Raw genomic sequence first — 180,831 nt, 5'->3', positions numbered from 1 at the left:
TTGATCGAATTTTTAAACAACTCAGTTGAGCGCTAGGCCCTAACTGCGGGACGCGTATTCTACACATCCGAGCTGCTGAAGCAAGTGCTTTTTTGCAGCTTTTTCGAGACTTTCCAGCGATCCGAAGATCTCTTCCCAGCCTCGCGAAACCGCTTCCGGTTCCGCCTGAAGGGGCGCGCATTATAGCGACCTCTTCAACCTTGGCAAGCTCTTTTTTGGAGCTTTTTTTGGGGGGAGGAAGGGGCGCTAAACAGCTTCTCTTTCCTCTCTCGAAGGGCTGCCTGGAGCCCCTCGCGGAGCCTTTCAGCTCCTCTCGAAGTGGCGCGCATTATAGCGACCTCCTCGACCTTGGCAAGCTCTTTTTAAGGAGCTTTTTCACCACCAAAAACCATCGCAAAAAATGAGTTTTTAGGGCGGCGATTCCGTCACCGGCTTCGCTCAAGGTGGCGCGCATTATAGCGGCCTCCCCTCTCCTCGCAAGCGCTTTCTCAACTATTTTTGAGAGCCACTTTCGAGGCAGTTTGCGGAGCGTTTTTTCAGCTCCGCAACCCGCGGCGACCGTGCCGCGAGTCAAAAAAAACACCCTCTCGAGAGAGGGTGTTTCTTAGATGGCGGTGAGAGAGGGATTAGCTTCGCTTCGCTCGCTGGTCTCCGGCGCTACGCGCCTCCGACTCGAACCCGTCAGGGTTCTCACCCTCTCAAACCGATCTAAATTAAAGGGCCCTGCACGCAGGGCCCTTTAATTTGTATGGCGGTGAGAGAGGGATTCGAACCCTCGATGAGTGTTAACCCATACGCCCTTAGCAGGGGCGCGCCTTCAGCCACTCGGCCATCTCACCTGTAATCTTTTGCTGCTTACCGGAGACCGGTTTCGCAGAATGGCCTCTTGCCGAGGCCTCTTTTCAGCAGCTTTGCCACTGTGTGGTGGCCGCTGAAAGTGGACGGCATCATACCAACGGCGAGGCAAAAATCAATGGGGAATCAATAACTTTTTGAAACTCGAGTGGAGACTGCACAGCAATTGAACAACCAGTGAATACCGCCCCGGACTGCCCGCCAGCCACGGCGAGCCGCACACGATATTCAACACAAACAAAAAAGGCCGGGAATACCGGCCTTATTGGGTTCGCTCAGCGCGCTTACTCGTTGCTGCCCTCGTCGGAGGACTGCTTTTCGCGCTGAATGCGCTGGTAAATCTCTTCGCGGTGTACGGCCACCTCTTTCGGTGCATTTACACCAATCCGCACCTGATTGCCCTTCACCCCCAGCACGGTAACCGTCACATTGTCACCAACCATCAGCGTTTCGCCAATCCGGCGGGTTAAAATCAACATTACCTACTTCTCCTTGATCATCCTGTGATAGAGCGCAGCGGGATGCTCCCTGGAGCTGCGCTTATGGTCATCATAACCGGATGGCGGCGCAAAAGGTCGAAAACAGCCCATCACACTATTCAGTATTGACCAGTCGATCAAAATCTCAACAGGTTGGACTCTACGCCAAATGACCAAATTGCTATGGATAGGTCGCGGCCGCCTTCACTCTGGTTATAGTTTCTCGCTCGCTTCCCTCGGTTCCGAAAGCTCGAACTCGCTGTGCAATGCTCGCACTGCCAGTTCCAGGTAGCGCTCATCGATGATCACCGAGATCTTGATTTCGGAAGTGGTGATCATCTGAATGTTGATATTGTCTTCACCCAGGGCACTGAACATACGACTTGCTACGTTGGCGTGAGAGCGCATGCCCACACCGACAATGGAGACCTTGGCGATCTTGTCGTCGGTGACCACCTCTCTGGCACCCAACTCCGCCGCTACCCGCTCAAGTACTTCGCGCGCCTTGCCGAGATCGTTCCGATGCACGGTGAAAGTGAAGTCCGTAGTGCCATCGACAGAACTGATGTTCTGGACGATCACGTCCACCTCGATATTCTCGGCTCCGATCGGCGCCAAAATACGACAGGCCACGCCGGGGGTATCCGGCACACCGCGAATGGTCAGTTTGGCTTCGTCGCGGTTAAAGGCGATGCCGGAAACTACTGGCTGTTCCATCTCGTTGTCTTCCTCATCCAGACTGATCAGTGTGCCCTCGCCCTCTTCAAAGGTGGAGAGTACGCGCAGCGGCACCTTGTATTTCCCGGCGAATTCCACCGCGCGGATCTGCAAAACTTTCGACCCGAGGCTGGCCATCTCCAGCATCTCTTCGAAGGTGATCCGGTCCAGTCGACGTGCACTGTCAACCACGCGGGGGTCGGTGGTATAGACACCATCGACATCGGTGTAAATCTGGCACTCGGTAGCATCCAGCGCCGCCGCCAGAGCCACACCGGTGGTATCTGAGCCACCGCGGCCGAGGGTGGTGATATTGCCCTCATCGTCCACGCCCTGAAAACCCGCCACCACGACAACTTTGCCGGTGTCCAGGTCGCGGCGCATGCGCTCGACGTCGATGCGCTGAATCCGCGCCTTGGTATGGGCGTTGTCGGTGAGAATCTTGACCTGGCCGCCGGTGTACGAACAGGCGTCATAGCCACGCTTCTTCAGCGCCATGCTGAGCAGCGCAATGGTCACCTGTTCCCCGGTGGAAACCAGCACGTCCAGCTCCCGCGGATCCGGCTTTTCCTGGATCTGGTAAGCGAGATCAATCAGGCGGTTAGTCTCACCACTCATCGCGGAGAGCACCACCACCATCTCATGACCCTTGGCGCGAAACGCGGCCACTTTGTCGGCGACCGCCTCGATGCGCTCAATCGAGCCCACTGAGGTGCCACCGTATTTCTGCACGAACAAACTCATAGGTCTTAGTGTTTCCTTACTACTGCCGGGTGTTGCGCTCGCAGTACCAATTCGCGCAAGCCGCGCACTAAATCACCAAACTTCAGCGAAATCAACTTGACACTTGTCGGATGGCGTCAAATTGGCCGAAATTAACTAGTTCAGGTGTTCGTCCACCCAGCCCGGTACTTCTTTCAACAGAGCTGGCAGTGCCGCCACATCGGTGCCGCCGCCCTGGGCCATGTCCGGGCGGCCGCCGCCCTTGCCGCCAAGCTTGTCCGCGGCGAATCGCATCAGATCTCCGGCGGAAATGCGACCGGTCAGGTCTTTGGTGACCGCCGCCACCAACGCCACTTTGTCCTCCGCGGGCGCGGCTAGCAGTACCACACCGCTGCCGAGCTTGTTCTTCATCTGGTCGGCCAGGTCGCGCAGGGACTTGGGATCGGCACCATCAATGGATACCGCCAGCAGTTTCAAGCCGGCTACTTCCACCGCCTGACTGGAGAGATCGCCGCCGGCGCCGCTGGCCAGTTTGGTTTTCAGCTGGGCGATTTCCTTCTCCAGCTTGCGGTTGCTGGTCAGCAGCTGCTCGACCTTGTCGGCCAGGGTATCGGGGCGCGCCTTAATCAGCGCAGCCACATGCTCCAGTCGCTGCTGCGCCTGGTCGAACAGCGCCAGCGCATGGGCGCCGGTCACTGCCTCGATACGGCGCTGGCCGGAAGCGATGCCGCTCTCACCGACAATGCGCAGCAGGCCGATATCGCCGGTGCGCTTGACGTGGGTACCGCCGCAGAGCTCAACGGAGAAGGCACTGCCGTCATCGATTTCACCCATGGACAGCACGCGTACCTTGTCGCCGTACTTCTCGCCAAACAGGGCCATGGCACCCTTCAGCTTGGCGCTTTCGATATCGGTTTCCTCGGTGTGCACCGCGGTATTGGAGCGGATCTGTGCATTCACCAGCGATTCAATGGCGTGCAGCTGTTTGGCTGTCACGGCTTCTGGGTGTGAGAAGTCGAAGCGCAAACGCTCGGAATCCACCAGAGACCCCTTTTGCGTGACGTGCTCACCGAGCACCTTGCGCAGTGCCGCGTGCAGCAAGTGCGTCGCCGAGTGATTGAGTGCAGTGGATTGGCGCACATCCGATGAGACATCCGCAGTCACCGTGTCGCCCACAGCGAGGCCACCCTGCAGCACCTTACCGACATGCAGGTGGTGGGCGCCCTGCTTGGTGCAATCGCGCACCTCGAAACGGTTGCCACCGGCACTCAGATAACCACTGTCGCCGACCTGCCCGCCGGACTCCGCATAGAAGGGCGTGCGGTCCAGAACCACGGTCCCCTCTTCGCCCTCTTCCAGGCGCTCAACCTGTTCGCCCTCTTTGACGATGGCGACGATCACGCCTTCGGCCGCGGTAGTTTCGTAGCCCAGGAACTCGGTCGCGCCCTCCAGATCCAGGGCTCCGGTGTAATCCTGCTTGAACTTGCCCGCGGCGCGTGCGCGCTGGCGCTGGGCCTCCATCGCCTGCTCGTATCCCGCCATATCCAGAGTCAGATCCCGCTCCCGGGCGATGTCCTGGGTGAGGTCAGTGGGGAAGCCGTAGGTATCGTGTAGGGTGAATACCAGCTCACCGGGAATCTCACTGCCCTCGAGGGAAGACAGCGCGTCTTCCAGCAGTGCCAGCCCCTTGTCCAGGGTTTTGGCGAACTGCTCTTCTTCCTTGCGCAGCGCATTTTCGATAATTTGCTGCTTCTCACGCAGCTCGGGATAGGCGTCGCCCATCTGCTCCGCCAGCGCATCGACCAACTTGTAGAAGAAGATCTCCTGGTGGCCCAGCTTGTGGCCGTGGCGCACAGCGCGGCGGATGATACGGCGCAGCACGAAGCCGCGCCCTTCGTTGGACGGCATAACGCCGTCGGCAATCAGGAAGGAGCAGGAACGGATGTGGTCGGCAATCACCCGCAGGGATTTTTCTTCCAGATCCTTACAACCGACGATCTCACCTGCCGCTGTCAGCAGCGCCTGAAACAGATCGATCTCATAGTTGGAGTGGACCCCCTGCATCACCGCGGCGATACGCTCCAGTCCCATACCGGTGTCTACAGAAGGTTTCGGCAGCGGGTAGAGTTCGCCATCGGCCGCCCGCTCGAACTGCATGAACACGAGATTCCAGATCTCGATATAGCGGTCGAGATCGTCGTTGTCGGATCCGGGCGGGCCGCCGGGCACATCCGCGCCGTGATCATAGAAGATCTCGGAACTGGGTCCGCAGGGGCCGGTGTCTCCCATCTGCCAGAAGTTGTCCTCATCGAGGCGCGAGAAGCGCTCGGCGCTGACGCCCACTTCTTTCAGCCAGATGTCCGCGGCTTCGTCGTCACTGATATGCACGGTCACCCACAGGCGCTCTTCCGGCAGGTTCAACACCTTGGTCAGGAACTCCCAGGCAAACTGGATGGCCTCGCGCTTGAAGTAGTCGCCGAAGCTGAAATTGCCCAACATCTCGAAAAAGGTGTGGTGACGGGCGGTATAGCCGACGTTTTCCAGGTCGTTGTGCTTGCCGCCGGCGCGCACGCAGCGCTGGGAACTCACTGCACGGGAATAGGGGCGCTGTTCCTGGCCGAGAAAGGTGTCCTTGAACTGCACCATGCCGGCGTTGGTGAACAACAGGGTCGGGTCATTGCCCGGCACCAGGGAACTGGAGGGCACAATGGTGTGGCCCTGCTCGGCAAAGTAATTCAGAAAGGCGTCGCGAATCTGTGCGCTTTTCATCCGGCGTAATTCCACTTCGTTAATTGAGATTGGTTCGGTCGGCACCGCCAGGGCGATACTTCGACAATTCGGTTATTCGGCCAGGCCCTGTTCCGGCATTCGCTTCTGCGCCAGCAGGTGAATATGCAGGTGGAAGACCGTCTGCCCCGCGCTGCGGCCGTTGTTGACCACCAGGCGATAGCCTTCGAGACCCAGCTTCCTACCCAGCTCAGCCGCCACCCACATCAAGTGCCCCAGCAGCGGTTTATCCTCGACTTCCGCATCGGCGAGATTGGTCAGCGGCTTGCGCGGGATTATCAGCAGATGGGTCGGGGCCTGCGGGGAGCGGTCCCTGATGACGATGCAATGCTCGTCCTCAAACACGCGCTCGACGGGGATATCGCCGGAAATGATCTGGCTGAAGACGCTGGGTTCGGACATCGGTCTACTTTTCCAGCTTTTCCTCAGCCGTCAGCTGGCGCGCCTCGGACTCCAGCATCACGGGAATGCCGTCGCGCACCGGATAGGCCAGGCCACTGGCCTTGCACACCAGCTCCTGCTTGTCCTCCCGGTACTCGAGCGGCGCCTTGCTCACCGGACACACCAACAGGCTCAGTAACTTCTTATCCATGTTCCACCCCACAAATCACCCGCAGCCCTGTGCCCGCGGCTCAAAAATGACCGCGTATAGTACAACGGTTGATGGGGTTTTTCACCGTATCCGCAGCAGCTTCTGCGGCTCCGGGTCACCGGGCTCAGGTGAGCGCGGCGGCCACCGGTAGCGGCAACAGGGATTGGAGGTGCCGCAACAGCAGTTCGCGGGCGCGCGCGCCCTCCTCGACTTCGTTGAATACCTCATGATAGGCGCCGGGGAAGACCTGCAATTGCTTGGCGTGACTTCCGAGGCGGTCGAACCAGATGCGACTGGTCGCCACATCCACCAGGCGGTCCCCCTCGGGCAACAACATCAGGCAGGGTTCGCTGATCTGCCCGAGGCGCGGGTAGAGGAATTCCCGCTCGCGCAGGAAAGTGCTGAACCACTGCAGCGACACGCGATCGTGCACCAGTTCGTCGGCCCGATAGGCCGCAACCACGGACTCATCGCGACATATGCCGCGGATATCCAGCCGGTTCGGCAGGGTCAGGCGCGGGAACAGCTTCACCAGCCGCTGCAGCAGCCACAGCTCCAGGCCACCGGGCTCCTTGGCGCCGCGGAAACCCGGGGCGGACAGTACCAGGCTGTCAATACCGCCATAGCGAACAGCGCAGCCGCAGGCGATCACGCCGCCCATACTGTGCCCGAGCAGGTGCAGGCCACAGCCGGGATTATCCTTTTTCACCAACCGGATGAACGCGTGCAGATCCGCACTGTAGTGCGCAAAATCATCGATGTCGCCGCGCTTGCCGTCCGACTGCCCGTGACCATAGTGATCCAACGCGTAGACACTGAAGCCCGATCGGTTCAGGTCCCGCGCCAGCTGCCGATAGCGCCCGCTGTGCTCACCGAGGCCGTGGGAAATCACCACGATTCCCAGCGCCTTCTCCACCCACCAGCGGCGGTAGTGCAGGCGGTTCCCGCGTGCAACAAATTCCATGGCTTTCTCCCATCGATTTATTGTTGTTTTGACCAGCAGAACTCAGGTCATTCGCGCTCCAGGCTCTCTTGATACTCGCCCAGCATGGCCAGGTGATTCAGCCGCGCCCGTTTGTTGAGCGCCTGCTGCAGGGCCGGGCCGTTCTCGGCCTTGCCTTGCCAGGCCTTCAGCGCCGGCTCCTGCAGCGCTCGCCCATAAGAGAAACTCAACTGCCACGGCGCCTGCCACAGCTGGTTGAGCGCATTCAGGTTGGCGGTGGCCTCTTCGGGCCCCTGTCCGCCGGACAGGAAGTTGATACTGGGCACCGCCGCGGGCACCGCGCGGCGCAGACTGCGCAGGGTGTACTCCGCCACCTGCTCTGGCGGGGCCTTGTCGCAGTCCTTACCCGGCGTCACCATACTCGGCTTCAGCAGCATCTGCTCCAGCACCACGCCGTGTCGATGCAACGCATGAAAGACCTCGTGCCATACCTGTTCGTTAACCTCGGCACTGCGTTCGATGCTGTGATCTCCGTCTATCAGCACTTCAGGCTCCACGATGGGCACCACCCCCACGGACTGGCAGACCGCCGCGTAACGCGCCAGCATTTCCGCGTTCGCCGTCAGGCCGAGTCGCGTCGGGTTATGGGAACTGATCGGATAGACCTCGCGCCACTTGGCGAAACGCGCCCCTTGCGCCTTGTAGCCTTCAAGGCGCTCGGCGAGTCCGTCCAAGCCGTAGGTGATCATGTCGCCGCTGGCACCGGGCAGCGGCCCCTTGCCCTTGTCCACCTTGATACCGGGGACTATCTTGTGCGCCGCCGCCAGCTGGGGCAGCGGCGTGCCGGCGCCATCGGCCTGCCCGAGTGTCTCCTCGAACAGGATGACGCCGCTGACATACTCGCCCAAGCCCTCGGTGGACAGCAGCGCGGCGCGGTAGAACCGTCGATTTTCCTCGGTCGACTCGACGCCGATGGAATCGAAACGCTTGGCAATGGTGCCATTGCTCTCGTCGGCGGCCAGTATGCCGCGGCGGCCGTCTACCATTTCGGCGATGGTTTGTTGCAGTTCTTCGCTTACCGACATGTGATGCATCTCCTTTTGCTTAGAGGTTAGGTCGCCCTGCGGATGGCCGCCCCGCGGATGGCCGTCCCGCGGATGGCCGCCCCACGGATGGCCGTCCCGTCAAAACGCCCGGCAGGCGGCCACGGCTCGGCGCCAGCCACTGAGCAGCTCTTCCCGTTGCGCCCCTGCCATTTTGGGCAAGAAATCCCGTTCTATCTCCAGCAGGCACTCCGGTAACTCCCCCGGGGTCCAGACACCCGCACCGATTCCGGCCAGCAGCGCCGCGCCGACCGCCGTGGATTCGATCTGCCGGGGGCGCTCCACGCGCAGAGCGGATATATCCGCCTGGAACTGCATCAGGAAATTGTTGGCGCTGGCGCCGCCATCGACGCGCATATGACTGATCGGCACTCCCAAGGCCTCAGCCATCAGCTGCGCCAGTTCATCGCTCTGGTAAGCGATGGACTCCAGCGTGGCGCGCACCAGCTCCGCACGGCCGGCGCCGCGACTCAGACCGCAAACGGTCCCGCGCGCCGACGGATCCCAGTGCGGCGCGCCGAGGCCACTGAACGCTGGCACCAGATAGACACCACGGGTATTCGGCACGCTCTGCGCAATCACTTCCGTTTCTGCGGCCTGCTGGATCAGTCCCATTTCGTCCCGCAGCCACTGCACCGCGGAGCCGCCGGTAAATACCGCCCCCTCGATGGCGTAGGCAGGGCCGCCGGCCACGTCGCAGGCAATGGTCGCCAGCAACCCCTGAGGCAGCGGTGGCCGCTCGGCTCCGGCGAAGGCCAGCATAAAACAGCCGGTGCCGTAGGTATTCTTGATATCGCCGGGTCGGGTGCAGCCCTGGCCGAAAAGCGCCGCCTGCTGATCGCCGGCCACGCCACAAATGGGTACTGTCGCGCCGAGGAAGGATTCCGGATCGGTATCGGCGAAATGGCCCGCGGACGGCATCACCTCCGGCAACAGGCCTGACTCCTGCAACTGGGGACAGCCGAATACCTCGAGTAATTCCGGATCCCAGCGCTTTTGCTCCAGGTTATAGAGGAGAGTGCGGCTGGCATTGGTATGGTCGGTGAGATGGGCGCGGCCGCCGCTCATCTTCCAGATCAGCCAGCTGTCTACTGTGCCAAAACAGAGATCACCGGCACGGGCGCGCGCCAGCAGTTCGGGGCTATCGCGAAACAGCCACTGCAGCTTGCTGGCAGAAAAATAGGCATCGAGAACCAGGCCGGTGCGCTCGCGCAGCCAGTCACCCTTTCCGGCCCGCGCCAACTCCTCACAGATATCCGCGGAGCGGCGACATTGCCAGACAATCGCCGGACACACCGGCGCGCCGGTCTGCCGATCCCACAGGATGGTAGTCTCGCGCTGGTTAGTGATGCCGATCGCGGTCAGGTCAGTCGCGCCGATACCGGCGCGCTCCAGCGCCGCCGCGCAGACCCGCAGGGTGACCTGCCAGATCTCGTCGGCCCGCTGCTCGACCCAGCCGGGACGGGGATAGTAGTTGGGAAGCTCGGAATAGCTGCGGCCGATCAGGTCGCCGTTGCTAGCGAAGACGAAAGCCGTGGTGCCAGTGGTGCCCTGGTCGATGGACAGGATCATAGGACTCTCGCACTTATTATTTTTTCTCTCATCATCTGCGGGAGCGGTCTATTGCCGCGTCGGATCCGCATTAGCGCATAGTTCCGATCGCCGGCAGCAGCCACTCCTAGAAGTCAGAGTATAAGTCGGATTCCTCTGCGTCCAGCGCCCAATTGATGGCATCGGCGGGAAAACCGCGATAGGCGAGATAGCGGCTGCGCCGCGCGCGTTCCTTGAGCTGCCGCTCACGTGGCAGGGCGGCGCTGATCGGCGTGCGGTACTTGCGCTGCAACTGCTCGGCGGCGAGCGCAAACCAGTCGGCGTCCGCCTGCTCCAGCGCGCCACCGATCAATTCGCTGCCGATACCTCGCTGCTGCAACTCGCGGCGAATACGCAGCGGCCCCTGGCCGCGCTGCACCCGCGAGCGGGCGAAGACTTCGGCAAAGCGCCGGTCGGACTGGTAGTTGAGTTCGTGCAGGCGCTCAAACAGCGCGTCGAAGTCGGCGCCGGGGAATTTGTCCGCGAGCTTCTGCTTCAGTTCGAAGCGCGAGTGCTCGCGGCGGGTAAGCAGCTCAAGCGCCGCGCCGAACAGCGCCTGAGCATTGGTGGTCTTGTCGGAAGAAGACACTTAACCTTCCGGCGTTTACTCTTCGGGGACTTCCAGGGCCTCTGCCGGCTTGGCCGGTACCAGATCGCCCAGCAGTTGCGCGCGCAGCTGGCCCTCGATCTCGTCGCGGATTTCCCGGTTCTCGGTCAGGAACTTGACCGCATTGGCCTTGCCCTGGCCGATCTTGTCACCCTTGTAGCTGTACCAGGCACCGGCCTTGTCGATCAGGCCCAGCTTGACGCCGTAGTCGATAATCTCACCGAGCAGGTTAATGCCCTGGCCGTACATGATCTGGAACTCGGTCTGCTTGAACGGCGGCGCCACCTTGTTCTTGACCACTTTCACGCGGGTCTCGTTGCCCACTACTTCGTCGCCCTCTTTCACCGAACCGATACGGCGAATATCCAGGCGCACTGAGGAGTAGAACTTGAGCGCGTTACCACCGGTGGTGGTCTCCGGGGAGCCGAACATCACACCGATCTTCATGCGGATCTGGTTGATGAATACACACAGGGTGTTGGTGTTCTTGATGTTACCGGTCAGCTTGCGCAGCGCCTGGGACATCAGGCGCGCCTGCAGGCCCACGTGGGAATCCCCCATCTCGCCCTCGATCTCGGCACGCGGCGTCAATGCCGCCACCGAGTCGACCACCAGTACGTCAACCGCACCGGAGCGCACCAGCATGTCGGCCACTTCCAGTGCCTGTTCGCCGGTATCCGGCTGGGACACGATCAGCTCGTCCACATTCACGCCCAGCTTTTCCGCATAGATCGGATCCAGCGCGTGCTCGGCGTCGACGAAGGCACAGGTGCCGCCCTTGCGCTGGGCTTCGGCGATCACCTGCAGGGTCAGGGTGGTTTTACCAGAGGATTCCGGGCCGTAGATCTCGACGATACGGCCGCGCGGCAGGCCGCCGATGCCCAACGCGACATCGAGGCCCAGGGAACCGGTGGAGATCGCGGGAATACGCTCGCGCTCCTTGTCCCCCATGCGCATAACGGTACCTTTACCGAACTGGCGCTCGATCTGTGACAGCGCCGCCTGCAGTGCCTTGTCTTTGTTGGAATCCATGACCCTTCCCGTGTGTTTGAACGTTGTTAGTTGCGGGCAAGCTTAACGAAGGATTACTGTATAAGCAACCAGTAATCGGCTACAGCGGGTGAGCCTGCACCAGCGTCAGCATGCCCCGCAACGCCTCGGCCACCGTCTGCGCCTGCACCCGGGCGCGATCGCCGGAAAAATGGAAACACCGGGCGTCGATATCCACCGGTTCCTGCCCTTCGGAGTGGGCCCAGGCGATCCAGACAGTACCCACCGGTTTCTCTTCACTGCCCCCATCGGGCCCGGCGATACCGCTGACCGCTACGGCCACATTGGCATCCATCAGCGCCAGCACGCCGCTGGCCATCTGTCGGACCACCTGTTCGCTCACGGCACCGAAGGTTTCCAGATCCTCTGCCGATACCGACAGCAGGTCGCGCTTGATGCGGTTCGCGTAGCTGACCACCGCGCCTTCGAACCAGTCGGAGGCGCCGGCCACCGCCGTGATCGCTGCCGCAATACCGCCACCGGTACAGGACTCCGCAGTGGTACAGAGCCACTTGCGCTTGTGCAGCTCCTCGCCGAGCGACTGTGCCCGCGCGGAGATATCCAGTTCACCAGCCATTTCCCTGCCTCCATTTATACGAGGCGCAAGGATAGCGCCTCCGCTGAAGAACAGGCAAAGCGGCCGACCGCCCCAGCCAGGACATTTGATAATCACTGAAAATAATGATGCATCACCCTAATAAATTACAGAAATACCAGGGCAGGCCTTATTCTCGGCTCAATGTGAGTGCTCGGCAGTCTGACCGGAAGACCGCTACTGGTGCCCTGACCCCGGTCCGGTGCCGCATCAAGAATTGACACTATGGAGCCAGACCATGAAAGAAGCCGTCATCGTATCCACCGCGCGTACCGGTATGGGCAAAGCGTTTCGCGGATCGCTCAACAACACCAAGTCCCCGACCATGCTCGGCCACTGCATCAAGCACGCCGTTGAACGCGCCGGTGTCGATGGTGCCGAGATCGACGACGCGGTGATGGGATCCGTGCTCTGTGCCGGCACCGCGGGCATGAACGTCGCCCGCAACGCAGTCATTGCCGCTGGCCTGCCGAACACCGTTTCCGCCCAGACCATCGACCGCCAGTGTTCGTCGGGCCTGATGGCGATCGGTATGGCGGCCAAGCAGATCATCGTCGACCAGCAGAATATCGTGCTGGCCGGTGGCCAGGAAAACATTACCGCGGTGCAACCGAACTACTTCAAGTGGGTGGGCGAAGCCACCGACGAGAATGTCATCCGCCAGGAAAAGCACGCCTATATGCCGATGCTGATGACGGCGGAACATGTCGCCAAAGTCTACAATATCAGCCGTGAAGCGCAGGACGAATACGCGCTGCTGTCACAGCAGCGCACCGCGGCGGCGCAGCAGGCCGGCAAGTTCGACGACGAAATCGTCCCCTTCACCACCACCATGGCGGTGCAGGACCGCGAGACCAAAGAGGTCTCCTATCGCGAGGTCACCCTCGACCGCGACGAAGGCAACCGTCCGTCCACCACGCTGGAGAGCCTGCAGAGCCTGGATCCGGTGATCGACGGTGGCGTGATCACCGCCGGCAACGCCAGCCAGCTGTCCGACGGCGCCTCCGCTTGTGTGGTCATGGAGCGCAAGCTGGCCGAGCAGCGCGGCCTCGAGCCACTGGGCATCTACCGCGGCATCGCCGTGGCCGGCAACGCCCCCGAGGAGATGGGCATTGCGCCGATCTACGCGATTCCGAAACTGCTCAAGCAGCACGGCCTGCGCATCAACGATATCGGCCTGTGGGAACTGAACGAGGCCTTTGCGGTGCAGGCGCTGTACTGTCGCGACCACTTGGGCATCGATCCGGAAATCTACAATGTCAACGGCGGCGGCATCTCGGTCGGCCACCCCTACGGCATGACGGGTTCCCGTCTCGTCGGCCACGCCCTGATCGAGGGCAAGCGCCGCGGCGCCAAATTTGTCGTGGTCAGTATGTGTATTGGCGGCGGCATGGGTGCGGCCGGCCTGTTCGAGGTCGCCTGACGGCGCCTCGCGCAGCGATCATCAGGCGGCGGGCCTTCCCATGGCGGAGCTTTACTTTGTCCGGCACGGGCAGGCCTCGTTCGGCAGCCCCAACTACGACCAGCTGTCCGAACTGGGCTTTCAGCAGTGCCAGTGGCTGGGAGAATACTTCCGGCAGCGAGATATCGCCTTCGACCGCGTTATCTGCGGCGAGATGGTGCGCCACCACCAGACCGCCGAGACGATCTGTGCGGCGCTCGCGCAGCCGCCGCGACTCGAAACCCACGCCGGTTTCAACGAGTTCGACTTCAAGGCGCTGCTGCAACGCTTTGCTGACGCCCACCCGGATCAGGCGGTCGATGACTGGGGGAATGTGCGGCAGGTCTATCGCTGCCTGCGCGCGGCGATGCTGGCCTGGGCCGAGGAGCGCCTGCCGCCCTGCGACTCGCAGGAGAGCTGGAGCGAGTTCCGCCAACGGGTCGCCGAAGCGCTCGGCTTCGCCCGCCGCGGCGGTCGCACGCTGATCTCGACTTCGGGCGGCGCCATCAGCATGGCGCTCAGCCAACTGATGGGGTTCGGTGCCGAAACGCTCGTCAATCTCAACATGCAGAGCCGCAATGCGGCGATCACTCACTGTTTTTATACCGCCAACGAAGCTTATGTGACCGGTTTCAATCAGGTTCCGCATCTGGACACACCGGAGCGCCTGTGGTCGATCACGCTCAGTTAAACCGACTCTTTAAGGAGCTCGCGATGGATTTTGATTTCTCCCCGAAAGTAAAAGAGCTGCGCCAACGTCTGCTGGATTTCATGGATGAATACATCTATCCGAATGAAGCGCTGTGGGATCAGCAGGTCGCCGAGGGCGATCGCTGGGAGCCGCCGGCGCTGCTGGCCGAACTGAAAGACAAAGCCAAGGCGGCCGGCCTGTGGAACCTGTTTCTGCCGCAAAGCTACGGCAAATTCAGCCCCGGCCTGACCAACCTAGAGTATGCGCCGCTGGCCGAGATTATGGGTCGGGTCTACTGGGCATCCGAAGTGTTCAACTGCAATGCGCCGGACACCGGCAATATGGAAGTGCTGGCCAAGTACGGCAATGAGGAGCAGCAGCAACAGTGGCTGACGCCGCTGTTGAACGGCGAAATCCGTTCCGCCTTTGCGATGACCGAGCCGGAACTGGCCTCCTCAGACGCCACCAATGTCGCCACCTCGATCGTGCGCGACGGCGATGACTATGTGATCAACGGTCGCAAGTGGTACATCTCCGGGGCCTGCAATAACCACACGAAGATCTACATCGTGATGGGCAAGACCGATCCGGACAACAGCAACAAGTACATCCAGCAGTCGATGATTCTGGTTCCCGCCGACACCCCCGGGGTGACCGTGGTGCGGCCGATGAAAGTGTTCGGCTACGACGACGCCCCCGAAGGCCACGCGGAGATGGTCTTCGACAATGTGCGCGTACCGGCCAGCAACCTGCTGCTGGGCGAGGGACGCGGCTTCGAGATTGCCCAGGGCCGGCTCGGCCCGGGCCGCATCCACCACTGCATGCGCACCATCGGCCTGGCACAACGCGCACTGGAACTGATGTGCAAGCGCGCCGAGAGCCGGGTCGCTTTCGGCCGCCCGCTGATCAAGCAGCAGTCCGTGCGCGAAGACATCGCCCAGTCCGCCTGCGACATCGAACAGGCCCGCCTGCTGACCCTCAAGGCAGCGGCAAAAATGGACCAGGGCGGCAACAAGGCCGCCAAGGACCTGATTGCGATGATCAAGATTGTCGCCCCGAACATGGGCTGCAGGGTGATCGACCGGGCGATCCAGATCCACGGTGCCGCCGGCGTCAGCCAGGACACCTTCCTCGCCCGCGCCTATACGCTGGCCCGCTCGATCCGCCTGGCCGACGGCCCGGACCAGGTGCACATGATGCAGCTGGGGCGCAACCTGTCCCGCGAGTTCTATGAACGCAGCGAATCCGGAGAGCAAGCATGACCCGCGCCGTCGAAAATCTCGACCTGGCCGCACTGCAGCCCTATCTGGAAGCGCATATCGAAGGCTTCAAGGGGCCGATCAGTGCGGAGAAATTCTCCGGTGGGCAATCCAACCCCACCTTCAAGATTACCGCCGCTTCCGGCGTCTACGTGTTGCGCCGCCAGCCCCCGGGCAAGCTATTGAAATCGGCCCACGCGGTGGACCGCGAGTACCGGGTGCTGAAGGCACTGGCGGATACCGATGTGCCGGTGGCCAAGGTCTACCACCTGTGCGAGGACCGCGACGTCATCGGCTCCATGTTCTACGTCATGGAATTCCTGGAGGGGCGTATTTTCTGGGATGCGGCGCTGCCGGAAGTGAGCAAGGAAGAGCGCACCGCCATCTACGACGAGCTGAACCGCGTACTCGCCGCGCTGCACCTGGTCGACGTCGACAAGGTGGGGCTCGCCGACTACGGCCGCCCCGGTAATTATTTCCAGCGCCAGTTCGATCGCTGGAGCAGCCAGTACCGGGCGTCGGAGCTTGAGCGCATCGAGCCGATGGAACAGCTGATGGCCTGGCTCGCCGACAATATTCCCGAAGACGACGGCCGCGTCTCGCTGGTGCACGGCGACTACCGCCTCGACAACCTGATGCTGCACCCGACCGAGCCGCGCGCCATCGCCCTGCTCGACTGGGAGCTGTCCACCCTGGGGCACCCTTTCGCCGACGTCGGCTACCTGTGCATGCAGATGCGCATGCCGGCGATCGGCAAGGTATCGGGCCTGCTCGGCAAGGATCTGCACGCGCTCGGCATACCGTCCGAACAGGAGTATGTCGCGACTTACTGCAAGCGGATGGGCATCGAGAAGATCGACAACTTCAGCTTCTATGTGGCGTTCAGCTTCTTCCGCCTGGCGGCAATCATCCAGGGCGTCGCCAAGCGCGCGGTCGACGGCAACGCGTCCAACAAGAACGCCGCCGAGATGGGCAAATATGTCGGCCCACTGGCCGAGCTCGCCCTCGAAGCCATCGCCGAGCAGCAGTAACGATCTGAGACGCGGACCAGCGCTGGATGCCCTGCCGGGCCTCAATGCAGGCTGGCCGCGAACAGCAACCGGCTACTCAGGACGAGATGGTCGATGTAGCGCCGCGGGGATTCGCGCCGGGTAACGCTGTTATCCCGGCGGAGCGCACGCGCGCAGTATCGGTGCGCCGGCAGCGGCTGGCACATCCGATCCGACAGTAACGAAAGCAGTACCATGAGTAACGCCTCTCTCTATCAGCTCCGCGGCAGCACCGCGGTAATCACCCTCAACCAGCCGCCGGTCAACGGCCTCGGCCAGGCACTGCGCCAGAGCCTACTGACTAGCTTGCAGCGCGCCGTCGACGACGATGCAGTCGATACCATTGTGCTGGCTTCCAGCGGCAAGGTTTTCTGCGGCGGGGCCGATATCACCGAGTTTTCCACCGGCGGTGCCTTGGCCAAGCCAGACCTGCCACAGGTGTGCAATGCCATCGAAACCGCACCCAAACTGGTCATCGCCGCCATCAACGGACTGGCACTGGGCGGCGGCTTCGAGCTGGCGCTGGCCAGTGACTATCGCATCGCGCTGCCACAGGCCAGGCTCGGCCTGCCGGAAGTAAATCTCGGCCTGCTGCCGGGCGCCGGCGGCACCCAGCGCCTGCCGCGCCTTGGCGGCGTGCCGCTGGCGCTGGACATGATCACCAGTGGTCGCCCCTACGGCGCCGCGCAGCTGTGCGATGCCGGCGTGGTCGATCGCCTTCACGACGCCGATACCGATTTCGTCGAGGCGGCCGTAACTTATGCCGCGCAACTGTCTGCCGAGTCGGCGCCCAAGCGTCGCTGCGAAGATATTGCGATCGATACCAGCGAGCTGCCGGACAACTATTTCACCGAGTTCCGCACAACCATCGCGCCGCGGACTCACGGCTACTACGCGCCGGAACGCTGCATTCAGGCGGTGGAAGCGGCCTGTGAATTGCCGCTGGCTGAAGGGCTGCAACGGGAAAACGCGCTGTTTATGGAGTGCCTCGACACCCCCCAGGCCCGCGCGCAGCAGCACCTGTTTTTCGCCGAGCGCGGCGTCGGCAAGATCCCCGGTATCGATACCAGCAGCACCCCGGTGCGCGATATCCGCAAGGTGGCGGTGATCGGTTCCGGCACCATGGGCGGCGGTATCGCGATGAATTTCCTCAATGCCGGCATCCCGACGATCATCCTCGATCTCAACGCAGAAGCACTGCAACGCGGTATCGGCGTTATCCGCAAAAATTATGAATACACGGTGAAGAAGGGACGCCTGTCGAGCGAACAGCTGGACCAACGCATGGCGCTGCTGCAGACCACCACCGATTACACCGACCTGGACGATGCCGATCTGGTGATCGAGGCGGTATTCGAGAATATGGATATCAAGAAAAAGGTATTCCGTGCGCTGGAGCAGAGCTGCAAGCCCGGCGCGATCCTCGCCACCAATACCTCGACGCTGGATGTTGACGAAATTGCCGCCGTTACCAGTCGCCCACAGGATGTCATCGGCCTGCACTTCTTCAGCCCAGCCAACGTCATGAAACTGCTGGAAATCGTCCGTGGTGAGCAGACCGCCGACGATGCGCTGCTGACTGCGGTGCAGCTGGCGCGGCGAATCAAAAAAGTGCCGGTAGTTTCCGGCGTGTGCTGGGGCTTTATCGGCAATCGCGCCACCGAGCCCTATGTGCGCGAATCCATGGCGCTGCTGCTCGAGGGCGCCACGCCCGCGCAGATCGACCGGGTGCACACCGACTTCGGCATGCCGATGGGCCTGCCGTCGGTGGTCGACCTGGCCGGTATCGATATCGTCGTGCAGGCCCGCGCCGACCGCCGGGCCCACACTGTCGACCTGGATCCGAGCTACTGCGCGGTGCCGCGCAAGCTGTTCGAGCTAGAGCGCTTCGGCCAGAAAAGCGGTCGCGGCCTGTTTATCTACGAGGGTCGCGCCCGGCGCGAGGACCCGGAGGTGCTGCAGATCGCGGCCACTGCCGCCGAAGAATTTGCGATCGAACAGCGCGAACTGGGTGACGAGGAAATTCTCGAGCGCACCATCTATCCAATCATCAACGAGGGCGCCCGCATTCTCGAGGAAGGCATCGCCGCCCGCTCCGGCGATATTGATGTGGTGCTCGCTTACGGTTTCGGCTTCCCGCGTTATCGCGGCGGCCCGATGCAGTACGCCGACGAGATCGGCCTGGACAGAGTACTGGCGGGCCTGAACAAGTATCGGAAACAGCTGCGCTATGGCGAGACCTGGTTCAAGCCGGCACCGCTGCTGGAAAAATTAGCCAAGGCAGGCAAAAAGTTTCGGGACTATCGGCCGTAGTTTCGGCCCATTGCCCGAAAAGGCGTGTCTGGGCACGCCTTTTTTAACAACCCAACCCTGATTCCCACTTTCGCAAAGCCATAAAAAAGAGGTATTCCATGGGAGTTTTCGGACTAGTCATCGCCCTGCTGGCGCTGATCCTGATGGCGCTGCGCGGCGTCAACATTATCGTCGCCGGCTTGATCAGCACGCTGATCGTTTTGATCACCAACGACATCGATATCGCCACGGGTCTGAATGAATACTTCGCCTTCGGCAAGCTGGGAGCCTTCACGTTCTTTGGGCGGTTTTTCCTGCTGTTTGTCGCCGGCGCAATCTTCGGGGCGCTGATGTCGCACAGCGGCGCCGCGTCCAGTATCGCGCACACGCTGGCGGAAAAACTGGGCGCGCACCGCTCGCTGTGGATCATCGCACTGGCCTGCGCGGTGCTGACCTACGGTGGCGTGTCCGCGTTCGTGGTGCTGTTTTCTGTCAACGCGCTGGGCCAGCAGCTGATCCAGCGCGCCGGAATTCCGAAGCACCTGATGGTGGGCGCAGTGGCGCTGGGGGCCGGCACCTTTACCCTGACCGCCATGCCCGGCACGCCATCGCTGAATAACGTGCTGGCGGCCGCAGCGCTGGAAACGGACCTCTACGCCGCGCCGGTCATCGGTTTTGTCGGCAGCCTGGTCATGCTTGGTCTCGGCATGTGGTATCTGGAAAGTCAGCGCAAGCGGCTGGCCCTGAGTGGCGGTGGTCACGGGGGGGAATTGGTGCAACAGGACGATGAGGTGCCGCACGACGATCGCCTGCCGCACTGGCTGCCGTCTTCGCTGCCGCTGATCGTGGTGCTCGGCTTGATCGCACTGCCGACGGTGCTCGGCAAGTTTGTCGATCCGCAGTCCGGCTCGCTGATCGCCAGCGCGGTCACCTATGCCAAGCAACAGCCGATTTTCTGGCCGGTCATCTGCCTGGTGGTGGGCTGGTTTGCCATCATTCTGCTGTTGCCGAAGGCGCGCCAGTCTGTGGTTGCCGTGATCGGCGAAGGTGCCAACAACGCGGTCATGCCGGTACTCAATACGGCGATCGTGATCGGCTTCGGCAGTGTCGTGTCGCAGACCGAGAGCTTCCAGTGGTTTGTCGACACCATGCTCAGCCTGGATATGTCGCCGCTGCTGTCACTGTTGAGTTCGGTCAGTGTGATTGCCGGTATCACCGGTTCCTCGTCCGGCGGCCTGCAGATTTTCCTACAGACCATGGGACAGTCCTACCTGGAGCTGGGTATCCCGGCCGACGTACTGCACCGACTGGCGGCAATGGCTTCCGGCGGCCTGGATTCACTGCCGCACTGTGGTGGGGTAATCGCCTTCCTGACCATTATGGGTTCCAACCATAAGGAATCTTACAAGGAGATCTTTATCGTCTCAGTGCTGATTCCGATCATCGCCGCACTGATCGGCATCGCCATGGCCGGCGCTTTCTATCTGTAAGCGACCGTGTAGCCGGTTACGCGACACAACAGCAGTGCTGCACCGTGTCGCGGGGCCGGCCGCATACCATCAGGCATCGGCAGGTGCCGCAACCACCAGGGGTTCGAAGCCCCGGCACAGCACCTCAACCACCTCATCGTAACTCTTCTTGAATCCCTCCGCCGTGGCCTGCTCGTCCGGCAGCGCCAGCCACCGCTGTACGACATCGACACGCAGCCAGTCGTACATGTCACAGATCAACTCGGCGGCAATATCGGGGCGGATAATCCCCAGTGACTGGGCTTTCTGCACCCGCTCCATTCTCGGCTTGCGATACGACGGCGGGAACAACAGGTTTTTGCCCGCCGGGGCTGTTCCGGAAAAATAGACCGAAGAGAACAGGTCCGTGTGATACATGATCATCTGCAATACGCGGCGGTGCCTGACGATCCAGTCCTGTATCTCGTCAATGTTCGGCGGCACTATGGCCGATTTCAGGTTCAGTTCCAGTTCGCTTTCGTGGCTCCAGACGTTGACTTCCCGCAACCAGTTCAACAGCAGCTCTTCGAGCAGGTAAGCCTTGCTCGGAAAATAATTGAAAAAGGTCTTCTGGCTGATATCGGCCCTGGCAACGATCTCGTCAATCATCACCTCTTCATACGGCAGCTCTGAAAACAGCTGTTCTGCTATTTCCAGCAATCGCGTCCGGGTCTGCTGTTTCTTGCGCTCGCGTAAATTCATCGCCCCAACCTAAAAAATAAATGACCTGAAGCCATTACGGATTCACTTTTATTACAATTCTGACCCCAGCCTCGCCTCCAGTCACCATTGTTGACGGAACCGTACACAATGCGCGAGAGCCTTAATCAAAAAAACAATAATAAGGCGCCGCGCACAAAGGTTAAAAGCCGCAGCAGCAACTTTTAGTCTAAAGCAGTCACGGTCCACTTACATCAGGACCAGAATTCCTGTTGACACATTTTTACAGCAACTGTACTTTTAGGCTCGTGTAATAGCCTTGCGCGCCGGATTTTACCTCTGGCCCCGCTCCTCTCAGGCGGGATCTCAGGCCCCTGGGGCGCAATGCTTTTAAACGACCGAACGACGGGACCACTAACGTCCTTCCACATTCAGGTACTTCCCCCCAGATCGGAAAGTACTGCGAGACGGCTAAATGGCAATGGAGGGCTAACAGTCCGTAAAGTGAGGTTAACTGCAATGAAGATCCAACTTCAGCGCACTAAATAAGAAGAGGCCGATGATGAACGAACAAGCCTACCTGAAACAGGTCCGCGAACTGCACCAGGCCAACTGGCCGCAGGGCGTTCCCCAGACTCCGCTGTATCCGCACGGCGAGAAGCCCGTTACCGAATACCTGGCGGAGTGGGCCAGGATCAACCCGAACAAGCCCGCCATCCATTTCTACGGCTACGATCTCAGCTACGCCGAACTGGATGAACTCAGCACCCGCTTTGCCAACCTGCTGCGCAGCTATGGCGTTCAGCCCGGTGACGGCGTGACCGTGTTCATGCCCAATTGCCCGCAATTCCATATCGCCTTCTTTGGCATCCTCAAGTGCGGCGCCGTGCATATCCCGGTCAGCCCGCTGTCGAAGGAAATGGAGCTGCTGCACCAACTGGGCGATAGCCAGCCGAAAGTCGCGCTCTGTCTCGATGCGCTGCTGCCAATCATGCAGCCGGTGTGCGAAAAACTGGGTATCGAACACCTGCTCGCCACCAGTTACGCCGAGTTGACCCCGGCAAACCCGACCGCCACCCTGCCCGACCTGTTTCTGGCGCCGAAAGTGGAGCTCGCCGCGCCGATCGTCGATTTCCTGCCGGCCGTAAAAACCGCGCCGGCCGAACCGCTCGATTACAGCCCGGGCCTGGATGACCTGGCCGCGCTGAATTACACCAGCGGCACCACCGGTCTGCCGAAAGGCGTCATGCACACTCAACGCAACATGCTTGGCTCCATGGCCGCCTACTACCCGGCGGTGTTCGGCGAGGTCGGCCCCGAGGGTACCGATCAGGTAATGATCAATTTCCTGCCGGAGTTCTGGATTGCCGGCGAGAATACAGGGCTGCTGATGCCGATCTATAGCGGCGCCACCCTGGTGCTGATGGCCCGCTGGGATGCAGTGGCATTTATGGAGCTGGTGCAGCACTACAAGGTCAACCTCTCCATCGTGCTGGTCGACAGTGTCGACGAGATTCTGAACCACCCGGATAAAGCGAAGTACGACCTGAGTTCCCTGAACATCACGCCTTGTATTTCGTTCATCAAGAAGCTGAACCACGACTACCGCCAGCGCTGGCGCGCACTGACCGGCACCACCCTGTTCGAAGTCGCCTACGGCATGACCGAAACCCATACCTGCGACACCTTTACTGCCGGCTTCCAGGACGACGACTTCGACCTGTCCATCGAGCCGGCCTTCCTCGGCCTGCCGGTCCCGGGCAACGAGATCAAGATCTGCGATTTCGAGACCGGCGAGCTGCTGCCGCTGGGTAGCGAGGGTGAGATCCTGGTGCGCACGCCGACGATGATGAAGGGTTACTGGAACAAGCCCGAAGTCAATGAAACCCTGTTCCTCGACGGTGGCTGGTACCGCACCGGCGACCTCGGCATGCTGACCGAGCAGGGCTACTTCCGCTACCTGGGCCGCCGCAAGGAAATGCTCAAGGTGAACGGCATGAGCGTGTTTCCGACCGAAGTCGAGGCTATGCTGGGTCAACACCCGGCGGTGGGCGCCTGCGGCGTTGTCGGCCGCCCGGACGAGAAAAAGGGCCAGGTGCCGGTTGCCTTCCTCACCCTCAAGCCCGGCTTCGAGGAGACCGAAGAGTCACTGCACGACTGGTGCAAGGGTGCCATGGCGGTGTTCAAGGTGCCGGAAATCCGCATCAAGGACCAGCTGCCGATGACCCCGACCGGCAAAATCCGCAAGGTGGAGCTAGAGCAAGAAGTATGAGTAAAGTTTTCGAAAGGATCCTGATCGCCAATCGCGGCGAAATCGCGATCCGCATCGCTCAGACCTGTGCCGATATGGGGATCGCCAGTCTGGCGGTCTTCGCCGAGGACGACAGCCAGTCGCTGCACACAAAGAAAGCCGACCAGGCGGTGCAGCTGAGCGGCCGTGGCGTCAAGGCCTACCTGGATATCGAGCAGCTGATTGCCGTCGCCAAACAGTACGGCTGTGATGCGGTCCATCCCGGTTACGGATTCCTGTCCGAAAACAGCGCCTTTGCGCGCCGCTGCGCCGAGGAGGGTATCACCTTTATCGGCGCCTCCGCCGAGCTGCTGGACCAGCTCGGCAACAAGGCGATCGCGCGCGAAATGGCGATTCGCTCCGACACGCCGCTGACCAGCGGCATCAACAAGGCCTGCACGCTCGCAGAGGTGCAGGCTTTCTTCAAATCGCTCGGCGATGGTGCCGCGGTGATGATCAAGGCGCTCGCCGGCGGCGGCGGCCGCGGCATGCGCCCGGTCACCGACTACGAGCAGCTGGAAAGCGCCTACAACCAGTGCCGCGACGAGGCGACCATCGCCTTCGGCAGCGGCGAGCTGTACGTCGAACAACTGGTACAACACGCCCGCCATATCGAGGTGCAGATCCTCGGCGACGGCACCGGCGAGGTGATCCACGCCTGGGAACGCGAGTGCACGCTGCAGCGGCGCAACCAGAAACTGCTGGAAATAGCCCCCAGCCCGAGCCTCGTCGACGACACACGCATGCCGATCATCGAGGCGGCGCTGCGCCTGGCCAGCGACGTCAAGTACCAGGGGCTCGGCACCTTCGAGTTCCTGCTCGACGCCGACGACCACAGCAACTTCTATTTCATGGAGGTCAATCCGCGGATCCAGGTGGAGCACACCATCACCGAGGAAATCAGCGGACTCAACCTGGTCAAATACCAGATACTGCTGGCCGCCGGCCGGACCCTGTCAGAGCTGGGGCTCACGCAGGCGCCGCCGAAGCTCGGCTGTGCCATCCAGGCGCGTATCAACCTGGAAAAGATGCTGCCCGACGGCAGCGCCAAACCCGCCTCCGGCGTGATCAAGTCCTACCAGGTGCCCAACGGCCACAATATCCGTGTCGACGACTATCTCTACGCCGGCTACAAGGTCAGCCCCAGCTACGACTCGCTCGGCGCCAAGGTAATTGCCAAAGGCGAAGATTACGGCGCGGCGCTGAACAAGGTCTATCGCAGCCTGCAGGCACTCAATATTGACGGCGTCAGCAGCAACAAGACGCTGCTGATGAACCTGTTGCTGCGCGACGAGGTGCAGAACAACCGGGTCAACACCAAATTCGTCGAAGCCCATATCGCCGAACTGCTGAGCGAAGGCGCCCACGACGAGCATTTCTTCGAAGCCGCCGGTGGCGCCGACGAAGAAGTACAGGCCGTGACGATTCCGGCCGGCTGTGAAGCGCTCAAATCGCCGACCGCCGGCACCCTGGTGTGCGTCAACGTCAGCGCCGGCGACGAGGTGCTGGCCGGCCAGGAAATCGCCGTCATCGAGGCGATGAAGATGGAGATCCCGGTCAAGTCCGAGCATGACGGCGTTATCACCGAAGTGCTGGTGCACGAGGCCGGCGATATCATCGACGAACACCAGCTGCTGGCGGTCATCCAGCCGGGCGATGTGTCTCTCGAGCGCGTCCACTCCGAGATGGAAATCGACCTCGACCATATTCGCGACGACCTGGCCGCGTTCTTCAAACGCCGTGACAAGACCCTCGATGCCAGCCGCCCCGAGGCGGTGGCCAAGCGCCACGCCGTCGGCAAGCGCACCGCCCGCGAGAACGTCAACGACCTGGTCGATGAAGGCAGCTTCAACGAATACGGCCAGCTGGCCGTGGCGGCGCAGCGCAAGAAGCACGGCGACGATCTCGACAAGCTGATCGAACTCAGTCCCGCCGACGGCAAGATTACCGGCGTCGGTACCGTCAATGCCGCACAGTTTGGCAGCGAAGCCGCCCGCTGTGCGGTGATGGCCTACGACTACAGCGTGATGGCCGGTTCCCAGGGCTTCGTCAACCACAAGAAAACCGACCGCCTGCTGGAAGTGGCGAAGAAGTGGCGCCTGCCGCTGGTGCTGTTCGCCGAAGGTGCCGGTGGCCGACCGTCCGACACCGACTACCCCGGTGTCGGCTACCTGAACATCCACACGTTTACCGCCCTCGGGGAACTCAGTGGGCTGGTGCCCACGGTCAGCATCGTCGCCGGCAACTGCTTTGCCGGTAACGCCGCACTGTTCGGCGTCTGCGACCTGACCATCGCCACCAAACAGGCCAGCATCGGCATGGCCGGCCCGGCGATGATCGAGGGCGGCGGCCTGGGCAAATGCACCCCGGAAGAGGTGGGCCCTGTATCGGTACAGAGCCCCAACGGCGTGATCGACGTACTGGTGGAAGACGAGGCCGAAGCCGTGGCAGTGGCCAAGCAGTACCTGTCCTATTTCCAGGGCGACCTGGACAGCTGGGAAAGCCACGACCAGCGCAAACTGCGCCACCTGGTGCCGGAAAACCGCATGGCGGTCTACGACATTCGCGAGGTGATCGAGACCCTGTGCGATGTGGACTCGGTGCTGGAACTGCGCAGGGAGTTCGCCAAGAACATGATCACCGCGCTGGTGCGCATTGAGGGCAAGCCCTACGGCCTGTTCTGTAACGATTCCCGCATCATCGGCGGCGCCATCGACGCCCCGGCCGGCGACAAGCTGGCGCGTTTCATCCAGCTGTGCGACGCCCACGATATCCCGATGATTTCCCTGGTGGACACGCCCGGATTCATGGTGGGTCCGGAGTCGGAGAAAAACGCCACCGTGCGCCACATTTCCCGTATCTTCGTCCACGCGGCCAATATGACCGTGCCACTGTTTACCGTGGTACTGCGCAAGTGTTACGGCCTCGGCGCCCAGGCAATGGCCGGTGGCGGTTACTCTGCACCGGTGTTCTCGGCCTCCTGGCCGAACGGCGAGTACGGCGCCATGGGGATCGAAGGCGCGGTGCGCATTAGTGCCAAAAAGATGCTGGACGCGATCGAGGATCCGGAAGAGCGCGAAGCGACCTTCCGCGCGATGGTCGACAAGATGTACCAGAACGGCAACGCGATGAATGCGGCCAGCTACCTGGAGATCGACGCGGTGATCGACCCGCTGGAGACCCGTGACTGGATCGCGCGCGGCCGCGCCTGCACGCCGACGCCGTCCCGCCGCGACGGCAAGAAGCGCCCCTGTATCGATACCTGGTAATCGGAAAATCCTGCCGGGTTTAGTGCAGATCCCGCACCGCATCGGTGACGGGATCTGGAACCTTCGATGCCACGGATGGCATCACAGGCGGCAATTTCATACCGATCTTGCGCTACCGCCTGTGTCATCTGCTGCGCGGCACCCCGTCTCCTGAGCCCCATCCCTGAGCCCCACCCCTGAAAATCTGGATCTCACGGCTTTCCCGTGGCCAGGACGCTGGAAAACCTTACCTCCCGGTATCAGTAGAATCCGACACTAGCGAAGCTGGGCCGGCGTCAGGATTAGCATCGCGACAAGCGTCGCAACTATAAAAAGCCAAGTGCCTAGTGCCCAGTTAGAGCGGCTGCGAGAACACAGGATGATCAACAAGATCACCGCCAGCACCATGTCCTCCAGGTTGCCGATATACCAGTAGTCGACGCCGTAAAGGCGGTGGTTGATGACGACGGCCAAAAGGAAAAAAAGCGCGAGAAACAGCAGCGCCCAGCGCCCGTCCCGCTGAAACAGTTCGAACAGCCCGAGATCGTGATCGTGCGCCCGGGGCACCACTGTACAGGCCGCCGCAAACAGGAACAGAACGCCCAATAGCTGAATGGCGAAGTCGACAATATCCCAGGCTGCCTCGAACTCCCTGAGCCCATAAATCGCCCAAATTGTCTGCACCAGCCACACCAGCACCAGTAAGGCCCAGGTCAGCGGAACCCAGTGCAGGCGCGAAATGTGTCGGCGCAGAAAAGCGCCGGCGACATCGCTAACGATACGGGTCACGCCCAGCACGAGAATCAAGATGAAAGTGATGGAGAGGTGTTCAAATGTATTCACGATTTCAATGGATCCTTGGCGGCCGGGCTGCGCGACAAAGCCACCTCCAGGTTAATCGAGCATAAGAAAAGCATAGCGCCTGCGGTCCGCGGCAGATTTGTGTCGCATAACAGCCGCAACCCGACATATTGGTTCAGTCAAGTTAAACAAATAATTAAGCCGTCATTTTTCCCGCACCCCTATAGCGCGGATAGCTGGGCAGTCAAATGGCCGGATCAGACCCAGTCTTCGTCGTGCGAAATCACCGATATTCCCTTCACGTTGGATCCTGCGCATGGATTGGATGGCCGCAGATCAAACCGGTTTGACAGCCCTCATGGGCAAAACTAGGTTGATTAATCACTGCTCAGAGCATTTCTCCCACGGATGGGTTTCCGATGAGTCACTTTCTCGACCGCCTTACCTTCTTTCGCCAACACACCGAAAAATTCTCCGACGGGCATGGCATCGCCACCGACGAATCGCGCGACTGGGAAGACGCTTATCGCAAACGCTGGGCCGCCGATAAAATCGTGCGTTCGACCCACGGCGTGAATTGCACCGGATCCTGCTCGTGGAAAATTTATGTGAAAGGCGGCATCGTCACCTGGGAAACGCAGCAGACCGATTATCCGCGCACGCGCCCGGACCTCCCCAATCATGAACCGCGCGGCTGCCCGCGCGGCGCCAGTTACAGCTGGTATCTCTATTCGGGCACCCGGGTGAAATACCCGCTGGTGCGGGCACGACTGGTCGAAGCCTGGCGCGCCGCGCGGGCGACAAAATCACCGGTTGCGGCCTGGCGCTCCATCGTTGAGGACGCGCCCACCCGCGACAGCTGGGTATCGCGCCGGGGCCGCGGTGGTTTCGTGCGCATTGACTGGGATGAAGTGACCGAGCTGATTGCGGCGGCCAATGCCTATACGATTGAGAAGTACGGGCCGGACCGGGTGGCCGGCTTCTCGCCGATTCCGGCGATGTCGATGGTTTCCTACGCCGCCGGCGGCCGTTACCTGTCATTGATCGGCGGCGCACTGCTGAGTTTCTACGACTGGTACTGCGACCTGCCGCCCTCCTCCCCCCAGACCTGGGGCGAACAGACCGACGTCCCCGAGAGCGCCGACTGGTATAACTCCGGTTACCTGCTTGTGTGGGGTTCCAACATTCCCCAGACCCGCTCCCCGGACGCGCACTTTTACAGCGAGGTGCGCTACAAGGGCACCAAGAGTGTGGTCGTGTCCCCGGACTACAGCGAAGCCTGCAAGTTTGCCGACCTGTGGCTGCATCCCAAGCAGGGCACCGATGCCGCACTGGCGCTCGCCCTCGGCCATGTGGTTCTCACCGAATTCTATGTGAAGCGGCAGGTCCCCTACTTTGTCGACTATGCGCGACGCTACTCCGACCTGCCCTTCCTGGTGAAGCTGGTCGAGCGCGACGGCCGCCTGGTGGCGGACCGCCTGTTGCGGGCCGCCGACTTTGCCGATGCGCTGGGCGAAAGCAACAATCCGGACTGGAAGCCGGTTGCCTTCGATGAAAACAGCGGCGGCGTCGTCTGCCCGGCAGGCAGCGCCGGTTTCCGCTGGGGGCAGCAGGGCAAATGGAACCTGGAAGAAAAGGATGGCCAGGGCCGGGATACCAAACTGCTGCTGAGCCTGGAAGGAATTACCGACAACCGGGAGGCCGTCGCCTTCCCCTACTTCGGCGCCGACGCGCCGGAAACTTTTGTGGCCACGGCGCACGATACGATTCTGAACCGCAACGTGCCGGTAGCTACTGTCGAGCTGAAAGATGGCCCCTGTCGTGTCGCCTCGACGTTCGATTTGTTCCTCGCCAACTATGGCGTGGATAGAGGATTCGGTGGCGACAATGTGGCGCAGAGTTTCGATGACGATGTGCCATTCACCCCCGCCTGGGCCGAATCGGTTTGCGGTGTCAAACGCGACGCAATTGTTCATGTCGCCCGCGAGTTCGCCGACAACGCGGAGAAAACCGAAGGCCGTTCCATGGTGATTGTGGGCGCCGGCCTCAATCACTGGTACCACATGGACATGAACTATCGCGGCATCATCGCCCTGCTGGTTATGTGCGGCTGCTGTGGTAAGTCCGGTGGCGGCTGGGCACATTATGTCGGCCAGGAAAAGCTGCGGCCGCAAACCGGCTGGCTGCCGCTGGCGTTCGGTCTCGACTGGACGCGCCCGCCCCGCCATATGAATGGCACGTCCTTTTTCTACGCCCACACCGATCAGTGGCGTTACGAATCGCTGAAGGTTTCCGACATCCTGTCACCGCTCGCGCCCGAGGGTGACTGGGACCACGCGATGATCGACTACAACGTGCGCGCCGAGCGCATGGGCTGGCTGCCCTCCGCACCGCAACTGCAGGCCAACCCGTTACAGGTAGCCAAGAAGCTCAAGGAAGCTGACCTATCTCCGAAGGACGCCGTCCCGCAGATGCTGAAGTCCGGCGAACTCACTTTTGCCTGCGAGGATCCGGACAACCCGCAGAACTGGCCGCGCAACATGTTCTTCTGGCGCTCCAATGTGCTGGGTGCCAGCGGCAAGGGACACGAGTACTTCCTCAAGCATTTTGTCGGTTCCCTGCACGGTGTCGTCGGCACCGAGGAGAGCAACGAGGTCGTGCGGCCCACGGAGGTGGCGTGGCACGATGAAGCGCCCACCGGCAAGCTGGACCTCATGGTCAATATCGATTTCAGGATGTCGACCACCAGCCTCTACTGCGACATAGTGCTGCCGACGGCAACCTGGTACGAAAAGCACGACCTGAACACCTCAGATATGCACCCGTTTATTCACCCCCTCACCGCGGCGGTCGACCCGGTGTGGGAGTGTCGCAGCGACTGGGATATTTTCAAAAGCATCGCGCAGAAATTCTCCGAGGTCTGCCCGGAGGTGCTGGGTGTCGAGCAGGACCTGGTGATGACGCCGATCCAGCACGACGCCCCCGCAGAAATAGCGCAGCCCTACGAACCCCAGGACTGGAAGCGCGGCGAATGCGAACCTGTACCGGGCCGCACCATGCCCGATGTCGCCGTGGTGGAGAGGAACTACCCCGCCACCTACCAGCGCTTTATTTCCCTGGGTCCGCTGCTGGAGGAGAAAGGCAACGGCGGCAAGGGACTCAGCTGGAATACCGACACCGAGGTCGCCAACCTGGCCAGCCTCAACGGCACCATCCACGATGGCGAGTGCGCCGGCCGCCCGAAAATCGAAAGCGACATCGAAGCCTGTGAAGCCATCCTGATGCTGGCACCGGAAACCAATGGCGAAGTGGCCGTCAAAGCCTGGCAGGCGCTGGGCAAGAGTACCGGGCGCGACCACCACCACCTGGCCGAAGGCAAGGAAGAAGAGAAAATTCGCTTCCGCGATGTCGTCTCGCAGCCGCGCAAAATTATCTCCTCCCCCACCTGGTCCGGCATCGAGAGCGAGCACGTCTCCTACACGTCCAATTGGACCAACGTGCACGAGTTGATCCCCTGGCGCACCCTGACCGGACGCCAGCACTTGTACCAGGATCACCAGTGGATGCGCGCTTTTGGCGAGGGCTTTGTCACCTGGCGCCCGCCGATCGACACCCGCTCCGTCAAACAGGTATTGGGGAAAATCCCCAACGGCAATCCGGAAATTCAGCTCAATATCCTCACACCACACCAGAAGTGGGGCATTCACTCCACTTACACGGAAAATCTGATCCTGCTGAGCCTCAACCGCGGCGGCCCGGTGGTATGGATCAGTGAGGTCGACGCCGAAAAGGCGGGCATCGAAGACAACGACTGGATTGAAGCGTTCAATATCAACGGCGCCTTGACGGCCCGCGCCGTTGTCTCGCAGCGCATCATGCCCGGCTCCGCCATCATGTACCACGCCCAGGAAAAAATTGTGAATACGGTTGGCTCGGAAATTACCAGCCAGCGCGGTGGTATCCACAACTCGGTAACACGCATCAACGTGAAGCCGACGCATATGATCGGCGGCTACTGCCAGCTGGCTTACGGCTTCAATTACTACGGCACCGTTGGCGCCAACCGGGACCAGTTTGTCGTCGTGCGCAAAATGAACGAAGTCAACTGGTTCGACAAGGAAGTACACACCTAGCAGACCCAGACTTCAGGTAGCGGATGCCCGATACCTGAAGTTTATTACTGCCGGGATACATACAGTATGGATATCGGTTTTGAACCGCGACAGCACAGGGACATGCGATGAAAGTCCGAGCGCAGATCGGCATGGTATTGAACCTCGACAAGTGCATTGGTTGCCACACCTGTTCGATTACCTGCAAAAACGTCTGGACCAACCGCGAGGGGGTCGAGTATGCGTGGTTCAATAACGTCGAGTCGAAGCCGGGTATCGGCTATCCAAAGGATTGGGAAAACCAGGAGCGCTGGAACGGCGGCTGGATCCGCAAGAAAAACGGCAAGCTGCAACCCCGCGCCGGCTCCAAATGGCGACTGCTGGCCAATATATTTGCCAACCCGGATCTCCCGGAAATCGACGATTTCTACGAGCCCTACACTTTCGAATACGACTGGCTGCAGAAAGCACCGGAACTGCAGGCGCAGCCATCGGCCAAGCCCCGCTCCCTGGTTACCGGTGAAGCCCTGACCAAGATCGAGTGGAGTGGCAACTGGGAAGATGACTTGAGCGGGGAATTCAGCAAGCGCTCCAGGGACTACAACTTTGCCGGCGTGGAAAAGGAAATCTACGGCCAGTTTGAGCAAACTTTCCTGATGTACCTTCCGCGGCTGTGCGAGCACTGCCTCAACCCCTCCTGTCTCGCCTCCTGCCCCTCGGGGGCCATTTACAAACGGGAAGAGGACGGCATTGTCCTGATCGACCAGGATAAATGTCGCGGCTGGCGCATGTGCGTGTCCGGCTGTCCGTACAAGAAAATCTACTACAACTGGTCCACCGGAAAATCGGAAAAGTGCATTTTCTGCTACCCGCGTATTGAAGTCGGTATGCCGACGGTCTGCTCGGAAACCTGCGTCGGCCGCATCCGCTATCTTGGCGTCTTGCTGTACGACGCAGACCGGATTGAAGAAGCCGCCTCGGTCGAGAACGAAAAAGACCTCTACCAGGCGCAGCGGGATATTTTCCTCGACCCCAACGACCCGGAAATGCAGCGACAGGCGCGCAGGGATGGCGTACCGCAAGCCTGGCTCGATGCGGCAAAGAAATCGCCCGTCTACAAGATGGCGATGGAATGGGAGGTGGCCTTTCCACTGCATCCGGAATACCGCACGCTGCCGATGGTCTGGTACATACCACCGCTGTCGCCGATCCAGGCCGCGGCCGAAGCCGGTAAGATCGCCGTCAATAACGGCATGCCGGATGTGCAGTCGCTACGCATACCCCTGCGCTATCTCGCCAATATGCTGACCGCCGGCGACGAGGCACCCATTGCCAAGGCCCTCGAGCGCATGCTGGCCATGCGCGCCTACATGCGCGGAAAAACCGTAGCCGGTATGAGCGATGAGAAAATCCCGCAGAGCGTCGGCCTCAGCAGCGCAACCATCGAGGCCATGTACCGTTACATGGCGCTGGCCGCCTACGAGGACCGCTACGTCATCCCCACCAATCACCGGGAATTTGACGAGAACAGCTACCACCTGCGCGGCACTGTGGGATTCGGATTCACCGAGCCGCGCCACGGCAGGACCAAGCACAAGGATGTGTTCGGAGGGCCGAAAAAAATGCCACCCAAACCTTACACGGACGCTCCCTGATGAGAAAGACTCTACGCGCGCTGGCGCATCTGCTGGATTACCCGAGCGAGACCCTGAAGGCGCACATTGCGGAAGTGCGCAAAGCAATCGAAGGCGAGGCATGCCTGTCCGCTGGCAATATTGCCCATCTGGAGCCATTGCTGCAAAAGTTCGAGCGTGCCCCGCTGCTCGACTTGCAGATGCGCTATTCAGCCCTTTTTGACAACTCCCGCGCTTTGTCGCTGCATTTTTTCGAGCATATTCATGGGGAGAACGCCGAACGCGGCCAGGCGATGATCAATCTCGGCGAGGAATACATCGAACGCGGCTATCTGATGACGCGCGATGAGCTTCCGGATTTCATTCCGATGTTCCTGGAATTTATTTCCTGCCTGCCAGTAGACGAAGCCCGTGACTGGCTGTCGCAACCGGCGCATGTATTTGCCGTGTTGAAGCAACGGCTGGATGAACGGGAATCAGAGTACGCAGGTCTGTTCCACCTACTGCTCTGCCTGGCGGATGAGAAACCCGATCCGCAAGCAATTCGCGAACTGCTCGCCCGGGGTCAGGAATCGGAGAATGCCTCCGTCGATGACAGCTGGGAGGAAGAGCCAGTGACTTTTATGGCCGCCCACCATAACAAGCCCGTAAGCAGTATCGTGGCGAAACTTAAAGCCGCGGGCAAACTGATCATGACCTCCCGCGATAACTGAGAGACGCACCCATGAACAGCTTTCTCAATTACCTACTGTTTGGCTGGTATCCCTATGTTGCCCTCACGGTGTTGATCGTGGGCAGTATCATACGTTTCGACAAGGGGCAGTACAGCTGGCGATCCCAGTCGTCCCAGTTCCTGCGCCGCAAACAGATGATGGTGGGATCTAACCTGTTCCACCTCGGGGTACTGGTTCTGCTGTTCGGCCATTTCGTCGGTCTGCTCACACCCATCGGCTTTTTTGACTACTTCGGCATCGGTCACGGTTTCAAGCAGGTCATGGCGCTGGTGGTGGGAGGTATCGCCGGCGTGCTGGCATTTATCGGCTGCAGTATGCTGCTGCACCGCAGGTTATTCGACCCGAGGATCCGGCGCAGCTCATCCAAGGGCGATATTCTGGTACTCGTTTTGCTGTGGCTGCAGCTGTTCCTCGGACTGGCGACTACCATCTGGACCATCGACCACCTGGATGGCAGTGCCATGGTGCTGTTTATGGGCTGGGCACAAGGGGTCATCACCTTCAACCCGCAGGCCGCCGACCTGATCATCGATGCACAGCTGGTCTACAAGCTGCATATTGTGCTGGGGTTGACGCTGTTCCTGGTCACGCCGTTTTCGCGCCTGGTGCATATCTGGAGTGCACCCATCGCGTACCTGTTTCGCCCCGGCTATCAGGTGGTTCGTTCCCGGCGCCTCGGCCGCAAATCAACCACACCGACGACCACAGAATGAGCGCCTGTCATGAGTAAAGACGGCGCCATACCCTACGTCGAGATACCGGTAAATGCGGCTGCGGGCGCGCGTTCAGCGCCCGCGCTGCCATCCGCCTGTGAGACCGGTGGCTGTGGTTGCGCCACACCAACCAGGCAAGCCCCACCGGTGCTCTCTTTCGGCAGGGTTCGCGTCAATGACGTGGAAATTACCGAGGATCAAATCGCGCGCGAGATGCAGAACCACCGCGCCGAAGATGCCGCTACGGCATGGCAGTCTGCCGCGCGAGCTCTGGTAATAAAGGAGCTTTTGCTGCAGGAGGCTACCCGACAGCAGGTCGACGCCAAACCGGAGCAAGGCACCGAAGACCGCATCGAGACCGAACACGATGCCAGGGTCCGAGCACTGCTGGAGCGACAGTTGCCGCCGGCGGCTATTTTCGAGGAGGAGTGCCGCCGCTACTACGATTGCCATATCCATCGGTTCCGTACGCCGGACCTGTTTGAGGCCGCGCACATCCTGATCGAACCCGCTGAAGACAATGAAATCGGCTGGCAGGAGGCGGAGCGGCACGCCCGTGCGCTCGCCGTGGAACTGGGCGACGATGAGCAGCGTTTTGCCGAGGCCGCGAAGGAATTTTCCAGGTGCCCGACGTCCACACAGGGAGGCTCCCTGGGCCAGGTGCGGCGCGGCGAACTGGACCGGGCCCTGCACGACGCCCTCGAAACCCTGTCGGAGGGAAGCACGGCCCGGCAGCCGGTGCGCAGCCGTTTCGGCTGGCATCTGCTGCGCCTGCAGCGGAAGATCTGCGGGCAGACGCTGCCGTTCGAGCTGGCCAGGGAAAAAATCTTCGACATGCTGGAAGCGCGGGCCTGGGTCAACTCAGCATCCCGCTACATTGTTGAATTGGGGCGCCGCGCCAGTATCGAAGGCGTGCAGATAGAGCCACTGTGCATGGAAAGTGAGAACCCTGACCATGAATGAGAAAAAACCGCCCAAGGATGCCCATTTGAACCCGGACCTGCACGCCGAGCGTGACGACACTTACGGTCCGGATCAGCAGGGACACGACCCGATGGACAACGTCTCGGTAGAGCCGGAAAAACATCGGGCCTGGCCGATGATCTGGGCAATAGTGACCGTGCTGTGCATATTGATCACCCTTTACCTGCTTATTCCTTGAGCCGCTGACTTTCGACAGGGACACGTCGCCATGGATTCCTTATCCGCAGTATCGAAATCCGATCAGAACCGCGCGCTGAGTCTCAGCACCATCGCGTTTACCGCCTGCTTCGCGGTCTGGACGATATTCTCGATCATCGGCATCGCCATCAAGGAAGAACTGGGCCTCAGCGAATCCCAGTTCGGCATACTGGTCGCCACGCCGATCCTGACCGGTTCCGTGACCCGCCTGGTACTCGGCATATGGACAGAGCGATACGGCGGCCGCATCGTTTTCTCACTGCAAATGCTGGTCACCGCCATCGCCACCTGGTTGCTGACATTGGTGAACACCTACCCGATGTATCTGCTGGCCGCCCTCTTTATCGGCCTCGCCGGCGGTTCATTTATTATCGGTGTCACCTATGTGTCGCGGTGGTATCAGCCGGAACTACAGGGCACCGCTCTGGGGATTTTCGGTGCCGGCAACGTGGGCGCAGCAGTAACGAAGTTTGTAGCGCCCTTCATCCTCGTCGCCTACGGCTGGCACGCCGTAGCGTATGTCTGGGCCGCAGGTCTCGCGCTGATGGCCGTGATTTTTTATGTGATGGCAAAGGACGAGCCGCAACTGATTGCCCAGCGCCAGTCCGGCGCACCACCGGCAACTTTCGCACAACAATTCGAGCCTCTCGAAGACATCAGGGTATGGCGTTTTTCCCTCTACTACTTTTTCGTGTTTGGCGGTTTCGTCGCTCTGGCACTGTGGATGCCCCACTATCTCGTCGACGTATACGAAGTCGATCTGAAAACCGCCGGCATGGCTGCCGCCTCCTTTTCACTATCGGCGTCGCTGTTCCGCGCTTACGGCGGTCACCTGTCTGATCGCTACGGCGCTCGCTCCGTTATGTACTGGACCTTCGGGTTTTCCCTGTTGTTGCTGCTGATGCTCTCCTACCCGCCGACGCAGTACATTATCCAAAGTAAGAACGGGCCGCTGACCTTCAGCACAGAAATGGGGCTCTGGCCATTCATCGTAACACTGTTCACGCTCGGCTTTTTTATGAGCCTGGGGAAGGCGGCGATCTACAAACACATCCCCATGTATTACCCGCACCATGTCGGCTCCGTCGGCGGACTCGTCGGTATGATCGGTGGCCTCGGTGGTTTTATCCTGCCGATCATTTTCGGTATGGCGCTCGATTTGACCGGTATTTACACCAGCTGCTTCGCCATTCTGTTTGCGATAGTGGTGTTTTCGTTCATATGGATGCATCTGGCTATTCAAGTGGAGGAGCGTCGCGCCGAGACAGGTATTGCCGGTACCGTAGGAGAACCCTCGGAGATAGAGGTAGAAGAGACCTTCGAGGAAGTGAAGAGCGCCGCCGGGGAAAAAGTGCTGGAGGACTGGCACCCGGAAGATCCTGCATTCTGGGAGAGCAAGGGTCGCGCCATCGCCCGTCGCAATCTGTGGATTTCCATTCCCGCGTTACTGCTGGCCTTCGCGGTGTGGATGGTCTGGTCGGTAGTGGTCGCTCGCCTGCCTGCGATCGGCTTCGACTTCTCCGCCTCGCAGCTGTTCTGGCTGGCGGCTCTGCCGGGGCTGTCCGGAGCCACCCTGCGGATCTTTTACAGTTTCATGGTGCCCATCTTCGGTGGCCGCATGTGGACAACGCTATCCACCGCGTCCCTGCTGGTTCCGGCCATCGGTATGGGTTACGCCGTACAGGACCCGAACACCCCGTTTCTGATTTTCCTGATCCTCGCCTTACTGTGCGGCTTCGGCGGCGGCAACTTCGCCTCGTCGATGGCGAACATCGCCTTCTTCTTCCCGAAAAAGGAAAAAGGACACGCGCTGGCGATGAATGCGGGCCTGGGCAACCTCGGCGTTTCCGTAATGCAATTCCTGGTACCGCTGGTAATTACCGTCGGCGTATTCGGCGCGGTCGGAGGCGCTCCCCAGACAACCAGCGAAGGCACCCAGTTGTGGATGCAGAATGCGGGCTTTATCTGGGTACCCCTGATCATTGCATCTACGGCGGCGGCCTGGTTCGGCATGAATGACATCGCCGACGCCCGCTCCAGCTTCAGCGACCAGGCGATTATCTTCAAGCGCAAGCACAATTGGCTGATGTGCATTCTGTATACCGGCACCTTCGGCAGTTTCATCGGCTATTCCGCCGGCTTCCCACTGCTGACGCGGTTGCAATTCCCCGAAGTGGATGCACTGAAGCTGGTGTTCCTGGGCCCATTGGTCGGCGCCCTGAGTCGCGCGGGTAGCGGTTGGGTATCCGATAAATATGGCGGCGCGCGGGTCACCTTCTGGACTTTTCTTGGGATGATTATCGCCGTGCTCGGGGTCATCTACTTCCTGTCGAACAACCAGATGGCCGGGGCCTTCTGGGGCTTTTTCATGTGTTTTATCGCCCTGTTTTTCCTCACCGGTGTCGGCAACGCTTCAACCTTCCAGATGATTCCGGTCATCATGGGCAAGGAGATTCCGCGGCTGATGCCAAGCTTGTCCGGGGACGACCGACAGCGGCAGGTCGATCGGGAGAGTGCGGCCATCATCGCCTTCACAAGCGCTATCGCCGCCTATGGTGCCTTTTTCATTCCCAAGGCCTACGGTACCTCGATCGAACTGACCGGGGGCCCAATGGCCGCGCTGTGGGGCTTTCTCATCTTCTACGCTGTCTGCGTAGTCATCACCTGGCACTTCTATTCCGCCCGCCACGGCATGCTCTACGATGTCGAGCTGGACTCCGGCAAGGGCTAGCACCCATAGAGCACTGGCAGGCTGTTGAACAAGCACTTTTCAGCAGCTTGCGTTTCTGCCAGTTAAGGGACAGCCGCGGAAAGCTGTGCATCAAGCTGTAACTCACCGAGACTCTCACTGCCCCCTCTTCCACAGAAAATTCGACCAGCTGGTCAGATAGTGATTTTCCAGGCGCTTTGGTATTCTGCCGCGCTGACGCCTAGCTCAGGCCAATAACAATCCAGCCCAGAAGTAGAATGAATTCCAAGACCAGCACGGCCGCCGCACAAAAATCCGAACACACCCCGATGATGCAGCAATACCTGCGTATCAAGGCCCAGCACCCCCAGGAGCTGGTCTTCTACCGCATGGGTGACTTCTACGAGCTGTTCTACGACGACGCCAAAAAGGCCTCCGAGCTGCTGGACGTGACATTGACCGCCCGCGGCAAATCCGGCGACCAGCCGATTCCGATGGCCGGCATCCCCTACCACGCGGCGGAGGGCTACCTGGCCCGCCTGATCAAGGCCGGCGTGTCCGTGGCCATCTGCGAGCAGATCGGCGACCCCGCCACCAGCAAGGGCCCGGTGGAGCGCCAGGTGGTCCGTATCGTCACCCCCGGCACCGTCACCGACGAGGCGCTGCTGAACGAGCGCCGCGACAACCTGCTGGCGGCGGCCGCGCTGCTGGGCGATACATTCGGACTGGCACTGCTGGACCTGGCGACCGGTCGTTTCGTGGTACAGGAAGTGGATTCGATCGAGGCGCTGGCGGAACAGGTCCAGCGCCACAGTCCGGCGGAGCTACTGGCGCCGGAGGACCTGACCCTGCCGGCCGAAATCGAGCGCCGCGCCGGCCTGCGCCGCCGCGCGCCGTGGGAGTTCGAGCTGGAAACCGCGCTGCGCCTGCTCAATAAGCAGTTCGGCACCCTCAATTTGGAGGCCTTCGGCTGCAGCCACATGCACGCGGCGATAGTGGCCGCCGGCTGCCTGCTGCAGTACGCCCGCGATACCCAGCGCACCGAACTGCCCCATATTCGCAGCCTGCAGACCGAGAGCAGCGATGACACAGTGGCGCTGGACGGCGCCAGCCGCCGCAACCTGGAAATCGACCTGAACCTGAACGGCGGCGACCAGAACACCCTGCTGTCGGTGTTCGACAGCTGCAAGACCGCCATGGGCAGCCGCCTGCTGCGCCGCTGGCTGAACAATCCACTGCGCCAGCTCACGACCCTGAACAACCGCCAGGACGCCATAGCCACCCTGATCGACGGCTACCTGTTCGAACCCCTGCGCGATGCGCTGAAGCCGGTAGGCGATATGGAACGCATCCTCGGCCGCCTGGCGCTGCGCTCCGCGCGCCCGCGGGATCTCGCGCGCCTCGGCCAGTCTCTGGGGCAGTTCCCGGAAATCCACCAGCAGCTGGCGAGCACCGATGCCGTACTGCTGCAGGAACTGACGCGGGAAATCGGCGAATGGCCGGAAACCGTGGAACTGCTGGAGCGCGCACTGGTGGACAACCCGCCGGTGGTGATTCGCGAGGGTGGTGTGATCGCCGACGGCTACGACAGCGAGCTGGACGAGCTGCGCGCGATCAGTGAAAACGCCGGCGACTATCTGGTACAGCTGGAACTGCGCGAAAAGGAGCGCACTGGCATCCCCACGCTGAAGGTGGGTTACAACCGCGTGCATGGCTACTTCATCGAGATCAGCCGTGGCCAGAGCGACAAGGCGCCGGCCGACTATATCCGCCGCCAGACGCTGAAGAACGCCGAGCGCTTCATTACACCTGAACTGAAGGAATTCGAGGACAAGGCGCTGTCGGCGAAGAGCCGCGCACTGGCGCGGGAGAAAGCCCTGTATGAGCAGCTGATTGACCAGCTGAACCAGTCCCTCGCGGAGCTGCAGGTGGCCGCCGCCGGCGTATCGCAGCTGGACGTGCTCGCCTGTCTGGCCGAGCGCGCCGACAACCTGCGTCTGTGCCGCCCGCAACTGGGCACCGAACCGGGCCTGCACATCGGTGCCGGCCGCCACCCGGTGGTGGAGCAGGTGCTGGACGAGCCCTTTGTCGCCAATGACATAGAGTTGCGCGACGACCGCCGCATGCTGGTGATCACCGGCCCGAACATGGGCGGTAAATCCACCTATATGCGCCAGACCGCGCTGATCGCCCTGCTCGCCCATTGCGGCAGCTACGTGCCGGCGGACTCGGCCCGCATCGGCCTGCTGGACCGCATCTTTACCCGCATTGGCAGCGCCGACGACCTGGCCGGCGGCCGCTCCACCTTTATGGTGGAGATGACCGAGACGGCAAACATATTACGCAACGCGACCGCCCACAGCCTGGTACTGATGGACGAAATCGGCCGCGGCACCAGCACCTACGACGGCCTGTCGCTGGCCTGGGCCTGTGCCCACTACCTGGCGGACCAGGTGCGCGCTTTCACCCTGTTCGCCACCCATTATTTCGAGCTCACCGACCTGCCGAACCAGTGCCCGGAAGCGGCCAATATCCACCTGGATGCCACCGAACACGGTGACGGTATCGTCTTCCTGCACCGCATTCAGGAGGGGCCGGCCTCGAAGAGTTACGGCCTGCAGGTGGCCAAGCTGGCCGGTATCCCGGGCGATGTGCTGGTGGAAGCCCGCACACGCCTGCAGGCACTGGAAGCTGGCGACAAACCGCTTATCGACAGTCCCGCAGTGGCTGAGCCGGCCGATCCCGCGCCACAGGCGGCTGTGCAGCCGCCGGCTGCCAGCGCCTCACCGCAGCAGGTGGACCTGTTTGGCAGCGCCCGCCATCCTGCCGTCGAGGCGCTCGAAGAGCTGGACCCGGACGATCTGACACCGCGGCAGGCGCTGGAGAAACTCTATGCATTGCGACAATTGCTAGAGTAAGCGCCGCGGTGGGCTACATGCAGAAATACTGTCCGGGCTATCGGTTATAAACAGCAAACCAATTCAACTGAAAAGCCACTACAATTCGCGCCAGTAATTGCTAAAATCCGCTGCTTCACCGACTAGTCGCATTACCGAGGGACAAGCATGACATTTGTAATTGGGGAAAACTGCATCAAGTGCAAATACACCGACTGTGTGGAAGTTTGCCCGGTAGACTGCTTCTATGAAGGCCCCAACTTCCTGGTGATTCACCCGGACGAGTGCATCGACTGCGCCCTGTGCGAACCCGAGTGCCCGGCCAATGCGATCTTCTCCGAGGACGAGGTCCCCGAAGACCAGCAGGAATACATTGAGCTGAATGCGGAACTGGCGGATATCTGGCCGAACATCACCGAGAAGAAAGACCCGCTCCCGGACGCGGAAGAGTGGGATGGCAAGAAAGGCAAGCTCGAACTCCTCGAGCGCTAGACCCAGTCACCTGACACCTAAAAAGCCGTCTCTGACGGCTTTTTTTTCACCTCCCCACTCCCCGCCCACTCCCCGCCCACGTGCGCGCCCCGACTCGGGGCAACCATCTTGTACCGATCGCGATCTGGCGCCGAGCCTGGATCGGCGAACTTCTCACGCTATCGTGGAGCACTATGGACTACCATTTCAGTAGATGAGGCAAATGGGGCCCGAGAATATGGGCTCATTTAAGCCTTTCTTCCAGAGCCACAACAGGAGTGACTACGATGTTGCGCTGGGCCGTTATTTTTCTCGTCATTGCGATAATCGCCGCAGTCCTTGGTTTTGGCGGTATCGCCGGGGCAGCGACCGAGATCGCCAAGATTCTGTTCTTTATATTTATTGTGCTGTTCGTGCTGGCACTTATATTCGGAAAAATACGAAAACCTTAGATCTGGCATCGGGTTTTCGACGATTCCCATGGAAGATCAGCGGCCGCGGCCGCTGATTTGCTAAGTCAAATTGATCATCGATATCCTGCCCAGCCAGTCACTGCCTGTCCCGGTGCGGTTCCAGTCCCAGAAAATCGGCAAAGTGATTGAACCCAGATACCAGTTCCATTACCGCCAGGGCCTCGACGATCTCATCGTCCCGAACCCCCAGCTTCAGAGCTTCCTCAACCAGGCGCTGGCCGTGATCGCTAGGCGCGTTATTGGCGCGGCGAGCCAGATCGAACAGTACGTGCTCCCCTGCTGAATAATGCACATGCTTGGGGTTGGTGCGAATGCGCATCACTTCCTGCTTATCCACGCCCAGATCCTGCAGGGTGACACTGTAGTGGTAGATTCCGTAATCGCAGTGATTATCGGCGGAGATCGCCAGGCCGATCCCCTCTTTCAGCTGTGGCGAAAGAACGCCATGGATCATCACCGTCTTGTACCCGTACCAAGTTGCTTCCAGCAGAGCCGGGTGGTGAGCAAAGACGAGAAACAGACTGGGCACAGCACCCAGTTCATCCTCGATCTCGGCGAAGACTGCCTCCACCCTATCCTCCGCGGGGCGTTCCACCAGTGGAATTCGGCTCATAGTTCACCTACCCAAGCTGTTCCCAGCATTTTCTTGTCCCTTAAAAACGGCTATCCGCACCACCTGGATACTGTATATAATCCCAGCATGCGAAAGATCATCCACTGCGATTGTGACTGCTTCTACGCTTCGGTCGAAATGCGCGACGACCCGAATCTGCGTGGTCGCCCCCTGGCAGTGGGGGGCGCCAGCGATCGGCGCGGGGTTATCTCCACCTGCAACTACGAAGCACGCAGCTATGGTGTGCGTTCCGCCATGCCGACGGCGCAAGCAAAAAAGCTCTGCCCTGATCTGATTGTAGTACCCGGTAACATGAAAAAATATCGAGAGGTCAGCACGCAAATTCGCGATATTTTCCTGGAATACAGCGAGACGATAGAACCCCTGTCTCTGGATGAGGCCTTCCTGGACGTCACCGACAGCAGCCGTTGTCACGGCAGTGCGACGCTCATCGCCGAAGAGATCCGCCGGCGCGTGCACGAGGAACTGGGCATTACCATTTCCGCCGGCGTGGCGCCGAACAAGTTTCTGGCCAAGATCGCCAGCGACTGGCGCAAGCCGGACGGCCTCACTGTCATCACCCCGGATGAAGTCGACCAATTCGTGCTGCGGCTGCCGGTGGCGAAGATTCACGGCGTAGGTCGCGTTACTGCGGAGAAGATGCACCGCCAGGGTATTCGCACCTGTGCGGATTTGCGCCGCTTTTCACAGATTGAACTGACCAAGGCCTTCGGCAAATTTGGCCGGCGCCTGTACGAACTCTGCCGCGGCATTGACGAGCGTCCCGTCAATAGCGATGGTTCACGCAAGAGCATCAGTGTCGAGCGGACCTTCAGCGAAGACCTTTGCACCCTCGAGGAATGGCTGGAACAGCTCACGAACCTGTACATGCGATTGCTCGAACGCCTCGAGAACCTGGACCCGCGATACCAGATCAGTGGTGCCACGGTAAAGGTGAAATACGGCGACTTCTCCATCAGCACGCAGGAGCGTGCCAGCCACGCCAGCCGTATTTCCGAGTTCCGCCAGCTGCTACAGCAGTGCTGGGACAAGCGACCCGCCCCCATCCGCCTGCTCGGGGTTGGCGTGAAACTCAGGGACTTACGCGCCGAACTGGGCCCGGAACAGTTGCCGCTGCCGCTACCCGAGCTGAGCCGGCTGTCCGCTTAACATCCGAGTCCTTCCACAAACCAGAGAGCACGTACCAGTCAGTAAATCTGGCGTCGTCGTATACCCCTCTGGCGGAGACCGGATGTACTGCCGACTATAATCCCGGAACCGACAGCTAAGAGCAGGCCGATGAAAAGAGTGCTTCCCAGCGCCCTGGTTGGCTGGTTCCTGAATTACGCCCGTAAGCTGGAGCATCCACAACTATTCAAGTGGATCTGCGCAATCTTCCTGGTAGATTTGTTCATCCCAGACCTGCTGCCATTTGTCGACGAATTTCTTCTAGGGCTGGCAACGCTGTATCTGGCCAGCAGAAAGAAACGTCGTTCCAGTACCCCTGGCCAGTCCACAAAAGAAAAGTTTGCTGGCAGGGGAACCGGTGAGCAGATAAAGGAAAATCCGCCTACCTTCGATCATGATGACGCGTCGCGGCCATGATCAGTTCACAGCGTTACTAAACTATGAATTGAGTTCGCTTCTCAGCCGTTCGAGCAGTTAACACCAGCGCATGGAGGCGCGATTACAGTGTCCTGGAAAGATTTTCAGCACTTGGATGACGAGTCGCTGTTGGAGTACTACCACGCCACCCGCAATCCAAACGCGTTTCGTCAACTCTATACGCGCCACAAGGACAGTCTCTACCGCTACTGCGCCCAGATGAACCTGGCCTGTGCCGGTGCCGTACTTGAGGCGCTGTGGAATCGCCTCCTCGAAAGCCCGCCTCAGCTGCATGGCCGGCGGCTGCGCAGCTGGATATTCATCCGCGCAAACCAGTTACTGCGTCAATACGCCGGCCAGGATCCCGACACCCCAGATGCCGCTCCAGTTTCCGACAACAAGTTACTCGCGGCCATCCAGCAGTTGCCGACCATTGAGCGCAATGTCCTGCTTCTGCACATGGAATGTGGTCTGCCACTCGCCACAGTCGCCGACATAGAGAAAACTTCACTGAAGAAATGCAGAGAATTCTACAACCGAGGTAAAGAAAGACTCGAAGAGATCCTTCACGGACCGCAAAGACAACCCTGGCGTATCGAAGAGGTAAGTGAGGTAACTGTATGAGTGTTTGGGAGCGCCAATACCGGGACGCAGCAGCAGGATTAACCTCCCCGGCAGCTCTGGACGACAAGATCCTGCAACAGGCCCAGCAATTAAAACCACCCTTATCGGAGAATCGCTGGCTTTCCAAGGCCGCGAGCAGTTGTGCGGCGGTAACGGTTCTGGTCCTGCTGATGCATCCCGCCCAATATCTGGGCGCCCTGACCCCGGGGCTGCAACCGGCACACGGTGCGCAGAATAACCCGCTGCGCAACTGGCAACACAAGCCTTCACAACCGACTCCGGGCAATGATCCCTGGTTTCACCTGCGCAGCCAGGTCAACGCCGGTAGCTATATAGAACTCTGCAATCAGTGGCGCAAGCAACAGCAGGGTTCCACTAGCGAAAAGCTACCCCGCGATCTCGAGAGTAAGGCGCGCACGCATTGCCGCCTGCTTCCGTAAAGGCGCCAAGCGGATAGCGAGGTTCGGCAACAACCACGTTTCCATTGACAGAATGGCACCAGAATAATACTGGTGCCATTCTACTGCAGCTACTGACCAACGGCTTTCAAGCAGTTATCCGAGCGTAAATATCACCTTACCGCGCGCACGCCGTTCGGTGATAGCGGCAAAGGCCTGGATATATTCCTCAAAGGGGTAAACTTCCGTGGTCAATGGGTCGAGCTTACCCTCCTCTACCATTTGTAATAGCTCGGCAAAATTCTGCAAGTTTGCCTGCGGATCGCGCTGCGCCCAACTGCCCCAGAAAATACCCATGATGTCCCCGGCCTTGAGCAGTGGCAGGTTCATTGGCAACTTAGGAATATCGCCGGATGCGAACCCAATCACCAGATAGCGTCCACTCCAGGCAATGGAGCGATATGCCTCCTCGGTAAAGTCACCGCCCACCGGATCATAAATAACATCGGCGCCGCGGCCTTCGGTCAGTTCCTTGATGCGCTCTTTCAGATTCTCTTTCGAATAATTAATCAGCTCATCCGCGCCTGCTCTCTTACAGAACTCGAGTTTTTCATCGGTTGAGGCACAGGCTATCACCCGGGCTCCCATTGCCTTGCCCAGCTGAATTGCGGTAACGCCCACGCCACCGGCCGCGCCCAACACCACCAGTGTCTCGCCGTCCTTGATGGCCGCACGCTGCTTGAGGGCATAGTAAGAAGTGGCGTAGGTGATGCAGAATCCCGCCGCCTGCTCGAAGCTGAGTTTGTCCGGCATGGGGACCAGCAGGTGCTCTTTCACATGCACCTGCTCGGCAAAGGCGGCCATGCCGGGCATGGCAATAACCCGATCACCGACCTTGAAATTTTTCACCTTATCGCCAACCGCGCTGATCACGCCAGCGCACTCGCCGCCGGGAACAAACGGCAGCGGCGGTCGCACCTGATATTTACCGGCAATGATCAATGCATCGGGAAAATTGATACCTGCCGCGCGAACATCGATACACACCTCATCGCTTTGCAGTTCCGGCAACTCCCGCTCAGCTATAATAAGTAGTTCCGCAGAGCCATATTCTTCGCAGATCAATGCACGCATAGTTCTCTCCAATCACCTCATGCAGAAGCTGTCGGTGGCTGCACGTGAAGCCAACGGTAGTTCCGACAGTGTCCTTTATAATGAATTACGCCGGCCGCCTCGACTAAGCCGGCTGCCGACTTATTTCAGCCCTGCCTATGTGGATGCATATCAATACAGGGCCACATTTCCAGTCCAGCAGCAGCGGCGCCCGCCAATAGGAGGTACACCGGATACAGTCCAACAGGTGTCTTTGCCCCACGACGTGCCAGCTCCAGCGCATGGGGAGTTCCTCGGCTGTTCCCGGCCCTAGTAACATGGCAACCAGCCCGCCCAATCTTTAACCGTCTCGTCTGTTCTCTTGTCGAGCCGCTAAACGAATTGCATTACCAACCATTCGGCGATCAGTGCCGGTTTCTGCTCGCCCTCGATTTCCAGAGTCACTTCCAGTTTCAGCTGGTATTGGCCCGGATTCTTTTCCAATACATCCATGACCCTGGCCCGCGCCCTGATATTGCTGTTTACCTTGACGGGGTTGATGAACCGCACTTTGTCGAGTCCGTAGTTCACCCCCATCTGCACACCTTCGATGCCAATCTGCAGTTGCTCGGCAAAATAGGACAACAGCGAGAGGGTCAGAAAGCCGTGTGCGATGGTGCTGCCGAAAGGCGTGAGCTTGGCAGCTTCCGGGTCCACATGAATAAACTGGCGATCGAGCGTGCACTCGGCAAACGCATCAATGCGATCCTGGTCAATATTAAGCCACTCGGTGGGCTCCGTTTCGAGCCCGATAAAATCCTGAACCTTCTCGCGAGGAATCAGTGTTGGCATTTCTTACTCCTGGTTTTTATCTTTTATCTAATTGGAGCCATATGCTGCGCTTAGCGGTGATCACATAGCGGACATGCCACCATCTACAGCGAGTGCCTGCCCGGTGACATAAGTCATCTTGGGCGACAGCAGCATCAGCATCGCCGCAATCACCTCCTCGGGCTTGCCGAGACGCCTCATCGGACAACCCGAAGCGAGGGACGCCTGGAAGTCCTGCTGGCTCACCCCCGGAGTTTCGATATCAGTCACCATTGGCGTCAAGGTAAAGAAAGGACAGATTGCGTTGATCCGCACACCGTACTTGGCGCTTTCCATGGCAGCGGATTTCGTCAATCCGATGACCGCATGCTTGGCCGCCGCATAGGAGGAGATCTTCGGCGCACCGCCGATCCCGGCCATTGAGGAGACATTGAGGACGGCACCGCCACCGCGTTGCTTCATCAACGGCAGCTGGTACTTGAGACCAAACAGTACGCCCTTGGTGTTGACGTTATACTGACGATCCATCTCCGCCTCGCTGGTGTCTTCCACGGACATCATCGGCGGCGCAATACCGGCATTGTTTACTGCAATATCCAGCCCGCCGAATTCCGCCTGCGCCAGCTCCACCAGCGCGGCACAGTCCGTCTCGGAGGAGACATCGCAGCGGCGCGCGCGCGCCTCGATACCGGCACCACCGAGTTCGTCGGCCACCGTCATCAGGTCCGCTTCATTGATATCGCCCAGCACCAGTTTGGCTCCGCGCTCACCGAGTTCGCGCGCGAGCAGCTTGCCGAAACCGCTGGATGCCCCGGTAATCAGGGCGACCTTACCGGTAAAATCGAGAATCGGATCCATTGTCAGATACCCCCGCAGGAGATCATGCCGCCATCGACCACGACACATTCGCCGGTCGTATAGCTGGAGGCGTCAGAAACCAGGTAGAGCACTGTACCGGCCATCTCTTCCGGTTCCGCATGGCGGTGCATGGGAATGTGGCCGATCGCGGTATCGTAAATCTCTTCGTGGGTGAACAAGGCACCGGCGAACTTGGTTTTGGTCAGACCCGGCAGCAGCGCGTTCACGCGAATATTGAACTGCGCACACTCCTTGGCAAAGGCTTTGGTCATATTCACTACGGCCGCCTTGGTAATGGAGTAAATCCCCTGACCGACGCCCGGCTGCAGCGCGTTGACCGAGGCGGTGTTTACGATGCGACCGCCACCCTGCTCCCGCATCAGCTTGCCGGCCTCAACGGACATAAAGAAATACCCGCGAATATTGACATCGACGGTCTTCTGGAAGGCGCTGAGGTCCGTATCCAGGATATGGCCGAAATAGGGGTTGGTAGCGGCATTGTTGACCAGGATATCCAGGCGGCCGTGCTTCTGGCGAATCTCACCAAAAACCCGCTCGATGTCCTCCATATTGCCGATATGACACGGCACTGCCTCCGCCGAACCACCGGCGTCGACAATCGTATCTGCCACAGCCTGACATCCGTCAATTTTGCGACTGGAAACCAGCACGTGGGCGCCCTGCTCTGCCAGTAGTTTGGCGATGGCTTCACCGATACCGCGACTGGCGCCAGTCACCAGCGCGATCTTGCCGGTCAGGTCAAAAAGATTCGTTGCCATGATGTTTTCCTCAGTATCTTTCGATGTTCAATGTTCTTTATCAATCACGTCCAGGGCCATCAGCGCCAGGGGTTCGACAAAGGCACCCACCTGCGCCGCGTTCTTGCTCGATGCATTGCCGTCGTGAGCACGCTTGGCGACACCCTGGACGATGGCCGCCAGGCGGAAAAAACTGAACGCGAGATAGAAAGCCCAGTTGTCGATACGCGCGATGCCCATCCGTTCACAGTAACGGGCGACGTAATCCTGCTCGGAAGGAATACCGAGTGCGCCGCGATCCACCCCCATCAGCCCGGAAATATTGCCGGCATTGGCTGGCATGCGTAGCTGCATGCATTGGTAGGCGAGGTCGGCAAAGGGATGGCCCAGCGTCGACAGTTCCCAGTCGAGCACGGCAATGGCGCGGCTCTCCGTCGGGTGAAACATGATGTTGTCGAGCCGGTAGTCGCCGTGTACCAGCGCCACCCGGCCATCGTCTTCCGGCAAAGCGCTGGCCAGCCAGTCGATCAATTTGTCCATCGCCTCGATGGGCTTCAGTTCGGATGCCCGGTACTGCCCCTGCCAGCGGTCGAACTGCCGCTCGAAATAGTTTCCCGGCTTGCCGTAATCGGTCAGCCCGGTTGCTGCCAGGTCCACACTGTGCAGTGCCGCCAGCACGCGGTTCATCTCTTCGTAGCAGGCACCGCGCTGAGTGTTATCGAGTTCCGGCAGGGCAGCATCCCAGAATATGCGGCCGTCGCAGTATTCCATCACATAGAACAGCGAGCCGATCAGCTCGCGATCCTCGCACAGGTGCAATACGCGCGGCACCGGCACCTCGGTATTCGCCAGGGCCCGCATCACTCGAAACTCCCGGTCCACCGCGTGGGCGGACTTCAACAGCTTGCCCGGCGGTTGGCGACGCAGCACATAAGTCCCGGACGCTGCCCGCAGTTTAAATGTAGGGTTGGACTGCCCTCCGGAAAACTTGCTGATCGTCAGTGGTCCACCAAATCCTTCGATATTTGCCGCCAAGTATTTTTCCAATACTTGCACTGGCAACAGCTCTACTGCGTTCTTATTTTCTGACACAGCCCCAGTGGTCATCGTCACCTCCAGCTTAGTGCTCGGCGCCGTAACGCGCGGCCAGGTTACGACCCAGCTGCATCATATGGACCTGATCCGGTCCATCCGCCAGGCGAATGGTGCGCGCGTAGGCATAGTGTTGCGCGAGAGTGAAATCCTGACTCAGTCCGGCGGCGCCGTGAATCTGGATTGCGCGGTCGATCACGGTACACGCCATCTGCGGCGCCACTATCTTGATCATCGCGATCAAGTCCTTGGCCGCCTTGTTGCCGTACCTGTCCATCTGGTCCGCGGCCTTCAGGGTAAGCAGGCGCGCCTGTTCGATTTCACAGGCAGACTTCGCGATATCCTCACGCACGGACTGCTGCTTGATCATCGGCCGGCCGAATACGACCCTTTGCTCGGCGCGCCTGGACATCATTTCCAGCGCGCGCTGGGCCTGGCCGATCAATCGCATACAGTGGTGAATACGGCCCGGGCCGAGGCGCCCCTGGGCGATTTCAAATCCGCGCCCCTCCCCAAGGATCAGGTTGCTGGCCGGTACGCGCACGTTGTCAAAAATCACTTCCGCATGGCCTTCCGGGGCATCATCGTAGCCAAACACGGTCATCGGACGCACAATCTTGACGCCCGGCGTACTGGTGGGCACCAGGATCTGTGACTGCTGCTGATAGCGGTTCGGGTTGTCCGCATCGGTCTTGCCCATCACGATCATGATCTCGCAGCGCTTGTTCATCAGGCCACTGATGTAGAACTTGTGGCCGTTGATCACATAGTCATCGCCATCGCGCACGATCGAAGTCTCGATATTGGTGGCGTCCGACGAGGCGACTTTCGGTTCCGTCATCGCAAACGCCGAGCGGATTTCCCCGGCCAGCAGCGGCTGCAACCAGCGCTGCTGCTGTTCTGCATTTCCGTACTGGGCGAGCACCTCCATATTGCCGGTGTCCGGCGCGCTGCAGTTGAAGATCTCCGAGGAGAAGAGCACCTTGCCCATTTCCTCCGCCAGCGGCGCGTACTCGAGGTTCGACAGGCCAGCGCCAAAACGCGGATCCGGCAAGAACAGATTCCACAACTCGGCCTCACGCGCCCTGGCTTTCAGCTCCACCATAATTGGCGGCTCACCCCAGCGATCTTCCTGCAGTTGCTGGTGATATGTCTGCTCCGCGGGATAGACATAATCATCCATAAAGCGCTGCAGGCGCTCGAGCAGTAGCTTCACTTTGTCTGAATATTCGAATTCCATGGTTAGCCGCCTTTATTAAGTTTTTTTCAGCTGTAGGTAATGAACTCGTGTCGCTCCCCGTTTTCCAGGTGCGGCACGTGATTGAAGCTGTGCAGGCTGAAGCTGTCCGCGCCGGCGAAGAAGTGGCTCACCGCGGTATTCTTGATCTGCATATTGAGCTTGATTACGGTCTCCGCCTGGGCACCGAGCACCTGGCGAACCATCATCGCAATGGCGCCACCGGAGCTGACCACCAGCGTCTTGCTGCCGCGAGGACAGTCGCCGATCAGGCCCAGTGCTTCTTCGATACGCTGTTCGAACTCCTGCCAGGATTCCGAGCCGTTCACCTCGCCGGCGGCCCAGGCCAACATCGCCTTCTTCAGGAAGCGGTAATATTCGGGCTTGCCGGCACCGGGCTTCGGCACCGCCTGCGGGGCGTGGTCGCCATAATTCTGCAGCAGGCTGTGGAAGTCGAATTCATTCAACTGGGGGCAGACCTGCACCTGATTCGCATCCAGCGCCATCCCCGCACAGATGCCCTGCGCGGTTTCCCGGTGGCGCAGCAGACTGCCGCAAAGGATGCGGTCGAACTGAATGCCCGCGGCCTGCCAGTGCTCACCCAGCCAGCGCGCCTGGCGTATCCCTAGCTCGGATAGCTTGTCGTAGTCAGCGGCGCCGTATGAGGCCTGCCCGTGACGAACGGTGTAAAACTCTGCCAATGCCTATCTCCTTCCATATAGACCAATACCCTAGCGCTCCCGCATAGATCATCCAAGTTTATTATGCGAATATCTAATCATTCACAGCATCAAACATGGGATTGATCATGGTGCAGCTGCAACAGATGGATATGAACCTGTTCCTGGTCCTGGAGGCGATCTACAACGAGCGCAATCTGACCCGCGCCGCGGAACAGCTGCACATCACCCAGCCCGCGGTCAGCAACGCCCTCGCCCGCCTGCGCCGCACCCTGGATGACCCACTATTCACGCGCACGACGGGCGGCATGAGCCCGACACCGCTGACCGAGCGCATCATGCCGAAGGTCCATGAAGCCCTCGTGTTACTTGGCGGCAGCCTCCGCGAGCAGCGCCATTTCGACCCCGCAACGGCGGACAAGACGCTGCGCCTGTCGATGAACGACATGGCGGAAACCCTGCTGCTGCCACGCCTGCTGGAACGGCTACAGCAGGTTGCGCCGGGGATCTCGGTCGAGTCCTACTATGTGCCGCGCAACCAGCTGGTAAAGGAACTCGCGGCCAACATGCTGGATTTTGGTCTGGATATTTCCCTCGCCACAACCACCCAGCTGCAGCAGCAGAGCCTGATCAACGATCGCTACCTGTGCATGCTGCGCGCCGACCACCCCCTGGCGAAGCAGGACAGCCTGACCCTGGAGCAGTACCTGAAACTGGACCATATCCATGTTTCCAGTCGCCGCGCCGGGCCGGGTGTCGTGGATATCGCGCTGAACAAGGTGGGGCGACGCCGCAATATCAAACTGCGCGTGCAGCACTACCGCGTGGCGCCACTAGTAGTACTGCGCACCGACCTGGCGCTGACGATACCGGCGAGTCTCGCCAACCAGTATCCGGCGCGCCTGTTCGAGTTGCCGTTCCAGGTGCCGCGGATGGACTGGCACCTGCTGTGGCATAACAACCAGCACGACGACCCGGCCAACCGCTGGTTGCGGGAACAGCTTCTGGATATGTTCGCGACAACTAAATAGCGGGGGCTGCAAAAGCCAACAGCTGCCCTATCGGAGATTGATCACTGAATTCGACCGGATTGGTCACTGCCCCCCATCGTTTCCGCTTGCTATCCTCTCTCGTTCAATATGCAACTCGTTGCATATACAAGAACACCCCGATTGGTCACAAAAAGAGAGTTCCGCCATGTCCCAAGCCTACCCCCATCTGCTGGCCCCGCTGGACCTGGGCTTTACCACGCTGAAAAACCGGGTGCTGATGGGCTCCATGCACACCAACCTGGAAGAACACGCGGGCGGATTCAGTCGCCTGGCGGCTTTCTACGCCGAGCGCGCCCGCGGTGGCGTCGGCCTGATCGTGACCGGCGGTATCGCACCCAACGAGGAAGGCGGTGTGTTTATGGGCTCCGCCAAAATGACCACCGGAGAAGAGGCGCAGCAGCACCGGGAAATCACCGACGCGGTACACGCCGAGGACGGCAAGATCTGCATGCAGATACTGCACGCGGGTCGCTACGCCTATAACCAGAACCTGGTCGCCCCGTCGGCCATACAGGCGCCGATCAACCCGTTCACGCCGAAGGAACTGAGCGGCGCGGAGGTCGAAGCCCAGATCGATGACTATGTGCGCTGTGCGACCCTCGCCCGCGAGGCGGGTTACGACGGCGTCGAGATCATGGGCTCGGAAGGTTACTTCATTAACCAGTTCATCGTATCCCGCACCAACAAGCGTAGCGACGAGTGGGGCGGCAGCTTCGAGAACCGTATCCGCCTGCCGATCGAAATCGTGCGTCGTGTGCGCGAGGCCGTCGGTCCGGACTTCATCATTATCTACCGCCTGTCTATGCTGGACCTGGTCGAAGACGGCAGCACCTTTGAAGAGGTGGTCGCCCTGGGCAAGGCCATCGAAGGCGCCGGCGCGACCATCATCAATACCGGTATCGGCTGGCACGAAGCGCGCGTTCCCACGATTGCCACCAGCGTCCCCCGCGCCGCCTTTACCGAGATCACCGCCAAGGTGAAGCAACACCTGACCGTGCCGGTGGTAACCAGCAACCGCATCAACATGCCTGCTGTGGGTGAAGAGGTGCTGGCCGCGGGCCACGCGGACATGATTTCCATGGCGCGGCCGTTCCTGGCCGATGCCGAATTCGTCAACAAGGCTGCCGAGGACCGGGCGGACGAGATCAACACCTGTATCGGCTGTAACCAGGCCTGCCTGGACCATACCTTCGAACTGAAACTGACCTCCTGTCTGGTCAACCCCCGCGCCTGTCACGAGACCGAGCTGAACTATCTTCCGGCGGCAACGCCGAAACAAATCGCTGTTGTCGGCGCGGGCCCTGCCGGACTCGCCGCGGCCAGCGTTGCTGCCGAGCGCGGACACAAAGTGACCCTGTTCGAGGCGCAAGACAAAATCGGTGGCCAGTTCAATATTGCCAAGCAGATTCCCGGCAAGGCCGAGTTCGAAGAGACACTGCGCTACTTCAAACGCCGCCTGGAAATCACCGGGGTTACGGTCAAGCTCAACACCCGCGCCACTGCTGAAGGCCTGCAAGACTTCGATGACGTGATCATTGCCACCGGTATCGAACCGCGCACGCCGCCCATTCCGGGTATCGAGCACGAAAAAGTACTGAGCTATCTGGATGTGCTGAAGCACAAGAAGCCGGTGGGCGAGAAAATCGCGGTTATCGGTGCCGGTGGTATCGGCTTCGATACGGCGGAGTACCTGACCCACGAAGGTGACAACACCCAGGAACTGATCGCCAGTAGCAAAGGGGAGTTCTTCGACGAATGGGGTGTGGATATTCAGCTGGAAAATCGTGCCGGCCTGAAAAAACCAGCACCGGTAACGGCTCCGCGGCAGGTGACCCTGCTACAGCGCAAAACCTCCAAGGTCGGGGCCGGCCTCGGCAAAACCACCGGCTGGATTCACCGCACCAGCCTCAAGCACCGCAATGTGCAGATGATCGCCGGAGCCAGCTACGAGAAAATCGACGACCGCGGACTGCATATTCGCGTTGGCGACGACCTGCATCTGCTGGAAGTGGACAACATCGTCATCTGCGCCGGCCAGGAACCCGCGCGCGACCTGTACGATGCGCTGCAAGCCAGTTCCGTCAAAGTCCACCTGATTGGCGGTGCCGACGAGGCAGCCGAGCTGGATGCCAAGCGGGCCATCGATCAGGGATCGCGATTGGCCGCGGAGATCTAGCCAGCGGTGACAGAGGAGAGCGCCGCAGGTTTCACGCTGAAATAACGGTGCTACCGGTGATCGAAGATCACCTCCCCCCTTTGTGCAGTATCACCCGCGAGCGACGGCTGTATCGATGAGAGCTATTCATAACGTGCAGCCACAAAAAAACGGCCCCATGAGGGGCCGAAACAATGTTGAAGACAACAACAGATTCCGCTCACTGCGCGGGAGTCGCATCGGGTCGCAACTCTACGGCCTCGCTTGATTCCGGCCACTCGGGGCGGGTGAGGTGCGCCGTCAGGCGGTAGAGCACAAACACCATTCCGCACAAACAGAACATCATCCAGTAAAGCGCAGCCCCACTCCACCATTCGATCACAATGCCACCGATCAGCGGCGCCACCGACCAGCCCAGAGAGTAGAACGATGACGCCCCGAAATAACTGCCGCGCAAATGGTCCGGTGCCAGCCGGTCTATCTGCACGCTCATGGTCGGAAACAGCACGGCCTCCGCGAGGCTGACGACAAAGGTGGCTCCCAGCCAGCCCACAAACCAATTCACCGGGTTAAGCGCAAACCACAGCTGACCTACAGCCAACACGACCAGACCGATAATGATGCGTCCGTTCACATCGATATTGCGCATCAGCTGTAGCAGTGGAAACTGCAACAATACAATGGTGGAGGCATTGACCAGGATCATGCTGGAGATCAGCTCCACCAGCCTGGGGGCTCCCGCCCGGGTCAGGTACTGCACGAGGCTGGAATCCAAGTGGGCATAGATAAACAGTGTCAGCACATTGGCGATTATCACCACCAGGAAAACCTGATCCCGGCGCAGAACCGCAAGAGTACTGGCTAAAGTCACATTGGCGTTCCGCCGCTTGTGCGCGAGGCGGCCACTTTCCGTGTGCGCGAAGCCCCACAGAAACGCCAGGCTCAGCAGCAGATAACTGAGTGCGGTCAATCCGAAGGTTGACTGTTGTGCACTCAGTCCGGCCCAGACACCTACAATGGGACCCAGCGCCGCGCCCACGTTGATCAGGAAATAGCGGAACTGCAACGCCAGCTCGCGGCTTTGCTTATCCGGAATAAGATCGCCAATCAGTGCGCTCGCCGGCGGCTCCCACACCGCCCGCCCGATCGAGCAGAAGGTCATGGCCGCTATAAATACCGGCAGCGACTGCGCGACCGCCAACAGCGCAAAGGCGAGAACATTGATTGTTGTTCCCGCCAGCAGCATATTCCGGCGACCATAGCGATCCGACAGGGATCCCACATAGAAGCCCAACAACGCTGCTCCCACGGCAGAGGCACTCAGTATCAAGCCAATTTGCGCCGCACCCAGCTGAAATTTCTCGTAAAGCAGAATCGCCAGAAACGGCCACACCATAAAGTAGGTGCCGCGACCAAAAAAACTGCCGATCAAAATTATCCAGATTAAAGGTGGGAAGCTGTGCAGCTGCTGCCACCACTGCCTGTTCATTACACTACTCCTTGTCGATCATTGCTCTCTTCGTAAAATTTCGGCAAAAAAAAACCCGGAAGGTCAGCCTTCCGGGTTTTCTGTTGGGAGGAAGGCTTAACACCTTCCATCGCCTATAGCTAAGTCAGGTGTACGGGGTGATCACTGCTGTCACCGGGCGCATTGCGCAAGTCACACATAGGGAAAGGATTCCCTGAACACCACTGCACGGGCGAACGGCGACCGGCAGCTGTCGCTGCTGGACGAAGCGCTTGCGCGGTGCACTATGGAGATAATGGTTGTTCATTGGAAACTATCGCTAGTTGACTCTATGTCGTTAATACTATCTGAGTAATCGGCGTTTGCAAGTGGAACTTACAACAATTTTCAAGCCTTATTTTTTCCGTCCCGGTCGAATCAGAGAAGTGACAGGGTAAGACATGGCAACGGGACAAGGTTGCCCCGATTTCCCTACCCTCATCCGACGATGGTCATCATGATCGACCGACAGGAGCAATCCAGGAATGATAACAACACAAGTTCTAGCGGGAAGAAGCTCTCCGCACTTGTGCGCGAGTACACCTCTCGATGGCTGGACAACCAGCGACCCGCAGACAAACGCTACTAACGAACGGTTAAGGCTTTCCACCGGAAACTCATTCACTGCTCGCCCATCATTGCTGGCAGGGCGCGCTGAGCCATTTGCTTTTGCACCAGATTCTTGTCGACTGGAGGCAGCGCATTTGCGCGAGCAATTCTACTGCCGGCTATACTAAATGGGTTATGGATCTCACTGCACAAGGATCGAAGCGCCCCCATGACCAGCGATGCGAGTATTGGCCGTCACAACAATAAAATCGTCAAAATGACCCCTGTCGTAGATACACCGGCAGGGCCCATCTTAGGCTCTATTGACGCCGAAACGGGGGTTCACCGTTTTCAGGGCATTCCCTACGCACAACCACCGATTGGCGAACTGCGCTGGCAACCGCCGCAACCGGTACCGTCCAAAGTTGCCCCTTTTCATGCGTTTGACTTTGGGATGCCGGCCGCACAAAACCCATCAACGCTTTTTGTTGTCCGGGGCCCGAATGGAGAGTTACCGGAAAGCGAGGACTGCCTCTATTTAAATATATTCGCGCCACCCGTATCGAAGCACAGCAATAAGAAGCTGCCGGTGATGCTGTGGATACATGGCGGCTCCTTTTACATGGGGTCCGGTTGCCAGGAAATCTATAACGGCTGTCATTTGGCGGCCAGCGGACGGGCCATCGTCGTCACTATTAATTATCGCCTCGGCGCACTGGGATTTTTGCGCCTGCAAGATATCAGTGAAGTGCCTTCCAGCGGCAACGAAGGTCTGCTGGATCAAATCGCTGCATTGAAATGGATACGCACCAATATTGCCGCCTTCGGTGGCGACGTAGACAACATTACGCTTTTCGGCGAATCTGCCGGCGCCATGAGTATCGCCGCACTGCTGGCCGCACCTGCTTGCCGTGGCCTGTTTCGGCGCGCGATTGTGCAGAGCGGACATCCCCGGGCAATCCACAGCCGGGACAAGGCCAACTGTCTGGCCGAGGCATTTATCGAGCATCTGGAAAAAATCAGCGGCAAACAAAATCCGCTTCAGGCAGATACCAAATCGATATTGAATGCGCAGCAGGCAGTCTTGGCAGACACACGCATGGAGCAGTACTGGGGACAATTGCCCTTCAAACCGGTACTCGATGGCGAATTAATCAGCCTCGAACCGATGCAGGTACTGCGAGACGGCAATAGCGCAAATGTCAGCCTCCTGCTCGGCAGTAATCTCGAGGAGTGGAATCTCTTCAGCGCTATCCATCCGGAGAGCTTCACGCTCGACAGTGAGCAGATCCGCGCACGACTGGAATGGCTGCTGCCTCGGCAGCAGTTGGATCCCCTGCTCGACCACTATTACACGGTGGCACAATCCCTGGAGGACAATCCATGGCCAGAGTGGAGTCGAGTCTGGAATCTGCTGCTCACCGATATGGTTTTCACCCTGCCCGGTCTCCGTCTGCTCGACGCCCATCGCGGGCAGCGCTATCACTACCACTTCGCCCAACCACTTGCCGCCCAGCCACTGCTCGGTGCCTGCCACGCAGTGGAATTGGGTTATATATTTGGCACCCACGGAAAGGAATCACTGCAATCACTCTACGGCGGGGAAACCGATGCGCATACGCTGAGCAGCGTTATGCGCGAGGCCTGGCTGAATTTCGCCGAGTGCGGTAACCCCGGCAGTGACTGGCCATCATTTGCGGACGGCCGCAGTCATCGCTTTGGTAATCACCCGGCAGCGCGCTCATTTGATCCGGCAGAACTCACGTCGTTGTGGCAACATATACCGGACGAAGTATTAAACAGATATCTGTAGAGTTAGCAGTCGAGTGACACGCATATTACTGGTTCGCCACGGCGAAGCGACCAAAGGGCCATCAATTGCCGATCCGGAACTTACCGACCTGGGCCGCCAGCAGGCGGGCGAGTTAGCACGGACACTTGCCCCTTCACGCCCCCTCACACTGACCAGCAGCCCAAAAACCCGCGCCCGCCAGACTGCCCAGCCCCTGGCAGACATATGGCAGTGCCCGGTAAATATAGAAAGCGCTGTGACTGAACTCCCCTCTCCTGAGGACGTCCCCCTCAGCAAGCGAGGTCAGTGGATCCGGGCGTTGCTCGCCAGCGACTGGGATACACAGGACGAGCGTCAACTGAGATGGCGCATGGGAATCCTGAATTACCTGCTCGGGCTGGAAGAGGACACAGTAATCTTCTGTCACTTTATGGTAATCAATTCCATCGTTGCCCATATCCGCAATGACCGGCGAACACAGCAATTTCGCCCGGATTATACGTCGGTAACCGAGTTGCAACTGACAGGAGGAGGTCTGGAGCTGATTCGGCTGGGCGCAGAGCGAGACAGCCGTATCTTGTAAACGCACCCCGAGAGCCGCGCCGGGGACAAGTAGCAGCTTCGCCCCACTACAGAGCTGCCGCCCACTTAAGTTCCGTACTCAAATCAAGCTTTTGCTGACCACTTCAAACAGGTCCGCGGATAACTTGCCGGAATCCATTACCGACTGCAATGTATCTCGCATGTTTTCTCCTAACGCCCCGCGGTATTTCTTCCAGCGAGTGATCGGGATTACCAGCCGGGCGGCTATCTGCGGATTGAGTTTATCCAGCGCAATGACCTGTTCGGCAATAAACTCAAATCCACTGCCGTCGGCACTGTGGAACTGGGTGAAGTTACGGTTGGCGAAGCCGCCGATAACCGCGCGCACTTTATTTGGATTTTTTTGCTCGAAAGCCGGATGCTGCATCAGGGTGCGCACCCTGTCCAGGGTTCCCCACTTGGCACTGCTACTCTGCAGGCCAAACCACAACTCGACCACCTGGGTATCCTGCTGCCAGCGGTCGTAAAATGACTGGAGCGCAGCCTCGGCAGTGGCAGCCTCGCCATAATTCACCAGCGCGCCCAGTGCCGCGGCACTGTCGGTCATATTGGTCGCTTGTTCGAACTGCTCGCGCGCCATTCCCAACGCGTCCGCATCTTCGGTAACACACAAATAAGACAGGCAGGCATTTTTCAAACTGCGCTCGGCGATATCGGCGGCACTGGGGCTGTATGGCTTGTCACTGTGCAACCTGCGGTAACAGGTGCGCAGGTCTTCTTTCAACGCGCTCGCCAGTGCATCGCGAGCAAATCTCCGCGCGGCCATGATCGCCTCGGCGTCTATCTTCTCGGACTGCTCCGCCAGGGTTTGCTCACTGGGCAACGCCAGCATTTCCGCCACCAGTGCGGGATCCAGATCCTGACTTCTCAGTATGCTGCGATAGGCCGCCACCAGCTCTGCCGGCAGCTGTAGCGACTTTCCGTTGCGGAAGTCGTTCTGCAGCTGCTCCAGCGCCATAAATGCCAGACGCTGGCTGGCATCCCAACGGTTGAATTCATCCGTATCACTGCGCATCAGGAACAGCAACTGCTCGGTGTTGTAATCGTACCGGACCTTCACCGGGGCGGAGAAACCGCGTAGAAGTGAAGGCAGCGGCTTTTCCGTCAGACCAGCGAAGTTGAACGTCTGCTCTTGCTCGGTTATCTGGAGAACGACCTGAGTGTTACCTGCCGCATCCAGTGGCAAATCGCGTCCGTCAGCTCCGAGCAGTCCGAGCGCCAGAGGGACATGGAACGGCAATTTTTCCTTTTGCTCCGGCGTCGCGGGACATGACTGCCTGACGGTCAGCGCATAATTGCCAGAGGCCGCATCATAGGCGTCGGTTACTTCCAATACCGGGGTGCCGGCCTGACTGTACCAGCGGCGGAACTGGGCCAAATCGACTTCGTTGGCATCTTCCATTGCCTTGATAAAATCCTCGCAGGTCACCGCACAGCCGTCGTGACGCTCAAAATAGAGATCACTGCCTTTGCGAAAACCTTCGCCCCCCAACAACGTGTGAACCATGCGCACCACTTCCGCGCCTTTTTCATAGACGGTCAGGGTGTAAAAGTTGGAGATCTCCATATAGGAATCTGGGCGCACCGGGTGTGCCATCGGCCCCGCATCTTCGGCAAACTGAACGGTACGCAACAGGGATACATCCTCGATGCGCTTGACCGCGCGGGAGTTCATGTCCGCGGAGAATTCCGCATCGCGGAATACGGTGAAGCCCTCTTTCAGGCTTAACTGGAACCAGTCGCGACAGGTGACCCGATTGCCGGACCAGTTGTGGAAATACTCGTGACCTACGATGGATTCGATTCGCTGGAAAGTACTGTCAGTAGCGGTCTCCGGACTCGCCAGCACGCAGGCTGAATTGAATATATTCAGCCCCTTGTTTTCCATCGCCCCCATGTTGAAGTGATCCACCGCCACGACCATAAAGATATCCAGGTCGTATTCGAGTCCGTAGACCTCTTCGTCCCAGCGCATGGCCTTTTTCAGTGAGCGCATGGCGTGGTCACACTTACCGATATTTTTTGCCTCGGTAAAGATCTGCAGCTTTACCTCGCGACCGCTGGCAGTGGTGTAGCTGTCCTCAACCTTTTGCAGGTCCCCGGCCACAAGAGCAAACAGATAAGACGGCTTCACGAATGGGTCCTCCCAGGTGACGAACTGGCGCCCGTCCTCGGTGTTGCCCCGCGCTATCTCATTGCCGTTGGAGAGCAATACCGGGTACTGCCGCGGTGCCACAATGGTGGTGGTAAACCTGGACATCACGTCGGGGCGATCCGGGTAGTAGGTAATTTTGCGGAATCCCTCCGCCTCGCACTGGGTGCAATACATGCCATTGGAGAGGTACAGGCCCTCCAGTGAGGTGTTGCCTTCCGGGTTAATCCGGTTGTGAATCTCCAGCTCAAATTCAGGCGCATCAACCGGAATCGACAGTCCCTGCGGCAGTTCCTCGTAACCACTGGCGGGAACCAGTTTGCCGTCGATGGCGACCGACAGCAGCTCCAGCTCCACGCCATCGAGCACCAGCGGCGGCAGCCCCGCTCCCGCCTCCGGATTGCGCCGGATCTTCAGCCGCGACTTGACCAGGGTGGCCTTGGGCTGCAGTTCAAAATGCAGGTCGGTGCTATCGACCAGATAGTCCGGCACTCGGTAGTCTTTCAGGTAAATGGTTGTGGGCTGGGCATCTTTCATAGTGGGAAACATCCTCCGCAGGGCAGTTTGCGCCACAAACCCGGTTCAGTTAGGACGCGGCGCACAAGTTATCACTCCCGACAAATTTCACAAGTGACCGCCGTCGAAAGATTTCAGATCGGTCGGTTGGCGACGGTCTTTTGGTGTAATCCTGAAGAAAAACGGGGCTCGTGGATATTATCGCCCACGCAGGTCGCGGAAACGTCTACGTAGCGCAACTGCCCTGGGCGATAAAGAGAGGGAGAAATCGCGACAGCAGCGGGAGCTGTCGCAACAGCACCCGAACTGCAGGCGAAAATATCAGGTAATCAATAGCCGGCAGCGTGCCCGTCCTTGCGGCTTTCCGAAGCCCCCCAATAGACACCCTGATCGTCGCGCATGATGCCCTGGTAGCCGCCATAGGGCCCACTCTCGAAGCGTAGCTGGTGGCCCATCTGAACCAGTGTCCGGCGGCTTTCCATCGGGAAACCGTCCTCCAAACTGATGTAACCGCCGTCAGTCATGATCTCGTCCGTCGGCTGGCTGGAACCACTATGCAATATGCGTGGTGCATCGCCCGCCTCCTGCACATTGAGGCCGAAATCCACCATATTGATCACTATCTGTGCATGCATCTGCGGCTGGGTCGCCCCGCCCATCACGCCAAAACTCATGAACGGTTTGCCATTCTTGGTAATGAACGCGGGGATAATGGTGTGGAAGGGCCGCTTGCCCCGCTGATACTGGTTGAAGTGCCCCTCCTCGAGACTGAACATCTCGCCGCGATCCTGCAGGATAAAGCCCAGGTCCGCAGGCGTCATACCCGACCCCATACCGCGATAGTTACTCTGGATCAGCGACACCATGTTGCCGTCCTTGTCCGCAACGGTCAGATAAATGGTATCCCCGTGGCGCAAAGCGACATTAACGGCATCGTATCGCCTGGCCGCCTTGTCCGGGTTGATCAGCTTGCGCCGCTCCGCGGCATACTTCTTCGAAATCAGCTGCGCGACAGGAATCTCGTTAAATGCGGGATCGGCGTAATATCTAGCCCGGTCTTCAAAGGCCAGCTTTTTCGCCTCGACAAACAGGTGTACGTACTCCGGGCTGGTGCGCCCAAGCTTGGCCAGGTCGTAGCCTTCGAGAATGTTCAGTATTTGCAGTGCCGCGATACCCTGGCCATTGGGAGGCAGTTCCCAGATATCGTAGCCGCGGTAGTTGGTCGAAACCGGCTCCACCCAGTCCGATGCGTGCGACGCCAGGTCCTCGTAGGAGAGGAAGCCGCCATTCTCCTTCATGTAGTCGGCGATTTTCCTGGCGATATCCCCCTTGTAGAAGGCGTCGCGGCCGCCCTCTGCTATCTGCCGATACGTTTTGGCGAGGCGCGGGTTGCGGAACAGGTCACCCTCCTGCGGCGCCCTGCCCCCGGGCAAGTAGGTTTCTCGGAATCCCGGGTACTTGTCAAGCAGCGGTGCGGAGCGGTTCCAGTAATAGGCTACCAGTTGTGTCACCGGGAAACCCCGCTCAGCATAATCGATCGCTGGCGCCAGAATATCTGTCATCGGCAGTCGACCGAACTTCTTGTGCAGTTCGAACCAACCGTCCACAGCACCGGGGACAGATACTGGCAATGGTCCGTGCGACGGGATCTTCGACAGACCGTTTTTTGCGAAGTATTCGAAGGGCAGCGACTTGGGTGAACGACCACTGGCATTCAGGCCGTAGAGCTTGTCCTCTTCAGCGCTCCAAACAATTGCGAACAGATCTCCGCCGATTCCGTTCCCGGTCGGTTCCATCAGGCCTTGCGCTGCATTGGCGGCAATCGCCGCGTCGACGGCACTGCCTCCGCGTTTGAGGATATCCAGTGCGATCTGCGTGGCCAGCGGCTGACTCGTGGCCGCCATGCCGTGCGTTGCCAGTACTGGCGAGCGACTGGCAAAGCCCTCACCATTCACTCGATCGTAAGCCACAGCTATTCCCCCGCTGATCAGGGACATGAAAAAGAATGCGCCAGAAAGAATGGCTCGAAAAGCGAAATTCACAAAAGGTGCCTCTCTTATTATTGTTCCAAGCCGGTTACACTGAAACCGTATAGCGTTGCCAGTTTCCACAAAAAACCGGCAATCGCAAGTCACTTTCAAGAGGTTACGCGTGCGCACATCCCGCCTGGTCCCATTCGTGGCAGTTCTGCTGGTCATTGCGCTCGGCGGTTGGCTCTGGTGGGAGCGCGACCGCGCTGTGCCGGCCCTGATTAATTCCCTGATCGACGGCGGAAAAATCGAGTCGCTTGACGGCCTGCAGCTTTCTTTCGGGCAGATCGATATTGAGCGACTGAAACTAGCCCTCAGTGATGGCGCAACGCTGCATCTGGAGAATGTGCGACTGCTGCGGCCTTTCAGCCTGATTTTTTCTGGAGCAGAAAATCGCACACAAGTCACCGTAGAAAGATTGGAATTTGAGCCTCCTGAGAGAGCAGTTGCGACAACTGCCATACCGGAGAAAAAGGAAGAAGAACCCATACCAGCCTTTAGACTCAGCGACACGGTATGGAGCATACACCGGTATCTACCGGAAAAACTGCATATCAGGGAGCTGCAGTGGCGAGGCAGGACAGCAACACCTGCAGCACTGGATCTTCGCCGCGACCACACCGAAGATACGATTGATGCCGCACTATTGAGCGGCGAACAGCGGCTCTCCCTGCGAATTCAACCACAGGAAAACCAGTTATCGCTGGTCGCTCACCTCGGTACCGCGGGGCAGGACCCAGCGCTTTCACTGCGTTGCAACCTGGCACCGGGAGATAATGATACCTGGCAAACCGCCCTACGACTTGAATCGGATCTGCAGCGCATCGCCGGCCTGCCCCTCTTAGGGAACCTCGATGAAATTGCGGCGAGCGCGTCGGGAAAGTTGACCGCCAGTATCGAGCTGGCACTGCCGGACGAAGCGCTCCAATTACAGGCCTACCGCGATATCGTTGCAAAGTTAAATGGTGAGTCGTTACACCTGACCCTTCCAGAGACGCTGCTGGGTGTCCCCGCCGACTTATCAGTGTCCACGGATACCCCCATCGAACTGTCACTGAAGTCGCTAGAGCCAGCAAGGACAGAAGCCATCGCCGGATCGGCAACGTTGAAGCTAACTCCAACCGGTCAACCGGTGCCACTGCTCGACCTGCAAACCCAAACCCGCAGCAAAAACGAAAAGCCCTCGATCGAGGTCACCGGCACTCTCAATCTTGAAGCCGCATCTCCCCTCCTAGCTGCACCCCGATGGCAGAAAATGCTAGCAGCCTTGAAGCTCGGTTCGCCTTCCGGCGCCGTGCACTTCGCCGGCATGGCAAAAGTATCGCCTTTGCGTGACGACCGAGCGCTCCACCAAAGCTGGCTGAGCAACATCACTCTGACGCTGTTGCCCGATAGCCGTGCGGGATTCAGCTATACCGCAGAGCTGCAGCAAGACTCGCCAGCCTCCCAGTTCGGCTGGCATAAAGGGAAGGTAGATATTCGGATTGCGAAACCGGTGAACCTGCAGATTGCTGAGTGGCCCGGCGATATCCAAATCACCGAGGGGACTGCGGCACTGCAATTAACCCCAGATGGCGGGAAAGCTGCGATCGCTTCGGAATTGCAACAGGTAGACTGTACCATCGCAGAGGAGACCAGATGCGCCCTGAAACTCCAGGTGGCTGCAGATAAAATCGACCATAAATCAAGCACTCTCACCATTCGCGAACCGAAACTCCATACGCAACTCGACTTCACCCTACAGGCCAACCGGCAACGCTGGGAGCTCCGGCAATCGGCATTTACCGCTCGGCAGATCTCCCGGGACGGTATCGAAGTGGAGGATTTTTCATTCAGCACAACCCACGTGGAATGCACACTGGCGGACGGTAATCCGGCCTGTAACAGCCCGGAGTCAATCACCAGTTTTTCCAAGTTGAAAAACGAGGAAATGACAGCTTCGGGGGCGGTAAGATTTGACGATATGCATTTTCGGCTGGACGACAGCCAATCGCAATTCACAAGTAGCTACCGGTCTGACAACCTAAAATTTACCGCTCAGGGGGGCTATCGGCTGGAACCTGTACTATCCGGCAAACTCAACTTAAATGGAAACCGGCTTCGCGGTGAAAATCAGTTGCAGGCGGGCAGTCTGAATGCTCGGGCACAGTGGCGTCACGACCTGGACACCGCGAAGGGAAACGCTGAGTTTACCCTGGAGCCTGTGAAATTCAGCCAGCAGCAACCGCTCAGCGAGTCCGTAGCAGGCCTGCCACTGGACCTGGTCGCAGGCACGCTTACCGCCGCTGGCAAACTGTCCTGGCCGCAGACACAGGGTGACAACATTAACGTCACCCTGAATGACGCAGCGGCAGTCTATGGCGACAGTTTTGCGACGGGAGTGCAAACGCGGTTCGCTTTGATAAAGCCGGAGGAGAACTGGATAACGTCAAAGCCACAACCGGTGCGCATCGACACACTGGATGTGGGACTGCCGGTAAAGGATATCCAATTCACACTATCACTGGATCAGAAACAGGAGCTGAGATTCGAAAAACTCCGCGCGGAATTATTAGGCGGGAAGCTGCAGTCTGAAGCCCTGGTTTGGAGTCTCAAAGGCGAGGAGCGCCGCAGCCTGGTTCTTCTCAATGAAATTTCCCTCAGGGAACTGGCCCGGGAAACTGAAGCGGAGAACTTCGCGGCAACGGGAATCCTCGACCTGAAAATTCCACTCATCACCAGCCGGGAGGGGATAACCATTGAACATGGAAGTGTACAGGCACGGGCACCCGGCGGCAGGCTGCGATATTACGGCGCCTTTTCTGCAGAGATGCTATCCAGCAACCCGCAACTCAAGCTTATCGCGGGGGCACTGGAAGATTACAACTATCGAGAACTCTCCGGCACAGTGGAATATCCCCCCAGTGGTGATATGCAACTGCAACTGAAGCTGGTTGGACGCAGTGATTCCGTGGATGCCGACAGGGACTTGATCATCAACCTGAACCTCGAAAACAATATCCCTGCCATGCTGCGCTCCCTGCAGGCCAGCCGAGATCTGACCGAGGCTCTCGAAAAGCAGATTCAGTGAACCAACCCCAATCATTCCGATTCAGATTGGGTTAAGCTTGCCCCGCTACAATAACCCAGAAGTTAGACCCTGAGGAGCGTCAGATGACGACGACCAGATTAACCCCTGCACTGCTACTCTGCGCTATGGTTACCGCAGGGTGCACGCCAACGGTAGCGGTGCAGGCGCCCAGTGAGCCTATTACTGTCAACCTGAATGTAAAGATCGAGCACGAGATCCGCGTCAAGGTCGACAGGGAGCTGGATGACCTCTTCGACGACAAAGAAGGCATTTTCTAAGGAGGCGAACCATGAAGCTTATAAAGACTGCCCTGCTGTTTCTGAGCCTGGCTATTGCACTGCCGGCCCTGGCCATCAACCTGGGGGAAGCCAAGAGCCAGGGCCTTGTCGGCGAGGCAAACAGCGGCTATATCGCCGTAGTCAGCCAGAGCTCCCCCGAACTCGAGGCATTGGTGGCGGAAGTCAACGCCAAGCGGAAAGCCGAGTACGCCCGCATCGCAAAGCGCAATAACATCGATATCGCCCAGGTAGCGGCGCGCGCTGCAGAAAAGCTCGAGGCGCGAGTGGCCCCGGGAGAGTACTATCAAGATAAACTTGGTCGCTGGGTACAGAAGTAGGCGCAAACAAGCCGGAAAGGTTCACCCTGCACCCAATCCAGCTTGAAATAGAAACCCGCGACGCGATCGAGGGTATAAAAAAGCCCGCTAAGAGACACCTCTCTGCGGGCTTTTTGTGTTTAAGTGTTTATCTTACAGGTTGCCGAACAGAGACAGCCCGTCCAGCCCCTGTTTCTCCATCACCTCTCGGAGACGCTTCAGGGCATCCACCTGAATCTGGCGCACACGTTCACGAGTCAGGCCAATTTCGCGCCCTACTTCTTCCAGGGTGCTGGCTTCAAACCCGCGTAGCCCAAATCGCCGGGAAACCACTTCACACTGCTTGTCAGGCAGCTCGCCCAGCCAGCGATTGATACTATCGAACAGATCGCTGTCCTGCAGCAGCTCCGCCGGATCAGACTCATGTTGATCCGGAATGGTGTCTACCAGAGTCTTTTCCGAGGATGGGCCAATCGGCGTATCCACCGATGTAACCCGCTCGTTGAGGCCCAGCATACGCTCAACATCTTCTACCGGCTTTTCCAGCAGATTAGCGATCTCTTCTGCGGAAGGTTCGTGGTCGAGCTTCTGCGCCAGTTCACGCGATGCACGCAGATAGACGTTCAGTTCCTTCACTACATGAATCGGCAGGCGAATCGTGCGGGTCTGATTCATGATCGCCCGCTCAATCGTCTGGCGAATCCACCAGGTGGCGTAGGTCGAAAAGCGGAAACCACGCTCGGGGTCGAATTTTTCCACTGCGCGGATCAGGCCCAGGTTGCCCTCTTCGATCAAGTCCAGCAAAGCCAGTCCACGACTAACATACCGCCGTGCAATCTTCACGACTAATCGCAGGTTGCTTTCGATCATCCGCTTTCTCGCCGCCGCATCACCACGCAGAGCCTTACGCGCGTAGTAAACTTCTTCTTCTGCGGTCAGCAGGGGGGAAAAGCCAATTTCATTGAGATATAACTGGGTGGCATCGAGGTTTTTCTGCAGATGACGATCGGTGTCCAAACTGCGTACTCGAGCCTTCAGTGGGGTGGGTTCGGAGTTTTTTTTTGCCGCTGTTTTCCGGATACGGCCGTTCGTATAGCCCTCTTTCTCGTTTATTTGTTGCCCGTTTTGATCTGCTGCCAACTCAGGAGGAAGATCATCTGCGTGGCCAGCCATTGACTGGTCTTGCCGTTGTGCTTCCATTTCCCCTACTCCTTGTACTTTGCCAATATCAGCCGCACTGCAGCTTAGTGGCGCCAGGAATGGCTACTACCAGCTGCGCTACCGTCTGTGCGACAGTCACCGGATTGGCTGACCTTGCGATCGTCACAAATCCAGTGACTACCTCAAGTGGTACAAATTAAAAATCCATTTTTATTTGCAGAGCTTTCTGGCAACCAGTCGAGTCATGGCAGATAAGCAAGGGGGTCAACAGGCTGACCGTTTCGACGAATCTCAAAGTGAAGCTTGTTGCGGTCGGTACCACTTGAACCCAGTTCCGCTATCCTCTGCCCCGCTTTGACCTCGCTGCCCTCTTTCACAAGTAACTTGTGATTGTGGGCATAAGCACTCAGATACTCCTCACTGTGCTTAACGATCAGTAGTTTCCCATAACCTCTCAGCGCATTCCCCGCGTAGATCACGGTGCCATCAGCTGCTGCGAGTACAGATTCTCCCTTTTCACCGGCGATATCAACTCCCTTCCGCAACGGGTCGCCTGAACTGAACCTGCTGATCACTTTGCCCTTTGCGGGCCAACCCCAGCGAATGGAGGAGCCAGACGCCCGAGAAGTCACCTGGCGCGGCTTGCTCGCCGTTAAGGATTTTGAACTGCTGGCGGTAGATTTTTTCTGGGGTTTGGAAGTCGGTTTCGGCGCCGGTGGCCGCTTCCTGGCGACTGTAGGCGGGGTCGTAGGCGCCGCAACGAGCGCGCGCCCGGCCAGCTGGAGCTGCTGCCCAGGATAGATCTGGTAAGGTGCGGAAATACCGTTTATCGCCGCCAGTTCCCGATAATCCTTACCATACCGCCACGCAATAGAGTAGAGAGTTTCCCCGCGGCTAACCGTGTGAAGCTTGATTCTGATACTCGGCGGCTGGCTGAGTGAACTGGTGGGAGCCGGGTGTGAAGCACAGGCATACAAGAACAGTGGCACCAATGCCAAGCTCAAAATTTTTAACACCGACAACGGAAAATGACCAGAAACAGGACAATTGTCCCGCCAGATTCCGTGTCGATTATGTTGAACGAGACGACATTTCATTATTCTCTTTTTACATCAGACGGCCGCATTTATGGGAAAAGTGTCTAAAAAAAAGTTCCAAGAAATCGCCAAATTCCTTCATAAAAAGCTGCCGCTCCGACCTTTTGCAGATCTTATTGCGGCGAGGCGCAGGATTTGCCCTCTCTATGCCTTCTTCCGAGTCCATCCACAACCAACACCAGAGCCATGGCGATGCCTGCGGCGGCCAATGCCAGCCCCAGGTAAGCACTCTCACCCGTCTGGGCACTGAATGTGGCCGGCGAGGTGTTGGACATCAACGGTGCCAGTTTATTCACACCACCTTCCACTCCGGCAAGCGGAAGCTTCCAAGGCCAGATGATCTTCAGGCTGCCCAGCAATATGCCGGCAAGAAAAGCCAGCGTGCGCGCAAGGTAATGATGCATCAGCCAGGAAAGCAGTCGACTGAACAACAGTAATCCACAGCCGGCACCAGCCGCAAAGCAGAGCAGATTCAACAGTTGCATCTCGTGCACTGCGACCAGCACCCTTGGATAAATTCCGATCAACAGCAGAATAAATGCACCGGAAATGCCGGGCAGAATCATTGCGCAGATTGCCAGGGCCCCGGAGAGAAACAGTGTCACAGGCGTCGCCGGAATCTGTCCCGGCCGCAGCTCACTGATCAGCACTGCAGTGGTCACGCCAATAAGCAGGAACAAAACAACAGAGGCCGACCAGCGCGGAATACTGCGCAGAATCGGCACTGCTGAGGCCAGGACCAACCCGAAAAAGAATGCCCAGACCACGATTGGGTAAGTCTGCAGCAGAAAACCAATCAGCCGCGCGAGGCTGAAAATACTGAGCAGAACCCCGGAAAACAGCGCGAGCAGAAAGCTGCCATTGATGTACTGCCAAGCGACTGCGAGACCGTGGCGCCGCAGCACGGTAACAGCGTGCGGACCGATCCGGCTGAGCGAATCGAGCAGCTCCTGATAAATACCCGTGATAAAAGCGATGGTTCCGCCGGAAACCCCGGGAACCACGTCGGCCGCGCCCATCGCCATACCGCGTGCGACCACACCCGCATAGCGGCTCTTGAAGAAACCAGACCAACTCATCGAACCACACCACTGAGCAGCGGCACAAAGCGCACCGCTTCCAATTTTTCAACGTCAAACTGATCACTGTCTTCGCGACGGGTGACAATGGTGAGGAACTGGCGCTCCGAGCCCACCGGGATCACCAGCACACCGTCCGGAGCCAGCTGCTGCTTCAACTCGTCGGGAATGGAGGCGGGTGCGGCAGCCGCCAGAATGGCGTCAAAGGGGCCCTTTTCCGGCCAGCCGAAGCCGCCGTTGCTGAGCTTGAATTCGACATTGCGGTGTTCCAGTTCCCGCAATAGCCGCCGCGCCTGATCCAGTAGCGGCTCGATGCGCTCCACGGAATAGAGATGATCCACCAGGCGAGCGAGGATGGCAGTCTGGTAACCGGAACCCGTGCCTACCTCGAGTACCCGATGCAGTGACTTGGCGCGACTCAGCAGGATTTCTGTCATGCGAGCGACGATATACGGCTGAGAGATGGTCTGGCCATAACCGATCGGCAGCGCGGTGTCCTCATAGGCGCGAATGGCCAGAGCTTCGTCAAGAAAGAGGTGCCGGGGGGTCGATGCCATAACATCCAGCACTTCTTCGTTGCTGATTCCTTCGTCCCGAAGCCGCTGTATCAGGCGGTTGCGGGTACGCTGGGAGGTCATCCCCAGCCCCTCACGTCTCAAGCGATCCATATTCTTCTTATTCCAACATCTGCAGTGCGCAAAGCGCGCTATACCCGGTTCACAGATTCTATGTGGCGTCCGTTACATTGACCAGCTCTGCGATCTCTCGCAGCAATGCCGTCGCAAAGGTGCCCACCGGCAGGGCAAACTCCAGCACCAGGTCATCGGCTTCCCACTTGTAGACAAAGGCCGCCGGGCGCAACACCAGCTCCCGGCGCTCCTGCTTCAGGCCACAGTGCTCCAGCCAGTCACACCAGCGCTGCCAGGGCGACAAAACCCGCAGCTCCAGCTCGGCCAGTGTCTCGGCCGCCAGCCCCCTGCCCCGCCCCCAAAGCGGTCCCGTCGGTTCAGGCTGGGGCTCGCCGGCAAGCTGCTGCTGCCAGTTGGCCTCGCGTACCCGCTCCGCCAACACTTGGTTAAACAACCAGCTGCGCGCGGCCGACATCGCAAATGCTTTCTCACTTTTGCGGCAGCGTTCATTATCTTCCGCCAGCCGGCGCACCAGATCGAGATTCCCGCCGTCGCGGCCGAAACGCTGCTCACCGAAGTAATTGGGTACTCCGCCGACAACCCGCGCCAGGACTCGCTCGGCCTGATCCCGGTCACCCCGCACATTGCGCAGGCGAATGTGGAAACGATTACCGCTGTGTTCGCCACGGCGCAGTTTCTTCAGTCCGCGGTGATGCTGTAACAGGGTTATTTCGGCGTTATTAACCTGAGTCCAGTCCGGCTCCGGCTTCTGCCCAAGCCAGACACTGAACCACTGGGTGGTCACTGCATGGCGGTCCTTCAGGCCATAGAAGCCAACATCCTGCGTCCGGACTCCGGCCAGGCGCGCCAGCTGCTGCGCAACCCAGGCCGTATTGGCACCACGTTTTTTCACCTGCAGGTAAACATGCTCGCCGTCTTCGGCAATCGGCGGTGCCGCCAGTTCGTCCACCACGAAATCTTCCGGAGTGCTGCGAAAATCCGCGTAAATCGCCGCACCACCCAGGGCTCGCGGCCAGTCCAGCGCTTGCGGCCAGTCGAAATTACTGCGTTCAATCATCGCTTTGCTCGAGCAGAACCACCGCCTGCGCGGCAATGCCTTCGCCGCGCCCGGTAAACCCGAGCTTTTCGCTAGTGGTCGCTTTGACACTGATGCGGTCACAGTCAACCCCGCAGTCGGCGGCTATATTGAAGCGCATGGCGTCGATGTGCGGCGCCATCTTGGGGGACTGGGCGATCAGCGTGCAGTCAGCATTCACCAGGCGATAGCCGCGCTCTGTGATCAGCGCCACTACATGGCGCAACAGGACGCGGCTGTCGGCCCCCGCGTAACGGTCATCGGTATCCGGGAAGTGATGGCCGATATCTCCCAGAGCCAACGCCCCCAAAACTGCATCCGACAGAGCGTGCAGCAGCACATCGCCGTCGGAGTGCGCCTTCAATCCGCGCTCGTGAGGAATTTTCACCCCACCCAGGATGACATGATCACCCGGGCCAAACGCGTGCACGTCAAAGCCCTGGCCAACTCGAAAACTCACTATCTCTTATCCTCCGTAGGGGCGTAGCGCAGGCGCAATATCGTTTCCGCCAGCACGATATCGGACGGATGGGTAACCTTGATATTGTCCCGCTGCCCCGGCACCAGTTGCGGTGCATGGCCGAACAGTTCCAGTGCGCTGGCCTCGTCGGTGATGGCTGCATGCTGCTCGAGCGCACGGCGCAGGCACGAGTGCAGCAAGCCGAGTGGCGCACGCTGAGGTGTCTGCGCCAGCCAGATATGATTGCGGTCCAGCGTTTTTTCCACTACCGGGCACCCCTGTTCGATAGCGCTCTGTTTAACGGTGTCGCTGGCCGGTTGCGCCAACAGGGCTACCGGCGACACCGCTTCGTCAAGAAGGGCGCTGATATCTTCCAGGGCGACACAGGGCCGCGCGGCATCATGTACCAGGACGGGTGTATCCTGCGGTTCGCGGGTACCGAGAAAATCGAGCGCGGCCAGCACCGAGTCCGCGCGCTCGGCACCACCGGTCACCCGGTGCACCTGCGGATGCTTCGCTTCAGCCAGATGGGAGAAGTGGTCGTCGTCTGCGGATAGCGCCACGACAATGCCGGAGAGTCCGGGCCAGGTAAGAATATTGCTCAGGGTCAGCGACAACAGCGGGCGCCCCAATAGCGGCAGGTACTGCTTGGGCCTGTCTGCCCCCATACGCTTACCGACTCCGGCGGCGGGCACCACCACCCAATAGCCACTAACGAGAGAGCCACTAATCACTCTTTGCCCTCTTCCGGGTCGAGAAAGATAAACAGGGTTTCGCCTTCCTTGATCAGGCCGAGATCGTAGCGCGCCTTCGCCTCGACACCTTCGGTACCTTCCTTCAGGCTGCGCACCTCCCGCAACAGCTGGCGATTCTCCCGCGCAAGCGCGGCATTCTTTTCCTGCTGCTGAGCGAGCTGGCGTTTCAGGCGTGTGGCTTCTGCAAGACTGCCCTCACCGACCCAGAGTCGGTACTGGGTGGCGAGCAGCATCACGGTGAGGATTGCTAGTAGCCAGCGCATCGGGCTTCGCCCCTACCCTCAGAAATGCGGAATGCGGAACGCGGAATGCGGAATTCCACACCCCACCCCCGAGGAACCGCGAATATTCCGCATTCCGCATTCCGCATTCATCATTTATTTAAACTCGGCGCGGCCGCGATACGGGGCAGAACCGTTCAGTTCAGCTTCGATACGCAGCAAGCGGTTGTACTTGGCTACGCGGTCGGAGCGACACAGGGAACCGGTTTTGATCTGGCCGGCAGCAGTAGCAACGGCCAGGTCGGCAATGGTGGTATCTTCGGTTTCACCGGAACGGTGGGAAATCACTGCGGTGTAACCCGCGTCCTTCGCCATCTTGATCGCGTCCAGGGTTTCGGACAGAGAGCCGATCTGGTTGAACTTGATCAGGATAGAATTACCCACGCCTTTCTCAATACCCTGCTTCAGGATCTTGGTGTTGGTTACGAACAGGTCGTCACCTACCAGCTGCACCTTTTCACCGATCTTGTCGGTCAGCACTTTCCAGCCATCCCAGTCGCTCTCGTCCATGCCGTCCTCGATCGACAGGATCGGATAGTTGGAAGACAGCTCGGCCAGGTAGCTGGCAAAGCCTTCGCTGTCGAACTGCTTGCCTTCACCAGCCAGGTCGTACTTGCCACCTTTGTAGAACTCTGAGGAAGCGCAGTCCAGTGCCAGGGTGATGTCTTCACCCAGGGTGTAGCCCGCTTTTTCCACCGCTTCGGCGATCACTTTCAGTGCCGCTTCGTTGGACGGCAGATTCGGCGCGAAGCCACCTTCATCACCCACTGCGGTGTTCAGGCCATTAGCGGACAGTACCTTTTTCAGGGAATGGAAAATTTCCGCACCCTGACGCAGCGCTTCGGCGAAGTTCACAGCCTTGACCGGCTGGATCATGAATTCCTGGATATCCACATTGTTGTCGGCGTGCTCACCACCGTTGAGGATATTCATCATCGGTACCGGCATGCTGTACTGGCCGGCGGTGCCATTGATTTCAGCGATGTGCTGGTACAGCGGGATATGCTTGGATTTTGCCGCTGCCTTGGCCGCAGCCAGAGAGACCGCCAGGATCGCATTTGCGCCGAGCTTGGCCTTGTTCTCGGTGCCGTCGGCATCGATCATCGCCTGGTCCAGGGCGCGCTGGTCACGCGCGTCCATGCCCTTCAACAGGTCGGCGATGGTGGTATTGATGTTCTCAACCGCCTTGAGCACGCCCTTGCCCAGGTAGCGGCTCTTGTCGCCGTCGCGCAGTTCCAGCGCTTCGCGGGAACCGGTGGATGCGCCGGACGGTGCGCAAGCCGAGCCGATAGAACCGTCTTCCAGAATCACATCGGCCTCTACGGTCGGGTTACCGCGGGAATCCAGCACTTCGTAGGCCTTTACGGCGACAATCTTGCTCATTAACAAGGGCTCCTTGTTGTTAACTTTTGGTGAATGGCTAAACAAAATTCTTCCAGGCGGCGTCAGGGATCAAATCCCAAATCGTAGCGGCGCTGCTACCGGTGGCGGTTTTCGGGACACGGGCTAGGCGCCCCCCCTAAATCCATCCCTGGAGGCTTGTCTGCGAGGTCCCTCTCGCAGACAGTCCCGAAAACCGCCACCGGCATCAGCGCCTTAGCATCCCGCCCATCACATTGTTCGATTTTCGGAATCCGACAAATGTTATTTGGTGTCCAGCGGCGCGAAGCCTTTAACCAGATCGTCCACCGCCTTCATCTGTGCAAGGAAGGGCTCCAGTTTTTCCAGCGGCAACGCACTGGGGCCGTCGCACAGGGCCTTGTTGGGATCCGGGTGAGCTTCCAGGAACAGACCGGCGATACCGATAGCCAGACCGGCGCGGCCCAGCTCGGTGACCTGAGCGCGGCGGCCACCGGAAGCGGCACCGGATGGATCGCGCATCTGCAGCGAGTGGGTCACGTCGAAAATCAACGGCGCGCCACCAGAGGCGTCGATCATGGTGCGGAAGCCGAGCATGTCGACGACCAGGTTGTCGTAACCGAAACAGGCGCCGCGCTCGCACAAGATGATCTTGTCATTGCCGCACTCGGCAAATTTTTCCACCACATTTTTTACCTGCGGCGGACTCATGAACTGCGGTTTTTTCACATTGATCACCGCGCCGGTCTTCGCCATTGCGGCCACCAGGTCGGTCTGACGCGCGAGGAAGGCGGGCAGCTGGATGATATCCACCACCTCCGCCACCGGCGCCGCCTGATGTACTTCATGCACATCGGTAATCAGCGGTACGTTGAAGGTCTTTTTGACCTCTTCGAAGATCTTCAACCCCTCTTCCATGCCCGGTCCGCGGTAGGAGTGGATGGAGGAGCGGTTGGCCTTGTCAAAAGATGCCTTGAATACGTAGGGGATTCCGAGCTTCTCGGTCACCTTTACATAGTGCTCGGCAACCTGCATGGCGAGGTCGCGGGATTCCAGTACATTCATGCCGCCGAACAGCGTAAACGGCTTGTCGTTGGCGACCTGAACTTTTCCGACTTCGATGGTTTTCACTGTCAGTTCCCTCTCCCCTTCCCCTCGGCCTGAATTGGCAGAGGCGAAGGGTTCAAATTAATCTCAACCCTGGCTTTCGTGGTGTTGCATCGCTGCTGCAATGAAACTTTCGAATAGCGGGTGGCCGTCGCGCGGGGTCGAAGTAAATTCCGGGTGGAACTGGCAGGCCACGAACCAGGAGTGTTCCGGCAGTTCGACCATTTCCACCAGGGTGTCATCCGCGGACCAGCCACCTATCTTGAGACCGGCTTTCTGCAGGCGATCGACGTAGTTGTTGTTCACTTCGTAGCGATGGCGGTGGCGCTCGACAATGACGTCGGAGCCGTAGATTTCCCGCGCCTTGCTGTCCTTGGCCAGACGGCACTCCTGGCCACCGAGGCGCATGGTACCGCCGAGGTCGGACTGCTCATCGCGTATCTCTACCTTGCCCTCGCTGTCGATCCACTCTGTGATCAGACCGATCACCGGGTTCGCGGTATTGATATCAAACTCGGTGCTGTTGGCATCTTTCAGGCCCAGCACGTTACGCGCGTATTCGATGACTACCGACTGCAGGCCGAGGCAGATACCGAGGAACGGAATATTGTTCTCGCGCGCATAGCGCACCGCTTCCAGCTTGCCTTCCAGGCCGCGCTCACCAAAGCCGCCGGGAACCAGGATCGCATCGGCGCCCTTGATCAGGTCGATGCCGTTCTCACCCTCGACGTCTTCCGCATTGATAAAGTCGATATCCACCTTGCAGCGGTGCTTGATGCCCGCGTGGGTCAGGGACTCAATCAGGGATTTATAGGCATCCAGCAGCTCCATGTACTTGCCGACCATGGCAATCTTCACTTCGTGCTGTGGATTCAGTTTGCCATCGACAACAGCGTCCCACTCGGACAGGTCCGGGGCAGCGCACTCGAGCTGCAGTTTTTCCACGACGATATCGTCGAGACCGTGGCTGTGCAGCAGACGCGGCACGCTGTAGATGGTCTTGGCGTCCGGCAGCGGTACTACCGCGCGCTCTTCGACGTTGGTAAACAGCGCGATCTTGCGGCGGGAATCTTCATCGATTTCACGCTCGGAGCGACACAGCAGGATATCCGGCTGCAGGCCGATGGAACGCAATTCTTTCACGGAGTGCTGGGTCGGCTTGGTCTTGGTCTCGCCGGCGGTGGCGATATAGGGCACGTAGCTCAGGTGAATCAGCAGCGCGCGGTTCAGACCCAGTTCCACGCGCAGCTGGCGCACGGATTCCAGGAACGGCTGGGATTCGATATCGCCAACGGTACCGCCGATCTCGACGATCGCAACGTCCACATCGCGGCCGCCCTCGAGGACGCGGCGCTTGATCTCGTCGGTGATATGGGGAATCACCTGTACGGTACCGCCCAGGTAATCGCCGCGGCGCTCCTTGCGCAGCACGGTTTCATAGACCCGGCCAGTGGTGAAGTTGTTGCGCTTGGACATGCGCGTGCGGATAAAGCGCTCGTAGTGGCCCAGGTCCAGATCCGTCTCGGCGCCATCTTCGGTCACGTAGACCTCGCCGTGCTGGAAGGGGCTCATGGTACCTGGGTCCACATTGATGTAGGGATCCAGCTTCAGGATGGTGACCTTGAGGCCACGGGCCTCGAGAATAGCGGCCAGGGAGGCGGAGGCGATACCTTTCCCCAATGAGGAAACCACGCCACCAGTGACAAAAATATAGCGCGTCATGCAAAACCTTGGTCAGTTGAATGCCCGATGGAATCGGGTTTGCGGGGCTGGCCCGAGCGGGATGTCCTGCCCGTCCCGGTGCCTTTGAGATGGGACGCCAGACTACCAGAAAGGCGCCTTCCGCTCAATCGCCAATTACCCGCAGACCCCGCCATAGCGCCATTTGAGCGAACCTTCAAGAGCACCTTCAAGAGCACCCGCACAAAGGAACAGGTCGCCCACCGCGAGCAGTTCCCCACCACTGTAGACCAGCGGCACCAGGTCGCGCAGCCAGGGCTCCAGCCCGACCTCCTGCAACAGTTTCTTGAGCGACTGCGAGTGCCGGCGGTAAACCGGCCTGGCGCGCTCTCCACCGCGGCGGAAGCGAACCTGGTAATCCCCCGGCGGCCACCCCGAAGCCACCGCCAGCTGCCAGCCGCCCCCCAGCACCAAGGGGCTCCGCCCATCCCAGTGCCACTCATTGGCCAACGGGTTGACTCGCAAGACTGGTGTCAGGAACAAGCGATCGCGAAAACGGCGCACAACCAACCCGCCAAGAACGACCTCCATCTGAGCGTCTTCGGCTGACTGTAACGCCTGAGTCAAAGCCTGCTGCAACCTTGGCGCCTCCGGCATATCCGCCCCGCAGTCGGCCAACCAGCTGCGCAACAGGTTTTTCTGGCGACGCTTCGGCAACGCCCTCAGGGATTCAAGGCAGATACTCTCGCCGAACCGTTCGCGGCGCCGGCCGCACCGCCGCAGATCCAGCCCCCCCAGATCCTCGAGAAGCTCTGCCGCCTCCCGCAAATTTTGCACTGCACGCACTACCCGCTCTCGCAGCGGCCAGCGATCGCTGAGCAACGGCAGTACAGTCGCGCGAAGGAAATTGCGATCCAGGGATTGGTCGGTATTGCTCTCATCCTCGATCCACTGCAAGCGATGCTCGCGCGCATACTCCTCCAGCTGCGCGCGCCCGACACCGAGCAGCGGGCGCAGGATAGCCGCACCGCCCAGCGGGCGGCTGTCCGCCATTGCGGCCAGCCCGAGCGCACCGGCACCCCGCAACAGCCGCAGGAAAAATGTCTCCACCTGATCATCACCGTGCTGGGCCAGCAACAGTTGGTCACCGGGCTGCAGTAGGTCCGCAAAAACCCCGTAACGGGCGGCGCGCGCGGCCTGCTCGAGCCCGCGACCATCGACATTGACCTGAACCCGCCGCGCCTCAAACGGCACCGCCAGGGTTCCAGCTACCGCCGCACAGTGCGCTTGCCAGGCGTCGGCACTGGCTGACAGGCCGTGATTGATATGGATTGCCCGCAGGTCCACTCCCTGCTGGCGCAGCAGGTGCAACAAAACGGTGGAATCGAGCCCGCCACTGAAGCCCACCCAGCGGACACCATCGCAAGGGTGACGCGATAGCTGACTCCTTACCCTTGCCGTCCAGTCACTCACAATTGTTCCCGATCAATGATCTCGCTTCCCCGTTCGCCACACCCAGCCGCGCGCCGGCGCTACTGCATTGCCCCGCCGGCGACAATTACCGCAACCTTGCCGACAACCAAAACAAATGTGCCATTTTGACCTGTCGCACGATGGTCCCAAATGATAAATTCATCCCCTGAATTTGAACTGTTTCAAAGTTGTATAAAAAGAGCCCAAAATGGTCCAGTTAGTTGTAGATTCCGGTTGCGACCTGCCGGATGAGTTCCTGCGCAAATTTTCCGTTCCCGTACTCCCCCACACCGTCAGCGTTGGTGAGGATAGCTTCGGCGATCAGCGCAACCCCGCCAAGATGTCGCACTTTTACTCCATGTCCCTGGTCGATCGCTCGCGAAAGATAGTGACGGGGCCGGCCTCCAGCGATGATATCGAATCGATACTGCAGGGGCTGATCGACAAGGGCTGCAAGGATATCGTGGTGCAGACCATCAATGGCACCAACAGCCCGACATTCAGCAACGCGCGCACCGCTGCGCGCAGGCTAACCCAAAATGACGCGATCGCCGACGACATCTCGATTCATGTCGTGGACTCACAGACGCTGTTCAGTGGCCAGGGGCTACTCGCGCTCTATACGCTCAGCCTGATTCGCAAGGGGCTCAGCGGTACCCAGGTCAGGGACAGAGCGGAACAGTTTCGCCGCAAGATTCACGGCTACGCCGCCATCAAGGACGTTTATTACGTGCGTGAACGCGCGCGCGCAAAAAACGAAAACAGCATCAGCTGGCTCAAGGCGACTGCCGCCCGCCACCTGGACCTGCATCCGATCCTGTCGATGCACCCTGACGGCAGCACGGTGACCGATACGGTGCGCGGCTACGAAAACTGTACCGAGGCCCTGTTCAAGCTGGCGATCGACAAGATCCGCGCGGGAGAACTGCTGGCGCCGATGGTTGCGACCAGCATCGCCGGCCGAGTGGAGGAACTGGAGAAAGTACCGGGATTTGCCGAACTGGAACAGGTCGCCCGGGAGCACAATGTGAAGATCTACCGCTCGGTCATGAGCCTGTCCGGCGGTATCAATCTGGGGCCGGGGACGGTCGCCATGGCCATGGCCACCAAGGACTGAGGACGCTCCGCATAGCGGGATCAGGGAGAGCTATCACCCTCCCCCGATCCCGGCAGAGGGTGACGCCTGCAAGCGGGGATGATTACGAGACGATATTCCCGTAGCTCATCAGACGCTGGTAACGCTTTTCCAGCAGTTCATCGATCGGCACACCGCGCAACTGCTCCAGCTGTTCGCTGAGGCGCTCCTGCAGACGTGCGGCCATGGTATCCGGGTCGCGATGGGCGCCGCCAAGCGGCTCCGGAATCGTCTCATCCACGATACCCAGCTCTTCGAGCACACCGGAAGTCACCCCCATGGCCTCGGCCGCTAGCGGCGCCTTTTCCACGGTCTTCCAGATAATGTTGGCGCAGCCCTCCGGCGAGATCACAAAGTAAGTGGAGTACTGCAGCATATTCAGCTGGTCACCGACTCCGATCGCCAGCGCGCCACCAGAGGAACCCTCACCGATCACGGTGCAGATAATCGGCGTGCGCAGGCGCGACATGACCGCCAGATTCTGCGCGATGGCCTCACTGATACCGCGCTCTTCACTGTCGATGCCGGGGTAGGCTCCAGGTGTATCGATCAGGGTCAGCACCGGCATTTTGAAGCGCTCGGCCATTTCCATGATGCGCAGCGCCTTGCGGTAGCCCTCGGGTTTCGGCATACCGAAGTTGCGGGCCACCTTCTCATTGACAGTGCGGCCCTTCTCCTCGCCGATCACCGCCACCGGCATGCCATTCAGGCGCGCGATGCCCGCAATGATCGCCTTGTCATCACCGAAATGGCGATCGCCGTGCAGCTCGTCCCAGTCGGTGAAGATGCGCTCGATATAGTCTTTCGAATAGGGGCGCTGAGGATGGCGCGCCACCTGCACCACCTGCCACGGTGACAGGTCGGAGTAGATGGATTCGGTCAGGCTCTTGCTCTTTTCCCGCAGGCGAGCCACTTCGTCGGCAATATTCAGCTCGTTGTCATCACCCACGTGCTGCAGCTCTTTTATCTTGCTTTCCAGTTCAGCAATCGGCTGTTCAAACTCGAGAAAATTGAAATTCATGAAATCCGCGCCTTTAACTCAATTCAACGCCACCAAGGAAATAATGGCGGCATAGCTTACCTGTACAGAACCAGCCAGTCGACCCCGGACACAATCACCGTCGCTCAGTGTAGTCGAGGGCCACCCGCTCACGCCCAAGCAATTCGCGCAATGACTGCACCAACTGGTCATTTGGCTCCACATTCCACTCAGATGGCAACCGGTAGATGCCGCGGGCGTCGCTGCGCATCACTTCCAGGCTGACACCGCAGCTACTGGCCGGTCCGCCGGTATAGGGTTGCAGGCAGGCGGCCAGGCGCTTGGCCAGGCCCGGCGTGGCCGCCGCGCTCTCCAGCTGCAGGCGCACACCATTCACGCTGCGCTGGCGCAGCTCATCCAGGGTGGAGACGCCGTTCACGGTCATCTTCAGGCCGCCGCTGTAATCGTCGTGGGCGACGGGGCCGTCCAGTACCAGCAGCGAATCCTTGGCCAGCTTTTCGCGATGCTCGCCGAACGCCTCACTGAACACCGCCGCTTCGATACGCCCGCTCCTGTCGTCCAGGGTCACGATCGCCATGGTATCGCCGCGCTTGGTCTTCATCACCCGCATGGCCACCACCAGCCCGGCCACCTTCTGCCCTTCCTTGCCCGGCCTCAGGTCGGCGATGCGTGCCTTCACCAGGTGCTTGAGCTCATCCTCGTATTCGTCGATCGGGTGACCCGTCAGATAGAGGCCGAGCGTGTTCTTCTCGCCCTCGAGACGCTCGCGGATGCCCCACGGGCGGGCGCGGCGGAACTCGGCATAAACGTCGCCGTCGGACGCCTGGGGCACCACTTCGCCAAATAGGTCCATCATGCCCGCACTGGCGTTGGCCGCCTGCTGTTCCGCCGCCTTCACCGCTTCATCCAGCGCGTTGAACAGCACCGCGCGGGAGTAATCCAGGCCGTCGACGCCATCCACATCCGGGCCTATGCTGTCCAGCGCACCGGAGCGCACCAGCGCTTCGAGCGCGCGCTTGTTGACCTTGCGCGGATCGATCCGGGAGCAGAAGTCGAACAGGTCGGTAAACGGCCCGCCCTCTTCACGCACCTTGATGATGTTCTCGATCGGGCCCTCGCCCAGGCCCTTGATGGCGCCGAGACCGTAGATGATGCGGCTGTCGCCATTCAAGGAGACTGGCACCGAGAACTGGTAGCTGCCGAGGTTCACGTCCGGCGGTACCAGGGTGAGCCCCATGGCCCGGCACTCTTCGATAAAGGTCACCACCTTGTCGGTCTTGTCCATGTCGGAAGACATGGTGGCGGCCATAAACTGTGACGGGTAGTGTGCTTTGAGCCAGGCAGTCTGGTAGGACACCAGCGCGTAGGCAGCCGAGTGCGACTTGTTGAAACCGTAGCCGGCAAATTTCTCCACCAGGTCGAAGATCTTCATCGCCAGCTCGGGATCGACGCCCTGCGACTTGGCGCCGTCCTCGAAGGTGCTGCGCTGCTTCGCCATCTCTTCGGGCTTTTTCTTACCCATGGCGCGACGCAGCATGTCCGCACCGCCGAGGGTATAGCCCGCGAGCTCCTGGGCGATCTGCATGACCTGTTCCTGGTAAACGATAACGCCGTAGGTCGGCTCCAGGATCGGCTGCAGTTTTTCGTGCTGGTACTTGGCATCCGGATAGGCCACCTGGGCGCGGCCGTGTTTCCGGTTGATGAAGTCGTCCACCATGCCCGACTGCAGCGGACCCGGGCGGAACAGCGCCACCAGGGCGATCATGTCCTCGAGGTTGTCCGGTTGCAGGCGCTTGATCAGGTCCTTCATACCGCGGGATTCCAGCTGGAATACCGCGGTGGTTTCGGCGCGCTTGATCAGCTTGAAGGTTTCATCGTCGTCCAGCGGCAGCGTTTCGATCACCAGCGGTTCCAGGCCTTCCTGCGCGCGCTGCTCGTCCACCATGCGCTTGGCCCAGTCGATGATGGTGAGCGTGCGCAGGCCGAGGAAGTCGAACTTCACCAGGCCGGCGTCTTCCACGTCGTTCTTGTCGAACTGGGTTACGAGGCCGGCGCCGGTCTCGTCGCAGTAAAGCGGCGCGAAATCGGTCAGCTTGGTCGGTGCGATAACCACGCCACCGGCGTGCTTGCCGACGTTACGGGCCACGCCCTCGAGCTGCAGGGCCATTTCCCAGATTTCCTGGCCCTCTTCGTCGCTCTCGAGGAATTCCCGCAGCACTTCTTCCTGATCGAAGGCCTTCTGCAGGGTCATGCCCACATCCGGCGGAATCATCTTCGACAGCTTGTCGGCGAGGCCGTAAGACTTGCCCTGTACCCGCGCCACGTCGCGCACCACCGCCTTCGCCGCCATGGTACCGAAGGTAATGATCTGGCTCACCGCCTGGCGGCCGTAGTTGTCGGCCACGTAGCCGATCACGCGGTCGCGCTTCTCCATACAGAAGTCGACGTCGAAGTCGGGCATGGAAACCCGCTCCGGGTTCAGGAAGCGCTCGAACAGCAAGTCGTACTGCAGCGGATCCAGATCGGTAATATCCAGAGAGTAGGCCACCAGCGAGCCGGCACCGGAGCCCCGCCCCGGCCCTACCGGGATATCGTGGTCCTTGGCCCACTGGATAAAGTCCATCACGATCAGGAAGTAGCCGGGGAAACCCATCTGGCAAATGATGTCCAGCTCGAAGCGCAGGCGGTCTTCATAGACCGCGCGGCGCGACCCGTAGTCCGGCGCGGACTTGTCGAGGATTTTCTCCAGGCGCCGCTCAAGCCCATCGAAGGACACCTTCTCGAAGAACTGGTTCTCGGTCATCCCCTCGGGGATGGGAAATTCCGGCAGGAAATATTTGCCCAGTTGAATCGGCGCCGAGCAGCGCCGGGCAATTTCCACGGTATTGAGGAGAGCCTCCGGGATATCGCTGAACAGTTCCCACATCTCATCCGGCGTGCGGAAATACTGTTCCGCCGAGTAGCGGCGCTCGCGGCGCGGGTCGTCCAGGGCGCGACCTTCATGAATACAGACACGCACCTCGTGGGCCTCGAATTCGCTCTCCTCGAGGAAGCGCACATCGTTGGTGGCCACGACCGGCAGGTTCAGCTCCTGGGCCAGGCTGACCGCCGCGTGCAGATACTCCTCATCACCCGGGCGACCGGTGCGTTGCAGTTCCAGGTAATAGCGACCGGGAAAGATCTGCGCCCAATCGCGGGCCAGCTCTTCCGCCTGGGCCCGGCGCCCGGCGATCAGCGCGCGGCCGACGTCGCCGTACTTGGCACCGGACAGCATCAGCACGCCCTCGCTGTAGTCCTTCAGCCACTCGCGGCGCACATAGGCATTGCCGTGGTACTGCCCCTCCATCCAGGCGCGGGAGATCAGCTCGGTCACGTTGCGGTAACCGTCGCCGTTCATCGCATAGAGGGTAATCAGTGTCGGCTTGTCTTCGCCGCCCTCGCTGAGCCAGAAGTCGACGCCGGTGAGCGGCTTGATTCCGGCACCGAGACAGGCGCGGTAAAACTTGATCTGGCCGTAGAAGTTGGTCTGGTCGGTCAGCGCCAGCGCCGGCATCTGCAGCTCCGCCGCGCGCGCCACCAGCGGCTTGATCCGCACCAGGCCGTCGATCAGCGAAAATTCCGAGTGAACTCGTAAATGGACAAAGGGTTGGGTCATATTTTTTAGTACTTTCCGGCTTCCCGACTCTTTTCGGGGCGCCGGGTGGGGGGCGTCTTTCCGGGACACGCTGTGAATACGTCCCTGTACGCTCGGCGTCGGCATCCATGCCTCCGACGGTCCCGGAAAGACGCCCCCCACCCGGCTTGAGTGCAAACTTATAGAATTCAGCTTCGTAAGCTTTTCGTATCTACCAAATACGGCCCATCTGCCGCGCGCGTTCGGTACAGCACTTCAGCACAGAACGGCGCTCATCGTTACTCATGGTCCCCCAGCGACTGATTTCCATACCGCTGCGGAAACAGCCCTCGCAGATATCCTGCGCATTCAGCGCGCACACAGAAATACAAGGGGACTTCACGGGCTTTTCCACCGGCAATTCGGCCAATACTACTTTTTCTGGCATCACGATTCCGCGATAGGGACTAACTGCTCGGCAAAGCGCCTGCCGTTGTCGGCGTAGTGGTCGCTGCTGGCCTTGAGCAGTTCGAAGGTGGATTCATCGAGGGTTCTGACAACCTTACCGGGGCTGCCCAGCACCATGGAGTAATCGGGGATTTCGGCATTTTCGGTGACCAGGGCATTGGCGCCGATGATGCAGCACTTGCCAATCTTCGCGCCGTTCAGTACCACCGCATTGATGCCGATCAGGCTGTAGTCGCCGATAGTGCAACCGTGCAGCATTACCTTGTGACCGATGGTCACGCCGGTACCGATCGTCAGGGGAACGCCCGGGTCTGTGTGCAGCACAGAGCCGTCCTGTACATTGCTGTACTCGCCAATGGTGATCAGATCGCAATCGCCGCGCACCACCGCATTGAACCACACGCTGCTGTGACTGAGCATTCTGACATTGCCGATCACATGGGCACCGGGCGCAATATAGTGCCCCTCACCTTCCAGTTGTGGCTGTTTATCCCCCAATCTGTACAGCATTTGGCCTCCGGGCATTCATTTGGTGCAAGCCGGCTATTATCCCGCGTGGAGGGGATTGTGGCTAGCGGATGGACCTTGCGCTTTTCCCGGAGGCTGGTCCGCTACAGCAGCGCGCTCTGCTGCACGAAGCGGGCGCCCTCCAGCGTCAGCAAGCGGGCTTTCATCTCCAGGCCGCCGGCGTAGCCGGTCAGGGTGCCGTCCGCGCCGATGACCCGGTGACAGGGGATCACGATGGCGATGGGATTGGCACCGTTGGCACGGGCCACGGCCCGAATCGCTTTCAAGTTGCCTAGTGCTTCCGCCTGCTCGCGATAGCTGCGGGTTTCGCCGTAGGGTATGCCCGCGAGCGCATCCCAGACGCGGCGCTGAAATTCGGTGCCGCGGGGGTTCAACGGCAGCTCGAATTCCCGCCGCTCGCCAGCAAAGTATTCCTCCAGCTGCCGGGCGGCGCAGTCGGTCAGCTCTGTCCGGCGGCGCTGCCAGTCCGGCCCTACCCGTAGCTCCCGGCCATCGCCACAAAACTCCAGCGCGACCAGCCCCTGATCGTCTGCGGCTATGCAAATCTCACCGAAGCCGGTGGAGTAGATTTCGTAGTTTGTCATTGTCGATCTCCGGATTTCAGTGACTGCCACAACAGCAGTGCGGCGTATGCCCGCCACGGGCGCCAGTTCTCGGCCCGCACCAGGGCCTGTTTCGGTTTGGCCTTCTCGCCCCCGCTGCCGAGCGCCTGCAATATGCCCAGGTCCGATGCCGGAAACGCGTCCGGCATCGACAGGCCGCGCATGGCGATATAGTGTGCGGTCCAGTCGCCGATACCCGGCAGCGCCGTGACCTGCCGGCACCACTCGTCCAGCTCTGGCTCGGCAAAATTCACCCGTCCATCCAGGGTCGCGGCGACAAACTCGCGCAGCGTCTGCGCCCGTGTCCGGGTCAGGCCCAAGCCCGTGAAATCTGCCCCCTCCAGGCGCTGCGCAGTCGGGAACAGCCATTGCTCATTCCCCGCGCTGTCGACAAACGACTCCCCGTAGCGGGCCACCAGGCGGCCGGCGATAGTAGTGGCGGCGGCAACGGAAATCTGCTGGCCGAGAATCGCGCGCAAAGCGTACTCGAACGGGTCCCAGGCGCCGGGCAGCCGCACTCCCGGCGACAGCGTCAACTGCTTCGCCAATAGCGGATCCTGTAGCAGCACGGCGGAGATCGCCTCGGTATCGGCATCCAGATCGAACAGCCGGCGCAGCCGCTGGTTAACCTGGTAAAGTGCCGCACCGCCGCCTTCGCCTTCCACTTCCACTACCAGGCGATTCCTCTCCGCCTGGTTGACTACGCGCAGCACGCCGCGAAACTGGTCGAGGGCGAAACTGCGCTGGTACACGTCCCCGTCGACCCGCTCCACCCCAGCCAGAGTCCGCGCGCCCAGAAATGCCAGTAACTGCGGCCAGTCCAGTGGCGGTCGATAATCCAGATAAATGCGGGTCCTTGCGCCCCGGCTGCCGCTTCCCTCCCCGGCTGCCCGCTCGCGGCGGACTTCCGAAGGGGTGCGGTGGTAAATCTGTTTAAACACTCCGTTGAATCGACGCAGGCTGTTGAAACCCGCTTCAAACGCGATATCGGCAATCGGCAGGCTGGTATCGCGCAACAGCCGGAATGCAAACAGCGCACGTTCCGCCTGCCACACTGCGAGCGGGCTGACGCCCAGGTGTTCGGCAAACAGCCGCCGCAGGTAGCGACTGCTGACGCCAAGGCGCGCCGCCAGGCTCTCTACGGATTCCGCCTCGCGCTCGCTGCGCATCAGATTCAGCGCGCGCTGCACCGTGGTGGATACCAGCCCCCAGGCCGGACTGCCCGGCGCCGAGTCGGGCCGGCAACGCAGGCAGGGGCGACAGCCAGCATTCGCCGCCTCGGCTGCCGTCCCGTAGTAGGTCACATTGCGCTCCAGTGGCGGCCGCGCGGGACAGATGGGTCGACAGAATATGCCGGTGGTCTTCACCGCGGTGAAGAAACGCCCATCGAAACGCCGGTCACGGGCGAGTCGCGCGCTGGAACAGATTGCCGGGTCGAGCCGCATGTAGATCTCCTCTCACTGGCCGGCAGTGTAGGGCGATGCGGCGATCGAGACTAGTCAAATCCGGAACTGGCCATTCCCCCCTCGCCGACCACCTCGGCTGCGGGGCTCCCGACTGCACATATTGCCTGTGCCACATGGCGAGCCGAGTCACAATCCACAGACCGCTTTCCGCTTCCGGCTTGCGCACCCGCAGGCCACCGCATGCTCCCGGATAGAGCTTCATCAGACTTTGTGCCCCCATAACGGACTTCGGCTGCGTTAAATTTCCAACCGGCGATTGCGTCAGCCTCCAAACGCCTTCTGACCCCCCTCGTTGAAATTCGCGCCGGGCCGCACAATTATTGACCTGCCAGACGATTACTTGATTAATGTCACGCCAATATTTAGCGGTGAGTCACAATTTGAGTTAGAACTCAGGCTGCAAAGAAGTATAAAGACGTCCGGCAACGTACACCGCGATTCCCGGGAACTCCTCCGATCCCATCAGCGGCAACGATGCCGGCCCTACAGGGAAGTAGGTGATGGATGTACGGCACATCAATAAGAAGTACTCGCCGTGTATCCGACTGCTTGAACAGCATAAGTACACCCTTGTTCTCTGCAGATAACAAAAAGGAAATTTGTTTTGGAGATTTTATCCATGCGCCGTCTTCTGATCGTGCTATTCACCCTTTCAGTCATTGCTCTAACCGCCTGCAGCGCGGACACGAAAAAGGGCAAACGACTAAGTACTACCCAAGTCACTACGACCGCAACCGTTGTCGATACGGATGGCGACGGCATTGCCGACAGTAGTGATAACTGCCCCGATACCGCCAATGCCGACCAGGCCGATACCGATAGGGACACCATCGGCGATGCCTGTGATTCCGACATGGATGGCGATGATGTCGGCAACGAGCAGGATAACTGCCCGCTGGTGCCCAACAACGAGCAAACAGATATAGACGGCGACGGTACCGGTGACGCCTGCGATAACGATCGCGATGGCGATGAGGTGACCGACAGCCTGGATAACTGCCCGGCAATCCCCAACCCGGATCAGTCGGATCAGGACAATGACGGCATCGGCGATGCCTGCGACTCCGACAGCGACTCCGACGATGACGGCGTCGATGACGGCGCAGACAACTGCCCCAACGACGCCAACTCTGATCAGGCAGACACGGACAACGACGGCAGCGGTGATGCCTGCGACGGCGACGACGACGGCGACGGCACCGGCGACGGCAGCGATAACTGCCCGCTGACGCCCAATGAGGACCAGGCCGACCAGGACGGCGACGGCATCGGCGATGCCTGCGACAGCGACCGCGACGGCGACGGCGTGGACAACGACAGCGACAATTGCCCGCTGGTCAGCAACGAGGATCAGGTGGACGTGGACGGTGACGGTATCGGCGATGTCTGCGACGACCTGATCGACAATGACGACGACGGCGTTGGCAATGATGTGGACAACTGCCCGCAGCATCCCAATTCCTCACAGCGGGACACCGATGGCGACGGTATAGGCGATGCCTGTGACGACCTGACCGACAGCGACGACGACGGCGTCGAGGACGACATCGACAACTGCCCGCTAGTAGCCAACAGCGATCAGCTGGACAGCGACGGCGACGGTCAGGGCGATGCCTGCGACGGCGATGACGACAACGACAACGTCGGCGACGACGAAGACAACTGCCCGCTGACCCCTAATAACAACCAGAATGATCTGGACGGCGATGGTATAGGCGACGCCTGCGATGATGATCGCGATGGCGACGGCACACCCGACGATAGCGATGACTGCCCGCTGGATGCCACCAACACTTGTGATCAAGGTGACAGCGACGGGGACGGTGTCGATAACGGGCAAGATAACTGTCCTGGAGTCGCAAATCCGGACCAGTCGGATCTCGACAACGACGGTATCGGCGACGCCTGTGATGATGATACGGACGGCGATGGCGTCGGTGACAGTGACGACAACTGCCCGATGACCGCCAACGCCGATCAACTCGACACCGACGGCGACGGTATCGGCGATGTCTGTGACGACGACCTGGACGGCGACAATGTCAACGACGACGTCGACAACTGCCCGCTGGTGAATAACCCATCACAGACCGATAGTGACGGCGACGGCTTCGGCGATGCCTGTGATCCGGACCAGGATGGCGACGGCGTGGACGACAACGATGACAACTGTCCGACAATCCCGAACCCGGATCAGACGGATACGGACGGCGACGGCATTGGCGATGCCTGTGACCCGGATGTGGACAATGACGGCGTCGATAACGATGCCGATAACTGCCCGCAGACACATAACCCCGATCAGGATGACTTCGACGGCGACGGCATCGGCGATGTCTGTGACAACGATCTCGCGGCCACCTGCCAGGCGATTGGCGAGTTCCAGCCAATCACCACCAGCAATACGCTACGCAGGGATGTGGGTATCGTCGAGCCATGCAGTGGCTGTTCCGTGACCAGCCCGGGGCGTATTACCAACAACGTGATTACCGATGCATCACGGCTCACTGTCGGCGCGGGTGCGGGCGGATCTGTCTACGTCGATCTGCCCTTCGCTTCCGAGTACAGTGGCCGCTATATGATCGGCTTCCTGGTGGAGACGCCGTCTTCACTGCTCGACCTGGTACTGCTGGACACTATCACCATCAGCACCTTGATGAATGGCACACCGACCGGCGACAGCTCAACCGGCAGCTCGCTGGTGGCGTTCAAGGTCGACGGTGCGGTGAATCAGCGGGTGATCGTTATCGCTTCAGATGAGGACTTCGACCAGGTTCGACTGAGTCTGGGGAGCCTGCCAACGGAAGTAAACGAACTGGATGTGTATATGGCCTGTATGGCGCCCGTGAATCAGTAATCAGTAATCAGCTGCGCTAGTGAAAAGCCCCGGCCTCGCCGGGGCTTTTTCTTTGTTGGGCTGGGCAACTCGCCGAATAGGGATCAGTTTTCCGTCCGGTGCTTGCCTGCATCTTAGTCAGTTTCAAGTAAGGCCTACCTGCCAGAAGGCACGCTTTTTCAGGTTGCATAAAGGGCCCTTGCATCTGCCGTTTATCAACTTTGTGCTGTGACCTCAAGCTGCCCGATGAAGCGCGTACGATCTATTGGCGATCGCCCGCCAGAACCGGAAAGTATCCAAAACAGGCGAGCAATCAGAGAAGTGCGCAGGTAGACGGGCAATCCCAAAGCCCATAAAAAAACCCCGGCGCTGCCGGGGCTTTCTCGTTAAGAAATACGGGCGCTTACTTGAGCCCCAATACTTCCTTGCCCTGGATGAAAGTTACATCCACCGGGATATCCGCTTCCGCGAGTCGATCCAGGTCCGCCTGCAGTTCCGCGCCGACAACGCCCTTGCCTTCCAGCAGCTCTTTCGACTTCGCATAGTCGCCGTCGCCCTGAATGGTCAGGATCAGGTTGGACAGTTTTGTCATGGCTTGCTGCATCTTCTCGAAGTCCACGCTGTACTGACCGGTCTCGGCGTCGCGGGTAAAGGCACCCTGCTCCTTGAAGAAATTAAAGCGCATCATGTTCGCCTTGCCGTGAGCGCTCGCAGCACCAAAGCGCACACTGCGGAAGATACTGGCGAGGAAGGTGACATAGTTGTCCATCAGCTCGCCATCTTCGAGCTCGCCCTTCTCGTGCAGGCGCGTGACCATATACAGGCCGAGGATGTCCGCCTTGCCCTCTTCCAGCGCGGAGGAAGTTTCCTTCAGTGCCTGGCGCACATTGCTGCCGTCAGTGACGGTCTTCTTGATGCCGAGACCGTGAGCCACTTCGTGGAACATGGTATTGGCGAAGAAGGCCGGGAAGGTGATGTGCTTGCGCTGGTCCTCGGCAATCAGCACTTCGCTGATCGGCACCAGGATCATGTCGAACTTCGCGCGCATCGCATTCTTCAGCTGCAGGCGACGAGTGCCCTTGGCCAGCTGCACTTCTTCGTCGTTCGGCAGGTTGATGGCGATGGTCTTGGAGCCGGCGTTGCTGTGGCCCGCGTAGAAGAGCACATCGTAGGCATTCAGGTCGGAGTCGGTGCCCGGCTCTTCCGCCTTGTACTTGTCGTCGACCGGCAGGCCCCTTTGCAGCTCCGGCAGGAAGGCGGCGAACTTGGCCAGTTTCTCGCTCCACTCCTGGTCCTTCAGCAGCACATAGGATTCGTAGGCGGTGCGGTAGGCGAACAACTGATCTTCGTAGTTTTCGATCGGGCCGATCACCACGTCGATGGGATTGTTCTTCATGTCCATCCAGGCCATATCACTGGGACGGAAATCGTCGCTGACCAGCGCATCGGCGCGCATATTCAGGTAATTGCCAAACTCCTTGTCTTCGGCGAGTTTGGCCGCCTCGCGCAGTGTCTCTGCCGCCTGGGCCAGTTCCGCCTTGTACGCCTCACTGTAGGAAACCAGCTCCAGCTTGCCTTCGCTGTTGCGGCGAACCAGTGAATAGAGGCCGTCTTTGCCCGGCTGATTCCAGGCCTCGAACTCCGCCTTGGTCATATCCGCCGGATAGAAGTTCGCCCCGAGCGGCTTTTGTCCATAGCCTTCGACAAACGGCTTGTTGTCGTTGAGGCGATCCCAGGGGCCGTAATTGATCTTGGCGAATTCGCGCTCACGACTGTCCTCAATGCTCGACAGCAGATCTTCCGCGGGGCCGTAGGACTGCAACCAAAAGAGGCGATCCATGATCTGGCTGGCGTCGATCAGCAGGCCGATCATTTGGCGCTGGTTGTCAGACAGATCACTCAGGTCTGCATTCAGCTCGACGGGCACGTAGATGTCGAAACGCTTGTCGGCGTCTTCCACCGGCTGGTCTGCCGGCGCAGGGACGGTCTCCGACTCCACAATCTGGGCTTCGGCCTCGGCTTGTGCGGTTTTCTCTTCTTGTTTGTCGCGGGGCGAGCAGGCGCCCACCAGAGCCAGCGCCAGCAGCGCGGCGATTATCCGTGCGGATTTAATAGGGGTCGTCATATGAGGTTCTGCCTATCGTTATCGTTGGTCCGGCGCCACATTAGTCCGGCCGCAGACAATTATCAAGGACGACCAGACAAAGGCCGCCGGTAACCTGTCACTCGGGAATGGACGTCGGCGCAGAGATTGCCGGCGCTTCAGCACTGCGCTCCTGCTGCTGCAGGCGCCAGAGCGTCGCGTAATGACCATTTAACGATAGCAACTCTGCGTGGGCGCCCTGTTCGACAATGCGCCCCCTGTCCATCACCAGGATCACATCGGCGTCCACCACTGTGGACAGACGATGCGCAATGACCAGCGTCGTCTGCTCGCGGGCGATCTCCTGCAATGATTCCAGGATTCCCCGCTCGGATTTACTGTCGAGGGATGAAGTGGCCTCATCGAACACCATGATCGGCGGCCGCTTGAGCAGCGCGCGGGCGATGGCAACCCGCTGTTTCTCGCCACCGGACAATTTCAGACCGCGCTCACCGACCCGGGTGTGCACTCCTTCCGGCAACTGTTGTACGAATTCGTGCAGATGGGCATGGCGGATGGCCTCCATTACCTCTTCGTCGCTGGCATCCACCCGGCCGTAGCGCACATTCTCCAGAATCGACTGATTGAACAGCACTGCATCCTGCGGCACCACGCCGATCGCGCGGCGCAGCGAGTCCTGGCTGACGGCGCAGATATCCTGACCGTCCACCCGGATATGCCCCCCGGTAACGTCATAGAAACGAAACAGTAACTTGAACAGCGTGGATTTGCCGGCACCGCTCGCACCGACTATCGCCACCTTCTGCTTCGGCTGCACGATAAAACTGACACCGCTGAGAATTTCCCGGTTTTCCCGGTATCCGAAGTGGACGTCATCAAATTCGATGCGCCCTTCGCGTATCTCCAGCTCCGCGGCGTTATCTGTGTCTTTCACCGCCGGCTCCACCGCCAGTAGTGAGAACATTTTCTCAATATTCGCCAGTGCGCCCTTCATTTCCCGGTAGACGAAGCCGAGAAAATTGAGCGGTATGAAAATCTGCATCATAAAGGCATTGATCAGAACAAAGTCGCCGATGGTCATCTGTCCGTTGGTAACGTTGACTGCGGCCAGGATCATCGCGCCGCACATGGCACTGGCGATGATCAGCGCCTGACCGGCATTCAGGCCGAACAGCGACAGGCGGTTCTTCCGCCGCGCCTGCTCCCAGAATGCCAGCTCGCGATCGTAGTGACCGGCTTCGTGCTGCTCATTGCCGAAGTATTTCACCGTCTCGTAATTCAGCAGGCTGTCGACCGCACGGCTGCTGCTCTGGGATTCCGCCTCGTTCAGCTCGCGCACGAAGCGCGTGCGCCACTCGGTGGCCACCACGGAAAAACCGATGTAGACGATGACTGCGCCCAGCACCAGCAGCGCGAAGGCAACGCTGTAGTTCCACCACAGCAGCCCGGCGACCATGGCGATTTCCACCAGCGTCGGCACGATATTGAACACCATAAAGCGCATCAGAAAACCGATACCGGAGTTACCGCGCTCTATATCCCGCGAAAGACCGCCCGTGCGGCGGTTCAGGTGAAAATCCATATCCAACCGGTGCAGATGCCGGAATACCTCGAGGCCAACCCGCCGCTGCGCGCGCTCGGTGACACGGCCAAAAATGGTATCGCGCAACTCGCCGAACAGGGTGCTGGAAAAACGCACGGCGCCATAGGCCAACAACAGGCCGAGGGGCAGCGCGATCGCCTGGGCAGTGCCCCCGGCACTATCCAGACCGTCGACGATATGTTTGAGAATAAAGGGCAGAACTACGCCGGCCACTTTGGCACCGACGAGGCACAGCAGCGCAAGCACCACTGCGCGCTTGAATTCCAGCAGGTAGGGGAACAGGGTCTTCAGTGCGCCCCAGTGCACTTCGTCCAGGGCGACGGTGGATTTTGGTCTGGGCATGGTTCGCTTCGCAGGATAACTGGTGCGTATTATACGCGCGGGACAACGTCAGGGGCGCGAAGATAAAGCCTCAAGTTAGCTTGAGGTCAATAAACATTTGCGAATCCTGTAGGAGCCTGCTTGCAGGCGAAAAGAGCGGTGCTCCATTGCCGATCGCCTGCAAGCAGGCTCCTACGGCGAACGCCCAAGAACAGTTGTTAACTTAGGGCCCGCAGTGGCACATCGTCGCGGCGACCGATGGAGGCACCGAGTACCTTGACCAGGAACTCGGTCAGCACGCCGGCGGTGAAGCCCCAGATCTCGTAGCCGCGATACTGGTAGGCTGGCAGATAGACGGCGCGCTTGTCGATGGTGACCCGATCGGTGCGGATGCGCGGATCGGCGAGAAAAAATGACAGGGGCACGCGAAAGATCGCATCCAGCTCGCCGGGATTCGGGGTGAGTTCTGCATCGGGTGAAATCACGCCGACCCAGGGCGTCACATGCACCTGCCAGCGGGTCGTGCGCGACCACAATGGCCCAAGCACACGCACCTGATCAGCGGGCAGGCCGATCTCCTCCTCTGCCTCGCGCAGCGCGGTGTATTCCAGCGACGGGTCGGTATCGTCCCAGCGGCCACCCGGTAGCGAGACCTCGCCAGAGTGGGTGGAAAGGTTTGCGGAGCGCTTGGTGAGGATGACTTCCGGGTCCGCTTCGTCGGTAAGAGCCAGCAAAACCGCCGCGTGACCATACAGATCAGGCCCAGTCGGTACCTGCGACTGCAGCTGGTCCCGCATATGGGAAATTTTTTCCTCAATCTGCACCAACATAAAACCCGAATCTACACCTCTGCGCTTTGGTTACTCATATCTTACTCAAACTACTATCAAGTGGCCTGTGGCGCCAGCCCAATTTCAGACCAGAGCTCCCGTCACAGGTTCAGTCACCCTGCCGCTCCGCACCCTGCTCCGCGGCGGCTGTCCGAAATGTCGGTGTGTGGCCGCCCTTGATCTTTTCGCGAAATGACTGCACCAGCGCGTAGTAGACCGGCACCAGCAGAGTCGCAAATACGGCCGCAGCGGTCATACCCCCAAACACCGCGAGGCCCAGGGAGATCCGGCTGGCGGCCCCGGCGCCGGTGGCGATCAACAGCGGAATCACCCCCAGCACGAAGGACAGGGCGGTCATCAACACTGCGCGAAAACGCAGCTGGGTGGCACTGATCGCGGCCTCGGCCACCGGCTTGCCCGCATCCCGCTCGAGACAGGCGAACTCGACGATCAGGATGGCACTCTTCGCCGCCATGCCGATCAGCAACACCAACCCGATCTGCGTGTAGAGGTTGTTCACCGCACCCAACAACCAGTTCACCAGCAACGCACCCGCAATCGCAATCGGCACACACAACATGACTGCAATTGGAATCATCCAGCTCTCGTATTGGGCGACCAGGAACAGGTAGACGAACACAATCGCGAGCGAAAACAGGATCGGCGCCATATTGCCCGAAGTGATCTCCTGCAGGCTGGATCCGGTCCACTCATAGCTGTAACCGGCGGGCAGGCGCGCGGCGATGTCTTCCATGGCATTCATCGCTTCGCCACTGGAATAGCCCGGTGCCGGTGCGCCGTTGATGGTGACACTGTTGTAGAGGTTGTAGCGATCGATAGTCTGCGGAGCCACGGTCGGTAATATCTCGGTGACCGAGGTCACCGGCACCAGTTCCCCGCTATTGGCCCGCACGAAAAACCCGGCCAGGTCCTGTTCTTCGCGACGAAACTGCTCATCCCCCTGCACCATCACCCGGAAGACCTTACCGAACAGGTTGAAGTCATTGACGTAAAACCCACCCAGTTGCGCCTGCAGGGTGGCGTAGACATCGGTCAGCGGTACACCCAGCGTATGCGCCTTGTCCCGATCCACATCGAGTTGCAGTTGCGGCGTAGAGGCCTGGAAACTGGTAAACGCCTGGGCGATTTCCGGCCGCTGGTTGGCGTCGCCCAGCACGTCATACATGACACCGGCCAACTCCGCAGCATCGCGCCCCATCAGGTCGGTGAGGATAAACTCGAAACCGCCGATGGTACCCACTCCCGGTAGCGGCGGCGTGGGAAATACCATCACGCGGGCCTCGGGGATCGTCGCCACTTTTTGCTGTATCCGCTGCATCACCGCCATCTGGTGCTGCGAGCGCTCCGGCCGTTCGTCCCAAGGATGCAGGATGCCGATCATAAAGGCCGAGTTCGAGGCCACGTTGCGCGCGAGTATGTTGAACCCGGGCACCGCCATCACGTGTGCAATTTCCGCTTCTTCATCCATGATCGCGGCGACCTGCTCCACCACGGGCCCGGTCCTTGTCAGAGAGGCACCCTCCGCCAGTTGCACGTGCACCAGGAAATAGCCCTGGTCTTCATCGGGGATAAAGCCGGTGGGCACGCTGGTAAACAGCCAGTAACAAAGCGCCACCAGGCCCGCGATCGACAGCAGTCCCAGCAAAGGTCGCGCCACCCAGAACCGCACCATGCCCATGTAGAAACGTGTCAGCCTGTGCAGCGTCTTGTTGAACCAGCCAAACGCCCCGGTTTCCTTGACCCCGGCGATCTCCCCACTGTCACTTTTTTTCAACAGCGAGGCACAGAGGGCCGGGCTGAGAGTCAGCGCGTTAATGGACGAAATAACCACCGCCATGCTGATAGTAATGGCGAACTGCTGATACATGCGCCCGGTCAGCCCCGGCATCAGCATCACCGGCACAAACACGGCCAGCAATACCAGCGTCGTGGCAATCACTGGCCCGGTGACCTCCTCCATCGATTTCAGCGCAGCATCCCGCGGTGACAATCCCTCGGACATCAGTCGCTGGGTGTTTTCCACGACGATAATCGCGTCGTCGACGACGATACCGATGGCGAGGATCAGCGCAAACAGCGTTACGGTATTGATCGTCATGCCGAATGCCAGCATCAGCGCGAAGGTGCCGATCAGGGACACCGGAATAGCGATGGCGGGAATCAGCGTCGAGCGCACGTCCTGCAGGAAAACGAACACCACGAGAATCACCAGCACCAGCGCAATGAGCAGCGTCTCCACCACCTCCCGGATCGACGCCGCCACAAAGTCCGTGGTGTCGTAGAGGATTTCCGCTTCGAGTCCCTCGGGAAAACGCTCGGCCAGGACAGCGACACGCTCCCTGATACCCTCGGCAACACTGAGCGCGTTAGCATCCGGCAACTGGTATACGGCGATTACTGCCGCCGGCTTGCCATCCAGTCGCCCGTAAGCACTGTAAAATTCGCTGCCCAATTCGACCCGGGCAATATCCCTAACACGTACCATGCCGCCAGCGGGATTGGCGCGAATACTGATGCTGCCGAACTCTGTCGCGTCGACCAGGCGCCCCTGCGCGAGAATGTTGTACTGGAACTGCTGGTTCTTGGCGATTGGCGGTGAGCCGATCTGACCCGCTGCCACCTGCATGTTCTGTGCACGGATCGCGGCTACCACATCCTGGACGGTGACGTTTAGCGAGGCCATGCGATCCGGATTCAGCCAGATGCGCATCGCGTAATTGAGGGAGCCGAGAATTTCCACATCGCTCACGCCCGGCACCCGCGCCAGCTCGTCGCGAATAAAGATCTGCGCGTAATTGGCGAGGAACAGCTCGTCGAACTCTTCGTCCGGGGAGACCAGGTTGACCACCAACAGCATGGTATTGGATTGCTTGCGCACGATAACGCCGTTGCGGCGCACCTCTTCCGGCAAACTGGGCGTGGCCTGCTGCACCCGGTTCTGTACATTGACCTGAGCGATATCGTCGTCGGCGCCGGTCTCAAACGTCACGGTGAGACGGTAACTGCCATCGTTACCGCTGGAGGAAGCCATGTACAGCATGTTCTCCACGCCATTGACCTTTGCCTCCAGCGGCACCGCCACACTATCGCGCATGACTTCTGCGCTGGCACCATCAAAACGCGCAGTGGCCGTGATTGTCGGCGGCGTGATCTCCGGAAACTGGGCAACAGGCAGCAGCGGCAGTGACAAAATCCCTGCCAGGGTGATCAATATGGAAATAACGAACGCGAAGCGCGTTCGCCGGATAAAGAATGCACTGATCAAAAAATTTGGACTCCCTGTGCCCTACTTGCTGTCCGACGGTATCTCCCGCTGACGATCCTCCTCGCTGCGCTCCTTTGCCCGGCGCTCGTCAGCGGCGGGCCCGGCCTTCTCCTGCGCGGCCTCCGCGGCCTTGCGCTTGCGCTCCTCTTCATAGGGATTGCGGGCTGAACTCTGCGGTGTCACCGGCTGCTCCGCTATCACCCGCTGCAAGCCGTTGACGATCACCGTCTCGCCAACCTTCAATCCCTCCTCCACCGCCCAGAGCTCGCCCTCGCGCTGCCCCAGTTTCAGGTATCGGCGGTGCGCAATATTATTTTCGTCCACCACAAAGACATAGCGCCCCTGCATGTCTTCCAGCACCGCCGACTGCGGCACCAGCGGCTTCAGCTGTTCCTGTCCGCCGTAAACCCGCACCGATACCCGGGCAAACTGGCCCTGGATCAACAGCTGGTCAGGGTTGGGGAATTCCGCCCGCACCGCCACGGATCCGGTATTCGGATTAACCTTGTTATCGACGAAGGCGATAGTACCGGGATAGGGATAAAAGGAGCCGTCGGGTAATTCGATACGAATATCCCGCCGCTCCGGCCGCATTCCCGCCCGTTCGCGCCGTGCTTCTGCCACCTGTACGGAAAGAATGCGATCCTCCGGCACCTCGAACACCACCCATACCGGATCGGTGTTCAGAATCATGGCCAGTGGTTCCGACTGGGGACCGACCAGTGCACCTTCGGGAAATGACGAGCGGCCGATGCGGCCGGTGAGTGGGGCGTAGATTTTCGTGTAGGACAGGTTGAGTTCGGCGCTGTTAACGTCGGCCACCGCCGCTTTCAGGTTGGCCTGCGCCTGTTCGAAATCCCCCTCCAGCTGGTCCATGGTCATCTTGCTGATAAATCCCTGCGGCGCCAGTTCCCGTCCGCGCCGGAAATTGCGTTCCGCCACTTCAAGCGCCGCCCGCGCGCGCGACTCCGCCGCGCGGCGATTCTCCAGTGTCGCGATAAAGGGCTGGGGATCGATTTCATAAAGCAGCTCCCCCTCTTTCACCAGGCTGCCTTCCTCGAAATAGCGCCCTTGGATGTTGCCCTCCACGCGCGGCCGCACGTTCAATTCATCCGTCGCCTGCACGCGGCCGACATATTCAAAGCGGGGGATGACCGGCTGCTCCCGCACGACCAGCACCTCGACTGGCGGCGGTGGCGGCTCGCCCCCCTGGTCTCCGCGATCGGAGCAGGCAGCGAGCGCGAGCAGGATGACCGCCGCTATGGCCGGAAGCAGGGAGAAGGGTTTCAACATCAGCAACAACACGCGGCCAGTTACAGCGGAACTCATTCCTAAAATATAGTTGGTGCGACCGGCGATAATCAGCGCCAGGATTAACATAGCGACACAATTGATCCAATGTTCCGAGCCCCGCGTAATTCCTCGACAAGTCGGACAACCCAATCTTAATCTGCGGTACCGCACCGCCAGCGCGTTGGCTCACGACAATATCCGCTTCACCGCCGCCTTGTGAGCGCTTACTGCCGGAAGGCAGTTTTGCGCTTCCGAGGCGCGAAAATTTTCCCCAGGCAGGCAGACCTGCGGTGGAGGCGATCACCGGTCAAGGCATTACCTTTGCTGTCAATGTGATATTGGCGCCCCATCTCTCAGTCAACGGCCGCGAAACCTTATCGGCACCAGCGCCTGCAGTGGAAGCTGCCTTTTTATAGCGAATCAGAATCAGAGGGCCCCGATCTTTGCTGGGGCTACACTGAACAAAACGCTGTCAAGCAGATGTATCGCGATGACAACCGAGGGCGAACGCAATCTCAACCGCACCACCATGATGGGTATGGTGGTGGGATCCATGGTCGGCGCGGGGATCTTCTCGCTGCCCGCGACTTTCGGCAATGCCACCGGGCCATTCGGCGCCCTCATCGCCTGGTTGATTGCCGGCACCGGCATGTTGATGCTGGCGTTTGTGTTCCAGTTCCTGGCAGTACGTAAGCCGGAGCTGGATGCGGGTATTTTCACTTACGCCAAAGAGGGGTTCGGCAACTATCTAGGCTTTATTGCCGCGTTCGGATTCTGGGCCGGTAGCTGTCTCGGCAACACCACCTATTTTGTCTTGATCAAATCCACGCTCGGCGCGGCCGTTCCGGCCTTCGGTGAGGGCAATACTATTCCCGCGGTGATCGTATCCTCGATCATTCTGTGGAGTATCCACTTTATGATTCTGCGCGGCGTCAAACAGGCAGCGGCCATCAACAAGGTTGTGACCGTCGCCAAGATAGTGCCGATCATTATTTTCATCATCATCCTCGTATTTGCGTTCAAGAAAGACCTGTTTTCCGCCAATTTCTGGGGCGGTGGCGACTACAAACTTGCCGACGTGATGAGCCAGGTGCGCCGCACCATGCTGGTCACCGTGTTTGTATTTATCGGCGTCGAGGGTGCCAGTGTATTTTCCCGCTATGCCAAAAACCGCGCGGATGTGGGCTGGGCTACGGTGATGGGCTTTCTTGGTGTTCTCTGCCTAATGGTTCTGGTCACCCTGTTACCCTACGGTGCCATGCTGCGCCCGGAAATTGCCGATTTACGCCAGCCTTCCATGGCTGGTGTGTTGCAGCACGTCGTCGGCAACTGGGGGGCAATCTTTATCAGCGCCGGACTCATCGTTTCCGTGCTGGGCGCCTACCTGGCGTGGACACTGCTGTGCGCGGAGGCGCTGTTTACTGCGTCCAAATACGACCTGGTGCCGAAGGTCTTCGGACGCGAAAACAAAAATGGCGTGCCCCACATCGCCCTGTGGCTCACCAACAGCCTGGTGCAGATATTCCTGATCATGACGATATTTGCCCAGTACGCCTTTGACCTGACGCTGGAAATGACCAGTGCCATGACACTGATCCCGTATCTGCTGGTGGCGGCCTACGGCTTCAAGCTGGCGTACACGCGAGAGACCTACGCCGCCGATCCGGCCAGGCTGCGCAATCGGGAACTGGGGTTTGCACTGACTGCCACCCTCTACGCGATTTTCATGATTATGGCCGGCGGTCTCGAATACGTGCTGCTGGCCTGCATTCTGTTCGCGCCCGGCACCCTGCTGTTTATCTTCGCACGGCGCGAGCTGAAACTGTCGACCTTCTCCAAGTCCGAACTGATGCTTTTCATTGCCATCCTGGTCGGCGCCATTATCGGCATCTACGCGCTGGCGACCGGCGCCATCACCCTGTAACGGTAGATTTTCAACGGGAGAAACGGGCCATGGCCAAAGCCAAACCGAATTCAGCCGCGACACTGGGTGTACATTCGGAAGTGGGCGTTTTGCGCAAGGTAATGGTCTGCGCTCCGAGTCTTGCGCATTCGCGTCTGACGCCGACCAACTGCGAAGACCTGCTGTTTGACGACGTGCTCTGGGTGCAGAATGCCAAGCGCGATCACTTCGATTTCATGACCAAGATGCGCGAGTTCGATATCGAAGTGCTGGAGATGCACAACCTGCTGGCTGAAACCGTGGCCATTCCTGAAGCCAAGAAGTGGCTGCTGGACCGCAAGGTAACACCCAACAATGTCGGCCTGGGCCTGATGGAGGAGACCCGCGCTTATCTCGAGAGCCTCGAGCCGCGCAAGTTGGCGGAGTTCCTGATCGGCGGACTCTCCGTAGTCGACATGCCGAACGAATTTTCCAAATCGGAATTTATGGAACTGGCGCGCGAGGCCCACGGCGCGACCGAATATTTATTGCCACCGCTGCCGAACACGCTCTATACCCGCGATACCACCTGCTGGATCTACGGCGGTGTCACCCTGAACCCCCTGTACTGGCCGGCGCGCAAGGAGGAGACCTTCCTCACCACCGCCATCTACAAATTCCACCCGGATTTCACCCAGGAAACATTTAGCGTTTGGTGGGGCGATCCCGACACCAACTTCGGCTCGGCCACGCTGGAAGGCGGCGATGTGATGCCCGTGGGCAACGGTGTGGTGCTGATCGGCATGAGCGAGCGCAGCTCGCGCCAGGGTATTTCGCAGCTGGCGGCGGCACTGTTCGAGAAAGACGCGGCAAGCCAGGTCATCGTCGCCGCCATGCCGAAACTGCGCTCGGCCATGCACCTGGATACCGTGTTCACTTTCGCTGATCGCGATGTCGTTACCCTGTACCCGGAGATCATGGATCAGGTGCACCCGGTGGTGATGCGCCCGGGCGAAGGCAAGGGCCCGCTGCATGTCACACTCGAAAACAAGCCGTTCGTGGATGTGGTGGCCAGGGCACTCAACCTGAAGAAACTGCGCGTGGTCGAAACCGGCGGTGACGCCTACGCCGCCGAGCGCCAGCAGTGGGACAGCGGCAACAACCTGGTGGCCGCCAAGCCCGGTGTGGTGTTCGCCTACGATCGCAACACCACCACCAATACCCACCTGCGCAAGGAGGGAATCGAAGTGGTCACCATCGTCGGCGCGGAACTGGGGCGCGGCCGCGGCGGCGGCCACTGCATGACCTGTCCGATCGTGCGCGACCCGGTCGATTTCTAGACAAGCGGCCGGAACCTGTCGCGGCTCTCTGCCGATTGCGGCACCGTCACATCGCCACTGGCGCCCTGGAATTCCTGTAGTGACTTTATGGGCGCAGTAGTTGGCGTGCCCACTCTACTCTACCTGCCGTTCTGTAGTTTCAATATTGCCAGTCCGCTGCCGAACGTGATTTACGGATTTACCGGTTTCAAGATCGTGGAGTTGCATAAAGCCGAGCAAGGTCGGACTGACGGTTGGAACCGGCGCAGGTATACTGGCGCCATGAAATTTTGCAGTCACTGCGGCAGCGATGCCGTTTCATTCGCGATCCCGGAAGGCGACGACCGCCCCCGCCACCTGTGCGGCGGCTGCGGTGCCATCCACTATATCAACCCCCGCGTCATCGTCGGCTCCCTGCCCTATCTTGGCGACAGGGTCCTGCTGTGCAAACGCGCCATAGAGCCGCGCCTGGGGCTCTGGACCCTGCCGGCGGGGTTCATGGAGAACGGCGAGACGAGTGAAGAGGGCGCACTGAGGGAATCCTGGGAGGAAGCGCGGGCCAATATCCGTGTCGACGACCTCTATACGATCTACGACATCCCGCACATCAACCAGGTCTACCTGATGTACCGCGGTGAGCTGACAGACACCAACTTCGGCCCCGGGCCTGAGTCACTGGAAGTCGAGCTGTTCCACGAGGAGGAAATTCCCTGGGAGGAAATCGCCTTCCCGATCATGCGCGAAACCCTGGAACACTACTTCAGCGACCGCCGCGAGGGCCGCTTCCCACTGCACCGGGGCGTGATTCACCGCAAGCTGTGATCTCCAGCGTGCTGCGAAAATAAGGGCGAACACAAAGTTCGCCCTTGCTTGTTGCCTCTTCCAATGAATCAGCCGCAGCGCTCATCCAAGAGCCACAAATCGAACGCCGGCTCCTCGTAGGGGTGGGCCTCCTGCAGTGCCGCCAGTGCCACATCCACCAGCTCGTCGGCACACACCATCTCTACGCGATATTCCGCCACCTGCTCTACCTGGCCGGACTGGCCAATGAACGGCTGGCTGCCCTCGAGCGGACGGAACTGGCCCGTGCCCAGAGACTGCCAACAGCAGCTATCGTAGTCGCCGATCTGCCCGGCGCCGGCATCGAACAGGGCGCGCTTGACCACTTCCACATGGGATTCGGGAATATATACGCAGAGTTTGTACATACGACGCCTTCCGGGCACTCACAGATCAGAACATCAAAGTCATCAGCTTGCGCTGGTACTGGGTGGCCAGCGGGTCACCGGCGCCGAGGCTTTTGACAATACCCAGGTAGGCCTGCTTGGCCGCACCGTCGGCGAAATTCATATCCTTGCGCAGGATATCCAGCAACAGCTCCAACGCCTCCTGGTGACGGCTGTTCTGGCTCATTTGTACCGCGAGCTTGTAGGCCGAATCGTAGTCCTGCGGATTCTGCTCGACCGCCTGCTGCAGTGCCTTGATCTCCGGCGATTCCGCCGCCTGCTGTTTCAGTTCCAGCTGCGCCATCAGCTGCTGATAGTCACCGTCCTGATCCGCGAGCATGATCTTGCCAAGTACGGTTTCCGCCTCGGGCATACGATTCAGTTCCAACAATACCGCGGCCAGCTGTTTGGCGATATCGGCTCGCTCGGAGGACTCGCTGTAGGCCTGGCGCAGTACCGGCAGCGCCTCATCGAGCTTGTGCTCACCCACCAGCTGCCGTCCCTGTTCCAGTTTCACGTCCCACGGCTTGGGCAGGTACTTGTCGAGCATCTCGCGGATCTGCTTCTCCGGCTGTGCGCCGGCGAAGCCGTCCACCGGCTGACCATCCTTGAGCACCATCACCGTGGGCAGGCTGCGAACCCCCAATTGGCCGGCGAGCATCTGCTCGGTATCGGCATTGACCTTGGCCAGCAGGAACTGCCCCGCGTATTCATTGGCCAGTTTCTCCAGTACCGGCATCAGCTGCTTGCACGGTTCGCACCAGTCGGCCCAGAAATCGACCACCACCGGGCGCTTCATGGACTCTTCGATCAATATCTGCTGGGCGTTTTCTGCCGTTACGTCGACAATAAAATCGTTCACAACCACTCCTCAATCCGGTTTTGGACGCAGTTTAACCGATGGGGCAATCGCCAACCAATGGCCAGGGCCGTCAATGTCGAGGACGGCGCACCCGCACCCAAACCAGGCGTGCGACGTACAGGAACACCAACAACAGCAAAGTCCAGGGGAGCAAATACGCCACTGCGGTTACCGCGTCGGCGATACCCTGGGAGAGGCGACTGCCAAAACTGCGGAAGGCATTGCCTATCGGCTGCGTGAATGATTTTTGTGCCAGCGCGGAGAATTGGATATTGACTTCGTCCATCTGCACCCGCTGCAATAAGCGACTGCGCTTTCCTTCGGCAAACTCCAGGTCGGACTGCACTTGTGCGAGCTCCGATGCCACTTTCACCAAAGCCTCCACATCGTCGGTGGACTTCTTGCTCAGTACCTCCAACCGCGCGCGGTAATCCCGCAGCATCTCCAGGCGCTTCTGATTGTCCACGATAGCATCGCCGAGATCTTCGATGCTGGTCGCCTGTCCCGTGGTCGCGGCACCCTCTGCAGCGACCTCGAGCACGGTTGAGACACCCTCCGGCAGCAGCCGCACCTGAATGTGGCCACTCACGTAATTGCTGGTATTGAGGCGACTGTCCAGCAGCGTGCACTGATACTTATCATCCTCGGCACACCATTTCAGCAGGGCCTCATAGCGGCTTTCCAGCTCCCTGACCGGGTACTCGATGGAAACATGATGGGTGTAGGCGAGATATTTTGAACGCTCGCGCTGGATGTCTGCGACCTTGAGTGCCGCGCTGCCTCGCGGCGCGGCTGGCTCGGCTAAAGCAGCCTCATCGTATGACCGCTGTTCACACGCGGCGAGAAACAGAGAAATTACGGTGATCAGGAGGCAACGAAAATTCATTGGATACTTCCCTGTGTAAAAATTGAGTTAACGCCAAAGCGTATCTGCTAAATACCGAATTTCCAATCCGAGTCATCCCCTTCGGCTGCGCTTGGAACAATTCGCCCCCGCACAAGTTGGGCCCTAAGGTCGCGATCTATCACCCGTTGCACAGCGCGGGCATATAAGAAGTTGCAAAGGAAAGACGCAAAATTTAAGAGCGGATTGTCGACCTCGCGGCGACAACCCAATAATTCGAGATCGCCACCTTCATTCTCCAGATATCTTGCTCCCGATGTAAGTCGGTCCACTCCGACACAAGTTTGCAAAAAGTCATTCCCGTTACCCTGCTGGAGAGACACGCCGCCCGTCCGGCATATCAGCTTCCGGGATCAGTATCACTTGCTGCACCCGGCCCGGCTACAAGCCTTAGAAAGTAACTGGCTCACACCTGCTGATTCAATTTTTCCAAATCTTAGTTTGGAAAAATAGGACTACAGGGGCAGCGCTCCATACCGTCAATAAATAGAGGCGTGGCAGAGGCATCGCGGCGGCCTACTAACAATAAACATGGAATCTTGGAGAAAGATTATGAAGTTAACCCCCTTCAAAAAGAGCGCGATCCTGCTCTCCGGCGCACTCGCGCTGGCCGGCTGTGAAAAGCTGGACGGTACTGTCAATGGCGGCGGCACTATGAACTCGCTCGGCGGCAAGGGCAAAGCGGTCTTCACCGTCAACGCCCAGCGCTGTGACGAAGAACCGATCAAGGGACAAGTCAATTTCAGAGATGAGACCGCCATCGACTGGGAGGACCAGGGCGGTGTCAGCTTCCGCGCCAACGTCACCGGTGCCGGCCTCTGCGGCGAGGGCTTCGCCACTGCCGCCGAAGAAGCGCTGATGTGCGATCAGCGCTGCGGTCCGGGCATGTTCCAGGTCGAATTCGACTATGACTCCACCAATCCACTGCTTCCCGGAGCCGGCAAAGGCGTTGCCTGCATGACCGATATGAGCGAAGGCGTCAACTCACCCTTTGGCATGCACGGCCTGGTCAACCTGATTTCCATCGCCGATGGCCCCTTCCAAACCTATACCAACGGCGGCGTGGTGAGCGGCAACATCCAGACCAAGGAATGCCCGAGCACCAAGAACGACGATAACGCCTGAGCGGCCCCAACAATAGAAAGGTGAATTCATGAAGAAGCAAACCACCCTACTGGCCGCGGCGATCAGTGCGGCCATCAGTCTGCCGTCCCTGGCTTCCGAACCCCTGCGACTGGTACTGGAATACAAGCCCGGTCAGGGCGCGGCGGTGAAGTCCGCACTCGCCAAGAAAGGCATTGAGGTGCGCCGCGAGCTGGGCGACTTTGACAGCCTGGCGCTAACCATGACCAAAGAGCAGCTCGGCGAACTGAAATCCGTCAGCGGCATCGCCCAGGTCTATCCGGATACCCCGCGCCGCATGCTAGACAATGGCGGCGTCGGCGAGATCTCGCCCTATGGTATCGCCATGACCCAGGCGAACCAGCTCGCCTACGCCGGCGGCACCAAGGTGTGTATCATCGACTCCGGCTATGACTACGGCCACGCGGACCTTCCCGCAGCGAACGTGAACGGCGAAATGGGCCTGTCCGGCCCCTGGAACCAGGACGATCACAGCCACGGCACCCACGTTGCCGGCACCATCGCCGCCCTGGGTAACGGCGAAGGCGTCGTTGGCGTCAACTCCGATGCCAATATGAACCTGCATATCGTGCGCGTCTTCAACGCCGAAGGCAGCTTCGCTTACGCGTCCGACCTGGCCGGTGCCATGACCGACTGTGCCGCGGCCGGTGCCAATGTGATCTCCATGAGCCTCGGCGGCGGACTGGAAAACCCGCTGGAAGAGAAAGTGGTCGAAAAAATGAGCCGCGACGGCATGTTACTGATCGCCGCCGCCGGCAACGACGCCAACGCCACGCACTCCTATCCCGCCTCCTATGACGGTGTCATGTCCGTGGCCGCCATCGACGACGGCGCCCGACATGCGGAATTCTCCCAGCGCACCGCACAGGTGGAAATCGCCGGTCCGGGTGTAAACACCCTGTCCACGGTACCGCGGGGCATGGGCGTCAACGGCGTTGGCACCGTCAGCCAGGAAGACAGTAGTTACGAGGCGATACCGATGGTCGGCGCCACTACCGGCGATATCTCGGCGCCGCTGGCCGATTGCGGCCTGGGTAGCGCGGCCTGTGAAAATGTCCAGGACAGCATCTGTCTGATCGAGCGCGGCGAGGTCTCCTTCGGGATCAAGGTGGCGAACTGTGAGGCGGGCGGCGGTATCGGCGCTATCGTCTACAACAACCAGCCCGGCAACTTCGGCGGCGATCTCGGTGGCGAGAGCCCACTGGTGGCGGTATCGGTGAGTCAGGCCGATGGCCAGGCACTGGTCGACGGAATGGAAGCGAGCATTTCCATCGCGCCGCTGGCCGACTATGACTACAAGTCCGGCACCTCCATGGCGACCCCGCATGTGTCCGGTGTTGCCGCTCTGGTGTGGAGCCACTTCCCGCAGTGTACCGGCGCCGACATCCGCATGGCGTTGCGTGCATCGGCGAAGGATCTGGGCGAGCCCGGCTACGACTACCAGTTCGGCTGGGGTCTGGTTCAGGCCAAAGCTACCTATGACTACCTGGCCACCAACGGCTGTGGCGTCAACAAGGGCAAGGTCTACGGGGGTGACGGCAGCGCCCGCTAAACGAGGGGTAGGACAGTCGCGTTCGTAGTTCCAGAGAATGAACCGTCCGATCACGGATGATCAAATTGGGCAGCCCCACAGGGCTGCCCCTTTTTTTGGAGCACGGCTGCTAAGAAAGACGATCCATTGCGACCTTCGGCTAACTAGTGAGCTCGAGCGCCACACTCCCCTTGCGAAACTCCCGCTCGAGGGACGTAACGACCTCGATCAGCGATTGCGTCAGTGGCGTGGAGACACGCTCGTTCAATACCACCAAACTACTCGCGGTCGTCAGGCGGTCACTGCGGATAGGTCGCACGACGATATTCGGATGGGGGACATGCTCATCCTCGGCCACCACCGAAATTCCCAAGCCCTGCCCCACAGCCTCCCGAATGGACTCCCGGCTGCCCAGCTCGTACAAGGTGTTGACCGCAACACCCTCTTCCCTTAAAGCCTCCTCGAAAAGCGAACGGGTGAGAGAACCTTCTTCCCGACTGACAAAACCCTGGTGGTGGAAATCGGGTATTTCAAGCTCGGCTTTATTCGCCAACGGATGATCCGCCGGGAGTATGGCGACCAGACTGTATTCATAACAGCGAAAAGCCTGCTGACCAGGTCTTTTCCCGCTCTGTACGTAGAAGGCCGCATCCACTTCGCCGAGTTCCAGCAGTCGCTGAATATTCTCTGACGAAGAAAATGACGCTTTCACTCTGATGTTCGGATAACGACTGTTGAAGACCTTCAAAATCTTCGAGACTTTGTAGGGACTGACGGCTGCGATGTGTATCGCCCCTACATGCATTTGCGAGTGGGAGTACATGAGGTGCTCCGCTTCGCGCACCGCATTCAGCGCGGACTTAAACAGCGGTAACAATGAGCAGCCGAGGTTGGTCAGGCGGTTATTTTCCCGACGCCGAATGAAGAGCTTCGCATTGTAGAACTCTTCCAGGTGGGAAATTTTATTGACCAGCGACGGCTGGGAAATTTCCAGTTTTGCCGAAGCCTCTTTGAAGCTGCGGTACTTGGCCAGTGCACAGAAAGCTTCCATTTGCGATAGGCTGATTTTTGTTCCCGGCATCTTTTTTCTATCCCGACCTCTTCTGAAATTGACTCAAACTGTAAGAACCAGTCACAGAAAGCATCTGAAGCGACTCTAGAGTGCCAAAACCGCAGTGCGCACCTTGATCAAAAACGCATGTAGATTTGGCAATCTTTGTCCTAGCATTATTTGCTTATTGATTATGCATTATGAGCCAATCGTTTAAAAGGCAAACATACGGCCCAATAAATAGCCAGAATCGAGAGGGAATAGTGTGCCGCAACTTGCCTTTCAGGAGGGAAAATTTACTAGTAGGCATTCGAGCCCTCAGTTGCAGCAGCACTCAAACAGCTGACGCAATAGGGTTCAACGAAGGGACGGAAGCCAACTGAATGGCCGGTGCAGTCAGCGCACCAGCTTGCGCAATCTGGCGGAGATCAGGTCGGCGGCAAAAACCAGCGCCAGTATGACCAGCACACAGGCGGCTGTATTTTCATACTCAAAAAGCTTCATCGTGGTCATCAGTTCGAAGCCAATGCCACCAGCTCCCACCATACCGAGAATGGTGGACACGCGAATGTTGGCCTCGAGTCGATACAAGGCGACCCCCAGCCACGCCGGCAGCACCTGTGGAAGGATGGCAAACAGGATAATACGTGAAGTCGAGCAACCTGCGGACTCCATCGCCTCGATGGGTCCGCGGTCGACCTCTTCGATCGCTTCGGCAAAAAATTTACCCAGCATTCCCGCCCCATGGACGGTCAGTGCCAACACACCGGCAAAGGGACCCAGTCCGACTGCAGCCACAAATATCAACGCGAGAATAATTTCGTTGATACCGCGCCCGACATTCAGGACCTGGCGGGAGAAATGATAAACAACTGGACTGGGTGACAGGTTGTGCGCAGCCAAAAAGCTCAACGGAATTGCCAACACAACTGCCAGCAAGGTGCCCAACAGCGCAATCTGGATCGTCTGCAAGGTCGGCCCTATGAGGTTCGCGCCAATATACGAGAAATTTGGCGGCAGCATTCGCGCCAAAAAATCGCCTATCCACGGCAGCCCATCGATCAGCTGCGCCAAGCTGGCGCCGGCACCAGCGATCATCCATGCCATTAACAGCGCCGCCAGTAGAAAAACCGGCAGGTAGATCCACCAGCCCAACGGGTTCTGTGGACGGCGTGCGACCAAAACATAAGGCGACATATTGACCTCAACCCACCTGGGCCACTTGGGATTTCTGCCGACGGATCTCTCCGGACATACGAATCACTAACTTAGCAACGTTGTCATCTTCGATGCCCGGGTAAATGGATTCGATTACGGACACATTCATCTTTTCAGGCGGGCCATCAAAAACGATACTCCCCCCGGATAAACCGATGATGCGTGTGGCATACTCCATCGCATAGTCGATCTGGTGGAGGTTGCACAACACGGCAATGCGTTTTTTTTGACAGACACTGCGCAGGTACGCCAGTGTTTCCCGGGAATTTTTGGGGTCCAGGCTCGCAACCGGCTCATCGGCCAGAATCAAATCCGGCTGTTGCGCCAGGGCCCGCGCGATGCCGACCCGCTGTTGCTCCCCACCGCTTAGGCTATCGGCCCGGGCATAAGCTTTCTCTGCCATGCCCACCTCGTCGATTGCAGCGAGAGCGATATCGACATCGTGTCGACGGAAAACCTGCAACAGGCAGGACCATAGAGGAATTCCGGCCATACGACCGACCAGTACATTCTTGATGACACTGAGCCGGCCGATCAGGTTGTGATGTTGAAACACCATGGCGATGCGTTTACGCAGGGCACGGCGCGCAGCTTTCCGCTGCCCGTGGCAGCGTTCACCATGAATAAGAATCTCTCCGGCTGTAGGCGGACTAAGGTAATTCAGGCAGCGCAGTAGTGTCGATTTGCCGGCCCCGGAGGGCCCGAGAACCACCACAAACTCGCCGGGATTTACCCGGATATTGATGTCCTTGAGGACATAGTCCCTGCCGTTAAAGCTCTTGTATAAGTCGCGTACTTCAATCATGACTGTCTGCGCGGGGCATTATTGGCGAGCCAGTTTGGCGGCTTCACGCACAACATGGTATGCAGCGTCATTAGTAAGCTTGTATCCGACGAGCTGACCCTGGTCACCAAACTCGATATCGTGGATACTCAGGAAGGCATTCTTGATCCGTTCCTTAGTTTCCTGCGGCAACGCTTTGCGCCACACCATCGGTGACTCGGGAATCGCGTCGGAGCTCCAGATCACGCGGAAATCACCGGCATTCACCATCCCCTTCTCGATCGCGGAGCGCAGAATCCTGTCCGCCACCGTAGCCCCATCTACCTTGGCATGTTTGACCGCAAGGATGTTCGCGTCGTGTCCGCCGGTATAAATAACATTCTTGAAATGACGGCGAGGGGGAATGCCGGCTTTTTTCAAAGCCAGCATCGGCAGTAAATAACCGGAAGTCGAAGTCGGGTCTACGAAGGCGAAGTTTTTCCCCTTCAGGTCGCCAATAGTGCGATGCTCGGAGTCGGCGCGAACGATAATCTGACTGCGGTAACTCTCACCATCCATTGCTTTGGTCTCTGCTACAGCAAAAGCCTCCACATCGGCTATTTCTGCGGCCTTCACATAGGAAAATGGACCGAGATAGGCCACATCCACATGGCCCGCACGCAGGGCCTCGATCACGCCGTTGTAATCCATGGCTACGAAGCCTTGCACCTCCACGCCCAGCTTTTGCTCCAGGGCTTCTAACAGCTGCTGGGACTGATTGACCATCGCGCGGGAATCTTCGGCGGGAATCAGCGCAATACGCAGTGAATCCAATGCGTGGGCGGAAACTGAAAGTAGAGCGAAAGCGAGGAGAAGTGCACTTCTGATCAGGCTGACTATTGCTGGCATGGCTCGTTTTTATTCTTGTTCTTGTTAACTCGGTCGTTGCTGCGAATTTCTGGCCACAGCTGACATGACAATTATCTCGTCACCGCAATGCCATGTCACGCCAGCAGGCCGTTGTTACACGCAGATTGAAGCCCAGCATAAGTTAATTAATTAATCGTGAACCAATTGGCCGAAAAATCCGTTTATATGACCGGAAAGGTGACAGCCGTCTGCAGTGTGCGGAGCCAGGGCAAAGGTGCTACCGCAGCCCCAAAGCTGGGATAGGGTTCCCACAGACAGAGGTAGCGGTATCCAAGAAAGATCCAGGTTGACCAACCAGGGAGGGGCGCTCAAAAAAGAAAGCTGGCCAGTTAGCGGAAGATGACCTCTGGCCCATAGGCGAGGAGCAGCGCCTCGCACTCTACTTTCCGCAGCCCCCTCACCACCAGGCCGTAAGAGCGATCCATCATCCGCTCGATCTCATAGTCCGGCACACTGCCGTCCAGCAGCACCGTATTCCAGTGCTTTTTGTTCATATGGTAACCGGGGATGACTCCGGTAAAGATATCCCGCAGTGCCTGGGCCTCATCCGGATCGCACTTGAGATTCGTACAGTCCACGCCGTTGAGACGACCCAGGGTGGCAAACATCTTGCCCTTGATTTTGAACACCGCCACATCCGGGCCAAAGGGGAAATCCTCTTTGGCCTCGGGACGGGACAGCAGATATTCGCGCGCGGCCTTGCGGTCCACAGTGGCTCCCTACCAGTTCAGGGACGACGGCAGGCGCGGCGAGGACAGCAGCTTGCTAAAACGCCGCCAGCGCTCGTTCGGGTCCTCGGTGCCCTCTTCCACATAGTCGGCCACCAGTTGCTTGCCCCAGTTGTAATTGATCACATAAGCGCCGTAGGCATCCACAAAGCGCTTGCGCTGCTGCGCCTTCTCCGGGCTCATCAGTGTGTACTGCTGGAACAGCTCAACCACCTTGTCGCCGTCAATCTCGCCATCGATATACTGGCGCGCTATTTCATTGCCGGCAAAGCCCAGCTCATCGATCAGGGCCAGCACGTGGTCATATTTTTCGGCATTCGCCGGATCCATGCCCGCGAGCGGGTACAGTACTTCTTTTTCGAACTTCGTCTTCTCCTCGCCGGGAAACGCCAGCTCGATACCATAGTTGGCGCTGCCCTCGGCGATCAGAGACTGGGGGCTGAACAGCGGATAGACGCTGTACTCGACCCAGCCGCGCTTGTTGACCAGTTCATCCTCCAGCAATGCATTGTAGGTGTGGTGGCCCGGATAGCCCTCGTGACAACCGAGATCGATGGCGCGGTCGATCATGATGGGCAGTTCGGTGTTGACCTGGATCAGGCTCTGCGCCTTGCCCTGATACCAGTTGTAGCCACTCCAGGGCTTGTCAGTGACGTATTCCAGTACGAAATTTTCATCGGCCGGCAGCTGGATATGTTGCTTGGTGCGCTCGCGGCAGGCGTCGATGGCTGCCTCGAATACCGCCTCCAGCTTGTCGGTGGGGATTTCAAACTGTTTTTTGAATTCCCGCACCCGCACAGGCAATGGCTCATCACCAGGCAACAACTGCTCCAACGCCTGCAGTACCGGTCCGAACTCGGCAAAATTCTGCTTTGGCGGTTGCGTGTCATAGAGCAGCTGCGCCTCGCGCTCGAAATTGCGCTGCGTGCTACCGGCCAGGCTCTCCGCATGCGCAATCAGTGCGCGCAGCTGGGTTTTCAGGTAATGCACGCGCAGATTTTCGATGGAGCCGTCTTGCTTTTTCACTTCCGGCAGCTGCTGCATTAACTCCTTGCCGCGTGCGGCGATATCGGCCGGCTTGGCCTGGCTGTTGGCCGCTGCTTCCTTCCACTCCTGCGGACCATAGTAAGCGTCAACATAACTGTCGTCATGGTTGCCCAGCTCCAGCACCAGCTGCACATAGCCCTTTGCCACTGCATCCATGTTCGCTTTCCCCGCGTCGGTGGCCGCTGCCTGCTCGGAGACTTCCGCCTCCACCGCGACCGAATCTTCGGTCGGCGCTTCTCTCTTCTCTCCACAGGCACCCAGTGCCAGCAGTATTGCCATCAGCGGCAGCAGTCTGGACAAATTGTGCGATAGATTCATAGCGATTCCCTTACTGACTGGTTGTCATATTCTGATTCTCGTTCACGGCGCGCGCTAAGTCGGCGCGACCTCAAACCGCTGCTGGACTGTGTGCAGAGCGTCCTCCACTTCCGCGGCGGCGCGTTCGGCGGATTCCAGCGCGCCCTCCATATAGCCGAACCACTCGACGGCAAACTCGGTACCGGCCCAGTGGATAGGCCCGTTGTGCTCGCGCAGGCGGGCCCCATAGCCGGTCCAGGTACCCGGAGCCATCAGCGCGGCGTAACAGCCGCGGGTCCAGCTCTCACTGCTCCAGTCCCTGTCGACATATTCCAGCGGCCGCCGGGCGCGCTCGCCAAAATACTCCGCAAAGCAGTCCAGCACCAGCGCACGCCGCGCGTCGGCGCCGGCAGAACTCAGTTTCCGGGCCGTATCGCCCTCCAGAAATCCCATCAACAGCCCCGATGCCTTCCCCACCTCGGAGTTGTCGAAAGTCACCCGCACCGGTCCGGCCGGACTAGCCACCTGACCGGAGAGCTGCTCGCGCCGCCAAAAAGGCTCCTCGTAGCGCGCAACACACTTGATGCAGGCCCCGGCCGGCATGCGCTGTAATAACTGGTCGCGCCACGGCGGCAGTGCCGGTTCGAAGCGAATACGCAGCGCCTGATTCGGTGGCAAAGCGACGATGACGCGCTCACAGACCAGGGAGCCGGCGAAATGCCGCACCCGTAGGCGGCCATCGGGCAGCTGCTCCACCGCTTCTACCGGCGCGCTCAGCTGCACGCGATTACCCAGTTCCCGCGCCATGCGTTCGCACAGCCCCGCAGTGCCACCGTGCACCCGATCCTGTTGGGCGCCGCCGGTCACCGCCAGCAGGGTTTCCAGTGAGTTGCCGGAGCGCGCGTAAAAGAGCGCGTGCAGCAGTGACAGTTCGGCCGGCTCGGCGGCAAATACCGCCCCGATGCCAACCGCGAATAATTCCCGCGCGAGACTCATGCGACAGTTTTTCTTCAGCCAGGAATCCAGCGTCATCGAATCCCACCGCCGCGCCTTGACGTGCTCCCAGGGCGCCGCGGGATCGATTGAGCGTGCCATCGCTTCAAATCGCGCCATCGCGATGCCCAGGTCCGCCAGTGCCAGCGGATTGATTTTCGGGATGGTGCCGCGGTAGCGGCGCAGGCGCCCGTGCAGCTGGAGCAGGTTATCGCCGCTGTCGTACAGGGGCCAGGTAGTCGCGCCCAGCTCCTCGATCAGTCGGTACATCCGCGCCTGCCCCGGCCCCACCCACTGACCACCGATATCGACGGTATCGCCGTTGGCGAAGCGGTGATTCTGCAGGCGACCGCCGACCCGGTCGCGCGCCTCGAGCACCTTGACGGAATACTTGTGCCGCAGCAGGCGCGCCGCCTGCAACCCGGAAATCCCGGCGCCGATTATGGCGACCTGAACCTGTTCCTGTGACATGCTTACTCGCTCAGTTCCCGTTATTTTTTTCTACCAGCCACAGACTGGAAATTACTGCGCCGTCACGGCGTTCGCCCTGCAACACCTCACCGTGCAGCACCGCGGTGGTCCGGCCGTCGTCCCCGAGATCCCACAGCTCGCCGCGGAAAAATGTATTGATGCCCGCGCGCAAATGCTTGCCGCGTCCAGCCAGCGCGTATTTGCGCCAGGCCTCGCCCTCGCTGAGGGTGCCTACATCGCGGCCACTGATGTCCGCCGGTGTGGCGGCACCGTTATAACCGCCCCAGGGCCTGTCCCAGATACCGTCGGGCGAGGAATAGGACGGCACCGCTACCAGCTCCGCACCTTCCAGCTGCCGCCAGGCTTGCGGATACCAACTGTCGGCACAGATCAGCACGCCCAGGCGGCCGAGCGGCGTATCGATAATCGGCAGGGGGCCCTCGCCCGGCTGGGTGAACGGCAGTTCGCTGTCGATCGGGTACAACTTCCGCACAGGTCCCGCCACTGAGCCATCGGCGAAGAACACAAAACTGCTATTGTAGATGGCGCCCGTTCCAGCCCGTATCTGATCGCGCTCAATCGAGGGAGATGGCAGCGCTATGGAACCGGCCACCAGGGTGACGCCGAACTCCCGCGCCAGCGTTGAAAACACCTGCTGGTACTGCTCGGCCATTGCACCCGCCTTGCTTTTGAACAGGGCCGCGGCAAAAGGATCAGCCGCAGTCTCATCGCGCCAGTGACGGAGGAAATCGGGCAGATTGCCCAGCGCCGCCCAGAACAGGGCCCCTGTGGTGCTGTCGCTCCGAAACGCCAGGAAGCTCTCCCCCTCTGCCACCAACCAGGTGCCAATATGCTCGGGAAACACCACCAGAGTCTGCTCACTCAGCCAGCCGGCACTTCGCCCCTGCGTCAGATAACCGCGCAGCTTGCGCTGCAACCGCTCGACACTGGCATAGTCTTCCGAGGTGAGATAGGGCTGGATCGATACCAGGTTGGCACTGCCTGCCTCGGCCTTATTCAGCGGTTCCAGCAGCACCGGTGGCTCGGGTGCTGCGGCTCCCTCGGGCAGCGGGATACGCAACAGAATTGCGAGCGTTGCAGTAACCAATACAGCAACCAGTAATAGCTTTCTTATCATTATTTTTCACGGCGCATTCTTATCATTGGCTACTATAGCGCCATAGTTACCTTCGATTAAGTCCGTGGCGTCGAATTGAGATTTACCGACCCGAGGAATCCAATGCCCCGTCTGACTTTCCGCTTCTACCGGGAACTGAACGATTTCCTGCCGCGGCACCTGCGCCAGCGGGATATCCAGCGGAGTTTTCTATTGGCCGGTTCAATCAAGGACGCGATCGAGAGCATCGGCGTTCCCCATACGGAGATTGACCTGATACTGGTCAACGGCGAATCGGTGGACTTCGACTATCAGTTTCGCGATGCCGACCGCGTCAGCGTCTATCCCGTGTTCGAATCCCTCGATATCTCCTCCGTCAGCCGCCTGCGCCCCCATCCCCTGCGGGAACCCCGCTTCGTACTGGACTGCCACCTGGGCCGACTGGCCCGCTATCTGCGCTTATTGGGATTCGACTGCCTGTTTCGCAATGACTATGCCGACGAGACCCTGCTGCAAATCTCCATTGAGCAGCGGCGTATTCTGCTGACCCGGGATATCGGCCTGCTCAAGCGCCGACAGCTGGAACGAGGATATTTTGTCCGCGCGACCAAACCGCGCGCGCAGCTGGCCGAGGTAGTGCAACGACTGCAGCTGCAGAGCTGCATGCGACCGTTTTCTCGCTGTATCGCCTGCAATGGCAGCATTGCCGCCGTGCGCAAAGAGGATATTGCACGGTTTCTGCCAGACAATACGCGACGCTACTTCCACGAATTTTTTCAGTGCCGCGACTGTCTGCGAGTCTACTGGAAAGGCAGCCACTATGAGCGCATGAAGCTACTCGTGCGGGAGCTCAACTTTGCTTCTACCTCAGCCGCACAGACGAGCTAAAAACCCGTCATCTGCTCCGCGGCCGCCGGGGTACCGAGTGCGGCAGTCGTCGCACTCAGCTTTCGCTAGCCGGGCGTTTCTCAGCCTCCACGGCGCCTTCCGCCAGCGGGTGGTCGCCTTCCTCCGCTATCTCATATTCCTCGGATACCGGAGCCCTGCGCAGCACCAGGAATCCGGCGATACCGGCAATCACCGAGGCGAGCAGCACGCCGGCCTTCGCCTGAATCAGCAGGTCCTGCTGATCGTAAAACGCCAGTTCGGCAATAAAGATGGACATGGTGAAACCGATGCCGCCCAGGAGGGCCACGCCGAAAATATGGTGAAAGCTTGCCGACTTGGGCAGTTTGCCAAGACCCAGTTTCCATCCCAGCCAGGTAGCGCCCACGATACCGATCAATTTGCCGACGACGAGACCGGCGATCACGCCGAGTGTCACCGGGTTGAATACCGCCTCGGAACTGGTGAAGCTGTCGATCGGAATACCGGCGTTGGCCAGGGCAAAGATGGGAATTACCAGAAAGGCCACCGGTGTATGCAGGCGTGTTTCCATCCGCTGCAGCGGCGACTGCGCCAGATTCACGCCGTTGCCCAGCGCCATTACCCGTGCGCGCAGCGCGTCGTTGGCGATGATTTTATCGCCGGGGCGAAAGCAGCGGTCGAAGCTGCGGATTATGTCCTTCACGAAGGTACTGAACGCGACGGGGTCATATTTCGGTCGCGCCGGCAGGGCCATCGCGGTGATCACACCGGCGATTGTCGCGTGCACTCCCGCCAGGTGGAGTTCGTACCACAACAGCAACCCGACAAACACGTAAGCCGGCGAACGGCGCACACCGGCGGCCTTCAACAGCCACATGATCACCACCAGACAGCCGGCGGCGATCAATGCGGTCATATTCACTTGCTCGGTATACCAGATGGCGATGACCAGAATCGCACCCAGGTCGTCGACGATGGCCAGCGCGACCAGGAAAGTCACCACCGAACGCGGCACGCGGTTGCCCAGCAGCGCGATACAGCCGACCGCAAAGGCGATATCCGTCGCCATGGGGATACCCCAGCCGCGCTCGCCCTCAGTGCCGATGTTCAATGACGCATAGATCGCCGCGGGCACCACCATACCGCCGATCGCAGCCATTACCGGCAGCACCGCCTGTTTCAGGTCTGAGAGTTCCCCCACCAGGAATTCACGCTTGAGTTCCAGGCCGACGAGAAAGAAGAAGATGGCCATCAGGCCGTCGTTGATCCAGTGGTGCAGGCTGAGGGAGAACTCCCAGTCACCTGCGTTCAGGCTGATGGGCAGATGCAGCAGGTGCTGGTAGGTGGCCTGCAGAGGCGAGTTGGCAATAATCAGCGCCGCCAGGGCGGACAGCATCAGCAGTATGCCACTGCTGCTCTGGCGATGGATAAACTCTTCAAAAGGAGTGACCAGGCGGCCGAACGCGCTTTCCAACGGCGCTTCAAATACCTTTCCCTTGCGAATCTTGAACTTGTCCAGAACGCTTCTCGCCATCGACCACTGACCTCCTTTCTAAAGATTAGCCCGCAATGCGCGCGGGCCGGTGCTTTCACCAACAGGGGCCAGAGGTTAGCATGGCAGCCGCTTATCCCACCATATTTTTAGAACTATAGTGCCACTCATGACCCGCCTGGATCTCTTGCTCGTGCAGCGTCAGCTCGCCAACTCCCGCACTCACGCCAAGAAACTGGTGGATGCCGGCCGCGTCGCGGTGTCCAGCGGTGGTAGCTGGCAGCCGGCCCAGAAGGCGAGCCAGGCCGTCGGCGAGGACTGGGAGCTGAAAGTGGAGCCGCTGCCGGAGGACCGCTATGTGTCCCGCGCGGGGCTGAAGCTGGCGGCGATTCTCGATCAGACCGGCCTGGACCCGCAGGGCTGGCGCGCCCTGGATGTGGGCTGTTCCACTGGCGGTTTCAGTGACTGCCTGCTGCAGCGCGGTGCCGAACTGGTGGTGGGCGTGGATGTGGGCCACGACCAGCTGGCCCAGAAGCTGCGCGACGACCCGCGCATGCACCTGTTCGAAGGCGTCAATGCCCGCCATCTCGAAGCGTCACAGCTGGCTCCCTACGGTGACGCCGGTTTCGATGCGATTGTCATGGACGTTTCTTTTATTTCCCAAGCGTTGATTCTGCCGCAGCTGCCCGCACTGCTGAAGCCGGGCGGCTGTCTGCTGAGCCTGGTGAAGCCGCAGTTCGAAGTCGGGCCCGAAGGTATCGGCAAAGGCGGGCTGGTGCGGGATGCAGCGCTCTATCCGCAGGTACGCGACAAGATCACCGACCTGTGCCGGGAATTGGGACTCGAAGTCAGGGAATATATCGACAGCCCAATCAAAGGCGGCGATGGCAATCGGGAGTTCTTGCTGTGGGCAACCCGCGGCGCCGATCTGTAGGGGGTGCGCCCGGTTTTCGCCCTTTTGCATGCACTGCTGCAGAGCCTCGATTTAGGCGCAGTGGCGGCTCTGCTGCCGGGGTCGGTTTGCCAGATACGCTGTGAATACGTCCTTGTACGCTCTACGCGGCCATCCATGGCCGCGTAAGGTCTGGCAAACCGACCCCGACATCAGGGCCTTCACATAGATTTTGTCGATTCACCCGCCTTGATTTGAGTGAAAAATAAAACAACCTTCGGCTTGATTACGGCGATTCAATTTGAGCCCAGGTCCTGATGCCGGCGGCCTCGACTACAAAGCCAACGTCGGCACCGCCGGGCGAACGCGGGGCTCACCCCTGCAGTATCTCCGTCACCACCTCGGTCTTGACCGAATTGGCGATAAAGCACTGTTCGTGGGACTGGTGGTGCATCGTTTCCAGCTGCTCGCGGCTGGGCTGCTTTTCACCGGAGAAGGTAATCCGCGGTCGCAAGGTCACCCGGGTCATGGCCATCTTGCCGCCATCGGACTTTTCCATCACCCCCAGCGCCTCGTCGCGATACTCGTCCACGACGAATCCGCGCTTGGCGGCAATGGCGAGGAAAAACAGCATATGGCAGCTGGACAGTGAGGCGACAAAGGCCTCTTCGGGATCCACGTTTTCCGCCACCGAATAGGGCAGCGGCACTATATGCGGTGACGATGACGCCGGTACTTCGAGACCGCCGTCAAACTGCCAGGTGTGGCCGCGGCTGTATTGGTTGTCGGTGAAGGTAGCGTCTTCGCGCCGCCAGAGTACGGTGGAAAAATACTCGGACACAATGACCTCATGGACTGTCAACGCAACAGCTTTTCAAGCTTTGCCTTGAAGCGCTGCGGCTGCCCCTCGGTGGGGGAGCGGGTTCGGGTGGGTCGCAGCACCAACTGCCCCTGGCAGTTGGGGCAATTGCGCTGTAAATGCTCCGCACACTGCCGGCAATATGTGCATTCAAATGAACAGATAAAGGCCTGATCGGTGAGCCCCAGCGAGACGCCACAACGCTCGCAGCTGGACTTCATTCTTAACATGGCAGCCCCGTGCAATTCCTATCTCGGCGCTCAAATGCGCCCTAAGTACGACCGCCGATCTCAATGACCGGCGGCCGCCAAACTGGAGAAGGCGGGTTGCCAGAGAAAAATTGCTGGTTATTCCGCCTCGATTTGCTGGTCGGTGCGCGCCGCCATGATGAAGTCGTTCTTGTGCAGCCCCTTGGCTTCGTGGCTCCACCAGGTCACAGTCACCTTGCCCCACTCAGTCAGCAGTGCCGGGTGGTGACCCACCTCCTCAGCGATAGCGCCAACGCGATTGGTAAACGCCAGCGCCTGCTTGAAATTGCGGAACTTGAACACGCGCTCCAGCTGCATGATTCCGTCGCGGGCCACGGGTGTCCAGTCGGGTATTTGTCGCAGCAGCTCTGGCAGTTCTTCATCACTTACCAGCGGTGCATCGGCGCGACAGGCTTCACATTGTTGTTGGGCCAGATCTGTCATATCAGCGGTCATGGATTAGTCCTCAAAAATCTTTGGTTATTATGGACTCTTTTGAGTTGGAGCCCACTCTAACCGCCGCCTCTCGAGGAAACAAGCGCACCGACCAAAAACACATTTTATGTGGTTTTCACCCCACTTAATGGGACGGAGTGCTAAAAATAGCGCAAAGAATTATTGTGCGAATAATCATCACGAAAGTTCACCCGGGGAAGCCGACGCCTTCACCCGCGCGCACACGAATATGTTAAGTTGCAGTATCTGCAATTTTTTCCAGCAACGAGTAAGAAGCCGAAATTGAGGATCGCCATGAGATCGACTATCCCCGCCCTCGCCCTGCTGCTGAGCCTCAGCGCCTGCGACCAGCAGGCTGCCGACAGCGCCCGCCGGGAACAGGCGCGAGCACCCGCGCCCGTCGAAACCAGCGCAGAAACCCAGCAGGCATTCCAGCAGCTGAGTGAAGAGTTTGTCACCGAACTCTGGCAACTGTTCCCGTCCTGGGCGGTCCGCGAGGGCTACTACAAGGTGGCGGAGCAACTGCAGATACCCGACGATGCCTATCGCAAGCGCATGCTCGATTTCGCCGCCACTTACAGCCGCAAATTTGGCAACCTGGACAGCAGCCAGCTCGACCCCAATGCCAGCAGCGATCTGGCCCTGATCCAGAATTTCCTGTCGCGCATCCAGTGGCAGCTCAAGAAGTTCAAGTCTCACGAGTGGAATCCCGCTGATTACAACGTCTCCCACGCTTTCGCGCTGATCCTGAACACCGACTACGCGCCGCTGGACGAGCGGCTGCGCACTTTCAGCAAGCGCATGGCCCATGTACCGGCCTACTATGAAGCCGCAGAGCAATCGCTGCGCACGCCGGCATCGCCGCAACTGGTACTGGCCATTCAGCAAAACGAAGGGGCGCTCAGTGTATTCGGCGAGGAGCTCGAACAAAAACTCGCCGAAAGTGGCCTCAGCGACGAAGAAAAGCAACAGTTCAAGCAGCGCCTGGAGCAGGCACGCCAGGCTATCGAAGAGTACGTCACCTTCCTGCAGACCAAACACAGCGATCTGGAGAAAACGCAGAAATACCGGAATTTCCGCATCGGCGAAAAGCTGTACGAGGAGAAATTCAAATACGATATCCAGATCGGCATGACCGCCAGCGAGCTCTACGAGCGCGCGCTACAGGAGAAGGACACGCTGCACGGGAAGATGAGCGAGCTGGCGGACAAATTGTGGCCCGAGTATTTCCCCGAATCACAGCCCCCGGCGGACAAGCTGGCAAAGATTTCCGCAGTGTTGGAAAAACTGTCCGAGCACCACGCGACCAAGGAAACCTTCAAGGCGGAAGTGGAAAAGCAGATCCCGGAATTGGCGGCGTTTGTGACCGAACACGATCTGCTGACACTGGACGAGGACAAGCCACTGGTAGTGCGCACTACCCCGCCCTATATGCGCGGATTTTCCGTCGCATCCATCAATGCCCCAGGGCCGTACGACAAAGGTGCCAACACCTACTACAACGTCATGCCCATTGAGGATTTTTCCGATGAGCGCGCCGAGAGTTTCCTGCGCGAATACAACAGCTATCTGATGCAGATACTGAATATTCACGAAGCCATTCCCGGCCACTACACGCAGCTCGTTTACGCCAACCAGTCTCCGAGCCTGATCAAGAGCATTCTCGGCAACGGCGCCATGATCGAGGGCTGGGCCGTCTACACCGAGCGCATGATGCTGGAAGCCGGCTACGGCAATTTCTCACCGGAGCTGTGGCTGATGTACTACAAGTGGAATCTGCGCACCGTCATCAACACTATTCTCGATTACGAGATCCAGGTGAAAGGTATCGACGAAGAACGAGCCATGGATTTGATGGTACGCCAGGGATTCCAGCAAAAAGCCGAAGCCATGGGCAAGTGGCGCCGCGCCACCCTGAGCCAGGTGCAGCTGACCAGCTACTTCGCCGGCTACCAGGACATCCTCGCCCTGCGCGAGGAAATGAAGCAGAAGCTCGGTGAGAAATTTAACCTGAAGGAATTCCACGAAAAATTCCTCAGCTACGGCAATGCACCGGTACCGGTGATTCGGGAGTTGATGCTGGCGGAGTTGCAGCAGAACTGAATTAGTTTCCGACGCACCGCCACTGTACTTTGGGATGGCCCGCACGCCTCGTAGCGGATTTTGTGGCGGCCCTGCTACCGGAGGCTTTTTGCGGGACACGGGCTAGGCGCCCCCCCTAAATCCATCCCTGGAGGCTTGTCGGCCGGGTCCCTCCGGCCGACAGTCCCTCAAAAAGCCTCCGGTAGCAGGACCTTCGCGTCGGGCACATCGCGCAACCAACTATCGCTTCAACAAAGAATAGGTAGAACTACAAAGTCGATGCAAAGGCTCTGATGTCGGGGGCCTCTTGCGGGACCGTCGGCGGCCAGGGACGGCCGCCGACGAGCCTACATGGATGTACTCGTGGCGTGTCCCGCAAGAGGCCACCGGCAGCAGATCCGCCACAGAACCAACTACGGAGCACGCAAAAAAAAAAGCCGGGCCCCTCGCGGAACCCGGCCTTTTGCCACAAGAGGGAAGCGGTTAAACCGCACCCTCCTCGATCTTCGCTTTCCAGATCAGCGGCCCGGTGTTGTGCACCGACTCGCCCTGGCTGTCCACGGCCACGGTCACCGGCATGTCCTGCACCTCGAACTCGTAGATCGCTTCCATTCCCAGTTCCGGGAAGGCCACTACCTTGGCGTCCTTGATCGCCTGGGCCACCAGGTAGGCGGCACCGCCGACAGCCATCAGGTAGACCGCCTTGTTGTCGCGGATCGCGTCGATCGCGGTCGGGCCGCGCTCGGCCTTGCCGATCATGCCCAGCAGGCCGGTCTCTTCCAGCATGGTGCGGGTGAACTTGTCCATGCGCGTGGCAGTGGTCGGACCGGCCGGGCCCACTACTTCCTCGCGCACCGGGTCGACCGGGCCCACGTAGTAGATAAAGCGACCACTCAGGTCCACCGGCAGCTTCTCGCCCTTGGCGAGGATGTCGACCATCTTCTTGTGCGCAGCATCGCGGCCAGTCAGCATCTTGCCGTTCAGCAGCAGGGTTTCGCCCGGCTGCCAGCTGAGCACGTCCTCGCGGGTAACCTCATCGAGGTTCACGCGGCGGGTGTTGCCGCCGGCCTCGCGGGTGATTTCCGGCCAGTCTTCCAGCTTCGGCGGTGTCTGGCGCGCGGGGCCGGAACCGTCCAGGGTGAAGTGGGTGTGGCGGGTGGCGGCGCAGTTGGGGATGATCGCCACCGCCTTGTTGGCGGCGTGAGTCGGGTAATCCTTGACCTTCACGTCCAGCACGGTGGTCAGGCCGCCGAGGCCCTGGGCACCGATACCCAGCTTGTTGACCTTGTCATACAGTTCCAGGCGCAGCTCTTCGGCGCGATTGCTGGCACCGCGCTCTTGCAGCTCCTGGATATCGATCGGGTCCAGCAGGGATTCCTTCGCCAGCAGCATCGCCTTCTCGGCGGTACCGCCGACACCGATACCCAGCATGCCCGGCGGACACCAGCCGGCACCCATCTGCGGCACCATCTTCAGCACCCAGTCGACCACAGAGTCAGACGGGTTCAGCATTGCAAACTTGCTCTTCGCCTCACTGCCGCCGCCCTTGGCCGCGACATAGACTTCGACGGTGTCGCCGGGGACGATTTCGTAGTGAATCACCGCCGGGGTGTTGTCACCGGTGTTCTTGCGGGCGCCGTCCGGGTCCGCGAGGATGGAGGCGCGCAGCACGTTGTCCGGGTTCATGTAGGCGCGGCGCACACCCTCGTTGACCATATCGGTCACGCTCATGTCCGCATCCCACTGCACGTTCATGCCCACTTTCAGCTTCACGGTCACGATGCCGGTGTCCTGGCAGATGGGGCGGTGGCCCTGGGCACACATGCGGGAGTTGATCAGGATCTGGGCCATGGCGTCCTTGGCCGCCGGGTTGGCCTCCTTCTCATAGGCCTTGTTCAGGGCCTGAATGAAGTCCTGCGGGTGGTAGTAGGAGATGAATTGCAGCGCGTCGGCAACGCTGTCGATCAGGTCGTCCTGGCGGATAGTGGTCATTGGCGCTCCAGTCTAGGTCTCTGGCGGTTATCGTCTCGAGGCGGGCGATTTTACACGAAATGTGGGGTTATTGGCGGGCTTTGCGTTCTATCAAATGGATACAAAAAAGGGCGAACACTGGGTTCGCCCTTTCAGTCACGATGACAGGTCAGCGCTACATGGACGAGGCGGTGGAACCACCCTGCAGCGAGCGAATGGCATCGCGCAGCTGCACCAGGTCCTTGTTCACCGAACGGCGGTAGGCATCGATGGACTCCACGGCCTCTTCGTTGGCGCCCACGCGCGCGGTCAGGTCGCTGCGCACGGATGCCAGCTGACGCTCCAGTCGCGCCAGCTTGTCAGCGGTCTCGCGCTGACTGGCGGTGTTGGACTTGCGCAGCTCTGCCAGCGCGGACTCCACGGCGGCAATCTTGCTGACGCTGGCACTCAGGCCGTTGACCTTGCCGGTCAGGGCCGCAACCTGCTTCTTGTTGGCTTCCGCAATGCTCTTGTTCGCGGCGATGCCCTTGCGGTTGGTATCGTAGGCCACACCCCAGAGCTTGCGGATCTCGGCGGCATTGTCCTTGACCTTGGCATTCAGCACATCCACCGACGCCGAGGATTCCTCATCGGACATCTCGAAGCGCTTCTCCAGTTCGGCGATACGGCCCTCGGCATCGACCAGCTGAACCCGGCTGATCTGCCACTGCTGATACAGGAAGGCCGCCGCACCGAGGCCGGCCAGGGCCAGGATCAGCGCGAACAGACCCAGTACCGAGAAACCGCCGCGGCGCTCCTCCACTACCGGCGCCGGCTCCGGCGTACGGGGGGCGCTGCGACCAATTGGCCGGTTGTCCAGTTGCGGTTCGAGGGCGGCGCTGCCGTCCAATGTGGGCTCTCTGCGTTGCATGTTTCAAAATACCCGATATTTTTAATGGACCCGCGCTATTGTGAGTTTCGTGGGCGCGGGACCGGTGATTGGTCGAATTGAGCGGCAGTTATACCAAAAACTGACGAAAAAGTAAGCAGTTACAGTTGAAGCCTAGCAGCCGGGAGCCAATAGGCGCCAGTTGTGATCCCCCGCCCGCACCGGACCGTTTTTGCAGCAAAAAGGCCGAGAAATCAACAATATTCCATTCAGACCCTTGTTAATGTGAATTTACGCCTTATTCAGCACAGATGCCGGCTTAATTCTGAAATGCCGCGCGTGTAGAATGCCCCCACCAATAACCTGAGACAAAGGAAGGAAGACACCATGGCTTTCGAATTGCCCGACCTCCCCTACGCGAAGAATGCCCTGGAACCGCACATCTCCGAGGAAACCCTGGAGTATCACTACGGCAAACACCACAAAACCTATGTGGACAAACTGAACGGCCTGCTGGAAGGCACCCCGGACGCCGACAAATCCCTGGAAGAGGTGATCAAGTCCTCCTCCGGCGGCGTCTTCAATAACGCCGCCCAGGTCTGGAACCACACCTTCTACTGGAACTGCCTGAGCCCGAATGGCGGCGGTGAGCCGACCGGCGCCGTGGCCGAAGCCATCAACAAGGCCTTCGGCTCCTTTGACAAGTTCAAGGAAGAGTTCAGCACCAGCGCAGTGAACAACTTCGGTTCCGGCTGGACCTGGCTGGTGAAAAAAGCCGACGGCTCCGTTGCCATCGTCAACACCTCCAACGCCGGCACGCCGTTGACCGAAGCGGACCAGACTCCGCTGCTGACCTGCGACGTGTGGGAGCACGCCTACTATATCGACTACCGCAACCTGCGTCCGAAGTACCTGGAAGCCTTCTGGGCTCTGGTTAACTGGGACTTCGTGAATCAGAACTTCGCCTGATTGCGACCACAGTGAGAAAGCGGGCCCAGTGCCCGCTTTTTCCATTCAGAACTACGATAAAAACGACAACAACACCTCGAATACCGGGAATGCAACCATGAAGTTGACACCAACCCTGCTCGCCGCCGCTATCAGCGCGCTGGTTATGACAGGCTGTGACCGCGGCCAGGAATCCAAGGCTCCGGAACAGAGCGCTGCCGAAGTCACAGTCGAGAGCGCAGAATCTGCAACCGCACCTGCTGCCAAGGCAACCGAAGCGGACGCCGCGGCGATCGCCCAGGCCAACCAGATGTTCGAAGATTTCTTCCAGGAACACCTGAACCGCAGCCCGGAATTCAAGACCTTCCTCGGCATGAAAGACGACTACGGCAAATGGAATGACCTATCGCCGGAGTTCGAGGAAGAGAGCTACCAGATCAACCAGCGCCAGCTGGCCAAACTGAACAAGCTTGATCCGAGCAAACTGGACGATGCCACCCGCCTGAGTCTGAAACTGGCCAAGCGCAATCTCAACGAGGAAATCGAGGGCTACAAGTGGCGCCTGCACTCCTACCCGGTTAACCAGATGTATGCCGTGCACACCGGCGTCGCCTCGCTGCTGATCAATCAGCACCGCATCGATGACGTCAGCGATGCCGAAGCGTATATCGCCCGACTCAACGCCCTGCCGAAACACTTCGCGCAGCTGCAGCAGAACCTGGAAGAGCGGGCCGAAGTGGGCACCATAGTGCCGAAATTTGTATTCCCCTATGTGATCAGCGACGCGCAGAACCTGATTACCGGTGCCCCGTTCGACGGCGGTGAAGACAGCACCCTGTTCGCCGACTTCAAGGGCAAGGTAGACAAGCTGGAAATCCCCGACGAGAAGAAGCAGCAGCTGGTCGGCAAGGCAAAATCGGCACTGCTGAGCAATGTCCAGCCCGCCTACAGCAACCTGATTAAGTATCTGCAGAAACTCGAAAAACGCGCCACCACCGACGACGGCGCCTGGAAGCTCGCCAATGGCGACGACTTCTACAACTTCCGCCTCAACGTCTACACCACCACCGACCTGACTGCCGATCAGATTCACCAGACCGGGTTGAAGGAAGTCGCGCGCATTCACGAAGAAATGCGCGAGATCATGGAGAAGGTGGGCTTTGAAGGCAGCCTGCAGGAATTCTTCGAATTCATGCGCACCGATAAGCAGTTCTACTACCCGAACACCGATGAAGGTAAGAAAGAATACCTGGACAAGGCCACCGCGATTATCGACACGATGAAGGGCCGCCTGGATGAACTGTTCATCACCAAGCCCAAAGCCGAACTGACCGTGAAGGCGGTGGAGCCCTTCCGCGAAAAGTCCGCCGGCAAGGCGTTCTATCAGCGCCCCGCCCCCGATGGCTCGCGCCCCGGTATCTACTACGCCAATCTGTACAACACCAATGATATGCCCACCTATCAGATGGAGGCCCTGGCCTACCACGAGGGCATCCCCGGCCACCATATGCAGCTGTCCATCGCGCAGGAACTGCAGGACATCCCGAAGTTCCGCAAGTTCGGCGGCTATACCGCGTACACCGAAGGCTGGGGCCTCTACTCCGAGCTGGTGCCGAAGGAGATCGGCTTCTACCAGGATCCCTACTCGGATTTCGGCCGCCTGGCGATGGAACTGTGGCGCGCCGGCCGCCTGGTAGTGGATACCGGCATGCACAGCAAGAAATGGACCCGCGAGGAAGCCATCGATTACCTGAAGGTGAACACCCCCAACCCGGAAGGCGACGTGACCAAGGCCATCGAGCGATACATCGTCATGCCGGGACAGGCCACCGCTTACAAGATCGGCATGCTGAAGATTGTCGAGCTGCGCGAGAAGGCCAAAAACGAACTGGGTGATGATTTCGATATCCGCGCATTCCACGACACCATTCTCGCCAACGGCGCCGTGCCGCTGGATGTGCTGGAAGATCTGGTGGACGAGTGGATTGCCGAGGTCAAAGCACAGCAGTAACAACTGCCGCCAATAGAAAGGGCCGCCCATGGGCGGCCTCAGACTATTGATAAACCCCTGCATTTCGTTTTGAGCCGGTGCGGTGGCGGCCAAGTACTAGGACGAGTATTTCGAAACGCTGTGAATACATCCCTGTAAGCTCCGGCGGCGACGGTCCGGCCGCTCCAGGCATTCACGGCGCCTTCGGCCCTGTCGCCGACGGTTCGAAACACTCGTCCTAGCACTTTGCCTTAAATTTTGACTGCGTAACTTTGTCAGAAAACTGGGGCCGCCAATGGGCGGCCTTTTTTTTCGCGATTTTCAACAGTTCGCTGACGCAGTTGCGCCACACACCAGGATCCGATGGCCACTGCGATGTTCAGCATGTCGGTGCACACTGCGCACCGACGACCGTCGCATCACTGGTGTGGCGAAACTCCACTCAGCCCCGCTGGTCGTCGATCCAGTGATTGACCTGATTCTCCAGCACCGCCAGTGGCATGGCCCCATTGGTCAGCACGACATTGTGGAACTGGCGAATATCGAATTCACTGCCAAGCTCCGTACGGGCCTTCTCGCGCAGCTCGAGAATTTTCATCATGCCGGCCTTATAGGCCAGTGCCTGACCCGGCCAGACCAGGTAGCGTTCTATTTCGGTGGTGACTTCGCTCTCGGCCATACCGGTCTTCTCCACCATATAAGCGATGGCCTCTTCGCGGCTCCAGCGCTTGTAATGCATGCCGGTGTCCACCACCAGCCGCACCGCGCGGAACATCTCTGCCTGCAGCCGGCCGAGGTCGTCATAGGGGTCTTCCTGGAAGCCGGCCTCTTTTGCCACCCGCTCCGCGTAGAGTGCCCAGCCCTCGGCATAGGCGGTGAACAGACCCAGCTTGCGGAATGTCGGCACACCCTGCAGCTCCTGGGCAATGGCCAACTGGAAATGATGGCCCGGCACCGCCTCGTGATACGCGAGGGTGCGCATGCCAAACTTTTTCGTCTCACTCACTTCGCGCAGGTTGGCGTAAAAGATTCCGGGGCGGGAACCATCCATCGCCGGCGGGTTGTAATAGGCACCTGCGGATCCCTGCTCCTTGAACTCGGGAACCCGCCTTACCTCAACACCCATGGCGGGCTTGACGTCGAAATAAGCCGTCAGGCCGGTATCGATTTCATCAATGATCTGCTGGTAATCGGTGATGATCTGCTCGCGGCCAGCAGCGGAATTTTCATACAGAAATTGCGGCTGTTCATTCAGGAGTGCGAAGCGCTCGCCGATGGTACCGCTGTCCTGACCCAGGCTGGCGAAGATCAGGTTCATCTCCCCTTCGATACGCGCCACTTCGGCCAGGCCGGTGTTATGCAGCTGCTCGGGAGTCATATTCGATGTGGTATTGCTGCGCACCTGGTAGGCATAAAAATCATCGCCATCCGGCAGGCTCCAGACACCGTTGTTCCCCTGCGCCTTCGGCTGCAGTGTCTCGTAGTAGGCGATCAGATCGCGGTAGGCCGGATACACATCGGTCTGAATCAGGGATGCACCATTTGTCAGAATCCGCTCGCGATCATCCGCCGGCAGCTCCTCAATTTTATCGAGGCGCTCCACCAGGGACGTGTACAGAATGTTTTCGGTTACCGGGACGCCGATAAAACCGCGCATTTCCCCGAGCACACTGTCGATGACAAAGCGCGGCGGGATGATATTGCGCTCCTCGCGGATCTTCAGCCCGTCGAGCACCTGGCCAAATTTGCGATCCACCTCACTGAGTCGCGACAGGTAGTAGTCGGCCTCTTTGACATTGGTTATCTGGTGTATTTCGGCGAGGAACTCCGGCAATTCATTCTGCTCACCGGACATCTGGTTAAGGGGATAGTTGTGGTACTGCCACCGCTCACCCTCGACCATATTGTTGAGAAAATATTCGAGGACATCGAAGGAAACCGCCTGCTGCCCTTCGAGCCCAGTACGATCGTACCGACGCAACACGGCCAGCTCATCCTTGATCATCTGCAACTGGCGCTCGCCTTCGGCTTCGGAAACGTCATCCAGGTGGGCATTGTGCCCGTCTATGCCGAACTGCTCGAACAGCCGCAGCTGCGATAGGATCTCCGGGCTGGTAGTGCCCAACTTGATAAATGCCCGCTCAAAGAAAATATTGATGGACCAGGGCTTGAAATAGATGGCGTTGATGGCGAAAGCCGAGACTGCCAGCATACCGGCCAGCAGTATTCCGCCAGTCCACTTGGCGATTCTTTTTATCATTTGCTTTGCTCCCAGTGAAAAACGCTTCATTGTCCCTATTTTTTTCACTGGGGTATATCAAAAATCACAATCGCCAGACAGACCGACCGTTTCTGCCGGCAAATGCCGTAAAACGGCCGAGGAAAGTTCAGTCGGTTGCGATGCTGGAACTAGTCACTGCCCTCTCTCACCGGCGAGACAAAGTCTCCGGGTTTCAGGGCCAGCAGCGAACAGCTGATTTTCTGTAGGATATTCTCAGCGGTATTCCCCATGATAAAGCCGGGAATACCGGTGCGCCCCACGGTGCCCATGACCAGTATGTCGAATTTCTTTTCCTCAATCAGCAGCGGGATATAGCGGTCCGGGCGGGCAATGGCGTGATTGATATCCAGCTTGCCACCGATGCCGGAGGCATGGATTAGCACGTCGAGCTTGGATCTGTGCTTGGAGCGCGCCGCCTCTGTCGCCTTGTCGAGTTCCTCATCGGAGGCACTGAGCGGGAAATTGTGGCGCAGGTATTCGTCTACATCGTAATCCCAGCAGGAAATGATATGCAGCTCGCCGCTGCAGGTATCCGCCAGTGTACGCGACCAGCGCAGCAACCGGATGGCGAGGTCATAGGCACTGGCCTCATCGCACTCCGGATCGACCGCCACCGCCACGTCAATTTTCTTATGCGAATCGGTGATAGGACGACACAACCACACCGGGCACGGACACTTGCGCAACAGTTCCATATCCATTGCCTTGAAGCCCTTGCGGCGGTTGCGACCCTCCACGTTTTTTATCACCAGATCGTAACCGTCATCGAGCACCCGGTGAATCACTCGCTCCGCCGGCCTGCTGCCGCAGTCGGTTTCCACTTCAAGGGCGAGCTGATCCTCCGCCAGATTCAGCCGCTCGCGCACGGTATTCAGGCTCTGCTGAACTCGCTGTGCCAGCGCATCCATGCAGAGCTGACTGTAGTCCTCGAAATCCTCGGGTATCGCCGGACATACCACCAATACCTTTACCGCGGCGTGATTGTTGCGCGCAATCGCCAGTGCCTGAAGCAAGCCACTGTCCTCGTCCCCTGTCGCGTGGCTCACATACAGAATGTTATGAAAATTTTGCATATCACCAGCCTTTGTTCTAAAGCTCTAGAAATTAACAATAGTCAAAGTCCTTTCGGACCCGGCATAGCTGCCACAATTTATTATTGTGGCAGCCGCTCGACTCAAACCGGAAATTCCATATTGCGATGTGTGCTTCTGCGCAGCGCAACAGGCGATCACAGCGGAATCAATCGATGGCAAAATCGGGCCAGATGCACGCTTTCTACCTGGGTATAGACACCCATGAGGAACCGATCGTCTTTATGCGCAGCGAATGCGATATCTGCCGCGCTGAGGGCTTTACCGCCAATACCCGCCTGCAGATCCTCACCGGTGATAAAAACCTGATTGCCACGCTCAATATCGTCAACCCATCGGTGCTACCGCCGAACCACATCGGTTTTTCCGACAGCGCCTGGCACTACCTTGGACTGAAAAGAGGCCAGCCGGTGCGCGTGCGACATGCGCCACTGGTGGGGTCCCTGTCCTCCCTGCGCAAGAAAATTTACGGTCACGAGCTGAATGCGCTGGAAATCAACAGCATCATTCACGATATCGGCCGCCGGTTTTATTCCGATATCGAGATCGCCAGCTTTCTGACTGCCTGCGCTGGCGGTCGCCTGTCACTGGCGGAGATTACGGCCCTCACTCGCGCCATGGTCAATACCGGCAACCAGCTGCACTGGCCCGGCCAGGACCGCGTTTTCGACAAGCATTGTGTCGGCGGCCTGCCGGGCAATCGCACCACGCCGATCGTCATCGCCATTGCGAGCACCGCCGGCCTGATGATTCCCAAGACATCGTCCCGCGCCATCACCTCGCCCGCCGGCACTGCGGACACCATGGACGTCCTGACCGAGGTGGACCTGACGCTCGAACAGCTGAAAAGGGTCGTTACCGAAACCGGCGCCTGCCTTGCCGCCGGCGGCAAGGTTGGGCTCAGTCCCACCGATGACCTGTTGATACGCGTCGAGCGCGCATTGGACCTGGACAGCGAGGGGCAGCTGGTGGCCTCGGTACTGTCAAAAAAGGTCGCCGCCGGCTCCAACCACATATTGATCGACATGCCGGTCGGGCCCACGGCCAAACTGCGCGACCTGGACCAGGCGGAGAAACTGGCGGAGCTGTTCTACGGTGTCGCCGCCGCACTGCAACTGCAGATTCGCTGCGTGATAACGGACGGCACCCAGACCATCGGCAATGGCATAGGCCCGACCGAGGAGGCGCGCGACGTGCTCGCCGTACTGCGGAACAGTGCCGATGCCCCGCGCGATCTCACCGAGCGCGCGCTGTATCTCGCCGGGCAGATGCTGTCGATGTACTCCGGCGATTCCGAGTCCGCCGCACTGGAACAGGCGCGGGAAATCCTCTATTCGGGCCAGGCGTGGCAGCAGTTCAGGCGCATCTGTGGGGCTCAGGGCGGCCTCAAGGAAATTGTTGACGCCCACTATCATTCCGAATTACGCGCCAAGCACGCGGGACGCCTGCTGAAAATGGACAACCGCCGGCTGGCGCAGCTGGCCAAGCTCGCCGGTGCGCCCTCGTCCACCGCTGCGGGGCTGCGCCTGCGCGTCAAAGTTGGCGACTCGATTGTTCCAGGCCAGCCACTCGCCACCCTGTATGCGGACAGCGCCGGCGAGCTGGCCTACGCTCGGGATTACTTCCGGCAGAACCGCGACCTGTTTGAGATCGATATTGAACAATGATGCCGTTACTTTTTTCTCTCGACCTTACCCTGCCCCTGTTCCAGCCGCTCTGCGACGGACTGCCGGCAGAGGCCGGGGACCTCGAGTACCGCCACTTTCCCGATGGTGAAAGTTACCTGCGAGTTGGCAGCGAAGTGATCGGGCGCAACTGTATAGTGCTCGCCGACCTGAGCCGCGCCGACTCCCAGTTCCTGCCGCTGCAATTCCTCGCCGCCACACTGCGCGAACTGGGCGCCCGCTCGGTGGGGCTGGTGGCGCCCTACCTTTGTTACATGCGCCAGGATCGCCGCTTTCATACCGGTGAGGCACTGACTTCGCGACTGTTCGCGCGGTGGATTTCGCAGGAAATGGACTGGATGATTACCGTGGACCCGCACCTGCACCGCTATCACAGCCTCGCGGAAATTTACTCCATCCCCACCCGCGTCCTGGCCGGCGCGCCGGCACTGGCGGAGTGGCTCAGCCGGCGCGGCGAGGCCTGCCTATTAGTGGGACCGGACGCCGAGAGCCGCCAGTGGGTCGAAGGGATCGCGGCAAAAAGCGGTCTGCCGTTTATCGTCGGACGCAAGGAGCGCCGCGGTGATCGCGACGTCACAGTGAAGTTACCGGACATCACCAATGAGCAGGCGGCACTGCACAGTGCGCTAATCGTCGACGACGTGATATCCAGTGGCCACACGATTCTGCAGACGATTAGCGAACTGAAGAGCGCCGGATTTTCTGCTATCGACTGTATGTCCGTGCACGGAATCTTTGCCGGCGACGCCAGGCAACAGCTCCTCAACGCCGGCCTGCGCAACCTGATTGTCAGCAACAGCATCCCCGGACAGTCGCCGGCAATCGACCTGAGCCCGCTGCTGCTGGAACCGATCCACGAAATGCTGGCTAGCGCGCACACCTAAAACACTCGCTATGGAACCTGAGCCTATGAAACTGATATTTCTCGGCGCAACCCAGACGGTCACCGGCTCGAAATTTCTGGTGGAGGACGGACAGTACAGCTTTCTCGTCGACTGCGGGCTGTTTCAGGGGTACAAGTGGCTGCGCGAGCGCAACTGGCAACCCCAGGCGTTTGCCATCGAAAAACTCGACGCCGTCGTACTGACTCACGCGCATATCGACCACTCCGGCTATATCCCGCGGCTGTACCAGCAGGGCTATCGCGGCCCGGTCTATTGCCACCATGCCACCCGCGATCTATGTGGCATCCTGCTGCCGGACAGCGGCCGCATCCAGGAAGAAGACGCACTGTTCTATGCCCGGCACAAATTGGGTAAACATGCGCGACCGGAACCACTCTACGACGGCGAAACCGCAGAGCGCTGCCTGGAGCTTTTCCAGCCGGTCGATTTCGGCGAGCAATTTGCGGTCGGCAACAGCCGCATCCACCTGCAGTCCGCGGGACACATTCTCGGCGCAGGCAGTGCAATTCTCGAAAACAGCGGTGTCCGCGTCGGCTTTTCCGGCGACGTCGGTCGCCCCCACGACCTGATCATGCGGCCGCCACAGCCGCTGCCGGAACTCGACTTATTACTGCTCGAGTCCACCTACGGCGATCGCCTGCACCCGCAAGTGGATATTCCCGCACAGCTGGCAGAGATTATTAACGACACGGTTAGCAATGGCGGCGTGCTACTCATTCCGAGTTTTGCCGTGGGGCGAGCACAGGCCCTGCAACATCTGCTGGTCACGCTGATCGATCGCGGCGCAATTCCGGAACTGCCCATTTTCCTCGACAGTCCCATGGCCATCGACGTATCCGACATTTACTGCCGCTACGCCGATCAGCACCGCCTGACGCCGGAAGACTGTCAGCGCATGCAGCGCGGCATCACCTACACCCACAGCGTGGCGGATTCCAAGGCGCTGGAGGATATTCGCTATCCGCACATCATCATCGCCGGCAGCGGCATGGCTACCGGTGGGCGCATATTGCACCATATGAAGCGACTGCTGCCGAATCATCGCACCACCCTGCTGTTTACCGGCTACCAGGCTGGCGGTACTCGCGGCGCGCTGCTGAGTGGCGGTGGACTATCGGTGAAGATTCACGGCGAACAGGTACCGTGCAAGGCGAGAATCGAGATGATCGAAGGCCTGTCGGCCCACGCAGACTACGGTGAATTATGCGACTGGCTGCAGCAGTCAAAGATGCAGGCGGAGACGCCCATCCAGCTGGTGCACGGCGAACCGGACGCGGCGGATGCACTGCGTTTTTATCTCAAGGAGCACACCAAATTCCATCCGGTGGTCGCCGAGTACCGCCAGGTACTGCATTTATAAACGCTTACAGCGCGTCGAGACGGCTGAGTTTTTTCCAGTAGCGATCGTAGGCGGAATACCAGCGATAGTCCGGCGCGCACTGCGCAGCCCGCGCGCTCCAGCGCTGGTGCCAGGACTCCGCAATTTCACTGACCGCGGCGACACCGCGCCCCGCCTCCATCGCATCCATCAACTGCCTTTCCACGCGATCCCTGTCCTCGCGCAGTTGCGTGCGAAAATCGCGGTCGTGCAATGCCCGCCGATGTACTCGTTCGAAACGGAACCACGGGCTCTGCCGAACCTCGCCGTCCACAGGGAAAACCAGCCCGCTTGCTGTGGAGAAGTCCACCGGCTGGAACAGAGACAGGCAAGGCGCGGATGTACCCGTCACCCACACCCGCGGCACTGCGCCCGTGGCGAGCCGGACAATCATGGAACCGCAGGTCTGGCTCGGCCGAGTGATGCCCGCTGCGTGCATGCACAGGTCGCGATTGCTGAAACGGGAAAACTCTTCGCCGTCGCAGTGATGACGGCGCAGGCTCGCCGCCAAGGCTGCGACGGACGGCTCCTCGATGGCCGCGAGGGAATCCAGGCTCGCGCGACGGCGCTCTGACGCACGCCCCATCAATTTCATAAAACGGGTATCGAACCTGCGCGCGAAATTGAAGGCCAGGTCGCCCGCCGTTTCAATATGCCCCGACAGGCTCTCGGAACTGAGATCGAACTCCGCGCCAATCGACAGCGCATTGGAAATCGCCGCACATCCATCGACGCGTTTGGCCACCCAGTGGCGTCCCGCCGTCTCCAGCACCCAGCCCTCGTTGCTGTCGGCGATGATAAAACTGTTGTCGTAGCGAAAGGATTTATCGCGGTAGCCAGCGGCGCCCCCCTGTCCGTGGGCTTCCAATAGAGCGGTGATGACATTCAGTGCCTGGCGCGCCGTGGCGCCGCGCTCGAGCCCCAGCCGCAACAGGTCCATACCCAGCAACGCACTGCCTTTCCTGGCCACCAGTCGCGTGAAAACCGCCTCGTTGCCAATCGCCACACCGCGCTCGTTGACGCCGATCTCGGCGCCCCAGATCCAGGCCGGCTTGGACAGTATCATGCCGAATCGCTCCGGCACCTGGGGAATGGAGATATAGGTGGTGCGCACCTCCTTGCTGCGGTCCGCCGACACCGGCGGAATAAAGCAGACGATCTGCGCCTCTCCGGGCTCGCGGTCGCTGTTTTTGGCAAACCAGGTTTCGCCGGATTTTTTTATTATTTGCGTGTCACACATTGCTGGCTTGCCGCCTTTGAGGAAACTGGGGTACATGTCTCGGCAGACTTCGGTGCCGATTTAGTATCCTCAGACTCTACAGAATCCGCGCGCCATCGGTCAAAGATCGATCGACAATGGTGCTGTGCCGGGATGCCCCGTGACTAGCGGCGCCGGGCGCCCCTCTTCTGCCACTGCCGCGAGGGGGCCGGCGGTGACGGCTCGATCATCACCGCACCGCTACTGGCAATGCGAAGCATCGCTTGCTACCAGTTGAACATGGTGCCGTCTTCCAAGCGGTTCACCGGCAGGAAGGCGCGCCGGTAGGGATATCTGGCGGCCAGGGTTTCATCGATGTCCACGCCGTGACCCGGCGCTTCTCCCACATACAGGTAACCATCGGCGAAGTGATAGCTGTGCGGAAACACCTCGTCAGTGGCTTCGGTGTGACGCATATATTCCTGAATGCCAAAGTTCGGCACCCAGGTATCGAAATGCAGCGCCGCCCCCAGGCATACCGGGGACAGGTCGGTGGCGCCGTGGCAGCCGGTGCGCACGTGGAACAGCTCGGCCAGCGCGGCAATACGGCGCAGATGGGTTATGCCACCCGCGTGCACCACCGAAGTGCGGATATAGTCGATCAGCTGCTCACTGATCAGTTGCCGGCAATCATGGATCGAATTGAACACCTCCCCCACTGCCAGCGGCGTGGTGGTGTGCCGGCGGATCAACCGGAAACTTTCCTGGTTTTCGCAGGTAACGGCGTCCTCGAGCCAGAACAGCCGATAGGTCTCGAGATCCTTGCCGAGGCGTGCGGCCTCGATCGGAGTCAGGCGGTGGTGCACATCGTGCAGCAGATGGCATTCAAAACCGAACCTGTCACGCAGCTTGTCAAACAGCGCCGGGATATGCCGAAGGTACTTTTCCGAGGACCAGATATTTTCGGTCGGCAGGCCGGTATCGGCCGGCTCATAGAACATTTTGTCCCGGGCCACGCCATAGGTTGACGCCAGTCCCGGAACACCGCTCTGGGCGCGCACGGCGCGATAGCCCAAGGCGATATATTTGGCCACCTCATCGGCGGTCTCCTCGATGTCACCGCCGTTGGCGTGCCCGTAGACCATCACCCCGTCGCGCGACCGCCCGCCGAGCAGCTGGTAGAGGGGCAGCCCTGCAGCCTTGGCCTTGATATCCCACAGGGCGGTATCCACCGCGGCGATCGCACACATGGTTACCGGGCCGCGACGCCAGTAGGCGCCCCGATATAAGTACTGCCAGGCATCCTCGATCTGCTGGGGATCGCGGCCAACCAGGCAGGGAATGACATGCTCCTGCAGATAGGCCACCACCGCCTGTTCCCGGCCGTTCAGCGTCGCGTCGCCAATGCCGTAAATACCCTCGTCGGTTTCCACTTTTAGGGTGACAAAATTTCTACCCGGGCAGGTGACGACCACCCTGCCGCCGATTATTTTCATCTTTGCAGTCGATCTACGCGAAAGTGATTGTGTGCGGGCATTACCGCGGCCTCATTGCCTGCGCGGTGTCGTGTTTTCACTGACGGGCAGTGAGCGCCGGCTCCAGGTCCACCAGGATGCAGGCACAGGTGTGCACAGCGCGCCTACCCAACATAGCGCAGGACCCGAGGTAACGCGTTGCTTCGGAGGAGGATTCGGGGCGCTGCGGATAACGCCGGTGAACGGCACAAGCGCCAGGCGCGCAATGGATAGGTAAACGGAGAGCGCCGCTTGGCAGAAGAGCGGAGTCAGTTGCGGTGTATATCGCCGCAAGTCGGTGGCAGGTGCAAATCCAGCCGGTTAGCGACCCCCTCAGATATTAGCGAGCCCCGGATTCGCAAAATCAGATATTCAGCACCTGCTTGACGAAGGGAATGGTGATCTTGCGCTTGGCCATCAGCGACGCCCGATCCAGTTGCTCCAGGCACAGAAACAGTGCGCGAGTGTCGCGCGGGGCCCGGTGCAGAATGTATTGCGCCACATCCTCCGGCAGATCGAAGCCGCGCAGGCGGCTGCGCCGGCGCAGGGCCGCGACCTTGTCGCTGTCGTCCAACGGTTGCAGCTGAAAAACCAGCGCCCACTGCAGGCGCGACTGCAGGTCCGCCAGCGCGACGTCGAGACCGCGGGGTGACTTGCGCGCTCCCAGTAACAGCTGGTGCCCGCCGTCCTTGACGCGGTTATAGAGATGGAACAGGGCTGTCTGCCACTGCGGATGGCCTTCGAGCAGGTGCAGGTCGTCGATACACACCAGCTCCAGCTGTTCCAGGCCATCGAGTATGACCGCCGGATCCATCGCCTGCCCCTTTCCCAGCAAATCGGCCAGCGGCAGATACTGGAAAGAGCGGCCACTGGATTCGGCACTCTGACACACCGACTGCAACAGATGGCTGACGCCACTGCCAGCCTCCCCCCAGAGATAGATCACCGGCTCGGGGTTTTCGCCACTGGCGAAAGACTGCAGCAGCGCCACAACCTGCCGATTGGGATCTGAATCGGACAGATAGAAGTTGTCGAAGGTGGCGTCATCCCGCAGGGATACACCCAGCGGCAACTGTTGCGGCGTTGTCATCTCAGTGCCAGCGGTAACGCAACGGATTTTCGGCGCTGCCCAATGGCGCGCGGTAGCCGGTCAGGTCGATGGACTCACCCTCTGCCTCGGCCTGCAGCTTGCGATTCAGGGCCAGAGCATCGCGCAGGTTCTGCATATGCGCCGAGGTGGTCAGCGCCACGCGCATGCGGTCGGCTTTCACCGACAGCAGGTCGGCGCTGCTGACCTGGGCCAGTCCCTGCAAATAGGCGGAGGCCTCGGTGTAGTCGGCAAAACTGTCGACACCCGACAATTCGACGATGACCGCGCTCCGCGGGCCGCTGTCACTTTCCGGGCGCACGGCGTAGCGCTGCGCCAGCAGGTTTGCCGCCTCGTCAATACCGCGCAGGGCGACCTCTTCCAGGGAGTTGCCGCTGGCGTCGAACGCGTAACTGCGACCACCGTGAATCAGCAGCCAGTTGGCCTGCCAGCGTTGCCCCGACGCCTGCAGCACACGCCCCATCAGCGTCGCGTCCGGGTTATAGCGCACCCCGGCGCGCTCGGCGGCACGTTCATCCTGGGCCCACAGGTTGCCCAGCGGCATATTGCGCTGGTCATTCAGGTCCATCACCGGGAAATCCACCGGCAAGCCGCGCTCTATGGCCATGGCGTCCATGGCGGCGAAGAGTTCCGGAGCGTCTTCCTCGCGCAGCGCGGCGCGGCCACCCTGCAACGTGTCTACAGCCATCCACACCAGCGTGCCCGGGCGGTTATTCGGCCACATGGGCAGATGCAGCTTGTGCACCTGATCGGACACCGCCTGGGGATCAAAGGAAAGGTGCAGATACAGCTGGTTATCTTCGCTGGAGTAGCGGAACCCCTGCACATACCGCTGGGCCTGTTGCAGCACCGGCCGCAACTGGGGATTGCTGCCGATCGCCGCGTCGCCGGTGACTCGCACAAAAACCCGCTCCAGGCCGCGACTGCTGGCCGCGGCGCGGTCGGTGGTACCGCGGCTCGGGACCGCCTCTACGACTTCGTACAGGTCCGGTATGACACGCGCCTGGGCCGGCAGAACCAGTACGCCCAGCAACAGTGCCAGTGCCGGTAACACCAACCCGTGCCGCAGCAGCTTATGCATCGGATTTCTCCCCAAAACCTCTCTAGTGGACTGGAAGGTGCGAATACGCCCCAAGGCGCGCGGGACCGGTAACGGATACCCGTCCACCACGCGTGCCAGGATGGTTTTTCGCGCCCTCCCGCCCCAATCTGTGGAAGCGGCCGATTCCGCGGCGCCAGGCGCCAAAGGTGCGGGGCTCGGCCAAATTTGGGGCTATTGTATCAGTGTCGGGTATTTCTCCCAGTACCTGGCCCGCATTTCTCGCAAACTCCCACAGCGAGGTGGATCCAGAGCAGTAGGGGGATTTGCGAGAAATACCGGCCTATTCGCACAATCGGGCAAATTTCCACTAGAATACGCGCCCTCTAAATCTCCAGCGCAGGATGAATCATGAGCGATTCCAAGCCCCAGTCCCTTTCCTATAAAGACGCCGGTGTCGATATTGACGCGGGCAACGCCCTGGTGGAGCGTATCAAGCATGTCGCCAAGCGCACTGCCCGCCCGGAAGTGATGGGCGGACTGGGCGGATTCGGCGCCCTCTGTGAGCTGCCCAGCGGCTACAGGGAGCCGGTGCTGGTATCCGGCACCGATGGCGTGGGTACCAAACTGCGCCTGGCGATGGACCTCGGCATTCACGACAGTATCGGCATCGACCTGGTCGCCATGTGCGTGAATGACCTGGTGGTCGCCGGTGCGGAACCGCTGTTCTTCCTCGATTACTACGCCACCGGCAAGCTGAACGTGGACATAGCCGCCGAAGTGGTTTCCGGCATTGGCCAGGGCTGCGAACTGGCCGGCTGCGCGCTGGTGGGCGGTGAGACCGCGGAAATGCCCGGCATGTATGAGGGCGATGACTACGATCTGGCCGGCTTCTGCGTCGGCGTGGTGGAAAAGTCCGAAATCATCGACGGCAGCAAGGTGCAGACCGGCGACGTACTGATCGGCCTCGCCTCCAGCGGCCCCCACTCCAACGGCTACTCACTGATCCGCAAGGTTGTGGAGATCAGCGACGCCGACCTGCAGCAACTCTTACCACAGGATTCTGGGGCCGGTGTCACACTGGCAAAAGCCCTGATGGCGCCGACGCGCATTTACGTAAAGAACCTGCTCGAACTGATGAAGAGCACTCAGGTCAACGCCCTCAGTCATATCACCGGAGGTGGCCTGCTGGAAAACCTGCCGCGCGTCCTGCCGGAGGGCGCCTGCGCCCGCATCGACGTCAGCAGCTGGGAGCTGCCACCGGTCTTCCGCTGGCTGCGCGATACCGGCAATATCGATGGGCGGGAAATGTACCGCACCTTTAACTGCGGGGTGGGCATGGTGATCTGTGTGCCGGCCAATGCTGCCGAAGCGGCGCTGGCAACCCTGCAGAAGCTGGGTGAAGACGCTTTCGTGATCGGCAGCATCGAAAGCGCAGCCGCGGGTAGCGAAGCCGTGGAGCTGGCAGGTCTTTGATGTCTCAGAAAAAATGCCAGGTGGTCGTACTGATTTCCGGCAGCGGCACCAACCTGCAGGCACTGATCGACGCAGCCACCCGCGCAGACGCGGAGTTTTCCATCCGTGCGGTCGTCAGCAACAAACCGGAGGCCTATGGCCTGACACGGGCTACCGAGGCGGACATTACCGCCGCGGTGGTCAATCACAAGGACTATCCGGATCGCGACACCTTTGACCGCGCGCTGATCGAGGAAATCGACCGCCACGAGCCGGACCTGGTGGTACTGGCCGGCTTTATGCGCATCCTGACTCCGGAATTCGTGCGCCACTACGGCGGTCGCCTGCTGAACATCCACCCTTCGCTGCTACCGAAATACCAGGGACTGCACACCCACCAGCGCGCGCTGGACGCGGGAGACAGCGAACATGGCGTCACCGTGCATTTTGTTACCGAAGAGCTGGACGGCGGCCCCGCCATCGTCCAGGCGGTAGTGCCGATCGAAGCCGGCGACACTGCCGAGCAGCTTGCCAAGCGCGTGCAGGTGCAGGAGCATGTTATCTACCCGCTGGCAGTAACCTGGTTTGCCCAGGGCCGCCTGCGCATGCTGGAAGACCGCTCGGAGCTCGATGGCGAATTGCTGCCCCGCGGCGGCAAGCAGATCACCGGCTAAGCGCACCGCACTTTTTCCGGTAGGCCGTGTCTGATTGGCTAATACCGGATTCAGGTTGGGTATAGGATCCGGAGCATACAGTGCACCCTAAGGCCTGTTTGCAGGTCAATCGGGGCTACGGGCAGCAGGCTTAATGCCCGCAGCCCCGGCGCTACAATTCCGTTTTCAATCAACCCCGATCCCGCCGCATGGCGGGCCGCCGCACCGCGCACAAAACGGCGCTTTGTAAATGCGCGACGCGGCCCGGACAACAGGAGGTCGCAGTGCCAGCGCGTATTATTATCACCTTTTTTCTGATGTTCCTTTCCGGGCAACTCCTGGCTGCAGAGCTGCAGCCGTTCAGTGCCACCTACTCTGCCAGCTTCAACGGCATCGGCGTGACGGCGAAGCGCGAGTTGTCGGGCAGGAGCAACAATTGGCGCCTGGATTTCAATGCCGACTCCCTGTTCGCCAAAATCAGCGAGTATTCGCGTTTCGGCAGCAAGGATGGCCAGCTAATTCCACACCATTACGAATATCACAAAACCGGACTGGGGCGGGACAAGCACACAGTGCTGAATTTCGAGCCAACCCAGAACCGGGTAGTCAACGTTTCCGATAAAAAGAGAACACTGGAAAACGCCCCGAAAGATATCCAGGATAAAGTCAGCTATCAGCTGCAACTGGCGCTGGACGTTGCCAACAATAAGGAAGACCTCACCTATCAGGTCGCCGACGGCAGGAAAATCCGCGAGTACAAATTCGCCATTACCGGCAAGGAAAGACTGTCGACACCACTGGGCCCTATTGAGACCATCAAAGTCGAACGGATACGGGAAGGGGATTCCGATCGCGAAACTATCATCTGGTTTGCACCGGAATGGAACTATGCGCTGGTGAAATTGATGCAACAGGAAGAAGATGGCAAAACCTATCAAATATCCTTGACCAAATTATCCATCGACGGAAAGAGCATCAGCTCCAATTAACAAAATTCCACTTTCCCCGCAAAAGTCGAAAAAAAATCGCGACATCCGATAGATTTTTCGGCTTTTTGTCTTTATAAAGTCGCCCGCTTCCACTGTTGGCGTTGTTTGGCATTGCTAGACTTTTTCAACAGGGAATTAATTGCGAAAAGTGAAGGCGTACGAATAAGCCTTCCAGCCATGTATCAGTTTTCTTCGACTCTGTTTGTGGCTTTCAGAAATCAGCAATTTAAGAGTGGGATCTCATGAGCAAGAATATACTGCGCCGCGCAGTTTTGGCTGCCGCAATTAGCACCGTTTCCAGCGGCAGCATGGCTGCCGGCTTCTACCTGCAGGAGTCCAGCAGCTCAGGCCTCGGTCGGGCCTTTGCCGCGGAAAACACCATTGGCGACAACGCCATGATTCTGGCGCGCAACCCAGCGGGCTCCGCTTTGTTCGATCGTATCAGCGTTTCCGGCGGTGTGACTTACGTCAATCCGGAAATCGACGCCGCGGGCGACATCACGCTGTTCTTCGATACGCCGCTAGGGCCCACCAGCGCGACCTTTTTCGACAAGGCCGATGACTACGCCTCCGATGCGTTTGTGCCGAATTTCGCCCTGGCCGTACCCATCGACCCCTGCTGGTCTGCGGGCCTGGCCATGTACACCACTTACGGCCTGGAAACTGACTTCGAGCCGAGCTGGCTGCTGACCAACGTCAACGACCAGACGGAGCTGCTGACGATCAATATCCAGCCGTCGATCGCTTACGATTTTAATGACCAGTTCAGCATCGGCCTCGCGGCGAACATCGTGTACGCCGACGCCAAACTGACCACCAAAGTGCCGGCGAACTACCCGCTGGATCCGCCGATCCCGTCCAATCTCTCAATCCTGCATTACGACGATGCAGATGACTGGGACGTGAGCTGGGTACTCGGTGCCCTGTGGCGTATTTCCGATCGCACCCGCATTGGCCTTTCCTACCACGCGGAAATCGATCCCAAACTGTCTGGTGATGTCAATTCTGACATCCTGCCTACGGCAGTGAATCCGACACTGGCGCCGTTCAACAATGCAAATGGCAAAGTTAAGCTGGATCTGCCCGACACACTGGAGCTCGGCTTCTACCACCGTTTCGACAACGAGTGGGGCATCGCCGCCGGTATCATGTGGACCGACTGGGACGACTTCGAGCGCCTTGAAGCTTTCGTCCCCGCTGGCGGCCCGGGATTCGACCCGCTGCTGTTCCGTGAGGAAAACTTTGAGAGCGGCTTCCGCTACAGCATCGCCGGCGAGTACTACCCCTGTGAGGAAGTCACCTGGCGTATCGGCTATGCCTATGACGAAGGTGCGGCGCGCGACGGCGTGAATGAGATGGGCGTAGAAGAAGTGCAGCAGACCCTGGGCTTCGCCCTGCCGGTAACCTGGCGCAGCCTGTCCATCCCGGACACCGACCGCCAGTGGGTTACTTTCGGCGGCACCTACAAGTTTGACAAGCACCTCAGCATCGACGGTGGCTTCGCCTACCTGTGGGGCGACGACGAGACCATCCAGGAGTTCACCCGGATTCCGGTCCCCACTTACTTCGATGGCGGCACCACCAATATCGAAGCCTGGCTGGCCGGTGTCTCTGTGAACTACACCTTCTGATTGCTTCTTTCTCTGCAATCGCTAACGGAAAGGGCCGCCCATTCAAGGCGGCCTTTTTTATTGTTCGACGACGCATCGACCGCAATCCCACCGCCCGACAATTACGCATAAATACGCGCCAGAAACCCCTCCCGACCGACAAGGTCACAGGGGCCACCCATTGCCGGATAAATAAACTGGCACACTCCATGCATAGCATATACCGCATTGTGTCGACTCTCGGCGTGTTCCGGAAACCGTAATACAGGCCACCCTTAGCGACACATTGCGCGCAAAAGATTTGCCAGTCGTGTGACGCGACTGAACTAGAGCAGAGGCGCTCATTGACTCACTGCCTTTTGGCGGCCGTCAATGAGCGCCTTTTTTGTGGCCGGCAGTTTGCTGTCGGTGATCAACAGGGGAGACACGAAAATGGAAAGAAAAACACTGCTGGCCTTGACATTACTCACACTGATCGCAGAAAGCGTTAATGCGGATACAGCTTCTGCAGCGGGCAATGACGACTCCGCTCAGGCTGCGGCGGCAACTGCAGGAGAAGCGCTTGCCCTCGGAAAAGTCACACTGGGATTGCGCGCGCGCAGTGAGCTGGTAGAGATCGATGGCGCAGACACAGTGGACCTGAGCAGCCTCCGAACCCGCCTGACTTATGAATCCGCAAGCTTCCAGGGCCTCAGCGCGCTGATCGAGATGGATGATGTCACCCACCTGAGCGAATTTGAAGGCGGTGTTACGGATCCGCAGGGCACGGAAGTCAACCGGGCCAGCCTGTCCTATTCTGCCGGCGGCACCACCATCAGGTATGGCCGCCAGCGCATCTTGCTGGATAACCAGCGTTTCGTCGGCGGCGTCGGCTTCCGGCAGAACGAGCAGACCTACGACGGCATCAGCATCACCAACAGCAGCCTGACCAACACCAGGCTGTTTCTCGCCCATATCGATAACGTCAACCGCATCTTCGGCGAGGACAGCCCGCTGGGCGATCACAAAAGTGACAGCTATCTGCTGAATGCAAACTACAGCGGCTTCAGCGCCGGATCCGTATCCGCCTATGCCTATCTGCTCGACAACAGAAGCGCCCCCGCTTTTTCCACTGACACTTATGGCCTGCGCTTTGAAGGTGCGACCGGTGCTGCAAGCTACGCACTGGAATATGCCACGCAATCTGCTGCCGCGGAGAACCCGGCCAGCTACGATGCCGATTACCGGCTACTTGAGGGCGGTTATAAGCTTGGCACCGTCACCCTGAAAACGGGCTATGAACAGCTCGGCGCTGACGGCAGCAGTGGCCAGTTCATCACCCCGCTGGCAACACTACACAAGTTTCAGGGCTGGAATGACAAATTTCTCGGCGGGGGCAGCGGCAATATTCCCGGTGGCATAGAGGACATCTACGCAGTAGTCGGCACTTCGCTGGCCGGTGTCAAAATCTCGCTCAATTACCACCAGCTCAGCTCGGAGGAACCTGCCGTGTCTGGCATGGATAAACTCGGCAGTGAATACGGCGTTGTGATCGGCGGAAAAATCGCTTCTATCGATCTGAGCCTTAAATACAGCAACTTCACTGCCGATGAATTTTCCAGCGATACAACCAAGTGGTGGCTTACCGCACTGGCGAACTTTTAGCACCGAGACGGCCGGTTCCGCCGGCCGCGCAGCCTGTCCCAGCCACTGCACACAGTCTCCATGGGGCTACCGGGAACCAGACTGTTCTATGGCTCCCGCAACGCCAAAGGCACAGCTAAATCAGGACTACCGGAGCAGTTTCTGCTGCGGAGTGCGGCAGATACCAAAGGGGTTACCCTCAAGGGGGTAGTGATCAGCAGGGGAGTTGAGGAATAGAATAATTTTCCACTCGGCGGGCACAAGGAAGGAGAAATCAAATTTCAGGTGCGGCCGCCTCTCGTTTCACCAGCCAGAAACAGCCCCACTTCGATTCAAGTGTAAGGAAGAATATGAATCGCCTACTACTCCTGCTGTTGTTCATCAGCCTCGACGTTTATTCATTCAGCATGGGGGACGCCATCAATATCGCCGGCCGCCAGCGAATGCTCTCCCAACGGATTACCCAAGCCTATATGCTGCGCGGCATCCAGCCTGGTGCCGAGCGCCATCTGCAGACTTTCGAGCGCTGCATGCGGGAATTCTCCGACAACCTGGATCAACTCGCGACGTTCAACGAGGCGGCGCCGATACGGGCCGACCTGCAGGCGGTACAGCGGGAGTGGAGTGCTTTCGAGGAGGTTGCCCGACAGCCGGTCAGCAAACACAGTGCCGAAATGCTATTCAGGCGCAGCAATACCCTGTTGCCTGCCGCCCATAACTATGTGATGCGCCTGCAGGAACTCTCCGACCATAAAAGCGCGGAACTGGTCAATATCGCCGGCCGCCAGCGCATGCTCTCCCAGCGTATCGCCAAGAATTATGTCGCGCTCTTCTGGGATGTCGCCGGCGAGGAAGGCGTAAAAGGCCTCTATGAAGACCTGGCCGAGTTCCAGCATATGCTGGATTTTTTATTGCAGAGCCCCCTGAATACACCGCAAATCAACCGAAACCTGCTGAAAACCCAGGGGCATTTGAGCTACGCCAGACGCGGCTTCGACGCAGAGATGCAGATTTCCGAGGAGCGCCAGATTCATGTCATAACCGGCACCACAGACATGATGTTGCGCAATATGGATGTCATTACCGGCCAGTATACCGATTTACTGAATACCGCCCATCTATCGGCTCGCTAGAGTCCGCGCAGTGACTTTCACTGAAGCCACCCCGCGTCGCGCCAACAGTGAAAAACTGGCAGCCAAAGAAAAAGGCCGGGCAGAGTTGCCCGGCCTCAAATTGCTGACAAAGTTACGCATCCAAAATTTAAGGCAAAGTGCTAGGACGAGCATTTCGAACCGTCGGCGATTGGGCCGAAGGCGCCGTGAATGCCTGGAGCGGCCGGACCGTCGCCGCCGGAGCTTACAGGGATGTATTCATAGCGTTTCGAAATGCTCGTCCTAGTGCTTGGCCGCCACCGCACCAGCACAGAACGAAATGCGGGCTTTATCAACAGTCTGAGGCCGGGCAAAGTTGCCCGGCCTCAGACTGTTTCGAACATTCACTCAGCAACAGTACTTCCCAAATGGGCCTGTAGCTGCGCCGTCGGCCCATGGCCGGTCGAATAATCGCGCAGCGAGCAGTGCTCGCTCAGCGCGCGGAGGGAGTTTGTCGCAAGCAGCCCTCCCTGGAGCGGCTTCCGGCCCGGCCATCCCTAGCCGGTCGAATAATCGCGCAGCGAGCTGTGCTCGCTCAGCGCGCGTGCCACAAATCCTGTGCCGGTATTGAGCTGCAAACTTGCCATCCCTGGCGCGACTTTTGTGTGTTCGATCTGGCCCCGGCCCGGCCATCCTTGGCCGGTCGAGTGACTGCGCAGCGAGCATTGCTCGCTGTACGCGCAGTTACTCCCAACCGCATTGGCGGTCTTTGTTTTGCTCTTCCAGATAGACCATCAACGGCTGGAAGTAATCGATGATTGCAGACGCATCCAGCTCGCGCTGACCAGTCAGAGCCTCCATGGCATCAGGCCAGGGCTTGCTCGCACCCATCGCCAGCATCTTGCGCAGTTTTTCACCGGCGGCGGCATTGTTGTAAATAGAGCAGCGGTGCAGCGGGCCCGTCTCACCGGCAGCCTCGCAGAGGGCGCGATGGAACTGGAACTGCTGGATGCGCGCAAGGAAGTAACGCGCGTAGGGCGTGTTACCGGGGATATGATATTTGGCACCCGGGTCAAAGTTCGCCTCGGAGCGCTCGACGGGCGCCTCAATTCCCTGGTATTCCTCGCGCAGATTCCACCAGGCCTTGTTGTAATCACCCGGCTGTACTTCGCCGTTGAATACCTGCCAGCGCCACTTGTCCACCAGCAGGCCAAATGGCAGGAAGGCAATCTTGTCCAACGCCTGCTGCATCAGGAACCCGATGTCTTTGCTCTCATCCGGCACTTCGTCCATCAGGCCGATCTGCTTCAGGTACTTCGGCGTGATGGAGAGCGCGATGGTATCGCCAACGGCTTCGTGGAAACCGTCGTTCGCGCCCTCTTTGTACAGGAACGGCTGATCCTTGTAGATGCGCTGGTAGAAGTTGTGGCCCAGCTCGTGGTGAACCGTCACCAGGTCTTCACCGGTCTTGTTGATACACATCTTGATGCGGATATCGTCCTGGCCGTCCATATTCCAGGCACTCGCATGGCAGACCACATCGCGATCGCGCGGCTGCGTGAACTGCGAGCGCTCCCAGAAGGTTTCCGGCAGCGGCTTAAAGCCCAATGAGGTAAAGAATCGCTCACCGACCTTGACCATGCCCTTTTCGTCCATGTCGGACTGCTCGATCAGCTCAGTGAGATCGTAAGGCGCCTGCATGTCATCGTCCTTGACGATGTCGTATACGTTGCCCCACTCCTGCGCCCACATGTTGCCGAGGAGATGCGCCGGGATCTTGCCGTTGGGGGGCACCACGTCATCGCCGTAGCGCTCATTCAATTTGGCACGCACATGGCAGTGCAGCGCTTTGTACAGCGGCTTGACCTTGCCCCACTGTGCATCCATGTCCGCAGCAAAGGCATCCGCATCCATATCGTATTTCGAGCGCCAGAAGGTACTCAGGTTGTCATAACCCAGCTCCTGCGCGCCGGCATTGCCGATTTCCACCTGACGCTCGTACAGCGGCTTCATCGGCGGCGATACCTTGCGCCAGCCGGTCCAGAGCTCTTTCAGCAATTTCGGATCGCGGCTGTTGGCCATGACCTGCCCCATCTCGGTCAGGGTGTAGCACTTCTCCTCACCCTCTTCCTCACGGCAGTATTTGCCGGCGCCATACATGCCCTGCATCTTGGAGCCGATCTGGGCCAGCTCAGCGGTCAGCTTCGGATCCTTGGGTGCCGGGAACACCAGCCCCTGTTTCAGCATGGTCAGCTGGCGACGGGTGTCAGGATCCAGCTCCAGGTCGTTGAATTTGGCTGCCTCGGAGGCCAGCTCCACCGCCATGGCCGTATAGCGCTCGGAGGCCAGTGCCTCGACATATTGGGAGTCGACATTGATATAGGTGGAGGCCAGCCAGCTCGCGTGGCTTACCTCCTCCGCCATCTTTTCAAGGCGTGACTGGGCGTCCTGCAGGAATGCCTTGGCATCTTCAGCCGTGACCTGACCGGTAGCCGCAGCTCTGCCTACTTCGGCGCTGGCAGGCGCCGCCGCTTCCTGAACCGGCTCCTGCTGGGCCTGCTTGTTGTCGCATCCGGCGAGCGCCACTGCCGCGGCAATGGCGAGAGCAATCTTCTTCATCGACTCCCTCTTTTCGTTATTGGAGATGATTTGGGTTGTCGCCGTTTATAGCATAAGCACAGCATTCGCTGGGATGCGAACACCCCTACCGGTAAAACATCGGCATAAAATCCCACTTGAGGTCGAGATATTGGGGGAAAATTTCGTACGCTTGCGAACGGAAGCTTCTTGCGGGGACAGAGAACCGCATCAACGGATACTTGCAAACGGCTGGGGAGCAAGGGAGGAGATGGAGGCAGCCCAACCAGCAACACCCTCGGCACATGACACCACTGCTACCGTTGCTCCCTTCCGGGCCTGGCGGGGTTCACAGCTGTTCATTGCGAGGGGACCGGAAGGGCCGCCACTGCAGGCTTCGACCGATATCGACGGGCGATCAGCATCGAAGAGGGCGCGATTATAAGGGAACCTCTGAATAAGTCCATAGCCGCCCTGCGGGTGGCACGGCACACCGACTTTCAGGGCGCATCACCCTCTGCGTTGCAAGCGGCTGCGCCTCTATAGAGAGTTTGAAAGGCCTCGGCATTCCTGTAAAGCTGCGCCTTGATTGTGAACCGCTCTGAAAGCCAGAGAGGCCATGGACTTATCCAGAGATTCCCGAAGACTCAAAGGCGCGAGTTCCAGCCCCGTTATCAGGTTATACTGTGCGCGATCGGTCTTACCCCGGTAACAAGTCCTCCTGCAAAGAGTTTTTCATGCACCTGTTCGTCGACAATCTCACCAACGTAGACTTCAGCTACCTGGATCATCGCCGCGGCGTCGTGGGCGAGACCTGGCTGGCGAATGCGGCCCTGGATGGCGCCCTGGACAGCCAGGGCATGGTGTGCGATTTCGGCGTAGTAAAGAAAACTTTGCGCCACTGGCTCGATGATCAGCTGGACCACCGTTTGCTGGTGCCCACACGCTCCCCACATCTGACGCTCAAGCAAGATGGAGAGCAAACTGCACTGACCTGGCAATTGGATGACGATGAGGTAATTTCCATAGCCGGCCCTGAACAGGCGTTTGCACTGGTTGAAGCGGAATTGATTAGCGCTGACAGCGTGGCCCGCTGGAGCGTTCAGCAACTGGCTTCGGCATTTCCCACCAGCGTCGAGCGGCTGAGCCTCAGTTTCACCAGCGAAGAGATAGCCGACCCCTACTACCACTACAGCCACGGCTTGAAAAAGCACGATGGCAACTGCCAACGCATCGCCCACGGGCACCGCTCGCGAATCCAGATTTTTCTCGATGGCGAGCGCAGCCCCGAGTGGGAACGCAATTGGGCAGAGCGCTGGCGGGACATCTACCTGGGCACCCGCGAAGACCTGCTCGATGAGAGCGACGGGAATACCCTGCGCTTTGCCTACCGGGCCCAGCAGGGGCAATTCTCATTGGGTATCCCTGCGCAACGCTGCGAACTGGTGGACTGCGACACCACTGTAGAGCAATTAGCTCAGTACATAGCCACTACCATTGCCACAGAGCTGCCAAACACAGAGGTACAGGTGCGCGCGTATGAAGGGATTGGTAAAGGTGCGGTTGCTAAAGCAAAAGGCTAATCGCCTACCTGCAACTGAACAGTTTATTCGCCCCGGCAAGCGCCAGCCGAATCGGCGCGAGAAACTCCGTAATCCCGTATGCACCTGCAATCCGATACAGCCTTGCCCTTTTGCCATGGCAGGCTCGGGTTGCGCAATAGCACTGCAGTAGACGCACGCCAGAAAAAGAGCCCGATAACTTGAACCTGATCATTCTGGAAAAAACTGATTTTATCGAACCCGGACGCGCGCGACTTGCGGGACGAAGATTTCAGCATATTCAGGAGGTCCACAGAGCCGCAGTCGGCGACCAGCTCCGCGTCGGCTTGCTGAACGGGCGCATCGGCACCGGCGAAATAATCACCCTGACCGACGATGCCATCGAGCTGCAGGTAGAACTCCAGCGCTCACCGCCAGCCGCACTGCCAATGACACTGATCCTCGCACTGCCAAGGCCCAAAATGCTGAAACGGGTGATCCAGCATGTGACCGCTCTGGGTGTCAAGAAGCTGTTCCTGATCAATGCCTACCGAGTGGAAAAATCCTACTGGCAGACTCCGTGGCTGGCCGAAGACAAACTGCGCGAACAGTGCCTGCTGGGGCTGGAGCAGGCCGTCGATACGCAGCTGCCGCAGATCGAACTGCGCAAGCGCTTTAAACCGTTTGTCGAAGACGAATTGCCGCACATCGCCGCAGGCTCACAGATGCTGGTGGCACACCCGGTGACAGACACGCCCTGCCCCGTGGATGTCTCCGCGCAGACGACACTTGCGGTCGGGCCCGAGGGCGGGTTTATTCCCTATGAGGTGGAAAAACTACAGGAAGCGGGATTTGCATCGGTGCATCTGGGGCCGCGGATATTGCGGGTGGAGACGGCGCTGCCGGTACTACTGGGGCGACTGTTCCCCGGACGCTGACAGGCTGCTACGCAGGTAACCTGGCGTGCCCCCTTTAACGTTCCGGGTACCAGCCCCGCGGGCTTGGGTTCCATGCTCCAACAAAAAAGCCGCGTAAATACGCGGCCATAAAATGGTGGCTCCCGCCACCGGGTCTCACAGAGAGGGGCGCGGGGGTGCGCCCCTGGGGAGAAAGACTGCTCAAGTGGACAAGCGCGTCACTGAATGCTTTCTCAAGTTACGGCCGCCAGGCGGCCGCAACTTAGATTACGCCGCAGCGCCTTCCGCTACCGCGGACTTCTGCAGCGCCAGTTTCGGGTCAACGAATTCATAACCCAGCACATCGGCGACCGCCTGGTAAGTTACCATGCCGGCGTGCACGTTCAGGCCTTCCAGCAGGTTGGCATCGTCCAGCAGCGCCTGCTTGGCGCCCTTGTTGGCCAGCGCCACAGCGAACGGCAGAGTGGCATTGTTCAGGGCCATGGTAGAGGTACGCGCAACACCACCCGGCATGTTGGCCACACAGTAGTGCACTACACCGTCGACCACGTAAGTTGGCTCCTGGTGGGTGGTCGCCTTGGAGGTTTCGAAACAACCGCCCTGGTCGATGGCCACGTCCACGACCACCGCGCCTTTCTTCATGCGGCTGATGATATCGCGGGTCAGCAGCTTCGGAGCCGCGGCACCCGGGATCAGTACCGCACCGATAACCAGGTCAGCTTCCAGCGCGTGCTGCTCAATCGCATCGTTGGTGGAGTATTCGGTGCGCACGGCGCCGCCGAAGATATCGTCCAGCTGACGCAGACGCGGCAGTGAGCGGTCGAGGATGGTCACATCCGCACCCATACCCAGCGCCATCTTGGCAGCGTTGGTACCTACCACACCGCCGCCGATAATCAGCACCTTGGCCGGGGCCACGCCGGGCACACCGCCGAGCAGTACGCCGAGACCGCCCTGGGCTTTTTCCAGGTGGTGCGCACCGCACTGCACGGACATACGGCCGGCAACTTCGGACATAGGCGCCAGCAGCGGCAGGCCGCCGAAACGGTCGGTCACGGTTTCATAAGCGATACAGGTGGCACCGGACTTGACCAGCAGTTCGGTCTGCTTGGGATCCGGGGCCAGGTGCAGGTAGGTGTACAGCAGCTGTCCGGGACGCAGCATTTCGCACTCGTGCGGCTGCGGCTCCTTCACCTTGACGATCATATCGGCAGTGGCGAAGATCTCTTCCGGAGTATCGATGATGCGGGCACCAGCCTGCTCATACATTTCGTCGGTAAAGCCGATAGCGGCACCGCCGTCTTTCTGCACGATCACTTCGTGACCGTTGCTGATGAGTTCACGGACACTCGCCGGCGTCAGGCCGATACGGTACTCGTGGTTCTTGATCTCTTTTGGGACGCCAATCAACATTTTTTTGCTCCTCTTGTAATTGGCTAACGCGCCGCATTCACTGGTGACGGCCGCGCGCCTTATCTCTGTGATTTCACCCAGTATAGGGCCGCATCGAAAGTGTATTTATGCTAGATTTCAAGATTAACTAGTGGATTCCACTGCTTAAGATCGAAGGAAGACCGCTTTTTAAGCAAATCGACCACCCGGAGTCAGCCCGTATGCGCAAACGCGCCAGTGAATTGAGCACCATCGATCGCAATATCCTGCGGGTATTGCAGAAAAACGGACGCACCAGCTATGCAGAGCTGGCGCGAAATGTCGGGCTGACCGCGACCCCATGCGTGGAACGGGTCAAACGCCTGGAAAGCGACGGCGTCATCCAGGGCTACACCGCATTGATCAACCCCGAGTTTCTCGATGCGGCCCTGGTGGTATTTGTGCAGATACGCCTGAACCGCTCCGCCCAGGATGCCTTCGAGGAATTTCGCAATGCGGTGGCGGCTCTGCCGGAAGTGCAGGAGTGCTATCTGGTTTCCGGCAATTTCGACTACCTGATCAAGGCCCGCGTTGCAGACATGAACGCCTATCGAAAATTCTATGGTGAAACACTGCTGACGCTACCGGAAGTGCAGGAGTGCACCAGCTATGTGGTGATGGAGCAGGTGAAGGAAACGCTGGAAGTACCGGTGCACTACAACCGGTAATGCGGACAAATCTGCCGGGAGCGGATTTGGACAGCCGAAGGCTGCCCGCGCAGCGGGTGAGGCGCAGGGATGTGCCTCATCAATGCGGAATGCGGAATGCGGAATGCGGAATGCGGAATGCGGAAGAGGGTGTGGTGCCCGCAACTTACTAGCAAGCCGAAATTCCGAAACGTTATGCGCGGCCTCTATTCCCGCAGCATGCACTGTGCCAGCTCGCGTATTCCGCATTCATCATTCTGCATTCGTTATTAATACTTGATGCCAAGCATGCGGTAAATAAACCCGATCACCCAGGCGGGCCCGATCAGCAGGAACTGCAGGTCCTTGAAAAACGAGGGTTTCTTGCCTTCGATATGGTGGCCGACGAACTGCAGGATCCACATCAGCACAAACAGCGCCAGCGCCGTCTGCCACACGGAGATGCCCAGGCGCTCGACCACGGACCATCCCCACAGGCACACCACGCTGATCGCCGCCATGCCCAGGGCCAGCGGGAATGACATCGCCAGGTAAAACAGCAGCGTCGGCGCCAGGGCCACAACCGCCCAGTTCAGCCAGGGGATTTCTGCCATAAACGCCGGCTGCGGGACTGCCCAAAGCAGTCCGACAACCGTCGCGTAGATGACCGGCACGGCAATCCAGTGAATGGCCTTGTTGGTGGGGTTCTGGTGGCTCTCGCCATATTCGGCGAACCACTGTTCGGCGCTGCGCATGGATATCTCCTCATCTTGTTATTGTCTGCGCTAATCATCTTTGACCTGGAAAATCCGATCAATGACTAAACCGGCCAGATCCAGCCGGCGGTTGGCACGGCGCAAGGTCCGGATCAAAGGCAGGGCCGCCTTACCGCCGCACGTAGGCCTCCAGCTGCTGCCGGTAGAGTTCCGCCATCGCCTCGTCGAAGCAGCAGAATACAACCCGCTGCGGCTGACAGTCCCGATCCAGGTGCTGCTGCACCTGCTCCACCGCTATCTCCACCGCCTGCTCGGGCGGATAGTCGTAGACCCCGCAACTGATCGCGGGAAAAGCTATGGAGCGCGCATGTTCACGCCTGGCCAGGGCCAGGCACTGCCGGTAGCAACTGGCCAGCAGCTCGGGCTCGCCGAGGTTGCCACCCCGCCATACGGGCCCCACAGTGTGGTAGATGCGTTTTACGGGAATGGAAAAGGCCGGGGTAGCGCGCACATCACCTACCGGACAGCCGCCGATTTCGCGACAGGCTTCCAACAGGCGGGGCCCCGCTGCGCGGTAAATGGCCCCATCTACACCGCCGCCGCCGAGCAAGTGCCGGTTGGCGGCATTGACGATTACATCGACGTGTAATCGAGTGATATCTCCGAGATAGACTTCGATCACTCAGTATCTCCAACCGCTATTTGAATATTTGCTGCGGATGGAAATCCATTTCTCTTCACAACAGTCGCGCCCGCAGAGCGGACGCGCCCAGTGCGCAGTTATCGGCAGGTGATCCCACTCAATCCATGCCGTAGACGTCAGCCTGCGGGAATCAATCCAGCAATTCGCGATGGCGCGATGCTACGGCTACGGGACATTTCGTCACTGCGCTAACTATCACGATAGCAGCTGCGGAGAGGATGAAGCCCGGCAGGAGTTCGTAAACATCGAAAATCCCACCGGAAAGCTGTTTCCAGATGACTACCGTCAGGCCGCCGGCAATCACGCCGGCGATAGCGCCGGGACCGGTCATGCGCGACCAGTAGAGGCTGATCAGGATCGCCGGGCCAAAGGCAGCACCGAGGCCTGCCCAGGCATAGGCGACAACGTCCAGCACCTTGGATTGCGGATCCATGGCCACCCACACGGCAATCAGTGACAGCGCGACTACGGCCCAGCGCCCGACCTTGACCATTGCCTCGGGGCTGGTCTTGCGACCAAACCAAACATGGTAGATATCCTCGGCCAGCGCGGCGGAACTAACCAGCAGCTGCGAATCGGCAGTACTCATGATCGCCGACAGAATCGCCGCCAGCAGCACGCCGGCCACCAGCGGATGGAACAGCGCCTGTACCAGCTCCATGAAAATGCGTTCGCCATCCGGCAGCGTCTGCTGCAATTCGAGGTGGCCAAACAGCCCGACAGTCATAGCACCCAGGAATCCGCACAGCGACCACACCGCGGCGACTGTCGCGGCCACGGGCACATCGTCGGGACTGCGCACGGCCTTGAACCGCGCCAGGATATGCGGCTGACCGAAATACCCGAGGCCCCAGGCCAGGGAACTGAGGATGGCAACGACTCCCAATGTCTGGCCGGTGTTATCGCTCATCCAGTGTGTCAGCTCCGGCGCCTGGGCCTGCAGCTTGGCCCAGCTGGCCGCCAGCCCGCCCTCATCGGTGATCACCACCAGCGGTACCACCAGCAGGGCAATACTCATCAGCAGGCCCTGGAATACGTCGGTCCAGGAAACCGCCAGAAAGCCGCCAAACAACGTATAGGAAATCACCGCTGCGGCGCCGATCAACACCGCCCAGCGGTAATCCCAGCCAAAGACCGTCTCGAACAGCTTGCCACCCGCGATCAGGCCGGACGCCACGTAGAAGAGAAAAAACAGCAGAATAAAGATCGCGCAGATGGTGCGCAGATAGGGGTGCCCGAGATTGAAGCGGCGGTGCAAATAGGCGGGCACCGTCAGCGCATCGTCCAGCTCGTAGGTGTAGATACGCAGCCGCCGCGCCAGAATGGTCCAGCTCAATACTATGCCGGAGAAGAGGCCGATGGCGATCCAGCCCGACGACAGGCCCGCGACATAGGCGGCACCGGGAAGACCGAGCAACAGCCAACCGCTCATATCCGACGCCCCGGCGGAGAGTGCCGCAACCGCCGGCGGCAGGGAACGGCCACCGAGGAAATAGTCACTGGCGTCCTTGGTACGCCGGTAAGCGTAAACACCGATAACCAGAATCAATGCCAGATAAGCGACGAACGTCAGGGCTACGAGCCATTGTGCGGACATAGAAAATCCTTGTTCTTGTAATAAAGCGACACCCAGCGGGGAGATTCCGAGGCAGAAATTTGCTTATTTTTAATGCAAGATCCGGCTTTAGAATAGGCGCCGCAGCTAATATTTGTGTTTATTGCGCTTAAATCTACTAATTAGGTGGCGCCAGCTCAATCCGCAAACTACATATTGAGAAAACAAGCGGAAAAAAAGACAACACTATGGGTATCTGTCTGGACGAGTTGCGGCTTCTGGTCATCCGTCCGACCCTCAAGCATCTGAGAGCCTGGAGTCAGGGTATGGAAAACCTGCTCCTGGGAACCGCAGCACAGGAATCACAGCTCGGCTTTCACCTCAAACAGGGACGGCGCCATGGACTGGGTATTTATCAGATTCAACCACACACGCACCAGGATATCTGGGACGAGTATCTGATCGACTACCCCGCCCTGGCCTCCAAGGTACGCGGCCTCGCCAGCCAGCGGGACTTCCTCGATCACCCCCACAGCGAGCTGACCACCAATCTGCGCTACGCCACCGCGATCGCCTGGCTGATCTATCGCTCGGCCAGGGTGTACAAGGTCGAAGAAACCGACGTCGCCACCATGGCGCGGCTGTGGCACCAGCACTTTCACCACGGGCCTTCGGCGTCCGCGCGCGACTTCGAGTGCAGCTACGCGCGGCTCGTCAACGGCGCCGACCCTACAGATTCAGCGCCTCGATATAGCGCGGCGGCTCGGCCGCCCCCTCTTCGGAGTCCTCCCCATCTGGAGTCCAAGAGTGCACCTGCCTCTGTATTGAATGTTCGTCCTTAGCGGCGGCCGGTTCGGCGCGGTCCAGCTCCAGGCTCTCGAAATCGTAGAGGTCACGGTCCGCCAGCTGTGACGGCGACACGCGGGTGAGCGCAGCAAAAATATTTTCGCTGCGCCCGGGAAATTTCTTATCCCAGTCACGTAGCATCTGCTTGATGGCCTGGCGCTGCAGGTTTTCCTGACTGCCGCACAGATTGCACGGAATAATCGGGAAGGCCTTGTGCTCGGCATAGCGAGCGATGTCCTCTTCGCGACAGTAAGCCAGCGGGCGAATAACGATGTTGCGGCCGTCGTCCGCGCGCAGTTTCGGCGGCATTGCCTTCAGGCGCCCACCGTAGAACATGTTCAGGAACAGCGTCTCGACGATATCGTCCTTGTGATGGCCCAGCGCCACCTTGGTCGCACCGATTTCCTCGGCGAACCCGTACAGGGTGCCGCGACGCAGCCGCGAGCACAGGCCGCAGGTGGTCTTGCCCTCCGGCACCACTTCCTTCACCACCGAATAGGTGTCCTTCTCGACGATGTGGTGCGGTACGCCCAGAAATTGCAGGTATTCCGGCAGAATGTGTTCCGGAAAGCCCGGCTGCTTCTGGTCCATGTTGACCGCCACCAGCTCGAAGTGCACCGGCGCCGTCTTCTGCAGGTTCAGCAGGATGTCCAGCATCGCATAGGAGTCCTTGCCGCCGGACAGGCACACCATGATCTTGTCGCCCTCTTCGATCATATTGAAATCGGCGATGGCGCGGCCCACATTGCGGCGCAGGCGCTTCTGCAGCTTGTTGAATTCCAGCCGCTCGCGGCGGTTTTCCAGTTCGGACATGGTGTTTCTCTTACTACGGGACTGGAGAACGGAGCCACAGGCCCGTCTCAATCAATATCCAAGGCAATCCTCTGTGGGAGCCAGCCCGGCTGGCGAAACGAAGGCTGCAAGTAGCACCACCCTAATCGCCTGCACGGCAGGCTCCCACATGGCAAATGGGGCCCCAGCAACAGGACCGCCCCAAGATTTCCAGGGCCGCGATTGTACGCATTTCGATCACGGAGTACACGACTGATCGTCCACCCGCTCGTCCAGCAGGACCTGGACGCAGGGCCAGACGTGGTCGAGTAGCGCCGGCTGGGCCTTGGCGGTGGGGTGAATGCCGTCGGTCTGCATGGCGCCGTCCAGCAGTGCGACCGGCTCCAGGAAGAAGGGCACCAGCGGGACCTGCTCCGCCTTCGCCACCTTCGGGTACACCGCCGCGAACGCCTCGGTGTAGGCGCGACCGTAATTCGGGGGCATGCGCATGCCCAGCAGCAGCACCTCCGCGCCCTGTTTTTCCGCCAGCTGCACCATCTGTTGCAGGTTGCTCTGCAGCGACCGCGGCGGATAGCCACGCAGGCCGTCGTTGCCGCCGAGCTCGACAATCAGCCAGCGCGGCCGATGCTCCTGTAACAGTCGTGGCAGGCGCGCTAACCCGCCGGCCGTAGTCTCGCCACTGATACTGGCATTGACGACGTTGACAGGTCTATCCCCCTCTTCCAGACGATCGCGCAACAGTTGCACCCAGCCCTGCGCCTCGTCGATGCCGTAGGCGGCACTGATGCTGTCCCCCAGAACCAGCAGCGTATCGGCCGCGCTCGCCTGCAGCTGCCCCTGCGGGACAGACAGCAGCAGCAACAAGCCGAATCGCGCTAGCAACTGCCGAAAAAAAACGGTCGTCATGTCATACTCTCCACTTCAATTCAGCGCAGTATCAGCAGAGGGAGCGAAGAAGAATGTCCGCCATGCTCAGGGCCGAAAACCTGCACCACCGGGTAGCCACCAGCGAGGGGCCGCTGACCCTATTAAATAATATTTCCCTGCAACTCGCTCGCGGCGAGAGTCTCGCCATCACCGGCGCCTCCGGCTCGGGCAAATCCACCCTGCTCGGCCTGCTCGCCGGCCTCGACAAGCCCACCGAAGGCAGAATCTGGCTCGCCGGCGAGGAAATCACCGCCATGGATGAGGAACAGCGTGCCGCCCTGCGCGCCCGCTGTGTCGGTTTCGTATTCCAGACCTTCCAGCTGTTGCCGGGACTCACCGCCCTGGAAAATGTCATGCTGCCGAGCGAACTGCGCGGCGAACGCACCGCTGCCAAACGCGCCGAAGAATTCCTCGCCCGCGTCGGCCTCGAACACCGCCTGCACCACTATCCGCGCCAGCTGTCCGGCGGCGAACAGCAGCGGGTTGCGATCGCCCGTGCATTCGCCAGTTTTTCCGGCGGCGACGGCATACTCTTCGCCGACGAGCCCACCGGCAGCCTCGACGCCGGCAATGGCGACAAGATTATCGACCTGCTGTTCAAACTCAATGCCGAATCCAACACCACCCTGGTGCTGGTCACCCACGAGCAGCGCCTGGCCGAGCGCTGTGGGGCCCATCTCCGCATGGATGCTGGCGCAATCGCCACTGCCGACACGCTGGGCGACAATGACAACCTCTCCGAGGTGTCCGTCTGATGCTGCCGCTCAAACTGCTGTTTCGGGACTGGCGCGGCGGCGAGCTGGCCCTGATCGCCACGGCGCTGGTGCTGGCGGTAACCTGCGTCACCGCGATCGCACACTTCACCGATCGCCTGAGCCGCGCCATGGAACAGCAGTCGCTGACCTTCCTCGCCGCCGAGCGGGTGTTGCGCAGCAGCCAGCCTGTGGATGACAGCTGGCTGGAAGAGGCGCGCAAACGGGGGCTACAACAGGCAGAGGCGGTCACTTTCGCCTCGATGGTAGCGGCGGGGGACCAGTTCCAGTTTGCCGCGGTCAAGGCCGTGAGCGACGGCTATCCACTGCTCGGCACCCTGGAGATGCGCAGCGCCGCGGGGGCGCCAAGCCGACACGTGCAGCAGGGGCCACCTCCCGGGGAGGCCTGGGTTGAACCGCGCCTGCTGCCGCTGCTGGAACTGCAGCTCGGCGACAACCTGGAACTCGGCGACACCTCATTGAAAGTCACGGGCCTGCTGGACCGCGAACCGGATCGCAGCACCAGCCTGTTCGATATGGGCGCACGGCTACTGGTGCACGTGGATGACCTGCCCGCCGCCGGCGTCATCCAGCCCGGCAGCCGCGTGCAATACCGCTACCTGTTCGCCGGTGACGACCGCGCACTGGAGCAGTACTTAAAATGGCTGCAACCACAGCTGACCGAACACCAGCGCGTGATCGACCTGCACGAAGGGCAGCCGCGCGTAGCCTCGGCCCTGGATCGCGCCGAGCGTTTCCTGTTCCTAGCCGCCAGTCTCGCGGTGCTCCTGGCCAGCGTCGCCGTCGGACTGGCCGCCCGTCGCTATGGACTGCGCCACACGGCCTATGTCGCCGTGATGAAGAGCCTCGGCGCCGGCCGCAGCAAGGTGCTGGCCATTTACCTCGGCCAACTGACCGCCTTGACGCTGATGGCAACAATACTGGGCCTGCTGCTCGGCAGCGTGATCCAGTCCCAGGCGGTCAATCTGATGGCCGATTTCTTCCCGGTGGAGCCGCCGCCCAGCCGCGGCAGCCCCCTGCTGGTCGGCCTCGCCACCGGCTTCGCCTGTGCGCTGGGCTTTGCCCTGCCGCCGCTGTTCCGCCTCGCACGCACGGACCCGATGCAGACACTGCGGCGCGACTGGAGCAACCCCGACCGGCGCGAGTGGCTCGGGCTGGTGCTGGGGCCAACCAGCATGCTGCTGCTGATCTGGTGGCTGTCCGGCAGCCTCGCGATTACCGCGGCGCTGTTCGCCGGCATGGCCCTGCTGGTCGGCGGCAGCGCCCTGGTCAACCAGCTGCTGGTGCGCGGCCGGCTGTCGTCTCTCGGTGGCGCCTGGCGTATTGCGCTCGGCAGCCTGCAGCGCCGCGCCGCCTTCAACACACTGCTGATCGCCGCCTTCGGCACCGGACTACTGGCCATGCTGGCCCTGGTATTCGCGCGCACGGCCCTGATCGACGAGTGGCGCATGCAGCTGCCCGAGCAAGCGCCCAATCACTTCCTGTTCAATATCGCCCCGCACGAAGTAACACCGCTGCAGACGATACTCGCGGACAAGGACCTCACCAGTACCGAGTTCTACCCGATGGTGCGCGGACGCCTGACCGCCATCAATGGCATACCGGCCAAGGAATACAAGCAAGACCAGCGCAACGGAGAACCCAATGCCCTGCGCCGCGAACTCAACCTGAGCTGGACCGACAACCTGGCACCGGACAACCGTATCCTCGATGGTGAATGGTGGGACAAAACCGATAAGGGAGTGTCGGTGGAAGTCGAACTGGCCGCGCGCCTGAATCTAGCGCTCGGCGACATGCTGCGCTTCTCCATCGGCGGCCTGGAAGTCGAAGCCCCGGTCGCCAGCTTCCGCTCGCTGGACTGGAACAGCATGCGCCCGAATTTCTACATGATATTCGCCCCGGGCACGCTGGAAGGCTTCCCCGCGACCTATATCACCAGCTTCTACCTGCCGCCGGAGCAGAAACTGCTCGTCAATGATCTCGTGCGCAATTTTCCCAGTGTCAGCGTGATCGAGCTGGACAAGATCATCGAGCGCATCCGCGACACCATCGCGCAGGTTTCCCTGGCGATCGAATCGGTGATGGTACTGATGCTGGTGGCCGGCGTGCTGGTGCTGATCGCCGGCGTGCGCGCCAGCATCGCCGAGCGTTTGCAGGAAGCGGCAATTATCCGCACACTGGGCGGCCGCCGCCGGCTGCTGCTGCAGAGCCTGATGCTGGAGTTTGGCTTACTGGGCGTGGCCGCCGGCCTGCTCGCCGCCGCCGGCGCCGAAGCGACGCTCGCCGTGCTGTCACAGCGGGTGTTCGAGCTGCCGTTCGTATTCCATCCGACGCTGTGGCTGGTCGGCCCGCTGGCAGGAGCACTGCTGGTAGGCACTGCCGGCACCCTCGCATGCCGCAGCTCGGTCAGCCAGCCGCCGCTGCAGGTACTGCGGGAACTGGCATAAAAGTTTTTTGAATCGTCATTCCCGCACAGGCGGGAATCCAGAAACCTCCGGGCACCCTGGATTCCGGCCCATGCCGGAATGACGACTGAGCGATGTTTATTTGGCGAATTTATGGATCTGGATTTTGACCGCAACCACATCTGGCACCCCTACTCTTCCCTGATCGATCCGCCGCCGGTTTACCCCGTCGAGCGTGCCGAGGGCGTGCGCATTTTCCTGGAAGATGGCCGCGGCCTGATCGACGGCATGTCCTCCTGGTGGAGCGCACTGCACGGCTACAACGTGCCCGAGCTGAACGCTGCCATGCGTGGGCAAATAGAAAAAATGTCGCATGTGATGTTCGGCGGCCTCACCCATGAGCCGGCCATCGCGCTGTGCAAGAAGCTGGTGGAGATCACGCCGGCGCCGCTACGGCGGGTATTTCTCGCCGACTCCGGTTCGGTATCGGTGGAAGTTGCCATCAAAATGGCGCTGCAGTACTGGCAGTCCCAGGGGCGCGGCGAAAAATGCAAACTGCTGGCGCTGCGCAACGGTTACCACGGCGACACCTTCGGTGCCATGGCCACCTGCGACCCGGTCACCGGCATGCACCACATTTTTGCCGGCCAGCTGACCCAGCACTTCTTCGCTCCGGCGCCGCAAGTGAAATTCGGCCAGGCCTGTGCCGAAGAAGACATCGCCGAGCTGCGTCAACTGATCGAACAGCATCACACCCAGCTGGCAGCCGTGATTCTGGAACCGATCGTGCAGGGCGCCGGCGGCATGCGTTTCTATTCTGCGGAGTATTTGCGCCGGGTGCGCGAACTCTGCGATGAGCACGGGCTGCTGTTGATCGCCGACGAGATTGCCACCGGATTTGGCCGCAGCGGCAAGCTGTTTGCCTGTGAGCACGCCGGAATCTGCCCCGATATTCTCACGCTCGGCAAGGCACTCACCGGCGGCACCATGACCATGGCCGCCGCGCTGTGTACCGACAGGGTCGCCGAGGATATCTGCCGCGGAGAGGCCGGAGTCTTCATGCACGGCCCGACCTTTATGGGTAACCCATTGGCTTGCGCCGTTTCCAATGCGAGTATCGATCTGTTGCTGAGCGGCCCCTGGCAGCAGAGGGTGGCATCGATCGAGAAGCATATGCAGCGGGCGCTGGCACCGCTGAAAGACACCGCTGCGGTGGCCGATGTGCGCGCGCTCGGCGCCATCGGTGTGGTGGAGATGCACGAGCCGGTCAAGATGATGCAGGTACAGGAAGCGCTGATCGAACGCGGCGTCTGGCTGCGCCCGTTCGGCAAGCTGGTATATACCATGCCGCCCTATGTGATTTCCGAAGACGACCTGGGCCAGCTCACCACCGCGATGGTCGACGTGCTCGGCAATCTGTAACAACCCGTAGGATGGGCAAAGCGCAGCGTGCCCATCAACTGGCGCAAGATGGGCACGCTGCGCTTTGCCCATCCTACAAGTTCATTTTCCGGAAATTTCTCGTGCAACCGCTGCTAACCGTCACCGACCTGGAATGCCGCTACGGCAACAAGGTCATTCTCGAATCTGTATCTTTCGCCCTGAACGAGGGCGAGATCGCCTGCCTGCTCGGTCCCAGCGGCTGCGGCAAGACGACACTGCTGCACGCGATTGCCGGCTTCCAGCCCGTGTATCGCGGCAAAATTTCTCTGGCCGGCAACACCATCTCGACGCCCGCGGCCATCACGCCGCCGGAGCAGCGCCGCATCGGCGTGGTATTCCAGGACTACGCCCTCTTCCCGCACCTGACACTGGAGCAGAATATCGCCTTCGGTTTGAAATCGCTGGCACGGGCGGAGCGGGAGTCCCGCGTGCGCGAACTGCTGCAACTGGTGCGCCTGGAAAATTTTGCCCGCCAGTATCCGCACCAACTTTCCGGCGGCCAGCAGCAGCGCGTCGCTCTGGCCCGCGCACTGGCACCGCGGCCGCGCCTGCTGCTGATGGATGAACCCTTTTCCAACCTGGATACGGAGCTGCGCCGCAGCCTGGCATCGGAAGTACGGCATATCCTCCGCGAGGAAGGCACGGCCGCAGTCATCGTGACGCACGACCGCAGCGAGGCTTTTGTCGCCGGCGACAAGCTGGGAGTCCTGAGCGGCGGATTGTTGCAACAGTGGGACGCGCCGGAAAACATTTACCGCCAGCCAAATAATGCAGCAGTCGCGCGGATAGTCGGCGACGGTGCTCTGCTGGAGGGGAAATTGCTGCAGCCAAACCTGATCGAAACGGCTCTCGGCAAAGTGCACTTGCCCACAGCGATCGAAACGTCCGGGCAGAAACTAGAGGTATTTGTGCGCAGCGAGGATATAGTCCCTGGCGAGCACAGCGAGGCCGTTACCGCACAGGTAATTGCCCGTGATTTTCTCGGCAGTAATACGCTGTACAAATTTCGCCTCCCCGATGGCCGTGTTATCGAGGCAGCGCTGGGAGCTGAGTACCAGTTTTTGCCGGGAAGCGAAGTGCCCTTGCGGATCGCCGCACCCGTCGTTTTCACAGTGTAAGTTCGGCGTTTATCACTCGTCGTTCCGGCGCAAGCCGGACCGCGCAGGCATGGATGCCGTAGCGAGTATTCGCGAAGCGAATGGTCCGAAGGGCATGGTGCAGGAGCGCCATCTAATCCAGATGCCATTGAACTGGATACCGGCCTGCGCCGGTATGACGACATTTACGAGGGTTTAACGCTAACAGAGTATCTACAGCGCCGGCGCTTCGGATTCCATCAGCTCTGTCTGCCCTTCGCCGCTGCGCCGTCCCATCGAGCGGCTCAGCAGGATCACCGGTAACAAGCCCACCAGCACGATCATCAGTGCCCCCAGTGCCGAGCGCTCCAGCATTTCGTCGGACGCAAACTGGTAGATGTACGTTGCCAGGGTGTCGAAGCCGAAAGGCCGCAGCAGCAAGGTGGCCGGCAGCTCTTTCATGCAATCGACAAATACCACCAGCGCGCCACTGAGCAGTCCCGCGCGCACCAGTGGCAGGTGTACGGCCCACAGCGTCTGCCAGCTGTTGCGTCCCAGGGAACGGGAGGCGCGGTCCATGGACGGCGTGACTTTCTCGAGGCTCGTCTCGATCGCGCCGGCGGAGACCGCGAGGAAACGCGCGGTATAGGCAAATACGATGGCAAACACACTGCCACTCAGCAACAAGCCCATGGAAATATCGAACTGCGCCCGCAACCAGGCATCCAGCGCATTGTCGAAGGCCGCCAGCGGGATCAGGACCCCGATTGCCATCACCGCACCGGGCATCGCATAACCCAGCTTGGCGAAACCCACCAGGGATATGACCAGTCGCGTCGGAAAGAGCCGCTTGCCGTAGGCGAGCAGCAAGCCCAGCAACGCCGTTGCCAGCGCTGCCGCTGTTGACAGCAACAGGCTGTTGAGCGCGATGGTGAAAAAGTCATCGGTCCAGTAGTTCGCAAAGTTACCCAGCGCGTAGCCACCCAGCACCAATAGCGGCACCCCGAAGCCGCACAGCAACAGCAGCCCGCAGAAGGTACAGGCCAGGGCAGCGCGCCAGCCGCGCAGCCGATAACTATCGCGACTCTGCGACGGCGACTGCACAAAATGTCTCTGCCGCGCGCGCCCCATGCGCTCCAGTGCGATCAGCAGCACGACAAACACCAGTGTGCTACAGGCGATTTGCGCGGCACCGCCGAGGTTGCCGCGGCTCAGCCAGGTATCGTAGATACCCACGCTCAGGGTGCGCACGGCGAAGAAATCCACGGTGCCGAAATCGTTCAGCGTCTCCATCAGAACCAGAGACAATCCCACCGCAATTGCCGGGCGCGCCATCGGCAAGGAAACGCGCACAAAGCTCTGCCAGGGGGTACAACCGAGGGAGCGACTGGCAGCGCGGATGCTGCCGCACTGCTCGATAAAGGCCGCGCGCGCGAGCATATACACGTAGGGGTAAAGCACCAGCGACAACATCGCGATGGCGCCGCCCATACTCCGAATATCCGGAAACCAGTAGTCCCGCGATGTCTGCCAACCGAACCATTCGCGCAACAGTTTCTGCACCGGCCCGGCATACTCCAGCAGGTCCGTATAGACATATGCGATGACGTAGGCCGGCACCGCAAACGGCAGCAACAGCGCCCATTCGAACAAACGCCGCCCGGGGAAGCGACACATGGTCACCAACCAGGCACTGCCGACGCCCGCCACCAATGTAAACACTCCCACACCCAGGGCCAGAGTCAGCGTCGCGGCAATATAGTGAAACAGCACCGTGTCCAGCAGGTGCGGCCAGATGTTCTCCTCGGGAAAGAGCGCCAGCCAGAAGATGGACAGCACCGGCAGAGCCACCAGCAATGCGATGGTGCTAACGGTCAGTATCCAGCGCAGGCCGGAAGAACGCGGTTGAGATGGAGAAAAAAAAGGAGTCATAAAATCGAAAACGCGGCCCGCACCGTCAGGTGGGGCCGCGATACTGTGGCCCTTCACTGGGCCGCCATGATAGCCGGGCTAGCCCGGCTATTGCACCAGGCCGCTTGATATTCCACTTAAATCTTTGATTGCACGAAATATTTCGGGGTTTTCACCCAGGTACAAAATGTCACCCGCCACCGCTGGCCGCGCCCTCGCTTGATCTCTGCACGCTCAATACATTTTTGCGGCTAATACGTGCAATAAGCATGCATATACGCCGCCAAAATGTACTGAACGCGCAGATCTCGACGCGATCATCGCAGCCCCTGGTGCAATATCCGGGCTAGAAGTCGAAGCCCACCTCATCCACCAGCCGCGAAGCCGCGGGCACGTGGGAGCCGATTTCGGTCAGGCTCAGATCGTCTTCCTTGAACTCGCCCATGTACTGGTTGATGAGCTCGGAGCGCGGTGTGCCGGGGCGCACCGGGAATTCAAAATTCTTTTCCGCGTAGAGATACTGGGCCTCCGGGCCACTGAGGAACTCCAGCAGCTTGATGGCATTGTCGCGGTTCGGAGCGTGCCTGGTCAGTGCCGCACCGGAAATAAACATATGGGTACCGCGATCCTGCTGGTTCGGGAACACCAGATTGACGGACTTGGCCCACTCGATCTGCTCCGGCTGCTCGGTATTGGTAATCATATTGCCGAAGTAGTAGCTGTTGCCCAGGGACAGATCGCATACGCCTTCACTGATCGCCTTCACCTGTGCGCGGTCGTTACCCTGGGGCTTGCGCGCCAGGTTGGCCTTGACACCCTCGAGCCATTGCTTGGTTTCCGCCTCGCCATGGTGGGCGATCATGGATGCGAACAGCGACAGGTTGTACGGGTGTTTGCCGCTGCGGGTACAGATGCGCCCTTTCCATTTCGGATCGGCCAGTTCCTCGTAGCGCGTGATCTCGCCGGGTTTGACCCGGTCTTTGGAGGCGTAAATCAGGCGTGCGCGGGTGGTGAGGCCAAACCAGTTGCCCGCCTCGTCGCGAAACTGCGCGGGGATATTTTTTTCCAGCACGTCGCTCTGCACCGGCTGGGTCAGGTCCTTGGCCAGCAGATCCATCAGGCTGCTGGTGTTGGAGGTGAGCACCAGGTCCGCCGGGCTGTTGCGCCCTTCGCGCTGCAGGCGCTCATTGAGGCCCTTGCTGGCGAATACCACTTTGGTTTCGATACCGGTTGCTTCGGTAAACTTGTCGAGAACAGGCTCGATCAGAAACGGCTGGCGATAGGAATAGATATTCACCTGCTCGGCCGCAATGGTTGCCGAAGCAGCGAAAAGCCCGGTAACTGCCAGTGTTGTGCGGAAAAGAGATCGTATGTCCATCAATGCCCCTTGCGCTTATGATTAATTTGAGAAGCATTCTCATTTGCTTGCCCAACAAAGTCAACTGAAGCCCGGTCCGTTCCGCAGCGGGCAGAGTCGCCAAACTCAACCTATGCTTAGGGCACACTGGCAACTTGTGGAGGCAGCATGTACCGCTTCCTACCCCTGATAGTGTTGGCACTTGCTCTTAACGGCTGTGGCCGCCAGAGCGATACCCACGACCCGACCGAAATTGAACGTACACCGCCCGGCGAGACCGCCACCGAAGCGATGGAGGAGCCGATCACGCCACCATCGGGCGACACTGAACCGACTATGCCGGAAGAGTCCACCGCAGCGCCGCCAGATAGCAGCAGCGCAACCATCGAGATCTGTACCCCCGAATGGTTTGCCTGGGTCCACGACCAGATACAGGCCAGGCCCGATGGCGACCTGGCTGAACTCTACCCGTCCGGCCTCCCGGAGGTGGGCAGTCAGGAGTGGTTCCTCGCCGTTGACAAACTCACCGGTGGTGATGGCGCGCACGGCCCGGATGGCGGCAGCGCCGAATGGTGCAGCATGATGCAGCGGCGCCTCGGCACGCCCGCGCAGCAGTGATCCGTTGGGAAACTCGGAGGAAGCCGTCATGCCCCCGATCAAGCGACTGCTACTGGCCGCCATCGCCGTTTCGGCGCTGCAGCCGGCCCTGGCCGACGAGAAGCCACCGCCCGGCGCCATGGCGCTGTCTACGGTGCTGACCAAGCTCGAGCAACTGGGCTATACGCCTATCATCGCAGTGACGCTGGAAAACGGCCACTGGGAGGTGGAAGCCTACAAGGGCTCGGAAAAGCGCGAACTAGAGGTGAACCCCAACACCGCCGAAATCCTCACCGACGAGCCCGACGACGACTGAAACAACAGCCACTGCCGGCCGCGGGGCTGCGGCCTTGGGCCGGCGTGTGCGCACAGACTTTTCCTGTGTGCGCCGTAAACTGGCCGACTATCGCGTACAATCTGCGCTGAACGTATGCGGAGTCCATTTCCATGCTGCCCATGGTTCGCGCCAGTGCGCTGTCGGGATACAAGCGGCTGTTACAGAGTTACGGGGTCGACGCCGACCAGCTGCTCGCGCGCCTGTCGCTGCCGGCCGATTACCTGGACAGACCGGACCTGATGATCCCGCTGGAAACCAAGGTCGAGCTGCTGGAGCTGGGCGCCCGGTACAGCGGCTGCGAACACTTCGGGCTGCAACTGGCGCAGCAGCAGAATATTTCCATGCTCGGCGCGCTCGGACTGCTGGTGCAGCAGTGCCCGACACTGCGCGATGCGCTCAACACCATTACCACGTCCATCGGCCAGACGGTACAGGGGCTGGATGCCTGGCTCGAGGAGCGGGGCGAGCTCGCTTACCTGCGCGCCACCTACCGGCTCGAGGGCCCCCTGGCCAAGTCGCGCCCACACAACGACAATACTTTGGTTGCCGCCTACAACATCATCTGCTTCCTGCTCAACGAAAAAATGCCGCTGCGCTCGGTGTATCTGTGCGGCCCGGAACCGGTATCCATCGCACGCTACAACGCGATCCTGCACGCCCCGATCGTATTCGACAGCGACTACAACGGCCTGGTGTTCGAGCGCAGCTATCTCGACCGGCCGGTGGTCGGCGCCAACCCGGAGATGCGCGGGCTGATCGACAGTTTCCTGAAGAAAAAGCAGCTGGACGACTTTCAGGAGCAGCTGCTGTGGATCATCACCAATCTCCTGCCGCGCGGCCCGGTGGCACTGGAAGCGGTGGCCGAGAATATCCACATGGCACCGCGCACCCTGCAGGCGCGACTGAGCCAACAGGGCACCAGCTTCCAGCAGCTGCTCGACCGCGCCCGGGTGGAACAGGTGTGCACCTACATGCTCGACGGCGAGCTGAGCCTGACGGAGATCGCCGAACTGGTGGGCTACAGCCAGCTGAGCGCCCTGACCCGCAGCTTCAAGCGCATCATGGGGGCCAGCCCCGCTGCCTGGCGCAGGCAAATGGCTGCAGAACAGACGGCCCCTGCGCGATCTGTCAAATAGCCGACGCGATCGGTCAACTGCGCGCGCGCCGATTCCGGTAATCTCGATACCCGATAACAACAGATTCCATCCGGTGACGCCATGACCACAGAGACACTGACCCGCCACGAGGTCGACAAGACACTGCTGCAAGACCGGTTCGAGCGGCAACGCCAGGCCTATCTCGCCGACCCGGTCCCCACCTATCGCCAGCGGGTCGAGGATCTCAAAACCCTCGCGCGCATGCTGCGCGAACACCAGCACGAGCTGGTGCAGGCAGTCAGTGCCGACTACGGCAATCGCTCCCGCCACGAGACGCTGTTCTGCGAGTTCTACCCGGTACTCGACGGTATCAAGGACACCATCAAGCGGCTGAAGAAATGGATGAAGCCACAGCGCCGCCATATCGACTTTACCGCCTTCCCCACGTCATCCAATCGCGTGATCCCGCAGCCGCTCGGCGTGGTCGGCGTGATTGTGCCGTGGAACTTTCCCGTCAACCTGACCTTTGCACCGCTCACCAGCATATTCGCCGCGGGCAACCGCGCGATGGTGAAGATGTCCACCAATTCCAACCGGCTGGCCGAAATGCTGCAAAAGATCAGCGGCGACTACTTCCCGCAGGACAAGCTGAGCTTCATCGCCGACAGCGGCGGTACCGGCCCGGTGTTTTCCAGCCTGAAGTTCGATCACCTGATCTTTACCGGCTCCACCGCCACCGGCCGTGCGGTGATGCGCGCCGCCGCCGACAACCTGACCCCGGTCACCCTGGAGCTGGGTGGCAAGTCGCCGGCCATAGTCGCGCCGGACTTCCCTATCGATACCGCTGCCGAGCGGGTGATGTTCTGGAAGCTGATGAACGCGGGGCAGATCTGCACCACCGTGGACTACCTGTTCCTGCCCCAGGAGCGGGTCGACAGTTTTGTCGAAAAGGCCCGGCAGCTGGTGCAGAAACGCTATCCGGAGCTGCAGGGCGACGACTACACCTCGGTCATCGACGACAGGTCCTACCAGCGCCTGTGGGCAACCCTGGATGACGCGCGGGCGAAGGGCGCCACCGTGATCGATCTGTCCGATGGTCAGGGCAGTCGCGACGACCCGCTGCGCAAGTTCCCGCCGCACATCCTGCTCAATGTCAGCGAAGACATGGAGGTCATGCAGCGGGAGATCTTCGGCCCACTGCTGCCGATCAGGACCTATTCCAGCCGCGAAGAGGTGGTGGACTACATCAACGCACACGACCGCCCGCTGGCCATTTACCCCTTTACTAATGACAAATCACTGCGCGATTTCTATATCGAGCGGGCCATCTCCGGTGGGGTTTCCGTCAACAACTGCGTGCTGCACGTCGGCCAGCACGATATCCCGTTTGGCGGTGTGGGCGAGAGCGGCATGGGCCATTACCACGGCTACGAAGGGTTTATCACGTTTTCAAAACTGCGCCCGGTGTTCTACCAGGGCCCCCTGGATCCCCTCAAGCTGCTGATGCCGCCCTACGGCAAGACCGCCAACAGAATCATGGACCTGATGTTGCGTATGACTCGCTAACCGGCTCCCAGCCGCAGGCCCGGCCATTCGCCGGGCCTTTTTGTTTGGCAATAACAGTTTTTTATTCGTAAATCGAATCGAGGCCGCACTTGTGGCTTCTGGCGCCCGACATTACCAATAGGGTTTCCGGGTGGCCAGGAGCCATGCATGAGTTTTTTTGCGACGGTACTGCTCGTCAACGCACTCACCTTCCCGATACCGGCTGACCTGAATGCCAACACTCCGGCCCCGATCTACGACAGCCCCGACCTGTACGGCGATGAACCTTCGGTGATCGCACTGGATCTGCCGGCGATCCGCGGCAAACTGCACAGCCTGGGCTTCCGCCCGATTACCGAGGTGAGATTTATCGGCGGCCGCTGGAAGATCAAGGCCAGATACGGTGGCAAGAAACGCGCACTGGAAGTGGATCCAGACAGCGGCCTGATTATTTCAGACCGGCCGGACCGGAGCTGAGGCTCAGAAAGCCCCGTATTGTTGGCCGATCAGTGCCAACAACCGGCTGAACGCCTGATTCGACGCCATGGTCGAGGACTCTTCCATGGTGTGGTAGCCGGTGGTCGGAATCTGCAGCGTCGTGCCCTGCACAAAACCGTTGGACGCCGCGGCTATGCGGCCCATCTCGGTACTGCCGAGGGACTGGGGCTCAATGCCCTGGGCCAGTGCCAGGCGATTCTGCTCTTCGATATAGGCATCCTTGTAGCCGAAGCTGATATCCTGCTGCCGGCACAGCGCTTCCAGCATTGCCGTCGTCTCCGGATGAAAGGCGGCGTTGACATCGCGCCTGCGCAGCACGACTTCCTGTCGATCAGCCGTCGCCCGGTCCGGATAAGGGCTGGTATCCACCACCACCAGTTTGTCAGTGCCGCCGTTGAAACGGCGGAACCACTCGAGCAGGTAACGCCAGCTGCTGCCCGCCTCCTCCTGCGCGGTAAAGAATGCCGTGCCCTCGAAGCCGAGCGCGAACAGATGAACAAGGTGTGCGGCGGTCAGTACATTATCCAGCTGCGCACTGAGGATGCCGCCCCTGATGCTGAGGTGATCCGTAAAGGCGACCGGTGTCCCCGCCACCAGGTGCTCGAGCCCCTCCACCTCGAAAATCAGGTTGTTGCGGTACTCACAGACGTAGGTGCGCTTGATCACGCCAGAACCAAAATAGGAGCCGGACCAGGGCTCGTAGGCGGTGACCGGCACCGCCTGGAAGCGGTCGACGATTTTCCGCATCAGCTTTTCCGACACGGAATTGCCCAGCAGGTCGGAGCGGTTGCCGGCGACAAAGGCCGCGTACTGGAACTCGTTCGGCCCGGTACAGACAAGGCCGTGCCGGTCGATATGCGCGGAAAACATCGCCGTTCCCGGCTTGGAACCCTGCGCGACCAGCAGCCCCTCATACCAGTTCACCCTGGCTCCCCGCTCCTCCAGCTCGCGCTGCAGCACCCGGAAAAAAGAGTGTTCGGCCCCGACTACGCTGGGGCTGCGGATAAGAACTTTTAACAGATCGACAAACTCATCCGTCTTCTGCATGGGTGCCGGGTCTCCGAAATCGACAGGCCAGAGTGACAATGCGCGCAGTATATCTCCGATATAGGGCCGCCAGCGATAGGGCAAAATACCGCAACGCCGGCCGGCAGAAACAGCGATGAGAAAGATACCCCCGGGTGACCTCCCCGCTTAACAGGGGACTGTGACAAGGGAGGGTATTCGGGATGCAGGAGTGAACACGAGCCCGGCCCGGGGGACTGCAGATGATGAGAACTAATCAGAGGCGGCGTAGTCCGCCATGCCCTGGAAATCGACCACGACCACCGGCTCATCTCCTACCACCCAGGCATCGTGACCCGACGGAAGCAGAGAGACATCTCCAGCCTTACACTCCAACTCGGTGCCATCATCCATAATGACCTTCAAGACCCCCGAAATATGGTACTGAAAGTGCGGCGCCTCGCAGCTATCGGTGCCGGCGATTGGCTGCACCGACTCGGACCAGCGCCAGCCGGGTTCGAAGATGGCGCGCCCCACGACACCGCCACCAATTTTCACCAGCTCAACGCGCCCTTTGGGAAATTCCCGCACCTCGTCCGGTTCGGCAAAGCTCTTCAGCTCAGTTCCATCCATGTTCCAGTCCCATGAGTCTCTACAGACGACAAAGTGGCCGCCGCCCGGACGGCCGCAGCAATGAGCCCCACGTCAACTGCAGCGCAGAGATCAACAACTACAAAAGAGTAATATCTATAGCAGCTGTCACTGGGGATCGCCTTTCGGCAAGGGCCTGGATGTCAGCGAAATCTACCGCGCCGACAACACCAATTAAGCCAGAGCAGGACCCTATATGACCTCCGCTCCTCTTTCTTCCAGCAAGCGCCGCAACACGCTGCGATGGCATCGCCCCTCCTCCTCACAATAACAACCCACTGAGAAGTTCACGCTACCCGACAGGGCCGCCAGAACATCCAACAAATGGTTGTTGTCCGGCTTTCCCATTTCCTGTTGGAACTGGCGCATCGCCTTCTCAAACTCGACGGGACTGGCAGCCATCTGCGCCAGTTTCATTACTTCCGGGCTAGGCGACAGCTGTGGCAGCCAGACATCATAGTAATTACGTGTCGCAAATTCACTCTTCGGCACCCCTCGTGGAGGCCGGCGCACGGTACCGATTCGGAGCCCCTCATCGCGATGGCGTGCGGTGCCCAATCGAACAATATGAACAGCCATACAAAATCGATCCCAGCAAGATGACGGCAATACAAAATAATATTTGCTTACAATCTAGCACTGATTAACAGCCCGAACCTCTTGCCCCGGTCGAGCCAACTCGTGATAGAAATCATCAAGATAAACTGGGAGCTCGCTCTCCAGTATGTCTGGAGGAATCAACAAATCCGGGACCGGAACCCACTTGCCGTCGCCACCCCGGAAAGCTCGCCATCTATCGCCCTCCCGTCTAATTTCAACTGTGAAACGACCATACACATCAAATTTTAGCGTTTTCATTAGTCAAGACCTGAGAACAGCAAAAGAACCTAAAACAGAAAAACAAAAGGAGTTCTTGTTTTTATGGATATAGAGAATCAAGGCACCGACAGCAGCCCAAATTACCCACAGATCTGAAACGGCAACTACCAGGCAAACAACCTCACTGTACAAACTAACAGGATTCATTGCCTAAGTATTTTCTCCAACGCTTTACCCTTTGCAAGCTCATCAATGAGCTTGTCTAAATAGCGAATTTTCTGCATAAGGGGATCTTCAACCTCTTCTACTCGAACCCCACACACTACGCCTTTAATAAGCGAAGCATTTGGATTAATGGCCGGCGCTTGAGAAAAAAATGTCTCAAAGTCATTTTCTTGATCCAACTGCTTCTGCAGACCCTCCTTGTCATATCCAGTTAACCAGAAAATAATCTGATCGACTTCTTCTTTTATTCTGTTCTTGCGTTCTGCCTTTTGAATATATAGTGGATAAACCTTCGCAAAGGCCATTGAATAGATTTTGTGCTTAGGCATTGTGATTCCTCCTACAATCGACGCTCGAACTTTTTCCCTTAAAAGACCACCACCCACAACAAGGGCGACCAATATAATGCACGTTTTGTGCAAAAGTGGGAGAGTGGCGACTTGCGCAACACTCGCACAAGGCAAGACGCCCCGCAGAGGAGCGAAGGGCCGGAGTCTCGCCGCCTGTGGCTGCGAGGTATTTTAAGAGCCAATGCCCTCAGCGTGCTGTTTACCTGAATCACAGATTTCTTCCCAATTAGCTTTTGAAGCAACCCATATGTGGTGGGCCACTTTTAAGCTTTCAAAGCCGCTGATCAACGTGCCAACCGGAACATATATACTTGAAGAATCGTTCTCAGCAGGCAATGTGGAGCCACAAGTAGAACAAAAATTTGTATGCCAATCATGTCCGGGCATTGCCCAGTACTTGATATCCTCCTCCCCCTTGAGCCACTTAAACTTTTCCTTGGGCGCAACTGCTACTGCAATTCCCCCGCTTCCTGTTGATCGGCGACAAAGTGAGCAATGGCAGATATAAACATCTGAAAGTTCTTGCTTGATTTCGTAGGTGACTTTTCCACAGCTACACTCGCCTTTTACCATGCAGATATCTCCATGAATTTCCTGGCTCCCACAGCAGAGACGAAAGAAGTGGCGCATAGGTAACCCCGCGCCTGCCTCCGGGGCCTGAAGCAAATTATCTATACTTGTTAAGCAACCTTCTCACTTCCAGATCGAGTTTTAAAGGATAAGCTCAGGCGCACCAATATCTTGGCATTAGCGCTCTCTTGTTTAGAGTAATAGACACCATCCAGGTTATTGAAGTGCTTCTCAGAAAGTCGATTGAACTGGCGCCGCCAGTTATAGATTTTCTGAGCACTGACACCCAGCTCTCGAGCGACTGAGGCAGTAGTATCGCCGGGCTTCTCTGCACTCTTTACTGCCTCTCCACGAAACTCTTCCGGATACGCCTGAGTTCTTTTCTTACCCATGGAACACCTCCGTGTTAGGCCGAAACCTAACTATACAGGGTGTCTACTATTCGTGAGTAAGTCTTGCACATAACGAGCCTGTAGAAAAATAGATCCTCAACACGGATCGGCAACGGCT

At 59.7% G+C, this 180,831-nt stretch carries 148 protein-coding genes, 1 tRNA gene, 1 other RNA gene and 1 pseudogene; 62 read left to right on the top strand and 89 right to left on the bottom strand.

The genetic code is table 11. The features are described from left to right. Positions 1–749: 749 nt before the first annotated feature. The 12 genes from BUC36_RS15725 to BUC36_RS15670 all read right to left on the bottom strand — a co-directional run bounded on the left by BUC36_RS15725 (position 750) and on the right by BUC36_RS15670 (position 12,023). Positions 750–839, bottom strand: a tRNA-Ser gene (locus tag BUC36_RS15725). 300 nt (positions 840–1,139) lie between these two features. After that, positions 1,140–1,334, bottom strand: coding sequence for a carbon storage regulator CsrA (gene csrA / locus BUC36_RS15720; protein ID WP_073276903.1), 195 nt, complete (start codon positions 1,332–1,334; stop codon positions 1,140–1,142). Between the two features lie 213 nt (positions 1,335–1,547). Continuing rightward, entirely contained in the window at positions 1,548–2,795 is a 1,248-nt protein-coding gene (locus BUC36_RS15715; RefSeq protein WP_073276901.1) for an aspartate kinase, read from the bottom strand. Positions 2,796–2,930: 135 nt separating this feature from the next. Then, complete coding sequence (gene alaS, locus BUC36_RS15710) at positions 2,931–5,543, bottom strand: alanine--tRNA ligase (RefSeq protein ID WP_073276899.1); 2,613 nt, start codon at positions 5,541–5,543, stop codon at positions 2,931–2,933. Positions 5,544–5,615: 72 nt separating this feature from the next. Then, positions 5,616–5,963: a histidine triad nucleotide-binding protein gene (locus BUC36_RS15705; RefSeq protein WP_073276897.1), complete on the bottom strand. Its 348-nt coding sequence runs from the start codon at positions 5,961–5,963 to the stop codon at positions 5,616–5,618. Positions 5,964–5,967: 4 nt separating this feature from the next. Further along, on the bottom strand, positions 5,968–6,153 hold the full coding sequence (locus tag BUC36_RS15700) for a Trm112 family protein (RefSeq protein ID WP_073276895.1): 186 nt from the start codon (positions 6,151–6,153) through the stop codon (positions 5,968–5,970). 124 nt (positions 6,154–6,277) lie between these two features. Next, a complete protein-coding gene (locus BUC36_RS15695; RefSeq protein ID WP_073276893.1) occupies positions 6,278–7,117 on the bottom strand; it encodes an alpha/beta hydrolase in 840 nt (279 codons plus the stop codon). A gap of 47 nt (positions 7,118–7,164) precedes the next feature. Continuing rightward, the gene (locus tag BUC36_RS15690) at positions 7,165–8,181 is read right to left on the bottom strand and encodes a class I fructose-bisphosphate aldolase (RefSeq protein WP_073276891.1); all 1,017 of its coding nucleotides are present in this window, start codon (positions 8,179–8,181) and stop codon (positions 7,165–7,167) included. 99 nt (positions 8,182–8,280) lie between these two features. Further along, positions 8,281–9,771 (bottom strand): glycerol kinase GlpK, encoded by a 1,491-nt coding sequence (glpK, locus tag BUC36_RS15685; RefSeq protein WP_073276889.1) that lies wholly within the window; start codon positions 9,769–9,771, stop codon positions 8,281–8,283. A gap of 106 nt (positions 9,772–9,877) precedes the next feature. Beyond that, complete coding sequence (locus BUC36_RS15680) at positions 9,878–10,378, bottom strand: regulatory protein RecX (RefSeq protein ID WP_073276887.1); 501 nt, start codon at positions 10,376–10,378, stop codon at positions 9,878–9,880. A gap of 15 nt (positions 10,379–10,393) precedes the next feature. Further along, complete coding sequence (gene recA / locus BUC36_RS15675) at positions 10,394–11,428, bottom strand: recombinase RecA (RefSeq protein WP_073276885.1); 1,035 nt, start codon at positions 11,426–11,428, stop codon at positions 10,394–10,396. A 79-nt stretch (positions 11,429–11,507) separates the two neighbouring features. Beyond that, on the bottom strand, positions 11,508–12,023 hold the full coding sequence (locus BUC36_RS15670; RefSeq protein WP_073276883.1) for a CinA family protein: 516 nt from the start codon (positions 12,021–12,023) through the stop codon (positions 11,508–11,510). A gap of 256 nt (positions 12,024–12,279) precedes the next feature. Between BUC36_RS15670 and BUC36_RS15665 the strand changes: the two genes are divergently transcribed. The 6 genes from BUC36_RS15665 to BUC36_RS15640 all read left to right on the top strand — a co-directional run bounded on the left by BUC36_RS15665 (position 12,280) and on the right by BUC36_RS15640 (position 20,263). Further along, positions 12,280–13,464 (top strand): acetyl-CoA C-acyltransferase, encoded by a 1,185-nt coding sequence (locus BUC36_RS15665; RefSeq protein ID WP_073276881.1) that lies wholly within the window; start codon positions 12,280–12,282, stop codon positions 13,462–13,464. Positions 13,465–13,504: 40 nt separating this feature from the next. Next, positions 13,505–14,173 carry a histidine phosphatase family protein gene (locus BUC36_RS15660; protein WP_073276878.1) on the top strand — a complete coding sequence of 223 codons (669 nt, stop codon included), beginning with the start codon at positions 13,505–13,507 and terminating at the stop codon, positions 14,171–14,173. Between the two features lie 23 nt (positions 14,174–14,196). Beyond that, the gene (locus BUC36_RS15655; protein WP_073276876.1) at positions 14,197–15,435 is read left to right on the top strand and encodes an acyl-CoA dehydrogenase family protein; all 1,239 of its coding nucleotides are present in this window, start codon (positions 14,197–14,199) and stop codon (positions 15,433–15,435) included. Further along, positions 15,432–16,463: a phosphotransferase gene (locus BUC36_RS15650; protein WP_073276874.1), complete on the top strand. Its 1,032-nt coding sequence runs from the start codon at positions 15,432–15,434 to the stop codon at positions 16,461–16,463. The genes BUC36_RS15655 and BUC36_RS15650 overlap by 4 nt, the downstream gene beginning before the upstream one ends. Before the next feature lie 213 nt (positions 16,464–16,676). Further along, positions 16,677–18,794, top strand: a complete 2,118-nt coding sequence (locus BUC36_RS15645) for a 3-hydroxyacyl-CoA dehydrogenase NAD-binding domain-containing protein (RefSeq protein WP_073276872.1) — start codon at positions 16,677–16,679, stop codon at positions 18,792–18,794. A 98-nt stretch (positions 18,795–18,892) separates the two neighbouring features. Then, positions 18,893–20,263, top strand: coding sequence for a GntP family permease (locus BUC36_RS15640; protein ID WP_073276870.1), 1,371 nt, complete (start codon positions 18,893–18,895; stop codon positions 20,261–20,263). A gap of 69 nt (positions 20,264–20,332) precedes the next feature. Here the strand turns inward: BUC36_RS15640 and BUC36_RS15635 are convergent, their stop codons facing one another. Further along, positions 20,333–20,983 (bottom strand): TetR/AcrR family transcriptional regulator, encoded by a 651-nt coding sequence (locus tag BUC36_RS15635; protein WP_073276867.1) that lies wholly within the window; start codon positions 20,981–20,983, stop codon positions 20,333–20,335. A gap of 517 nt (positions 20,984–21,500) precedes the next feature. Between BUC36_RS15635 and BUC36_RS15630 the strand changes: the two genes are divergently transcribed. Both BUC36_RS15630 and BUC36_RS15625 read left to right on the top strand, forming a co-directional pair. After that, on the top strand, positions 21,501–23,213 hold the full coding sequence (locus tag BUC36_RS15630; protein WP_200797297.1) for an AMP-binding protein: 1,713 nt from the start codon (positions 21,501–21,503) through the stop codon (positions 23,211–23,213). Further along, positions 23,210–26,500, top strand: coding sequence for a carboxyl transferase domain-containing protein (locus BUC36_RS15625; RefSeq protein ID WP_073276865.1), 3,291 nt, complete (start codon positions 23,210–23,212; stop codon positions 26,498–26,500). The genes BUC36_RS15630 and BUC36_RS15625 overlap by 4 nt, the downstream gene beginning before the upstream one ends. A gap of 255 nt (positions 26,501–26,755) precedes the next feature. On the opposite strand, the gene BUC36_RS15620 is transcribed toward BUC36_RS15625, so the two are convergent. After that, complete coding sequence (locus BUC36_RS15620; protein WP_073276863.1) at positions 26,756–27,322, bottom strand: hypothetical protein; 567 nt, start codon at positions 27,320–27,322, stop codon at positions 26,756–26,758. A gap of 377 nt (positions 27,323–27,699) precedes the next feature. Here BUC36_RS15620 and BUC36_RS15615 point away from each other — a divergent pair, with 377 nt between their 5' ends. The 10 genes from BUC36_RS15615 to BUC36_RS15570 all read left to right on the top strand — a co-directional run bounded on the left by BUC36_RS15615 (position 27,700) and on the right by BUC36_RS15570 (position 42,164). Continuing rightward, positions 27,700–31,413: a nitrate reductase subunit alpha gene (locus tag BUC36_RS15615; protein WP_073276861.1), complete on the top strand. Its 3,714-nt coding sequence runs from the start codon at positions 27,700–27,702 to the stop codon at positions 31,411–31,413. A gap of 107 nt (positions 31,414–31,520) precedes the next feature. Continuing rightward, a complete protein-coding gene (gene narH, locus BUC36_RS15610) occupies positions 31,521–33,047 on the top strand; it encodes a nitrate reductase subunit beta (protein ID WP_073276859.1) in 1,527 nt (508 codons plus the stop codon). Beyond that, positions 33,047–33,739 (top strand): nitrate reductase molybdenum cofactor assembly chaperone, encoded by a 693-nt coding sequence (gene narJ / locus BUC36_RS15605; protein WP_073276857.1) that lies wholly within the window; start codon positions 33,047–33,049, stop codon positions 33,737–33,739. Before narH ends, narJ begins: the two co-directional genes overlap by 1 nt. An 11-nt stretch (positions 33,740–33,750) precedes the next feature. Beyond that, positions 33,751–34,473 carry a respiratory nitrate reductase subunit gamma gene (narI, locus tag BUC36_RS15600; RefSeq protein ID WP_073276855.1) on the top strand — a complete coding sequence of 241 codons (723 nt, stop codon included), beginning with the start codon at positions 33,751–33,753 and terminating at the stop codon, positions 34,471–34,473. Positions 34,474–34,482: 9 nt separating this feature from the next. After that, positions 34,483–35,436: a peptidylprolyl isomerase gene (locus BUC36_RS15595; protein WP_084536148.1), complete on the top strand. Its 954-nt coding sequence runs from the start codon at positions 34,483–34,485 to the stop codon at positions 35,434–35,436. Continuing rightward, positions 35,429–35,635: a hypothetical protein gene (locus BUC36_RS15590; protein WP_073276853.1), complete on the top strand. Its 207-nt coding sequence runs from the start codon at positions 35,429–35,431 to the stop codon at positions 35,633–35,635. Before BUC36_RS15595 ends, BUC36_RS15590 begins: the two co-directional genes overlap by 8 nt. 30 nt (positions 35,636–35,665) lie before the next feature. Further along, entirely contained in the window at positions 35,666–38,386 is a 2,721-nt protein-coding gene (locus BUC36_RS15585; protein ID WP_073276852.1) for a nitrate/nitrite transporter, read from the top strand. 236 nt (positions 38,387–38,622) lie between these two features. Continuing rightward, a complete protein-coding gene (gene mutS, locus BUC36_RS15580) occupies positions 38,623–41,262 on the top strand; it encodes a DNA mismatch repair protein MutS (protein WP_073276849.1) in 2,640 nt (879 codons plus the stop codon). A 147-nt stretch (positions 41,263–41,409) separates the two neighbouring features. Further along, positions 41,410–41,733, top strand: a complete 324-nt coding sequence (fdxA, locus tag BUC36_RS15575) for a ferredoxin FdxA (RefSeq protein WP_073276847.1) — start codon at positions 41,410–41,412, stop codon at positions 41,731–41,733. Between the two features lie 266 nt (positions 41,734–41,999). After that, entirely contained in the window at positions 42,000–42,164 is a 165-nt protein-coding gene (locus BUC36_RS15570; RefSeq protein WP_073276845.1) for a DUF1328 domain-containing protein, read from the top strand. Between the two features lie 97 nt (positions 42,165–42,261). Here the strand turns inward: BUC36_RS15570 and BUC36_RS15565 are convergent, their stop codons facing one another. Next, positions 42,262–42,798: a carboxymuconolactone decarboxylase family protein gene (locus BUC36_RS15565; RefSeq protein ID WP_073276843.1), complete on the bottom strand. Its 537-nt coding sequence runs from the start codon at positions 42,796–42,798 to the stop codon at positions 42,262–42,264. An 87-nt stretch (positions 42,799–42,885) separates the two neighbouring features. Here BUC36_RS15565 and dinB point away from each other — a divergent pair, with 87 nt between their 5' ends. The 4 genes from dinB to BUC36_RS15545 all read left to right on the top strand — a co-directional run bounded on the left by dinB (position 42,886) and on the right by BUC36_RS15545 (position 45,467). Next, a complete protein-coding gene (gene dinB, locus BUC36_RS15560) occupies positions 42,886–43,968 on the top strand; it encodes a DNA polymerase IV (RefSeq protein ID WP_073276945.1) in 1,083 nt (360 codons plus the stop codon). A 129-nt stretch (positions 43,969–44,097) separates the two neighbouring features. After that, positions 44,098–44,403 carry a DUF6116 family protein gene (locus BUC36_RS19105; RefSeq protein WP_073276841.1) on the top strand — a complete coding sequence of 102 codons (306 nt, stop codon included), beginning with the start codon at positions 44,098–44,100 and terminating at the stop codon, positions 44,401–44,403. Between the two features lie 87 nt (positions 44,404–44,490). After that, positions 44,491–45,027 (top strand): RNA polymerase sigma factor, encoded by a 537-nt coding sequence (locus tag BUC36_RS15550; protein WP_073276839.1) that lies wholly within the window; start codon positions 44,491–44,493, stop codon positions 45,025–45,027. Beyond that, positions 45,024–45,467, top strand: a complete 444-nt coding sequence (locus BUC36_RS15545; protein ID WP_073276837.1) for a hypothetical protein — start codon at positions 45,024–45,026, stop codon at positions 45,465–45,467. Before BUC36_RS15550 ends, BUC36_RS15545 begins: the two co-directional genes overlap by 4 nt. Before the next feature lie 114 nt (positions 45,468–45,581). Here BUC36_RS15545 and BUC36_RS15540 read toward each other — a convergent pair whose 3' ends face one another. From BUC36_RS15540 to BUC36_RS15510, 7 genes are all read right to left on the bottom strand, one after another. Next, positions 45,582–46,559 carry an NADPH:quinone oxidoreductase family protein gene (locus BUC36_RS15540; RefSeq protein WP_073276835.1) on the bottom strand — a complete coding sequence of 326 codons (978 nt, stop codon included), beginning with the start codon at positions 46,557–46,559 and terminating at the stop codon, positions 45,582–45,584. 351 nt (positions 46,560–46,910) lie between these two features. After that, entirely contained in the window at positions 46,911–47,369 is a 459-nt protein-coding gene (locus tag BUC36_RS15535) for a MaoC family dehydratase (protein WP_073276833.1), read from the bottom strand. A gap of 60 nt (positions 47,370–47,429) precedes the next feature. Next, a complete protein-coding gene (locus BUC36_RS15530; protein ID WP_073276831.1) occupies positions 47,430–48,206 on the bottom strand; it encodes an SDR family NAD(P)-dependent oxidoreductase in 777 nt (258 codons plus the stop codon). A 2-nt stretch (positions 48,207–48,208) separates the two neighbouring features. Further along, positions 48,209–48,985 carry an SDR family oxidoreductase gene (locus tag BUC36_RS15525; protein WP_073276829.1) on the bottom strand — a complete coding sequence of 259 codons (777 nt, stop codon included), beginning with the start codon at positions 48,983–48,985 and terminating at the stop codon, positions 48,209–48,211. A gap of 27 nt (positions 48,986–49,012) precedes the next feature. Further along, a complete protein-coding gene (locus BUC36_RS15520; RefSeq protein ID WP_073276827.1) occupies positions 49,013–50,071 on the bottom strand; it encodes a phosphotransferase in 1,059 nt (352 codons plus the stop codon). A 13-nt stretch (positions 50,072–50,084) separates the two neighbouring features. Then, positions 50,085–51,296 (bottom strand): acyl-CoA dehydrogenase family protein, encoded by a 1,212-nt coding sequence (locus tag BUC36_RS15515; protein ID WP_073276825.1) that lies wholly within the window; start codon positions 51,294–51,296, stop codon positions 50,085–50,087. A 26-nt stretch (positions 51,297–51,322) separates the two neighbouring features. Continuing rightward, positions 51,323–51,994: a histidine phosphatase family protein gene (locus tag BUC36_RS15510; RefSeq protein WP_073276823.1), complete on the bottom strand. Its 672-nt coding sequence runs from the start codon at positions 51,992–51,994 to the stop codon at positions 51,323–51,325. 95 nt (positions 51,995–52,089) lie between these two features. Between BUC36_RS15510 and BUC36_RS15505 the strand changes: the two genes are divergently transcribed. Continuing rightward, positions 52,090–53,004, top strand: a complete 915-nt coding sequence (locus BUC36_RS15505; RefSeq protein ID WP_234995025.1) for a LysR family transcriptional regulator — start codon at positions 52,090–52,092, stop codon at positions 53,002–53,004. Between the two features lie 166 nt (positions 53,005–53,170). Continuing rightward, the gene (locus BUC36_RS15500; RefSeq protein WP_073276821.1) at positions 53,171–55,201 is read left to right on the top strand and encodes an NADPH-dependent 2,4-dienoyl-CoA reductase; all 2,031 of its coding nucleotides are present in this window, start codon (positions 53,171–53,173) and stop codon (positions 55,199–55,201) included. A gap of 199 nt (positions 55,202–55,400) precedes the next feature. On the opposite strand, the gene BUC36_RS15495 is transcribed toward BUC36_RS15500, so the two are convergent. Beyond that, on the bottom strand, positions 55,401–56,669 hold the full coding sequence (locus tag BUC36_RS15495) for an MDR family MFS transporter (protein WP_073276819.1): 1,269 nt from the start codon (positions 56,667–56,669) through the stop codon (positions 55,401–55,403). Positions 56,670–57,465: 796 nt separating this feature from the next. Here BUC36_RS15495 and BUC36_RS15490 point away from each other — a divergent pair. After that, positions 57,466–59,049, top strand: coding sequence for a carboxylesterase/lipase family protein (locus tag BUC36_RS15490; protein ID WP_073276817.1), 1,584 nt, complete (start codon positions 57,466–57,468; stop codon positions 59,047–59,049). A 13-nt stretch (positions 59,050–59,062) separates the two neighbouring features. Continuing rightward, the gene (locus tag BUC36_RS15485; protein ID WP_073276816.1) at positions 59,063–59,611 is read left to right on the top strand and encodes a histidine phosphatase family protein; all 549 of its coding nucleotides are present in this window, start codon (positions 59,063–59,065) and stop codon (positions 59,609–59,611) included. Positions 59,612–59,689: 78 nt separating this feature from the next. Here BUC36_RS15485 and pepN read toward each other — a convergent pair whose 3' ends face one another. Both pepN and ggt read right to left on the bottom strand, forming a co-directional pair. After that, on the bottom strand, positions 59,690–62,320 hold the full coding sequence (gene pepN, locus BUC36_RS15480; RefSeq protein WP_073276814.1) for an aminopeptidase N: 2,631 nt from the start codon (positions 62,318–62,320) through the stop codon (positions 59,690–59,692). Positions 62,321–62,628: 308 nt separating this feature from the next. Beyond that, complete coding sequence (gene ggt / locus BUC36_RS15475) at positions 62,629–64,269, bottom strand: gamma-glutamyltransferase (RefSeq protein WP_234995024.1); 1,641 nt, start codon at positions 64,267–64,269, stop codon at positions 62,629–62,631. A gap of 208 nt (positions 64,270–64,477) precedes the next feature. Here ggt and BUC36_RS15470 point away from each other — a divergent pair, with 208 nt between their 5' ends. The 3 genes from BUC36_RS15470 to BUC36_RS15460 all read left to right on the top strand — a co-directional run bounded on the left by BUC36_RS15470 (position 64,478) and on the right by BUC36_RS15460 (position 68,015). After that, complete coding sequence (locus BUC36_RS15470) at positions 64,478–67,399, top strand: intermembrane phospholipid transport protein YdbH family protein (protein ID WP_143187014.1); 2,922 nt, start codon at positions 64,478–64,480, stop codon at positions 67,397–67,399. Positions 67,400–67,482: 83 nt separating this feature from the next. Then, a complete protein-coding gene (locus tag BUC36_RS15465) occupies positions 67,483–67,677 on the top strand; it encodes a YnbE family lipoprotein (protein WP_073276810.1) in 195 nt (64 codons plus the stop codon). An 11-nt stretch (positions 67,678–67,688) separates the two neighbouring features. Beyond that, the gene (locus tag BUC36_RS15460; RefSeq protein ID WP_200797296.1) at positions 67,689–68,015 is read left to right on the top strand and encodes a YdbL family probable chaperone protein; all 327 of its coding nucleotides are present in this window, start codon (positions 67,689–67,691) and stop codon (positions 68,013–68,015) included. Positions 68,016–68,147: 132 nt separating this feature from the next. Here BUC36_RS15460 and rpoS read toward each other — a convergent pair whose 3' ends face one another. From rpoS to tilS, 12 genes are all read right to left on the bottom strand, one after another. After that, a complete protein-coding gene (rpoS, locus tag BUC36_RS15455; protein WP_268778226.1) occupies positions 68,148–69,194 on the bottom strand; it encodes an RNA polymerase sigma factor RpoS in 1,047 nt (348 codons plus the stop codon). 203 nt (positions 69,195–69,397) lie between these two features. Next, positions 69,398–70,252: a peptidoglycan DD-metalloendopeptidase family protein gene (locus BUC36_RS15450; RefSeq protein WP_084536144.1), complete on the bottom strand. Its 855-nt coding sequence runs from the start codon at positions 70,250–70,252 to the stop codon at positions 69,398–69,400. Positions 70,253–70,365: 113 nt separating this feature from the next. Beyond that, positions 70,366–71,271 (bottom strand): DUF368 domain-containing protein, encoded by a 906-nt coding sequence (locus tag BUC36_RS15445; protein ID WP_234995023.1) that lies wholly within the window; start codon positions 71,269–71,271, stop codon positions 70,366–70,368. A 56-nt stretch (positions 71,272–71,327) separates the two neighbouring features. Next, positions 71,328–71,999 carry a protein-L-isoaspartate(D-aspartate) O-methyltransferase gene (locus BUC36_RS15440; RefSeq protein ID WP_200797295.1) on the bottom strand — a complete coding sequence of 224 codons (672 nt, stop codon included), beginning with the start codon at positions 71,997–71,999 and terminating at the stop codon, positions 71,328–71,330. A gap of 58 nt (positions 72,000–72,057) precedes the next feature. After that, the gene (gene truD, locus BUC36_RS15435) at positions 72,058–73,038 is read right to left on the bottom strand and encodes a tRNA pseudouridine(13) synthase TruD (RefSeq protein WP_073276804.1); all 981 of its coding nucleotides are present in this window, start codon (positions 73,036–73,038) and stop codon (positions 72,058–72,060) included. Further along, positions 73,031–73,516, bottom strand: a complete 486-nt coding sequence (gene ispF, locus BUC36_RS15430; RefSeq protein WP_073276802.1) for a 2-C-methyl-D-erythritol 2,4-cyclodiphosphate synthase — start codon at positions 73,514–73,516, stop codon at positions 73,031–73,033. Before ispF ends, truD begins: the two co-directional genes overlap by 8 nt. After that, entirely contained in the window at positions 73,516–74,250 is a 735-nt protein-coding gene (gene ispD / locus BUC36_RS15425; RefSeq protein WP_234995022.1) for a 2-C-methyl-D-erythritol 4-phosphate cytidylyltransferase, read from the bottom strand. Before ispD ends, ispF begins: the two co-directional genes overlap by 1 nt. Then, the gene (locus BUC36_RS15420) at positions 74,247–74,534 is read right to left on the bottom strand and encodes a septum formation initiator family protein (RefSeq protein WP_073276800.1); all 288 of its coding nucleotides are present in this window, start codon (positions 74,532–74,534) and stop codon (positions 74,247–74,249) included. Before BUC36_RS15420 ends, ispD begins: the two co-directional genes overlap by 4 nt. 114 nt (positions 74,535–74,648) lie before the next feature. Continuing rightward, positions 74,649–75,935 carry a phosphopyruvate hydratase gene (gene eno / locus BUC36_RS15415; RefSeq protein WP_073276798.1) on the bottom strand — a complete coding sequence of 429 codons (1,287 nt, stop codon included), beginning with the start codon at positions 75,933–75,935 and terminating at the stop codon, positions 74,649–74,651. Positions 75,936–76,196: 261 nt separating this feature from the next. After that, the gene (gene kdsA, locus BUC36_RS15410) at positions 76,197–77,042 is read right to left on the bottom strand and encodes a 3-deoxy-8-phosphooctulonate synthase (RefSeq protein WP_073276796.1); all 846 of its coding nucleotides are present in this window, start codon (positions 77,040–77,042) and stop codon (positions 76,197–76,199) included. 63 nt (positions 77,043–77,105) lie between these two features. Continuing rightward, complete coding sequence (locus BUC36_RS15405; protein ID WP_073276794.1) at positions 77,106–78,740, bottom strand: CTP synthase; 1,635 nt, start codon at positions 78,738–78,740, stop codon at positions 77,106–77,108. Positions 78,741–78,875: 135 nt separating this feature from the next. Beyond that, a complete protein-coding gene (gene tilS / locus BUC36_RS15400; protein ID WP_073276792.1) occupies positions 78,876–80,171 on the bottom strand; it encodes a tRNA lysidine(34) synthetase TilS in 1,296 nt (431 codons plus the stop codon). Between the two features lie 208 nt (positions 80,172–80,379). On the opposite strand from tilS, the gene BUC36_RS15395 reads away from it, so the two are divergent. After that, entirely contained in the window at positions 80,380–81,288 is a 909-nt protein-coding gene (locus BUC36_RS15395; protein WP_073276790.1) for a DegV family protein, read from the top strand. Between the two features lie 82 nt (positions 81,289–81,370). Here BUC36_RS15395 and BUC36_RS15390 read toward each other — a convergent pair whose 3' ends face one another. The 6 genes from BUC36_RS15390 to BUC36_RS15365 all read right to left on the bottom strand — a co-directional run bounded on the left by BUC36_RS15390 (position 81,371) and on the right by BUC36_RS15365 (position 88,962). Next, positions 81,371–82,327, bottom strand: coding sequence for an acetyl-CoA carboxylase carboxyltransferase subunit alpha (locus tag BUC36_RS15390; RefSeq protein WP_073276788.1), 957 nt, complete (start codon positions 82,325–82,327; stop codon positions 81,371–81,373). 94 nt (positions 82,328–82,421) lie between these two features. Continuing rightward, a complete protein-coding gene (dnaE, locus tag BUC36_RS15385; RefSeq protein ID WP_073276786.1) occupies positions 82,422–85,961 on the bottom strand; it encodes a DNA polymerase III subunit alpha in 3,540 nt (1,179 codons plus the stop codon). 190 nt (positions 85,962–86,151) lie between these two features. Further along, entirely contained in the window at positions 86,152–86,367 is a 216-nt protein-coding gene (locus BUC36_RS15380; protein WP_073276784.1) for a DUF1289 domain-containing protein, read from the bottom strand. Further along, positions 86,367–86,897 carry a gamma carbonic anhydrase family protein gene (locus BUC36_RS15375; protein ID WP_073276782.1) on the bottom strand — a complete coding sequence of 177 codons (531 nt, stop codon included), beginning with the start codon at positions 86,895–86,897 and terminating at the stop codon, positions 86,367–86,369. The genes BUC36_RS15380 and BUC36_RS15375 overlap by 1 nt, the downstream gene beginning before the upstream one ends. Before the next feature lie 101 nt (positions 86,898–86,998). Beyond that, positions 86,999–87,499: a methylated-DNA--[protein]-cysteine S-methyltransferase gene (locus BUC36_RS15370; protein ID WP_073276780.1), complete on the bottom strand. Its 501-nt coding sequence runs from the start codon at positions 87,497–87,499 to the stop codon at positions 86,999–87,001. Next, a complete protein-coding gene (locus BUC36_RS15365) occupies positions 87,496–88,962 on the bottom strand; it encodes a DNA-3-methyladenine glycosylase 2 (protein WP_073276778.1) in 1,467 nt (488 codons plus the stop codon). The genes BUC36_RS15370 and BUC36_RS15365 overlap by 4 nt, the downstream gene beginning before the upstream one ends. A 763-nt stretch (positions 88,963–89,725) precedes the next feature. On the opposite strand from BUC36_RS15365, the pseudogene BUC36_RS19265 reads away from it, so the two are divergent. Next, a pseudogene (locus BUC36_RS19265) lies at positions 89,726–91,327 on the top strand (thrombospondin type 3 repeat-containing protein); the annotation flags it as partial. Positions 91,328–92,222: 895 nt separating this feature from the next. Here BUC36_RS19265 and BUC36_RS15355 read toward each other — a convergent pair. The 5 genes from BUC36_RS15355 to BUC36_RS15335 form a co-directional block, all read right to left on the bottom strand. Continuing rightward, complete coding sequence (locus BUC36_RS15355) at positions 92,223–93,944, bottom strand: dipeptidyl-peptidase 3 family protein (protein ID WP_073276774.1); 1,722 nt, start codon at positions 93,942–93,944, stop codon at positions 92,223–92,225. Positions 93,945–94,041: 97 nt separating this feature from the next. Next, a complete protein-coding gene (locus BUC36_RS15350; RefSeq protein WP_073276772.1) occupies positions 94,042–95,868 on the bottom strand; it encodes an ABCB family ABC transporter ATP-binding protein/permease in 1,827 nt (608 codons plus the stop codon). A 197-nt stretch (positions 95,869–96,065) separates the two neighbouring features. Then, the gene (locus tag BUC36_RS15345; RefSeq protein ID WP_073276770.1) at positions 96,066–96,677 is read right to left on the bottom strand and encodes an NUDIX hydrolase; all 612 of its coding nucleotides are present in this window, start codon (positions 96,675–96,677) and stop codon (positions 96,066–96,068) included. Positions 96,678–96,786: 109 nt separating this feature from the next. Further along, positions 96,787–99,963 carry an efflux RND transporter permease subunit gene (locus BUC36_RS15340; RefSeq protein ID WP_073276768.1) on the bottom strand — a complete coding sequence of 1,059 codons (3,177 nt, stop codon included), beginning with the start codon at positions 99,961–99,963 and terminating at the stop codon, positions 96,787–96,789. 21 nt (positions 99,964–99,984) lie between these two features. Beyond that, on the bottom strand, positions 99,985–101,343 hold the full coding sequence (locus BUC36_RS15335; protein WP_073276766.1) for an efflux RND transporter periplasmic adaptor subunit: 1,359 nt from the start codon (positions 101,341–101,343) through the stop codon (positions 99,985–99,987). Between the two features lie 403 nt (positions 101,344–101,746). Here BUC36_RS15335 and BUC36_RS15330 point away from each other — a divergent pair, with 403 nt between their 5' ends. The 3 genes from BUC36_RS15330 to BUC36_RS15320 all read left to right on the top strand — a co-directional run bounded on the left by BUC36_RS15330 (position 101,747) and on the right by BUC36_RS15320 (position 105,279). Continuing rightward, positions 101,747–103,180 carry a basic amino acid/polyamine antiporter gene (locus BUC36_RS15330; protein ID WP_073276764.1) on the top strand — a complete coding sequence of 478 codons (1,434 nt, stop codon included), beginning with the start codon at positions 101,747–101,749 and terminating at the stop codon, positions 103,178–103,180. 29 nt (positions 103,181–103,209) lie between these two features. Next, positions 103,210–104,478: an arginine deiminase gene (gene arcA / locus BUC36_RS15325; RefSeq protein WP_073276762.1), complete on the top strand. Its 1,269-nt coding sequence runs from the start codon at positions 103,210–103,212 to the stop codon at positions 104,476–104,478. Positions 104,479–104,739: 261 nt separating this feature from the next. Further along, a complete protein-coding gene (locus BUC36_RS15320; protein ID WP_073276931.1) occupies positions 104,740–105,279 on the top strand; it encodes an NUDIX hydrolase in 540 nt (179 codons plus the stop codon). A gap of 68 nt (positions 105,280–105,347) precedes the next feature. Here the strand turns inward: BUC36_RS15320 and BUC36_RS15315 are convergent, their stop codons facing one another. The 3 genes from BUC36_RS15315 to BUC36_RS15305 form a co-directional block, all read right to left on the bottom strand. Beyond that, entirely contained in the window at positions 105,348–105,665 is a 318-nt protein-coding gene (locus BUC36_RS15315; protein ID WP_073276760.1) for a YqfO family protein, read from the bottom strand. A gap of 25 nt (positions 105,666–105,690) precedes the next feature. After that, entirely contained in the window at positions 105,691–106,545 is an 855-nt protein-coding gene (gene trxA / locus BUC36_RS15310) for a thioredoxin (RefSeq protein ID WP_073276758.1), read from the bottom strand. A 70-nt stretch (positions 106,546–106,615) separates the two neighbouring features. After that, positions 106,616–107,431, bottom strand: coding sequence for a DUF4349 domain-containing protein (locus BUC36_RS15305; RefSeq protein ID WP_073276756.1), 816 nt, complete (start codon positions 107,429–107,431; stop codon positions 106,616–106,618). A 570-nt stretch (positions 107,432–108,001) separates the two neighbouring features. On the opposite strand from BUC36_RS15305, the gene BUC36_RS15300 reads away from it, so the two are divergent. Both BUC36_RS15300 and BUC36_RS15295 read left to right on the top strand, forming a co-directional pair. After that, complete coding sequence (locus tag BUC36_RS15300; RefSeq protein WP_073276754.1) at positions 108,002–108,574, top strand: hypothetical protein; 573 nt, start codon at positions 108,002–108,004, stop codon at positions 108,572–108,574. Between the two features lie 28 nt (positions 108,575–108,602). Further along, positions 108,603–110,144: a S8 family serine peptidase gene (locus BUC36_RS15295; RefSeq protein WP_073276752.1), complete on the top strand. Its 1,542-nt coding sequence runs from the start codon at positions 108,603–108,605 to the stop codon at positions 110,142–110,144. A gap of 139 nt (positions 110,145–110,283) precedes the next feature. Here the strand turns inward: BUC36_RS15295 and BUC36_RS15290 are convergent, their stop codons facing one another. The 8 genes from BUC36_RS15290 to BUC36_RS15255 form a co-directional block, all read right to left on the bottom strand. Further along, positions 110,284–111,204, bottom strand: a complete 921-nt coding sequence (locus tag BUC36_RS15290; protein ID WP_084536138.1) for a LysR family transcriptional regulator — start codon at positions 111,202–111,204, stop codon at positions 110,284–110,286. Positions 111,205–111,570: 366 nt separating this feature from the next. Beyond that, positions 111,571–112,371 carry a phosphonate ABC transporter, permease protein PhnE gene (phnE, locus tag BUC36_RS15285; protein WP_073276748.1) on the bottom strand — a complete coding sequence of 267 codons (801 nt, stop codon included), beginning with the start codon at positions 112,369–112,371 and terminating at the stop codon, positions 111,571–111,573. Between the two features lie 7 nt (positions 112,372–112,378). After that, complete coding sequence (gene phnC, locus BUC36_RS15280; protein ID WP_073276746.1) at positions 112,379–113,197, bottom strand: phosphonate ABC transporter ATP-binding protein; 819 nt, start codon at positions 113,195–113,197, stop codon at positions 112,379–112,381. An 18-nt stretch (positions 113,198–113,215) separates the two neighbouring features. Continuing rightward, entirely contained in the window at positions 113,216–114,064 is an 849-nt protein-coding gene (gene phnD / locus BUC36_RS15275; RefSeq protein WP_073276744.1) for a phosphonate ABC transporter substrate-binding protein, read from the bottom strand. A gap of 350 nt (positions 114,065–114,414) precedes the next feature. Next, positions 114,415–114,795: an MmcQ/YjbR family DNA-binding protein gene (locus tag BUC36_RS15270; RefSeq protein WP_073276742.1), complete on the bottom strand. Its 381-nt coding sequence runs from the start codon at positions 114,793–114,795 to the stop codon at positions 114,415–114,417. A gap of 9 nt (positions 114,796–114,804) precedes the next feature. Further along, positions 114,805–116,178: a hypothetical protein gene (locus tag BUC36_RS15265; RefSeq protein WP_073276740.1), complete on the bottom strand. Its 1,374-nt coding sequence runs from the start codon at positions 116,176–116,178 to the stop codon at positions 114,805–114,807. Between the two features lie 54 nt (positions 116,179–116,232). Next, positions 116,233–117,621, bottom strand: a complete 1,389-nt coding sequence (locus BUC36_RS15260; protein ID WP_073276738.1) for a flavin monoamine oxidase family protein — start codon at positions 117,619–117,621, stop codon at positions 116,233–116,235. Positions 117,622–117,631: 10 nt separating this feature from the next. Next, positions 117,632–118,759: a carbon-nitrogen hydrolase family protein gene (locus tag BUC36_RS15255; protein WP_084536136.1), complete on the bottom strand. Its 1,128-nt coding sequence runs from the start codon at positions 118,757–118,759 to the stop codon at positions 117,632–117,634. A gap of 102 nt (positions 118,760–118,861) precedes the next feature. Here BUC36_RS15255 and BUC36_RS15250 point away from each other — a divergent pair, with 102 nt between their 5' ends. Beyond that, entirely contained in the window at positions 118,862–119,626 is a 765-nt protein-coding gene (locus tag BUC36_RS15250) for a Mut7-C RNAse domain-containing protein (RefSeq protein WP_073276734.1), read from the top strand. A gap of 55 nt (positions 119,627–119,681) precedes the next feature. Here the strand turns inward: BUC36_RS15250 and nhaA are convergent, their stop codons facing one another. Beyond that, a complete protein-coding gene (nhaA, locus tag BUC36_RS15245) occupies positions 119,682–121,139 on the bottom strand; it encodes a Na+/H+ antiporter NhaA (RefSeq protein ID WP_073276732.1) in 1,458 nt (485 codons plus the stop codon). A 127-nt stretch (positions 121,140–121,266) separates the two neighbouring features. On the opposite strand from nhaA, the gene BUC36_RS15240 reads away from it, so the two are divergent. Further along, entirely contained in the window at positions 121,267–122,031 is a 765-nt protein-coding gene (locus BUC36_RS15240) for a TlyA family RNA methyltransferase (RefSeq protein ID WP_073276730.1), read from the top strand. A 331-nt stretch (positions 122,032–122,362) separates the two neighbouring features. Here BUC36_RS15240 and BUC36_RS15235 read toward each other — a convergent pair whose 3' ends face one another. The 3 genes from BUC36_RS15235 to BUC36_RS15225 form a co-directional block, all read right to left on the bottom strand. Further along, on the bottom strand, positions 122,363–122,830 hold the full coding sequence (locus BUC36_RS15235) for an OsmC family protein (protein ID WP_073276929.1): 468 nt from the start codon (positions 122,828–122,830) through the stop codon (positions 122,363–122,365). Positions 122,831–122,847: 17 nt separating this feature from the next. Continuing rightward, on the bottom strand, positions 122,848–123,069 hold the full coding sequence (locus BUC36_RS19400) for a DUF1272 domain-containing protein (protein ID WP_407661784.1): 222 nt from the start codon (positions 123,067–123,069) through the stop codon (positions 122,848–122,850). Between the two features lie 126 nt (positions 123,070–123,195). Continuing rightward, a complete protein-coding gene (locus BUC36_RS15225) occupies positions 123,196–123,552 on the bottom strand; it encodes a 4a-hydroxytetrahydrobiopterin dehydratase (RefSeq protein ID WP_456085484.1) in 357 nt (118 codons plus the stop codon). Positions 123,553–123,846: 294 nt separating this feature from the next. Between BUC36_RS15225 and BUC36_RS15220 the strand changes: the two genes are divergently transcribed. Then, on the top strand, positions 123,847–125,655 hold the full coding sequence (locus BUC36_RS15220) for a DUF885 domain-containing protein (protein ID WP_073276726.1): 1,809 nt from the start codon (positions 123,847–123,849) through the stop codon (positions 125,653–125,655). Positions 125,656–126,117: 462 nt separating this feature from the next. Here the strand turns inward: BUC36_RS15220 and BUC36_RS15215 are convergent, their stop codons facing one another. Beyond that, positions 126,118–127,626, bottom strand: a complete 1,509-nt coding sequence (locus BUC36_RS15215; RefSeq protein ID WP_073276723.1) for a fumarate hydratase — start codon at positions 127,624–127,626, stop codon at positions 126,118–126,120. 154 nt (positions 127,627–127,780) lie between these two features. Further along, on the bottom strand, positions 127,781–128,515 hold the full coding sequence (locus tag BUC36_RS15210) for a hypothetical protein (protein WP_073276721.1): 735 nt from the start codon (positions 128,513–128,515) through the stop codon (positions 127,781–127,783). A gap of 345 nt (positions 128,516–128,860) precedes the next feature. Here BUC36_RS15210 and sodB point away from each other — a divergent pair, with 345 nt between their 5' ends. Both sodB and BUC36_RS15200 read left to right on the top strand, forming a co-directional pair. Then, positions 128,861–129,442 carry a superoxide dismutase [Fe] gene (gene sodB / locus BUC36_RS15205; RefSeq protein ID WP_073276719.1) on the top strand — a complete coding sequence of 194 codons (582 nt, stop codon included), beginning with the start codon at positions 128,861–128,863 and terminating at the stop codon, positions 129,440–129,442. A gap of 97 nt (positions 129,443–129,539) precedes the next feature. Beyond that, positions 129,540–131,432: a DUF885 domain-containing protein gene (locus BUC36_RS15200; RefSeq protein WP_073276925.1), complete on the top strand. Its 1,893-nt coding sequence runs from the start codon at positions 129,540–129,542 to the stop codon at positions 131,430–131,432. Between the two features lie 421 nt (positions 131,433–131,853). On the opposite strand, the gene BUC36_RS15195 is transcribed toward BUC36_RS15200, so the two are convergent. Both BUC36_RS15195 and BUC36_RS15190 read right to left on the bottom strand, forming a co-directional pair. Then, positions 131,854–133,671 (bottom strand): DUF885 domain-containing protein, encoded by a 1,818-nt coding sequence (locus BUC36_RS15195; protein WP_073276923.1) that lies wholly within the window; start codon positions 133,669–133,671, stop codon positions 131,854–131,856. 149 nt (positions 133,672–133,820) lie between these two features. Then, entirely contained in the window at positions 133,821–134,765 is a 945-nt protein-coding gene (locus BUC36_RS15190; protein ID WP_073276717.1) for a universal stress protein, read from the bottom strand. A gap of 173 nt (positions 134,766–134,938) precedes the next feature. Between BUC36_RS15190 and BUC36_RS15185 the strand changes: the two genes are divergently transcribed. From BUC36_RS15185 to BUC36_RS15175, 3 genes are read left to right on the top strand one after another with little or no spacing between them, the layout of a single operon-like run. Further along, positions 134,939–136,450 carry a thymidine phosphorylase family protein gene (locus tag BUC36_RS15185; RefSeq protein ID WP_073276715.1) on the top strand — a complete coding sequence of 504 codons (1,512 nt, stop codon included), beginning with the start codon at positions 134,939–134,941 and terminating at the stop codon, positions 136,448–136,450. Then, positions 136,447–137,352: a ribose-phosphate diphosphokinase gene (locus BUC36_RS15180; protein WP_073276713.1), complete on the top strand. Its 906-nt coding sequence runs from the start codon at positions 136,447–136,449 to the stop codon at positions 137,350–137,352. The genes BUC36_RS15185 and BUC36_RS15180 overlap by 4 nt, the downstream gene beginning before the upstream one ends. A gap of 25 nt (positions 137,353–137,377) precedes the next feature. Further along, positions 137,378–138,733 (top strand): MBL fold metallo-hydrolase RNA specificity domain-containing protein, encoded by a 1,356-nt coding sequence (locus BUC36_RS15175; RefSeq protein WP_073276712.1) that lies wholly within the window; start codon positions 137,378–137,380, stop codon positions 138,731–138,733. 4 nt (positions 138,734–138,737) lie between these two features. Here BUC36_RS15175 and BUC36_RS15170 read toward each other — a convergent pair whose 3' ends face one another. From BUC36_RS15170 to BUC36_RS15155, 4 genes are all read right to left on the bottom strand, one after another. Beyond that, positions 138,738–139,991: a C69 family dipeptidase gene (locus tag BUC36_RS15170; protein WP_073276921.1), complete on the bottom strand. Its 1,254-nt coding sequence runs from the start codon at positions 139,989–139,991 to the stop codon at positions 138,738–138,740. Between the two features lie 245 nt (positions 139,992–140,236). After that, complete coding sequence (manD, locus tag BUC36_RS15165) at positions 140,237–141,445, bottom strand: D-mannonate dehydratase ManD (protein WP_073276710.1); 1,209 nt, start codon at positions 141,443–141,445, stop codon at positions 140,237–140,239. A gap of 382 nt (positions 141,446–141,827) precedes the next feature. Beyond that, positions 141,828–142,553, bottom strand: coding sequence for a DnaA regulatory inactivator Hda (gene hda, locus BUC36_RS15160; RefSeq protein ID WP_073276708.1), 726 nt, complete (start codon positions 142,551–142,553; stop codon positions 141,828–141,830). Position 142,554: 1 nt separating this feature from the next. Further along, entirely contained in the window at positions 142,555–143,652 is a 1,098-nt protein-coding gene (locus BUC36_RS15155) for a DUF2066 domain-containing protein (protein WP_073276706.1), read from the bottom strand. A gap of 369 nt (positions 143,653–144,021) precedes the next feature. On the opposite strand from BUC36_RS15155, the gene purM reads away from it, so the two are divergent. The 6 genes from purM (at position 144,022) to BUC36_RS15125 (ending at position 151,073) form a co-directional block, all read left to right on the top strand. Beyond that, positions 144,022–145,086, top strand: a complete 1,065-nt coding sequence (gene purM, locus BUC36_RS15150) for a phosphoribosylformylglycinamidine cyclo-ligase (protein ID WP_073276704.1) — start codon at positions 144,022–144,024, stop codon at positions 145,084–145,086. Then, a complete protein-coding gene (purN, locus tag BUC36_RS15145) occupies positions 145,086–145,739 on the top strand; it encodes a phosphoribosylglycinamide formyltransferase (RefSeq protein WP_073276702.1) in 654 nt (217 codons plus the stop codon). The genes purM and purN overlap by 1 nt, the downstream gene beginning before the upstream one ends. Before the next feature lie 263 nt (positions 145,740–146,002). Beyond that, positions 146,003–146,707 (top strand): DUF3108 domain-containing protein, encoded by a 705-nt coding sequence (locus BUC36_RS15140; protein WP_234995021.1) that lies wholly within the window; start codon positions 146,003–146,005, stop codon positions 146,705–146,707. A 242-nt stretch (positions 146,708–146,949) separates the two neighbouring features. Then, positions 146,950–148,338: an OmpP1/FadL family transporter gene (locus BUC36_RS15135; protein WP_073276700.1), complete on the top strand. Its 1,389-nt coding sequence runs from the start codon at positions 146,950–146,952 to the stop codon at positions 148,336–148,338. A 411-nt stretch (positions 148,339–148,749) separates the two neighbouring features. Continuing rightward, entirely contained in the window at positions 148,750–149,961 is a 1,212-nt protein-coding gene (locus BUC36_RS15130; protein ID WP_073276917.1) for an alginate export family protein, read from the top strand. 329 nt (positions 149,962–150,290) lie between these two features. Beyond that, entirely contained in the window at positions 150,291–151,073 is a 783-nt protein-coding gene (locus BUC36_RS15125) for a type IV pili methyl-accepting chemotaxis transducer N-terminal domain-containing protein (protein WP_073276698.1), read from the top strand. Positions 151,074–151,775: 702 nt separating this feature from the next. Here the strand turns inward: BUC36_RS15125 and BUC36_RS15120 are convergent. Together BUC36_RS15120 and ffs are read right to left on the bottom strand one after the other, a co-directional pair. Further along, positions 151,776–153,650, bottom strand: a complete 1,875-nt coding sequence (locus BUC36_RS15120) for a M2 family metallopeptidase (RefSeq protein WP_073276696.1) — start codon at positions 153,648–153,650, stop codon at positions 151,776–151,778. Between the two features lie 239 nt (positions 153,651–153,889). Continuing rightward, positions 153,890–153,987, bottom strand: an RNA gene (gene ffs, locus BUC36_RS15115) — signal recognition particle sRNA small type. A 358-nt stretch (positions 153,988–154,345) separates the two neighbouring features. Between ffs and BUC36_RS15110 the strand changes: the two genes are divergently transcribed. Together BUC36_RS15110 and BUC36_RS15105 are read left to right on the top strand one after the other, a co-directional pair. Further along, positions 154,346–155,191, top strand: a complete 846-nt coding sequence (locus tag BUC36_RS15110; protein ID WP_073276694.1) for a 6-carboxytetrahydropterin synthase — start codon at positions 154,346–154,348, stop codon at positions 155,189–155,191. A gap of 179 nt (positions 155,192–155,370) precedes the next feature. Continuing rightward, on the top strand, positions 155,371–156,087 hold the full coding sequence (locus BUC36_RS15105; RefSeq protein ID WP_073276692.1) for a 16S rRNA (uracil(1498)-N(3))-methyltransferase: 717 nt from the start codon (positions 155,371–155,373) through the stop codon (positions 156,085–156,087). Positions 156,088–156,333: 246 nt separating this feature from the next. Here the strand turns inward: BUC36_RS15105 and ald are convergent, their stop codons facing one another. Beyond that, the gene (ald, locus tag BUC36_RS15100; protein WP_073276690.1) at positions 156,334–157,479 is read right to left on the bottom strand and encodes an alanine dehydrogenase; all 1,146 of its coding nucleotides are present in this window, start codon (positions 157,477–157,479) and stop codon (positions 156,334–156,336) included. Positions 157,480–157,679: 200 nt separating this feature from the next. Here ald and BUC36_RS15095 point away from each other — a divergent pair, with 200 nt between their 5' ends. Beyond that, positions 157,680–158,165: an Lrp/AsnC ligand binding domain-containing protein gene (locus BUC36_RS15095; protein WP_073276688.1), complete on the top strand. Its 486-nt coding sequence runs from the start codon at positions 157,680–157,682 to the stop codon at positions 158,163–158,165. A 248-nt stretch (positions 158,166–158,413) separates the two neighbouring features. Here BUC36_RS15095 and BUC36_RS15090 read toward each other — a convergent pair whose 3' ends face one another. The 6 genes from BUC36_RS15090 to BUC36_RS15065 form a co-directional block, all read right to left on the bottom strand. Next, complete coding sequence (locus BUC36_RS15090) at positions 158,414–158,878, bottom strand: Mpo1 family 2-hydroxy fatty acid dioxygenase (protein ID WP_073276686.1); 465 nt, start codon at positions 158,876–158,878, stop codon at positions 158,414–158,416. Between the two features lie 130 nt (positions 158,879–159,008). Next, positions 159,009–159,521 carry an O-acetyl-ADP-ribose deacetylase gene (locus BUC36_RS15085; RefSeq protein ID WP_073276684.1) on the bottom strand — a complete coding sequence of 171 codons (513 nt, stop codon included), beginning with the start codon at positions 159,519–159,521 and terminating at the stop codon, positions 159,009–159,011. Positions 159,522–159,672: 151 nt separating this feature from the next. Beyond that, a complete protein-coding gene (gene putP / locus BUC36_RS15080) occupies positions 159,673–161,139 on the bottom strand; it encodes a sodium/proline symporter PutP (RefSeq protein ID WP_073276682.1) in 1,467 nt (488 codons plus the stop codon). A gap of 320 nt (positions 161,140–161,459) precedes the next feature. Then, positions 161,460–161,747: a hypothetical protein gene (locus BUC36_RS19260; protein WP_234995020.1), complete on the bottom strand. Its 288-nt coding sequence runs from the start codon at positions 161,745–161,747 to the stop codon at positions 161,460–161,462. Positions 161,748–161,826: 79 nt separating this feature from the next. Beyond that, on the bottom strand, positions 161,827–162,756 hold the full coding sequence (ttcA, locus tag BUC36_RS15070) for a tRNA 2-thiocytidine(32) synthetase TtcA (protein WP_073276678.1): 930 nt from the start codon (positions 162,754–162,756) through the stop codon (positions 161,827–161,829). 216 nt (positions 162,757–162,972) lie between these two features. Further along, positions 162,973–163,641 carry an arylesterase gene (locus BUC36_RS15065; protein WP_084536132.1) on the bottom strand — a complete coding sequence of 223 codons (669 nt, stop codon included), beginning with the start codon at positions 163,639–163,641 and terminating at the stop codon, positions 162,973–162,975. 53 nt (positions 163,642–163,694) lie between these two features. On the opposite strand from BUC36_RS15065, the gene BUC36_RS15060 reads away from it, so the two are divergent. The 4 genes from BUC36_RS15060 to BUC36_RS15045 all read left to right on the top strand — a co-directional run bounded on the left by BUC36_RS15060 (position 163,695) and on the right by BUC36_RS15045 (position 169,401). Then, a complete protein-coding gene (locus BUC36_RS15060; protein ID WP_073276676.1) occupies positions 163,695–164,417 on the top strand; it encodes an ABC transporter ATP-binding protein in 723 nt (240 codons plus the stop codon). Then, positions 164,417–166,882, top strand: a complete 2,466-nt coding sequence (locus BUC36_RS15055; protein ID WP_084536130.1) for an ABC transporter permease — start codon at positions 164,417–164,419, stop codon at positions 166,880–166,882. The genes BUC36_RS15060 and BUC36_RS15055 overlap by 1 nt, the downstream gene beginning before the upstream one ends. Positions 166,883–166,993: 111 nt before the next feature. After that, complete coding sequence (gene bioA / locus BUC36_RS15050; RefSeq protein ID WP_073276674.1) at positions 166,994–168,262, top strand: adenosylmethionine--8-amino-7-oxononanoate transaminase; 1,269 nt, start codon at positions 166,994–166,996, stop codon at positions 168,260–168,262. A gap of 101 nt (positions 168,263–168,363) precedes the next feature. Then, positions 168,364–169,401: an ABC transporter ATP-binding protein gene (locus tag BUC36_RS15045; RefSeq protein WP_234995019.1), complete on the top strand. Its 1,038-nt coding sequence runs from the start codon at positions 168,364–168,366 to the stop codon at positions 169,399–169,401. Between the two features lie 192 nt (positions 169,402–169,593). On the opposite strand, the gene BUC36_RS15040 is transcribed toward BUC36_RS15045, so the two are convergent. Continuing rightward, the gene (locus BUC36_RS15040) at positions 169,594–171,291 is read right to left on the bottom strand and encodes an ABC transporter permease (protein WP_073276909.1); all 1,698 of its coding nucleotides are present in this window, start codon (positions 171,289–171,291) and stop codon (positions 169,594–169,596) included. 325 nt (positions 171,292–171,616) lie between these two features. Further along, a complete protein-coding gene (locus tag BUC36_RS15035; protein WP_073276671.1) occupies positions 171,617–172,648 on the bottom strand; it encodes a Fe(3+) ABC transporter substrate-binding protein in 1,032 nt (343 codons plus the stop codon). Between the two features lie 147 nt (positions 172,649–172,795). On the opposite strand from BUC36_RS15035, the gene BUC36_RS15030 reads away from it, so the two are divergent. From BUC36_RS15030 to BUC36_RS15010, 5 genes are all read left to right on the top strand, one after another. Then, complete coding sequence (locus BUC36_RS15030) at positions 172,796–173,245, top strand: hypothetical protein (protein WP_073276669.1); 450 nt, start codon at positions 172,796–172,798, stop codon at positions 173,243–173,245. A 28-nt stretch (positions 173,246–173,273) separates the two neighbouring features. Further along, entirely contained in the window at positions 173,274–173,540 is a 267-nt protein-coding gene (locus BUC36_RS15025; RefSeq protein ID WP_073276667.1) for a PepSY domain-containing protein, read from the top strand. Positions 173,541–173,671: 131 nt separating this feature from the next. After that, complete coding sequence (locus BUC36_RS15020; protein WP_073276665.1) at positions 173,672–174,697, top strand: AraC family transcriptional regulator; 1,026 nt, start codon at positions 173,672–173,674, stop codon at positions 174,695–174,697. An 81-nt stretch (positions 174,698–174,778) separates the two neighbouring features. Next, positions 174,779–176,224: a coniferyl aldehyde dehydrogenase gene (locus BUC36_RS15015; protein WP_073276663.1), complete on the top strand. Its 1,446-nt coding sequence runs from the start codon at positions 174,779–174,781 to the stop codon at positions 176,222–176,224. A 147-nt stretch (positions 176,225–176,371) separates the two neighbouring features. After that, the gene (locus BUC36_RS15010; RefSeq protein WP_084536126.1) at positions 176,372–176,680 is read left to right on the top strand and encodes a hypothetical protein; all 309 of its coding nucleotides are present in this window, start codon (positions 176,372–176,374) and stop codon (positions 176,678–176,680) included. A 3-nt stretch (positions 176,681–176,683) separates the two neighbouring features. On the opposite strand, the gene BUC36_RS15005 is transcribed toward BUC36_RS15010, so the two are convergent. The 7 genes from BUC36_RS15005 to BUC36_RS14975 form a co-directional block, all read right to left on the bottom strand. Continuing rightward, the gene (locus tag BUC36_RS15005) at positions 176,684–177,748 is read right to left on the bottom strand and encodes a peptidase M42 (RefSeq protein WP_073276905.1); all 1,065 of its coding nucleotides are present in this window, start codon (positions 177,746–177,748) and stop codon (positions 176,684–176,686) included. A gap of 231 nt (positions 177,749–177,979) precedes the next feature. Next, on the bottom strand, positions 177,980–178,339 hold the full coding sequence (locus tag BUC36_RS15000) for a cupin domain-containing protein (protein ID WP_073276661.1): 360 nt from the start codon (positions 178,337–178,339) through the stop codon (positions 177,980–177,982). A 210-nt stretch (positions 178,340–178,549) separates the two neighbouring features. Next, the gene (locus tag BUC36_RS14995; RefSeq protein WP_073276659.1) at positions 178,550–178,936 is read right to left on the bottom strand and encodes a DUF488 domain-containing protein; all 387 of its coding nucleotides are present in this window, start codon (positions 178,934–178,936) and stop codon (positions 178,550–178,552) included. A 54-nt stretch (positions 178,937–178,990) separates the two neighbouring features. Continuing rightward, positions 178,991–179,215, bottom strand: a complete 225-nt coding sequence (locus BUC36_RS19415; protein WP_073276657.1) for a DUF7661 family protein — start codon at positions 179,213–179,215, stop codon at positions 178,991–178,993. Positions 179,216–179,379: 164 nt separating this feature from the next. Further along, entirely contained in the window at positions 179,380–179,730 is a 351-nt protein-coding gene (locus tag BUC36_RS14985) for a DUF2200 domain-containing protein (RefSeq protein WP_073276655.1), read from the bottom strand. A 192-nt stretch (positions 179,731–179,922) separates the two neighbouring features. Further along, complete coding sequence (locus tag BUC36_RS14980) at positions 179,923–180,324, bottom strand: GFA family protein (RefSeq protein WP_073276653.1); 402 nt, start codon at positions 180,322–180,324, stop codon at positions 179,923–179,925. Between the two features lie 107 nt (positions 180,325–180,431). Next, positions 180,432–180,713 (bottom strand): transposase, encoded by a 282-nt coding sequence (locus BUC36_RS14975; RefSeq protein ID WP_073276651.1) that lies wholly within the window; start codon positions 180,711–180,713, stop codon positions 180,432–180,434. Between the last annotated feature and the right edge of the window lie 118 nt (positions 180,714–180,831).

The sequence above is a fragment of the Microbulbifer donghaiensis genome (genome assembly GCF_900129095.1).
Classification (GTDB): domain Bacteria; phylum Pseudomonadota; class Gammaproteobacteria; order Pseudomonadales; family Cellvibrionaceae; genus Microbulbifer; species Microbulbifer donghaiensis.
This window is presented reverse-complemented; position numbering and strand designations above follow the sequence as displayed.

Coding starts and splice junctions, on each gene's coding strand:
- BUC36_RS15320 (WP_073276931.1), top strand. CDS start 104,740: ATGAAATTTTGCAGTCACTGCGGCAGCGATGCCGTTTCATTCGCGATC.
- fdxA (WP_073276847.1), top strand. CDS start 41,410: ATGACATTTGTAATTGGGGAAAACTGCATCAAGTGCAAATACACCGAC.
- BUC36_RS19415 (WP_073276657.1), bottom strand. CDS start 179,215: ATGAAAACGCTAAAATTTGATGTGTATGGTCGTTTCACAGTTGAAATT.
- BUC36_RS15170 (WP_073276921.1), bottom strand. CDS start 139,991: ATGTGTGACACGCAAATAATAAAAAAATCCGGCGAAACCTGGTTTGCC.
- dinB (WP_073276945.1), top strand. CDS start 42,886: ATGCGAAAGATCATCCACTGCGATTGTGACTGCTTCTACGCTTCGGTC.
- BUC36_RS15520 (WP_073276827.1), bottom strand. CDS start 50,071: ATGACCACTGGGGCTGTGTCAGAAAATAAGAACGCAGTAGAGCTGTTG.
- BUC36_RS15655 (WP_073276876.1), top strand. CDS start 14,197: ATGGATTTTGATTTCTCCCCGAAAGTAAAAGAGCTGCGCCAACGTCTG.
- BUC36_RS15545 (WP_073276837.1), top strand. CDS start 45,024: ATGAGTGTTTGGGAGCGCCAATACCGGGACGCAGCAGCAGGATTAACC.
- BUC36_RS15370 (WP_073276780.1), bottom strand. CDS start 87,499: ATGACAAACTACGAAATCTACTCCACCGGCTTCGGTGAGATTTGCATA.
- BUC36_RS15055 (WP_084536130.1), top strand. CDS start 164,417: ATGCTGCCGCTCAAACTGCTGTTTCGGGACTGGCGCGGCGGCGAGCTG.
- BUC36_RS15305 (WP_073276756.1), bottom strand. CDS start 107,431: ATGAATTTTCGTTGCCTCCTGATCACCGTAATTTCTCTGTTTCTCGCC.
- eno (WP_073276798.1), bottom strand. CDS start 75,935: ATGAGCAAGATTGTCGCCGTAAAGGCCTACGAAGTGCTGGATTCCCGC.
- BUC36_RS15465 (WP_073276810.1), top strand. CDS start 67,483: ATGACGACGACCAGATTAACCCCTGCACTGCTACTCTGCGCTATGGTT.
- BUC36_RS15330 (WP_073276764.1), top strand. CDS start 101,747: ATGACAACCGAGGGCGAACGCAATCTCAACCGCACCACCATGATGGGT.
- BUC36_RS15005 (WP_073276905.1), bottom strand. CDS start 177,748: ATGCAGAAGACGGATGAGTTTGTCGATCTGTTAAAAGTTCTTATCCGC.
- BUC36_RS15540 (WP_073276835.1), bottom strand. CDS start 46,559: ATGCGTGCATTGATCTGCGAAGAATATGGCTCTGCGGAACTACTTATT.
- BUC36_RS15175 (WP_073276712.1), top strand. CDS start 137,378: ATGAAACTGATATTTCTCGGCGCAACCCAGACGGTCACCGGCTCGAAA.
- BUC36_RS15695 (WP_073276893.1), bottom strand. CDS start 7,117: ATGGAATTTGTTGCACGCGGGAACCGCCTGCACTACCGCCGCTGGTGG.
- BUC36_RS15515 (WP_073276825.1), bottom strand. CDS start 51,296: ATGGAATTCGAATATTCAGACAAAGTGAAGCTACTGCTCGAGCGCCTG.
- BUC36_RS15155 (WP_073276706.1), bottom strand. CDS start 143,652: ATGCATAAGCTGCTGCGGCACGGGTTGGTGTTACCGGCACTGGCACTG.
- purM (WP_073276704.1), top strand. CDS start 144,022: ATGAGCGATTCCAAGCCCCAGTCCCTTTCCTATAAAGACGCCGGTGTC.
- BUC36_RS15640 (WP_073276870.1), top strand. CDS start 18,893: ATGGGAGTTTTCGGACTAGTCATCGCCCTGCTGGCGCTGATCCTGATG.
- BUC36_RS15380 (WP_073276784.1), bottom strand. CDS start 86,367: ATGCCAGAAAAAGTAGTATTGGCCGAATTGCCGGTGGAAAAGCCCGTG.
- phnD (WP_073276744.1), bottom strand. CDS start 114,064: ATGCCAGCAATAGTCAGCCTGATCAGAAGTGCACTTCTCCTCGCTTTC.
- BUC36_RS15395 (WP_073276790.1), top strand. CDS start 80,380: ATGGTCCAGTTAGTTGTAGATTCCGGTTGCGACCTGCCGGATGAGTTC.
- BUC36_RS15585 (WP_073276852.1), top strand. CDS start 35,666: ATGGATTCCTTATCCGCAGTATCGAAATCCGATCAGAACCGCGCGCTG.
- BUC36_RS19400 (WP_407661784.1), bottom strand. CDS start 123,069: ATGAAGTCCAGCTGCGAGCGTTGTGGCGTCTCGCTGGGGCTCACCGAT.
- BUC36_RS15260 (WP_073276738.1), bottom strand. CDS start 117,621: ATGTCACAGGAACAGGTTCAGGTCGCCATAATCGGCGCCGGGATTTCC.
- BUC36_RS15700 (WP_073276895.1), bottom strand. CDS start 6,153: ATGGATAAGAAGTTACTGAGCCTGTTGGTGTGTCCGGTGAGCAAGGCG.
- BUC36_RS15060 (WP_073276676.1), top strand. CDS start 163,695: ATGTCCGCCATGCTCAGGGCCGAAAACCTGCACCACCGGGTAGCCACC.
- BUC36_RS19105 (WP_073276841.1), top strand. CDS start 44,098: ATGAAAAGAGTGCTTCCCAGCGCCCTGGTTGGCTGGTTCCTGAATTAC.
- BUC36_RS15000 (WP_073276661.1), bottom strand. CDS start 178,339: ATGGATGGAACTGAGCTGAAGAGCTTTGCCGAACCGGACGAGGTGCGG.
- purN (WP_073276702.1), top strand. CDS start 145,086: ATGTCTCAGAAAAAATGCCAGGTGGTCGTACTGATTTCCGGCAGCGGC.
- hda (WP_073276708.1), bottom strand. CDS start 142,553: ATGACAACGCCGCAACAGTTGCCGCTGGGTGTATCCCTGCGGGATGAC.
- sodB (WP_073276719.1), top strand. CDS start 128,861: ATGGCTTTCGAATTGCCCGACCTCCCCTACGCGAAGAATGCCCTGGAA.
- BUC36_RS15570 (WP_073276845.1), top strand. CDS start 42,000: ATGTTGCGCTGGGCCGTTATTTTTCTCGTCATTGCGATAATCGCCGCA.
- glpK (WP_073276889.1), bottom strand. CDS start 9,771: ATGATCCTGTCCATCGACCAGGGCACCACTGGCACCACGGCTTTCGTC.
- BUC36_RS15185 (WP_073276715.1), top strand. CDS start 134,939: ATGGCAAAATCGGGCCAGATGCACGCTTTCTACCTGGGTATAGACACC.
- BUC36_RS15375 (WP_073276782.1), bottom strand. CDS start 86,897: ATGCTGTACAGATTGGGGGATAAACAGCCACAACTGGAAGGTGAGGGG.
- BUC36_RS15265 (WP_073276740.1), bottom strand. CDS start 116,178: ATGAATCTATCGCACAATTTGTCCAGACTGCTGCCGCTGATGGCAATA.
- BUC36_RS15065 (WP_084536132.1), bottom strand. CDS start 163,641: ATGACGACCGTTTTTTTTCGGCAGTTGCTAGCGCGATTCGGCTTGTTG.
- BUC36_RS14985 (WP_073276655.1), bottom strand. CDS start 179,730: ATGCCTAAGCACAAAATCTATTCAATGGCCTTTGCGAAGGTTTATCCA.
- BUC36_RS15090 (WP_073276686.1), bottom strand. CDS start 158,878: ATGCGCAGCGCCGAACAGTGGTTCGCCGAATATGGCGAGAGCCACCAG.
- BUC36_RS15300 (WP_073276754.1), top strand. CDS start 108,002: ATGAAGTTAACCCCCTTCAAAAAGAGCGCGATCCTGCTCTCCGGCGCA.
- dnaE (WP_073276786.1), bottom strand. CDS start 85,961: ATGACCCAACCCTTTGTCCATTTACGAGTTCACTCGGAATTTTCGCTG.
- BUC36_RS15015 (WP_073276663.1), top strand. CDS start 174,779: ATGACCACAGAGACACTGACCCGCCACGAGGTCGACAAGACACTGCTG.
- BUC36_RS15200 (WP_073276925.1), top strand. CDS start 129,540: ATGAAGTTGACACCAACCCTGCTCGCCGCCGCTATCAGCGCGCTGGTT.
- BUC36_RS15290 (WP_084536138.1), bottom strand. CDS start 111,204: ATGCCGGGAACAAAAATCAGCCTATCGCAAATGGAAGCTTTCTGTGCA.
- putP (WP_073276682.1), bottom strand. CDS start 161,139: ATGTCCGCACAATGGCTCGTAGCCCTGACGTTCGTCGCTTATCTGGCA.
- BUC36_RS15110 (WP_073276694.1), top strand. CDS start 154,346: ATGCACCTGTTCGTCGACAATCTCACCAACGTAGACTTCAGCTACCTG.
- BUC36_RS15450 (WP_084536144.1), bottom strand. CDS start 70,252: ATGAAATGTCGTCTCGTTCAACATAATCGACACGGAATCTGGCGGGAC.
- csrA (WP_073276903.1), bottom strand. CDS start 1,334: ATGTTGATTTTAACCCGCCGGATTGGCGAAACGCTGATGGTTGGTGAC.
- BUC36_RS15615 (WP_073276861.1), top strand. CDS start 27,700: ATGAGTCACTTTCTCGACCGCCTTACCTTCTTTCGCCAACACACCGAA.
- BUC36_RS15135 (WP_073276700.1), top strand. CDS start 146,950: ATGAGCAAGAATATACTGCGCCGCGCAGTTTTGGCTGCCGCAATTAGC.
- BUC36_RS15250 (WP_073276734.1), top strand. CDS start 118,862: ATGCCCCGTCTGACTTTCCGCTTCTACCGGGAACTGAACGATTTCCTG.
- BUC36_RS15390 (WP_073276788.1), bottom strand. CDS start 82,327: ATGAATTTCAATTTTCTCGAGTTTGAACAGCCGATTGCTGAACTGGAA.
- ald (WP_073276690.1), bottom strand. CDS start 157,479: ATGTTGATTGGCGTCCCAAAAGAGATCAAGAACCACGAGTACCGTATC.
- BUC36_RS15565 (WP_073276843.1), bottom strand. CDS start 42,798: ATGAGCCGAATTCCACTGGTGGAACGCCCCGCGGAGGATAGGGTGGAG.
- BUC36_RS15190 (WP_073276717.1), bottom strand. CDS start 134,765: ATGCAAAATTTTCATAACATTCTGTATGTGAGCCACGCGACAGGGGAC.
- BUC36_RS15495 (WP_073276819.1), bottom strand. CDS start 56,669: ATGAACAGGCAGTGGTGGCAGCAGCTGCACAGCTTCCCACCTTTAATC.
- truD (WP_073276804.1), bottom strand. CDS start 73,038: ATGATTGAACGCAGTAATTTCGACTGGCCGCAAGCGCTGGACTGGCCG.
- BUC36_RS15120 (WP_073276696.1), bottom strand. CDS start 153,650: ATGAAGAAGATTGCTCTCGCCATTGCCGCGGCAGTGGCGCTCGCCGGA.
- BUC36_RS15210 (WP_073276721.1), bottom strand. CDS start 128,515: ATGCAACGCAGAGAGCCCACATTGGACGGCAGCGCCGCCCTCGAACCG.
- BUC36_RS15225 (WP_456085484.1), bottom strand. CDS start 123,552: ATGACCGCTGATATGACAGATCTGGCCCAACAACAATGTGAAGCCTGT.
- BUC36_RS14980 (WP_073276653.1), bottom strand. CDS start 180,324: ATGGTAAAAGGCGAGTGTAGCTGTGGAAAAGTCACCTACGAAATCAAG.
- BUC36_RS15530 (WP_073276831.1), bottom strand. CDS start 48,206: ATGGATCCGATTCTCGATTTTACCGGTAAGGTCGCCCTGATTACCGGG.
- BUC36_RS15505 (WP_234995025.1), top strand. CDS start 52,090: ATGGGATTGATCATGGTGCAGCTGCAACAGATGGATATGAACCTGTTC.
- BUC36_RS15490 (WP_073276817.1), top strand. CDS start 57,466: ATGACCAGCGATGCGAGTATTGGCCGTCACAACAATAAAATCGTCAAA.
- BUC36_RS15030 (WP_073276669.1), top strand. CDS start 172,796: ATGTACCGCTTCCTACCCCTGATAGTGTTGGCACTTGCTCTTAACGGC.
- BUC36_RS15350 (WP_073276772.1), bottom strand. CDS start 95,868: ATGCCCAGACCAAAATCCACCGTCGCCCTGGACGAAGTGCACTGGGGC.
- BUC36_RS14995 (WP_073276659.1), bottom strand. CDS start 178,936: ATGGCTGTTCATATTGTTCGATTGGGCACCGCACGCCATCGCGATGAG.
- BUC36_RS15010 (WP_084536126.1), top strand. CDS start 176,372: ATGAGTTTTTTTGCGACGGTACTGCTCGTCAACGCACTCACCTTCCCG.
- BUC36_RS15355 (WP_073276774.1), bottom strand. CDS start 93,944: ATGACGACCCCTATTAAATCCGCACGGATAATCGCCGCGCTGCTGGCG.
- BUC36_RS15535 (WP_073276833.1), bottom strand. CDS start 47,369: ATGCCAACACTGATTCCTCGCGAGAAGGTTCAGGATTTTATCGGGCTC.
- BUC36_RS15420 (WP_073276800.1), bottom strand. CDS start 74,534: ATGCGCTGGCTACTAGCAATCCTCACCGTGATGCTGCTCGCCACCCAG.
- rpoS (WP_268778226.1), bottom strand. CDS start 69,194: ATGGAAGCACAACGGCAAGACCAGTCAATGGCTGGCCACGCAGATGAT.
- BUC36_RS15240 (WP_073276730.1), top strand. CDS start 121,267: ATGACCCGCCTGGATCTCTTGCTCGTGCAGCGTCAGCTCGCCAACTCC.
- BUC36_RS15130 (WP_073276917.1), top strand. CDS start 148,750: ATGGAAAGAAAAACACTGCTGGCCTTGACATTACTCACACTGATCGCA.
- phnE (WP_073276748.1), bottom strand. CDS start 112,371: ATGTCGCCTTATGTTTTGGTCGCACGCCGTCCACAGAACCCGTTGGGC.
- BUC36_RS15595 (WP_084536148.1), top strand. CDS start 34,483: ATGAGTAAAGACGGCGCCATACCCTACGTCGAGATACCGGTAAATGCG.
- BUC36_RS15630 (WP_200797297.1), top strand. CDS start 21,501: ATGATGAACGAACAAGCCTACCTGAAACAGGTCCGCGAACTGCACCAG.
- BUC36_RS15665 (WP_073276881.1), top strand. CDS start 12,280: ATGAAAGAAGCCGTCATCGTATCCACCGCGCGTACCGGTATGGGCAAA.
- pepN (WP_073276814.1), bottom strand. CDS start 62,320: ATGAAAGATGCCCAGCCCACAACCATTTACCTGAAAGACTACCGAGTG.
- BUC36_RS15670 (WP_073276883.1), bottom strand. CDS start 12,023: ATGGCTGGTGAACTGGATATCTCCGCGCGGGCACAGTCGCTCGGCGAG.
- BUC36_RS15635 (WP_073276867.1), bottom strand. CDS start 20,983: ATGAATTTACGCGAGCGCAAGAAACAGCAGACCCGGACGCGATTGCTG.
- BUC36_RS15220 (WP_073276726.1), top strand. CDS start 123,847: ATGAGATCGACTATCCCCGCCCTCGCCCTGCTGCTGAGCCTCAGCGCC.
- BUC36_RS15525 (WP_073276829.1), bottom strand. CDS start 48,985: ATGGCAACGAATCTTTTTGACCTGACCGGCAAGATCGCGCTGGTGACT.
- BUC36_RS15180 (WP_073276713.1), top strand. CDS start 136,447: ATGATGCCGTTACTTTTTTCTCTCGACCTTACCCTGCCCCTGTTCCAG.
- recA (WP_073276885.1), bottom strand. CDS start 11,428: ATGGATTCCAACAAAGACAAGGCACTGCAGGCGGCGCTGTCACAGATC.
- manD (WP_073276710.1), bottom strand. CDS start 141,445: ATGAAAATAATCGGCGGCAGGGTGGTCGTCACCTGCCCGGGTAGAAAT.
- bioA (WP_073276674.1), top strand. CDS start 166,994: ATGGATCTGGATTTTGACCGCAACCACATCTGGCACCCCTACTCTTCC.
- BUC36_RS15095 (WP_073276688.1), top strand. CDS start 157,680: ATGCGCAAACGCGCCAGTGAATTGAGCACCATCGATCGCAATATCCTG.
- narH (WP_073276859.1), top strand. CDS start 31,521: ATGAAAGTCCGAGCGCAGATCGGCATGGTATTGAACCTCGACAAGTGC.
- BUC36_RS15335 (WP_073276766.1), bottom strand. CDS start 101,343: ATGTTAATCCTGGCGCTGATTATCGCCGGTCGCACCAACTATATTTTA.
- BUC36_RS15405 (WP_073276794.1), bottom strand. CDS start 78,740: ATGACGCGCTATATTTTTGTCACTGGTGGCGTGGTTTCCTCATTGGGG.
- BUC36_RS15705 (WP_073276897.1), bottom strand. CDS start 5,963: ATGTCCGAACCCAGCGTCTTCAGCCAGATCATTTCCGGCGATATCCCC.
- BUC36_RS15255 (WP_084536136.1), bottom strand. CDS start 118,759: ATGATAAGAAAGCTATTACTGGTTGCTGTATTGGTTACTGCAACGCTC.
- BUC36_RS15460 (WP_200797296.1), top strand. CDS start 67,689: ATGAAGCTTATAAAGACTGCCCTGCTGTTTCTGAGCCTGGCTATTGCA.
- BUC36_RS15295 (WP_073276752.1), top strand. CDS start 108,603: ATGAAGAAGCAAACCACCCTACTGGCCGCGGCGATCAGTGCGGCCATC.
- BUC36_RS14975 (WP_073276651.1), bottom strand. CDS start 180,713: ATGGGTAAGAAAAGAACTCAGGCGTATCCGGAAGAGTTTCGTGGAGAG.
- arcA (WP_073276762.1), top strand. CDS start 103,210: ATGGCCAAAGCCAAACCGAATTCAGCCGCGACACTGGGTGTACATTCG.
- BUC36_RS15715 (WP_073276901.1), bottom strand. CDS start 2,795: ATGAGTTTGTTCGTGCAGAAATACGGTGGCACCTCAGTGGGCTCGATT.
- phnC (WP_073276746.1), bottom strand. CDS start 113,197: ATGATTGAAGTACGCGACTTATACAAGAGCTTTAACGGCAGGGACTAT.
- narI (WP_073276855.1), top strand. CDS start 33,751: ATGAACAGCTTTCTCAATTACCTACTGTTTGGCTGGTATCCCTATGTT.
- BUC36_RS15445 (WP_234995023.1), bottom strand. CDS start 71,271: ATGGGCGCGGCCGACGTGGTTCCCGGGGTTTCCGGCGGAACCATCGCT.
- BUC36_RS15690 (WP_073276891.1), bottom strand. CDS start 8,181: ATGTCGGTAAGCGAAGAACTGCAACAAACCATCGCCGAAATGGTAGAC.
- BUC36_RS15215 (WP_073276723.1), bottom strand. CDS start 127,626: ATGACCACTATCCGCCAGGACGACCTGATCGACAGCGTTGCCGACGCG.
- BUC36_RS15025 (WP_073276667.1), top strand. CDS start 173,274: ATGCCCCCGATCAAGCGACTGCTACTGGCCGCCATCGCCGTTTCGGCG.
- narJ (WP_073276857.1), top strand. CDS start 33,047: ATGAGAAAGACTCTACGCGCGCTGGCGCATCTGCTGGATTACCCGAGC.
- BUC36_RS15345 (WP_073276770.1), bottom strand. CDS start 96,677: ATGTTGGTGCAGATTGAGGAAAAAATTTCCCATATGCGGGACCAGCTG.
- BUC36_RS15500 (WP_073276821.1), top strand. CDS start 53,171: ATGTCCCAAGCCTACCCCCATCTGCTGGCCCCGCTGGACCTGGGCTTT.
- nhaA (WP_073276732.1), bottom strand. CDS start 121,139: ATGGCGAGAAGCGTTCTGGACAAGTTCAAGATTCGCAAGGGAAAGGTA.
- BUC36_RS15315 (WP_073276760.1), bottom strand. CDS start 105,665: ATGTACAAACTCTGCGTATATATTCCCGAATCCCATGTGGAAGTGGTC.
- BUC36_RS15035 (WP_073276671.1), bottom strand. CDS start 172,648: ATGGACATACGATCTCTTTTCCGCACAACACTGGCAGTTACCGGGCTT.
- BUC36_RS15625 (WP_073276865.1), top strand. CDS start 23,210: ATGAGTAAAGTTTTCGAAAGGATCCTGATCGCCAATCGCGGCGAAATC.
- BUC36_RS15125 (WP_073276698.1), top strand. CDS start 150,291: ATGAATCGCCTACTACTCCTGCTGTTGTTCATCAGCCTCGACGTTTAT.
- BUC36_RS15650 (WP_073276874.1), top strand. CDS start 15,432: ATGACCCGCGCCGTCGAAAATCTCGACCTGGCCGCACTGCAGCCCTAT.
- BUC36_RS15440 (WP_200797295.1), bottom strand. CDS start 71,999: ATGGATCGCTTGAGACGTGAGGGGCTGGGGATGACCTCCCAGCGTACC.
- BUC36_RS15645 (WP_073276872.1), top strand. CDS start 16,677: ATGAGTAACGCCTCTCTCTATCAGCTCCGCGGCAGCACCGCGGTAATC.
- BUC36_RS15040 (WP_073276909.1), bottom strand. CDS start 171,291: ATGACTCCTTTTTTTTCTCCATCTCAACCGCGTTCTTCCGGCCTGCGC.
- BUC36_RS15365 (WP_073276778.1), bottom strand. CDS start 88,962: ATGCGGCTCGACCCGGCAATCTGTTCCAGCGCGCGACTCGCCCGTGAC.
- ttcA (WP_073276678.1), bottom strand. CDS start 162,756: ATGTCCGAACTGGAAAACCGCCGCGAGCGGCTGGAATTCAACAAGCTG.
- BUC36_RS15590 (WP_073276853.1), top strand. CDS start 35,429: ATGAATGAGAAAAAACCGCCCAAGGATGCCCATTTGAACCCGGACCTG.
- BUC36_RS15020 (WP_073276665.1), top strand. CDS start 173,672: ATGCTGCCCATGGTTCGCGCCAGTGCGCTGTCGGGATACAAGCGGCTG.
- alaS (WP_073276899.1), bottom strand. CDS start 5,543: ATGAAAAGCGCACAGATTCGCGACGCCTTTCTGAATTACTTTGCCGAG.
- mutS (WP_073276849.1), top strand. CDS start 38,623: ATGAATTCCAAGACCAGCACGGCCGCCGCACAAAAATCCGAACACACC.
- BUC36_RS15195 (WP_073276923.1), bottom strand. CDS start 133,671: ATGATAAAAAGAATCGCCAAGTGGACTGGCGGAATACTGCTGGCCGGT.
- BUC36_RS15660 (WP_073276878.1), top strand. CDS start 13,505: ATGGCGGAGCTTTACTTTGTCCGGCACGGGCAGGCCTCGTTCGGCAGC.